This is a genomic window from Kineococcus sp. GCM10028916 (assembly GCF_042674865.1).
Lineage (GTDB): Bacteria > Actinomycetota > Actinomycetes > Actinomycetales > Kineococcaceae > Kineococcus.
Genome location: NZ_JBHTFM010000003.1, coordinates 170,157 through 391,762, shown reverse-complemented (window position 1 = coordinate 391,762; position 221,606 = coordinate 170,157). Strand labels below are relative to the sequence as shown.

Genomic DNA, 221,606 nt, shown 5'->3' with positions numbered 1-221,606 from the left:
CCCGAACGGGGCGACGCGCTCCTCGAGACCGCTGTCGAAGCGGGTCGTGTAGGCGTCCTCGCGGCGGAACCCCTCGATGGACTCCAGGGCGAACCCGATCCCCGGCAGCGCCGGACGCAACCGGGCCGCGACCTCACGGACGACGTCGACCGGGATCGGGTGCTGACGCACGAACTCCTCGGAGTCGAGGTCGAAGACGATCGCACCGTTGGCGCAGACGACCTGGCCGCGCAGCCCCGCCTCCGCCGCCAGCGGCGTGACCCAGCGCGGCGGGCGGCCCGTCACCGGCACGACGGGGATGCCGGCGCGCTCGCAGGCGGCGAAGGCGGCCAGGGTGCGGGCGCTGACGGGCCGGTCGCGCGGGATGACCGTGCCGTCGAGGTCGGTGGCGACGAGCTTCCAGCCGCGGGCGAACTCCCGCTCCGCGTCGGTGAGGGGCGCGGCCAGGGGTTCGGAGGTCACCCGTCCATCCTGTCACCCGGCGACGGGAGTCCGGTGCGTCAACCCCGTCGGCCGGGCACCACGGCCTCGCGGGGGCGCGTCGGCGTGAACGCGTAGCGGTCGACCCCCAGCCCGCGCAGCACGGCCTGCTCCACCGGGGACGACGTCGAGGGGTCGTCGCGGTCCAGGTCCATCGGTTCGCGCAGGCTCAGCGGCGGGTTGGTGATGAGCCGTTGCGCCCGCAGGACGTTCTGCGACGTCGCGTGCAGCAGGAACGGGTGCATGAGGACCACGTCCCCGAGCCGGCCCGTGAGCTCGACGAACTCCCGGCACTCGCGGATCAGCGGGGTCTGCTGCAACTCCTCCGGCAGGACGCCCTCGGGGTGCTCGGCCAGGAACCGCGCCACTACCCCCACCGAGTCCGTGGCCACGAACGTGCCACCTCCGCGGGAGTGGACGTCGGTCCACAGCACGATCGTGAGCAGCCCCTGTTCCGGGGAGTCCAGGAAGTGCCGGAAGAAGTCACCGTCCTTGTGCCAGCCGCCGACCTCGGCCGAGGGCGGGTCGAAGGGCCGGTCCGCCCCGACGCCGAGGTTGGCGATGATCCCGTCCGACCAGTGCCACGGGGTCCGGACGCGGTCCTCGCCCCCGAGGAGCTGACACGCGGCCGCGAACGCCGTCGGGGCGAACTCGGCCGCGTCGACGTGCTCGAGCGAGGGCAGGTGCACCCGGGGGCGGTCCCACGTGGCGGGGTCGTCGCGGTCGACGCCGAGCCGGTCCCAGGCCCGGTCGACGATCGGGGCCGCGCTCGCGGCGTCGAAGCAGTTCTCCAGGACGACGTAGCCCGTGTCCAGGAACTGCTGGACCTGCCGGTCGTCGAGGGGGGTGGTGCTCACGGTGTTCTCCTAGCCCTTGAAGGCGCCGTCCATGATCCCGGAGACCATCTGCTTGCCGAAGAAGGCGAACAGCACCAGGAGCGGGACGGTGACGAGGAAGGAACCGGCCATGGCCAGTCCCAGGTCGATGGACATGTTGGACTGCAACGCCTTGATCGCGATCTGGGCGGTGTAGTGCTCGGGGGACTTCAGCACGATGAACGGCCAGAGGAAGTCGTTCCAGGAGTTCACGAACCCCAGCAGCCCCAGGACGGCGGCCGCGGGGCGCACCACCGGGAACGCGATGCGGGTGAAGATCTGCCAGGAACCGCAACCGTCCATCCGCGCGGCCTGCAGGAGTTCGTCGTTGATCGTCGCGCTGATGTGCTGGCGCATCCAGAAGATGCCGAAGGCGCTGACCAGGCCCGGGACGATGAGGGCCTGCAGGGTGTCGACCCAGCCGAGCTTGGAGATGATGAGGTACTGCGGGATCACCCCGAGCTGGGCCGGGACCGTCATCGTCAGCACCAGCAGCAGGAACAGGGCGTCGCGCCCCTTGAAGGTCATCTTCGCGAAGGCGAACCCGGCCAGGGAGCACAGGAACGCCTGCCCGATCCCGATGCACGCCGCCACGACGAAGCTGTTCAGCAGGGAGCGCAGGAACGGGATGGTGTCGAAGACGAGTTTCAGGAGGTTGAGGAAGTTGCCCCCGGGGATCACCCGGGGCGGCATCTGCGAGGCGGCCTGCGAACCGACCGAGGACACCACGAACATCCAGTAGATCGGGAACACGCAGGCCAGCGTGGCGAGGGCGAGGACGAGGTAGGTCGACCAGCCGACCCGTCCGACCTGACGGGAGCGGGCGACCCGCGACGAGGGTTTGCGCGGGGTCAGCGTCTGGCTCATCGGGTGGCCTTCACGTCTCGGTTCCCCAGGCGGCTGGAGAGCAGGTAGTTGATGATCGCGACCACGACGATGATGATGAACAGGGCCACCCCGATCGCCGAGCCGTACCCGAACTTGAACGACCCGAACCCCTGCTCGAAGAGGAACAGCGAGAGGGTCTGGCACTGGCGCGCGGAACCGCAGGTGAGCAGACCGCCGCCCAGCAGGAGAGGCTCGGTGAAGACCTGCAGACCACCGATGGTCGAGGTGATGACCGTGAAGACGATGACGGGTCGCAGCGCGGGCAGCGTGATGTGGCGGAACTGCTTCACCGGGCCGGCGCCGTCCACGGCCGCCGCTTCGTAGAGGTCGCGGGGAACGGCCTGCAGGGACGCCAGGTAGAGCAGGGTGTTGTAGCCGAACCAGCGCCAGATGACCATGACCGAGATGAGGATGTGGCTGCTCAGCGCGGTCGACATGAAGTCGACGTGGTCGAAGCCGAGCAGGCCGATGAACCAGTTCAGCAGGCCGTAGTCGCGGTCGAAGAGCTGGGAGAACACGATCGTCGTCGCCGCCACCGAGGTGATGTAGGGCAGCAGCATCGACATGCGGAAGAGGTTCGCGAACCGCAGCCGGGCCGAGTTGAGGACCTGGGCCAGGATCAGCGCCACGAGCAGCTGCGGCACGGTGGACATCAGCCAGATGCTGAACGTGTTGCGGAAGGCGTTCCAGAACCGCGGGTCCCCGGCGAGCTGGCGGAAGTTGTCCAGCCCGACGAAGGTGTGCGCCCCGATGGGGTTCCAGTCGAAGAGCGAGACGTAGAACGTGAACAGCAGCGGCATGAGGCCGAACACGGCGAACAGCAGGTAGAACGGCGCGACGTAGCCGTAGGGCGCGATCCGTTCCCACCGGGTCTCCACGGGCCGGGTCGAGGTGGTGGGGGCGGTCGCCCCCACCTGCCCCGGCGTCAGGGTGGCGCTCATCAGGCGCCGATCGCCGTGTTGGCGTTCTTGATCGCGGTGTCCCAGGCCGCGTCGGCCGGAGCCCCGTCCTGCTCGACGCCGGTGAGGGCGTCCAGGAACGCGGTACCGATCTCAGCGGTGTTGGGACCGACCTTGAACGCCTTCAGCCCGAGCACGGACTGGGTGAAGATCTGCCCGGTCGGGGCGTTGCCGAAGAACGGGTCGGTGTAGGTCGTGAGCTCGGGCTTGTCGTAGTTCGACGGTGTCGTCGGCAGCGAACCGCTGGTGAGGAAGTGCTGCAGCTGCTGGTCCGGGGCCTGCATCGTGGAGATGTACTTCCACGCCGCCTTCGGGTTCGCCGCGCGGGCGGGGATGACCAGGTAGCTGCCGCCCCAGTTCCCGCTGCCACCGGGGATGGTGGCGACGTCCCACTTGCCCTTGGAGTCCGGCGCGGCGCTGCGGATGGAGCCCAGCATCCACGACGGGGCGCCCATCGCGGCGAAGTCCCCCTTGCCCAGGGCCGCCGTCCAGCCGTCGGTGAACGTGCCCAGGCGGGCGGTCACCTTGGCGGCGATGGCGGACAGGGCGAGGTCGAAGGAGTCCTTGACCTGCGGGTTGGTCTCGAAGACCGGCTTGCCGGAGGCGTCGTAGTACTGCTCCTCGCCCTGGGAGACGGCCTGCAGGAACACCGAGGTGTTCGCGTTGTCCATGAAGGGCTTGCCGGTGGCGGCGGTGTACTTCTGACCGGTGGCGATGAAGTCCTCCCAGGTCGGCCAGAGCTTGCCGACCTCGACCCGGTCGGTGGGCAGGCCGGCCGCGGCGAAGAAGTCCGTGCGGTAGGCGACGCCCATGCCGCCCACGTCGGTGGGGATCCCGATGAGGACGTCGTCCTTCGCCTTGGCCTGGGAGATGACCCAGTCCAGGTACTCGCCCTCGAGGTCGTCGGCCCCGAGCGTCCCGAGGTCGACGAAGTTGCCCGCGTTCTCGATGAACTTCGGCAGTTCGGTGGCCTGGATGAGGCAGAGGTCGGGGACCTTGCCGCCGGCCAGGGCCGTGGTCAGGGCCTGGGCGGTCTCGGCGCTGCTGCCGACCTCGGTGAGCTTGACGGTCACGTCGGGGGCGAGCTTCTTGTACGCCGCGACGTCGTCCTTCTGGCCGATGCCGGTGAAGGACCAGAAGTCGAAGGTGTTGGGGTCGCTGGACCCCCCGGAACCCGAGGAGCAGGCCGCGGAGGTGAGGGCGGTACCGCCGAGGACGGCGGACATCGCCAGGGCACGGCGACGGGTCATGGACAGCGGGGGCAGCGTGTTCACGGAGGTCCCCTCCTTCGGGGAGTCGTGCGGGTCTCGCAGTGACGGGTGCCGCTGCGGTGGAACGGGAGTGCGTCGGTGCGGTGGTGTTCAGGCCTGGGTGGCGAAGGAGACGGTGGCGAAGCTGTGCGGGGGCAGCTGGGCGCGCAGGACGCCGTCGCGCAGGGTGACGCCCTCCAGCGGGCGCACCTGGACCGGGGTCTGCTCCGCCGTGTTGTGCGCGGAGATCTCCGGCGCGGTGAGGACCCTGGCGACCGGGGTCCCGTTCGCGCCGCCGCGGACGTCGACCTCGACGTCCAGCGGGCGCTCGGCGTCGAGGTTGGTGAGCGAGACGAGGACCTGGCCGTCCTTGGTGCTGGCGGACGCCGAGAAGGTCGGGAGTTCCGTCCCGTCGACGGTCGCGGTGGGGGTGGTCCCCCGGACGGTGAACGGCAGGGACGCCGCGTCGTGGTGGCCCTTGTTCATCGCGAACACGTGGTAGCTCGGGGTCAGGACGAGCGAGTTCCCGTCGGTCAGCAGCATGGCCTGCAGGACGTTCACCGTCTGGGCGATGTTGGCCATCACCAGCCGGTCGGCGTGGCGGTGGAAGGCGTCGAAGTGCACGCTCGCGACGAGGGCGTCGCGCAGGGTGTTCTGCTGGAACAGGAACCCCGGGTTCGTCCCCGGTTCGACGTCGAACCACGTGCCCCACTCGTCGAGGACGAGGCCGACGCGCTTGTCCGGGTCGTAGGCGTCCATGACGTTCGCGTGACCGGCGATGATCCGCTCGATCTCGGTGGCCTTCACCATCGTGCGGTAGTACTCGGCGTCGTCGAACTCCGTCGCGGAACCCTTCGCGTCCCAGGTCGGCCCGACGATCGTGTAGTGGTGGAAGGAGATCGCCTGGTAGGTGTTCTTGCCGTGACCGCTGACCTCACCGTCGCCCAGGTAGCGGCCGAGGTTCTGCATGAGGACCTCGGTCCAGCGGTAGTCCGCGTCGGCGGCACCGGCGGCGATGCGGTACAGGTGGTTGTCGCCGTGGTCGAGACTGTAGGTCCCGTACTGGCGGGCGAGTTCGGCGTAGGCGCCGGAACCCATCCCACCGCCGCAACCCCAGGGTTCGTTGCCCAGACCCCAGAACGGGACCGACCAGGGAGCGTCCCGACCGTTGGCCCGGCGCAACCGGGCCATGGGCGAGTCGTCGGCGCGGGTCAGGTACTCGATCCACTCGGCGGCCTCGCGGACCGTGCCGCTGCCGACGTTGGCCGAGACGTAGGGGTCGGCCCCGAGGAGTTCGCACAGCGCCATGAACTCGTGGGTCCCGAAGGAGTTGTCCTCCACGACGTCGCCCCAGTGCGAGTTGACCATCGCGGGACGTTCCTCGCGGGGACCGATCCCGTCGCGCCAGTGGTAGGTGTCCGCGAAGCAGCCGCCCGGCCAGCGGAGGTTGGGGATGTCCAGCGCCCGCAGCGCCTCGACGACGTCCAGACGCAGACCCCCCTCGTGCGGGAGGTCGGAGTCCTCGCCCACCCAGAACCCGCCGTAGATGCAGCGCCCGAGGTGCTCGGCGAAGTGGCCGTAGAGGTGGCGGGAGATCGACGCGCCGGGCAGGTCGACGTCCAGCACGGCGCGGACCTGCGGGACGGTGGAGGTCGGGGTGGGGTCGGGGGCCAGTCGCTCGTCGTCGAGAAGCACGGGTTCCTCGCAGGTGTCGTCGGGTGTGACCGTGCGGCGACAGCGCCGCGGTCGTCCTCGTGTCGGGAGAACCGGGGGGGCACCTCCATCGGTGTCCACCTCGTTGTGTGTATCGATATAGTGGGTGGCGGTCGCCGACCTGTCAAGCACCTCTCGGAGACGGTCGCTGTAGTTTCTGCGGGAGACCGCGGCGGTGCGGTCACGAGGCGGTGCGGAGGGGAGAGCGACGTGGTCACCATGCGCGACGTCGCGGCCGAGGCCGGGGTCTCGGCGATGACCGTCTCCAACGCCCTCACCGGACGGCGACCGGTCAGCGACTCCACCCGCCGGCTCGTGATGGAGACCGTCGAACGCCTCGGGTACCAGGTGAACGTCGCGGCCCGCAGCCTCCGGCAGGGCAGGACGGGAGTCGTCGGCATCGCCGTCCCCACCCTGGACAGCCACTACTACAGCCGCCTCGCCCACCACCTCGTGCTCGCCTTCGCCCAGTCCGGGATGGCGACGGTGGTCGAGGAGACGCACGCCAGCCGCGAGGGCGAGATCGCCGCGTTCCGCGACTCCCGGCTCAACGCCTACGACGGTCTGGTCATCGCCGCGCTCGGGCTCACCGAACGCGAGATCAACGCCCTCAGCCGGGAGGTGCCCGTCGTCGTCCTCGGCGAGCAGGAACTGCACCAGAGCGTCGACCACGTGAGCATGCCCAACGTCGAGGGCGCCGAGGCGGCGACGCGACTGCTGCTGGACCGGGGGTGCCGCCACCTGGCCCTGGTCGGGTTCCCGACCCTGGAGGACCTGGACGACGTCACCCTCCCCGAGGGGGCCGCGTTCGTCCTGCGCGCGCAGGGGTTCGCGCGCGTGGTGCGCGAAGCCGGGATCCCGGCGAGCGCCGCCTACGCCGGGGTGACCCAGGCCGCCGGCGTGGAGTGCGCCCACGAGCTCCTGAGCCGCGGTGAGGTGCCTGACGGCATCGTCTGCGTGACCGACACCCTCGCCTTCGGCGTCGTCCGCGGGCTCGCCGACCACGGGGTGCGCGTGCCCGACGACGTGCTGGTCGTCGGCTTCGACGACGTCGAGGACGCCCGCTTCCACATCCCCTCGCTCACCTCCGTGGCGCCCGACCTGCAGGGTCTGGTCGACGAGACGGTGCGGTTGCTGGCGCGGCGCATCGCCGACCCCTCGGCGGTCCCGCAGGACGTGACGGTGTCCTACGGGATCGTCGAGCGGGAGTCGACGACGCGGGCCGGTGCAGGTCGTCCCGGTGCAGATCGTCCCGGTGCAGGTCGCCTCAGTGCAGGTCGTCGTTCCGCGGGACGACGGCCTCCTCGGGCAACCGGGCGCTGACGACCACGGCGAGGTCGCCGGGGAGGTCGTGCGGGAGGTCGACCTCGAAGGCCGCGTCGGTCTGGCGGACGACGACGTCGGCACGGCTGCCGAGGACCCGGACGTCGGTCAGCTCGCGCGGGACCAGCCCGGCGGCCCGACCCCAGGACCGGATGCGCACGACGCCGTCGCCCGGACGGGCCAGCACCGTGGCGTAGAGCCGGGTGCCGCTCTCCCCCGGGGCGTCGCGGACGGTGAACCGGACGTCCTGCGCGGTGTAGGCGCGGGCCGTGGTGTCGACGAACGACCCCGCCGGGAGGTGGGTGGGGCCCTCCCCCGGGATCGTCCAGGGCCGGGTCCCGTAGATCGCCTCCCCGTTGCGCGCGAGCCACTCCCCCAGCGACTCCAGGAGTTCCACCTCCGCCGGGTCGATCGTGCCGTCGGCCTTCGGCCCGACGTTCAGCAGCAGCACGCCGTTCTTGGCGACGACGTCGACGAGTTCCCCGACGAGTTCCGCGACGGACTTGTAGGAGTGCCCCTCGACCCAGCTCCACGCGGTGCGACCGACGGAGGTGTCGTTCTGCCAGACCCGCGGGTGGATGCCGGACAGCGCCCCGCGTTCCACGTCGTAGACGGCGCTGCCGTCGGCGAACGCCTTCCACTTGTAGTTGATGACCACCTCACGCCCCCACCGCGCGGCGGAGTTGTAGTAGTAAGCGGCCAGCAGGCGCAGCGAGGGTTCGAAGGCGGGCTGCTCGATCCACCAGTCGAACCAGAGGACCTGGGGACGGTAGGTGTCGATGAGTTCGACGGTGCGCAGCAGCCAGTCCTCGAGGAACTGCTCGTTGGGCGCGGTCTCCTCGCGCATCGCCGGCCCGTAGAAGTCGGCGAAGGCGGGGTCGCGGACGTCGGAGGGGAACTCGTGGCCGCCGTTCATGAACCACCAGTGCTCGGCCCGGTGCGAGGAGGCCCCCAGCACCATCCCGGACTCGCGGACCGCGGCGCCCAGCTCCCCGAGCACGTCGCGCTGCGGGCCCATCTCGGCCGCGTTCCAGCGCGAGCGCTGGGTGGCGTACATGGCGAACCCGTCGTGGTGCTCGGCGACGGGCACGACGAACTGCGCTCCCGCCCGGCGGAACGTGGCCGCCCAGGCCTGCGGGTCGAACCGCTCGGCCCGGAACCGCTCGACGAAGTCCTTGTAGCCGAACTCGTCCTGCGGTCCGTAGGTGGCCCGGTGGTGCTCGTACTCCGGGGTTCCCTGGCGGTACATCGTGCGGGCGTACCACTCGTTGCCGAAGGCCGGGACGGAGTAGACGCCCCAGTGGATGAAGATGCCGAACTTGGCGTCCTCGTACCAGCGCGGGGCCCGGTACCCCTGCAGCGACTCCCACTCGGGCTGGTACGGCCCCGCCGTCGCCACCGAGCGGACCCGGGCGAGTTCCTCGTCGTCCCTGCCGACCACGTTCTCCACCACGATCTCCTCGTTCCGTCCGGTTCCTGACTCGTTCACGCGGTGCGCACGCCGACGGTGAGCACGACGTTGGCGCACAGCCGCTGGTCGCCGGTCACGACGACGACCGCGACACCCGCGGCCCGGGTCCAGTCGTAGAAGGCCCAGCGGTCCACGACGTCGATCGCGACGTCCGGCCCGAGGGCCCGCCGGTAGTCGTGGTGCGCCTCGACCTCGGCCCCGTCGGGGGAGGCCATGAACGTGGCCGCCTCGACGGGGACGGCGCGCAGCACGGGTTCCAGCACGTCGAGGACCCCCACGAGCCCGGGACGCAGGTTCAGGTGGACGACGTCGACCGAGCGGTCGGTCGCCGTCCGCAGCGGGAAGTTCGCGTCGGCGATCACGATGTGGTCGCCGTGGCCGGCGGCGGCCAGGGCGGCCAGCAGCGGTGGGTGCAGCAGTTCCGTCTCCAGCACGGTTCCTCCGGTTCAGTCGGTGATCGGTGCGACGGCGATGCGGCCGTCGAGGTCCCAGAGTTCCTCCCAGGACTCCGCCCCCGGCCAGAGGAACACCTGGCCCTTGATGAGGCGGTTCCCGCGGTCGGCGGCGCGCAGCTCCTCGGCCTCCGCGGCGGTGAGGGGGTCCTCGACCACGGCGCGCAGGTTGGCGGTGTACTGCTCCGGCTTCACCGCGAACGGGATGGGGACCTGGCCCCGCGCGACCGCCCACTTGAGGCAGACCAGGGCGGGGTGGACGCCGTGCGCCGCCGCGATGCGCACCACCACGGGGTCCTCGACGTCGACGACGTCGTCGGGGGTCCGGTCCCGCTCCGGCCGCGAGGGCGAACCCAGCGGCGAGTACCCCACCGGCTGGACGCCGTGCGCCACGCAGAAGTCGAACAGCTCCGGCTGCTGGAAGCAGGGGTGCAGTTCCATCTCGTTCAGCGCCGGGGCGATCCGGGCGTCGCGCAGCAGCAGTTCGAGCTTCGGGATCGTCGTGTTGGAGGTCCCCAGGTGGCGCACGAGCCCGGCGTCGACGAGGCCCTCCAGGGCCCGCCACAACGCCAGGTAGGCGTCGTGGTCGTAGGGGCGGGCGTGCGGGTCGCGCGCCGAGGTGTCGGCCATCGGGGGGTGGTGGTTGGGGAAGGGCCAGTGCACGAAGACCGCGTCGAGGTGGTCCAGGCGCAGGTCGCGCAACGACCGGTGGACCGAGGCGACCGCGGCCTCCGGGGCGTGCGCGTCGTTCCAGACCTTGGACACGACGAACAGCTCCTCCCGCGGGATCCCCTCGGAGATCGCCTCGGTGAGCACCTCGCCGATGCGGTCCTCGTTGCCGTACACGGCGGCGCAGTCGACGAGGCGGTACCCGGCGCGCAGCGCACCGGCGACGGCGTTCGACACCTCCGCCGGGCCGTAGCGGTCGGAACCGAAGGTGCCCAGCCCGATGGCGGGCATGCGGGCACCGCCGCTCAGGGTGCGGAAGGGCACGTCGGCGGGGTGGACGGGGGCGTTCGGACGGCTCACGGTTCTCCTTCGATCCTGGCCTGCGGAACGATAGACGAAACGATTCGCTCCAACAAGGGGGAGACCGCGGACGCAGGCCCGGTTCAGCGCGGCGGCGGACCCACCGAGGGGCCGGGGCGGTGTTCCCCCGACAGCACGACCCGCCGCGGGGGCGCCTGCCCACCCGCGGTCTCGCGCAGCCGGTCGCGCACCATCTCCGCTGCGGCGCGCGCGATCTCGCGCACGGGCTGGACGACCACCGCCGTCCGCGGCCGGGTGAGGGCCGCGACGTCCCGGGCGTCGAACCCGACGAACGACACGTCGTCCGGGACGGTGAGCCCGGACTCGGCGAGGACGGTGAGGGCGCCGACCGTGAGTTCCTGGTTGAGGGCGAACACCGCGGTCGGCCGGGGTTCCAGCGCGAGCAGCCGCGCCATCCCCTCCCGGCCCGCCGCCACGGTCAGCGGCCCGCCGACGACGACGCCCCGCGGGACGGGCAGCCCGGCACGGCGCATCGCCCGGCGGAAACCGGCCAGCCGCTCGCGCAGGCTCCAGACCTCGTCCGGGCCGGCGAGCACGGCGATCCGGCGGTGCCCCCGGGCGACGAGGTCGGCCACGACCCCCGCACTGACCTCCGCGTTGTCCAGGACCACCGCGTCGCACACCAGCCCGTCGACGAGGCGGTCGATCAGCACCAGCGGTACGCCGCGCGCCGCGGCCGCCGCCAGCGCGGTGGTGTCCCGCGGCGAGGGGACCGCGACGATGCCGTCGACCTGGCGGTCCAGCAGGTCCGCGACCGCGTCGTCGGCCGCGCCGCCGCTCCGCGAACGGCTCGAGCGGACCAGGACCCCGACCCCGTCCGCGGCCAGCACCTCCTCCACCCCCGCGATGACGGAGAGGTGGAAGTCGTTGTCGAGTTCCGGCAGCAGCACGCCCACCGTCTGCGAGCGGCGGGTGCGCAGGCTGCGGGCCACGGCGTTCACCCGGAAGCCCAGGTCGCGCGCCGCGACGTCCAGCGCCGCGCGGTTCTCCTCGCGGACCGTGCCGCCGTTGAAGTACTTGGAGATGGTGGCGAGCGAGAGGCCCGTGGCCCGCTGGAGGTCCTTGTAGGTCGCGCGCACGCCACTCCCCCACCGTCGGACCGTTGCCGCTCCGACAGTACAGGGGGTCTCAGCCGGCGCTGGCGGCCTCCATGGCGGTGGCGAACTCCTGCGGGGTCTGGGTGAGACCGAACAACTTCTCGATGTTCTCCAGCAGGGCGTCCGCGGCCGTCGGTGAGAGCGCCTGGTCCCAGGACTGCTGGAACGTCGCCGCCTTCGACGCCAGGTCGTAGACGAACTGCAGCCAGTCGGCGTCCTCGGAGCCCGAGAACCCGCTGTCGGAGCCCACGACGATCGGCACCCCGCCGGAGTCGATCCAGGCCTTCGTCGTCGCGTCGGTGACGAGACCTTCGGCGAGGAACTTCTTGGCCGCGGTCTTGGCCTCCTCCGAGGCCTTCGCCGACATCGCGTAGTAGCCCGAGGGGTTCCCGACGGTGGACGTGGGGTCACCCTTCCCGCCGGTCACGGTGGGGAACGTCGACCACCCCAGGTGGCCGCCGGTCACGAAGTCCCCGCCGTCGGTCTTCATCGAGCCGAAGACCCAGGAGCCGTGCAGCATCATGGCCGCGCGGCCGGTGTAGAGGAGGGCCTGGTCGGCGTTGGAGTCGGCGGTGATGGAGGCGAAGCCCTTGACGAACCCGCCGGCCTTGACGAGGTCCTGCACCTTGGTCAGGGCGTCGATCGAGTCGGGTTTCGACCAGGCCCCGGGTTCGCCGTCGTAGATCGAGGTGAACAGCTCCGCGCCGCCGATGCGGTCGTAGAGGTACTCCAGCCACATCATGTTCGTCCACCGCGACTGCCCGCCCAGCGACAGCGGCGCGACGCCCGCGTCGACGAAGACCGGGACCAGGGCCATCAGCTCGTCCCAGGTCGTGGGGGGCTGAGCCCCCACCTGCTCGAACAGGGTCTTGTTGTAGAAGAACACGATCGGGGACACGACCTCGCACGGGACGGCGTAGATCCTGTCGTCGACCGTGGCCGCGGCGAACGCGCTGCTGAACAGCTTGTCCTTGAGCTCCGCGTTCTCGGTGAAGAAGTCGGTGAGGTCCTCGACCTGCTTGTTGCCGACGTAGTCCCGCAGGCCCCCGCCACCCCAGGTCGGGATGATCGTGGGGGCCTGGGCGGCGCCGATGGCGGTGCGGATCTTGGCCTTGTACGCGTCGTTCTGGAAGGAGGAGAGGGTGAGTTCGCCGTCCGGGTTCGCCTCGTTGAAGGCGTCGACCGCGTCGGTGCGGATGCCCTCCGCCGGTTGCCCGGTGAGGATCCACATCGTGGCGCCGCCCCCGGCGGCCTGGCCGGGGCCCGACGAGCCGCCGCACGAGGCCAGACCGGCGGCCAACGGGGCGGCCAGGGCGAGGGTGAGGACTGCGCGTCGGGTGGTGAACTGCTCGTTCATGGTGTCTCCGTCGACGAGCCGCGACCGTGCGGCGTCCGGGCGAGCTGGGGTCGTGCGCGCCGGACGCTGCTCTGCACCCGGTTGGCGGGAACGCTACGTCGCGGAGCCGGTGCGGGGAACGAGTTCGGGCGAACCCCGTCCCCATCGTTAATTTATCGTTATACGGCCCGGATCACCGCGGACTCCCGCGCCGAGAGGTCCCCGGACGGTTGCGTCAGAGTTATCACAAACGTAACAATTGCTGTCCAGATGGGGACTACTGTAATCATCAGTACAGCGGCACCGACGCCCTGGCACGGTCCCCCGATCCACCCCACGGCAGGCGCACCCCCGGGTGCAGAGACGAGCGAGGCTCTCCATGAGAAGAAGGACTGGAGTCGTCGGAGCCCTGGCGCTCACGATGGCACTCGCCCTCGGCGGGTGCGGTGCCGCCGACGACAGCGGTGACGGCGGCTCCGCCACGGGCGGCGCACCCACCAAGGGCGGCGACCTCACGATCGCGCGGTCGGCCGACATCATCTCGATGGACAAGACGACGACCTTCGACAACAACTCCATCCGCGTGATGGAGCAGATCATGGAGCCGCTGTTCCACTCCAGCGCGGACGGCAGCGAACTCCAACCCTGGCTCGCCAGCGGCTACACGATCTCCGACGACGGTCTGACGTACACGATCAAGCTCCGCACCGACGTCACGTTCTCCGACGGCACCCCGATGACCGCCAAGGACGTGAAGTTCTCCCTCGACGAGGACACCAAGACCGGCGAGTCCGGCTGGGGCTACATCAACGCGGCCATCGACTCCGTCGAGGCGACCGACGACGCGACGGTCACCATCAAGCTCAAGTACGCCTGGGCACCCCTCATCGCCGACCTGTCGCTCTTCGCCAACGGGATCATCCCCGACGGCTACGGCGGCAAGACCTCCGAGCAGTTCTACGAGGCCCCCGTCGGCACCGGACCCTTCGTCTGGGACAGCTGGAAGCAGGGGCAGTCGCTCAAGCTGACCGCCAACACCAAGTACTGGCAGAAGGACAAGCCCTACCTCTCCAGCGTGCAGTGGAACGTCGTCCCCGACGCCAACACCCGCAAGCTGCAGGTCCAGGGCGGTCAGATCGACATCGACGACACCCCGGACTGGTCCAGCCTGGCGTCGCTGAAGTCGGCGAGCGGGGTGAAGGCCGAGACGTTCCCCTCCACCCAGATCGACTACGTCGCGTTCAACCAGGCGCGGGCGCCCTTCCAGGACGTCCACGTGCGCCGGGCGATCTCCTACGCCATCGACCGCAAGGCCATGGTCAAGGCCGTCCTGTTCGGCAACGGCACCGAGGCGAACTCGCTGCTCTCGCCCGGAACCCCGTACTACGACGAGAACGCCGGCGGGGCGTCGCTCGACGTCGCGAAGGCGAAGGCGGAACTCGCCCAGTCCTCCCAGCCGAACGGCTTCACCACGACCCTGCTGATCTCCTCGGGGAACCCGAACCAGGCCTCCGTCGCGCAGATCATGCAGTCGGAGCTCAAGGACATCGGCATCACGATGGAGATCAAGCAGCTCGACCCGACGGCGAACAAGCAGGCGCGCCTCGCCTCCGACTTCGACATGGCCATCTCGGCCTGGACGATGGACATCCCCGACCCCGACCAGTGGACGTCGTTCGCGGTCGTCCCGACCGGTGGGGCGAAGTCGGCGTTCACCTCCTACGACAACCCCGAGGTCATCGACCTGAACAACCGGGCGCAGAAGGAGACCGACAGCGCCAAGCGTCAGGAGCTCTACACCGAGCTGCAGCAGAAGACGAGCGAGGACGCGTTCCTCGCGTACCTGTACTACTCGCCCTACGTGTACGCCTCGACCGACAAGGTCCAGGGTTTCCACGTGACCCCGCTGGGCGGGTACCTGCTGCAGGACGTCTCCAAGACGAAGTAGCCGTCGTACCGGGGGCGTCCGCCGACGCGGCGGGCGCCCCTCCCCCCGCGAAACTCCGGCGAAACCCGGCCAACCCCGCGCGAACAAGGAGGTGAGACGGTGCTGCACCGTCTGCGATTCATCCCCGGCCGCCTCGTGCAGTCGATCCCCGTCGCCTTCGGCGTCACCCTCATCGTCTTCCTCCTGGCCCACCTGCTGCCCGGCAACGCCGCCGTCGCCCTGCTCGGCGAGCGCGCCACGGCGGAGAGCGTCGCGGCCCTGACCGCCCAGCTCGGCCTCGACGAGCCGTTGTGGCGGCAGTACCTGACGTTCCTGGGACAACTCGCCCACGGGAACCTCGGCACCAGCCTCACCTACCAGACCCCCGTCGCCCAGCTGGTGCTGCAGGCGATCCCGGTGACGCTGTCGCTGCTGCTCTACGCCCTCCTCATCGCCCTGCTCATCAGCATCCCGCTGGCCGCCCTCGCCGCCTTCCGCCCGGGCGGGGTGCGCGACCTCGGGGTCCGGGGTTTCACCCTCCTGGGCCAGGGGATGCCGCAGTTCTGGGTCGGCATCATGCTCATCCTGCTGCTCGGGGTCGGGATGCGGGCCTTCCCCGTCGGCGGGTACGGCGAGGACGCCGCCGGCCACGTCTACTACCTGTTCCTGCCCGCGCTCACCCTGGCGATCGCGATGTCGCCCACCATCATCCGCAGCCTCCGCTCGTCGATGATCTCGGTGCTGGGTTCGGAGTACGTGGGCACCGCGAAGTCCAAGGGTTCCTACGGGGTGCAGTTGTTCCGGGGGCACGTGCTGCGCAACGCCGCCATCCCCACCGTCTCCATCGTCGGCGTCAACCTCGGGTACCTGGTGGGTGGCTCACTCGTCATCGAACGCGTCTTCGCGCTGCCCGGCCTGGGCTCGCTGATGATCAACTCGATCTTCACCCGGGACTTCCCGACCATCCAGGGCGTCACCCTCTTCGTGGCGCTGTTCGTCGTCGTCGTCGGCATCCTCACCGACGTCGTCTACACGGCCCTCGACCCCCGCGTCGACCTCGGCAGGACGGCCCGCGCATGAGCACCCCCACCGCCCTCCTCGTCGAACGCGGCCAGCGACGTCGCGCCGCCCGCTCCCGGACGCTGCGGCCCTGGTACCGCAGCGGCACGCTGGTGGCCGGCATCGTCATCGTCGGGTTCCTCGTCCTGGTCGCGCTGCTGGCCCCCGTCCTCGCCCCGTACGACCCCGTGAAGCAGGACTTGCTCAACGCACTGCAGTCGCCGTCGAGCGCACACCCGCTGGGGACCGACAAGTACGGGCGCGACGTGCTGTCGCGGTTGATCTGGGGCGCCCGCGTCGACCTGCGGGTCGGGTTCCTCGCGGTGCTGATCCCCTTCGTCGTCGGGACCGTCGTCGGCGGCATCGCCGGGTACGCCGGCGGGTGGCTGGACACGGTGCTGATGCGCATCGTCGACGTGTTCTTCGCGTTCCCGTTCTACGTCATGGTGATCGTGCTGGTCTTCGTCCTCGGTTCCGGCGAGTTCAGCATCTACCTCGCCATCGCCGCGGTGTCGTGGGTCTCCTACGCCAAGATCGTGCGCGGGGAGGTGCTGGTCGCCAAGGAGCAGGACTACGTCGTCGCGGCCCGCCTGGGCGGGATGTCGCACGCCCGCATCCTGGTCCGCCACATCGGTCCGAACGTCCTGTCGCAGGCGATCATCTACGGGATGAGCGACATCGTCATGGACATCATGGCGATCGTCACCCTCGGCTACCTCGGGCTCGGCATCGCCCCGCCCACCGCGGAGTGGGGCTCCATGATCAGCGACGGCCAGGAGTTCATCACCACCCAGTGGCAGCAGGCCACCATCCCCGGTCTCGTCGTCGTCCTCACCAGCCTCGGCCTCTCGTGGCTCGGGGACGGGGTCTCCGACCTGCTCAGCCCCGAGAGGAGGAAGTGACCGTGACCGTTCCCCCGCTCAGTCCCCCGCTCAGCCCCCTGCTCAGCGTCTCCTCGCTCAGCCTCGGCATCCGGCACCGCAACCGGCCGGACACCGTCATCGTCGACGACCTGTCGCTCGAGATCGCCCCGGGAGAACGCTTCGGCGTCGTCGGTGAGTCCGGGTCGGGGAAGTCCCTGACCCTGCGGGCGATCGCCGACCTGCTCCCGCGCGGCGTCGAGGTGCTCTCCGGCAGCATCGTCTACGACGGGCGTGAACTCGTCGGGATGCCCAGCGCCGCGCGGCGCCGCCTCATGGGACCCGAGATCGCGATGATCTTCCAGGAACCCATGACCGCGCTGAACCCCGTCGTCCGCGTCGGGGACCAGATCGCCGAGGGGCCCCGTCGCCACCTCGGTCTGTCCGCGAAGGACGCGGGCCGCCTCGCCGTGGAACTCATGGCGAAGACGGGGATCCCCGACCCGGCGCGGCGGGCCCGCGCCTACCCGCACGAACTCTCGGGCGGTCTGCGCCAGCGCATCATGATCGCGATGGCGGTCTCCTGCGGGCCCCGGCTCCTGCTCTGCGACGAACCGACCACCGCGCTCGACGTGACCGTGCAGCACCAGGTGCTGAAGGTGCTCGAGGGGCTCTGCGCCGACACCGGCACGGCCCTGGCCTTCGTGACGCACGACCTGGCCGTGGTCAACCAGACGTGCACGGACATGGCGGTGATGTACTCCGGGCACATCGTGGAGTCCGGCACCGTCCGCGACGTCCTGGGCGACCCCCGCCACCCCTACACGAAGGGGTTGCTGGACTCCGCGCCGGACTTCGACCAGCCCGACCGACGGCTCGTCCCCATCCCGGGTTTCCCGCCGAACCTGGCCGCCCGGCCCCCGGGGTGTCCCTTCGCCCCCCGGTGCACGTTCGTCGTGGACGCCTGCACCGCCGCCGTCCCCCCGCGCGAGGTCGTCGCCCCGGGACACGACGCCGCCTGCATCGAGACCCACCGCATCTTCGAGGGAGCACCCGCGTGAGCAGTCCGACCGCGCTGCCGTTCCCGGTGCTGCGGGCCACCGGCGTCACCAAGACGTACCGGCTCCGGCCCTCGCTGGCGACCAGGTTGTCCCGCACCGAGGACGGCCGCACGAGCCTCAAGGCCCTCGACGGGATCGACCTCGAACTGCGCCAGGGGGAGATCCTGGCCCTCGTCGGGGAATCGGGATCGGGCAAGTCGACCCTCGCGAAGGTCCTCGTGGGCGGGACGACCGCGACCTCCGGCACCCTGGAGCACCAGGGCGAACCCGTGCCCCCGCGACGGGACAAGGAGGCGAGCCGGCGCATCCAGATGGTGTTCCAGGACCCGTACTCCTCGCTCAACCCCCGCATCTCCGTCGGGTCGATGCTCCGCGAGCTCCTGCTGCTGCACCGCGTGGTGGCGCGTTCGGAGGTCCGGGCCGAGAGCGTCCGGTTGCTGAACCTCGTCGGCCTGGAGGAGGACGCCCTCGACGCCTACCCCAGCCAGTTCTCGGGGGGGCAGCGCCAGCGCCTGGCCATCGCGCGGGCCATCGCGGTGCGCCCGGACGTGCTCATCGCCGACGAACCCGTCTCCGCCCTCGACGTCTCGGTGCAGGCCACGATCCTCGAACTGTTCGCGCGACTGCAGCGCGAACTCGGCCTCAGCATCCTCTTCGTCGCCCACAACCTCGCCGTCGTGCAGCACCTCAGCCAGCGCGTCGCCGTGATGTACCTGGGGCGCATCGTGGAGGTCGCCGAGACGGCGGAACTCTTCGCCAACCCCCGCCACCCCTACACCCGGGCGCTGATCGACTCCATCCCGCGCATGACGGCCGGCAGCGTCAACGAGGAGTTCGTGCTCGAGGGCGAACCGCCCAGCCCCTTCGACGTCCCCGCGGGCTGCCGGTTCAACCCGCGCTGCCCCTACGCGGTCGACGCCTGCCGCACCGTGGACCCCGCGCTGGAACCGGTGGGCACGGTGGGCACGGCGGGGGCCGGTCACGTGTCGGCCTGCCTGCGGGCCGCGGAACTCCCCGACTTCCAGGCCCCGCCCGACCCCGCGTCGAGCATCGACCGCGTCGACGTCCGTCCTGAACTGCTCGACGAAACACCCGTCCGCGAACCGAGGAGCACCACCCGATGAAGGTCTGGATGTCACTGGACATGGAGGGGGTGGCCGGGATCGTCGACTGGGACCAGTGCCGCCCCGGCAGCCCCTCGTACGCCCTGGGCTGCGAACTCCTGCAGGCCGAGGTCAACGCCGCCATCGAGGGGGCGATCGCCGGCGGGGCGACCGAGGTCGTCCTCAACGACTCGCACAGCCGGATGGCGAACCTCGACCCCCGCGCGATCGCCGGGGAGGCCCGCTACATCTCGGGCCGGCACAAACCCCTGTACATGATGCAGGGGCTCGACGAGACCGTCGACGCGATCTTCTTCGTGGGCTACCACGGGTCGATCTCCGGTGCGGCGTCGACGATGTCGCACACCTACAACCCCGAGGTGTTCTCCGGTGCCCGCCTCAACGGCCGCTACGTCGGCGAGTCCGGCATCAACGCCCTCGTGGCGGAGCACCACGGCGTGCCGATCGCCTTCGTCTCCGGCGACGAGGTGACCTGGGAGGAGACCGAACCGTTCGCCCGTGGCGCCGTGAACGTGGTCACCAAGCACTCGATCACCCGGGCCAGCGCGGAGAACCTGCACCCCACGGAGTCGTGCCGCCGCATCCGCGCCGGGGCCGAGGAGGCCGTCCGCCGGGTCGCCGCCGGGAAGGTGTCGACCCCGGGCATCGAACGACCCGTCGCGCTCGACCTGGAGATGCAGACCGCGGACATGGCCGACGTCGCGACCTGGGCCCGCCGGGCCGAGCGCACCGGCGTGCGCGAGGTGCGCATCACCGGCGACGACCTGCTCGACGTCTTCCGCTCGTTCGTCGCCGTCAACTACATCACCCGACAGGCAGGTGGCCGCTGATGGCCGACGAGGAATCCATCGCCCGGCCGCGGGAGACCCGGCTCTGGGCCACGCCGCCGTTGCGCGAGTACTCCCTCGCCCTGCACGGCGGCGCGGGCGGGCGCATCGAGGAACTCTCCACCGAGCGCCGCGAGTCCTTCGAGGCCGGGCTGCGGCGCGCCTACCTCGCCGGTCGCGTGGTGCTCGAGGACGGCGGGTCGGCGCTCGACGCCGTCTGCGCCACGGTGGAGCAGCTCGAGGACGACCCGCTGTTCAACGCCGGCCGCGGTGCCGCGCTGGCGGCGGACGGATCGGTCGAGCACGACGCCGCGGTCATGGACGACGACGGCCGCGCCGGGGCGATCGCCGTCTCGCGCCACGCCAAGAACCCCGTCCGCCTCGCCCGCGCGGTGCTGGAGAACAGCTCGCACGTGCTGCTCGTCGACCCCGCCCGCGACCTGGCGACCGGGTGGGACCTCGAGGTGCGCGAGCAGGAGTACTTCATCACCGAGGCGCGGAAGGTCCAGCTGGAACGCATCCACGCCCTGCGCCTCGCCGCCCCCCGCCACGGCACCGTGGGCGCCGTCGCCCGCGACCGTGACGGCAGGATCGCCGTGGCCACCTCGACCGGGGGGATGGCCGCCCAGAGCACCGGCCGGGTCGGGGACAGCCCCGTCATCGGCGCCGGCACCTACGCCCGCGGGGACTCCCTCGCGGTGTCCTGCACGGGCGAGGGGGAGGCGTTCATCCGCGGGGTGGTGTCCTACGACATCGCGGCCCGGATGCGCTACCTCGGAGCCCCGCTGGCCGACGCCGTGCGCGACACCGTCCTCGCCGAGCTGACCGCGAAGGACGCCAGCGGCGGGCTGGTGGCCGTCGCCCCGGACGGCACCGTCGTCGTGGCGCACAACTCCCCGACCATGTTCGCCGCCTTCGAGGGTCAGGACGGGGTCGTCCTGCTGACCTGAGGGTCCGCGGCGCGCTCAGACGAGAGAGTGGACGGCATGAAGATCGACGACGAGATCTTCGCCCGCATGGGCGAGCTGACCCCGGCCGAGAAGAAGGTGGCCCGCACGTTGCTGGCCTCCTACCCCAGCGCCGGGCTGGAGAGCGCGGCCACGGTCGCGAAGGCCGCCGGCACCAGCACCCCCACGGTGCTGCGGCTGGTGACCCGGCTCGGCATGAGCGGCTACCCCGAGTTCCAGCGGCGCCTGCGCGACGAGGTCACCCACCACATGAACAGCCCGGTGCGACGCACCGAGCAGGGAGCCCGGGAACTCGCCGAGCAGCCCGTCTTCCAGACGGCCGTCAGCGAACGGGTCGGGCTGCTCGAGCAGCTCGCCACCTCGGTGCCCCCCAGCGAGTTCGACCTCGCCGTGGAGGCCCTGGCCCGGCGACCGAAGCAGGTCGCCGTCATGGGCGGCTACTTCAGCCGGTTCCCGGCCCAGCTCTTCGCGGCCGAGCTCGACCAGGCGATCCCCTGCGTCGACTTCGTCCCCGAACCCCTGGGGCACGACATCGGACGGCTCCTGCGGTTGTGCCCCGGTGCCGTCGCGGTGATCTTCGACTTCCGGCGCTACGAGCTGAGTTCGAAGCAGGCCGCGGGCATCGCCAAGAGCCGCGGCGCGACGGTCGTCGTCATCACCGACCAGGGGTTGTCCCCCGCCACCGAGAGCGCCGACATCGTGCTCCCGGTGGCCGTGGACGGGATCCCCTTCGACTCCATGGTCGGCACCGTCGCCCTGGTCGAGGCGCTCGTCGAGGCGGTCCTCCTCGCCAGCGGCAGCCGGGGCATCGACCGCATGAAGGAGTGGGAGAACACCGTCCAGATCGCCCGCGCCCACCGGGTGAGCGCGATCGCCGGACCGGAGGGAACGGAATGAGCGGAGTGAGCGTGGGAACGCAGACCGGCCGGGTGGCCGTCGTCACCGGCACCGCCCAGGGGATCGGGCGCACCATCGCCGACCGGCTGCGGGAGGCGGGCGCGACCGTGCACGGCGTCGACCGGGACGAGGTCGACCTCGCCGACACCGCAGCGGTCGAGGAGTTCTTCACCGCCGTCGGTGACGTCGACGTGCTCGTGAACTGCGCCGGCGGGGTCGTGGGGCAGACCCACACCCCCCTCGACGAGCTCGACGACGCGGCCTGGGACGCCGTCGTCCGGGCGAACCTCACGACGATGCGCAACTGCAGCCGCGCCGCCGTCCGCGCCATGAAGCGCGCGGGGTACGGGCGCATCGTCACCATCTCCTCCGGGGCCGGCCGCAGCGTGAGCCTCACCGGCGTCCAGGCCTACACGACCGCGAAGGCGGCCCAGATCGGTCTCACCCGGCAACTGGCGCACGAACTCGGGCCGTTCGGCATCACCGCCAACTGCATCGCCCCGGGGTTCGTGCTGTCCAACCCCACCACCCAGGCCCAGTGGGACTCCTACGGCGCCGCCGGTCAGCAGGCCCTCCTGGAACGGATCGCCGTGCGGCGCACCGGGACCCCGGACGACATCGCGCGCGGCGTGCTGTTCTTCGCCGACCCCGACGCCTCCTGGGTCAGCGGCCAGACGATCTCCATCGACGGCGGGCACTCCCTCTTCTGAGGGACCCGCAGCAAGGACGGCACCACGTGAGAACGACCACCGACCCGGCCCCCGGGACGGGGCTGGCCGCGCTGCGCGAGCGGTACTTCCACCTCCAGCACACCTACGACCCCTACAACGCGACCCTGCTCGGACTCAGCGAGTTCGACCACCTCCCCGGCGACCCGTCCCGCGCCGCGAGCGAACGCGCCGCCGCGCAGCTGCACGAGGTGGCCCGTGAGGCCGAGGCGATCGACCCCGCCGGACTCGACCGGGACGACGTGGTCGACCGCGGCGTCCTCATCGCCCTCGCCCGGGGCGCCGCGGACGACGCCGCCCACTCGCTGTGGGCGGCGAACGCCTCGGCGAAGGGGTACGTCAGCCGGCAGGGTCTCGTCTTCCAGGCGGTACCGGCCATGACGGCGACCGAACCGCAGGCCGCGCAGCGCTACCTGCGCCGCCTCGCCGGACTCCCCGACTTCTTCACGGCCCTCGGGGAGCGCTACGCCGAGGAGGCCACCGCCGGCCGGGTCCCGACCCGCCTCGGGGTCCAGCACGCGATCGAGCAGCTGGACGGGCACCTCGCGGTCGCCCTCGACGACGACGCGCTGCTCGCCCCGGCCCGCGGGTCCGGCGACCCGGACACCCTGCGCGAGGCGACGCGCCTCGTGGGCGAGGAAGTCCGGCCGGCGCTGCGCGCGCTCACCGCCCGGCTGCGCACGGAACTGCTCCCCCTCGGCCGCACCGGGAGCGACATCGGGATCCACGCCGTGCCGGGAGGATCGCAGGGCTACGCCGCGGCGATCCGCCGGCACACGACGACGGAGCTCACCGCCCCCGAGATCCACCGGATCGGCCTCGACGTGCTCGAGGAGATGCGCACCGAGTGGGCCGTCGTCGGCGGCCGCGCCCTCGGGGAGACCGAGTTCCCGCGGATCGCCGACCGCCTGCGCAGCGACCCCGCGCTGCGCTTCGAGACCAGCGCGGAGATCGTCGCGGTGGCCCGGGGGGCCCTGCAGCGGGCCGAGGCCGTCCGCGACGCCTGGTTCCCGGCGCTCGCGATCCCGGACTGCGCGATCGAGGAGATCAACCCGATCGACGCGGCCGGCAGCGCCCTGGGTTACTACCGCCCGCCGGCCCTCGACGGGAGCCGACCCGGGGCGTACTGCGTGCTCGCGGCCGACGCGCCGAGCCACTTCCGCTACGAGTACGAGTCGCTGTCCTTCCACGAGGCCGTCCCGGGTCACCACCTGCAACTCGCGACGGCGCAACTGCTCGACATCCCCCGCTACCGGCGCTCGCTCGACGTCGAGGCCTGCAGCTTCAACGAGGGCTGGGGGCTCTACTCCGAGCAGCTGGCCGAGGAGATGGGGCTCTACAGCGACGACCTGTCCCGCCTCGGCATGCTGTCGTTCCGGGCGCTGCGCGCCTGCCGGCTCGTCGTCGACACCGGCATCCACCACTTCGGCTGGACCCGGGAACGGGCGGTGGAGTTCATGTACGACAACACCGCGACGACCCGCGGGCACGTCGAGAGCGAGGTCGACCGCTACACCGCCTGGCCCGGCCAGGCGCTGGCCTACATGATCGGCTGCCGGGAGATCCTGCGGTTGCGAGCCGTTGCGGAACAGCGTCTCGGGGACCGGTTCTCCGTCGTGGAGTTCCACCGCGCGGTCCTGTCCTCGGGGGCCGTTCCGCTCACCGTGCTCGGCGACGTCGTCGAGCGCCACATCGAGTCCGTGCTCGCGGACGGGCACACCAGCACCGGAGGAGAACCGTGGACGTCCTGATCAACGGGGCACGCCTGAACGTCGAGGTGCTCGGCCCGGAGGACGGGCCCGTGCTCATCGCCCACCACGGCGGCGGCGGGATCGGTTCCCTCGCCGAACCGCGCTCGACGTTCGGGCCGCTCGCCGACCGGTTCCGCGTCGTCGTGTTCGACGCCCGCGGGTGCGGGCGCAGCGAAGGCGTCGGGCCGTACTCCCACGAGCAGTGGGCCGCCGACGTCGACGGGTTGCGGCAGTGGGCCGGGGCCGAGCGGGTGACGGTGGCCGGGGGTTCCTACGGCGGGTTCATCGCGCTGGAGTACGCCGTGCGCTACCCCCGGCACGTGCAGGCCGTGGTCCTGCGCGACACCTCCGCCGACGGGTCCAACCTGGAACTCGCGTTCCGGAACGCCCGGGAGCAGACCCGCGTCGAGATCGACTGGGAGCACTTCGACCGCTACTGGGGCGGCACCGTCCGCAGCGACGAGGAGCTGAAGGAACTGTGGCGGGAACTCATCCCGCTCTACGACGCCGACTACGACGAGGCGCGGTCCACGGCCGCGGTCGAGGCCGGGATCTACCGGCACGAGGCGCACAACGCGTGCTTCCAGGAGAACTTCCCGACCTACGACCTCAAGGCCGACCTGCCGCAGGTGGCGGTCCCGGTGCTGGTCACCGTCGGCCGCCACGACTGGGTGACCCCGGTCAGCGCGTCCGAGACCATCGCCCGCCTCGTCCCCGGGGCGGAACTCGTGGTCTTCGAGAACTCGGGCCACTCGCCCCAGAACGAGGAACGGGAGGAGTTCCAGCGCGTGCTGCGGGACTTCGTCGACCGCGCCGTGCCGGGGCAGGTGCGCGCGTGAAGCTGTTCGTCATCGGCGCCGGCGCCATCGGCGGGACCCTCGGGGCCCGCGCGTTCCGCGACGGCCACGACGTGACCCTGGTGGACGCCGACGCGGCGCACGTCGCGGCGATCCGGCGCGACGGGCTGCGCATCGAAGGGCCCGTCGAGGAGTTCGTCGTCCGGGTCCCGGCGATCCTGCCCGAAGAACTACCCGACACCGTCGAGCACGCCGTCGTCGCCGTGAAGAGCCTGCACACCGCCGCCGTCGCCGACCTGCTGCGCGACCGCCTCGCCCCGGACGGCTACGTCCTGACCGTCCAGAACGGGCTGACCGCCGACGTCCTCATCGAGGCCGTCGGCCGCGAACGGGTGCTCGCGAGCTTCGTCAACATCGGGGCCGACCTGATGGCGCCGGGGGTCGTCCTCCAGGGCAACGTCGCCACCTTCCGGATCGGGGAACTGGCCGGCGGCCCGGTCACGCCGCGCGTCGCCCGGCTCGCCGAGGTCCTCCCCTACGCCGAGGCCACCGACAACGTGCTCGGCTACCTCTGGGGGAAGGAGGTCTACGGCGCCATGATGTGGGCGGGAGCCGTGTCCGACCTCTCGATCGCGGAGACCCTCGAACGTCCCGAGTACCGCGGGGTCATGACCGCGATCTCCGAGGAGGTGCTGGCCCAGGCGCCCGTCGCCGTCGAGGGGTTCGACGGTTTCGAGCCGGACGACCTCCCCGGGTCCTTCGACCGCCTCGCCGCCTTCAACCGCCGCAGCGCCAAGACGCACTCCGGCATCTACCGCGACCTCATGGTCCGCAAGCGCAAGACCGAGGTCGACGAGGTCCACAAGGACATCCAGGGCCCCGTCTTCGACAGGGTGGTGGAGATGATCCACGACATCGAGGAGGGCCGACGGACGTGCGAGGTGGCCAACCTCGACGAGCTGGCCCGCTTCGTCGCGGCCCGCACGAGCTGAGCCCGCGACCGGGCCCGCGGGGTCAGACCGCCGACGACCCCGCGGTGACGAGGTCCTCGAGCACCATCGCGAGCCCGTCGTCGTCGACGTGTCCGGTGACGGCGTCGGCGGCGGCCTGGACCTCGGCCGGGGCGTTGCCCATGGCGATGCCGCGGCCGGCCCAGCGCAGCATCTCGACGTCGTTGCGGCCGTCGCCGACGGCGAGGGTCGCGGCGCGTTCGACGTCCAGACGCACCCGGACCTCCTCCAGCGCACTGGCCTTGGTCACGCCGTCGGGGGCGAGGTCGAGCCAGGCCGTCCAGCCGACGGAGTAGGCCACGCCGTGCAGACCGACCGCCTCGACCAGCGAGGAGAACTCCGCGGAGGTGTGCTCGGGGCTGCGGACGACGACCCGCATGACCGGTTCGGTGAAGAGGTCGTCGAAGGGCACGACCTCCATCTCCCCCGTGAGTTCCCCGTCCGGGAACGGCGCGGTGAGCTTGAAACCGCGCCCCAGGACCTCGACGGCGAACAACCCGGCGGGCAGGTGCTCGCGCAGGGCCTCGGCCACCCCGGACGGGTCGAACGTGTGCAGCGAGACGACGCGGTAGCCCTGCGGTTCGGTGGCGTCGAGCTGGACCGTGACGGCACCGTTGGAGCACACCGCGAAACCGTCGTGCAGACCCAGGCGCTGCAGCACCGGCAGCGTCCCGTGCAGCGAGCGTCCGGTCGCGACGACGACGTGCGCACCGGCCTCCGCCACCCGGCGCACGGCCGACCGGACCCGGTCGGACATCGCCTCGTCCAGGTCGACGACGGTTCCATCGACGTCGAGCGCCACCAGCACGCCCTCCAGGCCACCACTCACGTCCTCCAGCCTAAGGTCACTTCAGCCCGGAGCTCGCCAACCCGTCGATCACGCGTCGCTGCAGCACCACGAACACCACCAGCACCGGCGCCATCGCCAGCAGGCTGGCGGCCATGACCACCGGGTAGTCCGTCGTGCGGTCGCTGATGAGCGTGGCCAGCCCCGCGGACAGCGGCATCCGCTCGCTGTAGGTGGAGACGACCAGGGGCCAGAGCAGCTCGTTCCACGACCACAGCGTCGAGGTGATCGCCAGGACGCTGATCGTGGGCCGGGCCAGCGGCAGCATGACCCGCCAGAAGACCTGGAACGGGTTCGCCCCGTCGAGGCGGGCGGCCTCCTCCAGCTCGTCGGGCATGCCCAGGAACGCCGTGCGCACGAGGAACGTGCCGAACGCGCTGAACAGACCCGGCAGCACCAGCCCACCGAGGCTGTCGAGCAGGCCGAGGTCGGCGACGATCTGGTACTGCGAGAGCAGGTACACCTGCGAGGGCACCATGAGGATCGAGAGGACCGCCGCGAGCAGCACGTTCCGGCCGCGGAAGCGCATCCGGGCGAACGCGTACCCCGCGAGCGTGCAGAACAGGATCTGGGCCGAGACCCGGACGAGCGTGATCACGACCGACGTGCGGAACTGCTCGAGGAACGGCAGCCGGTCGAAGACGGCGGCGTAGTTGCCCCACTGCAGGTGCTCCGGCCAGAACGTCGGGGTGACGCTCTGGACCTCGGCGTTGCTGGAGAGCGACATCACGATCTGCCAGAGGAACGGGAACGCCATGACGAACGCGCCCACCCCGAGCACGACGTGGGCGAAGGCGTGCGAGCCCTGGCGGCTGCGTCGGGCCCGGGCCTGGGCCCGACGGTGCGCCGTGGGGGTGCGGGCGGGTCGCACCAGCTGCTCAACCACCGTGGACCCACCGCTTCTGGAGCCGGAACTGCACGAGGGTGGCCAGCGCCACCAGCACGAGGATCCCCATGGCCGTGGCCGCCGCGAGTCCCTTGTCGTTGTCCACGAAACCCGCCCGGTAGAAGTAGTAGACCAGCGACATGCTGCGCGGCAGAGCCGGGTTCGTCGTGCCCAGGATCGCGTAGAGGAGGTCGAAGAGCTGGAACCCGGCGATGACGGTCACGACGGCGAGGAAGGAGATGCTGGGCGTGAGCAGCGGGACGGTCACCGAGCGGAACTGGCGCCGGCGGCTCGCCCCGTCCAGCTGGGCCGCCTCGTACAACTCCGGCGGGACGTTCTTCATCCCGGCGAAGAGGACGATGAGCGAGAAGCCCAGCGAGGACCAGACCCCGACGACGGCGACCGCGACGATCGCCGCCCCGGGGGTGCTGATCCAGTACGGGCCGTCGATGCCGACGAGGCCGAGGACCCAGTTCAGGATGCCGAAGTCGCCGTTGAAGATGATGCGCCACACCATCGCCACCGCCGTCGGCATCGCGACGTAGGGCAGGAAGTACAGGACCCGGTAGAACGCGGCGAACCGCAGGCCGGGGAGGTTCAGCAGGCTCGCCAGGTACACCGCGATCGGGATGTTCAGCAGCACGATCGCCGTGTAGAGCAGGGTGTTGCCCAGCGACCGGTACAGCGTCGGGTCGGTCAGGAGCTCCCGGTAGTTGTCCGTCCCCGAGAACGTCGTCCCGCCGAAGACCCCGAACGTCGTGAACGAGTACCACGCCGTCTGGAGGATGGGCCACAGGTAGAACACCGTGACCCCGAGCATGAGCGGCGCGACGAACAACCACGGCCACCAGCCGTCCCGGCGCAGTCGCCGGGACGGGCGAGCGGCGACGCGGACCGCGTCACTCACCCGCGAGCACCTGGTCCATCTGCGTGGCCAGGTCGCTCGCCACCTCGCCGACGGGTTTCGCGCCGGAGAACGCGTCGGGCAGCAGTTCCGTCTCCAGCGCGTTCCACGCCGAGGTGTTCGCGCTGACGGGCAGCGGCTTGGAGTGGTCGACGGCGTCGAGGAACAGCTGCAGGTCGGTGCCCGGCATGGATCCGGCGAACGCGTCCTGGGTCCCGGTGAACGCGGGGATGACGGCGCCGGCGGCGCCGAGCTGGCGCTGGGCCTCCTGGCTCGCGAGGAACACCTGCAGGGCCTGTGCGGCCTGCTGGTTCTTCGAGGAGGCGGCGACCACGTTCGCGACACCGTGGATGACCGTGACCTGCTGGGCGCCCTTGGGCAGCGGCAGCACCTGCACGCTCGCGGCGAGGGCGGTGTCGGTCAGGGCCGAGCGGAACCAGCTGCCACCCCAGTACATCGCGAGCTTGCCGGAGGTGAACCACTGGTCCGCCGTCGTGTCGGTCAGCTGCTGCATCGTCGGCGAACCACCCCCGGCGATGAGGTCGGCCCAGAACGTCAGGCCCTGCACGCTCTCGGTGCTGGCGTACCCGGACTTCCCGTCGGCGACGACCTCGCCACCGGCCTCGAAGATGGTGTTGTAGTACGTCGTCTGCCCGTCCATGCCACCAGCCGCGCCGAAGATCCCCTGGGCGCCGAGCGCCTGCGAGATGCGGACGGCGGTGTCCTGGAACTCGTCCCAGGTCCACTCCGCGGTCGGGAGCGGCACACCGGCCTGCTGGAACAGCGCGGTGTTGACCCAGACACCGATGGTGTCGAAGTCCTTGGGGACGCCGTAGCGGACGTCGTCGAGGCTGTAGAGGTCGGTGAGGGCCTTCGGGTAGTTCGCGGGGTCGATGTCCCCCGCGCTCACGGCCCCGGTGATCGGGGCGATCTTCCCGTTCGTCGCGTAGAGCTGGAAGTTCGGGCCGTTCATCCAGAACAGGTCGGGCAGGGTGCCGCTGGTGGCCTGGGTCTGCAGCTTGGTCCAGTACTCCGAGAACGGGGTGACGTTGACCGCCACGTCGATGTTGGGGAACTTCTGGTTGAACGCGTCGATGTTCTGCTGCAGCCCGGCGACCTGGTTCTGGTCCCACAGGCCGTAGGTGATCTTCGCGCTGAGGTCGGCCGCGGGGGCGGAGTACTCCGCGCTGCCGGGGGCGTCCTCCGAGCCACCACCGCAGGCGGCGGCGGTGACGAGGACGCCGAGACCCGCGGCGGCACCGGCCAGCGTGGTGCGTCGCGTCGGACGGGTCGGGGTGAGGGTGGAGGTGCTCATCGTGGGTCCCTTTCGGCGAGGTTCTGCTGCTGGAAGTGGCGACGGACGTCGTCGGGGAGGTCGGGGACGGTCTGCGGGAGCGAGCCGGAACGGAGCGACTCCGCGGCCAGCGAACCCGCGGCCACCGCCTCCCGCGCCGCGACCGGGGAGACCACCGTCGGCGAACCGTCGGCGACGTGGGCCAGGAACTCCGCCATCGTCAGGACGTCGGCGTCCTCGTGGCCGCTCTCGACGCCGGCGATGGGGTGCTCCCGGTCCCCGGCCGCGGAGAACTCGTGACGGCGGTTCCAGACCCGGACCACTCCGCCCGCGGTGTCCCCGAAGTTCTCCAACCGGCCCTCGGTGCCGATCACCGTGTAGTTGCGCCAGTAGTCCGGGGTGAAGTGGCACTGCTGGTAACTGGCCTGGACCCCGTTGTCCAACGTCATGAGGACCATGGAGAGGTCCTCGACGTCCACCACCGGGTTCAGCCCCGTCGCGGCCGCCGGCGGCCAGTTGTCCATCGAGAACCAGTCCGGCATCGTCTCCCCCGGCCGCTCCCGCCGGTCCTGGATCGCGCCGTAGACCATCAGGTCACCCATGCCCACGACCCGGCGCGTGTACCCGCCGGCCAGGTGGTGGATGACGTCGATGTCGTGGCTGGCCTTCTGGAGCAGCAGCGTGCCCGTGCGACGACGGTCGGCGTGCCAGTCCTTGAAGTAGTAGTCGCCGCCGTGCCCGACGAAGTGGCGCACCCAGACGGCCTTCACCTCGCCGATCTCCCCGCGGGCGATGACGTCCCGCATGGTCCGCACCACCTCGGCGTGCCGGAAGTTGTGCCCCACGTAGAGCGGGGTCCCCGTCTCCGTGGCCGCGAGGAGCACCCGGTCGGCGTCGGCGAGCGTCGTCGCGAGCGGTTTCTCCAGGTACACCGCGATCCCGGCGCGCAGCAGGTCCACCGCGATCGCGGCGTGGGTGTCGTCGGGGGTGGTGACGATGGCCGCGTCGACGCCACCCGCCGCGACGAGCGCCCGGTGGTCGGGGTGCAGGACGGCGCCGGGGAAGCTCGTCGCGGCGCGCTCCCGGCCGGCGGGGGTGGTGTCGGCGACCGCGACGATGCGCGCGCCGGGACGGACGACCGGCACGTGCTGACCGATCTCGGAGCGGGCCCCGGCACCGATGAGGGCGACCCTGAGGTCCGAGGTGATCACCACGCCGCCCTCGTGAGCGAACTTGTCGCAAAACGGGTCCAAATGAGCATGAAGTGACACTAGCTCGCAGAACGCGGCAGGACCAGGGAGTGCGGAAGACGAAACACACTCGCAACCTGGGCGGCCCCGGGACGGCGGGGCGGGGGCGCTCAGGCCCCGGCGACGACGACCTCGACGCCGGCCGCGGCCAGCTCCGCCGCGAGGTCCCCCGCGACCGGGGCGTCGGTCACCAGGACGTCGAGGCGCTCCAGCGGGCAGATCCGGGCGAAGGTCGTGCGGCCCAGCTTCGTCGCGTCGGCCGCGACGACCACCCGGCCGGCCACGGCCGCGATCTGCCGGCTCGCCTCCGCCTCCCCCTCGTGCACCGTCGTCGCCCCGAACCGACCGGTGAGGCCGTCGACCCCGAGGACGGCGAGGTCGAGGCTGAAGTCGCGCAACGAGGACCCCACCAGCGGACCCACCAGCTCGTAGCTCTGCCGCCGCGGCACCCCGCCTGTGACCACGATCTTCACGTGCTCGCGCACCGACATCTCGTAGGCGATGTTCAGCGCGTTCGTCACGATCGTGACCCCGGGCGCTCCCCCGCCGGGACGCAGCCGCTCGCTCGCACCCAGCGCCCGGGCCACCTCGGTGGTCGTCGTGCCGCCGTTCAGGCCCACGGAGTCCCCCGGCTGCACCAGCTCGACCACGGCCCGGGCGATGGCCAGCTTCGCGTCCGCCTGGCGGGCGATCTTGTACTGCAGCGGGAGCTCGTACCCCGTGCCGAGCACGGCCGCGCCACCGTGGGTGCGGGTGACCAGGCGCTGCTCGGCGAGGAGGTTCAGGTCCCGGCGAACGGTGGCGGTCGAGACGCCCAGCGTCTGCGCGACCTCGGCGATGGAGACGTTCCCGCGCTCGGTCACGTACTCGAGCACCTGGTTGAGGCGCTGCTGGGCGGTCATGTGCGGCTCCTCCACTGGGGCTCCCAGGATGGCACGTCGGGGATTGACGCCGGTGCACGATCCTGCTCAAGATGACCCCGCAGAGATCAACAACGATCAGCAGCGGTCTTGGACGTTGACGGCGACGAGCCGGAGCCGGGCCTCGCGGGAAGAAGCCGATGCCCCCCACCCCACCACCCACCCGCACCGCTCCCGCACCGCCGATCGGCATCGACGTCGGGGGCACCACCGTCAAGGGCCTGCGGCCGGGCGCCGACGGGACCGTCCTCGACGACCAGCGGGTCCCGACGCCGCGCCCCGACCCCACCGGCCGGGGAGTCGTCTCCGCCGTCGCCGACCTCGCCGCCCGGCTGGGCCACCGCCCCGGCGACCCCGTGGGCGTCGCCCTGCCGGGGGTGGTCGACGAGACGAGCGGGATCGGCGTCCTGTCCACCAACCTGGGCTGGACCGACGTGCCGTTCGCCGCCCTGCTCACCGCGGCGCTCGGGACGGGGGTCGTCCTCAGCCACGACGTGCGGGCCGGGGCCGTCGCCGAGGCCCGGACCGGAGCGGCCCGCGGAGCCGACGGCGTCGTCGCCTTCGTGCCGGTCGGCACCGGGATCGCCGCCGCGGTCCTCGTCGACGGGGTACCGCTGGTGGCCGGCGGGTGGGCCGGCGAGATCGGCCAGCTCGTCCTCACCGAAGGACCCTTCCGCGGGCTCTGGGTGGAGGAGGTGGCGTCGGCGGCCGCCACCGCCCGACGCGCCGGCCACGCCGGTGCCCGCGAGGTCGCCGCCGCGGTGCGGGGCGGAGACGCTGCGGCGCAGCAGGTCTGGCGGGAGACGGTCGACGTCCTGGCGCACGCGCTGGCCGGGCTGGTCGCCACCGTCGCCCCGTCGGTCCTCGTCGTGGGCGGAGGGCTGGCACTGGCCGGTGACCTGCTGCTGGACCCCCTGCGCGCCGCGCTGGCGGACCGCCTCCCGGGGGTGCGTCAGCCCCGGATCGTCGCCGCCCTGCACGGCGACACCGCTGCGGCCCGCGGTGCGGCGATGCTCGCGGAGGTGTCGCGGTGAACGACGTGGTGGGCGACGTGGACAACGACGTGGAGCTGGTCCGCTCCGCCCTGCTCGCCCCGCAGGCACCGGCCCTCGACCTGCCCGTCCCCCGCTTCACGCGCGCCCTGGACCAGCTCCACGAGGAGGTGCTGGCGCGGTTCCGGCACGTCGGGTTGGACGCCGGCACCGCGGAGGCGACGCTGGCCGACGTCCCGCGCAAGGTCGCCGCCTACGGCGACGGGATCGACGTGCCGTGGTTGCTGGGGCTGGCCCGGGCGGACGTCGTCGCCCTGGGGCGGTTGCAGTTCGAACGCGTGGCCGGGACCGACGGGCACGCCGTGCACCTCCCCGAAGCCGGTCCGCTGAGCGACGAGGCCGTCGAGGACTCCCTCGCCCGCGCCGTGGAGGTCCTCGGCGCCCGCGCGTTCCACTGCACCTCGTGGTTGCTGGACCCGCTGCTGCCGCCGGCCCTCGGGCCGGACAGCGGGATCGTGCGCTTCGCGGCGAGGTTCGCCCTCGGGCCCGTCGAGCGCGGGGAGGAGGGCGACCGCGCGGTCGCGAAGTTCGTGTTCCGCCGGCCGCTGCGCGAGGTGCTCGACCTCGTCGAACCGCGGACGCGGTTGGAACGCCTGGTGGTCGGGCACCTGCGCGCAGGCGGGCACTGGTCGGAGCCGAGGGGGTTGCTCAGCGCACGGGGGTGAGGACCTCCAGGCCCAGGTACGGCTGCAGCGCAGCGGGGACCCGCACGGAACCGTCGGCCTGCTGGTGGTTCTCGAGGATCGCGACGATCCAGCGGGTCGTGGCCAGCGTGCCGTTCAGCGTCGCCACGGGACGGGTCCCGGAACCCTCCTCCAGGCGTTCGCGCACTCCGAGGCGGCGGGCCTGGAAGGTCGTGCAGTTCGAGGTGGAGCTGAGTTCGCGGTACGCGCCCTGCGACGGCACCCACGCCTCGCAGTCGAACTTCCGGGCCGCCGAGGAGCCGAGGTCCCCTGCGGCCGTGTCGATCACGCGGTAGGGGACCTCGATGGCGGCCAGCATGTCCTTCTCGAAACCGAGCAGCCGCTGGTGCTCCGCGCTCGCGTCCTCCGGCCGGCAGTAGGAGAACATCTCCACCTTGTGGAACTGGTGGACGCGGATGATCCCGCGGGTGTCCTTGCCGTAGGAACCGGCCTCGCGGCGGTAGCAGGCCGACCAGCCGGCGTAGCGCTTCGGGCCCGCCGACAGGTCGAGGATCTCGTCACCGTGGTAGCCCGCCAGGGCGACCTCGGAGGTCCCCGTGAGGTAGAGGTCGTCCTCCTCGAGGTGGTAGACCTCGGCCGCGTGCGCACCGAGGAACCCGGTGCCCGCCATCACCTCGGGCTTCACCAGGGTCGGGGTGATCATCGGGGTGAAACCGTTGCCGACGGCCTTCGCCACGGCCAGGTTCAGCAGCGCGAGTTCCAGCAGCGCACCGACACCGGTGAGGAAGTAGAACCGCGAACCCGCCACCTTGGCGCCGCGTTCCATGTCGATGGCACCGAGCTTCTCGCCCAGTTCGAGGTGGTCGCGCCAGGCGTCGAGCCCCTCGGGCAGTTCAGGCGGGGACCCGATCTCCTCGAGCACGACGTAGTCGTCCTCACCACCGGCGGGGACACCGTCCTCGACGACGTTGGGGATCGAGCGCAGCAGCGTCTCGAACTCCTCGCCGGCCGCGCCGGACGCGGCGTCGGCCGCCTTCACGCGCTCGGAGAGCTGCTTCACCGCGGCGGCGAGCTTCTGCTTCTCCTCGCCCTTCGCGGCGGCGATCTCCTTGCCGCGCGACTTCTGCTCGGAGCGCAGCTGCTCGAACTCGGCGATGGCGGCGCGGCGACGCGCGTCGGCGTCGAGCACCCGGTCGACGACACCCTCGTCCTCGCCACGGGCACGCTGGCTCGCGCGGACGAGGTCCGGTTCGTCCCTCAGCAGTCGCAGGTCGATCACGTCTCGACACTAACGGGTCACCCCCCTGACCCCCGACCCCGTTCCGCGAGCGCCGGGACACCACCACCCGGGCACCACCACCCGGGCGGGGAGGGACCGGCGAGCAGGTAGCTTGACCGGATGACGGTGGCGGACCTCTTCGGCACCGGCGCCCTCGCCGTCCTGCTCGCCGTCGCGTTCGTCGTGACGTTCACGCTGCTGGCCCGCGAGCGCCGGTCGACGCGGGCTCTGCGCGCCCAGGTGGTCCCAGCGGTCGAGCCGCACGCCGAGCCGCCCCGGCAGCGGCGGGCCGCGATCGTGGTGAACCCGACGAAGTTCAGCGTCCTGGACCAGCACGCGTTGCGGCGCCGGCAGGCCTACGTCGCGGCGGTGTTCCGGTCCCACGGCTGGGCGGACCCGTTGTGGTTGCCGACCACGATCGACGAACCCGGTGGTCCGCAGGCGCGGCGGGCGGTGGCCGAGGGGGTCGACATCGTGCTCGCGGCGGGGGGCGACGGGACGGTCCGCGCGGTGGCGGAGTCGTTGACGGGGACGTCGACGCCGATGGCGTTGCTGCCGGCGGGCACCGGGAACCTGTTGGCGCGCAACCTGGACGTCCCGCACACCGACCTCGCGGCGGCGCTGGACCTGGTGTTCTCCGAGGAGGACCAGCGGATCGACGTCGGCTGGCTGGAGGTCGACCGGTCGGGTCACGACGACGAGCCCGAGCGGTACCTGTTCCTGGTGATGGCCGGGCTGGGTTTCGACGCGGCGATGATGGCCGGGGTCGAGGACCGGCTGAAGCAGCGGCTGGGCTACGGCGCCTACGTCGTCTCGGGGGCGCGGGCGTTGTGGGGTCCGCAGGCGAAGGTGCAGGTCCGCGTCGACGACGAGGAACCCCTGGCCGTCCGCACCCGCGCGGTCATCGTCGGCAACTGCGGGAAGCTCACGAAGCAGCTGGTGCTGATGCCGGACGCCGAGATCGACGACGGCCACCTGGACGCCGTGGTGATCTCCCCCCGGGGCGGGATCGGCTGGGGCGAGGTGGCGTGGGCCATCGCGACGCGGGACCGGCGCGGTCAGCGTCGGGTGCGCCACCTGCGCGGACGTCGCTTCGAGGTCACCACGGGTGAGGCGCAGGAGGTCGAGCTCGACGGCGACCCCATCGGCGAGGCGCTCCGCATCACGCTGACCGTGGAGCCCGGGGCGCTGCTGGTGCGCTGTCCCCCGCTGCCGTCGCAGCGCTGAGGGTGCGCGGCGTCCGTCGTCCCACCGCTCCGTGATCCCGGTGGGAAACCCTGCGAGATCACGGGTGGTCGGGGCGGTGGACTCGGGGATCAGCTCGCCAGGGGGGACGCGGCGGCGTCGTGGTCCCCGGCGACGACCGTCCGGTCGCGCCCGGTCCGCTTCGCCCAGTACAGCGCGGCGTCGGCGCGGGCCAGGACGGCGGGCGGGACCTCGGAGCGGTCCCAGGTCGCGACGCCGATCGAGCAGGTCTGCCCGTGCGGGACGGCCTCGTGCACGGCGCGCAGCACGGCGACGGCGGTGGTGGCGTCCAGCCCGGGCAGCAGCAGCGTGAACTCCTCCCCGCCCCAGCGGGCCAGGAACACCCCCGGCAGGGTGCGCTGCCAGGCGCGGGCGACCGCGACGAGGAAGTCGTCGCCGCCCTCGTGGCCGTGGGCGTCGTTGTAGGCCTTGAAGTGGTCGAGGTCGACGATGGCCACGGTGAGGGGCAGGCGCGGGTCGCCGCCGGCGCGGGTGAAGACGTGGTCGACCTCGGCGTTCCAGGCGCGGCGGTTGGGCAGCCCGGTCAGCGGGTCGGTGCCCGCCTGGCGCGCCACGACGACGGCCTGACCCCGCAGGACCCGCAGCAGGTCCGCGATGCGGACCAGGACCAGGGCGACGACGACGAGGGTGGCCAGGCCCAGCGTGAGCCCGTGGTCCTGGTCCTTCGGCAGCAGGTGCTCGACGACGAGGGCCGCGGGCGGCAGCAGCGCGGCGACGGCCAGCAGCGGCAGCCGCACCAGCTCCGGTTCGGTGCGGCGCTCGAGCGGCGGGTGGCCGAGGACGGCCGCGGAGGGGTCGCGCCCGGCGGCGGTGACGCAGCCGTAGAACACCAGCCACAGCACCCGCACCCACCGCGGGGCGCCGTCCTCGCCCACCGCGGTGAGGACGGCGAAGGTGACGTCGGCGGCGACGCTGGCGCTCAGACCCGCGGCCAGCAGCCAGAAGGCGCGGGACCGGCTGCTGCGCCAGCCGGTGACGCGCAGCAGCAGGAACACCACGGCGACGTCGCACAGCGGGTAGGCGGCGGCGACCAGGCGGGCGGCCAGGTGCCCCTCGCCGGCGAAGGCGGGCAGCACGGTGTAGACGACGAAGAGCAGGGCGGTGCTGGTGGTCGCGATGACGGTGTCCAGCAGCGCCCCGCGCCGCACACCCCCGCGCGGGGCGGGCAGCAGACCCAGCACCGAGACGAACAGCAGGACCTGGGCGAGGAGGAACAGCGCGTCGGCGCTGGTGGGGAACGCCGCCCGACCGTCCCAGCGCTGGGCCACGGAGACGCTCTCCCCCAGGGCGAAGAGCAGCTGCGTCGCGACCAGCGGCCGCCACGCACGCAGCGCGGGGGAGGTCGCGACGGCGTGGAGGAGCACCAGCGCGGAGCACCAGACCAGGACGGCGTAGCCGACCAGCTCCGCCCGCCCGCCCGGCAGCAGCACGTACCCGACGACGAGGACGCCGGCGCCGGCGAGGACGGGCCCGCCGCGACGGGGGCTCACGCGGGCACCGGCGGGACGGGGACCGCCGTCCGGAGCAGCTGGCGCGCGGTGCGGGTGGCGGCCGCGACGGCGGCGTCGCGCAGGACCGGGCTGAGCTCCTGCTGCGGTTCGCGCCACACGCAGGACAGCACGTGGCTCACCCCGTCGGCGGCGACGACGGGGACGGTCAGCACCGACCCCACCCCGACCCGGCGGGCCAGCTCGGCGGCGATGACGGTGCTCGTCGCCGCGTCCGGCACCCACACCGGGCGCCCGGTGGCGACCGAGCGGGCCACGGCGCTGCGCCCGTCGGCGTCGAAGCCGATCTGACCGACCAGGGCCGGGTCGACGTCACCGCGGTGGCCCAGCAGCTCCCAGCGCCCGCCCGGGCAGGCGAGGCGCACGACGAAGCTGAAGTCGGGGGCGAGCAGGTCGTGCACGGCCGCCCCGAAGCCCAGCACGAGGCGCTGCTCGTCGGCCGTGCCGTCCAGCTCGGCCATCGTCTGCAGCAGCCCGTGGACGCGGTCGAGCTGACCCGCGGCGTCGACCCCGGCGAGGTGGTCGGCGACGAGGCGCGCGAGGGCCTGCACCTGGGTGCGCTGGAGGCCGGTGAGGGGCAGCGGCCGGTCGTCGTAGGCGCAGAGGACGCCGAGCACCCGCCCGGCGGCGTCGGTGACGGGGGCTCCGACGTAGTTCCGGACCCCGGCGAGGTCGGCGGCCCCGCCCGCGGTGCGCGGGTCGGTCGAGGGGTCGAACTGGAGGACGTCGCGCTGCTGGGCCGTCCACGCGCAGGGTGTCCCGTCGCGGGGGACGACGTCCCGCTCGTGGCCGTGGGAGGCCAGCAGGTGCACGTGCTCCTCGGTGACGACGTTGAAGCTGGCGAACCGCGTTCCGCAGACGGAGGCGGCCAGCGCGGTCACGCTGCGCAGCAGACCCTGGGAACGGACCGTGGCGGCCAGGACGGCGTGCGCGAGACGGACCCGCTCCCCCTCGTCGACCCCCCGGGGGGCCGGCACCGGCTCCCCGTCGGTCGCACCCTCCAGCGCGGTGGACGGCGCGGGGAGCGCGGCGAAGACCTCCTCCGCCGGGACGGGGCGGGCGAAGTGGAAGCCCTGGAGGACGTCGGCGCCGAGGCCGCGGACGAGGTCGGCGGTGCGGGCGTCCTCGACGCCCTCGGCGACGACCTCCATCGAGAGCCGGTGGGCGAGGTCGACCAGGGTGCGGACGATGGCGGCGTCGGCGGGGGCCTGCGGGGCGGCGGCGACGAAGGAGCGGTCGACCTTGAGCTCGTCGGCCTCGAGCTGGCGCAGCATCGTCAGCGACGTGTAGCCGGTGCCGAAGTCGTCCAGGGAGATGCGGGCGCCGGCCTCGCGCAGGGTGGCCAGCACGGTGGCGGCACCCGCGGGGTCGGCCAGCAGCGCGCTCTCGGTGACCTCCAGGGTCAGGACGCCGCGCTCCAACCCGTGCTCGGCGATCAGCCGGCGCACGTCCTCGACCAGGCTGGGATCGGCGAGCACGACCGGGGAGACGTTGACCGACACCCCGACGTCACGACCGGCGGCGCGCCAGACGGCGCACTGGGCGACGGCGGTGCGCAGCACCCAGCGGGTGAGGCCGACGATGGCCTGGCTGCGTTCGGCGAGGGGGATGAACGCGCCCGGGCCGAGCAGCCCGCGTTCGGGGTGCTGCCAGCGCACGAGGGCCTCCACGCCGACGGTGCGGCCGGTGCCGGCGGTGACCAGGCGCTGGTAGTGCACCCGCAGCTGGCCCGCCTCGACGGCGGCGGGCAGCTCGGCGTGCAGGCGCAGGGCGTCGGCGTCGAAGACGGCCTCGCCGCCGCTGACCGCGACGCGCTGCTGGTCGGCCGCGGCGCGCACGGCGGCCACGTCGGCCAGGGCGAGCAGGTCCTCGATGGCGCGGCCGTGCTCGGGGGCGCAGGCCACGCCGATCGAGACGTCGGGGCGCACCTGCAGGCCCCGACCCGGACCGGCTCCGACCAGGACGACGGGGGCGAGCAGCACCTCGCTCAGGTCGCGACCCGCTTCGGCGCCCGTCGTGGCGGCAGCGCCGGGGAGGGCGGGACGCACGACGGCCAGGGAGTCCAGGTCGATGCGGGCGACGACCGCCCCGGGCAGGGTGGCGGCGCGGCGCGCGCACTCGGCCAGGACCTCCTCGGCGGCGGCGGGCCCCAGGGCCAGGCGCAGGTCGCGCAGGTCGTCGACGTGGACGACGCTCACCGTCGCCCGCCCGTCGAGGCCGTCGTCCTCCTGCAGCCGCCGGGCGCAGCTCTCGAGCAGCCCGGTGCGGTTGAGCAGGTCGGAACCGGCGTCGTGGCGGGCGCGCCGGGCGGCCAGCCGCAGCAGCGAGCGCACGCCGAGGACGGGGACGACGGTCGTGACGGGCAGCACCAGCAGCCAGCCGAGCACCTGGCCGGGGTGCCCGGAGGCGATGAGCGCGGTGGGCAGCAGCGCGAACGGCAGCGCGGTGGCGGCGACGAGGGCCCGTCCCGAGCGCAGGAAGGGGATGTGCGAGGCGGTGGCGCAGTAGAGGGCGACGAGGACGCCGACCCCGGGCGAGCCGTCGGCGGCGTAGACGCTGGCGGAGGTGCACAGGGCCGCGCCGACGATGGCGGTGCGGGGACCGGCCATCGGCCAGGCGGGCACCAGCAGCAGGCCGAGCCCGCTGAGCACCCCGAGCGCAGCGACGGCGAGGACCGGGCCGTCGTGCACGCCGGACCAGACGGGCAGCAGCGCGACGGAGGCGCTGACGAAGCTGGTCAGCAGGTACCCGACGGCGACCACGCGCCGCTCGGGCCCGTCGGCGCCGAGGTCGAGGGCGCGCGCGGGCGGCTGGCTGATCACCTTCTAGACATCGGGGCGGCCCGTCGCGGACTCCATGCGCCGACCGGGTGAGCAGTGGTCCCGGACCCCGCCCCCGACCGGGGTGGTGCGAGGGGCCTCAGGCTCCGGCGCCGGCCCGCAGCCGCTCCAGCCAGCCCTGGGCGGTGGTGAAGTCCTCCTCGCTCGGGCCGTCGCCGACGACGGTGCGACCGCCGTCGGAGCGCGGGTAGCTGCCGAGGAAGCGGACCTGCTCGCAGACGCGGTGCAACCCCATGAGGGCCTCCCCGACGCGGGCGTCGGTGACGTGGCCGTCGCAGTCGATGGAGAAGCAGTACCGACCGAGCGCGTCGCCGGAGGGGCGCGACTCGATCCGGGTGAGGTTGATCCCGCGGGTGACGAACTGCTCGAGGGCCTCGACGAGCGCACCCGGGCGTTCCTCGCGCAGGAAGACCACGAGGGACGTCTTGTCCTGGCCCGTCGGGGCGGGCAGCTCGCCCACGCCCGGGCGGGAGAGCAGGACGAAGCGGGTCTGGGCGCCGTCGCGGTCCTCGATCCGCTCGGCGAGCACGTCCAGCCCGAGGCTCTCCGCGGCGAAGGGCGCGCAGATGGCGCCCTCGAACCCGGCGGGCTCCCCGCCCGCGAGCTCGTCGGCCAGCGCCTGCGCGGACGCCGCCGTCGACGTCGCGGGGACGTAGAGGGCGTCGGGCAGGTGGGTGTGCAGCCACCTGCGCACCTGGGCGTGGGCGTGGGAGTGCGTGCTCACCCGCTTGACGTCCTCGAGACGCACCCCCGGCTTGACCGCCAGCACGAAGGAGACGGCGAGGACGACCTCCGCGACGACGACCAGCGGTTCACCGACGGCGAGGCCGTCGAGGGTGGCGGGTACGCCACCCTCGACGGAGTTCTCGATCGGCACGCAACCGACGTCGGCGGCCCCGCTGCGGACCGCCTCGATCGTCGCGTCGACGCTGGGCATCGCGACCGCGGGGACGTCGGCGACGACGGTCCGCAGGGCCGCTTCGGAGAAGGTCCCGACGGGACCGAAGAACGCGTAGCGCAGCACGGTGCTGCACAGTAGCGTCTCGCCCCCCGGCGCTGGAGGGCTCGACGCCGCGGGGTCAGCCCGCCTTGCGCAGCTTGCGGCGCTCGGTGCGTTCGCTCCAGATCGTGTCCCGCTGGTCCTCGGTCAGACCGCCCCAGACCCCGTAGTTCTCACGGTGGGTGAGGACGTGCTGCCGGCACTGGCGCAGGACCGGACATTCGGCGCAGACGGCGAGCGCCGCTGCGTCGCGGTGCTGGCGGGCGGCTCCCCGCTCCAGCTCCGGGTGGAAGAAGAGCTCTGGATCAGCCTCTCGGCAGGAACCCAGGAGCTGCCACTCCCAAGCGTCGATCGTCGGCCGCAGGCCTCGACTCGTCTCGCTCACGGAATCCCCCCTAGGTGTGTGGTGCTCGACGTGGTGCTCCCCGTGCTCATCACGTGGACCCGTCTTGCCCCAAGGGTGAGAAATCTAAACGCTATGCGACCGATCCGTCACTACCTGTGATTGACGTTCGGCGTGTCGCGCCACCAACAGCCACATCACCGGCAGTGACAGACAGGCCCACCAGAGGTCCCCGTTCTGCACGAGACGGGCCACCGGCGTCGGCACGCTGCGCGAGGCCAGCAGGTTCGCGCCCCACCACGGCCACGCGATCCACAGCAGCAGCAGACCGACCGCAGCGGCCACCGCCCGCCGCCGGACCCGGCCGTCGCCGACGACCGCCCCGAGCACGACGACCCCCCACAGCAGGTGGTGCAGCCACGACACCGGCGAGACGAGGATCGCGACCATCCCGCAGGCCGCGACCTCCCCGACCAGCGAACCGCGCCGGTGCATCGCCCGGGCCAGCGAGTACCCCGCGACGGCGGCCACCAGCGCCAGGACCCCCCACACCGCCGTCGTCGCGCCGTCGGAGAGGTAGAGGCGCAGCACGAACCCCCGCAGCGACTGGTTCGACGACCCCGCGTTCGGCCCGAGCCGGTCGGAGTTCAGCAACGCCGACGTCCAGAACTCCAGCGACCCCTCGGGGGCCACGAAGAACGTCGCGACCGTCACCCCGACCGCGGCCAGCACCGCGTTGCGCAGCTCCCGCCACTGCCTCGTCACGACGAAGTGGACGAGGAAGACCCCCGGGGTCAGCTTGATCGCGACCGCGATCCCCACCAGCGCCCCGCGCGGCCAGCGGATCGTGAACCGGCCCACCCGCAGCCCGTCGGTCCCCTTCAGGAGGTCGAGCAGGCACAGCGTCACCAGGATCGCGTTGACCTGACCGAAGCGGATGTTCTCCCCCACCGGTGAGATCCACACGCACAGCGCTGCGACGACTCCGTGCGCGAGCCCCGTGAAGCGACCGGCCCGCACCAGCAGCGGCCGGAACGCCATCCCCACGATCGCGTAGAGCAGCCCGAGCTGGACGCCCGTCCACACCCACCCCGCCACGGCCCAGGGCAGCAGCGCCAACGGGATCGACAGCACCGCCGAGAACGTCGGGTAGGTGAACGGCAGCAGCTGCGGGACCTCGGTCTCGAAGGTGTAGACCGGACGCCCCAGCAGCAGCGACCGCCCGGCCTCCCGGTACACCTCGAGGTCGACCTGCCACTGGTCGTCGGGGTAGGCGATCAGGTAGCGGTGGACGATCGGCGCGGCCGCGACGAGCAGGACGAGCACCCCGACCCACCGCCACAGCGCGCTACGCACGGCGTCACCGGTCCACGGGGTCCCCTCGCTCAGCACGCCCCGATCCTCCCCCAGCGACGCACAGGTCCCGACCACCGACGCCCCTAGCCTGTGACGGTGCCGTCCCTGATCACCCGCCGACCACCCGCCGCCACCGCCCTGATCGGGATCCTGGTGATCCTGGCCGGACTGGTCGTCGGCGCGCTCCCCGCGCAGGCCGCCGACCAGCGTGCGCCGCTCGTGGTCGTCGGGTTCTCCGGGGTCCGCTGGTCCGACGTCTCCACCACGGCCACGCCCGCGCTGGCCTCGATGAGCTCCGGCGCGATCGGGACCGTCGCCGTGCGCAGCATCTTCACCGCCGCCTGCCCCGTCGACGGCTGGCTCGGACTCTCGGCCGGGCGGCGCGCGACGGGCTTCGACGGGACGTCGCAGCAGCACGCGAGCGCCGCGTGCGAGCCCGTCGCCGAACCCACCGCGACGGGCACCACGACGGTGCAGCCCGACTTCGCCGACTACCGCCGCACCGCCGACGCCGGCACCTTCAGCGCCGTCCCCGGGACGCTCGGGCAGGCGCTCGCGGACGCCGGGACGCGGACCCTCGCGATCGGTCCGGGCGCCGGGGTCGCGCTCGCGCAGGAGGACGGCACGATCGCGAACTACGCCTCCCTCGACTCCGGCAAGTACGTCCCCGGCGGCATGGAGGCCACCCTCGTCGGCGGCTACGTCCAGAGCGCCCTCGAGGACGGCACCCAGGTCGTCGTCGTCGACGCCGGCACGGTCCGCGACGCCGCCGACCTGCCCGCCCGGGAGAGCGCCCCCACCCTGTCCCGCGCCGACCAGGTGAAGGCCGTCGACGACGTCGTCGCCGCGGTCCAGCAGGCGGTCGCCGCCGCCACCGGCGCCGACGCCACGACCGTCCTCGCCGTCTCCCTCGGCGACGCGGGCCGGACCGCGCACCTGCAGTTCGGCGCCGCGACGGGCCCGCAGCCCGGGTCGGGGACCTACGAGGGCCTCCTCGGCTCCCGCTCGACCCGCCAGACCGCGATCGTGCAGACCACCGACCTCACCCCGACCGTCCTCTCGCTGGCCCTCGGCAGCGACCACGGCACGCCCGGGCTCGTCGGCGCCCCGGTCACCAGCACCGACGCGCAGAGGTCGGTGGCCGACCGCGAGGAGAAGGTCCGCGACCTCGACCAGGCCGCGCAGGCCGTGCAGCCGCTCGTCGGACCGTTCTTCACCGTCTGGGGCGCCGCCCAGATCGTCCTCTACGCCGTCGCCACGCTCGCCCTGCGCAAGGCCTGGGGCGGGCACCGGGGCCGGCGCCGGGTGCTCGCCTGGCTGCGGGTGCTCACCGTGGTGTTCGGCGCGGTCTGCGCCTCGACGTTCCTGGCCAACACGATCCCGTGGTGGCGCGCCGGGGACTCCACCGGCAGCCACCTGCTCGCGGTCAGCGGGGCCGTCGCCCTCTACGTCGCGGTCATCACGGCGGTGGCGCTGCTCGGGCCGTGGCGCACGCACGCCCTCGGGCCGCTCGGCGTCGTCGGGCTGGTGACGGCGGGGGTGCTCGCGGTCGACTGCGCGACCGGTTCGCGGCTCATCACCTCCAGCCTCAACGGCCTGCAGCCCGTCGTCGCGGGCCGCTTCTACGGCCTGGGGAACCAGCAGTTCGCGTTGTTCGCGACGGGTTCGCTGCTGTTCACCGTCGCCCTCGCCGACTTCCTCGTCCGCACCGGTCGGCGTCGCTGGGCGGTCGTGGCCGTGGCGGTGCTGGGGCTGCTCACGACGTTCGTGGACGGCGTCCTCGGCAGCGACTTCGGGGGCCCGCCGGCGATCCTGCCCGCGTTCGGCTTCCTCGCCCTCGTCGTCGCCGGGGTGCGGATCACCTGGCAGCGCGTCGTGGTCATCCTGGGGGCGACCGTCGTCGTCCTCGCGGGGATCTCGGTCGCGGACTGGCTGCGGCCCACCGACGACCAGACCCACCTGGGCCGCTTCGTCCAGACCCTCGTCGACGGCGGCGCGTGGCAGGTGGTGGAGCGCAAGGGCGCGCAGAACCTGCGGATCCTGTACTCCAACTGGCTGCTGAGCCTCGTCCTGGCCCTCGCGGCGGTGTTCATCGCCTTCGTCCTGGTCCGGCCGAAGGTGCTGGGCGTCTCGGTCCTGCAGCGGGCCTACGACCGCCACCCGGTCCTCAAGCCCGGCCTGACCTGCCTGCTGGTGCTGCTGGTCATCGGGTTCGCGGTGAACGACTCCGGCGCCGCGGTCCCCGCGGTGGGCGCGATGCTGGCCGTGCCGCTGATCATCGCCTGCTGCACCCGGGTGCTGGCGGACGACCCGGGCGAGCCGGCCGGGCCCCTAGGACCTGAGCGTGCTCACTCGACGCCGTAGGCGGTGACGAAGTCCTCCGCGGCGCGGACCAGGGCGAGGGCGGTGGGCTCGGGGAGCCCGTCCGCGGTCAGGGCCCGCACCCGGGCGTCCTCGTCGCCGCCCTCGGCACGGCGGGTCCAGTCGGCCTGCGCCGCGACGGCGAGGGCGGGGCGGGACACGGCCGCGGCGGCCCCCAGCCGGTCCAGGACCAGGCCCGCGACCCAGTCCGGGTCGAAGCTCCCCGCGGGCGGGGCGAACACCCGTTCACCCTCGACGTAGTCCCCGGAACCGCCCCAGTGCCTCACCCGCGCACCGTACCCGCGCGAGGGACTCACCCCTCCACGGACGTCACACCTCGACGGACGTCACACCTCGACGGTCGTCGGCCGCGAGAAGCGCCGGGTGACCAGGTGCAGGACGACACCGACGACGAGGAGCAGCCCCGCGCGCAGCCACACCCCCGCCTCCTGCTGGGTGAGCAGCACGACGCAGGACACGATGCCCAGGACGGGCAGGACGGTCGGGGTGCGGAAGTGCCGGTGCCCCGGCTCGTCCTTGCGCAGCACCAGGACGGCGAGGTTGGTCGAGATGAACACGATCAGCAGCAGCAGGACGACCGTGGAGGCGAGGGTCTCGAGGTCGCCGCTGAGGACCAGCAGCATCGAGACGATCGTGGTGACGACGATCGCGACCCACGGCGTGCGACGCCCGGGCAGGACCCGGCCCAGCCCCGCGGGCAGCAGCCCGTCCTGGGCCATGCCGTAGGTGAGGCGGCTGGACATGATCGAGGTGAGGAGCGCCCCGTTGGCGACCGCGACGAGGGCGATGAGGGAGAACAGCCAGCCGGGGAGCCCGACGTCGGCGACGCGCACGACCTCGAGCAGCGGTCCGCTGGAGGCGGCGAGGGTGTCGGTGTCGACGGCCACGGAGACCGCGAGCGCGACCCCGACGTAGACGACGCCGGCCACGGCGAGACCGCCGAAGAGGGCGCGGGGGTAGGTGCGGCTGGGGTTCACCGCCTCCTCGGCGACGTTGGCGGAGGTCTCGAAGCCGACGTAGGAGTAGAAGGCGATGACCGAGGCGGCGAGGATCCCGGCGACGGGGGTGGACCCGCCGTCGAACTCCAGGACGTGTCCGGGGTGGCCGTCCCCGCGCCCGAGCACCAGGGCGGCGAGGGCGATGATCAGCAGCAGACCACCCACCTCGATCACGGTCATGACGAGGTTGGCGCGCAGCGACTCCTTGATGCCGCGGGCGTTGAGCAGCGCGACCAGCACCAGGAACACCAGCGCGGCGGGCGTCGCGGGCACGTCGACGAGCTCGGAGAGGTAGCTGCCGGAGAAGGCGAGGGCGAGCCCCGCGACGCTGGTGACGCCGGCGGCGAGCATCGAGAAGCCCACCAGGAACGAGACGACGGGCCGGCCGAAGGCGCGCTGGGCGAAGACCGCGGAACCGCCGGCCTTGGGGTACTTGGTGACGAGCTCGGCGTAGGAGGCCGCGGTCAGCGTGGCGAGGACCAGCGCGATCAGCAGCGGGACCCACACCGCCCCGCCGACCTTCCCGGCCAGGGTCCCCACCAGGGCGTAGATCCCGGCCCCGAGGACGTCGCCGAGGATGAAGAGGAAGAGGAGCTTGCCGCTGATGGCGCGGGCAAGACCCGTGGCGGGCGCGTCCGCGCGCACGAGGTCGGGCGATGGTCGGTTCACAGCTGTCTCCTACCCGCTGGGGGCCGGACCATGCGCGCCGAAGGATCCCCTACAGTTACTGCGAACCGTTCCCATCGTCAGGAAGCTGTCGGATGCCCTCGCGCCGCTCGTCCCTCGTCCTCGCCGCCACCCTCACCGCCTCGCTCGCCCTCGCCGCCTGCGGTGGCAGCGACAGCACCTCCGCCGCGAGCGACGACACCGGTCTGAGCGTCGTCGCCTCCACCAACGTCTACGGCTCCATCGCCGAGTCGATCCTGGGCGGCAAGGGCACCGTCACCTCGATCATCGACGACCCCAGCGCCGACCCGCACAGCTACGAGGCCAACACCCGCACCCAGCTGGAGCTGTCCAAGGCCGACGTCGTGATCGAGAACGGCGGCGGCTACGACGACTTCGTCGACACCATGCTCAAGGCCTCCGACACCAAGGCCGTCGTCCTGAACGCCGTCGACATCTCGGGCAGGACCGCCCCCGCGGGCGGGGAGCTCAACGAGCACGTCTGGTACGACGTCGAGACCGTGCGCAAGGTCGCGCAGGCCCTGGAGACCGAGCTCGCCAAGGCCGCCCCGGACGACGCGAGCACCTTCACGGCCAACCTGAAGACCTTCGAGGGCGGCCTCGACACCCTCGAGCAGAAGGTCCAGGCCGACAAGGCCGGCACGGACGGCCGGCCCGTCGCGATCACCGAACCCGTCCCCGGCTACCTGCTGGAGGCGCTCGGCGCGAAGAACGTCACGCCCGTGGAGTTCTCCGAGGCCATCGAGGAGGAGACCGACGTCCCGGTCGACGTGCTGCAGGAGACACTGTCCCTGTTCACGCAGCACCAGGTGCGGGCGCTGGTCTACAACGAGCAGACCACCGGCCCGCAGACCGAGCAGGTCCTGAAGGCTGCGAAGGACAACGGCATCGCTGTGGTGCCGGTCACCGAGACGCTCCCCGAGGGCAAGGACTACACGACGTGGATGACCGCGAACGTCGACGCGATCGCGACAGCCCTGACGCAGTGATCCCCCCTGCGCTGCGGCTCGCGGGCGCGTCCCTGCAGTACGGCTCGCGCCGGCTGTGGTCGGGGCTGGACCTGGAGATCGCGCCCGGCGAGTTCGTCGCCGTCCTCGGCGCCAACGGCGCCGGGAAGTCGAGCCTGCTGAAGGTCGTCCTCGGTCAGCAGGCGCTCGCGGCCGGGACCGTCGAGGTCGCCGGGCGCCCCGTCCGGCGCGGTGACCGCCGCATCGGCTACGTCCCGCAGCAGAAGGGACTCGACCCGAGCACCCCGCTGCGCGCCCGCGACTTCGTCCGCCTCGGCCTCGACGGCCACCGCTGGGGACCCCTGCTCCCCTCCCGCCGCGCGAACGCCCGGGTCGACCGGGTCCTCGAGGCCGTCGGCGCGACCGGCTACGCCGACTCCCCCGTCGGTCGGCTCTCCGGTGGGGAGCAGCAGCGGCTGCGGGTCGCGCAGAGCATCGTCGGCGACCCGGCCCTGCTGCTCGCCGACGAACCGCTGCTCTCCCTCGACCTGCACCACGCCGGCGCCGTCAGCGCGCTGGTCGACGAGTGCCGCACCCGCACCGGCGCGGCCGTCCTCTTCGTCACCCACGACGTGAACCCCGTCCTGCCCTACGCCGACCGGGTGCTCTACCTGGCCAACGGCCGGTTCCGGATCGGGACGCCGGAGCAGGTCATGACCTCGGCGACGCTCTCCGAGCTCTACGGCTCCCCGGTGGAGGTGCTGCGCTCCAACGGACGGCTCCTCGTCGCCGGCGGCGCCGCCCCCAGCGAGCACCCGCACTCGCACGACCACCAGGAAGCATCGTGAGCACCGCCGTCAGCAGCACCGTCAGCAGCACCGCCAGCGCCATCGCCTGGGACAAGGTCATCGACTTCTCCGACTACGGGGAGCTGCTGGCCCTGGTCCACAACTCCCTGTGGGCGGGCGCGCTGCTCGGCCTGGTCGGCGGGCTGATCGGGATGTTCATCGTCGCGCGCGACCTGCCGTTCGCCGTGCACGGCATCGCGGAACTGAGCTTCGCCGGGGGGGCCGCCGCGCTGCTGCTCGGCGCGAACGTCGTCGCCGGCTCGCTCGTGGGGTCGGTGCTCGCGGCCGTCCTGTTCGGGGTCCTGGGGGCCCGGGCGCGGGAGCACAACTCCGCCATCGGCGTCCTCATGCCCTTCGGCCTCGGGCTCGGGGTGCTGTTCCTGGCCCTCTACCAGGGACGGGCCGCGAACAAGTTCGGCCTGCTGACGGGCCAGATCGTCGCCGTCGACGACCCGCAGCTGTTCTCGCTCGCGGTCATCGCCGCGGTCGTCGTGGTGGCCCTCGCGCTGCTGTGGCGTCCACTGCTCTTCGCCAGCCTCGACCCGGACGTGGCGGCGGCGCGAGGGGTCCCGGTGCGGGCGCTGTCCCCGGTCTTCATGCTCGTCCTCGGCCTGTCCGTGGCGATGAGCGTGCAGATCGTCGGCGCCCTGCTGGTCCTGGCGCTGCTGGTGACGCCGGCCGCCGCGGCGATGCGGGTGAGCGCGTCCCCCTTCGTCGTGCCGGTCCTCTCGACCGCGTTCGCGCTCGTCGCCATGGTCGGCGGTCTGCTGCTGGCCGTCGGGTCGTCGATCCCGATCAGCCCCTACGTGACGACGGTGTCGTTCGTCATCTACCTCGTGTGCCGGCTGATCGCGCGCCTGCGCCGCCCGGCCGACCGGCCCGAGACCCCGCGTCCGGTGGTCGCCGAGATCGTCTGAGGTCGGACGCGGCGGCTTCGTCTGAGGTCAGACGCGGCGACGACCCGAGAACGCGGCGACGACCGCGACCGTAGCCGCGGTGAAGGCCAGGACCCAGGGCAGGACACCGCCTTCGAGGACCGCACCGGCCCAGCAGACGAGCGCCACCACGGCGCAGAGGACGACCGAGCCGATCGCGGGGCGTCGACCGGGGCGGGGGCGTCGGGGCACGACCCCATCCTCCGGCACGATCCGTCCCGCCCGGAACGCCCACCGGTCCCCTCCCCCCACGACGAACGTCGTACCCCGGCCCGTGATCCCGCCGGGGAACCCAGCGGGATCGCGGTCGGGGTGGGCGGGGTTTCCGGGGCGGCGCTGAGTAGCCTCGCGTCCATGCCGCACCTGTTGCACCTCGACTCCTCCGCCGACCTCGCGACGTCGCGATCGCGGGCCATCACGGCGGCGTTCGCCGACGCGTGGACGGCACGGGGCGCCGGGTACACCGTCACCCACCGTGACCTGCACCGCGACCAGCTGCCGCACTTCGCGACCAACGAGCAGCACTGGCCGGCCGCGGACCGCCTCCCCGGCGCCGACGTCCCCGCCGAGCAGGACGCGCTCACCGCGACGCTGCAGGCCGAGATCCTCGCCGCGGACGTCGTGGTGGTCGGGGCGCCGCTCTACAACTACACGGTGCCCTCGACGTTGAAGGTGTGGCTGGACCACATGCACGTCCCCGGCGCCCTGGCCGGCGAGGGCTCGCAGCCGCTCGCCGGTCGCCACGCCGTCGTCGTCAGCAGCCGCGGCGGGACCTACGACGCGGGCAGCCCGACCGAGGACTGGGACCACGGCGTCCCCGTCCTGCAGATCATCCTCGGCAACTCCCTGGGGATGAACGTGCACGTCGTCCAGACCAGCGCGACGCTGGCCGACCGGCTGCCCGACCTCGCCGGGCTCAAGGACCGCAGCGTCGCCGAGCTCGAGGCCGCGACGGCCGCGGCGCAGGAGCTGGCGCGGACGCTGTAGGCCCGGCGGCGGGGCGTCAGTCGAGGGGGCCGGGCCAGGGCCGGGGTTCCCCGCCGGTGACCTGGCGCTCGAACTCCACCAGCATCCAGTCCGCCAGTTCCCGCAGCTCCGCCGGGGCCGCCAGCACCGCGACGCCGGTGGCGGCGATGAGGCGGTCGAGCTCCTGCTCGTTGCGCCGCCAGCGCTCGAGGATCCCTGGGTGGTCGGACAGGCGGGGGTAGTCGAGGTCGGCGCTGTCCTCGCCCGCGGCCAGGGCCTGCAGGACCCGGGCCTGCGCCGGGCGCAGGTGCCCCGCGTACTGCTCGGCGAGCTGGTCGCCGACCGCGTCGGCGCGGGCGGCGGTGCCGGGGTCGGTGATGGCGTGGGTGAGGCTGAGCAGCCGCAGCTCGCGCAGCACCGCCTCGCGGTGCTCGCGCAGGCGCACCCCGCGGCCCAGCGGGTAGCGCAGCAGCCGGATGCCGCCCGGAGCACTGAGGACGGGGTCGGGGTCGGGGTCGGGCAACGACTCCCAGTCCGCCGCGAGCAGGGCGTCGATCTCGTCCTGCAGGGCGAGGTCGACCTCCAGCCCCACCTCGCCGTGGTCGACGCCGGTGAGGAGCAGCTCGCACCAGACCGTCTTCCCCCGGCCGTCGGGGTGGACCTCGCCGCCGCGCGCGGTGCTGAGCGCGGTGATGAGCGGGAGCCCGCGGCCGGTGGAGGCGGTGAGGCTGCGGGGCACCCACTGCGGGACGACCGGCGACCCGTCGCCGACCTCCAGGCGCAGGACGGAGGGGGTGAGCCGGACGCGGACGGAGACGCCCGTGCCCGCGTGCAGCAGCGCGTTGGTCACCAGTTCGCTCAGGCACACCTCGGCGTCGGCGGCGACGGCCTCGGGGACCCCGGCGGCGGACGGGCCGGTGAGGGTGCGACGGAGGTGCCGGCGGGCCCGGCCGGCGCTGCCGGCCTCCGCCGGGAGCTCGACCCGTGCGTCCTCGTCCACCGATCCCCACCTTCCCGTCCCTGCGAAAACTACCCTGTGTCAGCACACCAGATCGAGCAGTGACCACAACGGTCACCCTCCCGGGGCGATCCTGTGCTTCAGTGCTGGCATGGGGGTCGCACCGTGGTGGTCCGCACGCGAGAGCGCGGGCCGGGTCTCCCTCACGCGACGTCTCAGCGGGGCGAGCCTGCTGGCCCTCCTCGTCCTCGTCCTGGGGGGCGGCCTCGTCGTCGTCACCGCCCAGCAGCTCGGCACCGCGCAGCAGCAGCTCACCCGGGAGACACGGGCCCGGCAGGCGACCTCCGACCTGCTGCGGCAGTACGTCGACCAGGAGACCGGCCTGCGCGGCTACCTCCTCACCGGTGAGGTGGAGCTCCTCGCCCCCTACGAGCTGGCCCAGCGGCAGCTGCCCGGGGTGCGGCGCGACCTGCGGGAGGGTCTGCGGGCGGTCGGCGGTGACGTGGCGCAGCTGGAGACCCTGGAGCAGGCCCACGCCGAGTGGTACGCCTACGCCCAGGAGCAGGTCGCGGCGGTGGGGAGGGGTGAACGCGCCGGCCCCAGCAGCATTGGCACGACCATGCTCGGCAAGACCCTGTTCGACGACGTCCGCAGCGCCGAGGAGACGCTGGACGCCCAGCTGGAGGGGCTCCAGGAGGCGAGCCAGCGCGAGACCCACCGGCTGCAGACCCGCCTGGTCGTGAGCACCGCGGGCGGACTGGCCGCGCTCGCCCTGCTGCTGGGCCTGGGCTCCTTGGTCACGGTGCGCCAGGTGACGCAGCCCCTGCGGCGCCTGGCGGGGGCCACCCGCCGGGTCGCCGACGGTGACCTGTCGGCGCAGCTGCGGGCGGAGGGCGCGTCGGAGGTGCGGGAACTGGCCGGTGACGTGGCCGCCATGCGCGACCGCCTCCTCGCCGACCTGGACCGGACCCGGCAGGCCCTCGGCGCCCTCGACCAGGAGGACCGTGCGGTGCGGGCCGTGCGGCAGGCGCTGCTGCCCTCCCCCGGCCGGGTGGAGGGCGTGCGGATCACGGCCCGCCTCGACGCGGCCGAGGGCGTCCTGGCCGGCGACTGGTACGACACCGTCCAGGTCGCGACGGGGCGCCTGGGCGTCGTCGTCGGTGACGTCGCGGGCCACGGCCCCTACAGCGCCGTCTTCGCGCTGCGCCTCAAGCACTCCCTGGCCACCGCCCTGCGCACCCACGCCCACCCGGGCGCGGCGCTGACCGCGGTCTGCGCCGAACTGCGCGACGTCCCGGCGGAGCTGTTCGCCACGGTCTTCGTGTGCGTCGTCGACACCGGGACCGGCACCCTGGTCCACGCCAACGCCGGGCACCCCCCGGCATTGCTGCTCCCCGCCGGGGACGAGGCGGGCACCGGGGTGCGCTTCGAGGAACTGCCCCCCACCGGACCCCTGCTGTCCTCGATCGTCGCCGGGGAGGTGTGGGAGGAGGTGGAGCACCCGTTCGGGACGGGCGACAGCCTCCTGACCTTCACCGACGGGGTCCTGGAGAGCCGCTCGCCCGACGGCGTGGAGTTCGGTCTGGACGGCCTGCTGGCGGCGATCGGGCGGACCCCGCGCCAGGACCCGGCCCGGCTCATCGACGCGGTGGCCGCGGACGCCCTGCGCCACGCCCGGACCCCGGGCCGGCGCGACGACCACACTCTCGTCCACGTCCTGCGCGAGATCGTCGGGGGACGGGACCCCGCCGCGCTCCCGGTGCCCGTCCTGCCCGTCGCGACCGCGGGCGGGACCCCCAGGGGGTGACCCCCAGGGGGTGACCCGGCGCGTCCGCCGCCGTTCAGCGGGCGGAGCCGAACCGTTCGGTGCGGATCCGCGCCTCGTCGTGGCCGAGTTCCACGAGGAGTTCCGCGACGTGCTCGACGAACGGTGTCGGCCCGCACACCAGGCACATCGGCGACGACGCGGCGGGGACGGTGGTGGCGGCCAGGAGTTCCGCGTCGAGGCGCCCCGGTGGGCGCGTCGACCCGGGCGGGGCCTCCCGGGTCCACACGACGTCGAACGCGGCGAGTTCCGCGGCGTACATCGCGACGGCCGGTGAACGCACCGAGGCCAGCATCCGGAGTTCCGGGGCGTCGGGGACCCCGGCGTGCGTGCGCACGACCGAGACCAGCGGGACGACACCGGAACCGCCGCCGATGAGCTGCACCGGGGCGGGGTCGCCGGGACGCCAGACGAACCAGCCCCCCAGCGGCCCGGTGACCTCGAGGACGTCACCGGCGCGCACCTCGCCGGTGAGGAACGAGGAGACCTCCCCGTCGACCGCCAGCTCCACGCCGATCTCGACCTCGGCCGGCCCGGGGCGCAGCGCCGCCGACGCGATCGAGTACGACCGGACCGCCTGGTACCCGTCCGGCGCCGTGAGCCGCACGTCGAGGTGCTGACCGGCGAGGTGCCCCGGCCAGGACGGGACCTGCAGCACGAGGGTCCGCGCGCTCGCGCTCTCCGGGCGGACCGCGAGGACCCGCGCGGGACGCCAGCCGTTCACAGCGAGTACCGCTGCTCGCGCCACGGGTCGCCGTAGGCGTGGTAGCCGACGCGTTCCCAGAAACCCAGGTCCTCGGTGTCCGACAACGTGATCGAGCGGACCCACTTCGCGGACTTCCACAGGTACAGGTGCGGGACGAGGAGTCGCGCCGGGCCGCCGTGGACGGGTTCCAGGGGTTTCCCGCCGTACCCGGTGACGATCCAGGCGCGTCCCCCGAGCAGGTCGGCGACGGGGAGGTTCGTGGTGTACCCGCCGTAGCTGGTCACGAACGCGAACCGCGCGGACGTGGTGACGTTGGCGAAGAACGCGTCGAGGGAGTACCCCGTCCAGTCCGTGCCGAACTTCGACCACCGGGTGACGCAGTGCAGGTCGGTCCGGACCGTCTCGCGCGGCAGCCGGCGCAGCCCGTTCCAGTCCCAGTGGTGGGAACTGCCGGACTCCTCGGTGAGGGTGAACCGCCAGTCCTCGGGGTCGAGGCGCGGTGTCGGCCCGGCCGAGAGGACCGGGAAGTCGTCGGTCCGGTACTGGCCGGGCGGCAGGACTTCTGCGCGTTCGCGGGGGCGGCCGGTGAAACCCCGGGTGACGCGGGGGACCTCGAACCCGTCGTCGGGGTTCACGGCAGGATCGCGTCGACGTAGCCGCCGTCGACCCGGAGCGCCGCCCCCGTCGTGGCGGAGGCGAGCGGTGAGGCCAGGTAGCAGACCATGTTCGCGATCTCCTCGGGTTCGATGAGCCGCTGCAGCAGCGACTGGGGCCGGAACTCCGTCATGAACCGCCGTTGCGCCTCCTCCCACGGCAGGTCCCCGGGGACGAGTTCGCGGACGAAGTCCTCGACGCCGCCGGTGTGGGTCGGGCCGGCGAGGACGCTGTTCACGGTCACCCCCGTGCCCGCGGCGGCCTTGGCGAAACCGCGGTGCACCGCGAGGAGAGCGGTCTTCGTCATCCCGTAGTGGATCATCTCGGCCGGGACGGCGACGGCGGAGTCGCTGGAGACGTACAGGACACGACCCCAGCCGTTCGCGATCATCCCGGGCAGGTGGTGCCGGGTCAGGCGGACACCCGTGAGGACGTTGGTCTCGAAGTAGCGCCGCCACTCGTCGTCGTCGATCTGCAGCGGGTCGGCCGAGCCGAAGATGCCGAGGTTGTTGACCAGGACGTCCACCGTCGGGACGGCCTCGACGAGGGCGGCGTGGCCGGCGTCGGTGGTGATGTCACCGGCCACCCAGCGGACCTCGCCGTCGATCCCGGCCGCGGCCGCCTCGAGGCGCCCGGCGCTGCGGCCGGTGAGGACGACGGAGGCCCCGCAGCCGGCCAGCCCGGTGGCGATCGCCAGGCCGATGCCCTGGCTCGATCCGGTGACCAACGCCGACTTCCCCGTGAGATCGATGCGCACGGGGACTTCCTAGCACCCGCAGGCCGCACCCCGCCCGAGCGGCGCGGTGAGCGGGTCGGGAGCGCCGGCGGTGACGACCCCGTCGACCTCGACCCCGAAGCCCTCGCGGGTCCAGTACTCGATCCCGCCCCACATCTCCCGGACGGCGAACCCGAGCCGCGCGAACGCCAGCGCGGCCCGGGTCGCACCGTTGCAGCCGGGCCCCCAGCAGTAGGTGACGACGACCGTTCCCGTCGGGACCAGGTCCGTTGCCCGCGAGGCGATCAGGGCGGTGGGCAGGTGCAGCGCGCCGGGGACGTGCCCCTGGGCCCAGGCCTGCTCCGAGCGGCTGTCGACGACGACGAGACCCGCGGCTCCGGCCTCCAGCGCGGCGTGCACGTCGGAGGGGTCGGTGCCCAGCGCGAGGCGCCGTTCGAGTTCGACGACGGCGAGGGCGGGGTCGAGGGTCGCGGTGGTGAGGTCCATGGCTGCGACGCTAGGTCGCTCCCGACCCCGCGCACAGGGACGATCCACGGCGTCGGGGGTTCACGGCCGGGGGATCCCCGGTCAGGCGTCGCGGACGACGAAGTTCTCGCTGACGGCGTGCCACCCGGAGGGCACGTCGTACCCGTCGGCCACGAGCGCGACCTCCTCGGGTCCGGGGCCCCTGGCCTCGAGCACGATCCCCCGCGTGCCGGAGGTGAGCGAGGCGCAGCCCGCGTCGGCGGCCAGGCTGCCGTCGACCACCGCGGTGGTGATCAGGCACGCGTCCCCGGTGAGGCTCACGCCGAGGTAGTAGGTGCCGAGCGGTCCCACCCCGAGGTAGCGGGTCGTCGCCGGGTCGACGCTGTGGCGCAGCTCCTCGAAGGCCACGACGTCGCGGCTCGCCTGCGGGGCGTCGAGCACGGCGAAGGCCGCCCGCGGTTCCTCCGGGGCGGCCGGCGTCGCGCGGTCCGTGGCCGCCAGGAGCACCTGCGTGGTCAACCCGACCGCGACGACGGCGACCGACCCCAGGACGAGGAGGCGGGGGACGTGGCGACGGGTGCCCGGGCCGGTCAGGACGGCGTGGTCGATCAACGGGCGCTCCTCGGGGTCGTGCGGGTCCTGCGGGTCCTGGTGGACCTGTCGACCGGCGCGCGGCGATCCTGAAGAACGGGGGTCAGGCGAGGGTCAGGGCGTACCAGTGCTGGGCGTGCGGGTTGTCGTTGTACCGCTCGACCTCGACGAACCCGGCCGAGAGGTAGAGCGCCCGCGCCGCCGTCAGCGCACCGTGGGTGTCCAGCACCAGCCGGCTCGCCCCGCGCTCGCGGGCCCAGTCCGCGCACCAGCCCAGCAGACGGCGTCCCACTCCCAGCCCGCGGGGACGACGAAGAGGCGCTTCACCTCGACGTCCCCGCCGGCCAGTTCCCGCACGCCGACGCAGCCGAGGGGTTCGCCGTCGCGCACGGCGACGACGAACGCCCCGGACGGTGCGACGAGGTCGGTGAGGTCGCTCGCCGGTGGGCCGTCACCCAACGCGAGCCCCGTGACCGCCGCGGCCTCGGCCCAGAACCGCGCCCGCACCGCGTGCCCCACCGGTCCGCCCGGGGACTCGGCGCGGACCTGCAGCTCTCCAGCACCCATGCGGACATGGTGGGGCACGCTCACCCGACGTCAGCCCTGGCGGGCCTTCCAGTGCGGGTTCCGCTTGTTGAGGACGAACACCCGGCCGTGCCGGCGCACGACGATGGACCCGTCCTTCTCCTTCAACGACCTGAGCGACCTGACGACCTTCACGACGGACTCCTCATCGATTCGATTCCGACACCCTCGGGTCTTCCCCGGCGGTCAGCGTTCCTCGCGGAAGTCGACGTGCTCCCGCACCACGGGGTCGTACTTGCGCACGACCATCCGGTCGGGGTCGTTGCGGCGGTTCTTGCGGGTCACGTAGGTGAACCCGGTCCCCGCGGTCGACCTCAGCTTGATCACCGGACGGACGTCGGCGGACTTCGCCATCGGAGGCGCTCCCCTCGTGCTCGGACTGCACCGCCGCGGACTCGGTGCCGCAGCGGTTTCCCATGCTCTCCAGAACGTCATCGCTACCGAAAACCATTCCCGACAAGCAGCCGCGATCACGCAGGGATTCCCCGCGGGATCACGAGACGAGGGTCAGCGGGAGGCGGCGTCGACCGGGGGTCTCGACCGCCTCGACGTCGTCGTCCTCCCGCACCCGCGCGAGCACCGTCCCGCCCCTCCGCGTCCGGGTCCCACGTCCCCGACCGCTCCACTGCACCTACCCTGCCACCGTGGACTCCCCGGCTCGTGGCGCGTGGCGACCGGCCCGTGCGCTCGCGCTGACGGCGGTCACCGTCGTCCTCGCCGCGAGCGCGCACGCCGCCGCGGGCGGGATGCTGCCGTCGCTGTGGGCGTTGTCCGCCCTCACCGTCCCGACGGCCTGCGCGGCGGTCCTGCTGACCCGGCGACGCCTCTCCACCCCACTCGTCCTCGGCGTCCTGGGCGCCGGCCAGTTCCTGCTGCACCAGGGTTTCCAGGTGCTCGCCACGGACGCGCACTGTTCGACGTCGGGCACCGGGCACCACCAGAGCATCGACGCCTGTTCGACCGCGGTGCACCACGACCCGACCTCGGGGATGCTCCTCGCGCACCTCCTGGCGACGCTGGTCACCGGCCTGCTGCTGGCCCGCGGCGAACAGGTCCTGTGGGCGCTCGCGGACCGGCTGAACCCCGTCCTGCCCGTCGTGGTCCGGCTGAACCTCCCCGTGACCCCCCGGCTGCCGCGGCCCCCGGAACCGCTGCCCACGCGGCCCCGGATCGTCGACGTCGCCGTCCCCGTCCGGCGGGGACCTCCGGCCCGGGTACGCGCGGCCACCTGAGAACTCCCGGTGGTCCGCGCCTGCCCGCGCCGCGACCACCCCACCGGAGACCCCGTGCCCCGAAGACTGCTCGTCCTGTCCGTTCCCGCTGCCCTCCTCGCCGTCCTCGGCGGCCTCACCCTGACCGGCTCGCTCGCCGCGACCGACCTGCTCGACCCCGGACCGCTCGTCCGCTACGCCCTCCCCCTGGCCCGCACCGTGCACGACCTCGCGGCCGCCCTCACGGTCGGGTTGCTCGTCCTCACCGCGACCGCGCTGCCCGGCGGGAAGGACGTCACCGGCCCGGCCCGGACGGTCCGCACGACGGCCCTGCGCCACGCCGCGATCGCCGCGACGACGTGGTGCGCGGCGGCCGTCGCGACCCTGGTGCTCACCTACGCCGACGTGGCCGGGATCCCCCTGGGCAGCCCCGGGTTCGGCGCCCAGTTCTGGTTCTTCCTCACCGAGCTCGACCTCGGGCGCTCGCTGGCCGTCTCGGCGCTCGCGGTGGTCCTCCTCGCGATCGGGTGCTGGCTGGCCCGCAGCCTCACCACCGTCGGGATCCTCGCCGCCCTCTCCCTCGCGGCCCTGCTGCCGCTCGGCCTGGCGGGCCACGCGTCGGGGACCAACGACCACTCCCTGGCCGTCGACGGTCTCGTCCTGCACCTGCTCGGGGTGTGCGTCTGGGCGGGCGGGCTGGCCGCGCTGCTCCTGGTGCACCGCGGCCTCGGGGAGCACCTGCGGACCGTCGCCGGACGGTTCTCCACCCTGGCGGGCGCGTGCTTCGTCGTCGTCGCCGCCTCCGGGGTCGTGAACGCGTGGTTGCGGGTCGGCAGCTGGGACGCGATCGCGACCCGCTACGGACTCCTCGTCGTCGTGAAGTCGGTCGCCCTCGAGCTGCTGGGGATCGCGGGGTGGCGCCAGCGGGCCCGGGTCCTGCCGCGCCTGGGCGACGGGTCGCGCGCCTTCGCCCGGCTGGCGGCGACGGAGGTCGTGCTGATGGCGGTGACGTTCGGCGCGTCGGTGGCCCTGTCCCGCAGCGCACCGCCCGTCCCGCAGACCGCGACCGGTCCCGGTGCGCAGCTCGAGGCCCTGCTGGGTTTCCCCGCCCCGCCGGCGTTCTCCCCGGTCCGGTTGTTCACCGAGTGGCACCTGAGCCTGTTCTGGGCCCTCGTCGCGGCCTGCCTGGCGGGGTTCTACCTCGCGGGGGTCGCGCGGTTGCGCCGACGCGGCGACCGCTGGCCGGTGGGGTCCACGATCCCCTGGGTGCTGGGCTGCGCGCTGCTCGTGTACCTGACCAGCGGTGCGCCCGCGCTGTACGGGAAGCTCACCTTCTCCGCGCACATGGCCCAGCACATGGGACTGACGATGGTCGTCCCGCCGTTGCTCGTCCTCGGGGCGCCGGTGACGTTGACGTTGCGGGCCGCGACCCCGCGCCGTGACGGTTCCCGCGGTCTGCGGGAGTGGGCCCTCGTCCTCACCAGGTCCCCCCTGCTGCGCCTGCTGGGGAACCCGGTCGTGACCGGGGTCCTGTTCGCCGGGAGCCTCTACGCGTTCTACTACACCGGGTTGTTCCAGCAGGCCCTGCTGACCCACACCGGCCACATGGTGATGACGGCGCACTTCCTGCTGACGGGGTACCTGTTCTGCTGGGTCCTCATCGGTCGCGACCCGGGCCCGCACCGCCCGCCGTACCCGTTGCGGCTGGTGCTGCTGCTCGTCACGCTCTCGTTCCACGCGTTCTTCGGGGTGGCCCTGATGTCGGGTTCGGAGGTCCTCGCCCCGGCCTGGTGGCACGCGCTGGGGAACACCGACGACGCGGCGCTGCTGGCGGACCAGCACACCGGCGGCGGGGTCGCGTGGGGTGCGGGCGACATCCCCACGGCCGTGCTGGCGGTCGGGCTGGCCATCGCGTGGGCCCGTTCGGACGAGCGGGAGGCGCGCCGCACCGACCGCAAGGGCGACCGGGACGGCGGCGTCGAACTCGCCGCGTACAACGCCCACCTGGCCGAACTGGCCCGCCGGGAGGAGTGAGCGGAGGGGCACCTGCCGGGGTCAGGCCGGTTCCAGCGCCACCTGCGCGGTCGTGACGTCGCCGCAGGTGGTGCCGTGGGCGGCCTGGACCCGCGGGTCGTCCTGCGCCAGACCGGTGGCGACCGTGGTCTTCGCCCCGTTCTCGGCGATCGAGTGCTCTGCGCTCACGGTGACCTCGGTGCGTTCCACCGTCCACGTGCCACCGGTTCCCGACGTGGCGTTCTCCCCGAACAGGTGCAACCCGTCGGCCTGCTGCTCGCAGGTCAGCCCGGTCCCGTAGTCGGTGAACCCGAGGCTGAACGAGTACTGCCCACCCGCGACCCCGTTCACCGGGACGAGGGCGGGACCCTCGACGCGGTAGTCGAACAACTGCACCGACCGCCCGGTGTCGAGGAACACCACCGGTGCGCCCGAGGCGAGCACGGCGGCCGAGGCGGTGGCGGACTGCGGTGCGGCGCTGGTGAACTCCACCGACGTCGCGCCGTGCGAGGTCGTCACCACCCCGAGTTCACGCTTCCCGTCGACCTGGGCCAACCAGAGGGTGTCGGGGGCGCCGTCACCGTCGAGGTCGACCGTCGTCGCCGCCCCGGCACCCGCGGGGACGCCCGAGGATGCGGCCGGGGCTGCGTCCACCGGGGTCTCGGGGCTCATCGGGGTCATCGTCATGGGCGTCGGGGCCGTGGACGTCGGGGCCGTGGCGGTCGGCGACGCCGCCGCGGTGCTGCTGCTGCTGCTGGGAGTGGTGGGGGTGGTGGCCGCGCCACCCCCCGTCGAGCAGGCGGCGAGCAGGGCGAGGGCCGCCCCGCCCACCACCACGATCGCGGGGTTCCGGGCGGTCGTTGCGGAGTTCATGGTCTTCCTCTCCTGTGTCCTGTTCCGGACAACCTCTCGGACGCGCAGGAGCTTCCGGAGGTTGCGTCCCCACCTGCGCCCCCTGCGCCACGTGCGACGCTGTCCGACGTGACCCCAGACCCTCGCGAGACCCCGGAGAACCTGGAACGGGTGCGCACCGACCGGTTGACGCTGAGCCGGCCCACCGCGGACGACGTCGAGGACGTGTTCCGGTTGTACTCCGACCCGGCCGTGTGGGAGCACTTCCCCAGCCGCCGGCACACCCACCCGGGCACGACCGCGGAACTCCTCGACCACGTCGGCGAGAGCTGGGAGGTCATCGGGTTGGGCAGCTGGGTCGCCCGTGACGACGGGGGCCGTCTCGTCGGCACCGGCGGGTGCGACCTGCGGCTCGGGTTGGCCTGGAACCTCGGGTACCGACTGGCCCGCGACGTCTGGGGACGGGGTTTCGCCCAGGAGATCATCCGCGCGGCCGTTGCTGCGGCGCACCGGGTCCGACCCGACATGGCCGTCACGGCCTACCTGCTGGAGCACAACGGGAAGTCGAGGGCCGCCGCCGAGCGCGCGGGGCTGGACCTGGCGTGGACCGGACCGGACGCGGGGAACCCCGACCGCGACGCCGTCCGCCTGCTCTACGCCGACCGGCCGCTGAGCCCGATCGTGCTGCGCGAGCTCACCGCGACCTGACCTTCGGCTTCGCCCGGACGTGCATGCGCTCGCCCTGCACCCCGAACACGGTGAGGACCTCGGTCGGGCGGGTTCCGGGGTTGCTGATGCGGTGCGGCAGGCGGGTGTCGAACTCCGCCGCTTCCCCCGAGGTGATCTCGAAGTCGTCGCTGCCCAACCGCATCCGCAACCGTCCGGACATCACGTAGACCCACTCGTACCCCTCGTGCACCCCCTGGTCCTCGCTCTCCTCGCCCGCCCCGGGGTCGAGGACGACCTTGTAGGCGCGCAACCCGCCGGGCGCGGTGGACAGCGGCAGGTACGTCACCCCCTGCCGCACGACCGCCTTCCTGCTCGCCTTCCGGGCGGGCCGGACGAGTTCGTCGAGGGTGACGTCGTGGTGGGCGGCCAACGGCAGCAGGAGTTCCAGCGTGGCCTTGCGCCCCCCGGACTCCAGCCGGGACAACGTGCTGACCGAGATCCCCGTCGCCGCGCTCACCGCCGCCAGGGTCTCGTCCCGGTCGGTGCGCAACCGGCGCAACCGGGGCCCGACCCCGTCGATGAGCTCCTGGACGTCCACACCCCACGAGAACACGCGAGTTGCCGTTCCGGCAACACCGCTGGAGTTCCCCCCGGCCCGGGCCGACGCTGGGCCCATGACCCAGAGCGTGACCCGGAACTCCTACGACGTCGTCGTGGTCGGCGGTGGGGCCGCCGGTCTCAGCGCCGCCACCGCCCTCGGCCGCGCCCGCCGCCGCGTCCTCCTCGTCGACGCCGGCGAACCCCGCAACGCCCCGGCCCACGGCGTGCACAACTTCCTGACCCGGGACGGGATCGGCCCCCTGGAACTGCAACGCCTGGGCCGGGAGGAGGTCCGGCGCTACGGCGGGGAGTTCCTCGCGGCCCGCGCCACCGGGGCGAGCAGGCGGGACGGGCGCTTCCGGGTGGAGACCACCGCGGGCGGCGTCGACGCCGCCCGGCTCGTCGTCGCGTCGGGTCTGACCGACGAGCTCCCACCCGTGCCGGGGTTGCGGGAGCGGTGGGGTCGCGACGTGGTGCACTGCCCCTACTGCCACGGGTTCGAGGTCGCCGACCAGGCCCTCGGGGTCATCGCCACCAACCCCCTCTCCAGCCACGGGGCGTGGTTGTTCCGGCAGTGGAGCAGCGACGTCGTGTTCTTCCAGCACACCGCTCCCGAGCTCCCCGCGGAGCGTCGCGAGGAACTCCTGGCCCGCGGGGTGCGGATCGTCGAGGGCGAGGTCGTCGAGGTCGTCACCACCGACGACGCGATCTCCGGGGTCCGCCTCGCGGACGGGACGCTCGTGCCGCGCCGGGTCCTCGTGGTCGCCGCCCCGGTCCGGGCCGACTCCCCCGTCCTCGACGCCCTCGGCCTGGCCCGGGAACCCGTCGTGGTGGGCGACGTCGAGATCGGGGAGCACTACCCCTCCGGCCCGGGGGGCGCGACGTCGGTCCCCGGTCTGCACCTGGCGGGCAACGTCACCGACCCGATGGCCCAGGTCGTCACGGCCGCGGGGGCCGGGCTGATGGCGGGGGCCGCCGTGAACGCGGGGCTCGTCGCCGAGGAGACCGCCGCCGCGGTCGCCCGCTTCCGAACCACCTCCTGACCCGGCGCCGACGCGTTACGGTCGGGGGACCGGGTCCGGGCGGAGGGGGTGGGTGTGCGTCGACGGTGGTTGCTGGCCGCGGGCGGGACGACGCTCGTCCTCACCGCCGGCGTCGGGTCGATGGTCGTGCCGGAACGGACCGAGGCCGCCCCCCCGCCCCGGTTGCTGACCGAGGCGTCCTGGCACACCCCGGACCCGGAGGCCGACGCGGCCTGGCTGGCCGAGGGGGTCGTGCCGGGTGCCGACGGTCCCTACGCCGAGATGGTGCGACAGGGTCTGCTGGACCTGCGCGCCCTCACCGCCGGCAGCGGAGCCGTCGCGGCCGGGCCGGCCCGGAGCTGGAACTACGCGTGGCCGCGGGACTCGGCGTTCGCGGCCGTGGCCTTCGCCCGCACGGGCCACACCGACGACGCGACCCGCGTCCTGCACTTCCTCGCCGACGTGCAACTGGACGACGGCGGGTTCGAGGCCCGCTACCTGCTGGACGGGGAGGGAACCCCCGACGGTCGGCGACGCCAGGACGACGGCGCGGGATGGACGCTGTGGGCCCTGCGCGAGGCCCTCGACGCCGACCCGTCGCCCGGTTCGGCGCTGGAGCGGGCGCAGGAGTTGCGGCCCGTCCTCGACGCGGCGACGGAGTTCGTCCTGGGCCGGACCGACGACGGGGAACGGTTGCCGGACCCCTCCTCCGACTACTGGGAACGTCGCGAGACCCTGCTCACCCTCGGAACAGCCGCCCCGCTGGTGGCGGGTCTGCACGCCGCGGCGGCGGTGTACTCCCGACTCGGGGAACGAACCCGCGCCCTGTCGGTCGACCGGTGCGCGAACCGGCTGGACACCGTCGTCCGCGCGCACTTCGCCCCGGCCGGCTTCGCCCGCTACGCCGAACCCGACGAACCCTCCGGCGGGGTCGACGCGGCGGTGACGTTCCTGCTGCCGCCGTTCACGGCGCGGGCCGAACCCGCTGTGCTGGCGGCGTTCGACGCCTACCAGGTGGCGGCGCTGCGTCCGGCCGGCGGGTTGGCCCCGGGGTCGGGGTGGAAGCGGGACGGGATCTCCTGGACGCCCGAGACCGCCCTCGTCGCCCACGCCGCGGCGAGCAGCGGCCGGCCGGCCCAGGCCCGCGCCTGGCTCGACTGGTTGAACTCGCACCGGACCGGCTGGGGCGCGATCCCCGAGAAGGTCCTCGCCGACGGTTCACCGGCCGGCCCCGCCCCGCTCGGCTGGTCGGCGGCGTCCGTCGTGCTGGCCGTCGACGCGCTCTGACCCACGGCAGGGGGCCAGGACCGCGCCGGCGCGGGTCGCGGGTCGCGACCGGCCGCGATCGGGTGGCGTGGAGGTCTTGCGCAGACTCGCACCTTGCGTGTTAGCTTCCCCACGGCTGCAGGTCACCGCAGCTCCTCGATCGTTTCGTACGCCCGCGGAGTGCCTGCGGGCGTCGCCCGGACCACAGGTCCGGTGTGACGTTCCCCCTCAGCCCGAGTCCCGCGGTCGTCGCGGGGCTTGATCGACCGGAACGTGTTGGAGAACAAATGGCCCAGGGCACCGTCAAGTGGTTCAACGCTGAGAAGGGCTTCGGCTTCATCGAACAGGACGGCGGCGGCCCCGACGTCTTCGTGCACTACTCCGCCATCGGTGGCAACGGCTACCGCTCGCTGGAGGAGAACGCCCGCGTGGAGTTCGAGGTGACGCAGGGCCAGAAGGGTCCGCAGGCCGAGGACGTGCGGGTTCTCTGAGACCCTCTCGACCACCAGTTCAGGGCCCTTCCACGCACGCCGTGGGAGGGCCCTGCTCTGTTCCCGGGTGGTTCGTGGAGCGCCTCACGCACGTTCCGGCCGGAACTCCAGCCGGCGCCCCAGACCGGTCGTGACGACCACCACGGCGATCGTCTCCGCGGCGATCAGCCCCACCAGCACCAGCAACTGCACACGGGCCGCCTCCAGCGGGCCGGCCCCGCCCAGCAGCAGCCCGACGAACGCCCCGGGCAGCGTCACCAGACCGACCGTCCGCGTCTGGTCCAGCGCGGGGGCGAGCGCCCGCGCCGCGGCCGTCCGGCCCAGCGGCGCGACGGCCTGCGCCGGGGTGGCCCCGATCGCCAGCCACCCCTCGACGCTCGCCCAGTCCGCGTCGACGTCGTCGAGCATCCGGCGTCCCGCCAGCGTCGTCGCGCTCATGGCCCCGCCGATGAGCTGCGCAGTGAAGGGCAGGACCTGCAGGACGTGCCACTGCAGGGCCCCGGTGCCCACGACGACCGCCGCCGAGACCACCGCCCCCGACCCGATCGCGAGCGCCGTCACGGGCCAGACCCGGTTGAAGGCCAGCCGCCGCGCGGACGTCCAGGACGCGACGCCGAGGGCGAGCGCCAGGTAGAGCGGGGCGAGGAACGGGGTCCGCAGGACCAGTCCGAGGACGAGTCCGACGAGGACGATCTGCACGACGGCGCGGGCCACGACCACGACGACGTCGCGCCCCTGCCGGAGGCCGCCGAGGTGCCCGACCCCGACGGCGATCCCGGCCAGCAGGACGAGCGCGGCCGCGACCGGGAGGACCTCACCCCAGGCGATCACGAGCCGCTGACGCGGGCCAGGACCTCCGGGGCCCGGCGGTCCAGCACGGCCCCGCCCTGGGTGATGCCCAGCCACGTCCACAGCCCGCAGAGGACGATCCCGACGGGCAGCGCGATCCAGCCGGCCCAGGCCGGGCCGACGAGGGCGAGGACGGCCGGGACCAGCGCGGGCAGCGCGAGGGCGGTGGTGAGACCGGACGTCGCGAGCTGGGCGAGCACGGCGGCGGCCCCGGCGCCGCGGGGTTGCTGGAAGGGGTTCGCCCCGGGCGGCGGCGCGGGGTAGGGGGCGAGGGCGCTCGCGACGCTGGAGACGCCGAGACCGGCTCCGAGCAGCCCGAGGGTCGCGCCGAGGACGGCGGGCACGAGGTCGGCGTGGTCGCTGAGCACCGCACCGGCCACGGCGACGACGAGGGCCACCGGGACCTGCCACAGCGCCGCGGCGAGGACGCGACCGGCCCGGTCGTCGCGGCCGCGGACCCCGGCGGCGACGTGCAGGGCGAAGGCGGAGTGGTCGTAGGCGACGTCGTTGTGCAGCGACCAGCCCATCACGAAGGCGAGCGCGGGACCGGCGGCGAGCAGCCAGGCGCCGAAGCCGCGGCCCTGGGAGGCGGGCAGCACGACGACGAGGAGCGGGATCACCAGCAGCGACGCGGCGCTGAGCAGGTAGCGGGGGTCGCGGCGCCAGTAGCGGCTGCAGCGCACGGCGACGGCGACGGCGGGACTGGCGGGCAGCCGGTCCAGGACGGGGTGGGTGCGGGTGTCGACGCGTGCGCCCCCGGTGTCGCCCCGACCGGTCGGCCCGGTGCCGGCGGGTCCGAGGGCGGCGGTCCAGGCCCAGAGCAGCCCGGCGAGGACGAGGAGGGCCAGCAGGAACCGCAGCAGCGCGGTGCCCCAGCGGCCGTCGGCGGCGTCGGCCGCGGCGGCGAAGGCGAAACCGGGTGGGGTCCACCCGGCGACCCCCGCGATGTCGCGTCCCAGCTGCACGACGTCGCCGGCGCGTTGCAGGGCGACGTTGAACCCCGGTCCGATGCCGACGGCGAGGACCCCGCCGAGCACCGCGAGCGCGTCGCGGGTGCGGCGCCCGCGCAGGACGGCGGCGGCGACGGTCGTCGTGGTGCGCGAGGCCGCGACGGCGGTGAGGACGCCCACGGCGAGGGCCACCAGGCAGAACGGGACCGCGGGGACGGACCGGGAGAAGGACACGACGACGGCCACCGCGAGCAGGGCCGTCGCCACCCCGGGGATCCCGACGAGCCCGCCGAGGAGCAACCCGGGGACGAGGGCACGGCGCGGGACCCCGAAGGTCGCGAACCGGCCGGGGTCGAGGGTCTCGTCGACGCCGAACGCGACCAGCGGCAGGAACGCCCACCCGAGGACGGCCAGGGTTCCGCCACCCACGACGACGGGCCCCGCGAGGTCCATCGGGCCGAACCGCAGCGCGACCAGTCCCCCGCCCAGCGTCAGGACGAGCACGAGCGCCCAGACCGCCCCGAGGACGAACGCCACGAGTTGCCAGCTGCTGCGGCGGAACCCGTTGCGCAGCAGCAGGAGCTTGAGACCGACGAGGGTCCGCAGCGGCGGCGCGGTCACCGCAGCCAGTCCAGGGTCCCGGACACGTCGCGCCCGCCGCCGACGAGGTCGACGAAACGTTCCTCGAGGGTGCCTCCGCCGCGGACGGTGGACAGTTCCCCCGCGGCCAGGACCTGGCCCGCGGCGATGACGGCGACGTGGTCGCACAGCCGTTCGACGAGGTCCATGACGTGGCTGGAGAGCACGACGGTCCCGCCGCCCCCGACGTAGGCGGAGAGGATCGAGCGGATCGTCGACCCGCTCACCGGGTCGACCGCCTCGAAGGGTTCGTCGAGGACGAGCAGGCGGGGGGCGTGGACGAGCGCGCAGGCCAGGGCGACCTTCTTCGTCATCCCGGCGGAGTAGTCGACGACGAGGGTGTTCCCCGCCTCGGACAACCCCAGCGCGTCGAGGAGTTCACGCGCCCGCGACTCGACGACGTCGCGCGGCATGGCCCGCAGCAACCCGGCGTAGCGGACGAGTTCCAGGCCGGTGAGGCGGTCGAACAACCGGACGCCGTCGGGCAGGACGCCGAGGAGGCGCTTGCCGCCGACGGGGTCGGCCCAGAGGTCCTGGCCGAGGACGAACGCCCGCCCGGCGTCGGGTCGCAGCAACCCGGTCGCCATCGACAGCGTCGTCGTCTTGCCGGCACCGTTGGGGCCGACGACCCCGTAGAAGGAACCCGCGGGCACGTCGAGGTCGATCCCGGCGACGGCCACCTTGGCGCCGAACCGCTTCGTGAGCCCGCGCAGGGAGAGCGCCGGCGCCCCGTGCTCCAGTGGGGTCATCGCTGCAACCGGTACCGCAGGTCGGTGCGGGCGGCCGGCCACTCCTGGTCGAGGATCGAGAACACCACGGTGTCGCGGTAGGAACCGTCGTGCCAGATGTCGTTGTTGCGCAGCACACCGTCCTGCTTCGCGCCGAGGCGGGCGATCGCGGCGCGGGACTGGTGGTTGTGCCAGTGCGTGCGGAACTCGACGGCGATGCAGCGCAGTTCCTCGAAGGCCCGGGTGAGCAGCAGCAACTTGGTCTCGGTGTTGATGCCGGTGCGTTGCGCGCTCTTCGCGTAGAACGTGGACCCGATCTCGAGCTTGCGCGCCGCGGGCCGCACGGCCATGAACGTCGTGGCCCCGCACACCTCGCCGGTGTCGAGACGGCGGACGGCCCACGGCGCCATCTCGCCCCGGGCCTGCAACCCGAGCCGCCGGTCGATCTCGGCCTCGACGGCGTCGGGCGCGGGGATGTGGGTGTACCAGGTCCGGTGCAGGTCGCCCTCGGCGACGACGGCGCGCAGCCCGTCCGCGTGCTCGTGGCTCAGCGGTTCGAGCACCACCCGTGACCCGGTCAGCGTCACGGGGGTGGAGAACTCGGCGGACGGGGTCGTGGGGGACTCGCTCACCCCCCGACCCTAGCCACCCGCCCGGCCCCGGACCCCCGTCGTGGAGGGGGACCGGGGTGAACGCGTCACTTCATGAAGCGGCGGAGCTTCTTGCGGTTGGCGGCGTCCCAGGCGCTCTCGACGTCGTGGAACGCGACGGCGGAGCGGACCTCGTCGAGGGCGTGGAGGCGTCCGAGGACGAACGCGCCGGAGCCGAAGTCGTCGACGAGACCGGCGAGGAACTCGCGGGCGACGACGGTCTCGGCGTGCTCGTCGAGGACGTCGAGGAGTTCCTTGACGACGTCGACGTACTCCTCGGCCGGTTCCCCGACGTGGGGCGCGACGACGGCGGCCGCGTCGCGCGCGGCGGCGGCGGCGACCCGCAGGCGGGTGAGCGCCGCGGCGTCGTCGGCGGTGGCGTGGTCGACGTCGTGGTCGATCTCGCTGTGGTCGTCGAGGTCGACGTCGCGGTACGCGTCGCGCACCGCGCGGTGGGCCTCGGAGACCAGCGGCAGCAGGACCTTCCGGGCGTCGCGGCGGGCGGGCTTCACCGTCGGCGGGTCGGCGACGAACGCCTCGAGGGCGGCGACGAGGTCGCGGTAGCGCTGGGAGTCCAGCGCCTCGAGCACCGCGGCGTGGGCGGCGTCGGCCCGTTCGGTGAGGATCGCCCGGACGCGGTCGGCGACGACGGCGGGGTCACCGGTGCCGGTCCCGGCGACGTGGCCCGCGGCCTCCTCGTCGAGGTCCTCGAGCAGCTGCTCGGCGAGGACCTCGAGGTCGCGGGAGGGGCGGGTGACCTCGGTGATCCAGGCGAGGTCGGCGCGCAGCGCGTCGGTGGCGTCCTCGGCGAAGAGCGGGGCGAAGGTGCCGAGCACGTTGTGCAGGCGGCGGGCGGCCACCCGCAGCGAGCGGACGGCGTCGGGGGCGTCGATGCGGGCCAGGGGGTCCTGCGACAGCAGCCAGCCGACGTCCTGCGCGAGCCGGGCGAGGACGGCCGCGCCGGCGCTGTCGTCGACCGAGACGGCGTCGTCGCCCTCGTCGTCGTCCGGGCCGTCGAGGACGGTGCGCAGCTGCGCGGTGCGGTCGGACTCCTCGGCGCCGAGGGCCTCCCAGGCGTCGGTGATGGCGTCGAGCAGGTCGCGGCGACCGTCGACGACCTCGACCTGCCACTCCGACCAGGTCTGCGCGACGGCGTCCTCGGGCGCGAGCGCCCGGGCGGAGACGGCGCGCGTGGTGAGGCGGGCGACGACGAGGCCGTCGGCGTCGAGCAGGTCGCGCTGGTTCGCGCTGGTGGTCAGCGCCAGGACGGGACCGAGGGCGCGTCCACGGGCCGCGGCCCAGGTGAGGCGTTGCAGCGCAGCGGGTGCGGTGCGCACGGCCCGACCCAGGGCGTGGCGGACCTCGTGGGTGCGGGGTCCCCGGCCGGGCACCTCCAGGACCCAGCCGCGGGGCGCGGGGCTGGTGCGCTCGGCCGTCTGGCGCCGCACCGAGACGCCGGCCGCGGCCAGCGCGAGGTCGGCCGTGTCGTAGTGCGTCTCCTCGCTGACGACGTCGACGACGGGGCCGACGTCGGCGACGCCGGGCAGCTCACCGCCGCCGGGAGCCCGCTCGGAGCTCGGCGCGAGGTAGGTGCGGGTGAGGGCCAGGCGCGGGGACGGCATGGGCCAAGAATTACCACGCCAGGGTGAACGGACCCGCATTCCCGCAGGTCAGCTGCGGTCCAGGCGCAGGACACCGTCCGCTCCGACGAAGGTGCTGCCGTCCTCGAACGTGATCGTCCGTTCGGTCATGAGGTCGCGTCCGAGGCGCCACTCCCCCGGCAGCGCGAGCCGTTCGCGCAGTTCCGCGGGCGAGGGCAGGTCGATGACGACGCCGTCGTCGCGCCAGCGCTCGAGCTGGGCCGGCGGGACGGTGTGGTGACCGAGGACGAGCAGCGAACCCCCGGGGGCGACGGCCTGCGCCGCGCGGCGCAGCACGTCGATCCGGTCGAGGAAGGCGAAGGAGTGCAGGAAGGACGCCGTCACCAGGTCGAACTCCCCCGCGGGGAAGGTCCGACCGAGGTCGTGGCGTTCGAAGTGGGCCTCGACCCCGGCCTGCGCGGCGTGCGCGCGGGCCCGCTCGACCGCGGTGTCGGAGACGTCGACGCCGGTGACCCGCCAGCCGAGGCGGGCCAGGTGCAGGACGTCACCGCCCTCCCCGCAGCCGAGGTCCAGGGCGCTGCCCGGGGTGAGGTCGGCGACGGCGTCGACCAGCGCGGCGTTGGGTTCTCCGCTCCAGACGTGCCCGTGGCCGGAGGAGTACATGCCCTCCCAGAGTTCACGGGCGTCGCGGGCGGTGAGGTCGAAGTGCGGCATGGACCGATCGTCCGCGACCGGGCTCCCGCGGTCGAGCCTCCTTGCCGTTCCGGCAAGGACCCGCCCGGTGACCGTGTCGTGGGCGAGGGCGTGGCGAGCGTCACCTCGACGAGGTCGCCGATCACGCGTACACTAACGATTCATGCACGAAGCATCGTCGTCGGACCCGGTGCGGACCCCGCGTTCCCTGCAGCGCCCCCGGTCCCGGAACCGCCTCTTCGACCTCTTCCTCGACGCGGTCTTCAACTTCACCGGCCCAGCACAGGTGTCGCAGGAGGAGGGGCCGCAGCGCGGGCCGCGGACCCCGGAGGAGGCCAGCGCCGGCTTCGACGGCTGGGAACGCGTGACCCGCGGCGGCCACACCTACCTGGTCGAGCGCAACAACTCCACCAGCTGAACGAACCGCCCACCGATCGACGCCCCGTCGATCGCCCCGGGCAGGATCCGCACCTCGAGGACGTCGGGTCCCGGACGCACACCCAGCACCCGCGTCAGGTTCACGTCGCTGAACTTGCTCACGCCCGTGGCGGCCGCGGCGGTGCGCAGCGAACCCCAGTCCGGCCAGTCCCGTCGGACGAGTTCCACGAGTTCCGCGGGCAGCGGCGCGAGCCGGGTGCAGCGCGGGTTCGTCGCGAACAGCCCCCGGAGTTCCTCGCGACGTTCCCCGAACGTCGACACGACGTGGCGGAACCGCCCGACGTCCCGGAACGGTCCGGCGTCGAGGTTCACGTGGACGGCCGCCTCGGCCGGAACGGTGAAACCCAGGTCGCGGGCGGGTTCCAGCAGTTCCTCCAGACGCCGGACGTGGTCGTCCACCCACGGCGGGGTCACGACCTCGCAGGGACGCTCGCGCTCCCCCGGCAGCGGCGCCGCCAGCGCGATCGTCGCCCCCGCGGAGTCGTCGAGCCTGCGCACACCCCCGGCGTCCCGGACCCGCACGCCGAACAGTTCCGCGACGGGGTCCAGCACCGACCCGATCCCCTCCGCCGGGTCGGCGTGACGTTCCACGAGGCGCAGCAGCCGCGGGTCGTCGCTGAGGATCCGGTACCACCCGGGTTTCGAGGGCGCCCGGGCGTCGAGGTCGGCGACGATCGTCGTGTCGTCGACGAGGGAGCACACCGCCCCGCCCCCGGCGTCGAGGACGTCGAAGGCGGGGGTCAGGTGCCAGAACGTCGAAACCCCCGGCGCCGACGACGCCTCGGTGTCGACGTGGAACCTGCGACGCACCGATCCCCCTGCGCGGGAAGCGATCTCCTGCGCGAGGTCGAGCCTGCTCACCCCCGCGGGAGCGAGCAGCTCGACCTCGAAACCGGCGCGCGGCAGGCTCGTGCTCACGTCAGGGCGCGACCGGCAGGGTCTCGCCCGCGAGCAGCTTCCCGCCGCCCGTGACCTTCGCCTCCCACGGGTCCACGTTCCAGACGGTACCGAGGGCGACGGCGTCGGCGTAGGTGTACCCCGCCGCGAAGAACGCGTCGACGGCCGCCGACTCGTCGTCGCCGACCCCGACCCCGGTCCCCGGGTCGCTGGGAGCCGTCGGGGAACTGCCGGGGGCGATCGGCAGGGTCTCACCCGCGGTGAGCTTCTCGCCGCCGGTGACCTTCGCCTCCCACGGGTCCTGCGACCACTGCGCACCGAGGACGACGGCGTCGTCGTAGGTGTAGCCCGCCGCGAAGAACACCTCGCGCGAGGCCTGGTCCGCGTCGGTGCTCAGGTCGATGCTCTCGTCGGTGTTGGTGCCGGTCGCGGGAACCGCCGCCGGGGTGGAGGCGGGCGGCGGCGCGTCGGTGTCCGCGTCGGCGTAGGCCGTCCCGCCGGCGAGGGCGATGCCGCCCGCGACGATGGTCGCCGTGACGATCCGCGCCGCGCGCCGGTTCGCCGGGGTCCGGGTGATCCGGGTGTCGTTGTCGCTCATGCCCTGGAAGACGCCTCGCGGACCCGTCGCGTTGCCCCGGATCAGCGGGAGATCGGGAGGGCCTCGCCGTTCTCCAGGGCCTGCCCGCCGCGGATCTTGGCCTCGTAGGGGTCGGTGCCCCACAACCCCCCGAGTTCCACGGCGTCGTCGTAGGTGTACCCGGCGCCGAAGAACACGTCACGGGCGGCGCCCTCCTCCATCGTCAGGACGGGCGGATCCGTCGCCACCCCGAGCGGCGTCGAGGCGGCCGTGACCGGGCTGCCCGCCGGGGTCACCGGCTGCGGCGCCACCTGGCGCCCCGCCCACACCGCACCCCCCGCCACGACGACGGCCGCGGGCAACGTCACCAGCGCGCGCCGACGACGCAGCCGGCGGCGACCCCCCTCGCGCGTCCGCACGACGAGGTCGTCGCCCGCCCGGACGTCGCGGACCGACGCGTCGAGCTCGTGTCGCAGCCGGTCCTCCCAGCCGCTCAGCCCTTCGTCCACCGTGCGCCCACCCCCTCGTTCGACTCGTCCATCCGCTGCCGCAGTGCAGCCAGTCCCTTGGAGGCCTGGCTCTTGACCGTCCCGCGCGAGACGTCGAGCTGGTCCGCGATCTGCTCCTCCGACCAGTCCTCGAAGTAGCGCAGGACGATGACGGCGCGCTGCCGCGGCGGCAGGTTCCGCAGCGCCTCGACGACCCGGGACCGTTCGGCCCGTTCCGCGGCACCGTCGGCCACGGGGTCGTCGTGGTGGTCCTCGAAGACGACCTCGCGCGGTCGACGGGCGCGCGCCCGCCACCGGTCGGTGACCTTGCGGGCCAGCGCTGTGCGGGCGTAGGCGTGCGGGTCGTCGATCCGGCGCCAGCGCACGTACATCCGCTCCAGCACGTCCTGCAGCAGGTCCTCCGCGTGGCCGCGGTCGCCGGTCAGGAGCAGCGCGAAGCCGAGCAGCCGGTCGCTGCCGGTGCTCACGAACTCCTCGAACGAACCCCCCACACCTCTCCAGACGACGCAGCGCCCCGCGAGGTTGCCTCCGGCGGGCCCCGGTCCGGTCAGACGCGCGCGGCGGCGTCGCTGGGTCCGAGCGGGGGCGCCCCCTCGCGCGGGACGGGGGCGGGTTCCTTGAGCTCCACGAAGAGGCAGTGCGTCTCGGTGTCACCGGTGTTCTCGCCGGAGTGGCCCTGGGCGCCCAGCCACCGGACGGCCCCGCCGGGGAGCTCGACGTCGACCTGGCGGTCCCCGGCGCTCAAGCGGCGCCGGAACGAGCTGAGGGTGACCATGACGCTGTCGGGGTGCTCGTGGGGCACGGAGCGGTGACCCGGGACGTCGCGGTACTCCAGGACGCGGACGCGGTCGTTCTCGAAGACGACGGCGTAGGAATCGGGGTTGGTGTCGACCGGGTCCGTGCTGCCCACGGCGCGACGCTACGCCGACGGACCGGGCGGGACCAGGCCCGACGACGGTTCGCACGACCCCGGCCCCGGGGGTGGTCGCCTCCCCCGGGGTGCGCTTCGACGGCGGACGCGGGACGCTCGACGGATGCGCCTGGGAACCAGCATCTTCCTCCTCGCGGTCGGAGCGATCCTCGCCTTCGCCGTGCACGTCTCCTTCAGCGGAGTCGACCTCAAGACGGTCGGGGTGATCCTCATGGTCGTCGGGGTCCTCGGGATCGTCCTCGAGTTCGCGCTGTTCCGGCCCCGGACCCAGCGGACGACGAGCGTGACGAGCACCGACCCCACCCGCAACGCCACGACGCGCCGCACCGAGACCCGCGACCTCTGAGCGGGACGACCGACCCTGTCGGGGCGCCCGTGAGCACCTACGCCGTCCTGGACGTCACACCGGACGGAACGCTGGCCCCCTCGACCCGGCCCCTGGTCGACCCGGCCCCCGGGCAGGTCCGCCTGAGGGTCCAGGCGTGCGGCATCTGCCACACCGACGTGTTCACCGTGCAGCCGCACGCACCGCACGAACCCTCGCGCGTTCCGGGCCACGAGGTGGTCGGCGTCGTCGACGCCCTGGGCGACGGAGTCTCCGGCTGGTCCCTGGGCCAGCGGGTCGGCGTGGGGTACCTCGGTGGGCACTGCGGGGTGTGCGACGCCTGCCGCCGCGGGAACTTCGTCGCCTGCGCCGACCAGCCCCTCACCGGCTCGAGCGTCGACGGCGGCTACGCCGAGGTGGCCTACGCGCGGGCCAGCGGCCTGGTGGCGGTTCCCGACGAGCTGACCTCCGCCGAGGCCGCGCCCCTGCTGTGCGCCGGGTTCACCGTCTACAACGCGCTGCTCAAGGCCGGAGCGCGGGCCGGGGACCTCGTGGCGGTCCAGGGGATCGGCGGGCTCGGGCACCTCGGCCTCCAGTACGCCGCGCGCACGGGGTTGCGGGTCGTCGCGATCGCCAGGGGCCGGGCCAAGGAGGAGCAGGCGCGGTCCTTCGGGGCCCGGTACTACCTCGACGCGGTCGCCGACGACGTGGCGGCCGAACTCCAGCGGCTGGGCGGGGCCCGGGTCATCGTCGCCACCGCCGCGGCCGGTGATTCCACCTCGGCCCTGCTGGGAGGCCTGGCCCACGGCGGCCACCTGATGGTCGTCGGCGCCGGCGCCCAGCCCATCGCGGTCCCGGCGCTGAGCCTGATCTTCGGTGACGCCGTCCTCGAGGGTTCCCTCACCGGCCGCGCGATCGAGAACGAGGACAACCTCCGCTTCGCCGTCGACCAGGGGATCCGCGGGCTGATCGAGGAACGCCCGCTCGCCGGGGCGGCCGAGGCCTTCGAGCGGATGCGCTCCGGTCAGGCCCGCTTCCGGATGGTCCTCACCACCGGTTGATCCCCACCGGGCGGCGGCTCACGCGGTGAAACCCTCGGCCCGGACCCGGTTCTGCACCAGGAACTCCCGGTCCACCTCGACGCCCAGCCCGGGGAGGGTGGAGACCACCACCACCCCGTCGGCGGCGGTGACGGGCGTCGTCACGTCACGGGCGTAGTACTTCTCCGACGCCGACACGTCGGAGGGCATCGTGAAACCCGGGAGGCTGGAGAGCGCGACGTTCGCGGCGCGCCCCACCCCGAACTCGTGCATCCCCCCGACCCAGGCCGGCCAGCCGAACTCGACGGCGAGGTCGTGCGCCGCCAGCGCGGTGCTCAGACCGCCCATCCGCGACACCTTGACGTTCAGCACCCGCCCCGACCCCAGGGCCTGCGCGGTCCGCAGGTCGTCGACGGTGTCGATCGACTCGTCCAGGCAGACGGGCGTCTGGACCGAACGCTGGAACTCCGCCGACGTCGTGAACGCCCGCGGCGCGAACGGCTGCTCGATCATCGTCAGCCCGAACCCGTCCAGGGCCCGCAACGCCGCCAGGTGTTCCGGGGAGTCGGAGTAGGCGCCGTTGGCGTCGACGTGCAGCAGCAGGTCGTCGCCGAACGCGGCGCGCACGGCGCGGACCGGTTCGACGTCCCACCCGGGCTGGACCTTCAGCTTGACCCGCGGGTACCCGGACTCGACGTGGTGGTGGTGCACCTGCTCCAGCAGGTCGTCGATGGTCTTCTCGATGCCCAGCGAAACCCCCGCGACGACCGAGGACCGCGTTCCCCCGAGCGCCGCGGACAGCGGGACCCCCTGGCGGGCCGACCACAACGACCACGCCGCGACGTCCACCCCGGCCTTCGCGAACTGGTGTCCGCGCACCTTGGCGTAGGCGCTCGAGACCTCCGGGGCGGAGGAGACGGAACGTCCGACGACGGCGGGCAGCAGGTAGGTCGTCGCCACCAGCCAGCTCGTCGCGACGGTGTCGGGGGCGAAGAACGGGTCGCTGGGGCAGGCGATCTCACCCCACCCCGTGCGGCCGTCCTCGTCGGTGAGTTCCACCAGCAGGTGCTCGAGGAAGCTCTTGCGGTGCGAGCTGGTCTGGAACTCGTGGACCAGCGGCAGGCGCACCTGGTGCAGGTCGGCACGGACGATCTTCACGCTCGCTCCTCGGTGGTTCTCGTCAGGCAGGTGGTTCTCATGAGGGACGCCCGAAACCGTAGACCGACCCGCCGTGCTCGGCCCGGCCGCAGCTGACGGCCACGTACCCGGCGTCCAGCAGGGCGCGGAAACCCCTCCGCAGGTCGGCCCGGACCTCGGCCGTCACGGGACCGGAGGGGAGGTGGAGTTCCTCGACGACGGGCGCGGGAGGGGGCGGGCCGCGCAGGTCCCACTCGACGACCACCCGGTCCGTGCCGGGGCGGAAGTAGAAGTCGTCGACGAACCAGCGCGCCCGCGCGCCGAGGACGTCGAGGTTGAAGTGGGCGTTGCGGCCCAGCACCGGGTCGTAGGCCCAGCGCATCGTCGTCACCCCGCCCGTCCGGACGACGTCGGCCTGGGCCTGCTTGAGGCGCCGGCCGAGCCCCAGACCCTGGTGGTCGGGGGCGACGGCGGCGCTCTGGGAGTAGTGGTAGTCGCCGTCCGCGTCGTGGGCGTGCACGCCGTAGGCGAACGCGACCAGGCGCTCCCCCTCGACCAGGCCCACGGCGGAACCCCCGTTGCGCACCAGCGCCGAGAGCAGCCGCGGGTTGAGTTCCATCCCGGGTTCGCCGTGGCCCAGCACGTCGCGGTAGAGCGCGCACGCCTGGTCCTGCAGGTCCGCGGTGTCGAGCACCGCACTCCTCAGCACGGCCGGGATCCGTGGCGCATCCCTGCACGATCGCGGCGGCCGCGGGCGGACGTCAAGACGGGGCGGGTGTGATCCCGTCCACCCGCTCCCGGCGGTCAGCGTTCGTAGACGTCCGGGATGCCGTTCCCGTCGGCGTCGACACCCTCCTCGATCTCGATCCGGCGGTACACGCGGTTGCGGGTGGAGAGCACGACGGCCGCGAGGACCGCCGAGGCGGCCGACCCGACGAGCACCCCGAGCGTCACGTGCTCACCGGCTGCGGTGCCCTCCCCGAAGGCGAGCGACCCGATGAGCAGCGAGACCGTGAACCCCATCCCGGCCAGCATCGCCATGCCCAGGACGTCGATCCAGCGCAGGTTCTCGTCGAGCTCGGCCTTCGTCACCTTCGAGACGATCCAGGTGGTGGCGACGATGCCGATCGGTTTGCCCAGCACGAGGCCGGCGATCACGCCGAGGGCCACGGAGTCCTCCATCGCGGCGGCGAAACCCGAGGCGCCGCCGATGGCGACCCCGGCGGAGAACAGGGCGAAGACGGGGACGGCGAACCCCGTCGAGAGCGGTCGCCAGCGGTGCTCGAAGTGCTCGGAGAGGCCCGGCCCGGCGTCCGGGCCACCGTTCTTCTCGCTGCGCAGCACCGGGACCACGAGCCCCAGCAGGACCCCCGCGACCGTGGCGTGGATCCCCGAGGCGTGGACCAGGCCCCACGTCGCGAGGGCGAGGGGGACGAGCAGCCACCACGCCCGGACCCGGAGCTGCACCGCGACGGTGAAGGCCGCGAGCGTCACGAGGGCCAGCAGCAGCGGCAGCCAGTTCACCTGCTCGGTGTAGAAGACCGCGATGACGGTGATGCCCAGCAGGTCGTCCACGACCGCGAGGGTCAGCAGGAACGTCCGCAACCCCGACGGCAGGTGCGAGCCGACGACGGCCAGGATCCCGAGCGCGAACGCGATGTCGGTGGCGGTGGGGGTGGCCCAGCCGACCAGCGCCCCCTCGGGGGCGTCGGGGTGCAGCACGTTGACCAGCACGAACAGCAGGGCGGGCACGGCCATCCCGCCGAGCGCCGCCGCGATCGGCAGGGCCGCCGCGCGGGGGCTGCGCAGGTCGCCGGCGACGAACTCCTTCTTGAGTTCGAGGCCGGTGACGAAGAAGAAGATCGCCAGCAGGCCGTCGGCGGCCCAGTGCTCGATCGAGAGGTTCAGGTGCAGGGTCGCGGGCCCGAGGTGGAACTGCCGCACGTCCTCGTAGCTGCCGCCGGGGAGGTTCGCCCAGACCAGCGCGACGACGGTCAGCACCAGCAGCAGGACCCCGCCGGTGGTCTCCTTGCGCAGGACGTCGGTGAGACGGGTGCGTTCCTCCCAGGAACCGCGGGGGAAGAGGAGACGGCGAGCGGTGGAGGGCGGGGTGGGCACGGAGCGACCTGCTTCCGGGATCGATGAGGGGCGAGATCCCTGACGGGACCGCCGACCAGACTTCCCGGCACACCTGGGGTCGAGGTTACAGGAGGACGGCCAGTCCCCACCCGAAGGCGGCCGCGAGGACGGTGGTCGCCAGGGTCCCGAGGAGGTTCAGCGTCGCCGAGCGCACCGCCCCCCGCTGGGCGAGCCGGACGGTGTCGACCATCGCGGTGCTGAACGTCGTGAAGCCGCCGCAGAAGCCGACGCCGAGGACGAGGTGCCACCGCTCGTCCGCGCCGTCGAGGACGAGACCGGTGAGGAACCCGAGCAGGAACGAACCCAGGACGTTGACGAGCAGGATCGGCCACGGGAACTCCGAGGGACGCCGGGCGCGCAGTTCCCCGTCGAGGGCGAACCGCGCCGCGGCGCCGAGACCGCCGGCCAGGGCGAGGAGCAGGATCACCGGGTCCGCACCGCGCAGGCGAGGCCGAGCACGACGGCGACCAGGCCGCCGAGCAGGCTGACCGCGGCGTAGCCGAGGGCGGTCGCCGGGTGCCCCCCGCTGACCAGGCGGTCCAGTTCGACGGCGAAGCTCGAGAACGTCGTGAACCCGCCGCAGAACCCCGTCCCGAGCCCGAGGCGCCGGCGACGCAGCGCGGCGGTCTCCGGTCCCCGCCGCAGCAGGGACTCCAGCAGCAGGCCCAGCGCGAAGGACCCGAGGAGGTTCACCGTGAGCGTCGCGAGCGGCCACCCGGACACCACGGGGACGCCGGCCGAGACCGCCCAGCGGGCCAGGGTCCCCACCGCGCCGCCGGCGCCGACGAGCACGAGGAGCCGCGGATCACGGTGCGGCGGCGCCTCGGGCGTGCTCACGGACGGCAGCCTCGCACGTCGCGCAGGGCCGTCGTCCGCCGCCGCTGGAGGGGCAACGGGTGCTGGACCGCGCAGAGGTCGGCGGTCTCCCCGGCCAGCAGGTGCTCGCGCAGGAACGTCTGGACGCTGGCGCTCAGCGGATCGCCCGGGGCGGCGGTGTGCGGGTCGTCGAGCCCGTGCCGGGTGGCGGTGGCGGGGGCCAGCACCCGCCGCAGCGACGTCAGCAGCTTGCGGGAGTAGCTGCCCGTCCGGAGGCAGAAGAAGGCCTCCTCGGTGTCCTCGACGTCGAGCCCTTCGAACCAGTCGTTGAGCACGGTCCCGGTATCGCGCGTGGGGGTCACGGCGGGAGTGTGCCTGGGAGATCACGTCGGGGCAAACACCGGGTGCCCGCCCTGGGCCCGTCTGGGTGGGACCGTGCCGTGGGACGACGAACGCCGCACCCCCTCGAGGGGGTGCGGCGTCGGGGTGGAGTCGTTCAGTCGCGGGGGTGGTCCGCGAGCGGCCAGCCACCGGCGGCCAGGTGCGAGGACACCCGGGCGACGTCGGCGGTCGCCGGTTCGTCGAGGGTGGCCTCGTTGATGAGGCGTTCCACGTCGGAGACCGTGATGACCTCACCCTGACGGGCGAGACCGACGATCTCGGCGGCGATGGAGTGGACCTCCTCGTCGGTGAGCTTGCGGCGCAGCAGGCCGAGCAGGGCCACGTAGTCCTGGCGCGGGACGCCGCCCGGGTACCCGGCGCGCAGCCAGTCGACGACGCGGGTCGCGAGGTTCGTGGAGCTGGAGGTCATGGCTGTCCCCTCACTTGTCGACGATGGTCGGGACGACGTGCTCGAAGCTGAGCGCCTTGCCGAACCCGCTGGCCACGATGAACGTGATGCCGAGCGCGACGGCCAGGACGACGATCGCGAAGCAGACGACCGCGAGGACCTTCCCGACCGGGTGCCCCGGTGCGTGGCTGGTCTCGGCCGAGCCGCCGGCCCCGTAGGCCAGCGAGCGCACACCGGCGGAGAAGAGCACCGGCAGGCCGGCGCCCAGGACGAGGGCGACGAGGAGGATCTTCCACAGCGCGTCGCCGACGAGGGTCAGGTTCTGGACCATGTCGTTCTTCCCCTCAGACCGCGGCGGGGGTGCGGTCGGCACCCTCGCTCGCTTCCCACTCGTCGTTGACGTTGCCGGCGTGCACCGGGTTCTTGCGCGAGTGGCGCATCACGACGAGCGTGAAGGCGACCAGGATCGCGGTGATGACGATCGCGCCGACGGCGCCGCCGCCCAGCGCGTGGCCGATCCACCACATCAGGGCCCCGACGATCCCGGCGGCCGGGATGGTCGTCACCCAGGCGATGACCATGCGGCCGGCGACCCGCCAGCGCACGACGGCACCGGGCTTGCCGAGGCCGGCGCCGAGCACCGAACCGGTCGTCACGTGGGTGGTGGAGAGCGCGAAGCCCAGGTGGCTGGAGATCAGGATGACCGCGCCGGACGCGGTCTCGGCGGTCATGCCCTGCGGCGGGGTGATCTCGATGAGGCCCTTGCCGAGGGTGCGGATGATCCGCCAGCCGCCGAGGTAGGTCCCGGAGGCGATGGCGAGGGCGCAGGCGACCTTGACCCAGAACGGGATGGACTCGGTGCTGGACCAGTGCCCGGAGGCGATCAGCCCGAGGGTGATGACGCCCATGGTCTTCTGCGCGTCGTTCGTGCCGTGCGCCAGCGACACCAGCGAGGCGGAGCCGATCTGGCCCCAGCGGAACCCCTGGTCGGTGAAGCGCTGGGCGACGCCCGAGATGACCTTGTGGACGACGAAGGTGCCGACGGTCGCGACGATCGCGGCCAGGATCGGCGACGCGACCGCGGGGATGATGACCTTGCCCACGACGCCGTCGATCTTGGTGCCGTCGCCGTTCCAGTTCACGCCCGCCCAGCCGAGGCCGGCGACGGTCGCGCCGATCAGACCGCCGAAGAGGGCGTGCGAGGAGCTGGACGGCAGACCGATCAGCCAGGTCAGCAGGTTCCAGGCGATCGCGCCGACGAGGCCGGCGAGGACGATCAGCAGGAGCGCCGAGCCCCCGCCGTCGAGCAGTTCGGGTTTGGGGGCACCGCTCTTGTCCTGGATCTTGACGACCGCGTTCGAGACGGTGAGGGCGACCTCGACGGACAGGAACGCCCCGACGAGGTTGAGGATGCCGGAGAGGCCCACGGCCACCTTGGGTGGCAGAGCTCCGGTGGCGATGGACGTGGCCATCGCGTTGGCCGTGTCGTGGAAGCCGTTGGTGAAGTCGAAGGTGAGCGCCACCACGACGACCAGCACGAGGATGAGCGTTGCTGTCTCCACGGTGGAAAGGCTGCCCCTCCGCAGTACCCGCGAGAAGCCACTTCAGCCCTCCGGCGGGAGAGTTCACGCGGCGTTCATCCCGCGTCGGGAACCCGGCCTTCCGGCGGGACGGAGGGTCACGGCAACCGCACCCGTGGTGGTCGTGGTGACCCCGCGGGCGCGGCCCCGTGGACCGCTCCGGTGGCCTCAGGCGGCGGGGCGGCGGTCCGTCTCGAGGATCGTCCGCGCGTGCACGACGAGCAGCGGGTCCGGCCCGCCGACGACCTCGGCGTCCTTGTCGTCGTAGTCGAACATCGCCAGCACGTGGCGCATGGCGGCGAGGCGGGCACGCTTCTTGTCGTTGGTCTTCACCACCGTCCACGGGGCGAAGTCGGTGTCCGTGGTGGAGAACATCGCCTCCTTGGCCGCGGTGTAGTCGTCCCAGCGGTCCAGGCTCGCGAGGTCCATCGGCGACAGCTTCCACTGGCGGACCGGGTCGATCTGGCGGATGAGGAAGCGGGTGCGCTGCTCGGCCCGGGTCACCGAGAACCAGAACTTCACCAGGTGGATCCCGTCGTCGACGAGCATCCGCTCGAACAGCGGGGCCTGGGTCACGAACCGGTCGTACTCCGCGGCCGAGGCGAACCCCATGACCCGCTCGACCCCGGCGCGGTTGTACCAGGAGCGGTCGAACAGGACGAACTCCCCGGCGGCCGGCAGGTGCTGGACGTAGCGCTGGAAGTACCACTGGGTGGACTCGCGCTCGCTCGGCCTCTCGAGCGCCACGACGCGGGCCCCGCGCGGGTTGAGGTGCTCCATGAAGCGCTTGATGGTGCCGCCCTTGCCCGCGGCGTCACGTCCCTCGCAGAGCACCACGATGCGCTCGCCGGACTCCTTAAGCCAGCGCTGGAGCTTGAGCAGCTCGATCTGGAGCAACCGCTTCTCGGCGTCGTACTCGGGGCGGCCGAGGCGCTCGTCGTAGGGGTAGTCCTCGCGCCAGGTGTCCACGACGCTGCCGTCGGGCGTCAGCAGCTCCGGCTCGTCCTCGTCGTCACGAACGGTCATGCCGAGGTCAGGGGTCAGGTGCACGCCGGCATGCAACCCCGGGCCGCCCCGCGCCGGCCGACGGCCCGGTGATCGGGCGGTGAACTCACGGCGAACAGGTCGCGTCGGACGCCCCGGGTAGCCTCCCGGCGCTCCGTTGCAAGACGTCACCCGTTCGCCAGCACCCCACCGGCGCAGCCAGTGCTCTCAAGCCCGGCCCGATGTCCAAGGGGAACGACGAACCACCCCTCACCCCCCGGAGGATCCCCCGTGTCTCAGCCCGTCACCACCCCCACCCCTCGCCGCCCCCGCCGCTCCCGCGCCCTGCTGGCCACCGCCGCCGTCCTGGCCGCGCTGGCCGCGGGCGCCGGTGTCGCGCCGGCCGCCCAGGCCTCCGTCGCGCCCGTGATGAACTACGGCGGCACCACCGTCAACAACGCCCGCATCCCGGCCACGGACGTCGAGATCGAGCTCGTCACCCCCGTGGCCTTCGACCGCGGCACCTACTTCGTCGGCACCACCCCGGTCGGGACCCTCGGCGCCGGCACCGCGGCCGACGGCACCTACCGGGCCCGCACCACCGTGGACCTCGGCGGCCGCAGCGGCTCGATCACGCTCGTCGCGAAGCTCTACAAGGGCAAGTACCTCGCCCAGACCGTGTTCAAGGTCCTGCGCGTGGTGCCGGCGACGCGGACGGCCATCCCGGCCGGCTGGCCGAACGCCGCCTCCACCGGCGTCCCCGCCGGCACCACCCTCACCCGCACCGGTGACGTGGTGGTCACCGAGCCCGGCACGGTCCTCAGCGGCCTCGACATGGGCTGCCTCACCGTCCGCGCCGCCCACGTCGTGGTGCGCGGGTCCCGCGTCACCTGCACCGACGGCCGCCAGCTGGCGGTGGCGCTGACCGACGCCGAGGGCTTCGTCATGGAGGACTCCGAGATCGACGGCGGCGACGGCGGCACCGAGAACGCCATCGGCTGGAGCGACTACACCCTGCGCCGCGTCGAGGTGCGCGGCACCCAGGACGGCCCGCGCCTGGGCTACGACGTGACCGTGGTCGACAGCTGGATCCACGCCCTGGTGCGCCACGACGGCGTCCACACCGACGCCCTGCAGTCCACCAGCGGTGAGCGGATCCTCGTGCGTCACAACACCCTGGACCCGCGGACCGCGGGCGACGACGACTTCCTGAACTCCGCGGTGCAGCTGGGCACCGAGACGGGGACCAAGCGGCTGCGCGACGTCGTGTTCGAGAAGAACTACTTCGACGGCGGCACGTTCTCCGTCAACGTGAAGTGCAGCGCGAACATCGACTCCAGCGTCGTCTTCCGCGACAACCGCTTCGGCCACGGCAGCAAGTACGGCGGCGTCATCGCCCCCGGCCGGCTGCGCGTCAGCGGCAACACCTACGTCGACACCGGCGCCCGGGTGGCGGTCGAACCGGCCTGCTGACACCGGTGGCGGGGCCGTGCGCGGCCCCGCTACCGTGCCGTCATGTCAGGACAAATGGACACAGATCGGGTGAACTTCCGCACGCGGAAGTGGGTCCGCCCCGAGGACCTCAACGCCAACGGCACCCTCTTCGGGGGCAGCCTGCTGCGCTGGATCGACGAGGAGGCCGCGATCTACGCGATCCTCCAGCTCGGCAACGGCAAGGTCGTCACGAAGTACATCTCCGAGATCAACTTCGTCTCCTCCGCGCAGCAGGGTGATCTCGTGGAGATGGGCCTGCGCGCGACGGACTTCGGCCGGACGTCGCTCACGATGCGCGCGGAGGTCCGCAACATGATCACCCGGCAGAGCATCCTGACCATCGAGAAGATCGTGTTCGTGAACCTCGGCGCCGACGGACTGCCTGCGCCGCACGGCTACTCGACGATCACCTACGACCGGGACCGGATCCCCAGCAGCATGCGGCCCGACTGAGGACGCTCACCGCCGGTCACAGCGCGGGCGGCGCCGTCGAACTCTCGACGATCGAGAAACCCCGCCCGCGCAACCGGCGCCGCTCCTGCGCCAGGTGGGTGAGCAACCGCTCCGCCGTCCCCCGGCTGTGGGCGCGGAGGAGCTCCGCGGCCCGGTCGGCGTCGCGGGCCTCGACGGCGTCGAGGATCCCCCGGTGCTCGGTCCGGGCCTGTTCGCGCGACGCCGCGGTCCGCACCTCCAGCCAGCGGGTGCGGGCCAGCCGGGTCAGCGCGCCGGTGAGGGCATCGACCAGGAAGGGGTTGCGGGACAACCGCACCAGTGCGAGGTGGAAGTCACTGCCGCCCCGCAGGCCGCTCTCCTCGTCGTCGGCCACGGGTTCCGCCTCGAGGAGCGCCCGCACCGCGGCGAGTTCAGCGGGCGTGGCGCGTTCGACGGCGAGGGCCAGCGCTCCGGTCTCGACGACCTCGCGGTGCTCGGTGACGGCCCGGACCTCGGCGAGGTCGATGGGTGCGACCCGCCAGCCGCGGCCCACCCGCCCGGTCAGGCCCTCGTTCTCGAGCCGGACCAGGGCGGCGCGGATGGGCGTGCGGGACGCGCCGAGGAACTCCTCGAGACCGCGTTCGCTGAGCTTCTCGCCGGGCACGAACTCGAACCCCAGGACGGCGGCCCGCAGGGTCTCGTAGGGACCGTCCGACACGTCGCCTCCTCGTGGGATACCGTTTTGGTATGCCACCAACGTACACCGCAGCGCCCCGCGTTCCCGCGGCCGCGTGGCGGATGCTCACCCTCGGGATCGCGGCGCAGGCGGCCGGGACCCTCCTCGTGAGCACGCCGGTGTACCTCATCCCCCTGCTCCACCTGCAGCGCGGGTTGCCGCTGGCGCAGGCCGGGACCCTGGCCGCCGCGCCGACCCTGGGCATGGTCCTGACCCTGGTCGCGTGGGGCGCGCTGGCCGACCGGGTCGGGGAACGCTGGGTGATCGCCGGCGGCCTGGCCCTCACCGCGGTGTGCGCCGCGGTCGCCGCGAGCACGTCCGGTCTCCCCCTGGGCCTCGCCCTGGGGTTCGGCGGAGCCGCCGCGGCCAGCACGAACGCCGCCAGCGGACGCGTCGTCGTCGGCTGGTTCCCGCGCGAACGTCGCGGCCTCGCGATGGGTCTGCGGCAGATGTCCCAGCCCCTGGGGATGGCCGTGGCGGCGCTCGTCGTGCCGCCGCTGGCGGGTTCCGCGGGGATCGGCGCCCCGCTGCTGCTCGGTGCCGGGGTCCTGGCCGTGCTGGCGGTCGCGTGCGCGGCCGGGATCCGCAACCCGCCGCGCGCAGCGCTGACCGACGCCGCCTCGGAGAACCCCTACCGCCGCGACCACTTCCTGCTGCGGATCCACCTGGTGTCCGTCCTGCTCGTCCTGCCGCAGTTCACCCTGTCGACCTTCGGCCTGGTGTGGCTCACCGTCGGGCTGGGCTGGGACCAGACGCTCGCCGGGGTCGTGGTCGGAGGGGCGCAGTTCGTCGGCGCGCTGGGCCGCATCGTCGTCGGGGTCCTCAGCGACCGGGTGGGCAGCCGGGTCCGCGTCCTGCGCTGGGTCGCGGTGTCCGGCGTCCTCGTCCTGGCCCTGCTGGCCGCCGTCGGGTACGCGCACTGGCCGGTGGCGATCGCCGCGGTGCTCGTGGTGGCCTCGACGGTCAGCGTCGCGGACAACGGTCTCGCGTTCACCTCCGTCGCCGAGGCCGCCGGACCGCGCTGGTCCGGCAAGGCCCTCGGGCTGCAGAACACCGGGCAGTTCCTCGCCGCCTCCGCCGTCGGGCCGGGGGTCGGCGCGCTGGTCACCGCCGTCGGGTACCCCTCGACGATGGCGCTCGTCGCCCTCGCCCCGCTGGCGGCGTTGCCCCTCGTCCCGCGCCGCGACGAGCACCGGTAGCGGACCGCGGACGACGCCGTGCGCGAGGATGGTGGCGTGAGCATCGAACCGATCGGCGACGCGATCCTGCACGGCGGAGACCGCGCCACCCTGCGCCTGGCCCGCGACTACGACCACCCGGTCGCCGCGCTGTGGACCGCCCTGACCGTCCCGGCCCTGACCCGGCTGTGGTGGGCCGACCTGCGGACCGACCTGCAGGTCGGTGGCGAGTTCTCGCTGGAGTGGCTGACGGGCCCGCCCGGTGAGCTCGAGTGGTGGCCGGGCGAGATCGTCGACATGGACGCCCCGAACCTGCTGGAGCACACGAACTCCGAGCACGGCCGGCTGCGGTGGGAACTGGAACCCCTCGACGTCGGTGCCCTCCGGGCCCGCACCCGGTTGCGCCTGACGAACATCGTCGAGGGCGACGACGAGTGGGTGCCGATGTCGCTGGCCGCCTGGCACCTGCACCTCGACCAGCTCGCGATCGCGCTCGACGGCGGGAGCGTCGACTGGGCCGCCTGGGGCACCGCGAACAACCTGCGCCTGCGCGAACTGCGGGCCGCCTACGCCGCCCACCTCCCGCACCTCGACTGAACCCGCCTCGGCTGACGACCGGCGGGGGTCAGTGCAGGAGTTTCAGACCGATCACGCAGCCGACGATGCCCAGCAGCAGCGCCACCTTCACCAGCGACGCGGCCTCGGCCCCGGTCGCCATCGCGTAGCCGACGGTCAGCGCGGCGCCGATCCCGACCCAGACGGCGTAGGCCGTCCCGGTGGGGATGGAGCGCATCGCGAACGCCAGACCGGCCGTGCTGACGAGCAGCGCGACGGCGAACACGAGGGTCGGTGCGAGGCGGGAGAACCCGGCCGAGCGGCCCAGGGCGGTGGCCCAGACCGCTTCCAGCACACCGGAGACGACGAGCACGATCCAGGACACGAGAACCTCACGTCCGCCGTCTTGTCGCGTGACCGGGTACGGCGGGCTCGTCCGGGCGCCCGGGTGACGGGCGCTGCTCCGAGGTTCTCCCACCCGGTCTCCGGGGTCAAGCCGGGCACCTGCGGCAGCATGGCGGGGTGAGCGTCCTCCACCTGCGGCTGATCTGCCCGCCGGCCACCACATCCGCGGCCCTCGAGGTCCTGCGCGCCGACGCGGGGGTGACCAACGTCGTCCGGCACGTCGGCGCCTGCCTGCTCCCACCCGGTGACCTGCTGGAGGCCGACGTCGCCCGCGAGGCGGTGGACGCCGTGGTCGACGGGTTGCAGGCGCTGGGCCTGGAGGAGTCCGGGTCGATCGTGCTCGAGACCGTCGACACGGCCCTCGGCCGCCGCATCCAGGAGGCCGAGGAGGCGGCGCCCGGCGCGGGTGACGACGCCCTCATCTGGGAGCAGGTCGAGAACGCCGCCGACGGCGGGGCCACCGGCTCCGCCTCGTACTACGCGTTCCTGGTGCTCGCCACGCTGATCGCCGCGGTCGGCCTGCTGACCGATTCGCAGGTGCTCATCGTCGGGGCGATGGTCCTCGGTCCGGAGTTCGGCCCGCTCGCGGCCCTGGCCGTGGCGATCGTGCGGCGCCGTCGGGACCTCGTCGCGGGTCCGGTGCGGGCCCTCGCGCTGGGTTTCCCGCTGGCCGTGGTGGTCACGGCGGCCGCGGTGTTCGTGCTCGGACTCGTCGGGCTGGTGCCGCAGGAGTTCCTCGACGGGCGCCGGCCGCTCACGTCGTTCGTCGCCTCCCCGGACGCGTTCAGCGTCATCGTCGCCGTGCTGGCGGGGATCGCGGGGACCCTGTCCCTGACGTCGGCGAAGGCGGGACCGCTGGTGGGGGTGTTCATCAGCGTGACGACGGTTCCCGCCGCGGCCGACTTCGCCGCGGGCGTCGTGACCGGTCAGTACGGGACGGCGCTCGGCGCGCTGGGGCAACTCGTGCTGAACCTCGCCTGCATCCTGCTGGCCGCGGTGGTGACGCTGCGGGTGCAGCACCACCTGTGGCTGCGGGTCCGCCGGGGGGTCACCGGGCGAACTGCTGCGTCCCGATGACCTGCAGCAGGTCGAGCTTCTCCTGCGCCTCCGTGCCGGGGACGCCGGTGAACACCAGCAGGGCCTGCGCACGGTTCTCGGTCCACAGGCTCTGGCAGTCGACCTCGAGGACCCCCAGCTGCGGGTGGACGAGACGTTTCCGGGTTCCCGTCTTCTCCTCCACCTCGTGGCGTTCCCAGACCTCGCGGAACTCCGCGCTGCGCCGCAGGAGGTCCTCGAGGACCTCGCGCGCCCGGGCGTCCGACGACAGGGACAACGCCGCCCTCAACCCGGCGGCCTGCAGCCGGGTCTGCCGTTCGTGGTCGTCCTCCGGGTAGTGCGTGCGTTCCTCCGGATCCGTGAACCACCGGTGGAACTGGCTGCGCGCCGGTCCTGCGTGGTGGCGCTGGTCGCCGAGGAGGGCGATGGCGAGCCGGTTCTGCACCAGGGTCTCGGCCAGGTCGGAGACGATCATCGCCGGGGTGTCGTCGAGGCGGTCCAGCACCCGCATCAACCCGGGGGCGATGTGCTCCTCGCGGCGCAACCGCACGGGCGGCCGGTGCCCGGCGAGGCGGAACAGGTGGTCGCGCTCGTCGAGGTCGAAGCGCAGCGCCCGGGCGATCGCGGCCACCACCTGGTCCGAGGGCTGCGGGCCGCGCTGCTGCTCGATGCGGGCGTAGTAGTCGGTGGACATGCCGGCCAACGCGGCGACCTCCTCCCGCCGCAACCCCGGCGCGCGGCGCCGGACACCGGGCGGCAGTCCGACCTCGCCGGGTCGCAGCGCCTCGCGGCGGCGGCGCAGGAAGTCGGCGAGTCCGGGTCGGTCCACACCACCATCCTCGCTCCGCGGCCGCGGCTCAGCCAGGGACCGCCGATCCCTGGATGACCGGGTCTCTCCCGCCACGGGATCCGTGGACGCAGGGTGGGGACATGAAGATCACCGGACGCACCGTCCTCATCACCGGCGGCACCGCGGGCATCGGCCTGGGCCTCGCCCAGCGGCTGCAGGCCGAGGGCAACACCGTCGTCGTCGCGGGTCGCCGCACGGCCCTCCTCGACCAGATCGTCCAGGACCACCCGGGGCTGGCCGCCGTCGAGCTCGACGTGACCGACCCCGCCTCGGTCCGGGCCGCCTTCGACGACGTGACCACCCGCTTCCCCGACGTCGACGTCCTCGTCAACAACGCCGGCATCGCGCTCTACGAGGACCTCCGCACGGGCGAGAGCCTCGACGCGGCGATCGACGTCATCACCACGAACCTCATCGGTCCCCTGCGGATGTCGTCGCTGTTCGTGCCGTTCTTCGCGACCCGGGGCGGGGGCACGGTGGTCAACGTGGGCTCCGGGCTGGGTTTCGTCCCGCTCCCGGCCTCCCCCACCTACAGCGCCACCAAGGCCGCGATCCACTCCTACTCCGAGACGCAGCGCGTGCAGCTCGCGGGCAGCGGGATCGACGTCGTCGAGATCGTCCCGCCGGCCGTCCGGACGGAGTTCGGTGGCCAGCAGGACGACGACCGGGCGATGCCGTTGCCGGCCTTCCTCGACGGGGTCATGGCGATCCTGCGCGAGGAGCCCGACGTCGAGCAGGTCGTCGTGGAGGAGGCGAAGCCGTTCCGCTTCGCCGAGGCGCAGGGGACCTACGGGCAGTTCCTGCAGGTACTCGCCGGTTTCCCGGCGCACTGAGTCAGCGGATGCTCCGGGCCAGCTGGACGAGGGAGTCCGGGGCGTCGTCGCGCGGCAGGACCAGCTCGACGAACGCCGCGTGGTCGGGATCCGCGCGGACCTTCTCGAGCGTCTCCACCAGGTCGGCGGGGGTGGCGACCCGGTGGGTCGGGGTTCCCGGCGAGCCCAGCGCGGCGGGCAGCTTGGTCCAGTCCCACGCGACGACCTCCTGGTAGGCGGCCTCGGGGCTGCGGATCGCCCGTTCGACGGTGTACCCGGAGTTGTTGACGAGCAGGATCGTGGGGGTGAGCCCCTCGGCGAGGATCCGGCCGAGTTCCTGGATCGTCAGCTGCGCCGAACCGTCACCGATGACCAGGACGGTCTCGCGTCCCGGCTGGGCGAGCATCGCGCCGAGGGTGGCGGGCAGCGTGTACCCGATGGAGGACCAGACCGGCTGCCCCAGCAGGTCGCAGCTGTCGGGGGTCGTGAGCTCCAGCGCCCCGTAGAACGACGTCCCCGCCTCGGCGACGAGCAGCGTCCCCGGGTTCAGCCACTGCTGCAGCAGGGGCCACAGGTCGGCGTGGGTCAGCGGCCCGTCGGGTTCGGCGGGGACGTGCCGCTCGAGGGCCGGGACCTGCTGGCGGGGAAGGGGTTCGGGGCGCGGGGACCGCGCGTCGAGCACCTCCTCGAGGATGCGCAGCGACTCCTCGAGGTACACCCCGTAGAACGCCGTCCCGGCGATGCGGGCGTGGTCGAGCTGCAGGTCGATCGCCGCGTCGGGGTCGAAGCCGTGGCTGAAGGAGCCGGTGAGGAAGTCCGTCATCACCACCCCGGCGAGGACCAGCGGGTGCGCCGTGTCGACGAAGCGGCGGGTGTCGGCGGACCGGGTGAACTTCCCGGCGTAGACCCCGAGGTTCGCCGGGTGGGACTCGTCGAGCAGCGCCTTCGACGCCGACTGCGTCGCGACCCGGACCCCGTTCTGCGCGGCGATCCCCCGGACCAGCTCCTCGAGGCGACGGCGGTGCAACCGCGGCCCCGCCAGCACCGTCACCTCCGGGGAGTCCCCGAGGAACTCGCCGATCGCGGTGCGGAACTCCTCGACCGCCCCGGCGTCGCTGCGCAGGACCCGCAACGGCCGCGACAGCGGAGCGGCCGAGACCTGCTGCACGGCGACGTCGGCGGGGACCCCGAGGTAGACGGGTTTGGAGGTGCCGACCGCGGTGAGCAGCGCCTGGTCGATGGCGGTGGCCGCCCCCTGCGACCGCACGACGACGGCGGACGCCGTCACCTCCGCGGCGATGCGCACGAAGTGCCCGAAGTCGCCGTCCGCGAGGGAGTGGTGCAGCAGCGCACCGTCGCTCATCGCCCTCGTCGGGGGCAGGCCCACGACGTGCACGACGGGGACGTCCTCGGCGTAGCTCCCGGCGAGGGCGTTGACGGCGGACAGTTCCCCGACCCCGAACGTCGTGACCATCGCCGACGGCCCGCGTCGCAACCGTGCGTAACCGTCGGCGGTGTAGCCGGCGTTCAGCTCGTTGGCCGACCCGACCCAGCGCAACCCGCCCGCGGCAAGCAGTTCGTCGAGCAGGGCGAGGTTGAAGTCACCGGGCAGCCCGAAGAGGTGTCCGATGCCGAGCTGCTCGAGCCGGCGGGCGAGGTAGCCGCCCACGCTGATCGTCGTGGTCATGTCCGCATGACACGCCAACCGGGCGGATCGTGCAACCGACTCCCGCGCCACTGGTCGTTCCGACCAGTCCCGGGCGGCTACCTCCCCCTAGACTGGTCGACGTGACCACCCTGGACGACACGGACCGACGCATCCTCGTCGCCCTCGACACCGATCCCCGCGCCACCGTGGCCCAGCTCGCCATGACCCTCGGCCTCGCGCGGGGCACCGTGCACAGCCGGCTCGAGCGGCTCGCCTCCGACGGCAGCCTGCGACGGAACTCCACCCGGCTGGACCCCGCGCGGCTGGGGTTGCCGATGCGGGCGCTGGTCACAGCGGGTGTCGACCAGGACGAGTTCGAGGGGATGGTCGAGGACATGTCCGGCATCCCCGAGGTCGTCGAGTGCCTCGGCATCTCGGGCGACTCCGACCTCATGATCCAGATCGCCGCGCGCGACGCCGACCACGTCTACGACATCACCCAGCGCATCATGCGGTGCCGCGGGATCCGCCGGACCTCGACGTCGATCGTGCTGCGGGAACTGCTGGGTTTCCGGATGGACCACCTGCTGGCCTGAGGGCGCCCGGCGCGACGAGGACCAGGGTGACGGTGCTGTGCACCGCCTGTTCGTCTGGCGTTCTCGGCCAGTTCCACGGGCACTGCCACGTTGTGCCTGCCCGTGAGCCGGCGCCGATCGCGTCGGAGGTTCGAACGAGAGGTACCCGGTGTCCGACACCCAGTCCAGCACGAACGACGACGGTTCGCAGGACCGTCGCGGATTCTTCACCCGTCGAGGCCTGCTCGGCACGGGCGGCCTCGCCACCGCCGTCGTCTTCGGCAAGGGTCTCGTCGACGCGTCCGCCGCGTCCGCCGCCCCCGCCTACGTCCCCGCGCAGCTGAACGTCAAGGACGCGCACTACACGACCACGTTCCGCCGCATCGCGCTCAGCTCGGGCACCGGCAGCGCCGTCAAGGTCCTCCCGATCGACCGCGCGAAGTTCCAGGCGGGCGCGAAGTTCGACCTGCGCATCGAGGCCACCGGGGTCGACCCCGAGACCACGAAGATCGTCATCAAGGTCAGCGACGGCAGCGGCCCCGCGCCGCTGCTCGCCCCCGCACCGCTGCGCACGAGTTCCGCCCCGGACTCCGTCGAGGTCACGTTCAAGGACCTGGTCTACCCCGCCGCCGGCAGCTACACGATCGCCGCGGCCGTCACCTCCTCCGCCGGCTCCGCCTCGCAGGAGGTGAAGCACGAGGTCGTGCTGTCGAAGACCGACGCCAAGACCGCGAAGAACGTCATCTTCTTCCTCGGTGACGGCATGGGCCAGGCCGCCATCACCGGCGCCCGGATCCTGTCCAAGGGCATCACCGAGGGCAAGTACGACTCCCTCCTGGAGATGGACACCCTCGACTTCCGCGGGAACGTCACCACCTCCGGCTGCGACTCGATCGCGACCGACTCCGCGAACTCGATGTCCGCGTACATGACCGGCCACAAGTCGGCCGTCAACGCCATGGGCGTCTACCCGGGCAACTCCGAGGACCCGACCGCCAGCCCGCACGTCGAGACCATGGCCGAGGTCCTCAAGCGGTCGCGGGACATGTCGATCGGCATCGTCACCACCGCCGAGGTCCAGGACGCCACTCCCGCCGCGGTCTTCGCGCACACCCGTCGCCGTTCCGAGTACGCGAGCATCATGGACCAGGCCCTCGAGCCCGGTCAGATGCCCGACGTGTACATGGGTGGCGGCCGCGCGACGTTCCTGCCGATGTCGCAGCCGGGGTCCAAGCGCACCGACGAGCGCAACCTCATCGAGGAGTTCAAGGACAAGGGTTTCGCCTACGCGGCGACCCGCACCGAACTCTCCGCGGTGATGGCCGCCGGCACCCCGGACAAGCTGCTGGGTTCCTTCCACACCGGCAACCTGAACGTCTACATCGACCGCCAGGTCACCCCGAACCCCGCCGTCCTCGGCGAGTTCGACGACCAGCCCGGTCTGGTCGAGATGACCAAGGCCGCCCTGAAGGTCCTCGAGAAGAACGACAAGGGCTTCTTCCTGATGGTCGAGGGCGCCTCGATCGACAAGTCCGAGCACCCGCTCGACGGCCCCCGCGCCGTGTACGACGCGATCGAGCTCGACCAGGCCGTCGGCATCGCCAAGGAGTGGGCGAAGGACCGCGACGACACCCTGATCGTCGTGACCGCCGACCACAACCACGCCATGAGCATCGCCGGCACGCACACCCTCTCCAAGGAGGGGTCGCCCGCGCGCCAGCAGAACGGCGTCTACGCCGACGCCGGGTTCCCCACCTACGTCGACTCCAACGGTGACGGGTTCCCCGACGACCCGAACCCCGACGTGCAGTTGTTCTTCGGCTGGTCCAACCACCCCGACCACCCGGACGACTTCGCGCACAACGCCGTCCTGGCCCAGCCGGCGCTGGAGGACGCGGCCACCGGCCTCGCGTTCCCGAACCCGGCCCGCGACCCGGGCGCCGTCGTCCAGATCGGCAACCTGCCGATGGAGGACACGAACTGCGTCCACACCGTCGAGGACGTCTTCATCGGCGCCTCGGGCCCCGGTGCGCAGCGGTTCTCGAAGCTCCTCGACAACACCGAGGTCTTCCACAACGTCTGCGCGGCCCTGGGTCTGGAGATCCCGACCTACTCGCTGAAGTCCACCAGCGCCAAGGTCGCCGAGACCGAGGTCGCAGCCGCCGAGACCGCCCGCGTGAGCTGACACCTCCCTGACGAACGCCCCCTGCCGCACCCAGCGGCGGGGGGCGTTCGGCGTTCCGGCTCCGTCGTCCGGCGGGTGCGCGGACACCGCGGTCCAGGGCATGGTGGACCCCGAAGACCCCGCTGGGGACAGCCCGGACACCGACCGTCGACCGAGGAGAGCCATGACCGTCGAAGAACTCGTGCACGCCAACCTGATGCAGGTCTTCGGCGAGCGGGACCCCGAGCGGCGCTGGGCGAGCGTCGTCCGCGTCTACGCCCCGGACGTCGTCTTCGCCGACCCGGAGGAGTCGGTGGTGGGTCACCGGGCGCTGAACGACAAGGCGCAGCGACTGCTCGACGCATCGCCGTCCTTCGTCTTCAGTCCCGGCGGCGAGGTGCAGGTCGTGCAGGACCTGGGCCACCTCGCGTGGCAGTTCGGGCCCGAGGGCGAGGCCCCGGTGGTGCGCGGAGTGGACATCGTCCTCGTGGCGGACGGCGTGATCACCAAGGTCTGGACCATGCTCACGACATCCTGACCCGGACCGGTTCCCAGGCGGGGGGGCGAGCCCGACCAGGACGCAGGAGCACCGGTCGCCCAGGGAACCGATCGGCGTCGGCCCACCTCCAAGCGGCGTGAGCGACCCCGCTCCGCAGAGAGGTGGTGCAGCGTGACCGGTCTGGTGGTCCTGTTCGTCGTCTGCTTCGTCGTCCTGGGCGGCGTCTCCCTCTGGCGCTCGCTGACCGGTACCGGCCGGTCGGGCGGGTCCTCCCACCCCTCGTTCCCGGGCGGGAGCGACGGCGGTGGCTCGTCGGGTTCCTGGGACGGCGGTTCCTCGTCCGGGGACTGCGGCGGCTCCTTCGACGGCGGCTCCTCCGGCGGCGGCTCCTCCGGCGGCGGCTCCTCCGGCGGCGGGGACGGCGGTTCCTGCTGACACCGGGCGGGGACGGGGGTGTCGTGGCTGCCCGGGGAGTGACCGTCGTCCTCATGGTCGGGTTGCCCGGTAGCGGGAAGACGACCCGCGCCCGCCAGCTCGAGGCGGAGGGGGCACTGCGCTTCAGCCTCGACGAGTGGATGCTGCCGTTGTTCGCCGGCGAGAACGGGACCCGTCAACGCGACACCCTCGAAGGTCGGCTGATCTGGGCGGGACTGCGGGCCGCGGAACTCGGGGTCGACGTGGTCCTCGACTTCGGGTTCTGGTCCCGCGCGGAACGTGACGCCCTGCGCCACCTGTTCGCCGCCGTGGGCGCGGAGTGCGTGGTGGAGTTCCTGGACGTCGATCCCACGACTCAGTGGGAGCGGGTGAGCAGGCGCCAGGTCGAGGCCCCCGGTGACACGTTCGCGATGACCCGTGGGGAACTCGACCACTGGCGCACGCTGTTCGAGGTGCCGACGGCGGAGGAACTCGCCACGACCACGAACGGGCCGCCCGCCGGGTTCCTCACGTGGTCGGCGTGGGCGGCGGACCGGTGGCCGTCCCTGCCCGACCAGGGACGCTGACCGCGACCTCGTGGGGCCGCAACGGGATCACCGGCGTCCCCGCGACGACGACGTCGGCACGCTCCCACGGGCGGTCCGCCGCGAGGAACCGGAGTTCCTCGTCCATCCACTGGTGCCAGAACGCGATCGTCCCCGCCTCGTCCCCGTTGACCCCCGACGCGGTGTCGCGGGCGATCCCCCGACGTTCCGCCTGCGCGAAGTCCGACTGCACCCACACCACGACGTCGAGGAACTCCGACAGTTCCCGCCGACCGGCGCCCACCCCTTCGACGACGAGCAGGTCGGTCCCCTGGGGCACCTCGACGGCGCCGTCACGGCCGTGCACGGGCCAGGCCGGTGGGCGGTAGCGGACGCCCTCCCCGCGGCGGGCGGGGACCAGGACCCCGTCGCGCAGCAGGTCGGCCCAGTCGAAGAAGGAGTGGTTCCAGGCGACGTCGTCGGTGTGGACCGCACCCGCCCGCAACCCCTCGGCCACGGCCCGGGTGACGAGCCGGTCGGTCAGCGTCGACTTCCCCGACGCCCCACGACCGTCGACGGCCAGCACGACCGGCCCGTTCCGGGGGGCCACGGGGGCGAGGACCCGGCGGAGGAGGTCCCCCAGGTCCAGCGGGGCCCACGGTCCCGCCGCCGGCTCCACCGCGGGCACCGTCATCGTCGTGCCCACGTCCCGGCCCGGGGGCGGCGTCTCCCCGCTCACTCGGGGAGGTACAGGCAGAAGACGTGGCCGTGCGGGTCGCGCATCACCCGGACGGTGTCCTGCGGCTGGAACTCGAACAGTTCCGCACCTGCGGCGACGGCGTGCGCGACGCCCGCGACGAGGTCGTCGACGGCGATGTCGAGGTGGTCCTGCACCTGCTGGTCCCCGGGGCGCTGCGGCCATTGCGGCGGCACGTAGGCCGTCTCGCGCTGGAACGAGATCCCGACCCCGCCGTCGGGGGCGCGCAGCACGATCCAGTCCGGCGACCACTGCTCGGGTTCCATCCCCAGCAGGTGCTGGTAGAAGGTCGCGAGTTCCGGGGGTTCGGGGGAATCGAGCACGACCGCCGACAACCGCGGGCGACCGCTCTGCGTCGTGGAGGTGTTCACCCGCACAGCCTGCCGTCGGGGAACGGGTGTGTCACCCCCTCAGCGACGGACGCGGACCGTGCGCCAGATGTCGCGCAGCGCCCAGGGCACGGCCACGACGAGCCAGGCCGCGAGGCCGACGAGGCTGCCCGACCAGAGGAGGAGCGCGGTGATCGCGACGAGCACGAGCGTGAGGACGATCCGACCGATCGGGCCGAAGGTCACCGAGGACCCGGCCCAGCGCGACTTCCGGTAGGCGGGCCGCTCGAGCCGCGGTGGGTCATCGGTGCGGTGGGTCTGCAGGGAGGCCGCGAACCGGGCGTCGGGTGCGGGCGCGAAGCAGAGCCCGCACCACTGGTCCGTGGGGGCCAGGGCGCGGCCGCACTGACCGCACCCGGTTCCCGCCACGTCTGCCCGATCGGCAGGTTCGGCCCCGGTCTTGAACCGGCCGGGAGACGGGGTCGACGTGCTCACCGCGGAGGGAGACGTCGCGGGCAGGATGGTCCGGTGGACTCAGCCCTGGTCGACGTCGTGCGCCGCCACTGGGAACACCTCGCCGGTCCGGGGGCCCGCTTCGCCCCGGTCGAGGAGGCGCGCGCTCTGGTCGCACCGGGTTCGGTGGTCTTCCCCGCCGGCTGGTGCGGGATCGTGACGATCGCCGGCCGGGTCCTGGCCACCGCCCCCGACGCCGACGGAGCCCGGGTTCTCGACGACCACCTGCGCGGAGGCCGACCGTCCCCTCCTGCCGTGCTCGGACCGGCCCGGCTGGCGTACCTGGCCCGCGACGTACCTCTCCCGACCGTGCCCGGGGAACTCCACCCCACCGACCCGGGCGATGCCCTGCAGAACCTGCTGCGCGGCTGTTCCGCCGACGACGTGGGCGAGAGCGGGATGACCGGGATCGACTCTCCCGCGTTCCTGGTCGTCGAGGACGGCGAGACCCTCGCCGCGGCGGGGTACGAACTCTGGCCGAACGACGTCGCCCACCTCTGCGTCCTCGTCCGGGCCGGCGCGCGGGGGCGCCACCTGGCCCGCACCGTCGCCGCCCGCGCGAGCGCGCACGCGCAGTCCGCCGGGCTGCTGTGCCAGTGGCGCGCCCGCCCGGCGGACTCCCTCCGGGTCGCGCGGAGCCTGGGCTACGAGGTGCTGGGGAACCAGCTCGGGCTGCGCTGGTAGCGGCGGAGGTCTCCCGCGCGAGCGGGGCCGAGGAGTCGCGGCACCCGGACTCAGGCGCCGCTGCCGCCGAGCACCTGGGCGGAGATCCGGTCGATGAGGCTCTCCAGCGACTCCTCGAACTCCTGCAACGCCCGGTCCTCCCCCAGCCTCCGGGCCAGGCGCCGCACGATGGGCGCGTCGTCGAGGCCCCCGACGGGTTCCTCCTCGTCCACCAGGTCCAGGGGCCCGACCGCCCCGCCGCGCTGGGACACCTCCAGGAGCAGGTTCCCCAGCAGGAAACTGGTGAACGCCCGGTAGGCCGCCACGGCCTCCTCGTCGGAGAACCCCTGCTGCACCAGCCCGGAGAGGAACGTCTCGACCCAGCTGATGCTGCGCAGCGGCGGACGCAGCCACGGCGCCTCGGGGGGCGTCGAGGCGATGAGGGGGAAGGCCTTGGGGTGGGCGATGGCCATGCGCCGGACACCGTGCGCCATCCGCTGCAGGAAGTCCTGCCACCCGTGCTCGGGGGACCGCAGGACGTCCGCGTCGTGGTCGAGCTCGCCGACCAGCGCGTCGACGACCCCGTCGAGGAGGGCCTCGCGGCCCGGGACGTAGCGGTAGAGGGACATCGCCTCGACCCCGAGCCGCGCCCCGAGGCGTCGCATCGTCAGCGCGGCCAGGCCCTCCTCGTCGATGGAGTGCAGGGCCGTGGACAGGATGCGCTCACGACTGAGCGGGACCCGGTCGGAAGGCCGTTCCTGCCCGTCGACCACCAGCTCGTCCACGTCGGGGAGGTGGCCCGGATCGGGTTCGTCGCTCCGCTGCGCCCCGGTGGGCCCACCGTCGTCAGGGTCTGCCGCCACGCCCCGATCCTGGCACCGCTGCTCCCGTTGCGCCTTCCCCGGGGCCGGCAGCGGTCCGGACGGGTGTCGCACGGGCCTCACCCAGGCTGGCGCTCATTCAACTTACGGTGTAAGTCTCTTCCTGACCCGTCCGCCCAGGCCGGGTCGACGACGCCCGAGAGGACGGTCCCGTGCCGCAGGACACCGCCAGCAGTTGGGCCGCGACCCCCGAGGGGAGCACCACGATGGCCGACGACGTGGTTGCCACCATCGCCGGCATCGCCGCCCGCGAGGTGCCAGGGGTGTTCGCCCTGGGCGGCAGCGCGGACCGCGCCGCCGCCGCCGTGCGCGAGCGCACCCCCCGCAACCGGTCGGACCTGACGACGGGTGTCCACGCGACGGTCGGCGAGACGCAGGCCGTGGTCGACGTCGTCGTCGTCGTGGAGTACGGCAGCGACGTCGTCGACGTCGCCGCCGGGGTGCGGCGCGAGGTGGCCGCCGCCGTCCGGCGGATGACCGACCTGACGGTGACCGAGGTCAACGTCACCGTCCGCGACCTGCACCTGCCCGTCGGGGGCGAGGACCCCGCCGAGCGGATCCGCTGACGACCGCCCCGCCACCCCGGCGCTGCACCACCACACCGAGGAGAACTCCGTGCCCTTCCTGATCGACACCGTCCTGCGGCGGTGGCTGCTCACCGCCGTCGCCGTACCCCTCGTGGCCTCCGGGGCCCGCCGCCTCGCCCGCCGCCTCGAGGCGCGACGCGGCGGCGCCACGTCCGCGCGCCGTCGGAGTCTGCTGCGGGGCCGACGGTGAGCGCGTCGAGTCGTCGCGGCGCCTCCGCGCGCGCACCCCGGGCGGCTGACACCCCGGGCGCGGCCGAGAAACCGAGGCCGGCCGTGAAGCTGGCGGCGGAGGCGATCGGGACCTTCGTCCTCGTCCTGGGCGGGTGCGGGGCCGCCGTCCTCGCCGCCTCGACGACGACCACGGACGGCGCCGCCGTGGGCATCGGCTACCTGGGGATCGCCCTGGCCTTCGGGCTGACGGTGCTCGTCATGGCCGCCGCGTTCGGAGGGGTGTCCGGTGGGCACTTCAACCCCGCCGTCAGCCTCGGCCTCGCGGTGGCGGGACGCCTCCCGTGGCGGGACCTCCCGGGGTACGCGCTGGCGCAGGTCGTCGGCGCCGTCACCGGGGCGGCGGTCCTGTTCACCGTCGCCTCCGGGCGCCCGGGTTTCGACGCGGCGGCCTCGGGGTTCGCCACCAACGGCTACGGCGAGCGTTCACCGGCCGGGTACTCCCTGCTCGCGGCCCTCGTGGTCGAGGTCGTCCTCACCGCCGTCTTCGTGCTGGTCGTCCTCGGCGCCACCGCACCCCGCGCACCGAAGTCCCTGGCCCCCGTGGCGATCGGGCTGGCCCTGACGTTGATCCACCTGGTGTCGATCCCCGTCACCGGCACCTCGGTGAACCCGGCGCGTTCCATCGGTCCGGCCCTCTTCGCGGGAGGACCGGCACTGGCGCAGCTCTGGCTCTTCGTCCTCGCCCCGCTGGCGGGCGCCGCGATCGCCGGCGCGCTCCACGTGGGGTTGTTCCGAACCCCCGGGCACCGCGACTGACCTGAGGGAAACCGGGTGCGCGACGGCAGGGCCGTGCTGCACGGTGGGTCCGTGACCGGCACCCCGCCCGACGAGACCGCCCTCACCGGTGGTGGCCGCAGCACCGTCACCCGTCGGGGTGACGTCGTCCTGCGCCCGGCGCGTCCGTGGTCGCGCAGCGTCGCGGCCCTGCTGCGCCACCTGGAGGACGTCGGGTTCGAGGGTTCTCCCCGCCTCGTCGGCGACGGTTTCGCCGCCGACGGGCGCGAGGCGGTGGAGTTCGTCCCGGGCGGGTTCGTGCACCCGCACGCCTGGTCCGACGACGGGGCCGCCGCGGTCGGCGAACTCCTCCGCCGGCTGCACGAGGCGACGGCGACGTTCGTCCCCCCGCACGACGCGGAGTGGCAACCCTGGTTCGGCCGGGACCTCGGACGGACTCCCCGCGTCCTGGGGCACTGCGACACCGGACCGTGGAACATCGTCGCCAGGGACGGCCTCCCGGTGGTGCTGATCGACTGGGAGACATCGGGTCCGGTCGACCCCCTGGTCGAACTCGCGCAGGCGGCGTGGCTCAACGCGCACCTCGTGGGCGACCAGGTCGCCGAGCTCCACGGGCTCGGGACGGTCGACGACCGCGCCCGACGGTTGCGGCTGCTCGTCGACGGCTACGGCCTGGCCCGCGGGGACCGGGAGCTGCTGCTGGACCACGTGGTCACCGTGATCGTCGCGGACGCCCACACCCAGGCCGTGGAGGCCGACGTCACCCCGACCAGCACCGATCCGGCGCCGTTGTGGGCGATGGCGTGGCGCACCGCCAGCGCGGACTGGGTGCTGCGTCACCGCCGCCCGCTGCTCGCGGCTCTGGTGGACTGAGCCCGTGACGACGTCCTGGCGCATCGCGACCCACGCGGAGGAACCGCTCGACCCCTCCGCGGTGCTCGCCCTCTTCGCGGCCGAGGGGTGGTGGCCCGAGCGCACCCCGTCGGCCGTGCGTGACGTCCTGGAGCGCGGGCCCGCCGTCGCGGCCCGGGCCGGCCGGCGGGTGGTGGGGTTCGCCCGGGCGGTCTCCGACGGCGCGTTCCGCGCGTACGTCGAGGACGTCGTCGTCGACCGGGAGTTCCGCGGCCGCGGTCTCGTCCGGGAACTCCTGGACGCGTTGCTCGCGGAGCTCCCGGACGGTGCGACGACCAGCCTGTTCTGCGACCCGGAACTCGTCGAGCTCTACCGAGGCGCAGGGTTCTCCGACACCGGCCAGGTCGTGCTGCACCGGCGTCCCCGGGTCGAGTTCGTGCTGACCCACCCCACCGAGGCGGACGACGTCCTCACGGCGTACTACGAGGACATCGTCACCCGCTGGTACGGGCATCCCGCGACGCCCGCCGAGGTGAGCCGGGCGATGGCGGAAGGTCCCAGCCACGACCTCACGGGTCCGACGGGCGCGCTGTTCGTGGTCCGTGACGGCTCACGGGAACTCGGCTGCGGCGGGCTCCGCCACGTGGACGCGGACGTCACGGAACTCACCCGGGTCTGGATCACCCCCGCTGCCAGGGGACGGGGTCTCGGCAGCCGGCTCGTCCGGCGCCTCGAGGGTTTCGCCGCGCAGAGCGGACGGACGAGGATCCGCCTCGACACCCGCGACGACCTCGTCGAGGCCCGGGCGATGTACGCCCGGCTCGGCTACGTCGACGTCGAACCCTTCAACGACGACCCGTACGCCCACCACTGGCTGGGCCGCGACCTGCCCTGAACGTCAGGTCGGGTTCAAGACTGGGTTCAGGCCTGGACGAAGGGCAGCAGGATCGCGTTGAGCTCCTCGGCGTGGGTCCAGCCGAGCCCGTGCGGCGCACCGTCGATCTCGTGGTAGTCGGCCTCGGGGAACGCGGCGTGGAACGGACGGCCGGTGGCCTCGATCGGCAGGATCCGGTCCGCGGTGCCGTGGACGATGAGGGCGGGCTTCCCGCTGGCGCGCACCGCGGCGACGTCGGCGGTGAAGTCCTCGATCCAGCTGGGGACGACGGCGTAGGCGGCGACCGGGGCACTGCCCGCGGCGGTGTTCCAGCTGGCGTCCACGGCCTGCTGGGAGATGCGCGACCCGAGGTTCTCGTCGAGGTTGTAGAAGTTCGCGTAGAAGTCGGAGAACCAGGCGAAGCGGTCCTTCTTCGCCGAGGCCGCGATGTCGTCGAACACCGACTGCGGAACCCCCTGGCCGAGCATGCCGGGTTCGACGGAGGCGAGGAACGCGAACTTCGCGACGCGGTCGGCGCCGAAGAGCTTGGTGTAGCGGGCGAGTTCACCGGTCCCCATGGAGAACCCGACGAGGACGACGTCGCTGAGGTCCAGCGTCGTGAGGACGGCGTTCAGGTCGGCCGCGAAGGTGTCGTAGTCGTAGCCGGTGCCCACCTTGGAGGACCGGCCGAAACCGCGGCGGTCGTAGGTGATGACGCGGTACCCGGCGTCGAGCAGTTCGCGGCTCTGACGTTCCCAGGAGGAACCGTCGAGCGGGTAGCCGTGGATGAGGACGACCGGCTGCCCCGTGCCGTGGTCCTCGTAGTACAGCTCGATGGAGGTCGAGTTCTCCTGGCCGACGGTGATGGTGCCCATGGTCGTCTCCTGTGGTCGAGCCATTGAGAACGGTCGTTCTCTGGCGATGGCCCTACAGTAGAGAACGACGGTTCTCAGCGCAACCCCCCAGGAGGCACGAGATGACGACCGACACCGCAGCAGACCGCGACCGCATCGTGGAGGCCGCCGACCGGCTGTTCAACCGCAGCGGCGTGCAGGCCGTCGGGATGGACGCCGTCCGCGCGGAGTCCGGGGTGCCGCTCAAGCGCATCTACGCCGCCTTCCCGTCGAAGGACGCCCTCCTCCTCGCCGTCCTGCACCACCGCAGCGGCAGTTGGGACGCCGGACTCGCCGGGGCGGCCGCCACCGCGACGACCCCACGCGAGCGGCTGCTCGCCGTCTACGACTTCCTCGACGAGTGGTTCCGCGGCAACGACTTCCGCGGCTGCGGGTTCATCAACGCCTTCGGCGAGCTGGGCGGCGTCTCCCCGGAGGTCGTCGACCTGGTGCGGGCGCAGAAGGCGTCCTTCCAGGCCTACGTGGCCGACCTCGTCGACGAGCTGGGCGCCCCGCCGCTGCTCGCACCGCAACTCGCCCTCCTCGCCGAGGGCGCGCAGACGACCGCGGCGATCAGCGGCGACCCCGTCGCCGCGGCACATGCCCGCTCGGCCGCGGAGACCCTCATCGACGTCGCGCTGACGGGACGCTGAGCGGTGCCCCTCGACCTCGACGCCACCGACCACCGCATCGTCGAGCAGCTGCAGCTCGACGGCCGGATCTCCGTCGCCGACCTGGCACGGACGATCAACCTCTCCGCCAGCGCCACCGCCGAACGGCTGCGCCGCCTCACCGAGGGAGGCGTGGTCACGGGCTACAGCGCGGTCGTCGACCCGCAGGCCCTCGGGTACGCGATCACGGCGTTCGTGCGACTGGCCTACCCGACCGGCAACTACAAACCCTTCCACGACGTCGTCGACACGACCCCGGAGATCGTCGAGGCGCACCACGTGACGGGTGCGGACTGCTTCATCGTCAAGGTCGTCGCCCGCTCGATGCCGGACCTGGAACGGATCGCCGGTCGGTTGGCGACGCTCGGTGGCATCACGACGAACGTCGTGTACTCGAGCCCGCTCCCGAGGCGCCGCCTGCCACCGGCCTGAGACCTCCCGCGCCGGACTCAGCGACCGGGGCCCCGAGCGTGCGGTGCGGGTGGGCCCTGCGGCCCGAGGACCCGATTGCGTCCGGCGCGCTTGGCCTCGTAGAGGCGGGCGTCGGCACGGGCCACGAGGTCGGACCAGGTCGTCAGCGACTCGGCGGTGGTCGTGGCGAAACCGACGCTGACCGTGATGGGAATCCCTGCCGCGGAGGGGAACCAGTCGTGCTGCTCGATCCCGGACCGCAGCGCCTCCGTCGAGAGTTCGACGGCGCTGACGGACCACCCCTCCCACACGACGACGAACTCCTCGCCGCCGAGGCGCGCGCAGAACTTCCCCGGGGCACCGTCGACGTAGCGCCGCAGCAGGACCCCCAGCTCACGCAGGACGGCGTCACCGGCGTCGTGGGAACGTTCGTCGTTGACGCGCTTGAAGTGGTCGAGGTCCACGATGGCGACGGTGACGGGGCCGGGTCCGTCGAGCACCTCGCGGACGTGCTCCTCGACGGCGCGACGGTTGGGCAGGCCCGTGAGGGAGTCCGTGAGCGCGAGGGCGCGGAACCTGTCCCGATCGCGTCGGGCGGTGGAGGCGTCGAACTGCACCTGGGCGAGCAGGGCTCGCGCGGCGTTCTGACGGTCCTGCAAGCGCACGTGCTCCCGGTGGAAACGGACGTGCGCGCGGTAGGCCCCCTCCCAGTCGCCCGTCGTGGCGCGGTAGGTCGCGTCCGCCTCCTCGACCTCGGCGAGCACCCCCGGCAGGTGCCGCTCGGTCGCCAGGGTGCGGGCGGTCTGGAGTTGCCCGAAGGCCGCCTCGGTCCGCTCGAGACCGATGAGGATCCGGAACGCCGTGAGGCGCGCGACGGGTTCGTGGTCGGCGCCGTTGTCGGGACATCCCGGCTGGAACGCCTCGGTGATGGCCGACCAGGCCTCCTCGAACCGCCCCGCCCGCAGTTCGACCGTGGCAACGGTGTCGAGGTCGGCCATGCGCAGCGGGATCCCCGAGGCGGTGGCGACGCGGCGCATGCGTGCGGCCAGCCGGACGGCCTCGTCGACGTGCCCGACGTCGGCGTGCTCCCAGGCGGTGTTGTTCAGCGCGAAGAGTTCCAGCGCCGGGTCATCCTCGCTCGCGGCGATCGCCAGGACCTCCGCGATGACGGCCTCGTGGGAGTCGACGGCACGGTCGAGGACGACGGTGAGCGCCAGGAGGTGCTCGGCGCGCAGCCAGGCCGGGGCGTCCGCGGGGAGGACCTCGACGGCGCGGATGGCGTGCCAGCGGGACTCGGCGACGTCTCCCGCCTGCAGGTGCAGCTGGAACCGCAGGAAGTGGGTGCGGGCGAGGAGTTCGTCGTCGCCGGTCTCCTCGGCGACCCGGACGGCGCTCTGCACGATCAGGCCGGCGGTCTCCACGTCGCCCGTCGTGCCGATGACGTCGGCCCGCACGAGGGCGGCGCGGACGGCGGCGACGCGGTCCCCCGCGGCCTCGGCCGCGGCCTCGATCGCCGCGGCGGCCTCGCCCTGGCCCAGCAGTTCGTACCCGCGGGCGCGCTCGAGCGCACGCACCTGGTCCACCAGGGGCGTGACGCTCATCGCGGGGATCGCCACGTCGTGGACATCGGCGTGTCCGGCGGCGACCCTGAGCCTTCAGCCCTCGAGGAAGTAGCGCCGTGCCCCGCCGGCGGGGTCCAGGGTCAGGAACCGCTGCGGCAGGCCGGCCCTGGTCCGCAGCGCGGCGTAGCGCCCCAACGGGCCGTCGCAGGGTTCCACGACCCAGTCGCGGTCGGGGTGCTCGCGTTCGAAGGCGTCGACGTCGTCGAGCAGGTAGACGCCGCCGGCGCCCAGTTCCAGCTCGACGTCGTGCACCTCGAGCAGGACCGCGGCCGTGCTCGTCCCGGGCGCGGCCACCAGCACGGAATCCCGGTCCGGGTGCCACAGCACCGTGAACCCGGACCGCTCGAAGCCCGTCAGCGCCTGCTTGAGGTTCGTCACCGGGTGCTTCTCGAACCCCAGCCTCACCGCACCACCCCTTCGTCGTGTGCGGTCATCCTGCCGCAGACGGGACGTGGTGTCTCAGGACTCCGGTGGCAGTCGATCTGTGAAGACGTCGGTGACGGTTGCGGAGTGAGCAGGTGCCGGCCGCCCCGACGGCACGCACTTCGCGGGATGACCGTGGGTTCCTCACTGGCGGGCGTGAACTGCCCGCCCCACGAGACCGCGCTGGTCACGCGTCCTGGCAGGTCCTTACGTCGGGTACGGCGCGGGCCTGGGGGCAGTCGAGGTGCGCCCAACCCTTCTTCCCGTAGCCGTCGCGGCTGTCGACGAAGACCTCCATGCCGCTGTGGTCAGGCGTCACGCGGTAGTACGTGAAGATCGGGTCGCCCTCGGTGGTGTAGTCGGTCACCTTCAGCTCGGCGCTGGTGCCGTTGGTCTGCGCCGCCAGCAGGCACGCGGTGCCGTCTCGGGGTACTTCTCCCGTCCTGTCGCGGCTGACCTCGCCGCAGGAGGTCAGGTCTCCACGGGTGAGGAAGGACCAGGGCGGCATCTTGAGGACGGCCACGACTGCGGCTACGGCGAGGACGAGGAGGATCAGGACCCATCGGGGCGCGCGTTGAGGTGTCGGTTCCATCAGAGAACCTCGACCGGCGCGGCGGTGGCTGACACAGCGATGTGACGTCTCTCGGCTGAGCACGGTTCCTGAAGGCGCGCACACCGCGGGATGACCGTGACGTCGGTGCAGCGGGGCGACCCCCGTCGTGGGGGAAGACGTGGGTGCGCCGATCTGGTCGCCCGGGTGACCGTTTCGGTTCACCCACGGGTGACCTCATGTGGTGACAGCGGTGGGTGCGACGGCCAGGGCTGAACGCCCGGACATCGGCATGTACGGAAGATCGCTGGGCAACGGTCTGCTGGGTGGTCCAGGGCTTCGACGTTCCGGTGCTCGCGGGCTGGAGGCATGGTTTCTGCGGGTGGTCACCTCCGGCTGGTGCTGAACGCAGGGCGGTGCTGGGGTGCACGCCCAGGTTCTGCCGGTGCAGGAATCGGCGGTGGGAGAACGTGCGCCGTGCGATGTGGTGACCGAGGCGGTTCTCGCTGGCAGGATCGTGCTGTGCCTCGTCGGTGGACGGTGTCCTGTGCGCGGCGGCTGGCCCGCGCTGGTGCACGGCCTGGTCCGCGATCTGGTCTGCGCCGACGTCGCGGGCGGGGCCGGGAGTTGGGTCGTGAGGTGGGTCGGCGGGCGCTGATCTTCACGATCGCCGCGGTGATCGCCTTCCCGATCGCACTGGGGGGGTTTGTTCTTCAGGGCGCCGGGGCAGGAGCGGGTGCGAGCATCGCATCCGCCTGGCGTAGTGGTTCACGACTGTGACGTCGCTGAGGTCAGCGTGGTGCAGCTCAGTGCCCGGCTGCGCCAGGTGCCGGCTGGGTCATCGCCGCAGTCGTCGACCACAGTGGTGACAGGGCTGGCGGATGTGGTGCTCACGGCCCGGATCGCGGACGCGGCTCTGCAGGTGGGGCCGCAGGTGGCGGTGCTGCTGCGTCCGTGTGAGGCGGCGGCGATCGGGGTGGGCCTTTCGGTGCCGCGCGGCGTTGGGGATGTGGACGGGAGCAGGCACGACCCGTCGGCCGCTGCGGGATTGGTGGTGCAGGGCCTGTCGCGGCGGGTGCACGCTGGAGAGGCCAGTGTGTACCTCAGTGACTCCTCGCAGGTGCGGTGCCGGGACGGTGGTGTGTGCGGGACGTGGACGGGCTGGTGCCTGACGCTGGAGTCGGCCGGTTCTGGGCAGGTGAGTTTCTCGGTGCCAGTGCGGTCGGGCGCGCGAAGTCGTGACCTGACTGGTCTGGGTGGTTGGGGTGTCCTCGACGTGACCGTCTGGGTCAAGGGAGGGTGAGCACCGGTATGGGCGCCGGGGCTTCCGTCGGTACCGTCGAGCCTGTGCAGGCGCACCTCCTCGCGGCATGAACCGTGACGTCGAGTCCGGAGCAGGACTGCGGTCGCTACGACGTACCGGTAGGGCGGACCCACCGGGCCTCGCGCACGCCGTCCTCGCTCTTGCTGCGCCCGTCGGGGAGGAAGCGGTGCTTGCGGTAGAAAGCCTGGGCGCGAGGGTTGGGGTCTGCGACCCACAGGGCAGCCGACTCGTCAGGGTCGAGGACGGCGTGGAGCAGCGCCGGCCCTGCTCCGCAGCCGTGGTGGGCCGCGTCGACGTAGATGAGGTGCAGCTGAAACTCTTCGGTGGCGCCGGGCTCCGTCGTGGGGCGGCGACGAGGAAGCCAGGACGACCGGGCCGCACCAGCGGAGGTGGAGGTTGCGGGGCCACTCCTGCAGGCGGGGGTGGGCGCGGGGGGGTCGGTGTGTCGTTCACCGGTGATCTCCTTGCCGTCCTGGTCCGGTCGGGCAGCGCGCGCACCGCGGGACGACCGGTGGACCGGGCCCGCACCTCAGGGGCTGCGGCGTTCGCCGACGTCTGCGCCGGCTGAGCGCAGCTGCTCGTTGTGAGCCGCGGTGGCCGCGACCACTCCGGTCAGGAGACGTTCCACCTGCTCCAGGGCGGCGTCGTCGTAGTCGTCCAGCACGTCGTCCAGCGCGTGCCCGGTGCGTTCGAAGAAGGCGGTGGTCGCGGTACGGGCGGCAGGGGTGAGGCGGAGCCGGATGATCCGCCGGTCGGTGTCCTCACGGTTGCGGACCACCATCCCCGCGTCCTCGAGGCGGTTGAGCAGGCTGGCGGTGGCGCCGGAGGTGAGCCCGATGCGTTCCGCCAACCGCGCCGGCGTCAACGGCGTCCCGCTGGCCTCGGCCCACAGCACCTCCGCCACGGCCACCGCGTCGCTGCCGTGGACCCCGAGTGCCCGAGCCAGGTGACGGGTCAGCTCGACGTGGGTGTCGGTGTAGGCACGCAGCAGCTGCAGCACCCGCGCACGTCGCCCCGGCGCGAACAGGGTGTCCGCCCGGTCGTTCGCGCGTGCCATGTCCCCGAGGTTACTCCGCCGTGCAGTACCTTGAGCATGAAGGTACTTTACGGTCAAGCAATCGAGGAGATGGTGACGATGGGAACGGACGTCCAGACCCGAGTGCTGGTGACCGGAGGCAGCATCGCCGGGCCCGCGGTGGCCCACGAGCTGTGGCGGGCCGGCTTCGCGCCGACCGTGCTGGAACGAGCACCACGACCCCGCACCGCCGGCCAGAACGTCGACGTGCGCGGTCCGGCGCGGGAGGTGCTGCGCCGGACGGGGTTGTACGAGGCGGTGGCCGCCGCGGGGACCGGAGAGGTCGGCACGCGGTTCCTGCGACCCGACGGCTCGGCCTACGCCTCCTTCCCCGTCCGCGATCACACCCACCGCCCCGGGGCCGACCGTGGCGGGGACGGGCCCACCGCGGAACTGGAGATCCTGCGCGGCCGGCTCTCGCAGCTGCTCCTGGAAGCCACCGGCGGAGACGTCGAACACCGCTACGGCGAACACCTCGTCCACGTCGAGCACGACGCTCCCGGCGGGGGCGTCGACGTCGTCACCTCCCGCGGATCACGGGAGCACTACGACCTGCTCGTCGTCGCGGAAGGCAAACGCTCGGCGACCCGCGACCTCGTCTTCACCGACGGCGGGCGGAGCGAGGTCACCTGCACCGACCGGGGCCAGTACGTCGGCTACGGCCGGATCCAGCCCAGCGGCGACGACGACCAGTGGTGGCGGTGGCTGACGGCTCCCGGTGGTCGCATCGTCTCCCTGCGCCCCGACGACGTCGGAACCACGCGCGCGACGCTGGCCTTCATGGCGCCACCGATGGGCCTCCACCGCCTCGGTGTCGAGGCTCAGCTCACGGTGCTGCGCGAGCGGTTCGCCGACGTGGGCTGGCAGACGCAGCGCGTCCTCGACGGGTTCGCCGCCGCTCCGGAGGAGTTCTACCTCGAACGGGCCGAGCAGGTGCGCACTCCGCGCTGGTCGCGCGGGCGGGTGGTCCTGCTCGGGGACACCGCGTGGGGCGGGCCGACGGGCATGGGGACCAGCCTGGCCCTGCTGGCCGCTCACGTGCTGGCCGGCGAGCTGGCGCTCGAACGTGACCGGGCCCTGTCCCGGGGAGCTTCGGTGGAGCCCGAACGAGCTCTCGCCGCCTACGAGCAGCGACTCCGCTCCTACGTGGACAAGACCCAACGGGTGAGGCCGGGGATCCCGGCGCTGGCCTGCCCGAAGAGCCGCTGGGGTCTGACTCTCCTGCACGGGGCCCACCGCCTGGCCGCCACCCCCTTGCTGCGCGGAGCGGCCGAACGCGCCCTGCTCGCCTCCACCTCGGACACCGTTGAACTACCGGACTACCGATCAGCGACCACCCGGGCATCGCGACGTCCGTGACCGTGGAGCGGGGGCAGAGGCGGGACGGGTCACCACCGAGGCGGCAGGAAGCACCACCAGTGTCCTGCGCCACGACACTGCCGCAGCCGGGAAGGGCGTGCATCGTTCGAACACCTGTGCGAAGATGATCCCGGGTCGGCCGGACGGTGTGGGGAAGCTCCGCTCGGCCGACCCACCCTGTGGAGCGCCGGGTCACTCTCCCTCCGCCGGATCTTCACCCTCCGACGGCACCCGTGCGCTCGCGGATCCGCACCCGGGCGTGCGACGGTTGAACCGTCCGAGACCCCGCCCCGCGAGATCCCGGGAGACCCGTGAGCTCCACCCTGAGCACGACCACCCCCCTGCGCCGGCGCGACGTCATCGGCCTGCCCGTGGCCCTCGCGCTCCTCGGCGGAGCCGCCGCCTGGGTCCTCGAGGGACCCCACGCCGCCGCGGCCCTCGTGACGCTCGCCGCGTACGAGGTCGCCCTCAGCGTCGACAACGCGGTACCCATGGCCGGGGTCGCCGGCCGGCTGCACCCGAGGATGCGTCAGGTGTTCCTGACCGCCGGGCTGTTCGTCGGCGTCGTCGTCATGCGGTTGTTCGTCCCCCCGGTGGCGGTGGCGACGGCCGGGGGCGAGGACGTGGCGGAGACGACGACGGCGATGGTCGCGGACCCGTCGCACTACGCCGCCGACCTCGCCGGTGTCCGCCCGGGGCTCGCCGCCTTCGGCGGGGTGTTCCTGTGGATGGTGTTCACCGAGTACCTGTTCAACTGCGAACGCAAGGACCGGCCGTTGTGGATCGCGCCGCTGGAGCGGCCGTTCTTCCGCCTGGCCCGGCCGCGACTCGTGCAGTTCTGCACCGCGGCCGTCCTGGCCGGCGGCGCGATCGCCTGGGCCCCGACGGGGAACCGCACGACGGTGGCCGCCGCCGGCGCTCTCGGGATCGCCGGGTACGCCCTGGTGAAGGCCGGGGCGCGGCACGTGTGGACGCACGCGGTGGCCGTCGTCGTCGAGCGCGCGCTCGCGGTGTTCCTGCTGCTGGAGATCCTGGACGGCACGTACTCCTTCAGCGACACCGGCACGGGGCTCCCGGCCTGGGAGCGGCTCGTGATCGCCGTCGCCGGGGTCAGCATCGGGGCGGTGTTCCTCGTGCGGCTGACGCGTCGCCTCGACTCCGGGGAGGCGCTGAAGCGCTACGAGCACCTCCCCGCCGGAGCCGCCTACGTCCTGGGCGTCCTCGGTGTGCTGCTGTGGGTCTCGCTGGTCGCGCCCATCCCGGGACTCCTCGCCGGCTGGTTCGGCGCGGTCGTCATCGGGACCTCGCTGCTCACCTCACTGGTCCACAACCGGAGCCGCGGTCGCACGGTCAGTGGGTCAGCAGTGCCTTCGCCACGGCGACCCCGGCGCTGACCGCCGCGAGGACGATCCCGCCCCACAGCGCCGTGGCGGAGGGGTCGCGACCGCTGAGGCGCTCCGTCACCACCCCCGTGATCGCCAACCGCAGCACGACGAAGGCGATGCCGATCCACAACGCCAGCTGGGCCGGGAGGATCTCGAGGGTCCCCAGCAGCACCAGGAGGACGGGGACCACCCCCGACGTCGCGATCGGGGTGGCGTCCCGCAACTCCTCGGCGAGCTCCTCCCGGGGCCTGCCCGGGAGGTGGTCGGGGCGGACGCGTTCGGAGACGAGGTCCGCGGCGATGTGCGCGATGAACGTCGCGACCGCGGTCGCGGCGACGGCGATCGCCGCGCGCCCGGTCTCGACGGCACGGGAGTCCACGGCGACGAGCGCCCCGAGCACCGTGATGTTGCCGTAGACGAAGGCCGAGGTGCGGTGCCGGGCGCGGACGACGTCGAGCCCACCGTCGCGACGGTGCCGGAAGCTGGCCATCGCGCCAGCCTAGGGCGATGAGTCCGCGGCCCCCGACGAGTCCCTCCACCGTGCACACCACGCTGACCCACGACCCGGTCGTCCTCGAACGCCCGGCGCAGCCCTACCTCGGGACCCGCCGTCCGGTGACCATGGCGACCATCCCCGAGATCGCCGACCGCCTCGGCGATCTCGTCGCGGCGGTCCTGGCCGCGGGGCGGGTGCCCGCCGGGGCCCCGTTCCTGCGCTACCTGGTGATCGACATGGACGCGACCCTGCTCGTCGAGGCCGGGGTACCCCTCGACGAACCCCTCGGGGTGCAGGCCGGTGACGTCTACGACGGCGAACTCCCGGCCGGTCGTTTCGTCACCGTCACCCACTCCGGCCACCCCGACACCCTCGTCGGTGCCACGGGGGACCTGTTGCGCTGGGCCGACTCCCGGGGCCTCAGGTTCGACCGCCGACCGGGCCCGGACGGGGACGTGTGGGGGTGCCGGCTGAAGAACTACCTGACGAACCCCGCCCAGGAACCGGACACGAACCGCTGGGAGACCGAACTCGCGTTCCGGTTGGCCTGAGCCGGGTTCTGCGTGCGGTGGCGGTGACCCCCGGCGCGCCGGAACGACGAACGCCACCACAGCGGACGCGGTGGTGGCGGACGTACGACGCGGCGACGCTGCACGCGTCCCTGCGGACGCGCTCACTGCAGGCGCGGCGTCTGGTGGTCAGCCCCCCGACCACCAGACGCGACACCGCGTTACCCCCCTGAGACCAGACGTCGCTCGCAGGCCCCCCGGCCTCCGAGCCCCGCTCCCCCCGGACTCAGGGGCCTTATCGGCGTCACCCGTTCGGGCGTTACAGATCTGCCGGAGAAGTTTTCGGGCGCTTCACCAGCGGTCGTGCACGTGCTCGGCGACGAGGTCGCGGTAGACCTCCTGGACGGCGTCGAGCTGGGCGGCGGTGGGCGCCGCGACGTCGGCCGCCGCGGCGTTCGCGCGAGCCTGCTCGGGGTTGCGGGCACCGGGGATGACGACGCTGACCCCGGGCTGCTCGACGATCCAGCGCAGCGTGAAGGCGGCGAGGGGGACGTCCCCGGCGACCCCGGCCAGCCGCTTGGCCGCCTGGACGCCGGCCCCGAGCGGGACCCCGGCGAAGGTCTCCCCGACGTCGAAGGCCTCGCCGTTGCGGTTGAAGGTGCGATGGTCGTCGGCGGCGAAGGTCGAGTTCTCGTCGATCTTGCCCGTCAGCAGGCCCGAGGCCAGCGGCACCCGGACGACGACGCCCACGCCGGCCTCGGCCGCGGCGGGCAGGAACTCGGTGACGGGCTTGAGCCGCAACGGGTTGAGGATGATCTGCACGCTCGCCACGTTGGGGCGGGCGACCGCGTCGAGACCCTCGGCGACGGTCTCGACGGAGACGCCGTAGGCGCGGGTGCGGCCCTCGGCCACGAGGGTGTCCAGCGCCTCGTAGACCGCGTCGGTCGTGAGGACGGGCGGCGGCGGGCAGTGCAGCTGGACGAGGTCGAGGGTGTCGACACCGAGGTTCTCGCGGCTGCGGTCGTTCCAGGCCCGGAAGGCGTCCAGCGTGTAGGCGGAGGCGTCGTGCGGGTCGGCCCGCCGGCCCATCTTCGTGGCGACGAACACGCCCTCGGGTGCCGTCGGCAGGAAGCGGCCGAGCAGCTTCTCGCTGCGCCCGTCCCCGTAGACGTCGGCGGTGTCGAAGAAGGTCACGCCGGCGTCCGCCGCGGCCTGCAGCGTCTCCAGCGCCGCGTCCTCGGCGACGTCGCCCCAGCTCCCGCCGATCTGCCAGCAACCCATCCCGATCGCCCCGACCCTGCGGCCGGTCCTGCCCAACACCCTGGTCAATCCCATCGTCTGCACAGCGTGAGACTACGAGCGGAGGACGCCGAGCACTCCCTGGAACGGCTCAGAGGCCGAGAGCTGCGGTGACCACGCCCAGGGCTGCTCGCGCGACGTCGTCGTCCTCCCCCGCCCACAGCTCCTCGACCCACGGCCCCGCGAACAACCCGACGAGGGTGGGCCGGCCGTCCGCCTCCGTGGCGTCGAGCCACTCGCTGACGGACCCGGCCCCCGGCCCGTGGACGCGGTAGTAGCCGGCCGCGTGCTCGGGCCAGAAGCGCCGGTCGAGGCGCAGCACCACCTTCTCCACCCGTCCGGTGGGCAACCGCGCCAGCGCGTCCCGGTGCCCGCCCGGCAGCGGGGGGACGAACTCGACGGCGCCCGCCGCGAGCACCGCTAACGGCACCGTGACGATCACCGCGTCGGCGTGCACCTCGCCGTCGTGCACCCCTTCGTCGGCGCCGGCCACCCGCACCCCGTCGTCGCGGACCTCCACCCGGCGCACCGGCCGCCGCAGCCGGACGTCGACCCCCTCGGCGAGGTGGTCGAGCAGGCGGCGGTAGCTGCCGACGATCCACCGGTCCCCTTCGCCGACGCCGGCCTCGAACCCGTGCCGCGCGCTGAGGGAGGACAGCGGAACCCCGGTGTCCATGACGACCTCGGCGTCCACGAACCGGCGGACGACCTCCGCGGTCCACGGTCGCGGGTCCCGCAACCACTCCTCGACGACCTGCCCGATCGAGGTCCTCGGCGCCGCGGTGGCGAGCCGCTCCCGGAGTCCGCGCGCCAGGCCCTCCGGACGGGGCACCCCGCCCGTGGGTGACCCCAGGACGAGCGGATCGGTGAAGTCGGTCGCCACGGTCCGCAACCCCAGCGCCTCGGCCGTGCGCGCCAGGACGTTCTCGTCGAACTGCTGCAACCAGTTGGCCTCCAGGTCGAAGGTGGACCCGCCGACCTCCACCCCGACGGCCCGGCCCCCGACGCGGTCGCGCGCCTCCCACACCTGCACGTCCACGCCGCGTCCGCGGAGTTCCTGCGCCGCGGCGAGACCGGCGATCCCCGCGCCCACCACGACGACCCGCCGGTGGCCGAGCGCCGCGGCCCACTCCCCCGCCTGCACGCCCTGTTCGTGGGCGCCGTGGGTCATCCCGGCCCGGGTGGGGTGGGTCCCCTCCCCCGCGATCCGTAGCCGCGTCCCGACGGGGGAACCCACGGTGGTCCGGTCCGCGGGCGTCCCGTCCACGCCGATGAAGCTCCACGCACCGCGGGACCACTCGTCCTCCCCCCACCGGGAGACGGCGGAGGCGAGCAACTGCACGGGTTCCGGCACGGCGCCGCAAGCTACGCCGCGCGGGACCACTCGACCAGCGCGGGGACGCAGCGGCGCGCGAAGTCGTCGTAGTCGTCGGGGGTGTTGTAGGCATGGGCCGAGAGCCGGACGAAACCCTGGTCGCCGAACGCGGTGAACGCGGCCTCGACACCCAGTTCGGCCAGTGCGCGGTCCCGCACGGCGTTGCCGCCCCCCTCCCCCAGCCCCAGCCGGCCGGGCAGTCTCACCAGCCGCAGCGGACCGGCCGGCATCCCCACCTCGACGTGGTGGTCCTCCCCCGTCAACGCCGCGAACGCGTCGGCGACGACGTCCACGCCGTACCGGGCCAGTTCGGCGACCCGCACCCGGAGCGCGGCCCAGCCGATCTCCGCCTCGACGGCGTCGAGGGCGTCCGGGGCTGCGAGCCAGCTCGTGAAGTCGAGGGTCCCCTGCTGGTCGAAGTTGGCGGGGAACTCCTGCTCGGCTCCCCAGGAGTCGATGATCGGGTTCAGTTCCCGGCGGAGGTCACCGCGGGCGACGAGGACGCCGGAACCCCGCGGGGCGCACCCGAACTTGTGCAGGTTGCCGACCCAGAAGTCGCAGTCGACGCCCGCGAGGGGTTCGGCGAGTTGCAGCGGGACGTGCGCGCCGTCGACGAGGACGGGGATCCCGCGTTCGTGGGCGGCGGTGCTGATGAGGTCGACGGGTAGGAACCGCGCCGTCGGGGAGGTGATGTGGTCGACGACGACGAGGGCTGTCCGGTCCGAGAGTTCCGCGGCGACGGCCGCGGACGCCTCCTCCGGACCCGCGCCGAGCGGGACGTGCGCGGTGCGGATCCGCCCGCCCCAGCGCCGGACGAGCCGGCGCGCGCCCATGGTGACCGCGCCGTAGCCGTGGTCGGTGACGACGACCTCGCACCCCTGCTCCACCGGGAGCGAGCTGAAGACCACGCTCGCCCCGGCGCTGGCGTTCGGCACGAACGCGAGGTCGTCCGCGGACACCCCGAGGTAGGGGGCGACGCGTTCCCGGGCCGCCGCGATGCGTTCCGGCACACCGACGAAGAACCGGACCGGCGCGCCCTCCATCTCCGCGCGGTAGGCCGCCTGCCGTTCCAGGGCGAGCGTCGGGACCGCGCCGAAGGAACCGTGGTTGAGGTGGCGCAGGGTCGGGTCGAGGGAGAACGCGAGGGTCACCCCGGCAGTGAACCAGTCCACCGCCGCACCACGAGGACGGCCCCGCCGAGGAACGCCGCGGCCTGACGCGGAGGGCGGACCAGCGTGCGCCGGCCGGTTTCCCGGGAGGTCGTCACGCGGTCCCCGCGAGCAGCCGCAGCAGGCGCTCGGTCTCGTCCTCCAGCGCGGCGCGGCCCGCGGCGACGTACTTCCGCGGGTCGGTGAGGTCGGGCCGGTCGGCCAGCACGGCCCGCACGGCCCGGGTGAACACCCCGTTGAGGTGCGTCGAGATGTTGACCTTCGTCATGCCGACCTCCACGGCGGCGCGGAGTTCCTCGTCGGACAACCCCGACGAGCCGTGCAGCACCAGGGGGACGGGGACGCTCGCGGCGAGCCGGGCGATGAGGTCGCGGTCGACGCTGGCGACGCGGGTCTGCATCGCGTGCGACGTCCCCACGGCCACCGCGAGGGCGTCGACACCCGTGGCGGCGACGAACTCGGCGGCCTCGTCGGGATCGGTGCGCGCACCCGGGGCGTGGACGCCGTCCTTGCCGCCGACCTCGCCGAGTTCGGCCTCCAGCGCGATCCCCGCGGCGTGGGCCTCCTCGGCCAGGGCCCGGGTCGCGGCGACGTTCTCCGCGTAGGGCAGTTTCGACCCGTCGTACATGATCGAGTCGACGCCGAGGTCGATGCCGCGCCGGGCCAGCTCCGGGTCCTCCACGTGGTCCAGGTGCACCAGGACCTCGACGTCGACGGCGCGGGCGATCGCCTGGGTCGCGACGGTGAGAGGTTCCAGACCACCGTGGTACCTGATGCAGTTCTCGCTGATCTGCAGCACGACCGGCAGACCGGCGCGCGCGGCACCGGCGGCCATGGCCTCGGCGTGCTCGAGCAGGACGACGTTGAAGGCTCCTACCCCACGACCTGCCGCACGGGCGGCGTCGAGGAGTTCCACGAAGGGGGGACGAGTGCTCATGCGGGACTCCCGGTGGTGTCGAGGAAACGGGCGGCGGCGGCCCGGTCGATCTCACCGGCGACCGGACGCAGGACGGCGGCGGCGCCGAACGCCGCGGCCCGGCGCAGGGCGTCGGGCAGCGGGGAACCGCCGGTGAGGGCGAGGACGAGACCGGCCGTCGCGGCGTCCCCGGCGCCGGTGGCGTTCCCGCTGACACCCGGCACGGCGGGAACCTCGAACACCCCGTCGCGGGTGTGGGCGGCGATCCCGTGGACCCCGCGGGAGACCACCACCGCACCGGCCCCCCGGGTCAGCAGGTCCGCGGCGCCCTCGGCCTCGGAACCGGCACCGGTCGCGCCGAGGAGTTCCTCGACGTTGGGCTTGCAGACGGAGGCTCCGGCGGCGGCGGCCGCCAGCAGGGCCGGACCGGACAGGTCGGCGACGGTCAGGGCCCCGGCGTCGCGGGCCGTGCGCACCCAGTCGCCGACCAGGCCGGGGTCGCTGCCGAGCGGGAGCGACCCCGCGACGACGAAGGCCGACGCCCCGCGCAGGGCGTCCGCGAGGGCGTCCTGCACGGCGGCCCACTCCGCGGGGGTCACCGCGGGGCCGGGTTCGCCGAACATCGTCGGGTGGGCCACGTCGTCGACGACGGTCACCGTCGTGCGGGTCTCACCGGCCAGGGGAACGGTCGCGGGTTCCATCCCCAGGTCGCGCAGGGCCTCCCGCACCCACGTCCCGGCCGTCCCGCCCAGGGGCAGCACGCACCGGGTGGGAACCCCCTCGGCGTCCAGGACGCGGGCCACGTTGACGCCCTTGCCCCCGGGGCGGCGGGAGACCTCCAGCACCCGCTGGGTGGTTCCGACCCGCTGCTGCTCGACGCGGTACGTCACGTCGAGCGCCGGGTTGGGGGTGAGGACGACGATCACACGACCACCCCGCGGGCCCGTGCCGCCCGGACGGCGTAGAGGGCACCACCGAGTTCCGGACCGTGCTGCGGCGTCACCAGCTTCAGCCGGAACGGGCTGCGCCGCAGGGCCTCCTCGAACTCCGACCGCACCACGGGGGCGTTGAACAGGCCCCCGGACCAGGACACCGCCACCTCGTCCTGCGGGCCGTGGCCCAGGGCGGTCGCCGTCGTCGTCACCAGGGCGGCCAGTTCCGCGGCCGCGGCGCGCACGATCCTCAGGGCCCGGGCGTCACCGGCGGCGGCCGTGGCGGTGACGACGCGGGCGAGGCCCGCGATCCGGCTGCGGTCCCCCTGCCAGCGGTCCACGACGACACCGATGACGTCGAGGTCGTCCACAACCTTCAGCGCCTCCCGGACCGCGCCGTGCAACGCCGTCCGGGGTTCACGGCCGTCGGCCATGCGGGAGAACGCGTTCAGCCCCTGGACGGCCACCCAGTACGCGGACCCCTCGTCGCCGAAGAGTTCGCTCCAGCCGCCGGTCCGGTGGGTGCGGTCACCGCGTTCGCCGTAGGCCACCGAGCCGGTACCGGCGACGACGTTGATGCCGTCCCGGCCGGCGAGGGAACCCGCCCAGCCGCTGAGCATGTCGTTGCCGCACAGGTAGCGGTCGTGCCCCAGGACGCGGGCGGGCATCGCGTCCAGGTGGGCGACGTCGGCGCTGGCCTCGCCGTAGCCGGGGACGGCCAGGAACGCGAAGGCGAGGTCCTCGACGCGGATCCCGGCCGCCGCGACGACGGCGCCGACCCCGGCGCGCAGGACCTGCTCGACGAGGTCGATCCCGCTCTCGCTCCCGAAGTAGTAGCTGGAGGGTTGCCGGTCCTCCGCGACCACCGTCCCGTTCCCGTCGAGCAGGACGAAGGCGGTCTTCGTCCCGCCCCCGTCCATGCCGAGGAAGTACGTCACGGCTGCTCGCTCCGGCCCGGGAGGTCGTGGATCGAGACGCCCTGGACGACCCGGTTGACGGTGCCGCCCGGGAAGGGGTTGTCGGGGGTGCAGCCGCGGCGGACCGACGCGCCCAGCGCGAGCAGCTGGGCGAAGGCGACGAGGGCGACGCTGCGCAACCCGTCGTCGAGACCGTCGAGCTGCGGGAGGGCGAGGTCCAGCGCAGAACCGTCCGGCCCGCCGACGTGCACGACCTGCGCGGGGCGGTCACGACGGAGTTCGGTGACGATGTCGGCGTCGTAGTGGGCGGTGTAGGGGTCGGCGGAGGCGTACACGACGACGAGGGTGCGGTCGTCGACCACCGACTTCGGGCCGTGGCGGAACCCGAGCGGGGAGTCGTGGAACCCCGCCACTCCCCCCGCCGTCAGTTCGAGCAGCTTCAGCGCGGACTCCTGGGCCAGCCCCTGCAGCGGGCCGGAGCCGAGGTACACGACGCGTTCGGGGTCGGCGTCCAGCAGGGCCTCGACCTGCCCGCTCCGTTCGATCAGCGACGACGCGGCGGCGCTCAGGGCCTCGACGTGCCGGGCCTGGTCGGGCCGGAACACCAGGAGCGCGGCGAGCAGCATCGTGGAGAAGCTCGACGTCATGGCGAAGCCGGTGTCGTTGGTCTGCTCCGGCATCACCAGCACGAACGAGTTCGCCGCGCCGCGGTGCTCCCGGGCCAGGGCCCCCTCGGCGTCGCAGGTGATGACGAGGTGGTGCGCCCGCGGGGCGAGGTCGTCCACGATCCGGGTCGCCGCGACGCTCTCGGGGCTGTTCCCGGACCGCGCGAAGGACACCAGCAGGACGGGGCCGCCCTCCGCCAGCAGGCCGAAGGGGTCGGCGACGAGGTCGGTCGTGGCGAGGGCGTCGACCCGGCGGCCCAGGTGGCGGCGCAGCGACGCGCTCGCGATGTCACCGGCGAAGGCGGAGGTCCCCGCGCCGGTGAGGACGATGCGCAGGTCGTCCTGCGCCAGGACCGGGGCGAGGAAGTCGTCCAGCGCGTCCCGGTGCCCGGCGAGCAGGGTGACCAGGTCGCGCCACGCGCCCGGCTGCTGCCGGATCTCGTGGTGGGTCGCGGATCCGCTCGTGGGAGCGGCGACGTCGGTGTTCACGGGAGGTACCTCCGGTCGGTGGTGCGGGTGGTGGTCGCTTCGGTGCGCACGGGGCTCAGCCTTTCAGCCCGGCCGAGGCCATGGTCGCGACGAACTGCCGCTGGGCCAGGAGGAAGAGCAGCATGAGCGGGAGGGTCGCGACGACGTTGCCGGCCATGAGCAGCGACCAGTCGGTCCGGCGGGCGCCCTGGAAGTTCGTCAACCCCAGCTGCAGCGTGAAGTTGTGCTCGTCGTTGATGGCCACCAGGGGCCACACGAGGTCGTTCCAGGAGCCGAGCAGGGTGAAGATCGCCAACGTCGCCAGGGCCGGCCGGGCGAGCGGCAGCACGATCCGGAAGAACACCTGCAGGCGGGAGCACCCGTCGATCCTGCCCGCCTCCTCCAGCTCGCTCGGCAGCGACAGGAAGAACTGGCGCATGAGGAAGATGCCGAACGCCGAGGCCAGCCAGGGGACGATCGCGGCCCCGAGGTGGTCCACGAGGCCGAGCCGGGCGAACATGACGTAGGTCGGGATCATGAGCAGCTGCGAGGGGACCATGATGGTCGCGAGGATCGCCAGGAACCCGAACGTCCGGCCCGGGAAGCGCAGCCGGGCGAACCCGTAGCCGGCCAGCGAGCAGAGCACCAGGTGCGAGACGATCGCCGACGCGGACACGACGGCCGTGTTCAGCAGCCACCGCAGGATCGAGGAGTCGGCGAACAACCGGGTGTACCCGCTGAGGGTGAAGTGCGTCGGGACGAAGGCGGGCGGGAACTTGTTGATCTCCGAGGCCGGCTCCAGGGAGGTGAGGAACATCTCGAGGAACGGCAGCAGGAAGAGGAACGAGACCGGCACCAGCAGCAGGTGCCACGGACTGAACGGCAACCCGCGACGGCGCGGCACGGTCGAGGTGCGGGAGACGGTCGGGGTCGGGGTCACGGTCGTCACGGGTTCCTCCCGGCGCGGCGCTGGGTGATGGTGACGACGATCGTCACGACCAGGGTGACGAAGAACAACGCGTAGGCGACGGCCGAGCCGTAGCCGAACTGCAGCCGCTGGAACGCGAGTTGCCAGACGTAGTAGACGATCGTCTGGGTGGCGTCGAGCGGCCCGCCGCGCGTGGTGGCGTAGACGAGGTCGAACAGCTGGACGGCCTCCAGGGTCTGGTAGACCGCGACGAACGACGTCACCGCCCCCAGCTGCGGCCACACGACGCGCCAGAAGACCTGCCGCGAGTTCGCGCCGTCCATCCGGGCGGCCTCGATGGTGTCGCCGGGGATGTCCTGCAGCGCAGCGAGGTAGATGACCGTGGTGAAGGCGGCCTGCCCCCACAGCGACATGATGGTGATGACCACCATGGCCTGGTGGCCGTCCTCCAGCCACCCCTGCTGGGGCAGGTGCAGGACGCGCAGGACGTTGTTGACCAGCCCGAACTGCGGGCTGAAGAGGTAGGTCGTGAGGATGCCCGTCGCGGCGGCGGAGGCGACGAAGGGGACGAACACCGCGGTGCGGTACAGGCCGATGAACCGGATCCGGCGGTTCAGCGCGACGGCCAGGAACAGTCCCAGCAGGACCGACGCCGGCACGAAGAGGACCGTGTAGAGGGCGGTGTGCAGTGCGGCGCCGCCGAGCGCGGGGTCGACGGCGAGGTCCCGGTAGTTCTGGATCCCGACCCCCCTCGGCGGGCTGAACCCGTCCCACGTGCGGAAGGACAGCACGAGGGCCCAGATCCCCGGGAAGAGGGTGAGCCCTCCGACCACGATCAGGGCCGGGGCGACGAAACCCCACCCGGCCAGCGCCTCCCCCACGGCACGGCGGGGCCGGGGGGCAGCCGCTCCCGAGGTCCCCCGGCGCTGCGACTCTCGAAGGTCAACGGTCGTCACGTCACGTCCTCAGCTCTGGCGCAGTGCCTTGTCGGCGGCGGTGGCGGCGTCGGCGAGGGCGCCCTGCGGCGAACCCTCCCCCTGCAGCACGTGGGCGGTGGCGCTCCCGACGGCCTCGGAGAGGCCGTTGTACCCGGGCACGGTCGGGCGGGGCTTCTTCGCGTTCGCGGCGTTGGCCTGCATCACGTCGAGCCCGGGGAGTTCGGCGGAGGCGGTCAGGAACGCCTCGCTGGTGGCCTCGCTGGCCCGCAGCGGGAGGTTGCCGATGGCCACGTTGAACTGCTCGTCCTGCTCGGCCGAGGTCAGCCACTCGGTGAACTGCGTCGCCCAGTGGGCGCGGTTGACGTCGTCGTTGTCGAACAGGGTCCACAGGTCGGGACCGGAGACCGTCTGGTGGTCGCCGTCCGTCCCCGGGAGCTGCACGACGCCGTAGGAGGTCCCCGCGGTCTTGAGCGCCGACAGTTCCCAGGGACCGGAGGTGATCATGGCGATGCGGTCGCTCTCGAACAGCTGGGCGAACTTCGTGTCCGTCTGGTCGAGGTAGACGCTCCGGTCGTCGACGGCCATCCCGCGCAGGAAGGTGAGGGCGTCGATCCCGGCCCGGGAGTCGAAGGCCGCCTCCTGCCCGGTGGCGTCCAGGATCTCGCCGCCGTTCTGCCACAGGTGCGGCCACAACTGCCACGTCGTCTCCTCGCTCCCCGAGACGGAGTACCCGTACCCGTAGACGTGGTCGTCGGGGTTCGTGAGCTGCTTCGCCGCGGCCCGGAAGTCCTGCCAGGTCCAGTCGGGCGTGGGGTACGCGACGCCGGCCCGGTCGAAGAGGGTCTTGTTGTAGAGGAGGGCGATGTTGTCGACGACGGCGGGGAACCCGATGGTGCGGTGGCCGGTCGGCTGCGCCGTCGCCCGCGCCGCCGAGGTGAAGTCCTCCCAGTCCACCCCGGGTCCCTGCACCACGGAGGTGATGTCGAGGGTCCGGTTCGAGCGTTCCAGCTGACTCGCCCACGACCCGAACGTGTAGGAGATGTCCGGGGAGTCGTTGCCCGCGAAGGAGGCGGCGAGCTTCTGCAGCAGTTCCTCGGTGGAGGAGGCCCCGGGCGTGACGTCGATGCTGACGTTGGGGTGCTGCTGCTCGAACTCCGCGGCGAGGTGCTCCAGCACCTGCTCGGCCTCGTCGCTCTGCCCCGACCACATCGTCAGGTGCACCGGGGCGGAGGGGTCGAGCGTGGTGACGGGTTCCGTCCCGCACCCCGTCGCGACGAGCGCGACGAGGGTGAGGGCGGCGGCGAGTCGTGGGACGTGCACCGGGAACTCCTCTCGGGGGTCTGGACTACAGGGCGTCGACCGGCAGCTGCACGCGCAGTTCGGGCGGCAGCAGGTCGCCGTGGGCGGCGACGAGGTCGTTGCACAGCGCCCAGATCCGCTCGGGCGTGAGCGTCGAGCTCGCGTTGGGGTCCACGAGCACCGCCTGGCGCACGAGACGCGGGTCGCCGGTCCGGGCGGCCTCGATCGTCAGCTCGGCGACCGAGACGTAGGGGCGGTTCACCGCGGCGGCCTGCACCGGCAGGGAACCCATCGGGACCGGGGAGATCCCGCCGGCGCCGACGGTCGTCGGCACCTCGACGACGCACCCGGCGGGCAGGTTGTCGATCAGGCCCCGGTTGACGACGTTGGCGTGGATCTCGCGTTCGGTGCCGGTGACGAGGGAGTGGATGACCTGCGGCGCGTACTCGGCCGCCTCCTCCTCGAGCGCCAGGGGTTCACCCGCGGCGAGAGCGCGTTCGGCCGCGTGGAACTCACGGACGTTGTTCTCGGAGATCTCCAGGTACTCCATCGGCCGCAGCCGGAACCTCTCGACCTGCTCCTGGTCGCGGAGGAACCACGGCAGGTACTCCGAGGAGTGCTCGCTCGTCTCGGTCGGGTAGTAGCCGATCCGGCGGAAGACCTCGACGCGGACGCGGCGCAGCAGTTCCGGGTCCGCGGCGATGCGCTCGCGCAGCACCGGGTAGAGGTCACGACCCTCGTGCGTCCACTCCAGCAACCACGCCTGGTGGTTGACGCCCGCCGCCCGGAACCTGGTCTGCTCGACGGACAACCCGACGAGCTCCGCCAGGTCATGGGCGGTCCAGTAGACGCTGTGGCACAACCCCAGGGTGGTGAGTTCCGGGGCCACGAGACTGGTCCACCAGACGTTCATCGCCATCGGGTTCGTGTAGTTCAGGAAGACCGCGTCCGGCGCCACCTCACGGATGTCCGCGGTGAGGGCGGTGAGGAAGGGGAACGTGCGCAGCGCGCGGAACACCCCGCCCACCCCGGTGGTGTCGCCGATCGTCTGGCGCAACCCGTAGCGGGCCGGGATCTCCAGGTCGTGGCGGGTGGCCTCGATGCCGCCGATCTGCACCATGTCGACGACGAAGTCGGCGTCGGCGAGGGCGCGGCGCCGGTCGGTGGTCGCGGTGGTGGTCAGGGGGCGGTTCAGGCGTTCGCCGACCTGCCGGGCGGTGCCCTCGGCCACGGCGAGGCGGCGCTCGTCGACGTCGAAGAGCCGCAGGTCGAGCGGGCCGAGGTCGTCGAACCTCAGGAGGTCCCCCACCAGCTGGCGGGTGAACTCGACGCTCCCGGCCCCGACGAAGGTGACTCGTGTCATGCCAGGATGGTGTTCCGACTGCGCGATGGACGCAATATTCTGAGCGAAACGCTCATCCTGGTTGATCGGTTCGAGTGATTGGTGCGGTGGAGATGCCTGGTGGCCACGCCCTCGGCGGCTCGGAGGCCCTTCCGCGCGCGGGTTCCGGCAAGCGTGCCGACCGGCTGGTGGCGATCCTCGGTGTGCTCAACGAGCGCGGTGACGTGAGCCTGCAGGACCTCGTCACCGAACTCGGCGTGTCGGTCGCGACCGTCCGCCGCGACCTCGCCGACCTCGAGGGACAAGGACTGCTGTCGCGGACGCACGGCGGCGCGCGGGTCCTCGCCCCGGCGCTGGAACTGCCGGTGCGGTTGCGCGCGGGCCAGTCGCACCAGGTCAAGCAGCTCATCGCCCGCCGCGCCGCCACCTTCCTGCCCGAGGGGCCGTTCGCGATCGCCATCGGGGGCGGGACGACGGCCGCGGGTGTCGCGCGGGCGCTGATCTTCCGCACCGACCTGACCATCGTCACGAACTCGCTGACGACGGCCACCGAGATCGGGTCCCGGCCGAACCTGCGGGTGATGATGACCGGTGGCCTGATCCGCGCGAACTCCTTCGAGCTGGTGGGGGCGCTCGCCGAGAACTCCTTCGCCTCCATCAACGTGGGCATGGCGATCCTCGGTGTGGACGGGGTGAGCGCCGAGGGCGGGATCACGACGCACGACGAGACCGAGGCGCGGACGAACGCGGCCATGATCCGTCACGCCCAGCGGACGGTCGTCGTCGCGGACTCCTCCAAGATCGGGCGGATCACCCTCGCGAAGGTCGCGGGGCTCGAGAGCGTCGGCGACCTCGTCACCGACGACGCCGCCCCGCCCGAGGAACTCCGCCGGATCCGGGCCCTCGGGACCCGGGTCCACGTCGTCGGGGTCTAGCACGACTCGTCGTGGTAGCCCTCCTCCCCGCGCGGCACGACGTCGCGGTCCCGCAGGACGACGGAGATCCGCCGACCCTGCGCCGCGCAGGCCGACGTGAACGCCGTGCGGGGGTTGTCCGTGTACTCGACCTCGAGGACGTCGTCGCCGTAGACGTCGGTGTAGTCGTCGCACTCGGAGTAGTTCTGGCACTCCTCGGCGATCGCGAAGTCGAACCCCACGGAGTCCCGGCCGACCGACCCGAGGCTCCCCGCGTTCTTCTGCGCGATCGCGAGGCCGTCGGCGTGGGCACGGGTCGCCAGCAGGGTCGCGTACGCGACGGCGTCCGCCTCGGTCAGCCTGCCGTCCGACCGCGTCCACGTGTCGAGGTTGTCGGGTTCGACGGCCTCGAAACCGTCGTTGCGGCAACCGTCGATCCAGCCGCCGACGATCTCCGCGACGTCGGCCCGCTTCCCGGCGGTGGAGACGTCCAGGAAGAACTCGCCCGGCCAGTCCGGGTCCGCCACGAGGCCGCCGTCCTCGTCGCGCAGCAGCAGGTCCGGGTGCGACCCCGTCCAGAACGCCCCCTCCGCGGGTTGGGTCTGGAACGCGTTGACGTAGCAGACGTCGTACGTCCCCCCAGCGGGCCCCGCGGCACGGTCGCGGTCGACGATCGCCACGGAGGCGTCGGGGGTGTGGGCGCCACCGATCTGGTAGTCGAAGCGCCCGTTCGTCGGGAACGGCGCCGGGGTGGCGGTGCCGGACGTGCCGGACGTCCCGGACCCACCGGTGACGAGCAGGGCCGCGCACAGCCCGAGCGTCGCGAGAGGTGTGGTGAGACGTCGCACGGGAACCGCGTCAGAGCCGCAGGAGACCCGCGACCTTCAGCACGGCGGCCCCGGCCTCGTCGGAGGCGTCGAGGTCGACCTCGGCGACGATCCCCCAGTCCCGGTCGCCCGCCGGGTCCTCGAGGACCTGGCGCACGTACCAGTTCCGCTTCGAGCCCTTCGCGTCCGGCCCGGAACCGTCGTCGACCTGCAGCAGGTGCGGACCGCGGGCGTCGGGACCGGTGCCGATGGTGTCGTGGTCGTCGTAGTAGGCGTCGAGCTGGTCGCCCCAGGTCTCCTCGTCGGGGGACCCCTCCAGCTCCGCCAGCGCGGCGGGCCGGTCGAGGGCGCAGAGTTCGACGAACCGGAACATCGCGTTGCGCACCAGGACGCGGAAGGCGCGGGAGTTCGCGGTGACGGGCGGGGTCTCCTCCTCCTGCGGTGCGACGGCGTTCTCGACGTCGGCCGGGTCGACGCCGTCGCGCAGCGCCTCCCACTCCGCCAGCAACGAGGAGTCGGTCTGGCGCACGACCTCCCCGAGCCACTCGACGAGGTCGATGAGCTCCTCGGTGCGGGCGTCGTCGGGGACGGTCTGCTTGAGGGCCTTGTAGGCGTCGGAGAGGTAGCGCAGGACGAGACCCTCGGAGCGGGCCAGCTGGTAGTACTGGACGTAGTCCCCGAAGGTCATCGCGCGTTCGTACATGTCGCGGACGACGGACTTGGGCTTCACCTCGTAGTCGCCGACCCAGGGGTTCCCGGCGCGGTAGGTCTCGTAGGCACCGCGCAGTTCCTCGGCCAGCGGCTGCGGCCACTCGACGTCCTCGAGGAGTTCCATGCGTTCCTCGTACTCGATGCCGTCGGCCTTCATCCGTTGCACCGCCTCGCCCTTGGCCTTGGAGCGCTGGGCGAGCAGGATCTTCATGGGTTCGTCGAGGGTCGCCTCGATGACGGAGACGACGTCGAGGGCGTAGGTGAGGGACTCGGGGTCGAGGAGTTCGTCGATGACGGCCAGCGCGTACGGCGACAGCGGCTGGTTGAGCGCGAAGTCGAGCTGCAGGTCGCCCACGAGGCGGACCTGACGTCCGTCGGCGAGGGGTTCGGGCAGCGTCTCGATGATCCCGGCGTCGAGCAGGGCGCGGGCCAGTTCGACGGCGCGGCGGACGTGCTTGATCTGGTTCTTGCGGGGTTCGTGGTTGTCCAGCAGCAGGTGCCGCATGGCCTCCACGGGGTTCCCCGGGCGCTGCAGGACGTTCAGCAGCATCGACGTGGTGACCCGGAAGTGCGACGTCAGCTGTTCGGGTTCACCGGCGACGAGCTTGTCCATGGTCGCCTGCGACCAGGAGATGAACCCCTCGGGCGCCTTGACCCGCTGGACGCGCTTGAGCTTCTTGGGGTCGTCGCCGGCGCGGGCGACGCGACGGGCGTTCTCCACCTCGTGCTCGGGAGCCTGGACGACGACGGTGCCCGCGGTGTCGAACCCGGCCCGGCCGGCCCGGCCGGCGATCTGGTGGAACTCCCGGACGCGGTAGTGGCGGTTGCGGCGGCCGTCGAACTTGGTCAGCCCACCGAAGAGGACGGTGCGGATGGGAACGTTGATCCCGACGCCGAGGGTGTCGGTGCCGCAGATGACCTTGAGCAGTCCGGCCTGGGCGAGGGTCTCGACGAGGCGCCGGTACTTCGGCAGCATCCCGGCGTGGTGGACGCCGACGCCCATCCGCAGCAGCCGGTTGAGGACCTTGCCGAAGCCGGCGGCGAAGCGGAACCCGCCGATGGCGTCGGCGATGGCGTCGCGCTGCTCGCGGGTGGCGATCTTCGCGCTGGTCAGCGACTGCGCCTGCTCCACGGCGGCGGCCTGGGTGGAGTGCACGACGTAGACGGGGGCCCGGTCGGTGTGCAGGAGTTCCTCGACGGTCTCCTGCAGCGGGGTCGTCGCGTAGGAGTAGTGCAGCGGGACGGGTCGTTCCACGGAGGTGACGCTGGCGGTGGGCCGCCCGGTCCGCCGGGTCAGGTCCTCGCGCAGGGCCGTGGTGTCGCCCAGCGTCGCCGACATGAGCAGGAACTGCACCTGCGGGAGCTCGACGATCGGGACCTGCCAGGCCCAGCCGCGGTCCGGGTCGGCGTAGAAGTGGAACTCGTCCATGACGACCTGGCCGACGTCGGCGAAGGCGCCGGAGCGCAGCGCGACGTTGGCGAGGATCTCGGCGGTGCAGCAGATGATCGGTGCGCCGGGGTTCACCGAGGCGTCGCCCGTCATCATCCCGACGCGTTCGGCGCCGAAGACCTCGACGAGGGAGAAGAACTTCTCGCTCACGAGGGCCTTGAGCGGTGCGGTGTAGAAGGACCGGATCCCGGCACTCAGCGCGGCGGCGTGGGCCCCGGCGGCGACGAGGGACTTGCCGGAACCGGTCGGGGTGGCGAGCACGACGTTGGAGCCGGCGACCACCTCGATGAGCGCCTCCTGCTGCGCGGGGTACAGCTCGATGCCGCGTGAGGTCACCCACGTCGAGAACGCCTCGTAGACGAGGTCGGGGTCGTCGTTGCCCGGGGCCGGCAGCAGGTCGGTGAGCTGGGGGGTGTCTGTGGTCGCAGTCATGGCGCGCCCATCGTCGCACCGGGAGACCCCGCTCCGCTGGACGAGTGCTCGCGGGTGCCGCGACGACGCGCTGGTGATCGCTCCTGGTGCTCACAGGGTCCGTGCAGCATCCTTGCCCCGAGCAGCACGACGTGAGGGGTGAGCACGATCGACGAGAGCCTGTCCCGGGAGCACCACGTCCGGCGACGCGCGGAGCAGGTGCGCGCGGACCTGGAGGCGCTCTGGGGTGACGACCTCCCCCCGGGTCCCGACCCGCGCACCACCGAGCTGGTGGACTCCCTGGCCCTCGACGACGACCACGGCCGGACCGCCGGCCTGCTGGTGCAGGGGGACGCCGTCCCCTTCCACCTGCTCGTCCGCCTGCTCGCGACGAGCAGCGTGGGCGAGGCGGTCCTGGCGGAGCTCCCCCCCGAGCTGCGGGCCCGGGTCGACCTGGCGGTGGCGACGGTGGACCCGCCGGCGATGGCGGCGTGGGCGGCGACGCGGGGGCTGCCGCAGATCCCGTCGGGGGCGTTCGCGATGCACGTCGACCCCCCGGTCGTCGACCTCGACGAGCGGGTGAGCGGGTTGCTGGGGTTCGCCGCGCGGCAGCACCGGTTGCCCTGGGCGGAGTCGATGCGCAACGTGCACCCCGCGGACCTGGGGCTGGTGGTCGACGCCACGCGTCAGGCCTGCGAGAAGCAGGCGTCGCTGAGCATGCGGTTCCGGGTCCTGCACGAGGACGGCAGCGTGCTGTGGGTGTCGACCGTGGGCCACGCCCTGACCGGTGAGGACGGGGGGACCGAGCAGGTCGTGGGCTTCTCGATGCCCAGCCCCTGACCCGGGGCGTCAGGAGATGAGACCGTCCTGGCGGGCGACCGCGGCGGCGGCGGCGGAGGAGCGCACGCCGTACTTGCGACGCACCGAGGCGAGGTGCTGGGCGACGGTGTTGGGGGCGAGACCGAGGCGCTCGGCCACGACGGATCCGGGGCACCCGTCGGCGATCATCTGCAGGATCTCCTGCTCACGGGCGGTGAGGCTGACCCCGGGGCGGGCGGGGGCGGTTCCGCGCCCCGCCTCCTCGAGGGCGCGGTAGCGGGCCTCGGAGACGACGACGAAGCGGTTGCCCGCCGCGTCCTCGACGATCATCCGGCGGTCGCCGTCCGCGACGGTCCGCAGGACGTCGCCCCACCAGTCGTTGGGGACCTGGACCCGGTTGCCGTCGACGACCGCCACGTTGTTCTGCTCCATCCTGGTGTTCTACCTCTCCACGCCGCTGGTCCACTGGTCCTGGCTCGCTGTGGTGCCGGTGTCGCACGGGAGCGGCTCACTCCGTTCTGAAACGTTCGGGGTGTGACCGACCGTTCTGAACCTCGCTGTCAAAACACCACCCGACCGGATGAACCGTCAAGGACCCCGGGGGAGTCACGGTGAGCCTTCGACCCAATGTCCCACAGTGTCGCCTCGCCCGATCCTCCGGCGCAGGAGGAGTCCCACGACGAGGACGACGACCAGCGCGCTCCACGAGATCCACGGACCGACCTCCTTGCGGTAGCCCAGGGTGAGGGCCTCGACGGACGGGCTCATCCCGTCCACCAGCCCCGGCACGTACGCCAGCGCGAGCAGCGTCAACCTCCCCGTCAGCACCCCCGTCAGCACTCCCCGCCGCACCCCCGCCGAGGACGGAGCCGCGAGGGCCAGGGCCAGCGGCCCCCACAGCAGCAGGTCGTACCAGGGCAGCTCGTAGGCCGTCCCCAGCAGGTACCCGGCGGCGAGGACCGTGCTCACCCCCGCCGCCCGCGTCAGGGCGTCACCGCGCACCAGCAGGCGCCACCAGGCGAACGCCACGGCGGCCATCACCAGCACCGTCCCCGGCAGCAGCCACCCGCGCGGCATGCCCGCCTCGACCAGCGGGCGCCAGACCGTGGCCAGCGAGACGTAGCGGCTGGCGGTGCGGGTCTGGTCGTAGGCGTGCGGGCCCGCCCAGACGTGCGCGGGGACCAGCAGCAGCAACGCCCCCGCCGCACCCCGCAGCAGCCACCCGCGGGTCAGGTACCCGCCCGCCCGCGCGGCGAGCAGCACCCCGAGGGCCACCGCGCCGTAGGGCAGCTTCGTCCCGACGGCGACCGCGAGCGCCACCCCCGCCCAGAACGGGTGGCGACGCGCCGCGAGCAGGGTCGCGAGCGCCGCGGTCCCGGCGAGGACGTCGGCGTGGGCGCCGCTGAGCCCGACGGTCAGCAGCAGCGGGTTCGCGGTCCACAGCAGCTGGGCCCGGGCCCGCCGCTGCGGGTCGCGCACCGCGACCCGCAGCGCCAGGGCGCTCGCGAGCCACGCGAGCAGCAGCAGGACCTGCCAGCACGACACCGTCGTGCGCACGGAGTCCCCGCCCCCGAGGGAGGCCAGCGCCATGAGCAGCGCCCCGACGGGGCCGTAGACGGAGGTGGTGGAGCGCCACGGGTCGCGCACCGCCGAGGTCACCGGGTCGTGACCGCCGGCGAAGGTGTCCGGCGGCTGGCTGTAGGGGTCGCCGCCGAGCGCCGCGATCCGTCCGTAGGCGGCGTAGCTGAGGTGGTCGGCGGAACCGACGGGGGGCAGCAATGTGAACAGCACCGCGCCCACGAGCGCGACGAGCACGAACCGGCGCGGGTGCCACCCCCGGGCCACGGCCCGCCAGCCGGCGAGCAGCGCACCACCACCGGACAGCACGGACACGGCCAGCAACGCCGTCACCAGCCCCGACGACGGCCGCAGGCCCAGGTCGAAGGACCCGGCGCCGCCCCCGAGCGGGGGGACGGCGGCGGAGGGTCCTGCGAGCGCGACGACGGCCCAGCAGAGCAGGGACAGGACCAGACACCCGCCGGCCAGCCGCACCGGGGTCAGCGGTCGCTCAGACACCGGTGACGCGACGGAGCACGTCGGCGAGGCGGCGCCGTCCGAGGGCACGGGCGACGTCGCGGTACTGCGCCGCGCGGTGCAGCTGCGAGCGCCAGTCGGAGCCGGTGACCCGGTGGTGCAGGTCGCAGGGCACCTCGCGCACCCGGAACCCCGCGCGCAGCAGGTCGATCGTCAGCGCGGTCTCGACGCCCCAGCCCGGGGCCAGCGGCAACGCCGCCTCGAACGCGGCCCGGGTCAGGCAGCGCATCCCCGACAGCGGCTGCTCCGGCGACCAGCCCGCGGCGGCCACGGTCCCCTTGCGGGACAGGCCGACGACGAACCCGTGCCCGCCACCGGCGGTGGCCTGGCGGGGCAGCACCGCGATCGTCATGTCCGCGGCCCCGGCCAGCACGGGCAGCGCCAACGGCCAGGTCTGCACGGCGCTGTCGGCGAGGTCGGCGTCGACGAAGAGGAGCGGACGGGCGCGCAGTCCCTCGCGCGGGCGGGCCGCCTCGAACTCCGCGACGGCGCGGGCGCCGGTCTGCATCGCCGCGGCCTTGCCGCGGTTGCGGGCGTGGGCGACGACGAGTGCCCCCGCGTCGCGCGCGGCCTTCGACGTGGAGTCGCGCGAGCCGTCGTCCACGACCACGACGAGGTCGACGTCGGGCAGCGAACGGACGGCGCGCACGGTGGCGGCGATCCGGTCCTGCTCGTCCTTGGCCGGGATCACGACCGCGACGGTCGGGGACGGGCTCAGGGGTGGCACCCGGCGAAACTAGCGCAGCCGCAGGCCGAGCACCGTGACGTCGTCGTCTGCGGCCCCACCGGTGTCGCCGGTCTCGCCGGTCTCGCCGGTCTCGACCATCTGCGCGACCAGCGCCTCGACGATCTCGGCCGGCGTCCCGTACGCCTGGTCGTGGAAGTGCCCCAGCACCTCCGCCAGCCCCTCGGTCAGCGACCGCGTGCGGGTCTCGACCAGCCCGTCGGAGAACACGACCAGCGCGCTGCCCGGCGCGAGCCGCACGTCGAGGACGTCGCTGCGCGGGTCGCCCTCCACCCCGATCGGCACCCCCGGGGGGACGTCGAGGTAGTGCGGGCCCTCGCTGCACGTCAACGGGGGCAGGTGCCCGGCGCTGGCCGCCGACAACCGGCCGTCGCGGTGCAGCACGCCGTAGAAGATCGTCACGAGGTCCTCGCCGCCGCCCGCGGCTGCGCAGGCGTCGAGGCCGCGCAGCACCGCCGTGGGGTGCGGGTCGATGAGGGCCAGGGTGCGGACCTGGGTGCGGACCTCACCCATCACCGTCGCCGCGCGCACCCCCCGGCCCATGACGTCACCGAGCACGACGGCGACCCGGTCACCGCTCAACGGGATGATCTCCGCCCAGTCACCGCCGACCTCGACCCCTGCGCTCGTCGTCGCCGAGCGGTGCGTCGCGAGCCAGTCCACGTCCGGCAACGGGCCGGGCCGCAACGCCTCCTGCAGGACGGTGGCCTGGTCGCGTTCGGCCTCCAGCAGCTGCATCCGTTCCAGGGCGCTGGAGACCTGCCCCGCGAAGGCGAGCAGGAACTCCCGCTCCTCCTCGTCGTCGACCCCCGGTTCGGTGAAGCCGAGGGTCAGCGCCCCGAGGCGACGACGACGGGTGGCCAGCGGCAGCACCGCCCACGCGGTCTCGCCGGCGGCGTGGGCGGCCTCGAAGTTCCCGCGGACCGCGTCGGAGAGGTCCGCGATCCCGCGCGCCCCGACGAGGTAGCGCCCGCTGGCCCCCGCGAAGGCGGTGAGCTGCTCGAGGGTCACCTCGGGCACCTGCCCGGTGCGGCGCTCGCGGTCGGCGAGCATGCGGTGCAGGCTCAGCCCGGCCCCTTCGCCCTCGGCGAGGACGACGGTGGCGCGCACGGCGCCCGGCCCGTCGAGGCAGACGCGCAGGACGGCGTCGAGCAGGTCCGGGTAGGTCGTGGCGCTCGCCAGCGCGGCGGTCAGCGCCTGCAGCGTGCGGGTGCGCCGGGTGGCGCGGGCCCGGTCGGTGACGTCGTCGAGGGACCCGACCCACTCCAGGACCTCGGAGTCGGGGTCGGTGGGGTCGCTGAGCACGGGGACGGCGACGGCGGCGAGGGTCCGCCAGCCGTCGGGGGTCGCGATCCGGAACCGGAAGCGGGCCCCGGAGCGTGCGGCGACGGCGTCGTCGAAGGTCCGCAGGACGGTGGGCAGGTCGTCGGGGTGGACGTCGTCCTGCCAGGCCCGGCCGCCGACGTCGGCGCGGCCGGTGAGCGCGGTCCACCCGGGCATGGTCCCGGTGACGCCGTGACCCGGCCGTGCGGTGAACACGTCGAGCGCCCCCGCCTCGGCGAGGGTCCGGTAGCGACGTTCGGAGATCCGGGCCTCGCGCAGCAGGCTGGCCCGTTCGACGGCGAGGGCGCACTGCCCGGCGAGGGTGGCCGCGAAGACCTGCTGCTCCCCGTCGAGGGACCCCTCACGGGTGAAGCCGAACCGGAGGACGCCGACGAGCCGGCCGCGGGCCAGCAGCGGGTACATCGCCCAGGAGTGCTCGCCCTGGGCCAGGACGCTGTCGTTGAGCCCGCCGGGTCCGCCCCCGAAGCGGGCCGCCAGCTCGCCACGGTCGTGCAGCAGCACCGGACGCGACGTGCGGGCGGCTTCGGCGCTGGGCGTCGCGGAGGCCAGCGGGACGGGCCGTCCGACGCCGAGGCCGGTGAGGTCGCCCTCGGCGGGCAGCTGCGGGACCAGGACGGTCCCCGTCTCGTCGAGCAGGGAGACGCCGCAGGTGCTGGTGGCGAGGACGTCGCGCCCGGTGCGCAGCACGGCGGTGACGGCTTCGCGGACGTCGAGCGCGGCGGCGAGCTCGGTGGCGGTGCGGTGCAGTCGCTCGAGGGCAGGGATGACCGCCGACGAGTCCACGCAGCCGCCTCCGGTCCGGGTCACCGATCCGGCCGGTGCCCGATCGTGACCGAAACCGTAGCCGAACCATCCGCGCTGAGTGGTCGATCAGCGGCAGGGAGTGACCGAACGGGTCAGTGCGGGTGATGCCTCGTCGGACCGCCGAAGGAGGCCCACACCGTGCGGCTGAGGTTCTCGACGTTCTCCACGACACCCCACTCGTCGGCGAGGCCGTCGACGATGAACAACCCCCGCCCGCTGGTGTCGGACTCCTCCGCGACGCGCTGGTGGACCATCCGACCGGGCGAGCCCCCGTCGGTCACGGCGATCTCGACGTGCGGCTGCACCTCGACGGTGATCTCGCACTGCACGTGGATGGCGCCGTCGCCGAGGGGCCGGGCGTGCCGGATGGCGTTGCCCACGATCTCCGAGAGGACGATCTCGATCTCGGCCGTGGCCATCTCGTCGAGACCCGCCCCGTCGAGGACACCCCGGACGACGTGTCGTGCCCGTGGCACCGACGCCGCGTCGTGGGCGAAGGTCGCCCAGTGCGTGGCCGGCACGGGTCGTGCTCCCGTCGGCATGGTTCCCTCTCGTCGCGTCCCTGTCTGACCGAGCCACGGATACCCGGGGTCCGGGGAAGTCAAACCTGGGACTCCGCGGCCGCAGGCGTCCGGCACCGCACCCCGTCGTCCCGCAGAGCGGGACACCCGGAGACCTGCCGGACTCCGCGCCGCAACGTGGCCGAAACGTCACCGGGTCTGCGGGGGCCCCGTGTGACGCCCAGGTGAACTTCCCCGTCGGCGGGTGTCCTTCCCGGACGACCTCGTGCGACGGTGAGATCCGTTGCTGCCCACTGGAGGTCGTCGTGAAGCTGCCCGTGCAGACCTGGTTCGACAGGTCGACGTCCCGCGCGCGGGACTGGCCCATCGACCGCCTCCGCGCCCAGAAGGCGGGGACCCGGGTCAGCGTGGTGCTGCCCGCCCTCGACGAGGAGGCCACCGTCGGGCGGGTCGTCCGGATGGTCCACCGGCTGGCCCACGACACCGGTCTCGTCGACGAGATCGTCGTCATGGACTCCGGCTCCACCGACGACACCGCGCGGGTCGCCACCGAGGCCGGTGCGACCGTCCACCACCGCGACGAGGTCCTGCCCGAGGTCGGGTCCCGCCCCGGCAAGGGCGAGGTCCTGTGGAAGTCCCTCGCGGTCACCACCGGCGACGTCGTCGTCTTCGTCGACGCCGACCTCGTGGACCCCCAGCCGCAGCTCGTCACCGGCCTGCTCGGCCCGTTGCTCACCGATCCCACGGTCGAGCTGGTCAAGGGCTGCTACGACCGCCCGCTCGAGGGCGCCGGGTCCACGTCGGGCGGTCGGGTCACCGAACTCGTCGCCCGACCGCTGATCAGCCGCTTCTACCCGGACCTGGCCGGGATGGTCCAGCCCCTGGCCGGGGAGTACGCCGGACGCCGCCGCCTGCTCGAGGCGATCCCCTTCTGCGGCGGCTACGGCGTCGAGATCGCCATGCTCATCGACACCCTGGAACTGCGCGGCCTCCCGGCGATCGCCCAGGTCGACCTCGGCCGCCGCCAGCACAGCCACCAGGACACCGCGGCCCTGGGCCGGATGGCCACCCAGATCACCCACGTCGTGCACCAGCGCGCCTCCGGGGAGCGCTCCGACGTACCTTCGATCACCCAGTTCGCCCGCGACGGCTACGGCCACTACGCCCCCGTCACCCACGTCCTCGACATCGCGGAACGTCCCCCGATGAACACCGTCGCGGGCTACGCCCAGCGCACCGCGAAGGTCTCCTGACCCTCCTCCGCGGGGAAGGGTCCTTGCGGGGGACCGGTCCTCCGGTCCTAGGGTCTCTCCCGTGCCACCGCTCGACCGCGTGACCCTCGTCTGCGTCCCGGGGACGTTGTGCGCCCCGGCGGCCTACGCGGAGTGCACGCGGGACCTGGGGGTCGACGTCCGCACCGTGGGTTGGCTGGAGGACCCACCCCCGCACGACCTGCGCACCGTCGCGTCGCGCGTCGCCGCCCTCGTCCCCGGCCCCGTCGTGCTGTTCGGCCACTCCACCGGGGGAGTCGTCGTGGCGCTCGCGGGGCAGGTCCTCGGCGAGCGGCTGCGCGGGATCGCGCTCTGCGACACCGGTGCGCACCTGCGCGCGCACGGTGACGTCAGCCGTGTCATCGACCGGGTCCTCACCGGGTGGGGCCCGGAGTTCTTCGCGAGCTTCCTGGCCCGTTCGGTGGCGAGGCCGCCCGACGAACCGCTGCGCTCGCTGCTGCTCGGGTACCCCGCCAGGATCGAGCCCGAGCACGCCGTGCAGGCGCTGCGCAGCCAGCAGGCCCTCGACGTCAGCCAGGCGCTGCGCGGCCTCGACGTCCCGGCGCTGGTGGTGCACGGCCTGCACGACGTCGCCCGCCCGGTCGCGGACGCCGAACGGGCGACGCGGCTGCTGCCCGACGCCGAGCTGCACGTGCTGGACTGCGGGCACTCCCCGCCCTTCGAGCGGCCCGCGGAGGTCAACGACCTGCTGCGGGGCCTGCTCGAGCGGGTGGCTCAGCGGACGAACGGCTCCTGACCGGAGCTCGACTCCATGCCGCGACCGGCCTCGGCCCACGCCGACATCCCGCCGTCGACGTTGATGGCGTCGTAACCGTTGCGCTGCAGCCACTCCGTCGTCCGGCGCGAGCGGCCACCGGAGCGGCAGACGATGTGGAGCTCACCGTCGGGCAGCTCCCCCAGGCGCTGCGGCACCTGCCCCATCGGGATGTGCACGGCGGAGGGGATGTGGCCCGCCTCCCACTCGTCGTCCTCACGGACGTCGATGATCACGGCGTCGTCGGCCAGGTCCGTCACCGTGGTGGTGCGGACCCCGTCGACGTCGAAGGTGTTCGAGTCGGTCATGTCCCGACCCTACGTCCCCCGGGGACGACGGGGGCTAGCGTGGCGCCTCGTGCGTGACAGCCTGCGAGACATCGCCCTCTTCAGTGGTTCGGCCCATCCCGAGCTGGCCCGGGCGGTGGCGGCGGAGATGGGCATCGCCCTCTCCCCCACCCGGGTGAGCCGCTTCTCCAACGACTGCCTCGAGGTCCAGCTCGAGGCCAACTGCCGCCAGCGCGACGTCTACATCATCCAGCCGCTGGTCCCCCCGGTGCAGGAGGCGCTGGTCGAGCTGCTGCTCATGCTCGACGCCGCCAAGCACGCCTCGGCCGGACGCGTCACCGCCGTCATGCCGCACTACGCCTACGCGCGCTCGGACAAGAAGGACGCCGGCCGCATCTCGATCGGCGGTCGCCTCGTGGCGGACCTGCTCGAGACGGCCGGCGCCGACCACGTGCTCGCGATGACCCTGCACTCCCCGCAGGTCCACGGGTTCTTCCGGATCCCCGTCGACCACCTGCACGCGCTGCACCAGCTCGCGACGCACTTCGACGGCGACGACCTCTCCAACACCGTCGTGGTCTCGCCGGACCTCGGCTACGCGAAACCCGCGGCCGCCTTCGCGCGGATGCTCGGCTGCGGGGTCGCCGCCGGCGCCAAGCAGCGCTTCCCCGACGACCGGGTCGTCATCGCCAACGTCATCGGCGAGGTCACCGGCAAGGACGTCATCGTCCTCGACGACGAGATCGCCAAGGGCAGCACCGTCTTCGAGCTCGTCGCCCGCCTGAAGGAGCTGAAGGTCCGCAGCATCCGGGTGGCCTGCACCCACGGGATCTTCGCCGGCGACGCCCTCGACCGCCTCATCAAGCACCCCGACATCGACGAGGTCGTCTGCACCGACACCGTGCCGCTGCGCGGCGGCCCGCGCCCCGGGCTGTCCGTCATCTCGGTGGCCCCGGCGCTGGCGACCGCGATCCGCCACATCCACGAAGGCGAGTCCGTCAGCGCCCTCTTCCAGCACTGATCCCCCCGATCCGTGATCTTGCTGGGATTCCCAGCGGGATCACGGATCGGGAGGGGCTCAGGTCAGTTCCGGTGGAAGTTCCCGGGAGTGCAGCACCACCATCGCGGTGACCGCGCGGGTGAGGCTCACGTAGAGGCGGCGCAGGCCGGTGCGTTCGTCGGGTTCCCCGTCGACGATGTCGGCGGGTTCCACGACGAGCACCCGGTCGAACTCCAGACCCTTCACGAGGCTCGCCGGGACCAGCGACACCCGTTGCTGCACATCGCCTTCGACGACCTGGTCGAGCCGGGAGAACTCGACCCCGGCCGTCGTCAACGCCGCAGCGACGGCCTCGACGGAGTTCGCGGCCACGACCACTCCGACGGACCCCTCCTCGGCCAGCAGTTCCGAGGTGGCCGTCGCGACCCGGCTCACCGGGTCGGCGACCTCGACGACGTCGAGGCGGCCCGGGTCGTCACGCACCGACTTCGGGACGGAGAGGTCGGGAGCGATGCGGGGCAGCAGTCTCGCCGCGTAGTCGATGACGGCCGAGGGGACGCGGAAACCCCGGTCGAGGACCTCGAGGCTGCCGTCGGGTTTCCCGAGGTGGCCGAGCACGTCGTCCCAGCTGCTCGCCGACCACGGCGTCGTCCCCTGGGCGATGTCGCCGAGGACCGTCGCCGCACCCGTGCTGCAGCGCCGGCCGACGGCGCGCAACTGCATGGCGGAGAGGTCCTGCGCCTCGTCGAGGACGACGTGGGCGCGGGACCGGGTGCGCTGCAGCTGGTCACCGATCTCGTCGAGGAGCACGCTGTCGGCGGCCGTCCACTTCGCGGTCCCCGCGGTGCGCGGGGGTCTCGGCCACAGCAGCAGGTCGCGTTCGGCCCCGGTCAGCAGGTCCTGCGAGTTCTCGACGAGGAACTCGCGGTCGGACAGCAACCGCCACAACACCTTCGCCGCGTCCTGGGCCGGCATCAGCAGCTTCACGGCCTTCCTCACCTCGGCGCTGCGGGCGACCGCGTCCTGCACCACGTCGTCCGGGGAGTCCCCCGTCGCTTCGAACAACTGCAGGACGGCGTGCGAGAGTCGTTGCGGCAGCAGGGCTCGCGCAGCCTCGTAGCGGATCCCGCGGTGGGTCAGCTCGTGCAGGAGGTCCTTGACGAGGTAACCGGGGACCCGCCACCGCCGCGACCCGCGGGTGACGACGACGGCCCCGCTCTCGAGGACCTGCGCCGGGTCGCCCACGGCCGACCACACCGCACGGCGCACCACCTCGGCCATCCGCCCGTCGCCCTTGAGCGTGGCCACCGAGGGAGGTTCCTCGCCGCGCAACCGCACCTCCTTGCGCCCGTCGCCCGCGACGGTCAGGAGTTCGGTGACGGTGCGCTGCTCGACCTCGACCTCGCCCAGCGCGGGCAGCACGGCCGAGATGTGCGACAGGAACGCCCGGTTCGGCCCGATGACCAGCACGCCCTGCCGGGTCAGGCGCTCGCGGTGGGCGTACAGCAGCCAGGCCGCGCGGTGCAGCCCCACGGCGGTCTTCCCGGTGCCGGGAGCGCCCTGGACGCAGACCGTGGTCTGGGCGTCGGCGCGCACCAGGGCGTCCTGCTCGGGCTGGATGGTGGCGACGATGTCGCGCATGGGACCGGAGCGCGGGCGCTCGATCTCGCGGGCCAGGATGGCGCTGGAGTGGTCCTGCTCGTCCCGGTCGACGAGGTGCTCGTCCTCGTAGGCCGTCAGCCGGCCCTCCTCGACCCCGAACCGGCGGCGCAGTCGCACCCCCGCGCGGTCGTCGCGGGTGGCCCGGTAGAAGCCGCGCGAGACGTCGGCGCGCCAGTCGATGACGACGGGGTCGCCGTGGGAGTCGGTGACGTGGCGGCGCCCGATGTGCAGGTGCTGGCCGTCGTCGTGGTCGGTGCGACCGAAGAACAGCGTCGTCGACGGGTCGTCGACGAGGCTGAGCGCGCGGCGGTGCAGGGCCCAGGCGAGGGCTTCGTCGGCGATGGCGTCCCCACCGTCGGGGACGAGGGACAGCGTGTGCTCGCGCATGCGGGCGAGTTCCGCACGGGCGTGGTCGAGGTGGGACTGCTCGGCGGCGAGGACGCCGTCGTGGTCGGACACGGTTCCTCCTGGAGCTCGACCCGGTTCGTGAGAGCCGACTGATTCTGCCGGAATCGCTGCGGGACAACAACGTTGTGATCTCGACACCGTTCGCGGGATGATGAACGTGGTGGTTCTGAGAATTCCCGGAAGTGGTCAAAAGCCTCAGCTTACGGTGGTGGTACGACCCTGTCACCGCCTGCGTGTCGCACCGGCGGGAACCGGCTCCGGCCACGCCGCGTCGTACCCGGGTGACCGCACGAACGAAGGCCCGCAGGGCCGTCCCGGCAGCACGGGGCGGTCTCGCCGCGATCGCCCTGGCCGGTCTCGCGGTCCTCGGCGGTTGCGGACAGGAACAGGCAGGGAGTCCCACGATGAGCAGTTCGAGCCCGTCCGGTCCGTCGGCGACGACCCCCGCCGGGCGGTCGCTGACCGTCGCCCTCGACGACGGCAACGGCACCCGGCAGACCTGGCAGTTGGCCTGCTCGGTCGACGGGACCGTCTCGGGCGACCACCCCGACGCCACGAACGCCTGCGCGGTGATCGCCGCGGCGAAGGACCCGTGGGCACCCGTCGACAAGGACATGGCCTGCACGATGATCTACGGCGGTCCCCAGGTCGCGACCGTCCAGGGGACCTGGGACGGCGTCAGCGTCGACGCCCGCTTCGTGCGGACCGACGGGTGCGAGATCGCCCGCTGGGACCGCCTCGCCCCGCTCCTGCAGCCAGGATCGGTACCCGGCAGCTCCCGTGGCGCGATGTAGGCAGTTGATCACAAGGAGTAGCGAAAAGAGCGCAGTCAGGGCAAGGTGTGTTCAGGCGACTTCAGAACGTGTTGAGCCGTACCCATCCAGGGCGCGACCGGCACCGAACGTCTGACGTCCGAAGACGACGACGTGACACCTGCCGCGTCGAGCACCGGTGCCAAGGACGGCGCCCTGACTCAAAGGCTGCCCATGTTCAAGAAGTCCCTCATCGCTGACATGATCAACCGCAGTTCCGAGACCCCCGCCGACCGCAGGAACTTCCTGCGCGGCATGGGCCTGCTGTCCGCCGGCACCGTCGGCGCCGGTCTCGTCGGAGCTTCCATCGCCGCCCCCGCGGAAGCGGCCCCGGGCGACCCCATCAGTGACGGCACAGTTCTCAACTTCGCCCTGAACCTCGAGTACCTCGAGGCCGAGTTCTACTGCTTCGCCGCCTACGGCCACGGCCTGTCCGAGGCCATGGCCACCGGTACCGGCACCATGGGTGGCGTCACCGGCGGGCACCGGGTTCCCTTCAAGAGCAAGTCGATGCGCTACTACGCCGAAGAGATCGCCAACGACGAGATCGCCCACGTGAAGTTCCTGCGCGGGCAGCTCGGCACCGCTGCGGTCTCCCGTCCGGCCATCGACCTGCAGAGTTCCTTCACCGGTGCGGCCGTCGCCGCCGGGGTCATCAAGCAGGGCGAGACGTTCGACCCGTTCTCCTCCGAGGCGTTCTTCCTGCTCGGGGCGTTCCTCTTCGAGGACGTCGGGGTCACCGCCTACAAGGGCGCGGCGCCGCTCATCCAGAACAAGGGCTACCTCGAGGCTGCCGCCGGCATCCTCGCCGTCGAGGCGTACCACGCGGGCATCGTGCGCACCCTGCTGTACGAGAACGGCCTCTCCACCCCCACCAACGCCATCTCCGACGCCCGTGACTCCCTCGACGGGGCCGGCGCGGACAAGGACCAGGGCATCACGACCGGTGCGTCCGGGCGTGCGAACCTCGTCCCCACCGACGCGGACTCGATCGCGTTCAGCCGTTCGCCGCAGGAAGTCCTCAACATCGTGTACCTGACCCCGGGCACCGGCGTCAGCAAGGGCGGGTTCTACCCCAACGGTCTCAACGGCGACCTCAAGACCAGCTGACCCTGCCCCCTCGACCTCCGGAAAGAAGAACACCGTGAAGAGATCCGTCATCACCGCCGGCGTGGCCGTCCTCGTCGGCCTCGGCACCACCGTCTCCGTCGCCCTGCCCGCGCAGGCGGCGACCGGCTTCAAGTTCGACCACCGCATCTCGGGTGCGGACCGCTTCGCGACGGCCGTCGCCGCCTCGCAGCTCCTCTACCCCGAGGACGACACGGCGAGCGACATCGTCATCGTCAACGGGTACGCCACCGTCGACGGCCTCACCGCGTCCTACCTCGCGGGCCTGAAGACCGCCCCGATCCTGTACACCGACACGAACGCCGTGCCGGCCGCCACCGCGGCCGAGATCGCGCGCCTCGGGGCGAGCGACGTCTGGATCGTCGGCGGCACCAACCGGGTCTCGCAGGCCCAGGAGGACGCCTGGAAGGCGGCCGGCAAGACCGTGCACCGCCTCGCCGGCGCGGACCGCTACGAGACCTCCGCCCTGGTCGCGGAGGCCGACGACTCCGGCGACGCACCGGAACAGGTGTTCATCGCCAGCGGGCTCTCCACCGCCGACGCCCTCGCCGCCGGACCGGTCGCATGGGCCCGGAACTACCCGATCCTGCTGACCGACCCGAACAGCGTCCCGGCCGCGACCGCGGACGCCCTGAAGGAACTCGGGACGACGAACCGCGTCGTGCTGGGGAGTTCGACGTCGGTCTCCGACGCCGTCTACACCCAGGTCGCGGGGACCCAGCGCCTCGGCGGTACCAACCGCCAGGAGACGGCCACCAAGATCGCTGACGACGTCATCGCGAACGACAACTTCGACCCCCAGAGCGTGGCCCTCGTCGGCGGGACGGACGCCACCGCGGCCGACGCGCTCGCCGCGGCCCCGGTCGCGGGTTCCTACGGGGTGTCGCTCGTCTTCACCGGCTTCGACGGCTCCCTGGGCGACAGCACGAAGGCCTACCTGGTCGCGAAGAAGGGCAACTACGTCCTCCCGGGCACCGGGTGGATCTTCGGCGGAACCCCGTCGGTGCCGCAGGCCACCGCGGACGCGGCGACCGCAGCCGTCCAGTAGTCCCACCCGTTCCACGAACACCCACGTCAGTCGCCCCTCTCGTCCACCGCCTTCGCGCGGACGAGGGGGGCGATCTGCGTCCGGGTTGTCGACGTGCGGGCCCCGGCCTCGAAGGGGCCGGACACGACCTGACCGACGGCGATCCGCACGCCGGTCATCCTGCCAGCGAGGTTCAGGCGGCCTCGTGCGAGCTGTCCGCTCGACGCGCCCGGTGCGCGTCCAGGTGGACGACCTCCGCGTGCGGTCCCGCTTCCTCGCGGGCGGCGCGCAGGACGATCCGCGTCGCGTCGCCGAACTCGGCACCGCGCGGGGCGACGAGCAGCAGCCCGTCGCCCCTCCCCTCACGCGCGGCTCGACCCGCAGCGGCCATGACGACGAGAACCAGCGTTCCCAGCGGAACCACGACCCCGACGAGAATGCTCATCACGATACCCATCCCCCACGCCTCCCCCGGCGCTCGACCACTCGAACCGAACACCTCGAGCATCGGGGACGGAGCTGTGCGGGGGCATCGGACCGCGGGTGGAACCGCTGGTACTCCCGCAGGAGGACCCTCCCCCGCAGCGCGTGGGTCTAGCGTCCGAGGAAGCGGTCGCGGGCGAGAACCCCGATGTCCGGGGCGTCGGTGAACAGACCGTCGATCCCGGTGTCGAACAACGCCTGCGCGTAGTCGAGCACGTGGCCCCAGGCCGTCGGGTCGTCGCCGTCGCGGTACTGCTCGGGCAGGAAGGTGTTCTCGGGTCGCAACGTGTACGGCACGACCTCCAGGCCCGCCGCGTGGGCGTCGTCGACGAGTCCCCGCGTCACCTGCACCAGTGACGGGCCGATCTGGTCCGTGAACGTGGCGAGCTCGCGCAGGGCCGAGGGGATCAGCAGGTCCGCGTACTGGCGGGGGTCACCGGCCGCGACGAGGTCGGCCGGCGCACCCGTCTCCGAGGTGAGGAACACCGTGGGCGTCCGCAGGCCGTAGGTCGAGCGCAACTGCTGCAGGTTGGTCAGCTCGAAGGACTGCACGACGACCGGCGCGTCGGCGGAGTTCAGGCCGGCGGAGTTCAGCGTCGCCACCACCTCCGTCTCGACGTCGAACCCGAGGGAACGGAAGTAGGTCGAGTGCTTGATCTCCGGGACGATCCCGATCGTGCGGCCGAGCTCGCGGGACAGGCGCTGCCGCAGCCGGAGGGCCTCGCGGAACGTCGGGACCCGCCACGACCCGTCGTAGATCGTGTTGTGCTGACGGATCTGCGGGAGGCGTTCCTTCGCCCGCAACGTGCGGAGCTCGGCCAGCGTGAAGTCGGTGGTGAACCAGCCGGTGTACACGATCCCGTCGATGGTCCGCGTCGCCGACCGGTCGGCGAACTCCGGGTGGTCGGCGACGTCGGTGGTCCCGGAGATCTCGGGTTCGTGCCGACAGACCAGGACACCGTCCTTCGTCGGGACCAGGTCGGGCTCGACGACATCCGCGCCCATCCGGGCCGCGAGTTCCCACGAAGCCGTGGTGTGCTCGGGGCGGTAGGCGGAGGCGCCGCGGTGGCCGACGACGAAGGGGGTCGGCCACCCGTGGTCGGGGGCGGCCGAGGCGGCCGTGGCCGTGACGGGGACCACCGCGAGCCCGCCGAGGACGGCGGAGGCGGTGAGGACGGAACGACGGGACGGGGCTGCGCTGCGCTGCGTCATGCCCGCAGTGAACTCCCGCCGGGCCCGTCCCGCACCGGGAGGTCTGGGCGGGCTCCGGGGGAACTCACTTCAGCAGGCGGGACATCCTGCGGTCGGCGAGGGGTTTGCCGCCGGTCTGGCAGGTGGCGCAGTACTGCATCGAGCGGTCGGCGAAGGAGACCTCGCGCACGGTGTCCCCGCAGACCGGGCAGGGCAGCCCCGTCCGTCCGTGGACGCGCATGCCGGCCCGTTTGGCGTCCTTGAGCTCCTGGGCGGGTTTGCCGCCGGCCTCGGCCACGGCGCCCCGCAACGTCGTCCGCAACGCGGTGTAGAGCCGTTCCACCTCCGTCTCGGGGAGTTTCCCGGCGATCGCGTACGGGGAGAGCTTCGCGACGTGCAGCACCTCGTCGGAGTAGGCGTTCCCGACTCCCGCGAGCACCGACTGCTCGCGGAGCAACCCCTTGATCTGCTGCCGCGAACCGTTCAGCAGCGCCGCGAACGTGGCCAGGTCGAAGGAGTCGTCGAGGGGGTCGGGCCCCAGTGAGGCGATCCCCGGGACCTGCTGGACGTCCTTCACGACGTGCACGGCCAGCCGCTTCTGGCTGCCGGCTTCGGTCAGGTCGAACCCCGGCGGGCGTTCGGGGTCTTCGTCGCCCTCGGGGACGAGCCGGACCCGCAACGCGACGGAGTTCTTGCCGCTGGGCCTCAGCGGCGCCTTCGGCAGGGCGTCGGACCAGCGCACCCAACCCGCGCGGGACAGGTGGATCGCGAGGTGGATCCCGTCGACGTCGATGTCCAGCCACTTGCCGTGCCGCTCGACGCCGCTGACCATGAGCCCCCCGAGCGCCGTCGGCGGCGGGTCGTAGGTCTTGAGCACGTTGAGGGCGCCGACCTCGACGCGGGCGACGACGCGGTCCGTCATCCGCTCGCGCAGGAAGGCGGCGAGCCCTTCGACCTCGGGGAGCTCCGGCACCCGCCCAGTGTGGTGCACCGGCCACCGCGCGGCCAGGTTTCGTCGCACCGCAACCGTGCTCGACGGCCCGCAGAACTGTGGTTCTGGCGTTGTCGTGGCTCGCGGCGGACGTGCTCTCATGGCCGCTGCCCCCTGAGAGGAAACCCGTGGATCCCGCCGTCTTCGCCGCCAGCTTCCTGCCGATCCTGCTGCTGGAGCTGCCCGACAAGACCTTCGTGGCGACCCTCGTGCTCGCCACCCGGTTCAGGCCGCTGACGGCCTGGATCGGGGTCGGCCTCGCCTTCGCCGTGCAGTGCCTCATCGCCGTCGTCGCCGGACGCCTGCTCGCCCAGCTGCCCGAACGGCCGGTCGCGGCGGTGGCGGCGCTGCTGTTCGCCGTCGGCGCCTTCACCCTCTTCCGCGGTGCGGCGAAGGCGCAGCAGGCCGAGGCGGACGCGCTGCAGGAGTACGAGCAGAAGGTCACGGGCGGGAAGTCGGGGGTGCGCGCCGTCCTGGCCTGCTTCGGGGTCGTCTTCCTGGCCGAGTGGGGCGACCTGTCGCAGCTCTTCACCGCCGGCCTGGCCGCACGCTACGACGACCCGGTCTCGGTGTTCCTCGGTTCCTGGGCCGCACTGCTCGTGGTGTCGGGGCTGGCCGCGGCGATCGGCGCGACGGTGGTGAAGAGGCTCAGCGTCGCCACCGTGAGCCGGATCGGCGGGGTCGTCTGCACCGTCCTGGCCGTCCTCACCGTCCTCGAGGTGGCGGGCGTCGACCTGCCGGTCTGAGCCCGTGGGGCCCCTGTGACGGCGGTGGGCCGAGACACGAGTTCCGCCTGCGTTCGGACAAGCGGCGACCCGAGTGATTGACTGTGTGTCACGCATCGATGACTCTGCTCACATGCGTGGGGCTGGAGCGCCGTGGAGGGACCTCGGCGGGGTGTCGTTCGGGGTTGGGGAGGTCGAGGACCGTTGTTCCGCGTGGTCCTCCCACCCAACCCCCGGTCGGTCGGCATCGCGAGGTGGCTCATCACGGAGTGGTGCGCGCCCTGGGTCGCGGCCGACGAGATCCAGGAGGACACCGTCGAGGCCGCGCTGCTGCTGGCCAGCGAGGTCGTGACCAACGCCGTCATCCACGGTGACGGCATGGTGCTGGTGGCCCTCGACCGCGTCAACGGCGCCTCGCTGCGCGTGGAGGTCTCCGACAACGGCGGCGGGATGCCGCTGATCGGCTCGCAGCGCGCCGACGCCGAGAGCGGACGCGGGATGGCCATGGTCGAGATGCTGTCCAGCCGCTGGGGGACCGACCTCGCCGTCGGCCCGCTCGGCAAGACCGTCTGGTTCGAGCTCTCCGGGTCCTGAAGCCTCCACCCCTGCTGTCAGACGCGCACGAACGCGTCCTTCCCGGCCGCCCGCGCCGCCACCAGCTGCCCGGCCGCCACCAGCACGAGCACCACCAGAGGCACCGTCCACGAACCGCTCGCCACGTGCAGCGCCCCGATGAGCACCGGCCCGACCGCGGCCGCGAGGTAGCCGACGCCCTGCGCCATCCCGGACAACGCGACCGCCGTGGCCCCGTCCGCCGCCCGCGCCGAGACGCTCGCGAGCGCCAGCACGACGGCCCCACCCATCCCGAGCCCGGCGACGACGACGGCGACGACGGCCGCGTCGGGGACGAGCAGGAGGAGGAGCAGGCCGGTGATCGTGAACGTCGTGGCCCCCATCGCCGCGCGCCGGGTGCGCACGACGGTGCGACCCGCGACGACGGGGACGAGCAGGCTGCCGACCACTCCGGCGACCTGCATCACCGACAGCAGCACACCGGCGGCGGCACGGTCGGTCCCGGAGCGGTCGTGGACCATCGTCGCCAGCCACGCCAGCATCACGTAGAAGATCACCGACTGGGCGGCCATGAACGCGGTGACCGCCCAGGCCAGTCCCGAACCCCAGGGCGCGCGGGGTCGTGGTCCTCCGGTCGCCGGGCCGGAACCGCGGCGGACCAGGGGCAGCCACAGCACCGCGCAGACGAGGGCGGGTGCGGCCCACACGACCAGCGCGCTGCGCCAGCCGCCGGCGAGGTGCTCCGACAGCGGCACGGCGACGCCGGAGGAGACGCTGGCGACGACCTGCATGAGGACGACGTAGGTGCTGGTGAGCAGGGGGATCCGGCCGGGGAACTCGGCGCGGATGAGCGCGGGCATGAGCACGTTGGCGACGCCGATGGCGACCCCGAGGACGGCGGTCCCGGCGAAGAGGGGCACGACGCCCGGGACCCAGCGCAGCAGGGACCCGGCGACCAGCAGGAACAGCGCGAGGACCAGGGTGAGCCGGGTCCCGAGGCGGGCGGCGACCCGCGGGACGACGAGCGAGCTCGCGGCGAAGGCCAGCAGCGGCAGCGACGTCAGCGCTCCGGCGAGCGTCGCGGACAGGGCGAGGTCGTCGGAGACGATCGGGAGCACGGACCCGACCCCGGTGATGGGGGCGCGCATGGCGCAGGCGACCAGCAGCAGCCCCACGAGGAGGACGACGGTGGCGCCACGGGTGGCCGGGGCGGTGGGGGCGGTGGGGGTCTCGGGTGTGCGCATGACCGGGGCATCGTCGCGCACGGGTGGTTCGGTCGGGACACCGGTCAGGAGCGGCGGGACTCCCGCCGCAGGTAGACCAGGCCGAGGACCGGCAGCACGAGCGGGACGAAGCCGTAGCCACGGCCGTAGCCGGACCAGACGGTGGAGTCGGGGAAGGCGGCCGCGTCGGCGAGGCTGAGGGTCCCCACGGTCAGGACGCCGAGCAGTTCGACGCTGCAGGCCACCCAGGCGGCGCGTCGCCAGCCGTGGCCCGTGCGGCCCAGCCCGAGCGTCGCGACGACGTAGACGACCCCGGCGAAGGCGGACAGCACGTAGGCGAGCGGGGCCTCGTGGAACTGCGTCGCGATCTGGACGCCGGCGCGGGAGACCGCGGCGATGGCGAAGACGCCGTAGAGGGCGACCAGGACGCGTCCCAGTCCCGTCGTGCGGCGGGGCTCGGGTCGCCCGCTCACCGGGTCACTGCTCACCGGGTCACTGCTCACTGGGTCACTCCGAACAGCAGGTAGGCGCGGTAGGCGATGACGACGACGGCGAAGCAGGCGACGACGAGCACGAGGGTGCTGGGTCGTGACCGGTCCGCGAGCGCCCAGAACGTCCCCGCCGGCAGCACGAACGGCGACACGACGAGGTAGGCGATCGTGGTGGCGAGCTCGACCGGACGCGGTCCGGTGACGAGGTCGACGACCCCGTCGGCCACGAGGGCCAGGACACCGAGTTCGAGGACGGCGAGCCCGCCGAGCAGGGCGCGCCCGACCGGGCGGTCCCGGGCGACGACGACGACCGCCCAGGCACCCACGACGAGGGCGAGCAGGCAGACCACCGCGACGAGGATCCCGGACACGGGGGTGAACTCTACGGTCATCGGGAAGACGGACTCCGGTCCGGTTGTTGAGCCGGTACGTGGACCTCTTCTCCCCCGTCGCCCTGGGCGACCTCCAGCTGCCCAACCGCCTCGTCATGGCCCCGCTGACCCGGACCCGCTCCGGTGCCGAGGGTGTCCCCGGACCCCTCGTCGCCGAGCACTACGGCCAGCGCGCGAGCACCGGACTCATCGTCACCGAAGGCACCTACCCCAGCCGCGAGTCGCGGTCCTACCCCAGCCAGCCCGGGATCGTCACCGACGAGCAGCAGGAGGGCTGGCGCGGTGTCGCCGAGGCGGTTCACGCCCGCGGCGGCCGTCTCGTGATGCAGGTCATGCACGGTGGCCGCGTCACGCACCCCGACATCACCGGCACCGAGCGGATCGTCGGGCCGAGCGCCATCGCGATCCAGGGGGAGACCCACACCGCGACCGGCAAGGTCGCCTACCCGGTCCCGCACGAGCTGACGACGTCCGAGATCGCCGACGTCGTCGCCGACTTCGTCACCGCGTCGCGTCGCGCCGTCGACGCCGGGCTGGACGGGGTCGAGCTCCACTCCGCGAACGGCTACCTGCTGCACCAGTTCCTGGCGCCGGGGTCGAACCACCGCACCGACTCCTACGGCGGTTCCCCGGAGAACCGTGCGCGCCTCTCGATCGAGGTCGCGACGGCCGTGGCCGCCGAGATCGGTGCCGGCCGCGTGGGCATCCGCATCTCCCCCGCGCACAACATCCAGGACGCGCTCGAGACCGACCCCGCCGACGTCGAGGCCACCTACGCCGCGCTGGTCGAAGGTCTGGCTCCGCTGGGTCTGGCCTACCTGAGCGTCCTGCACGCCGACCCGACGGGCGACCTCGTCCAGGGTCTGCGCAAGCGCTTCGAGGGTCCGCTCATGCTGAACACCGGTTTCGCCGCCGTGACCACCCGCGAGGAGGCCACGGGCCTCGTCGCCGACGGTGTCGCGGACGTCGTCGCCGTGGGCCGCGCCGTGATGGCGAACCCGGACCTGCTGGCGCGCTGGCAGGGGGGTCACCCCGAGAACGAGCTCGACCCGACCACGAGCTACGGCTCGGGCGCCGAGGGCTACACGGACTACCCCTTCCTGGCCTGACCTCCCGACGTGGCGGCGAGGTCGGCGCAGGCACGCAGGGAGTCCTTCTCCTGCAGCGCCTCGGCCGCCTCGTCGCCCGTCAGCGGGACGGGTACCCCGGAACGGATGGTGGCGGGCGTCCACGCCGCGGCGGAGACCCCGCCCGTTCCCGGCAGCGTCAGCTTCAGGACGCCGGAGTCGACCGTCCCGGGGCGCTCGGCGTAGAACACGAAGTTCCCGAGGCCGTAGTCGACGAAACCCGTCCGGTCCCCGGCGGTCAGGAAACCCTGCCCGAGCTGGATGTGCGCGTGCGACCCGACGACGGCGTCGGCGCCCGCGGCGACGAGTTCCCGGGCGATCCGGCGCTGGTCGTCGGTGGGGCACCCGGCGAGTTCCCGGCCGTAGTGCAGGACGACGACGATCGAGTCGCTGCGTCCGCGTTCGGCCTTCACCGCGGCGACGAGCCGCGCCCGCCCGGAGTCCGTCTGCACGGAGGCCAACCCGGGTTTCTCCGCGGTCGCGGTCCACGCCGTCGCGAGCGAGGTGTCGAGGACCTGGGTGGCGTCGAACACGGCGAGGCGGTTGTCGCGGACGGTCGTGCGGTACGGCGCGAACGCCGCACCGACGTCCGTCCCCAGCCCGATGATGGGCAGTCCCTGCGCCTTCCCCGCGGCGAGGGTGTCCTGCAGACCCGTCCGGCCGTAGTCGAGGCTGTGGTTGTTGGCCATCGCCGCGACGTCGACCCCGACCGCCTTCAGCGCGCCGAGCCCGGACGCCGGCGCGCGGAACGTGTACTTCTTGCCCGCGGGGTCCCCGCGGTCGGTGATCGCGGTCTCGACGTTGACCACGGTGACGTCGGCGTCGCCGAGCACCCCCGCGACCGCTTCCAGCCCGCCGGGTTCGAGGGCCGCGGCGCTGGAGCCGGCGAAGTGGACGTCGCCGGCGACGTTCACGGTGATGGGTTGCGGCGCGGGTGCTTCCGGGTCACCGGAGCACCCGGCGACGAGCAGCAGGGCCACGACCGCGAGAACCCCTGAGCGCACCGGGCCACAGTAGGGGTGGAACCGGAGGTTAGGGTCACGACGTGCCGGAGCTGCCCGAGGTCGAGTCCGCCCGCAAGGTCATCGAGGAGAGCGGTCTGGACCGCCGGATCGCCGACGTCGACGACCGCGACACCTACGAGTGCCGCCCGCACGCACCGGGCGATCTGCGCAAGGCCCTGGTGGGCCGGACCCTGACCGCGGCCCACCGCCGCGGCAAGTCGATGTGGTGCGACTCCTCCGAGGACGGTCCGTCGCTCGGGATCCACCTGGGCATGAGCGGGCGCATCTTCATCAGCCCGCCCGGCGGCGACGGCGACGTGGTGGTCGGCGGTGACTACGCGGGGCCGCGGCCGCAACCGGGCCAGGTCAAGGAGGAGTGGTACCGCTTCACCCTGGACTTCGAGGACGGTGGGCAGTTGCGCCTCTTCGACAAGCGCCGCCTGGGCCGGGTCCGGCTCGATCCCGACCTGGACGCGCTGGGCCCGGACGCCGGGGAGATCGGTCGCGACGAGTTCCGCGAACGCGTCGGCCGCGGAACCGCTCCGTTGAAGGCACGGCTGCTGGACCAGTCGGTGCTGGCGGGGATCGGGAACCTGCTGGCCGACGAGGTGTTGTGGCGCAGCCGGATGTCCCCGCGCAGGCCGGCCGGGGAGCTGCGCAGCGAAGAGCTCGACGAACTCCGCCGGGAACTGCGCGCCGGGATCCGGCACGCCGTCAAGCACGGGGGCGTCCACACCGGCGAGGTGATCCCGCACCGCACCAACGGAGGCCACTGCCCCCGCTGCGGCGCCGAGATGGTGCGCGCGACGGTCGGGGGCCGCACGACGTGGTGGTGCTCGGCGGAGCAGGCCTGAACCGCCAATCGGTGCTGATCGCGTCGATCGTTCGGGGATGGCGCCGCGGGGTCAGCCCTGCCGCGCCTTCCAGCGGGGGTTCCGCTCGTTGATGACGTAGGTCTTCCCGTGACGACGCACGACGATGGATCCCTCCTTCTGCTTCAGGCTCTTCAACGATGCGCGTACCTTCACGACGTCGCTCCCCTCACCAGCTGGACTTCGTGACGCCGGGTAGTTCCCCGGCGTGGGCCATGTCGCGGAACGTGATGCGCGACAGCCCGAACGTGCGCAGGACGCCACGGGGGCGCCCGTCGGTGACGTCGCGGTTGCGGACCCGGGTGGGGCTGGCGTCGCGCGGGAGCTTCTGCAGGGCCAGCTGGGCCGCAGCCCGTTCCGGGCTGGTCGCGTGCGGGTCGACGGCGGCCTGCTTGAGTTCGGCCCGGCGCGCGGCGTACCGGGCGACGACGTCCTTGCGCTGCTCGTTCTTGGCGATCTTGCTCTTCTTGGCCACGGTTCAGCGCTCCTCGCGGAAGTCGACGTGCCGGCGTAGGACGGGGTCGTACTTGCGGACGACCATGCGGTCGGGGTCGTTCCGGCGGTTCTTGCGCGTGACGTAGGTGTAGCCCGTTCCACCCGTGGAGCGGAGTTTGATGACGGGACGCACGTCCTGGGACCTGGCCATCAGAACTTCTCCCCCCGGGCTCGCAGTTGCGCGACGACGGACTCGATGCCGCGCTTGTCGACGGTCTTGATGCCGCGCGCGGAAACGGTCAGCGTCACGGTGCGCCCCAGGGAGGGGACGAACCACTTCTTGCGCTGGACGTTCGGGTCGAACCGGCGGTTGGTGCGCCGGTGCGAGTGCGAGACGGACTTGCCGAACCCCGGAACGGCTCCGGTGACCTGGCAGTGAGCGGACACGTGGGCTCCCTGGTCGTGGTGAACGGGTTTGGGTTCTACTGTTGAGAACGTATCTCATCTACAGGAGGAACTGTGAAACCCCACCTGCATCCCGCCTACGGCCCGGTCGTCTTCCGCGACAAGGCCGCGGGCACGGCGTTCCTGTCGAACTCCACCCTCGCCGCGCGCCGCGACCTGCCGACCGCGGAGTGGGAGGACGGACGCACCTACCCCGTGTTCGACGTCGACGTGTCGGCGGCGAGCCACCCGTTCTGGACCGGGAGCGCCCGCGTGCTGGACACCGAGGGCCGGGTGGAGAAGTTCCGCCGCCGCTACGCGCGCGACTGACCCTCCCCCCGCGGCCGGGCACCCGCCGGCTGCACCGCGGCGACGCGGCGGTGCAGCGCGGCGGGCACCGCGGTCAGTTCCGTCACCGGACCCGCGATCCAGTCCAGGGCCGCGGCGGTCTCGTGGGCGGTGAGGTCGCGGAACCACGTCAGGCACCCCGGGCGCGGTGCGGTCCAGGCGAACTCCACCCCGACGGCCAGGCAGGCGCGGGCCGGGGTCGCCACCCCCGGGTCCAGGGCGACCAGGACGAGGTTTCGCGAGTTGCGGACGACGGCGCGCGCCCGGTGCAGCAGGCCGGGTTCCCCGGCGGGGACGAGCACCCAACCCCGGGGCGCGGGGACGGGCGGCGGGGTCGTCGGCGTGGTGAACGGTTCAGCGGGCGTGCGGACTGCGGGACGGGGCACGTCTCCTCCAGGGTTCGGCGGCTGGTAGCGTCACCCTAAACGAGAACCGTTCTCATGTGGAGGTGTCCGTGTCGCCCGTCCTGCCGATCACCGTCGTGACCTCGGTCCACCCGCTGCAACGCGACCTGGTGACGAGCACCGTCTTCTGCGACGTCCCCGGCGCCGTCGTCCTGCGCTACGACCTCGGGGCCGACGACCTGCGGCGCGTCGTGAGCGACTTCGGCGGCGTGGTGGAGGACGTCGTGGTCCCGCTCGAGCACGCCTGCCTGGGCTGCGCCCAGCGCGAGGACCTCCTGCCGACGGTGGCGGCCATCGCGGCGACCGGCCGCTGGTCCGCCCTCGTGCTGGCCCTGCCGGTCGGCGCCGACCCCACCCCGGTCCTGGCCGCGCTGTGCACGCAGGACGACCTGCGCGACGCCGTCGCCGTGCGCGGGGTCGTGGCCGCCGTCGAGGCCGCCTGCCTCGTCGACGACCTCCTCGGCGACGCGCTGCTGTCCGAACGCGGCACCGCCCTCGGCGAGGACGACGAACGCGCCGTCGGCGAGGCCCTGGCCCGGCAGCTCGACGAGGCGGACCTGGTGCTGACCGACGGCACCCCCGACGGGCGCGCACGCACCCTGCTCGCCCACCTGTGCGGCCCGGCGGTACCGGTGCTGCCCCTGGAGGACACCGGCGGCGCGCAGCTCGTCGACGTTGCGGGCAGGACGCACCGCAGCGGCGCCCGCGCCGACCTGCTGACCGTGCGCCGCCCCCCGGTCGAGGACACCTGCGGGGTCTGGACCGTGGAGCTGACCTCCGACCGCACGCTGCACCCGGGCCGGCTGCTGGAACGGATCGAGGACCTCGGCGCCGGGCGTCTGCGCGCCCGCGGCACCTTCCGCCTCACCACCCGCCCGGGCACGGTCTGCGCGTGGGACGGCGCCGGGGGCCAGCTGAGCATCGGCGAGACCGGCACCTGGCGCCCCGGGGACCGCAGCACCCACCTCGTCGTCACCGGCACCGAACCCGGCGACAGGGACCGGGTGCGGACCGCCTTCACCGACGTTCTGGCCACGGTGCCCGAGGAAGCCGGGGCGCAGGAGGAGGCGGCCCAGCAGGCCGCCGGTACCCAGGGCCCCGAGGAGGACGGGTTCGAGGCGTGGCTGGGCCCGCGAGAGCCCCACGTCCCGGCCCACCTCCTCACCGATCCGCTCGTGGTGGAATGAACGTCCGTCGTCTCAGGAGGTCTTCCGTGCTGCCCATCGCCGCGCCCCTCGGGCGTCTCGCCCTCACCGCAGCCGCCTCGGCCGGGATCGTCAAGGCCCTCGGCGACGGCCGCGGCGGCGCGGCCCTGCGCCGCCTCGCCGTCAGCGGGACCAAGGCCGGCATCAAGGCCTCCCGCGCCGCCGAGACCGGGGTCGAGCGCCTGCGCCTGGGCAGCGGCGACATCGTGGCCCAGGCCTACGACGAGCTCGGCGAGCAGGTTCCCGTGCCGCCCACCCCGCAGGCGGGGCACGACCACCAGCACTGAGCGGTCCCGGTTCACCGTCCCCCCCTTCAGGAGGTGCACACGTGTCCACCCCCACCTGGACCCCGGTCGAGTTGTCGCCGCTGAACGTCATGGCCGTGGCTCCGGGTCGCCTGCGGCTGCAGGCGGACTGGTTGCGCCGCAGCCCAGCTCGTGCGGTCGCGGCCGAAGAAGCCCTCGACCGCCTCGACGGTGTCCGCCTGGCGCGGGCCTACCCCGTGACGGGCAACGTCGTCGTGCACTTCGACCCCGCGACCCTGCACGTGGAGCAGATGGCGGCCGCGGTCGCCTCCAGCGCGCGGGTCGCCCACGACGCCGAGCCGTCCCGCACCCCGCGCTCGGCCGACGTCGGCAACGGTGAGGTGGCCCGCATCGCCGTCGGCGGTGCCGCACTGGCCCTGCTGGGCCTGCGCCGCTACGCCTTCGGTCGCCCGGCGTTGCTCGGCCCGACCTCCCGTCTCGTCGCGACGGGTGTGACGATCTTCTCCGGCTACCCCTTCCTCAAGGGGGCCTTCGGTTCCCTCGTCGGGAAGCGGAGCGCGGGCACCGACGCGCTGGTCTCCGCCGCCACGGTCGCGAGCCTGTTGCTGCGCGAGAACGTCGTGGCCCTCACCGTGCTCTGGTTGCTCAACATCGGGGAGTACCTGCAGGACCTCACGCTGCGCCGCACCCGGCGGGCCATCGCAGACCTGCTGCAGGGCAGCGAGGCCACCGCGTGGGTGCGGCGGAACACCGCCGACGGGCAGTTCGTCGAGCAGCGCGTCGACCTCGCCGAACTGCGGGTCGGCGACCTCGTCGTCGTCCACGACCAGTCCACCGTGCCCGTCGACGGCCTGGTCGTCGAGGGCGAGGCCGTCGTGGACCAGGCCGCGCTGACGGGGGAGAACCTCCCCGTCCAGCGCGCCGTCGGTGACCCCGTGCTGGCCGGCAGCGTCAACCTGCGCGGACGTCTCGTCGTCCGGGCCACCGCGACGGGTTCGGACACCGCGGTGGGACGGATCATCGCCCGCGTCGAGGACGCCCAGGCCGACCGTGCCCCCGTGCAGACCGTGGGCGACGCGTTCAGCCGCAAGTTCGTCCCCGCCTCCTTCGGCCTGGCCCTGGCGACGTTGGTGTTCACCCGCGACGTGCGGCGGGCCATGACGATGCTGCTCATCGCCTGCCCCTGCGCGGTCGGACTGGCCACGCCGACGGCCATCAGCGCGGCCATCGGCAACGGGGCCCGGCGCGGGATCCTCGTCAAGGGCGGTTCGCACCTGGAAGCCGCGGGTCGTGTCGACGCGTTCGTCTTCGACAAGACCGGGACCCTGACCGTCGGCCGTCCCGTCGTGACGAACGTGTTGTCCTTCCGCGAGGACTGGACCCCCGAGCAGGTCCTCTCCGAGGCCGCGAACTCCGAGGTGCACTCCAGGCACCCGCTGGCCCAGGCCGTCATCCGTTCCACCGAGGAACGTCACCTGCTCATCCCCACCCACGAGGAGTGCGAGGTCATCCTCGGTCTGGGGATGCGCGTGCAGGCCAACGGCCGGGTCCTGCTCGTGGGATCGCCGGGGTTGATGCGCCGCGAGGGCGTGAGCGTCGACGAGCACGCCACCGACTGGGTGGACCGGTTGCAGCGGGCCGCCGAGACCCCGCTGCTGCTGGCCGTGGACGGAGTTCTCACGGGGTTGGTGAGTCTGCGCGACGAGGTCCGCCCGGAGGCGCACGAGGTGCTGGACACCCTGCGCCGCAGCGGGGTTCAGCGGATCGTCATGCTCACCGGCGACAACCCCGACACGGCCGCTGCCGTCGCCGCGGAACTCGGCATCACCGATTTCCGCGCGGAGACGATGCCGGAGGACAAGCAGGACGTCGTGCGGGCCCTGCAGGCCGAGGGCTTCACCGTCGCCGTGGTGGGCGACGGCACGAACGACGCCCCGGCGCTGGCCCTGGCCGATCTCGGGATCGCGATGGGCATGTCGGGCACCGACGTCGCCGTCGAGACCGCCGACGTCGCGCTCGTCGGCGACGACCTGCGCCGGTTGCTGCAGTTGCGGGACCTGGGGGACCGGACCCTGGGTCTGATCAAGCAGAACTACGGCGCCTCGATCGCCGTGAACGGCCTGGGGCTGGCGCTCGGTGCCGCGGGGGCGCTGTCGCCCGTGGTGGCGGCCATCGCGCACAACGCGTCCTCGGTCTTCGTGGCCGTCAACTCCGCACGGCTGATCCGCTACCAGGTTCCCGTGCGCCGCTGGAGCGCAGCACGAGAACGGCGGTGATCGACGTCCCCGCCACCGCGTCGAGGTGGACGAGCGGGGCTCAGCGGCCGTGGAACCCCGCCCGCGACCTCTCGACGTGGGTCTCCATGCAGCGGCTCGCCCGGGCCTCGTCGCCCGCCGCGATGGCGGCGACGATCTGGCGGTGCTCGGTCCAGGCCCGCTTCCCCTGCTGCGGGACGGTCGTCGCGTAGGCCCACTGGATCCGCTCGGTCACCCGGCGCAGCACCATCGTCATGCTCGCCGCTCCCGAGGCCCGCGCGATGCTCGCGTGGAACTCGGCGTTCAGCCGGGCCCCCTCGGCCGCCCGTTCCTCGGCCAGCGCCGCGAAACCCGCCTCGACGATCTCCCCGAGTTCGGCGACGAGCCCGTCCGCGTCCCCCGCCGCGACCCGCCGCGCGCAGCGGGCCGCGGTGATCCCCTCGGCGACCGTGCGGACGGCGTAGAGGTCCGCGAGGTCGTCGACGGGCACGGCGGCGACCGTTGCACCCGCGTTGGGGCGCAGGTCGAGGAAACCGTCGGCGGCCAGGGCCCGCACGGCTTCCCGCACCGGGACGCGGGAGGTCCCGTACCGCTGCGCCAGGAGGGTCTCGGTGAGGCGGGATCCCGGGGGCAGCGCGCCGCTGAGGACGTCCTGGCGCAGGGCCTCGGTGACCCGTTCCGCCGTGGCGCCCACCTCAGGCCGCGCGACGGGGGGTGGCCCCGGGGATCGCCGTCAGGAGTTCGCGGGTGTACTCGTGCTGGGGGTGGTCGAACACGTCCTCGATCCTGCCCGCTTCGACGACCTCCCCGCGCCGCATGACCAGCACGTCGTGCGCGATGCTGCGCGCGACGGCGAGGTCGTGGGTGATGAACAGGTAGCTCACCCCGAGGTCGGCCTGCAACCGGCCCAGGAGTTCCAGCACCTGCTTCTGGACCAGGACGTCGAGGGCCGAGACGGCCTCGTCGCACACCACCAGCTTCGGGTTCAGCGCGAGCGCCCGGGCGATCGCGACCCGCTGCCGCTGCCCACCGGAGAGTTCCGCCGGGCGTCGCTGCGCCAGGTCGCGGCCGAGGGCGACCTGGTCGAGCAGTTCACCGACGCGTTCCCGGCGGGCCCGGGCGTCACCGACCGAGAACACCCGCAGCGGTTCGTCGATCAGCCGTTCGACGGTCATCGTCGGGTCCAGCGAACCGTAGGGGTCCTGGAACACGGGTTGCATGTCGCGGCGCCCACCGTCGAGCGTCACCGTGCCCGACGTCGGTTCCTCCAACCCCAGGACCATCCGCGCCGTCGTCGACTTCCCCGACCCGGACTCCCCCACGACGGCCGTCGTGGTCCCGGCCCGCACCGAGAACGACACGTCGGACACCGCCCGCAACCGTTCGCGCCGGCCGCGGACCCGGTAGTCCTTGACGAGGTTCTCGACCCGCAGCACCTCCGCCGCCCCCTCCGGGGCGGTGCGGGGTTCGGTGCGTCCCGGCACCGCGGCGACCAACCGCTGGGTGTACTCGTGCGCCGGGGAGCGCAGGACACCCTGCGCCGCACCGGTCTCCACGATCCGACCCGCCGACATCACCACGACCTCGTCGCAGCGGTCCGCGGCGAGGGCCAGGTCGTGGGTGATGAGCAGCAGCGAGGCACCCCGGGCCGCCGTGAGGCGTTCGAGGTGGTCGAGGATCTGGCGCTGGACGGTGACGTCGAGCGCGGAGGTGGGTTCGTCGGCGATGAGGAGTTCCGGTTCCGCGGCCAGCGCCATCGCGATGAGGACGCGCTGGCGCATCCCGCCGGAGAACTCGTGCGGGTACTGCTTCGCCCGGCGGCCGGCGTCGGGGATCCCGGCCTCCTCCAGCAGTTCCACCGCCCGCGCCCGCGCCGTCGCCCCGCGGGCCATCCCGTGGATGACCAGGGTCTCCGCGACCTGTCGCCCCACCCGCGCGGAGGGGTTCAGGTTCGACATCGGGTCCTGCGGGACGAGGCCGATCTGGCGTCCGCGCAGCCGGGCGGCGCGACGTTCGTCCCGGCCCTGCACCGCCGCGGTGACGTCCTCACCGTCGAAGAGGATCCGCCCGGCGGTGATGCGGCCCCGACCCGACAGCAACCCGATCGCCGCGGCGGCCGTGGTCGACTTGCCCGACCCCGAGGCCCCCACCACCGCGACCCGCTGGCCGCGCCCCACGGTGAGGTCCACCCCGTGGACGACGGTGTTCGTGCCGTAGGCGACGTCGAGTCCTTCGATCCTCAGCAGCTCGTCCACCCCGCTCACCGCCCCGCCGCGTAACCCTGGGCACCGCGGGAGTTCGCCGCGGCCTGCAGGACGCCGGTGGCCGGGTCCCGTTCGACGGCGGACAACCGCCCGAGCGTCCACCCGCCGGCCACGGTCACCTCGTGCCCGCGGGCGCGCAGACCGGCGACGACGTCCGCCCCGATCCGGTCCTCGACGACGGCACCCCCCGGGGTCCACGTCCGGGGCCAGAACGACCCCGGCATCGATGTCGTGTGCAGGGCGGGGGCGTCGATGGCCTGCTGCGGCGAGTACCCGCCGACGAGGGTCCGCAGCAGGTAGAGCAACTGCCACTGGTCCTGCTGGTCGCCGCCGGGGGTTCCCAGTGCCGCGACGGGAACCCCGTCGCGCAGCAGCAGCGTCGGGGTCAGGGTGGTGCGCGGCCGTTCCCCCGGGGCGAGGGCGGAGGGGGAACCCTCCTCCAGCCACGTCATCTGCAACCGCGACCCGAGGCAGAAGCCGAGTTCCGGGATCGTCGGGGAGGACTGCAACCACCCGCCCGACGGCGTGGCGGAGACGATGTTCCCCCAGCGGTCGACGACGTCGAGGTGGCAGGTGTCGCCGCGGGTGGTCCCGCTGGCCTCCACCGTGGGCTCGCCGACGGTGGGCTCCCCCACCCCCACCGCGTCGGGGGCCTCGGTGGCCAGCGGCGGCCGGAACGGTTCCGCGCCCTCGACGACACCGGGGCGGAACTCGTGCGAGGCGCGGTCGGTGATGAGTGCGCGTCGCGTCGCCGCGTACTCCGGCGAGAGCAGCTGAGCCAGCACCGCCGGATCGGCCTGCGACCCGTAGTAGGCGTCCCGGTCGGCGAGGGCGAGCTTCAGCGCCTCGAGGACCGTGTGCGCGCCGCGTTCCGTCGAGGGGTCGAGGTCGGCGTCCTCGAACCCGTCGAGGATCCGCAGCGCCTGCAGCAGGACGGGGCCCTGGCCGAACGGCCCGGTCTTGGCGACCGTCGTCCCCCGGAACTCGATCGTGACGGCCTCCTCGAGACCGGCCGAGAACCCGGCGAAGTCGGAGACCTCGATGACCCCGGCGTGGTCGGTGCCGGAGGAGTGGCGGTGCGGGGTGCGGAGGAACTCGACGGCCTCGCGGGCGATGAAACCCTCCCGCCACTCCCGCCGGAACGCCTCGATCCGGCCCTCGCGGGTCGTCTCGGCCTTCCCGGCCTCGAGCAGGCGTTCCAGGGTGCGGGCGTAGGCGGGGTTGGTGACGACCTCGCCCGGTTCGGGGATCCGTCCCTCGGGCATCCACAACGCGGCCGAGGTGGGCCAGTGGTCGCGGAACAGCTGCTCGACGGAGGCGATCGTCCGCCCGACCCGGCGCAGCACGGGGTGCCCGTCGCGGGCGTAGCCGATGGCGGGCGCGAGGACGTCGGCGAGTTCCCAGGTGCCGTGCTCGCGCAGCAGGACCATCCACGCGTCGACCGCCCCCGGGACGGCCGCCGCGAGCCCACCGGCGCCGGGCACGAGGTCGAGACCTTCCCCGCGGTAGTGCGCGACGGTCGCCGCCGCGGGCGCCGGCCCCTGCCCGTTCAGCACGACGGGCGTCGGGTCCGCAGCGGTGGCGAGGACGGCCGTCATGTCGCCGCCCGGGCCGTTGAGGTGGGGTTCCACGACGTGCAGGGTGAAACCCGCGGCGACGGCGGCGTCGAAGGCGTTGCCGCCGCGTTCGAGGACGGACTGCCCGACGGCCGTCGCGATCCAGTGCGTCGTCGCCGTCATGCCGAAGGTGCCCTGCAGGGTGGGGCGGGTGGTCTCGTCGGACGGTTGCGTGAAGTCGGGCGAGAAGGGGCTCACCGGTGTCCTCCGGGTTCGAGGGCGTCGCGCAGCGCGTCGCCGAACAGGTTGAAGGCCAGGCAGACCAGGACGATCGCCAGACCGGGGAAGAGGGCCGCGTACGGCGCGCGGAAGATGTACTGCTGGGCGTCGGAGAGCATGATCCCGAGGCTCGGGGTGGGCGGCTGGATCCCCAGCCCGAGGAACGACAGCAGCGCCTCGCCGATGACGACGGCGGGCATGATGACGGTCGCCTGCACGATGATCGAGGGTACGGCGTTGGGCAGGAGGTGGGTGGCGAGGATCCGCAACCCCGAGGCGTCCATGCTCCGGGCGGCCAGGACGTACTCCGAGCCCTTCAGCCGCAGGGTCTCCGCGCGGACCACCCGGATCATCTGCGGGACGTGCGCGATGCCCAGCGCGATCGCCGCGTTCGACAGGCTGGCCCCGCGGATCGCCGCCAGCCCGACGGCCAGGACGAGGAACGGGAACGCCAGCGTCAGGTCGGTGAGGCGGGAGACGACCGCGTCGAGACGGCGCCAGTAGCCCGCGACCAGCCCCAGCGGGGCGCCGACGACGATGGACAGCGCGACGGCGAGGATCCCGACCTCGAGCGAGGCCCGGGTCCCGAACAGCACGCGGGACAGGATGTCGCGGCCCAGGTCGTCGGTGCCGAGCGGGAAACCCACCGTCCGGGGTTGCTGGAACGGGGTCTCGAAGTGGACCTGCGTCGGGGGGTGCGGCGCGATGAGCGGCGCGAACACCGCGGCCACGACGACGAGCAGCAGCAGGATCCCGCCGGTCAGACCGAGGCGGTCGTGCAGCAGGTTCTTCAGGACCCGCCCGCGGCTCGACCCGAGGTCCACCGACAACCGGTCCACGCTCGTCTCCGTCGCCGCGCTCACGAGGTCGCCCCCGCCACCCGGATGCGGGGGTCGAGGACGCTGTAGAGGACGTCCACGGCCAGGTTGATGACGATGTAGGCGAGGGTCACGACGAGGACGACTCCTTCGATGACGGGGTAGTCACGGCTGAACACCGAGTCGAGGGTGAGCTTGCCGAAACCGGGCAGGCCGAAGATGCGTTCGGTGACGACGGCGCCGGAGATCAACCCGCCGAGCTGCAGCCCGACGAGGGTCACGACGACGACGAGGGAGTTCCGCAGCGCGAACCGGACGACGACGCGGGCGCGGGAGGCGCCCTTCGCGCGGGCCGTCCGGACGTAGTCGGCGCCGAGGTTGGCGAGCATCGACGCGCGGGTCTGGCGCATGACGACAGCCGCGATCCCGGTACCCAGGATCACCGCGGGCAGGGTGAGGTGGTGCAGCGCCCGCAACGGGTCCTCCACCGGGGAGACGTAGCCGGAGGCGGGGAACCAGCCGAGGCCGACGGCGAGGTAGAGGATCGCGAGCAACCCGAGCCAGAAGCTGGGGACGGACAACCCCAGGATCGAGAGCGTGTTCAGCCCGAACTCCAGCGGGGTTCCGCGCCGGACCGCCGCGAGCGTTCCGGCGACCAGGCCGATGACCACGGCGAACGCCATCGCGTAGAGGGCCAGCCAGGCCGTCACCGGCAACGTGGCGCCGATGAGTTCGGTGACCGGGGTCCCGGTGCGCACCGAGGTGCCGAGGTCGCCGGAGAGCAGGTCGTGCGCGAACCGCCAGTACTGCACCCAGATCGGCTGGTCGAGACCGAGCTGGGCCCGGATCGCCGCGACGGCCTCGGGGGTCGCCTCCTCGCCGGCGGCCGCGAGCGCCGGGTCACCCGGCAGGGCCCGGACCCCGGCGAAGACCACCATCGAGGCGAGCACGAGGGTGACGGCGCTCTGCCACAATCGGGTGAGCAGGAATCTCGCCACGGTCACTTCCCTCCGGCCAGGAACGCGGCCCGGGACAACCGGACCACTCCGTCGGCGTAGGTCTCGATCCCGGCCACGCCGGGGTCCTGGGTGGTGTACCCGGTGATGCTGCGCTGCCGGTACAGGTAGACGATCGGGTTGTCGCGCTGCACGACGGTCACCAGCTTCCCGTAGAGCTCGGCGCGTTGCGCGGGGTCGGTGGCCCGGGCCGCGGCCTTGACGAGGTCGTCGGCCTCGGGCGAGGAGTACCCGGAGTAGTTGTTCCCGGCCCCGGTGCTGAGGAAGCTCGCGCTGTTGCCGTTGGGGTCGACGCGGCCCGACCAGCCGAGCTGCACGGCCTCGAAGTCACCGCTGGTCTGCTGGTCCAGCAGGGTCGAGTACTCCACCGGCTGGATGGTGAGGTCGAAACCGCCGGCGACGACGCTGGCCTGCAGGGCCTGGGCCAGTCGCAACGAGTCGGCGGTGTTCGAGGTCGCCATGGTGAACCGGTAGGGCAGCTCGACGCCGGCCTCAGTGAGGAGCTGCTTGGCCCGCGCGGGGTCGTAGGTGGGGCAGGCCTCGCTCGCCTCGGTGGAGTACGTGCTGTCCGGTGGGACGAACGAGCAGGCGGGTTCGTACCAGTTGTTGAACACCGAGTTCACCAGCGCGGTCCGGTCCACCGACAGCGAGAACGCCTCCCGGATCCGCGGGTCGGTGGCCAGCGGCGTGTCGATGCGGCCGGGAGGTTTCCCGGTCCCCTCGGTGTTGCCGAGGTTGAACGTCACCGCCTGGTAGCCGAACGATCCGGTCTGCAGCAACCCGACGTCCTTCTCCTGGGCCAGCGCGTCGACGTCCTGCGGGGAGAGGCTGTCGGCGACCTGGACGTCACCGGAGCGGAGGTTCGCGGCGCGGATGTTGGCGTCGGTCATGATGCGGTAGGTGATGGTGTCCAGGTGAACCTCGTCGGCGGCGTAGTACAGCGGGTCGCGTTCGACGGTGATGGAGGTCTGCGGGACGCGTTCGACGAACTTGAACGGCCCCACGCACACGGGGTGCGCACCGAAGTTCGTCCCTTCGGCGGCCAGCGCCGTGGGCGACATGATCATCCCGGCCCGGTCCGCGAGCGCCGCGGTGAGCGGGGAGAACGGCGTCTTGTACCTGACGACGACGGTCGCGGGGTCGGGGGCGGTGACGTCGGCGACGGGTCCGAGTTCGCTCTTGCGCGATGACCCTTCGAGGGTCAGGTTCCGCTGGAGGGTCGTGACGACGGCGGCGGCGTCGAAGGGGGTTCCGTCCGCGAACACCGGGCCGGTGCGGACGGGGATCGTGACGGTGAGGCCGTCGGGCGAGATCGTCGGCAGTGCCGCGGCGAGCTGCGGGACGAGGTTCCCGTCGGCGTCGATGTCGTAGAGCTTCTCGCACACGGCGTTCATGACGTAGCGCGTGTACAGCGAGGAGGACGTGGTCGGGTCGAGCTTGTCGGGTTCGGCCGACAGCGCCATCACCAGGTCGCCGCCGTCGGCGACGGGGCGGGAACCGATCGCGACGCCGGTGACGTCCTCGCGGTCGGGGGCGGGCTGCACGGGCTGGACGGCCACGCAGCCGGTGAGGAGGAGCAGCGCGGCGAGCGAGCACGGGACGCGGACCTTCATGTGAACACCTTCGGGACGCCGACGAGCAGGTCAGGAACGTATACAATCGGGGACCGTACTCCCGCTTTGTTTCGGCTGTGTTGCCGACGCTCCGGTATCTTCCGGAACTCACCTGGAGGAACGGGGAGTTTCGTGGCGAAGAAGTGGCACCTGGCGCTCATGCTGGTCCTGACGTTCTCGACCGGCATCGTCGACGCCGTCGGCTACCTCGGCCTCGACCGCGTGTTCACGGCGAACATGACGGGCAACGTCGTGATCCTCGGCATGGCCCTCACGGGCGCGGAGGACCTGCCGATCCTCGGCCCGATCGTCGCGCTGCTCGGGTTCCTCGTGGGCGCCACCGTCGTCGGCCGGGTCCTGCGCAAGGCGCCGGCGGGCTGGACGACGGCCTCCTCGGTGGTCTTCGGACTCGTCGGGGTCGGACTCGCCGTGCTGGCCGCCGTGGTCACGGGGCTGCAGGGCGTCCCCGTCGAGGCCGGCACCACCGCACCGCCCGCCGCGCTGGCCGTCACGGGCGTCCTCGGGGTGGTCATGGGTGGTCAGGGCGCCGCTGCCCGCCGCCTCGCGGTCAAGGACGTGACCACGGTCGTCGTGACCTCCACGCTCACCGGCCTCGCCGCGGACTCCCGGCTCGCGGGGGGCACGGGCGAGGGGTGGCGGCGCCGGATCGGCGCGGTCGTCCTCATCCTGGCCGGGGCCGCGGTCGGCGCGGCCCTGCTGCGCTGGCACATCGGCGCGGGCCTGGCCCTCGCCGCGGTCATCGCCCTGCTCGCGGCCCTCCTCGGCCACCTCAAGGCGCGCGAGACCACCTGAGGACCGACGCTCCCGGCGGGAGGCGCCGCGAACGGGTGATGCAGCACTCAACCACTTTCTGTAAGGACGAGCATCACGTAGCGTTACCTCATTGCTCCACCCGTCCCTGCACCCGCCGGCGACGCGCGGTGGCGGAAGGGGACCCGATGGACAGCGGACGCGTCAGCGTGACGTCGCGGCCACAGGTCACCGTGCCGTTCGAGCAGCTGGTCCAGCAGGTGCCGATGGGGGTGTGGATCCACCTCGACGACCGGATCGTCTACGCCAACCGCTGCGCCGAGGAGATGCTCGGGACGGGCCCGGGGCAGGCCGTGGGCCTGTGGATGTCGCACCTGGTCCACCCGGCCTCCGCCCAGCTCGTCCAGGCCCGCACCGAGCGCCTGCTGGGCGGACGGGCGCTGTCCGGGTCCGCGGAGGTCACCCTCGTGCGTCCCGGCGGCGAGGAGGTCCGCATCGAGTCGGTGGAGACCACGATCGAGCTCCCCGAGGGGGTCGCGGTGGTCGTGACGGCCTGCGACGTCACCGAGCGCGTCCGCCGTGAGCGGCACCTGGCCCACGTGGCCACCCACGACGGCCTCACCGGCCTGCCCAACCGGCTGCTGTTCATCGACCGCCTCGAGCAGGCGCTGAGCGGCGCGGCCCGCCGGGGCGGGTACGTGCTGCTGGCCTTCGTCGACCTCGACGGGTTCAAGGCCGTCAACGACCGGCTGGGGCACGCCGCCGGGGACGAGGTCCTGCACCGCGTCGCGCAGCACCTGCTCAGCGGTTCGCGTGGCGGCGACACCGTCGCGCGACTGGCCGGGGACGAGTTCGTCGTCTGCGCCGAGCTCGACGAGGCCGCCGACGCCGAGGGGTGCGTGGCCCGCTACGCGGAGGCTCTCGCCCGGGCGCAGCGACCCTCGGACGTCGTCGCGTGGGGGGCGAGCACCGGTGTCCTCGTGTGCGACGGGACCTGGTCGGCCGCCGACGCCCTCGCCGAGGCGGACCGGCGCATGTACGCCGCGAAGCTGCCCCGGGCCCGCGGGACGGACGGCCTCCCCGCCTGAGCGTCCCGGGTCGCCGCGGCAGGGCGGTGGCGGGATGGCGGGCACGGGTGCAGCATCATCGGTCTCGACCGCAGAGCGCGGTGGCACCGGAACCGCAGGAGTGACGAGGAAGCCATGACGAACTCGCGCGCAGGACAGCTCGCAGAACCCTCGGACCTCATCGACGTCTCGCACGTCGTCACGGCCTACTACGCGACCCAGCCGGACCCCTCCGACGTCGGACAGCGCGTCGCGTTCGGCACCTCGGGCCACCGCGGGTCCAGCCTCGACGCGGCGTTCAACGAGAACCACATCCTCGCCACCACGCAGGCGATCGTGGACTACCGCCGCGAGCAGGGCTTCGACGGTCCGCTGTTCATCGGTCGCGACACCCACGCGCTGTCGGAACCGGCGTGGGTGTCCGCCCTCGAGGTCCTCGCCGCCAACGACGTCACCGTGCTCGTCGACGACCGTGACTCCTGGACCCCGACGCCGGCGGTCTCGCACGCCATCCTGCGCGCGAACCGCGACGGCTCCTCGATCCGCACGACCGGCAGCGGCCTGGCCGACGGCATCGTCGTCACCCCCTCGCACAACCCGCCCCGCGACGGCGGTTTCAAGTACAACCCGCCGAACGGCGGCCCCGCCGACACCGACGCGACGGGCTGGATCGCGAAGACGGCGAACGCCTACCTGGAGGCCGGTCTCGAGGGCGTGAAGCGCGTGCCGTTCGCGAAGGCCCGCGCGGCCGCGCAGGGCTACGACTTCCTGGGCACCTACGTCGACGACCTGCCCAACGTCCTGGACATCGACGCGATCCGCGACGCCGGGATCCGCATCGGCGCCGACCCCCTCGGGGGCGCGAGCGTCGAGTTCTGGCAGGCCGTCGCCGACCGTCACAAGCTCGACCTCACGGTCGTGAACCCGCTGGTGGACCCGACCTGGCGGTTCATGACGCTGGACTGGGACGAGAAGATCCGCATGGACTGCTCCTCGCCGTCCGCGATGGCCTCGCTCATCGCCAAGCGCGACCAGTTCCAGATCGCCACCGGCAACGACGCCGACTCCGACCGGCACGGCATCGTCACCCCCGACGGGCTGATGAACCCCAACCACTACCTCGCCGTCGCGATCCAGTACCTGTTCGGCAACCGGAAGGGCTGGCCGCAGAGCGCCGCGATCGGCAAGACGCTGGTGTCGAGCTCGATGATCGACCGGGTGGCGGAGTCCCTCGGCCGCACGCTGCTCGAGGTCCCCGTCGGGTTCAAGTGGTTCGTCCCGGGTCTGCTGGACGCCTCCGTCGGCTTCGGCGGCGAGGAGAGCGCGGGCGCCTCTTTCCTGCGCAAGGACGGGTCGGTCTGGAGCACCGACAAGGACGGCATCCTGCTGGCCCTGCTCGCCTCGGAGATCACCGCCGTGACGGGCCGGACGCCCAGCCAGCACTACGCCGACCTGACGACGGAGTTCGGAGCGCCGGAGTACAAGCGCTCCGACGCGGCCGCGACCCGCGAGCAGAAGGCGACGCTCTCGAAGCTCTCGGCCGACCAGGTCAGCGCGACCGAGCTCGCGGGCGAGAAGATCGTCGCGAAGCTCACCGAGGCCCCCGGCAACGGGGCGGCGATCGGTGGCCTGAAGGTCGTCACCGAGAGCGCCTGGTTCGCCGCCCGCCCGTCGGGCACCGAGGACGTCTACAAGATCTACGCCGAGTCCTTCCAGGGCGGCGAGCACCTCGCGCGGGTGCAGGCCGAGGCGCAGGAACTCGTCGACGGGGTCCTCTCGGGGAACTGATGGTGGGGAACCGATGACGAGGATCGACCAGTGGACGTGGGCGGTGCGGCTCTACAAGAGCCGCTCGCTCGCGTCCGCCGCCGTGAAGGCGGGCCACGTGCGCGTCAACGACGAACGCGCGAAACCCTCGACCAGCGTGCACGTCGGCGACGAGGTGCGCGTGCGGGTCGAGGGGTACGAGAAGGTCTTCGAGGTGGTGCAGCTGCTCGAGAAGCGGGTGGGCGCCCCCATCGCGCAGGCCGCCTACGTCGACAACTCCCCACCCCCGCCCCCGAAGGACGAGTTCTTCGGCGCGTTCGGCACCCGCGACCGCGGGGCCGGACGGCCGACGAAGCGCGACCGTCGCGAGATGGAACGGCTCCGCGGAGAACCCCCGCAGGACTGAACCCACCTCGGTAGGGTCGGGACGTGATCGAGGAACTCGACAAGGCCGAACTGCACGTCCACCTCGAGGGGACCCTGGAGGCCGCCGAGCTGTTGCGGATGGCCCGGGAGAACGACGTCGACGTGCCGTACACGAGCGTCGAGGACGTCGACTCGGCGTACGAGTTCTCCAGCCTCCAGTCCTTCCTCGACGTGTTCTTCCAGGGGTGCCGGGTGCTGCGCCGCCGCGACGACTTCGCCGACCTGGCCACCACCTACCTGCGCCGGGCGGCGGCCGACGGGGTCACCCGGGCCGAGGTCTTCTTCGGTCCGCAGACGTTCCTGGCCAACGGCATCCCGCTCGAGGACCAGCTCGAGGGGCTCTTCGACGGCTTCGCCCGCGCCCGCGAGGAGACCGGCATCGACGCCGCGCTCGTCGCGAGCGCGCAACGCCACCGCTCGGAGGACGACGCGCTGGCGATGCTGGAGGCCGTGATGCCCTGGGCCGACCGCATCGTGGGGTTCGGCCTGGGTTCCTCCGAGCTCGGCAACCCGCCGTCGAAGTTCGTCCGCTACTTCGCGACCGCTCGCGAGCGGGGTTTCCGGACGACCTGCCACGCGGGTGAGGAGGGGCCGGCGTCCTACGTCTGGGAGGCCCTCGACCTCTGCCACGTCGACCGGATCGACCACGGGGTGGCGATCGTGAGCGACCCCGCCCTGGTGGACCGGGTGGTCCGGGACCAGGTACCGCTGACGATGTGCCCGGTGTCGAACCTCCGGCTCAAGGTCGTCCCCGACCTGGCGTCGCACCCGATCCGGGAACTCTTCGACGCGGGAGCCCTGGTGACGGTCAACTCCGACGACCCGACGTACTTCGGCGGCCACGTCGGCGACAACTACCGGCGCCTGCGCGACGAGGCCGGGTTCAGCGAGGCCGAACTGGCGCAGCTCGCGCGCAACAGCGTGACCGCCAGCTGGACGTGATCTTCACCGTTCTGCTCCCGCGCCCCCCCAGCCGCGTGCTAAGAGTGATGTCTAGATAACGGAGGGTGGGGGGATGGCCGACGCCGTGCGCGACTTCGCCGCGCTGTTCGACGGATTGCCGGCGGCGTTCCTGGTCATGGACCGGGAACTGGTCATCGTCGAGGCGAACCACGCCTACTGCCGACTCCTCGGGCGCGACCGGAACCAGCTGATCGGACGCCACGTCTTCGACGCGTTCCCGCCCACGCCGGAGTCCCTGTCCGAGGACGGTGGGAACCCGCTGGAGACCGCTTTCCTGCGCGCCCGCGACGAGGGCAGCACGGAATCGTTGCCGCTGTTCACCTACGACGTCCGCGACCCCACCACCGGGGAGCTCGTCCAGCGTTGGTGGTCGCTGGTCTGCGCACCGCTGCCGGGCGCGGACGGGAGTACGGACCACGTCCTGCAGCGCATCGAGGACGTCACCGACTACGTGCGGAACCGTGAGGACGATCGTTCGCACACCCGCGACGTGGAGGCCGAACTCTTCGTCCGCCTCCGCGAGGTCGAATCGGCGAGAGCGGCGGAACGTTCGGCGGCGCAGCGGGTCAGTGCCCTCGGCGGCGCGGCGCTGCGCCTCGCCCAGGCTCAGCACCAGGAGGTGCTGATCGAGGTGGTGGCCGGTCTGGGACTGGAGGCCGTGGGCGCGGCCAGCGTCGAGATCGCCCTGGTCCCGCTCCTCGACCCCGACGGCCCCCTCGACCTCTGGCAGGTCACAAACACGGCGGAGCGGCGGGTGACCACCCGGGGCGAACTGGCCCGGGACCAGGTCTCCCACCTCGCCACCGCCCTCAGGACCGGCCTGCGCTCGATCGAGCCCGAGTGCATCGTCGTCCCGCTGAGCGCCGGCGACGGTCCGCTCGGCGCACTGGCCTTCTGCTGGCCGGAGACCCGGGCGATTCCCGACGTGGACGTGGACCTCGTGGAGACGATCGCGGTCCAGTACGGTCAGGCCGTCGCCCGACTCAGAGCCCGTGAGACGGAGCAGGCCGTCGCCGCGGACGCGGTCAGCATGTCCGAGGCGTTGCAGCGCAGCCTCTTGACCGAACCGCGCCAGCCCGAGGACGTCCTCGTCGTCGCCCGCTACCGACCCGCGGCGCAGCGCGCCCAGATCGGCGGGGACTGGTACGACAGCTTCCGGACCGCCGACGGTCGCACGACGCTGGTCGTCGGGGACGTGAGCGGGCACGACGAGGAGTCCGCCGCGGTGATGGGTCAGGTCCGGAACCTGTTGCGCGGCATCGCCTACTGCAGCGCGGCGGGGCCGGCGACCGTCCTGACCCGCCTCGACCACGCCCTGGTGGACCTCGACGTGGGCGGCCTCGCCACCTCCGTCCTGCTCACCCTGCAGGAGGGGCCGGGCGAGGGAGAACGCACGATGCACTGGAGCAACGCCGGCGCCCCGCCGCCGCTGCTGCGCTCGCCGGACGGTTCGGCGACCCTGTTGCAGCCGGAACCGGAACTCCTGCTGGGACTCGACCCGGAGACCGGACGCAGCGACCACCGGCTGGTCCTGCCCCTCGGGGCGGGCGTCCTGCTGTTCACCGACGGACTCGTGGAACGTCGCGACGCCGACATCGAGGACGGGCTGGAGTGGTTGCGGCACACCGTGTCCGGGATGCCCCACCACAGCCTGGCGGAGATCTGCGACGAGCTGCTGAGGATGGTCGAGGGCTACGCCGAGGACGACGTCGTGCTGCTCGGGGTGCAGGTCCTGGCCCCTGCGGACATCGACCTCAGGTCCGTGGCAGTTCCCGGAGCCACTGCTCGACCTCGGCGAGGGTGAGCACCGGACCCGCTGCCCCGAAGGCGATCCGGGCGTCCTTGTCCCCGGGTTTCCCGCTGGTCAGCAGGTACCCGGGATGCCGCGAGGTGGGGGCCTCGAGGGTCCAGCCCTTGGCCTTCGCCTCCTTGCGCAACCGGGCGAGCTGCTCGTCGGGGGAGCTCACGACGCGCGCTCGCAACCCAGTGCCGCCGGGTCGCGGCGGTAGGCCTCCCCGAGGCGGATGACCTCGTCGAGCTTGTCCCGGGTCGCCGTCAGCTCCTCGAGCTGGGCCTGCAGCCGTTCCCGTTCGTCGAGCAACCGCGCCTGCATCTCGTCGGTGAGGACCCCGTGCTCCATGCAGGGCAGGATCCGCAGGACGGCTTTGCTGCCCAGCCCCGCCGTGTAGAGGTTCTGGATGAACTTCACCCGCTCGACGGCCGCGACCGGGTAGTGCCGCTGGCCGCTCGGAGCGCGTTCGGAGGTCAGCAGCCCCTGCTCCTCGTAGTAGCGCAGAGCGCGGACGCTCACACCCGCCTGCCTGGCGACCTCACCGATGCGCACGGCCACCCCTCACCCTCTTGCCCGTCACCCTCTTGCCCGTCACCCTCTTGCCCGTCACGACTTGCCTCTCACGTCAACGTCAGGTTCTAGCGTAGCGGCATGGACATCGACAGCACCACCACCGCACTCGTCACCGGCGCCAACCGCGGCATCGGGCGACACTTCGCCGCCCAGCTCCTCGAGCGGGGCGCGACGGTCTACGCCGCCGCCCGCAACCCCGCCTCGATCGACCTTCCCGGCGCCCGGGTGCTCGCGCTCGACATCACCGACGCCGACGCCGTCGCGGCCGCGGCCCGCGAGGCGGGCGACGTGAACCTCCTCGTGAACAACGCCGGGATCTCCACCGGCGCGAACCTCCTCGACGCCGACCTCGACGGCGTCCGCGCCGACATGGACGTGAACTTCTGGGGGACCCTGTCCATGGTCCGCGCCTTCGCCCCCGTCCTGGCCCGCAACGGTGGCGGCGCCATCGCGAACGTCTCCTCGGCGCTCTCCTGGTTCGCCTTCCCGGGCTCCGGCGCCTACGCCGTGTCCAAGGCGGCGAACTGGAACATGAGCAACGCCCTGCGCCTGGAACTCGCCGGCCAGGGGACCCTGGTCACCTCGGTCCACCTCGGGGCGGCGGAGACGGACATGACCAAGGGCTACGACGGTCCCAAGATCGACCCGGCCGACGCCGCTCGCCGCACCCTGGACGCCATCGTGGCGGGGAAGATCGAGGTCCTCGTCGACGACTGGAGCGAGATGATCAAGGCTTCCCTCGCCAAGGACCCGGCCGAGTTCTACAGCCAGTTCCTCACGGCCTGACCTCAGTGCACCGCAGGCCGTTCGAGCACGTCCCGGACGGTCTGCGGTTCCCGGCCCAGCAGGTCGGCGAGCAACGGGTCGGTCCCGGCGAAGAACCCCTGCTCGGCCGCCTGGTACATGCCCAGCAGGAACCGGGCCATGAACTCCTGGGTGCCGGCGGCGACCTGCGCGGCGACCCACGCCTCCGGCGCGAGGACCTCGAGCTCGATCGTGCGTCCCGCGATCGCGGAGGCGGTCTCGGCCACCTCGGCGAACGTCGGGGCAGCGGTCGCGGTGAGGGTCGTCGGGCCCTCGAACGGGGTCGGGGACGTGAGGACCACCGCCGCGGCCTCCCCCGCGTCCTCGCGCGCCGTCCAGGAGACGGGCCCCTCGGCGGGGACGGTGATCCGCCCGGTCTCGCGCCAGGGTCCGCTCAGCCAGCCCAGGCTGTGCGCGTAGAACCCGTTGCGCAACGAGGTCCAGGGCAGGCCGGAACCCGCGAGCAGTTCCTCGGTGGCGGCGTGGTCGCGGCCCGGCCCGAACGGGGTTCCCGCGGCCGCCCCCTGGTGGCTGGTGTAGAGGATCCGCCCGACGCCGGCGATCACGGCGGCCTCGATAGCGTTGCGGTGCAGGGCGACCGCATCGGCACGCGGGTCGCTGGAGGAGACCAGCAGCAACTGCTCCGCCCCGGCGAAGGCCGTGGGCAGCGAGGCCGGGTCGGCGTAGTCGCCGCGGCGGACCTCGATCCCGCGGTCGGCGAAGCGCTGCGCCTTCGCGACGTCGCGCGCCACGACGGCGATCTCGCTCGCCGGGACGCGTTCGAGCAGGTGGTCGACGGTGACGCCGTTGAGGGCGCCGGTCGCACCGGTGACGACGATCATGGTGAACTCCTCTGGTATCGCTGGTATCAAAATCAGAGTAACCATGGAATCTCAGCGATAGCAAGAGTGCGTTACCGTTGGAACGTGACCGAGACGACCGACCGACGCAGCGACACCCGGTCGAGGATCGTCGACGCCGCCGCCCGGCTCCTCCGCGAGCAGGGGCCCGCCGCCGTCACCACCCGTCGGGTCGCCGAGGCCGCCGGCCTGCAGGCCCCCGCCATCTACCGCCTCTTCGGCGACAAGGACGGGCTGCTCGAGGCCGTCGCCGAGCACGTCATGTCCGGCTACGTCACCGCGAAGGCCGCCGTCGTGGCCGCCGCGACCGCCGAGGAGGTCGACCCCCTGGCGGACCTGCGCCGCGGCTGGAACTCCCAGATCGAGTTCGGGGTCACGAACCCGACCCTGTTCCGCCTGCTGAGCGATCCGGAACGCGTGGTGCGTTCCCCCGCAGCCGAATCCGGGCGCCGGGTCCTCGCGGCCCGGGTCCACCGGCTCGCCACCACCGGCCGCCTCCGCGTCGCGGAAACCCTCGCCGTGGACCTCTTCCAGGCCGCCGGGGTCGGCACCATCACCACCCTGCTCGCCGCCCCGCCGGAACGGCGCGACCCCGGTCTGGCCGACGCGATGTTCGAGGCCGTCCTGCGTCAGATCCTCACCGACGCCACCGACCCCGTGGACGACGCCTCGATCGCCGTCGCGTTCCGCGCCGTCGCGCCGGAACTCGACGTGCTCAGCGAGGGCGAGCGCCGGTTGCTCACCGAGTGGCTCGACCGGGTGATCACCGGGCGGTGACGTCCGCCGGGACGGGGTCGGCGAGGGACGAGCACCAAGTCACTACGCTTCCCGCACCACCGATCCGCCGGACGAGGAGCGACCACGACGGTCGAGACGTTGGACCTGCCGCACTCCACGTGGCTGCTGCAGTGGCGCAGCGACCGGCACTGGCGAGCGCTCGACCAGGCCCAGCACCAGGACGAGGTCGCCGGGTTGCACGAACCCCTCGCCGACGAGTGGGCACCGTGGACGGGCACCTGCCCGCCCGTGACCGGCCGGGGTGGGGACCACTGGGACGGCACGCCCTGCTGGTGGTCGTTGGTCGGAGAACTGCCCGAGGCCGACCTTCCGGACGTGGTGCTGGCCGACGGCGGCCACCCGCCGATCCTCACGGTGGGACGCGTGTGGGCGTGCGAGTGGGTCAGCCCGGTCCAGCACGCCACCGTCCGGTTGGGCGGGGAGGAGTTCGTCGTACCGTTCCGCCGGCCCGACTACCTACCGGTCAGCGCGGGTTGACCGGCTCGGAACGCGACGAGCCAGCCCCTACCCCATGTCCCCCGTCGCGGGCGCCCCGTCGGCGAGGCCGTAGCGCAGGTGCACCGCGCCCTTCGGCCCGGCCGACGGCGGTTCGAGCAGGGTGAGGTTCGTGGGCACCGCGCCGCCGTCGAAGACCTTCTTGCCCTCCCCCAGCACGATCGGGTGGATCCAGAGGTCGAGGACGTCGAAGAGCTTCTCGCGCAGCAACGTCTGGACGAGGTTCAGGCTCCCCACGACCTTGACGTTCTCGTGCCGGTCGCGGATCTCGCGGACGGAGACCGCGAGGTCGCGCCCCAGCAACGTCGAGCCGGCCCAGGAGAGGTCGGGCCGACCGCGCGAGGCCACGTACTTGGGGACCCGGTTGAAGAGGATCGCGAGGTCGCCCTCGGTCTGGTGCGGCCAGTAGCCGGCGAAGATCTCGTACGTCCGGCGGCCGAGCAGCAGGGCGTCCGTGCCCTCGTAGGCGGCACCGACCTGCGCCTCGCTGACCTCGTCCAGCAGCGGCGCCTGCCACCCCCCGAACCCGAACCCGATCGGGTCCTCGTCGGGGCCGCCGGGGGCCTGGCCCACGAGGTCGAGGGTCGCGAACAGCTCGAGGTGGATCTGGCCCACGTCGTCCTCCCGGTGTCGTCGGTCCGGTCGCGTGGTGGACCCGGAGGGTCCCGCGGACTCATCGGTCGCGGGGCGACTACTGCGCGGCACCCGTCAGGAGCCAGCGGGTGACGGGCACCTCGAGGAGCACCTGCGCTCCCCCGGGGTGCGCCGGGACGGTGATGTCCCACCCCCCGTACTTGGCCGCGAACCCCTGGACGACGTGCTGCGGGAAGCCACCGCGGTGCACGTGCGCGACACCCTCGGCGACCACCGGGTGGTCCCCGTCCGGCAGGGCCAGCGACACCCGGGGGTCGAGCGACAGGTTGCGCACCTTGACGTTGCGCTCGCCGCTGCCGATCCACCAGGTGCCGTGCTCGTGGACGAACCAGACGGGGGTCGTGTGGGGCGATCCGTCGGGACGCAGGGTCGTCAGCCAGACGGTGCGCTCCGTCCGCAGACGGGCCTCGACCTCGGGGCTCAGCGGTGGTGGCACCGGGGCAGTGGACCACGTCGGCGCACGTCCGGTACTCCCACCCGCCGGATCTCCACGGGTCCGTCGTGGATCAGCGGAAGGGGTCTGCGGTGGGTTCCAGTCGATCCCGGAGCCAGTCCTCGACGTCGGCGAGCGCGGCGCGCGCCATCGACGTCGGGTGCCCGGTGAAACCGTGCGGCGAGGCGGGGTAGACGCGCAGGTCGACGTCGACCCCGGCGGCCGAGAACCGCTCGGCCATCGCCAGGTTGTCCTCGAGCAGCACGTCGTCGGCCCCCACCACCAGGAGGACCGGCGGGAGACCCCGCAGGTCGGCGAAGACGGGCGAGAAGTCCGGGTGCGTCCGGTCGGCCAGGGAACCCGCGTAGGCGTCGAGGAAGTACTCGTCCGCGATGAGGCGTCCGGCGGGGGTGGAGCCGCTGAGGTCGTAGGTCCCGAACTGCAGCACCGCTCCGGCGGCGCGGCCGAAACCGCTGTCCCGCAGTCTCACGAGCGTCGTGACGGCCAGGGTCGATCCCGCCGAGAAACCCGTGAGCAGGAGCCTCTCCGTGCCGAACCGGTCCGCGGCGTTCCGGACGAGCCAGCGTGCCACGGTCTCGCAGTCGTCCGGGGCGGCCGGCCAGGGGTTCTCCGGGGCGAGCCGGTGGTCGACGCTGACCACCACGACCCCGAGGGCGTCGACGAGTTCGCGGTCGCGGACGTCGCTCGCCGCCGCCGACCCCAGGAAGAAACCGCCACCGTGCAGTTCCAGCAGGACCCCCGTCGCACGAGCGGCCGGGGCATGGATCCGCACGGGAACCCCGTCGAGCACCTCCACGGCCGGCGCGGGGTGCGACGCGGGCGGTGGGGTCGCCGCGGAGCGGGCCCGTTCGAGCTCGACCGGGCCGTTCGGACCGCGTCCGGGCACCCGACGGGCGTAGAAGTCGCGGGACTCCGCGACCAGCACGGCGAGGCGGGGATCCTCGGCCGGTCGACCGGTCACGAGGTCATCCCCAGGACAACGCGCTGCGGGTCGCCCAGTACGCCGCGGGCGTCTCGACGGTCCCGTCGGGCACCGACGCCGGGGGTCGCGCCGCGAGGTTCTGCTCGAGCTGGGGCAGCGTCACCGCCCCGCTGAGGACGACGTCGACGAAGGGCTGGGCGAGCACCGCCCCGAGCGCGAAGGCGTCGAGGGTCTGCCCGTCGAGCGCGGCCATCTGCGCCAGACCCGGTTCCGCCCCGTGGGCGGTGAGCCGGCCGTTGGCGACGCCCTCCTTCACCACGACGAGCCACCCGGCGTCGTGCGCCTCCGCCAGCGCGGCCCCGACCGAGCGTTCGAGGAGGTTCCACGTCGACTGCACCGCGCTGAAGGGGTTGTCGGGGACCGCCAGGGCCTGCTGCACGACCGAGAACTGCTCCGGGCCGCTGGTGGAGATCCCGACCCGCACCCCGCCCGCCGCGAGCGCACGCAGCCGGTCCAGCAGCTCCTCGTCGCCCAGCGCCGGGCTGTCCGGGGTCACCGAGTGCACCAGGTAGACGTCCGGGGTGGTGCCGAGGGCCTCGAGGGTCTCGGGCCACTGCCGGTCGAAGACGGCGGAGCTGTGGTCCTTGCGCTCGTGCAGGGGGGCGTCGAGCGTCCACTCCCCCACGTACTCGTAGCCCCACTTCGAGCCGATGGTCAGCTGCTCCCGAGCGCCGGGGCGGGCGGCCAGCCAGCTGCCGAGGAAGCGCTCGGCGTAGCCGTAGGAGCGGGCGGCGTCGAGGTAGCGGACGCCGAGGTCGAAGGCCCGGTCGAGCAGCTGGTGCGACCGGGCCTCCAGCTCCTCGACGGACCGCGCGGCGGCGAGGTCCTCGTCGCGACCGAGCGTGATGTAGGCGGGGCGGCCCACTGCGGCGAGGCCCAGGCCGAGACGGTGCACCCACGGAGACGTGTCCACAGCCGGGTAGCGTAGGCGCGGGCATCATCTGACCCCCCATCGAGTTGGAGACGGACATGAGCAACGCGCTGGGCGCCACCACCACGAGCGCCGGCCCCACCGTCTTCGTCGTCTACGGCGCCACGGGTGACCTCGCCAAACGTCTCGTCATGCCGGGCTTCGCGGCTCTCGCCGCCGCGGACCTCCTCCCCGAGAAGTGGGTCCTCATCGGCAGCGGCCGCAAGGCCCAGCCGGACGACTCCTACCGCGACCACGTCCGCAAGGGTCTGCAGGAGTTCGGCCGCGGCAAGAACGGTGTCGACGACGAGGTCATCGAGTCGATCCTGCCGGGGCTGCGGTTCGCCGGCGGCGGTTTCACGGCCGAGGACCCGGGCGAGCTGCTGGACGCGATCGCCGCGGCCAAGCAGGAGGTCGGTGACGACGCGCAGGTGGTCCACTACCTGGCCCTGCCGCCCTCGACCTTCCAGGGCTACACCGAGGCGATCGCCGCGCACGGCCTGGCCGAGGGTTCCCGTGTCGTCTACGAGAAGCCGTACGGCACCTCGCCGGAGTCGTTCGAGGAACTCGACCAGCTGGTCCAGTCGGTCTTCGACGAGCAGCAGGTCTTCCGCATCGACCACTTCCTCGGCAAGGAGGCGACCCAGCAGCTGCACGTGCTGCGGTTCGCCAACCGCATGATCGAGCAGCTGTGGAGCAACGAGCACGTCGCGCAGGTCCAGATCGACGTCCCCGAGGTCCTCGGGGTCGACGACCGCGCGACGTTCTACGACGAGACCGGCGCCACGCTGGACATGCTCGTCACCCACCTCCTGCAGGTCGCGGCCGAGGTCGCGCTCGACCCGCCGACCGACTGGACGTCCGACGCGCTGGCCCAGGCCCGCGAGAACGTGCTGGCGAAGTTCCGCCCGCTGGACCCCACCGAGGTCGTCCTCGGCCAGGGCACCGGGTACCAGGAGATCAAGGACGTCCGCGAGGGTTCCACGACGGACACGTTCGTCGCGGCCAAGGTGTGGGTCGACACCCCCCGCTGGGAAGGCGTCCCCTTCGTCCTGCGCACGGGCAAGAAGCTCGCCGAGAGCCACCAGCACGTGACCCTGGTGTTCAAGCGCCCGCTGAACAGCCCGCAGCACGACGACGACGCGGTGCCCGAGACGCTGACGTTCATCCTGAGCGGCAACGGGTCCGTCGAGGCCGGCGTCACCGCTCGTCGCCCCGGCGTCTCCGACGACCTGGTGCCGGGCAAGCTGTACCTGGACCTCGCGGCCCTGCCGAACGCCGAACCGCTGCCGCCCTACGCCGCGCTGCTGCGCGACGTCCTCATCGGCGACCGTGCGTTGTTCACGACGTCGGCGGGCCTGCGGGACGCGTGGCGGGTGGCCTGCCCGCTGCTCGCCGAGCGTCCCGAACTGCTGCCCTACGAACCCGGTTCGTGGGGTCCGGAGGCCGCCGAGGAGATCGCCGCACCGTTCGGCTGGCTGACCGAACGCGGGCAGTCGCGCTCCTGACCGACCGCCGTTCCCACGTCGCCCCGTCCACCACCCCGGTGGTCGGGGCGATCGTCTTCGACCTGGACGGCACACTGGTCGCGGGCGACGCGTTCGGAGGTTTCCTGACGCGGTCGTTGCGGCGCAACCCGTTGCGCGTCCTGGCCCTCGCCCTGACCGCCCCGCTCTGGGGTTCCGTCCGCCTGCGCCGCGGTGGTCGGGCGCGGGCGGAACTCCTGCTCATCACCTCGATCACCTTCGGCCGCAGCCCCTCCGCCCTCCAGCGCACCTTCGAGGAGTTCGCCGCGGACCACGTCCGCCGGGGACGGATCGAGGTCGCGCTCGAGCGGCTGGTGCTCCACGTGCGGGCCGGCGACGAGGTCGTCGTCGCCACGGCGTGCGCGCAACCCCTCGCCCGGGCGGTCTGCCGGGAACTCGGCCTCGGCGACGTCCTCCTGGTGGCCAGTCCGTTCCGGCACCGCCGGTGGGCCCCACCCGTGGCCGTGGCGATCCGGGGTGAGCTCAAGGTGCAGGCGCTGCGGCGGGCGGGGATCCGGTTGCCGGTGGCGCACGCCTACAGCGACGACGCCCGTGACCTGCCGCTGCTGCGCCAAGCGCAGCACGCCCACCTCGTGCGACCCCGCGCCCGCGACGAGGCCCGTGTCCGCGCCGAACTCGGCGACGTCGAGGTCCTGCGCTGACTCAGTCCCGCGGGAGGTCGCGCAGCGCGCGACGGGCCAGGTCGTCCCCCGCCGCGGCGCCGGCAGCGAGGTGGAACTCGGCGCGCTGCAGGTCACCCCGTTCGAGCAGCAGCAACGCGAGGTTGTGGTGGCAGTACGCGTCCCCGGCCGCGATCCCCGCGGTGTAGGCGGCTTCCGCAGCGTCGATGTCGCTCTCCGCGAGCAGGTTCCCCAGCGGGAGCCAGCACTCGCGCTGGCCGAGCTTCGCGCCGAGTTCCAGTTGCTGCTGGGCCTGCCCGGCCCGGCGGGTCAGCAGCAGCAGCGCGGCGAGGGCCGCGCGCGCCGCCCCGGAGACCGCGGCTCCGGCGCGCAGCCGCGGTTCGAGCTGCGGGTCCAGCGTGGCCTCCCACTCCCAGCAGGCGCGCAGCGCGAACGCCTGCGGGTCCTCCCCCGCGCGGATCAGCGCGGCGTCGGCGCCCGGGAGGTCGCCACGGTCGTGCCGCAGGTGGGCGAGCTCGACGAAACCCTCGGGCAGACCGCTCTCGCCCGCGGCCGTGAAGGCACCCGCCGCGCCGTCGAGGTCACCCAGCGACTCCAGCAGGTGGCCGAGGTGGACCCACGCGTCGGTCTCCCCCGCCGCGGCCGCCCGGCGGTACGCCTCCGCCGCCTCGAGCGGTCGGTCCAGTTCCAGGAGCGTGTTGCCGACGTTGCCCCAGACCCAGTCGCCGCCGAGTTCCACCGCCCGCTCGAAGCAGACCAGCGCGTCCTCCTGCCGTCCGGCGTCGGCGAGGTCGCAGCCGAGGTCCACGACGGCGTCGACGTCCGCGCCCGCCAGCACCACCCGCATCCGCTCGTCCACCCCTGCAGTCTGCCGACCTCCGTCCGCGGTCGAGCACCGAGCCCCGCGAGAGACTGCGGCGGTGAGACCGAACCTCCCGGACGCCACGTCGGTGGTCCTCGTCCACGGCTACCACGTCGAAGCGCTGCAGTGGGAGGAGGTCGTCTGGGGCCGACCCGCCGAGGGTCGTCTCGGCCGCGTCCCGCGGGCCGTCCTGCTCGCCCTGGAGCACCCCGACCCCGTCCTGCTCTTCGGCACCGGCGCCGCGGCCCGGGGTGGTCTGCTCGAGTCCGAGGAGACGCTGGAGTTCGCCCGGGCCCGGCACCAGGAACTCGAGGACCTGGCCCGCCGTGTCCTGCCGTCCGCCGCGGTCGCACGGGTCGAGGAACTGCTGCACGAGCGCAGCCGGTGCGAACGCAGCAGCACGACGACCCGGACCGAGGTGGCGGCCGGGTTCGAGACCGCCCTGTCGCTCGGAGCGCGACACCTCACGCTGGTGTCCTCCCCGACCCACGTCGCGCGCTGCCTCCAGACGGCGCTGAGCCTGCTCGCGACGGTCCCGCGCTACGCGCTCCTCGCCCACGGGCTCGCGGCGGTGGCCTCGGACACCACGGTGGCCGGGCGTGGACCGGGCGACGTCGTCGTCCTCGAACCTCGGACCCGCACGATCGGGGCCGTCGAGTTCTCCGACGTGGCGCGCGCGGCCCTGCCCCTGCTCGACGTCCCCGAGGCGGCGGAGGGCTACGCGGCGCAGTGGCAGGAACTCACCCGGACCTGGTTGGACCGTGCGGGCGGGCCGGACGGTCAGGCGGAGGCGACCTCGCGGTAGTGCTCGACGAGCGGGAACGGGTCGTAGAAGTGGTGGAGCAGGGATCGCCACTCCTGGTACCCGACCGAGCCGCGGAAACCCTCAGTGTGGTCCTCCAGGGTGTCCCAGCGCACCAGCAGCAGGTAGGTGTCGGGGCGCTCCACGCAGGAGGACAGGGTCAGCCCCTGGAACCCGGGCACGGCGGAGATGATCAGCTTGGCCCGGGCGAACGCCTCCTCGAACTCGGCGGACCGACCGGGGACAACGTTGAGGACGGCCTGTTCGAGGATCACCGGGCCCATCCTGGCGCACGGGGTCCCCGCCGATCGGACCGAGGAGCCGCTGCACCACGTCTGACAGGTCGGCCTGACGCGCGGACCTGACGTGTCGCTGCGGTCCCGGCGCGGCGCGTGGGTCCAGGCTGGGCCGATGGAGGACGACCTGCTGGCGAACCCCGCGAACTTCCCCGAGCTCATGCTGCTGCCCCACCTCGACGACGAGTGGACCGAAGTGCGCCTGGGGCGGCGCAGCGACGGCGCGTGGGAGGTCTACGTGACCATCCGCGTGGACGACGGGTACCGCAACGAGGCCTCGGCGCAGGCCGTCGCCGACCACTACCGGGAGAACCTCCAGGCCTTCGTGGAACACCGCCGGAAACGTCGGGGTCGCGCCTAACCGAGCAGGGCCGCGGCCGCGGTCCGGGCGCGCTCGAAGACGTCGTCGAGGACGCCGACGCCGTGGGTCACGAGCGCGCCCTCGTGGAGCAGGAACAGTTCCCGCGCGAGGTCCTCCTCGCCCACAGCGGTCCGGAACTGCTGCAGCATCCACCGCTTCTGCTCCACGATGACCGCGTAGGCCGGGTGCGAGGGGTCGTTGATCTCGGCGTGCGCGTTGATCATGGCGCAGCCCTTGGGGCCGTCGGTCGCGGACCACGCCTGGGACGCAGCGAAGACCGCGTCGACCTGTTCCGCAGGTCCGGGGCCGGCGGACTCGAGGTGCTCGGCGAGCAGCGTGCGCCACCGCCGGTCGCGGGCGGTGAGGTACTCGACGACGAGTCGTTCCTTGCTGCCGAAGCGGTCGTAGAGCGTCTTCTTGGTGACCCCTGCCCGTTCGGCGATCGCCTCGACCCCGACCGCGTGGATGCCGTGGGCGTAGAAGAGGTCCGAGGCGGCGTCGAGCACGGCGCGCGCCTTGGGGGTCCAGTCGATGGCGTTCTCCACGCGCACCACTATACCGATCGGGTTACTCTCGGGACCATGACTATACTGATCGGTATACCTCGGGGCACCGTGACCGCCGGACTCGCGGCCCTCTTCGTGGTCTGCTGGTCCTCGGGTTTCGTCGGCGCGAAGCTCGGCGCCCAGGCCTACGACGTGTCGACGGTGCTGGCCTGGCGGTTCCTGCCGCTCGCGGTGGTCCTCCTCCTCATCACCGCGCTGCGCCGGGACCGGACCCGACCGGGCCGGGCAGAACTGCTGCGGCAGAGCGTGATCGGCCTGCTGTCGCAGTCGGGGTACCTGCTCACCGTCTACTGGGCGATCGACCTGGGCGTGAGCACCGGCACGACGGCCCTCGTCGACGGGACCCAACCCCTCGTCGTCGCCGCACTCGTCGGGCCGCTGCTCGGGGTGGCCGTGCGCGGTCGCCAGCGGGTCGGTCTGCTGCTCGGACTGGTGGCCGTCGGCGCCGTCACCTGGGCCGACGCCGGCGCGCCGGGGACGCACGCGGCACCGTGGGCCTACGCCGTGCCCTTCGCCGGGATGGCGTGCCTCGTCGCGGCCACGTTCCTCGAACGTCGCAGCCCGGGCCCGCCGGCCCCGTGGCGCAACCTGACGATCCACTGCACGACGTCCGCCGTCGTGTTCACCCTGATCGCCCTGGTCCACGGAACGGCCGTCCCGCCCACCGAACCCGCGTTCTGGGTGGCCACCGCGTGGCTGGTCGCCTTCCCCACCTTCGGCGGGTACGGCCTGTACTGGCTGCTGCTGCAACGGGTCGGGATCACGACCGTGAACAGCCTGTTGTTCCTCGTCCCGCCCGTGACCACGACCTGGGGCGCGCTCTGGTTCGGCGAACCGGTCACCGCGGTGACGATCGCGGGGCTGGGTCTGGCCCTCCTCGCCACCTGGCTCGTCACCGCCGAGGGCGGAGGGACGCGCCACCGGAAGGAGGTTGCCCGGTCGGGCCGACCGTGACGATCATGAACGCCTCGAAGGAGGGGGAACCGTGCCCGCGGACGCCGTCAGCACGAACATGCGCAACTGGGACGAACGCGTCCCCGACCACCTCGTGGCCTACGGGGCCGAGGCGTTCGCCGACGACCCCGCTGCCGTGGGTGTCGAGGTGGAGACCCGGGTCCTCGCACCGCACCTGCCCGGTGGGACCGTCGCCGGCCTGGACGTGGTGCACCTGCAGTGCCACATCGGCACCGACACCATCAGCCTGGCCCGCCGCGGGGCGCGCGTCGTCGGCACCGACCTGTCCGGGGCCGCGATCGAGGCGGCGGGCAGGCTGGCGGAGCGGGCGGGCGCGCGGGCGAGGTTCGTGCAGTGCCGCAACGAGGACGCACCCGACGTCCTCGGCCGCGAGTTCGACGTGGTCCTCACCTCCGTCGGCGTGCTCACCTGGCTGGAGGACCTCGGGACCTGGGCCCGCGCCGTCGCCCGGCTCCTGCGCCCGGGCGGGGTGTTCCTCGTCCACGACGCCCACCCGGTGCTGAGCGCCCTGCAGCACGACCGCTCCGACGACCTCCTGGTGCTCGGCGAACCGTACTTCGCGGCCGGGGAACCGCGGAGGTTCGACGACGGCGTGACCTACGCCAGCGACACCCGGATGCGCAACACCGTCACGTACCAGTGGCCGCACGACCTGGGCGAGGTCCTCGGGGCCGTTCTCGCGGCCGGGCTGCGCATCGAGGCGTTCCACGAGCACCGCACCATGCCGTGGAAGGCCCTCCCCTCGATGGTCTCGACGACGCGGGGGTGGGAACTGCCCCCGGGCGCCCCCGAGTGCCCGTTGATGTTCTCGCTGGTGGCGCGCCGGTAGGTCCCGCGAACTCCGAGGCGGGGTCTCAGCTGGGGCTAGACGACCGGTCTATTGGCGGCTAGAGTCGGGTCATGCCCGCCACGGAGGTCGACACCCGCCAGCTCATCCTGGACACCGCCCAGGAGTGCATGGCCCACAAAGGTTACGCCGCAGTCGGTCTGACGGAGATCCTCACGGGCGCCGGGGTTCCGAAGGGGTCGTTCTACCACTACTTCCCGTCCAAGGACGCGTTCGGTGAGGCGCTCATGAAGAGCTACTTCACCGACTACCTGTCCACCATGGACACCCTGCTCCACGACACCTCCCTGAACGGCGCCGACCGCGTCATGGAGTACTGGCAGCGGTTCTACGACCTCCAGAGCTTCGACGACTACCAGGGCAAGTGCCTGGTCGTGAAGCTCGCCGCGGAGGTCTCCGACCTGTCCGAGACGATGCGCGTCCAGCTCGACGTCGGCACCACCGGCCTCGTCGCGCGCATCGAGAGGCTCATCGAGGGTGGCGTCGCCGACGGCACCCTGTCCGCGGACCTCGACGCCCCGGCCCTGGCTGCCACCCTCTACGACCTCTGGGTCGGGGCCAGCGTGATGGCGAAGATCCAGCGCCGCCCGGACGCCCTGGACCGGGCCATGACCAACACGCGCGCCCTGCTCCACCTCTGATCAACCCCGCCCGACCACTCGTCCCCTTTCCTGTCGGTCTGACTAGACGACCGGTCTACTAGCTCGAGGAGAACCATGAACACCGACCTGCTGCACATCGACGCCACCGGACTCGCGGCCCTGATCCGGAGCGGAGAGGTGACCTCGGTCGAGGTCGTCCAGGCGCACCTGGACCGCATCGCCGCCGTGAACCCCTCGATCAACGCCATCGTGTCCCTCAACGACGACGCCCTCGCCGAAGCGCAGGCCGCGGACGACGCCCTGGCCGCGGGCGAACCCGTCGGGCCGCTGCACGGGGTTCCGTTCACCGTGAAGGACTCCCTCGACACCGCGGGGGTCCTGACCCAGCGCGGGTCGCCGATCTTCCGCGGGCGCACCCCGGAGCAGGACGCCACGAGCGTCGCCCGCATGAAGGCCGCCGGCGGGATCCTGCTCGCCAAGACGAACCTCCCGGAGTTCTCCTACTCCACCGAGAGCGACAACCTGCTGACCGGGCGGACGAACAACCCGTGGAACCTCGAGCGCACCGCCGGGGGTTCCAGCGGCGGCGAGTCCGCCGCGATCGCAGCGGGGATGAGCCCGATCGGCCTCGGCACCGACCTCGCCATCTCGGTCCGGGGCCCGGCGGCGCAGACCGGCATCGTCGCGCTCAAGCCCACCCACGGGCGCGTCCCGATGACGGGGGTCTGGCCCCGCGCACCGCGACGCGACTGGCACGTCGGCCCCATGGCCCGCACCGTCCGTGACCTCGCCCTGGCCTACGGCGTCCTGAACGGACCCGACGGCCACGACGGCGCCTCCGTCGTACCCGCCGGCTACGACACCGGCGTCGGCGACGCTCCGACGCGGCCCCTGCGAGTGGGCTGGTACACCGACTCCGGGCTCGGTCCCGTCGACCCCGAGGTCGCGGCCACCGTCCGCGCCGCGGCGCAGGCCCTCGCGGACCAGGGGGTCGAGGTGCACGAGGTCACGATCCCGGCCCTGCTGCAGGACAACCCGCTCGCCCTGTTCAACCTCCAGCACGTCATGGAACTCAAACCGGCCATGGCCGAGGCCACCGCCGGTCACGAGGACGAGATGTTCACCATGTCGACGGGCATGCTGGCCACCCCGGACACCTCGATGTCGGACTACGTCGCGGCGGAGGAGGGCTTCGAGAGGATCCGCGACGGCTACGCCGAGTTCTTCTCGACGTTCGACGCGCTGCTGCTGCCGGTGCTGCCGATCCCGGCCCACGAGCACGGCGCGACGGAGTTCGTCATCGACGGGCAGACCGTCGACGCCACGCACGTCCAGACGTTCACCGTGCAGTTCAACATCACCGGCATGCCCGCCCTGTCGATGCGGTTCGGCACCAGTTCCGACGGCCTCCCGATCGGGGTGCAGATCGCCGCCAACCGGTACGCCGAGTCGACCGTCCTGCACGTCGCCGGGCTCCTGGAAGGCGTGAGTCCGGTCAGGGGCTCCCACCCCGACCTCTGAGCGGGACCCGGACCACCGGGTTGACGGAACCCGCGAGGAGCGGGAGGGTGTGGCGTAAGCGCATACATCCCGACCGTCACCGCCGACTCGTCTGGAGTTCCCGATGCACCGCCGATCCCTGCTCACCGCCGCCCTCGCGACCCCCCTCCTCGGTGCCGCCACCGCGCAGTCCGCCCAGGCCGGTGGGGGGTCGCGGCGGGTGCTGCGCCGCTACGCCGCCGCGACCTGGCGGTCGATGGCCGCCATGGTCGACCCGGCGACCGGCCTGGCCGCCGACGACATCGCCGACGACCTGTCGCCCGCCTCCCGCGGTGCCCAGACCTCGCCGACGAACATCGGCGCCTACCTCTGGAGCACCGTCGCCGCCCGCGACACCGGGATCATCGACCGGGGCGAGGCGTGCCGACGACTCGCGCAGACCCTCGGCACCTTGCGCCGGCTGGACCGGCACGAGCAGAGCGGGCAGTTCTACAACTGGTACTCCCCGACGACGGGCGAGGTCCTCACGACGTGGCCGGCCAGCGGTGACGTCGTGAAACCCTTCCTGTCCACGGTCGACAACGGCTGGCTCGCGATGGCCCTGCTGCTCACCGCGCGGGCAGAACCCCGCCTCGCCCGGACCGCCGACGCGCTGCGGACGCCGATGGACTTCGGGTTCTACCACGACGCCGCCGAGAACGGCCCCGGCGGGCAGTTGCGCGGGGGGTTCTGGGACGAGGACCCCCACGAGGACGCCGCCGTCGTGGGGAACTACCGCGGTGGGAAACCCGTCTGGTACACCGGCCACCACTACGGGGCCTTCAACACCGAACCCCGGATGGCCTCCTACCTCGGCATCGCCGCGGGTCAGATCCCGGCCGCGCACTACTTCGGGACCCAGCGGACGTTCTCGAACGAGAACTGCGACTACGACTGGACCGAGACGCGACCCGAGGGGTTCTGGGCCGAGCACGAGGGTCAGCGCGTCTTCGAGGGCGCGCTCCCCTACCGGGGGAAGCTCATCGTCCCGACCTGGGGCGGCTCGATGTTCGAGGCCCTCATGGTGCCGTTGTTCGTCCCCGAGGAGACGTGGGGCAGGCGCTCCTGGGGGGTGAACCACCCGCTCTACGTCCAGGGCCAGATCGAGCACGGCCTGGACGAGGCGAGGTACGGGTACTGGGGTTTCTCCCCCTCGAACGACCCGGCCGGCGGGTACCGCGAGTACGGCGTCGACCAGCTCGGCCTCGACGGCGCCGGCTACACCTCCGACGAGGAACGCACCACCGTGGACCAGGCGTTCGCGGGGTGTCGCGCGGGCGGTGCGGTCCCCACCGGGTACGGCGACGGCGTCGTCACGCCGCACGCCTCGTTCCTCGCCCTGCGCTACGCCCCGGACGCGGCGTTGCGCAACCTCGCCAACCTCGAGACGGACTTCGACTGCTGGGCCGACGGGGGTTTCCTGGACGCCGTCGCCGTCCGCAGCGGGCGGGTGTCCCGCCGCCACCTCGCCCTGGACCAGGGGATGGTGATGGCCGCGCTCGGGAACGCCCTCGCCGGTGACTCCCTGCGGAAGTACGTGAGCGACGGTGCTTTCGCCCGGACGCTGAAACCCCTCATGCGCCAGGAGGTCTTCGCGAGCCGAGCGGCCGCGTGACCTCCGGCCGCGATCCCGCTGGGGGACCCAGCGAGATCACGGGTGGGGTCAGCGGGCGTCGCGGGTGTCGCGGACGACCTGCGGGGCGGGGGCGGGCTCGGGCAGGGGCGCGGCGGCGGGCTGCTGGGCGGCGGTCTGGAGGAACGGCACGGGGGTCTGCCCGTTGGGCTCCTCGAAGACCTGCACGACCCACAGGCGACCGTCGCCGGACCGCACGGCACCGAGGCCGACGACGCTCACCTCGGGGCGGAGGATGTTCGCGCGGTGGCCCGGGGAGGCCATGAACGCACCCGCGAGCTGGTCGCTGTCGGCCCCGACGCCGACGTTCTCGGCGACGAGGGACCAGCCGTGCAGCTGCGAGGACAGTTCCGGGTTGTGGTGCAGGTTCGCCTCGCCGGCCATCCGGAACGCCCAGTCGGTCGCGACCCGGTTCGCCTCCTCGGTGAGGCCGAGGGCGGGCAGACCGGCCTGCGCACGGGCCGCGTTCACGAGTTCGTAGGAGCGCCAGGCGGAACCGCCGTCACCGGTGACCGACGTCTCCGCCTGGGCGGCACCGGCTCCCGAGACGGCACCGGCGACGGCAGCGACGAGGGCGGTCAAGCCCAGGACGCGGGAGCGGCGGGACGTGCGGGCAGTGGTGTCCACGGGGACCTCCGGGCGGTGAGGGGGCGTCGAGCGGGGGTGGCTCCCTCACTGCCTCGGCCGTGACCCCCGAGACCTGTAGCCCGATCGGGCGACCCGTCGTGACGCTCCGTCGACGCTTCAGTCCGCCGTTGAGCCGGCCGATGTCGGCGTGTGCGGGACCGCCCGCCCCTGGTCCGGGATCCCCCGGGCGCGCTGCCGCCCGGCGGTCCCGGCGCTCCAGGTGGCCCCGGCGCTCGCCGCGACGACGAGCACGATCCCCACCGCCCCGGCGGCCGTCACGCCCTGACCGAGCAGCGCCCACCCCGCCAGCGAGGCGATGACGGGTTCGAGGCTGAGCAGGACGCCGAACGTCCGCTGCGGCATCCGGCGCAGGGCGGCGAGCTCCAGCGAGTACGGCACGACGGAGGCCATGACGGCCGTCCCCAGCGCCAGCCACCAGCCGTTCGGCGCGGTCACCGCCTGCACCGCACCGGGGACACCCACCGGGGCGAGGACCAGCGTCGCGACCACCGTGGCCACGGCGAGCCCGCCGTGACCCGGCACGACCTGCCCCAGCCGCGCGCCGGTCCGGATGTAGGCCGCCCAGAACGCCCCCGCGAGCAGCGCGAACCCGACGCCGACGGGGTCCAGACCGCCGCTGTGCGACTCCCCGGCGACCCCGAGGACGCCGACCCCGGCGAGCGCGAGCGCCACCCAGACCAGGTCCCGTGCGCGGCGACTCGTCACCGCGGCGAGGGTCAGCGGGCCGAGGAACTCGATCGTCACCGCGGTCCCGAGGTCGACGCGCGTCAACGCGGTGTAGAACGACAGGTTCATCCCGGCCAGGGCGAGTCCCAGGGCGATGGACGCCTTCCACTGCACCGCGGTCCACCGGCGCACCCGCGGGCGGACGACGAGGAGCAGGACGAGCGCCGCGAGACCGAGCCGCAGGAACGTCGTCCCGGTGCTGCCGCCGAGGGCGAAGAGGTGGACCGCGAGAGCGGCGCCGATCTGCAGCGAGGTGCAGGAGCCGAGGACGAGGAGGACCGAACCCACGGCTCCACTGTCACCGACCTCCGACCGTCCTGTCCAGCGAACCTCTCCGGGCGGTACCGTTCAGTTCTCCTGATGATCGGAGTCACCGTGCTGGACGTGCACCGGTTGCGCCTGCTGCGCGAACTCGACCGCCGCGGCACGCTCGCCGCCGTCGCCGCAGCCCTGAACTACAGCCCGTCCGCGGTGTCCCAGCAGCTGTCCCTGCTCGAGGCCGAGGCGGGCGTCGTCCTGCTGGAGAAGCTCGGTCGCGGCGTGACGCTCACCGCGCCGGCCCGCGTGCTGGTCGGGCACGCCGACGCGGTCCTGGCGCAGCTGGAACGCGCCGAGGCGGACCTCGCCGCCCTGCACGACGACGTGACCGGGACCCTGCGGGTCGCGAGCTTCCAGTCGGTGCTCTTCGCCCTCGTCCCGGCCGCCCTCACCCTGCTGGCGCAGCAGCACCCCGCGCTGCGCGTGGAACTGAGTCAGCAGGAGCCCGAACCGGCGTTCTCCCGGCTGGCCGCGCACGACGTCGACCTGGTCCTCGGGGAGGAGTACCCGGGCTACCCGCAGCGGCGCGGCGGGGACACCGACGACGAGGACCTGCTGCTGGACGAACTCCGGCTGGCCCTCCCCCGCACCGGCCCCTGGTCGCGGGCGCGCCGGCTCGCCGACGTGGCCGACGCCCCGTGGGTCGTCGAACCCCGGGACACCGAGCCCGGGCTGTGGAGCCTCGCGGAGTGCCGGCGCGCGGGTTTCGAGCCGGACGCGCGGATCAGCAGCCCCGACGTCCTGCTGCACGTGCACCTCGTCGAGACGGGTCACGCGGTCGCGCTGCTGCCGGACCTCGCCTGGGCCGGGCGCCGACCGGAGCTGCGCCTCGTCGACCTGCCGGGGCACCCCGCGCGGCGGTTGTTCACCCGCGTCCGTCGGGGTGCGGCGGGACGACCTGCCGTGCAAGCCTTCCGAGCGAGCCTGCGGGAGGCCGCGGTCAGCGCCGCGGGCGGCCCGAGACCCTGACGTCGCCGCCGACGAGCGCGACGTCGTCGACGTCGAGACCGATCGCGTCGGTGATCGTGGTGATCGCCGTCCCGGCGAGGGCGTGGGACCCCGCCCCGAGGAGCGTCGGCGCGACGTAGGCCGTGACCCGGTCGACCAGCCCGGCGGCGAGGAAGGCTCCCGCCAGCGTCGGACCGCCCTCGAGCAGCACCGAGACGACCCCCTTGCCGTGCAGGTCCTCGAGGAGTTCCGCGGGGGTCGCGGCGGTGGAGACCAGGGTCGGGGCGGCCGCGTCGTGGACCTTCGCCGTCGCCGGCACCCGTCCGCGGCGGTCGAGGACGACGCGCAGCGGCTGGCGCGGCGACGACGTCCCGTCGGGTTCGCGCGCGGTGAGGTGCGGGTCGTCGGCCAGCACCGTCCCGGAACCGGCGACGATCGCGTCGACGCGGCGGCGCAGGTCGTGGACCTGCTCCCGCGATTCCACGGAGGAGATCCAGCGGCTCGTCCCGTCGACGGCCGCGGAACGCCCGTCGAGGGTCGCGGCGAACTTCCAGGTGACGTGCGGACGGCGCGAACGGGCGGCCGTGAGCCAGGCCTCGTTGACGCGTTCCGCCTCGGCGGCGAGGACCCCACCGGTCACCTCCACGCCGGCCGCGCGCAACCGCTCGGCACCGCCCCCGGCGAGAGCGCCGGGGTCCGGGACGGCGAACACGACACGGGCGATCCCCGCGTCCACCAGCGCCTGCGCGCACGGACCGGTGCGACCCGTGTGGTTGCAGGGTTCCAGCGTCACGTACACAGTTCCCCCGCGGGCGCGTTCGCCCGCCATGGCGAGCGCGTTCACCTCGGCGTGCGGACCACCCGCCCGTTCGTGCCAGCCCTCGCCGACGACGTCGCCGTGGACGTCGAGGACCACGCACCCGACGACCGGGTTCGGGCTGGTCGTCCCCAGACCCTTCGCCGCGAGTTCCACGGCCCGTCCCACGAACCGCCCGTCGAGGGGCGACATCAGCCGGCCAGGTCCAGGGTGTGCGCGGTGTGGTCGCGCTTGGCGCGCAGGTAGCTCGCGTTCGCCGCCGAGAGGTGGACACCCGTCGGGACGCGGTGTTCCACCGCGATGCCGTGAGCGGCGAGCTGGTCGGCCTTGTCGGGGTTGTTGCTGAGCAGGTTCACCCGGTCGACGCCGAGCGCGCCGAGCATCTGCGCGGCGACGGTGTAGTCGCGTTCGTCCTCGCCGCGACCGAGGGCCAGGTTCGCCTCGTAGGTGTCGAGCCCGCTGTCCTGCAACGCGTACGCGTCGAGCTTCTCGTAGAGACCGATGCCGCGACCCTCCTGGCGCAGGTAGAGCAGGAACCCGCCGGAGGTGGCGATGCGTTCCACCGCCTCGCGCAACTGCGCACCGCAGTCGCACCGCTCGGAACCGAAGACGTCGCCGGTCATGCACTCGCTGTGCGGGCGGACGAGCGGGGTTCCCTCGTGGTAGTTCCCCAGCCCGAGGGCGAGGTGTTCCTTGCCGTCGACCAGACCGGTGAAGGTGTGGACCCGGGCCGTGGTGCGGTACCCGTCCGGGAAGCGCAGCGGGACGACCACAGCGGTGCGGACGGTGGCGAGCTGGGTGTCGTTCATGGTGGTCTCCTCGCCTCAGACGACCTGGAGGGATCGCTTCGCGAAACCCATCTGGAAGTCGTCGATGGTGGTGGTGGGGACGGCGGTCGGGTCGGCCGCGACGCCCAGGGTGATGAAGAGCGGCGTGTAGTGCTCGACGGTCGGGTGCGCGTACGGCATGCCGGGCGCACGGTGGTAGTCCGCGAGGGTGTCGACGTCGCCACGCGACAGCGCTTCGGCGACCCAGCCGTCGAACTCCCGCGACCAGTTCGGAACCTGGTTGTGCAGGAACATCTCCCGCGTCGCGAACTGCAGACCGTGGGTCATGAACCCTGAACCGACGACGAGAACTCCCTGTTCCCGCAACGGTTTCAGCCGCGCCCCCAGCGCCATCAGCCGGACCGGGTCGTGGGTGGGCATGCTCAGCTGCAGGACGGGGACGTCGGCGGCGGGGTACATGACCTTCAGCGGGACCCACGCGCCGTGGTCGAGTCCGCGACCACCGGCGACGTGGAGGGGCTCGTCGTCGGGCATCAGCGCCGCGACCTGGTGGGCGAGCGCCGTCGCGTCCGGGGTCTCGTAGGTCATCTGGAAGTAGCGGGGGTGGAACCCGCCGAAGTCGTAGACGAGCGGGGTGCCGGCGGCGGGTGAGCTGAGCAGGGCCCGCTCGGACTCCCAGTGGGCGCTGACGATGAGGATCCCCGTCGGACGGGGCAGGGACAGCGCCCAGTCGGAGAGCTGGCGGATCCACAACGGGTCGTCGAACACGGGCGGAGCCCCGTGGCTGAGGTAGAAGGCGGGCATCGGCCCGTCGTCGGGGGTCCAGGACCGCTGGGCGCGGACGGCGTCGGCCGAGCGGATGAGGAAGTCGTCGAACGCACCTCCCGGCACGGCCGGGTTCATGATCGACACGTTGGACTCCCGTTCTCGGTGACTTGATGCTTCAATCGACAGTAGACCGAGGAACTTCAAGCGTCAACAAGTGGAGGGTGATGGAACCCGAATGGCTCGACGAGACCGAGCAGCAGGCCTGGCGCCGGCTCGCCGGCCTCTTCACCGTGCTGCCCGCCGCCCTCGACGCCCAGCTGCAGCGCGACGTCGGCCTGACGCACTTCGAGTACGGCGTGCTGTCCGCGCTCTCGGAGGCCCCGGACCGGACCCTGCGGATGGGGTGCCTGGCCGGGCTCGCCAACGGATCGCTCTCCCGGCTCTCCCACGTCGCCGGCCGGCTGGAGAAGAAGGGCTGGCTCAATCGCCGTCCCGACCCCGTCAACGGCCGCTACACGCTGGCCACCCTGAGCGAGTCGGGGTGGGAGAAGGTCGTCGAAGCCGCGCCCGGCCACGTCGACGCGGTGCGCCGCGCGGTCTTCGACGCCCTCACGAAAGCGCAGGTCAGCCAGCTGCACGAGATCGGTGAGCGGGTGCTGCGATCGGTGGAAGCCGCGCGCGACTCCTAGCCCGGCGGTAGGTTCGAGGGGTGGGAGTCGCCAAGGGCCGTGCACTGCGGACGATCAGCTACAACCTCCACGAGGGTCGCGCGACGATGGAGCTCTCCGAGCTCGCCGCCACGCACGACGTGGACGCGCTGTGCCTCCAGGAGTGCGACACGTTGCGACTGCCCGAGACGGTGGGGCCGTTGGTGCTCGCCGGCGCCACCCAGCGCAACCGTCTCGGCCTGGCCCTCTACTACCGACCGGACCGGCTGCAGGCCCACGGTCACGAACTGCGCCCGCTGCGCCGCTCGATGCACGACCGCTTCCTGTCCCCCGCGCACGAGCGGCTCCTCGCCGTCCGCTTCGAGGACCTGCAGGACGACGGCGCCCTGCTGACCCTCGCCTCCATCCACACCGCCCCCCTCTCGGCGACGAACTCCATGCGCCGGCACCAGATCACCGAGGCCCTCGGCGCCATCCGGGCCGCCGCCCACGGCAGCTCCGCCCTCGTCGTCGGTGACTTCAACTACCCCTGGTTCGCGAGCTCGCTCTCGCGTCGCCTGAGCGAGCAGGGCTTCCAGGTCTCCCACTCCGACCTGCCCACCTACGTGCGCAAGCGCTTCCGCGGGCACTTCGACTTCGCGATCTCCGAGGGCATGGACATCGAGAGCGTCCGGACGCTGCAGCAGGCCGGTTCCGACCACCTCCCCGTCCTGGTGGAGTCGCGGGTGAAGGCGTTCGTGCCGGCCCGGCTCCTCGACCGCGGGTAGCGCGCGGGCCCAGGGCACCTCATCGCCCACCCAGCACACCCAGCACACCCACCGGTGTCACCACGTGGAGTGAGCCGTGGGTGTGCCGATCCGGGTGCCATGACACCCGATCTGTCGCACCGACGCCTCACCTCACGCGTGGCCCGCCGCCAGGCTGGTCGATCGCCACCTCCGCGAGGCACCAAGACCCGGGGCAGCCACCAGCAACGGGGGATCGGCCGGGACCTCGTGCGGGTGGCCGAGGAGCACGCCCGCGCGGCGGGGTGCGAGTGGTTGCACGTCGACCACCTTCCCGAGCTGGCACCGTTCTACCTCGACGCCTGCGGGTTCCGCCGCACCGACGCCGGGCTCGTGCACCTGACCGGAGGGGAGTGACACCGTGACCGACAAGGGGATCGTCCGGGAGTGGCACGACGAGGAGGGGTGGGGGGTCATCGACAGTCCCGCCACACCCGGCGGGTGCTGGGTGCACTACAGCCAGGTCGGAGTTCCCTTCGGGGACGAACCCCGGGCCGGCCAGGAACTCGCCTTCACCTGGGAGGCGGGGGAGCAGGACGGTTTCGGGTACCGGGCCACGCGCGCCTGGCCGTGGGGTGGCGAACCCCGCCAGCGCCCCGGGACGACCGTCTTCGGCGACCGCAGCGGCGCGTGCTCCAGCACGCTCACGCTCACCTACGACGACTCCCGACCGAGCACGGTCGAGACGTACCCGCCGGCGCCGACCCCGGTCCTCGGCACCGTGACGGTCACCGTGTACGAGACCGTCCCGGGCCGCAACGAGGTCCGCATCGAGAGCACGGGGGCGCTGAGCGAGGACCTCGTGGACACCGCCGTCGCCGAACTCCGGCAGGTGCGGGAGCGGCTCGCCGAGTGAACCCTCGACGCGTCCGGCGGAGCCTCAGCCGTTCAGGTGCTCCAGCAGCCGGTCCACGAAGACGACCTGCCCCTTCACCAGCTTGAGCCGCGCCACCTCCGGGGCGAACCAGCCGGCCCGGTCGATCTCGGGGAACTCAGCGGTCCTCCCGGAGCGCGGCGGCCACTCCATGGTGAACGTCCCGGGCCGGATCGCGTCGGCGTCGAACTCCCCCGGCCCCGCCCAGATCGACACGACCTTGCCGCCCGACTGACGCACGTCGCCCAGCGGGACCAGGTCGGTCGGGGGCAGGGGCCGGCCCAGTTCCTCGGCGAACTCCCGGTGCGCGGCGTCGAGCAGTTCCTCGTCGGGGTTCGGCTCGCCCTTCGGGATCGACCACCCGTGCTCGTCCTTGGACGCCCACAGCGGTCCGCCCATGTGCCCGAGCAGGAGTTCGACCCCACCGCCCGCGTCGTACCGGTACAGCAGGATCCCCGCACTCCTCGTGGCCGCCACCCGAGCAGTCTGGCGCCGGACCCGGGGAGTCGCGCGACGAGCCCCCGCGCGGCGGAGGTCTCAGTCCTCCGGGATGACGCGTTCGAAACGTTCGGCCCGCACGACGTCGGGGTCCGGTCCGCTGCGCACCCCGGTGTCCAGGGCGTCGATCCGCCCCAGCTCCTCGGGCGAGAGGGCGAAGTCGAAGACCTCGAAGTTCTCCCGGATCCGCTGCGGGTTCGTCGACTTCGGGATGGCCGAGCGGCCCTGCTGCAGGTGCCAGCGCAGCATGACCTGGGCGGGCGACCTCCCGTGGTCGGCGGCGATCGCCGCGATCGTCAGGTCGGCGAGGACGCTGCGCCGTTCCTCGCCCCAGCCGGGGTAGAACGTGATGCCCCCGATGGGTGACCAGGCCTGGGTCAGGATGCCGTGCGCGCGGTCGGCGGCCTGCAGCTCCGGCTGCACGAAGTAGGGGTGCAGTTCGACCTGGTTCACGGCCGGCACCACGGTGGTGCGTTCGAGCAGCGCGTCGAGGTGGGCCGGGGTGAAGTTGCTGACCCCGATGGAACGCACCCGGCCGTCGGCGAGGAGTTCCTCGAGGGCGAGGTAGGCGGCGACCGTCCGGTCGAAGCGTTCGGGGATCGGCTGGTGCAGGATCAACAGATCGAGCTGGTCGACGCCGAGCTTGCGGACCGCCTTCTCGAAGGCGTGCAGCGTCTCGTCGTGCCCGTAGTCGGTGACCCAGACCTTGGTCTCGAGGAACACCGCGTCACGGGCGAGCCCGGAACGACGGAAACCCTCCCCCACCTGGTGTTCGTTGAGGTAGGCGGCGGCCGTGTCGATGTGGCGGTAGCCGACCTCCAGGGCCGTCGCGACGGCGTCCGCGGTGTCCTCGGCGGAACTCTGGAAGACACCGAGGCCCAGGGCCGGCATGCGGACCCCGTTGTTGAGGAGGAGTTCTGCGTCCATGCTCCGACGCTACGCGGGTGGCGTCGCGGGAGACAGGCCCCAGCGTTACCCCTCGACGATCCCGGTCCTGGTGACGGGTTCCCGGCTCGCCGCCCAGCTGACGAGGAGTTTCAGCCCGTCGGCGGTCGGGGTGTCGGCGGCGGCGGTGTAGATGTTCACCCGCAGCCCCGGTTCGGAGGGGAGTTCCACGCTCTCGAAGTCGAGGTCGAGCACCCCGACGGCGGGGTGGTTCAGCCGCTTCTTCCCGCTGCGGTGGAACTTCACGTCGTGGGCGGCCCAGTGCTGACGGAACAGCTCGCTGCGGGTGGAGAGTTCCCCCACGAGGGCGATGAGGTCGGTGTCGTGCGGGTTCGCCCCGGCCTCCAGGCGCAGCATCGCCGCGGCGTCACGGGCGATCCGGTCGTAGTCCACGAAGAAGTCCCGGGCCGCGGGGTCGAGGTAGACGAAACGGGTGGTGTTCGCCGGCCGCTTCCCCGCCGCCCCGGCCTCGGGCGAGGCCAGCACCGGCGAGTACAACGCCCGGGCCGTGAAGTTCATCGCGAGGATGTCGTGCCGGCCGTTGCGCACCCAGGCGGGGGCCGCGGTGATGGCGTCCAGCACCTGCTGCACGGCGGGGCGGACGGTGATCGGGCCGGGCCGGCGGCGACGGGCCTTCGCGGTGATCTGCCCGGCGTGCGCGAGGGCGACGAGGTGTTCGCGTTCGGCCTCGTCGAGCTGCAACGCGTTGGCGAGGGCGTCGAGGACGCCGTCGGAGGCACCCGCGAGGTCACCGCGTTCCATCCGCACGTAGTAGTCGACGGACACCCCGGCGAGCATCGCCACCTCCTCGCGACGCAGTCCCGCGACCCGGCGGTTGCCGCCGTAGGCGGGCAGACCCGCCCGTTCCGGCGTGATCCGGGCCCGGCGGCTGCTGAGGAACTCCCGCACCTGCGCGCGGTGGGCGAGCCGGGGGTCGGTCGACGGGTCGGAGCTGGCCATGTCCCCACGGTAGGCACGCGCGGGCGGTCGTGGAAGGCCCTGGCAGTACCCGCCGCCCCTCAGGCCCGTGGCGAGGTCACCACGGGCGGAAGGCGTGCCCCGGGTGCCCGGTCGGCAGCCGGTCGCTGTCGTGACCCAGCACCCGGCGGCGCATCGATCCCGAGCGGGGCTCCTCAGGCAGCAGGCCGCGCTGACGCAGCAGCGGCACGACGTGCTCGATGAACGCGCGGTACGCCCCCGGCCCGCCGTGGGTGTGCTCGACGAGGAAACCGTCGAGGTCCGTTTCGTCGACGATCTCCTGCAGCCGGTCTGCGCACGACTCCGGGGTTCCGGTGATGCGCAGACCGGGGATCGTGGTGGTGAGCTGGTCGAGGATCTCCGCGACCGTCGGGCTCGCGTCGCCCCGCTGGAACACCCCGAGCATCGACTGCCCGACCTCGGTCTGGACCTCCTGCAGCGTCGCGTCGAGGGGGAAGGCCATGAGGTCGACCCCGCTCCACCCGAGGAAGAGGGCGGCGGCCGACGCGCGGGAGACGGACGCGTCGATGCTCGCCCGCAGCCGAGCGGCCTCCTGCTCGGTGGCGCCGACGACGACGGAGGCCGACACGAGCACCTTGAGGTCGTCGCTGTCCCGGCCGTTCGCGCGGGCCTTGGCGCGCAGGTCGGCGACGTTCTTCGCGGCGCTGGGCAGGTCGCGGTCCTGGATGAACACGCACTCGGCGAAGCGGCCCGCGAACGCACGCCCCGCCGGCGACGTGCCGGCCTGCAGCAGGAACGGGGTGCGCTGCGGCGAGGGGATCGCGGTGAAGTACCCGTCGAGGTCGAAGTACTCGCCGTGGTGGGTGACGCGGTGCACCTTCGACGGGTCGGCGTAGGTGCGGGTGGCCTTGTCGTACACGACGGCGTCGTCCTCCCAGCCGCCCTCCCAGAGCTTCAGGGAGAGTTCCAGGAACTCCGTCGCCCTGCGGTACCGCTCGTCGTGCGGGGTGACGCCCTGGTGGCCGAGCAACCGCGTCAACGCCGTCTGGTTGTCGGAGGTGACGATGTTCCAGGCGATGCGCCCGTTCGTCAGGTGGTCCAGGGTGGTGAACGCGCGCGCGTTGAGGTTGGGGTGGTGGGCCGTCGTCGAGGTCGTGACGACGAAACCCAGCCGCTCGGTGCTCGCCGCGAGCCCGCTGACGAGGAGCATCGGGTCGTGCACGGGGATCTGCACCGCCTCGCGGACGACGGCCTCGGGCACGCTGCCGTCCTCACGCATCGGGTACCCGATGGCCTCGGCGAGGAACAGGAAGTCGAACCCACCTTCGTCGAGTTCCCGCGCCATCGCCTGCCAGTACGGCAGGGTCGCGAAACCCGACGTGTCGCTGAGCTCGTGGCTCCACGCGTTGCTGATGAAGTTGGGGGTGAACTCCTCGAAGGCCCCGAGGACGATCTGCTTGGTCACGTCGCTTACGATAACCACTGGTTATTACGAACGTGTTGCGGACGGAGGATCTCGTGGAGGGACCACAGGGTCAGGTGGGTGCGGCCGTGCGCGCGCACCGCACCGCCAAGGGGTGGTCGATGCGTGAACTCGCCCGTCGTGCGGGGGTGTCGCAGCCCTTCATCACCAAGCTCGAACGCGGGGACCAGCTGCCGAGCATCCCCACGTTGTACGACCTGGCCGCGGCCTTCGAGATCCCCCCGTCGGCGTTGCTGCCGACGATCCCCGACACCGCCCCGTCGGCGGGCCTGGAGATGCCGGGCGACCCGGGCACCACCACGATCCGGCTGCTCGCCGGTGGCCCCGGTCGCTCGCTGCACGTCTACGAACTCCGCGTCCCGCCCGGCGGTGGCGACGAGGAGTTCTTCACCCACCCGGGAGAGGAGGTCGCCGTCGTGCTCGAGGGCGCGGTGCACTGCCTGCGCCGGGGCCAGCGCGCGGTCCGCGTTCCCGTCGGCGACTCGCTGACCATCGACCCGAGCCGTGCGCACCGCTGGCGCAACGAGGACTCGACCCCGGCGAGGGTCCTGCTGGTCTGCGACGACCTCAGCCACCAGCCGGGGTGACCGGACGCAGCCGGCCGTCGAGCCAGCGGAAGACCGCCAGCAGGACCAGGGCCAGCACCACGACGAAACCGGTGTTGCGCAGGGCGATCGGGTACCCGACGGCGTCGACGTCCAGGAACGGGTACGGGTACCAGCCGACGACCGCCCCGCGCACCAGCGTGTAGACGACCCAGGCGATGGGCCAGGCCACCGCCCACGCGGCCGTGCGGCCGTCGACGCGCGGTCGCGGCCCGAACACCGCCCAGCCGAGGAACGCCATGACGGGCGAGACGTAGTGGAACCCGGCGTTGATCCACCAGTCGATGCCCGTGTGGTGCAGCAACGGGGCGAGGACCGCACCGAACACCAGCCCGGTGACCGTGATCCCGAGCAGACCCGTCAACCGCAGGACGCGCCAGAACCGGCCGTCGCGCGCCGGGTCCAGGACCAGCGAGACCGCCGCGACCAGGACCAGCAGGTTGCTCTGGACCGTGAAGTAGCTGACGAAGCGGACCAGGCTGGTCGCCGCGGAAGCGGTGGCCTGCCCGGAGTTCGCGTCCCGGCCGCCACCGATCAGGAGGACGACCTGCGCGACCAGCGCCGCGAGCACGACGAGGGCGAGCACCGCGTGCCAGACGCGCGAGGGGGTGGCGGGTGATCTCACGCGTCCATCCTGCCCGCCCGGGCATCGAGGTGGAACGATCAGCGGGTCCCCGAGGACGAGGAGCCGGATCGCCGTGCCACTGCCCGACCCCGTGACGACCGCACTCGCCGCGCTCGTCCCGCACGACGCCCTCGCGGCGGCTCTCCGGCCACGTAGCCGCGCCCCGGGGAGCCTCAGCTGGCGCCACGAGCTCCTCGACGGCGACGTGGCGGCGCACCTGCTCGGCCGTCCGCTCCCCGTGCTGCCGACGCTGCGCGGACAGGGTTTCGAGGAGTTCACCTCCGTGCACCGCGGAGCCCCGGACGAACCGCTCCGGAGCCAGCTGGAGGAGGGATCCCTCTCGCTCCACCTGCGGATCGCGTACCTGGAGGCGGGGCGGTCGTGGGTGGACGCGGCGGTCTGGCCCCTCGTCGTGCACGGCGGATCGCTGCTGGAGGTCCGGGCCCGGGACCGCACGCGTGATCGACCCTGGCCGCAGCGGGTCACGGGACTCCACGACGCCGGGACCGGCGACTACGCGGCGGTCGTGGTGGACGGGACGGAGGTCGGCGTCCAGGCCGACCTGTCCGGGGTGGTGATGCTGACGTGGGTGGACCGTCGGGGCCCGGAACCGGTGGACCTGAGCCTGCTGACCCGGCGGGGTCCTCGGGCCGCGGTGGAGCTCCTCGTGGGTGACGGACTGCTCGGGCCCGCTTGACCACGGGGTCAGGAGGGGTGGGTGACCGGGGCCGTCCACAACCCGACCATCGCGTCGACGACACCGTCGGCGGTCTCGGACCAGCTCGCCCGGGGGGTGGGGCTCCCCTCGGCGAGCGCGGTCTCGCGGTCGGCGAAGACGTGCACCGAGAGCAGCCGCGACATGGCCGCGCGTTCCTCCCGGACGGGTTCCGGCAGGTCGGGCAGGCAGGCCGTGAAGCCCGCGACGGTGCGGCTCAACGCATCGGAGCGCAGCGCGTGCTGGACGTACAGCGCGTGACGGCGGGGGTCGGCGGCGAGCTGGGCGGACAGCCGGGCCCACCAGGTCGGTGAACCGAGCGACTCCAGGTGATCGGCCATCGGCCGGAAGAGGCAGTCCACCCAGTCCCGGATGTCCGTGGACCCCGCGACACGGTCGGCCATCGCACCCCGGAGGGCGTCGATCGGCGTGGTGTGGCGCTCGACGATGGCGGCGACGAGGTCGCCCGTCGTCCCGAAGTGGTAGCCGACGGCGGCGTTGTTGCCCTGTCCCGCCGCCGAGCTGATCTGCCGGTGCGAGACGCCGTCCAGCCCGTGCTCGGCGAAGAGCCGCTCGGCGGCGTCCAGGATCGCCGTCCGCGTCGCCTCGCCCCTCGAGGCGTTCCGCACCGCTGGTCCCACCGTCTCCCCCTCTGGTCCTGCTCGCCCCTTGCGAACACCATTGTCACCGTGCTCAACTAAGTCAAGCATCTGACTTAGTTCTACGACCGAAGGACCCCGATGTCCGCAGCAGCACCCGTCGCCGCGCCACCCGGGCGCGCCGAACGCCCCGTCGGTGTGATCGTCGCGATCCTCGCCCTCGGCGGCATCTCCGTCGCCCTCATGCAGACCCTGGTCATCCCGATCGTGGGTCAGCTCCCGGTCTACCTCGGGACCTCGGCGTCCAACGCCTCCTGGGCGATCACCGCCACGCTGCTCGCCGGCGCGGTCGCCACCCCGATCGCCGGCCGCCTCGGCGACATGTTCGGCAAGCGGCCGCTGCTGCTCGCGAGCATCGCCGCGATGGTGATCGGTTCCGTCGTCTGTGCCCTCTCCGACAGCCTCACGCCGATGATCGTCGGCCGGGCCCTCCAGGGTTTCGCCGCCGGCGTCATCCCGCTCGGCATCAGCCTGATGCGCGACATCCTGCCCGCCGAGAAGCTGGGGCCGGCCACCGCGCTCATGAGCGCCTCGCTCGGTGTCGGTGGCGCCCTCGGTCTGCCGGCCGCCGCGCTCATCGCCGACAACCTCGACTGGCACTGGCTGTTCTGGGTCGCCGGCGGGCTCGGCGCGATCGTGTTCGTGCTCGTCCTGACCCTCATCCCGTCCGCGTCCGGTGCCCGCGGCGGACGGATCGACCTGCTGGGCGCGGTCGGCCTGTCCGTGACCCTCGTCGCGATCCTGCTCGGCGTCTCCAAGGGCAAGGACTGGGGCTGGGCGAGCGGGGAGACGCTCGGTTGCCTCGTCGGCGGCGCCGTCCTCGCCGTGCTCTGGGGGATCTGGGAACTGCGCAGCCGCGAACCCCTCGTCGACCTGCGCACCACCGCCCGCCCGCAGGTCCTGCTGACGAACCTCGCCTCCGTCGCCCTCGGTTTCGCCATGTTCGCGATGTCGCTGGTGATCCCGCAGATCATCCAGCTGCCGACGCAGACCGGTCACGGTCTGGGGAAGTCGATGCTCACCGCCGGCCTCGCGATGCTGCCCGGTGGCCTCGTCATGATGGTGACCGCGCCGATCTCGGCGAACGTGACCCGTCGCCACGGGCCCAAGGTCAGCCTGATGATCGGCGGTCTCGTCGTCGCGATCGGCTACGCCGTCGGCGTGTTCTTCACGGACGCGGTCTGGCAGCTCTCGATCGTGACCGGGATCATCGGCGCCGGCGTCGGTTTCGCCTACGGCTCGATGCCCGCGCTCATCATGTCCGCCGTCCCGGTGCGCGAGACGGCCTCCGCGAACAGCTTCAACACCCTGGTCCGCTCGATCGGTTCCTCCGTCGCCAGTGCGGTGTCCGGCGCAGTGCTGGCCTCCTCGGCCGTCGTCGCCGGTGGCGTGGCCATCCCGGCGGAACGGGGTTTCAGGACCATCCTGATCGTCGCGTCGGGTGCCGCGCTGCTGGCCGTGGTCATCGCGGCGCTCATCCCGCGCGCCCAGCCGGCGATGGAAGCACCGGCCGCCGCGGACACCACTCCGACGGAACCCGCGCCCCGGGAACCGTCGTCGGTTCCGCAGCAGCGACCCACTCCCGGCCTCGCGGTGCGTGGGAACGTCACGACCGGGGGTTCCCGACCGTTGGCCGGGGCCGTCCTGACCCTCACCGACTCCGCCGGCCGCCAGGTCGCCCGCGGAACCTCCACCGAGAACGGCGCCTACGAACTCCCCGTCCCCACCGGCGGCACCTACCTCCTCATCACGGCGGCCGGGCACCTGTCCCCGCACGCGACGCTGGTCGCCGTCGGGAGTTCCGCGCTGACCCACGACGTCACCCTCGCCGGACGTTCCGCGCTCACCGGCCGGGTGCTGCAGGAGAGGTCCGGGGTCCCCGGTGCCCTCGTCACCCTGACCGACGTCACCGGCCGGGTCGTGGGTTCCACCACGACCGACGCGGAGGGCGGGTACACGTTCGACGGGTTGTCCGACGGCGCCTACGTGCTCACGACCCGCTCCGGCCGGAGCCGACCGACCGCCCGTTCCACCGAGGTCGGGGACGACGAGGCGCTCGTCGTGGACCTGCTCCTCAGCAGCGGCGGCCGGGTGACCGGGACCGTGACCGCCGGCGCGGGTTCCACCGCCCACGCCGGCGCGACGGTGACCCTCGTCGACGCGACCGGCCGGGTCGCGGAGGTCACCACCACCGACGTCGACGGCCGGTACGAGTTCAGCGACGTCGCCGGCGGGAACTACACCGTGACGGCCTCGAGCTGGGAACCCGCCACCCGCGGCGTTCGCGTCGACGACGGACTGCCCGCCGACGCCGACCTGCACCTCGGCGGGACCACCGTCCGCTCCTGACCCCACCGACCCGTGATCCCGCTGGGACCACCAGCGGGATCACGGGTGGGGGGTGGCTCGCCAGACGCGGTCGGCGGACATCGGGAGCTCGAACAACCGGACGCCGATCGCGTCCCGGATCGCGTTCGCCAAGGCGGGGGCGACGGGGTTGTAGGGCGCCTCGCTCATCGACTTCGCCCCGAGCGGGCCGATCGTGTCGTAGGTGTCGGCGTAGCGGACCTCGGTGTCGGGCAGGTCGTCGATCCGGGGGACGTAGTACTCCCGCAACGACACCGTCGGGCTCCGGCCGTCCGGCCCGACGCGGACCTCCTCGAACAGCGACGACCCGATGGCCTGCGCGACACCGCCCTCGACCTGACCCCGCAGCTGCACCGGGTTCAGGACGGTCCCCGCGTCGACGGCGTGGACGGAGCGCAGGATGCGCACCTCGCCGGAGTCGACGTCCACCGCGACGCGGAAACCCTGGACGTTGAACGCGACGGAGCGCAGCGCCGCGTCCTCGTCACCGTGGGCCTCGGGCGCCGCACCGTTGCGGCGCAGACCCTCCGCGTGGAGTTCCGGCAGGGTCACCGACCGGCCTGCGCCGCTCGCCGCCGTGGGGCCGAGCTCCACCTGCCGCACCCCCACCCCGAGCAGGTCGGCGGCGAGCGTCCGCACCTGGTCCGCGACCTGCTCGCACGCCGACAGCAGCGCCTTGCCGGCGACGACGGAGCCGGCCGAGCCGAACGCACCCGTGTCGTGCCGTGTGACGTCGGTGTCGCTCTGACGCAGGCGGAGACGGTCGGCGGTCGTCCCGAGGGCGGAGACCGCGATCTGCTGGTGGACGGTGCTCGTCCCGTTGCCGAACTCGGCCGTGCCGACGTTCAGCTCCCACGTCCCGTCCGCCAGCAACCGCACGCTGGTGTCGGCGAAGTGCCCCCGGGGCGGGGTGGTCGCGATCATCGACAGCGCCATCCCGGAACCCGTCCGCCACTGCGGACCCTCCGGGGCGGGTTCGCCGTCCCGGCCCATGCCCTCCTCGACCAGGTCGAGGCACTGGTCGAGTCCGTAGCTGCCGTAGCGCAGACCGTCGTCGGCCTCGGACCCGTCGGAGGGGTACGACGTCACGACGAACGGGTCACCGGGCACCACGACGTTGCGCCGCCGCAACTCGTAGGGGTCCATCCCGAGCTCGCGGGCGAGGTCGTCCATGGCCGACTCGAGGCCGAACACGACCTGCCCGAGTCCGTAACCGCGGAACGCACCGGAGGGGACGGTGTTCGTGTAGACGGCCTGCGCGTCGACCCGCTTGTTCTCGCAGCGGTAGGTCGCCACCGTCTCGTGGCAGCCGTGGAACATCACCCCGGGCGAGTGGTTGCCGTAGGCGCCGGCGTTCGACAGCACCTCCAACGCCAGGGCGGTGAGGGTTCCGTCCTGCGTGGCCCCCAACCGCACGGACACCCGGAACGGGTGGCGGGTCGGCATCGCCGAGAGGGTGTCCCCGCGGGTCGTCTCGTACTGGACGGCGCGTCCCGTCCGCAGGGTCGCCAACCCGACGAGGTCCTCGACGAGGAGTTCCTGCTTGCCGCCGAAACCCCCGCCGACCCGGGCGGCGAAGACCCGGACCCGGTCGGGCTCCAACCCGAGGACGCGGGCGAGTTCGTCGCGCACCAGGAACGGCACCTGGGTGCTGGCCCGGACGACCAACCGGCCGTCCTCGTCCAGCCACGACACCGCCGCGTGGGTCTCGAGGGCGACGTGGGAGACGCGCTGGGTCTGCCAGGTCCCCGACACCGTCACGTCGGCCCGGGCGAGGGCCAGGTCCACGTCGCCGACCCCGCCGTGCAGTTCCGCCACGACATTGCGCTGCGGGTCACCGATGCGGGAGGTCGCGGCGTCCTTGTCGCCGTGGACCAGGGGGGCACCGGGTTCGCGGGCGAGGGCCGGGTCGAACACGGCGGGGAGTTCCTCGTACTCCACGACGATGCGGCGCAACGCCTCCTCGGCGGTGGCCAGGTCCTCGGCGACCGCGACCGCGACACGTTGCCCGACGTGGCGGAGTACCGGGTCGAGGATCAGCGTGTCGTCCGGGTCGTCGAGGCGGTTCTCGTGCCGGCCCGTCGAGAACAGCGTCTGCGGGACGTTCTCGTGGGTCAGCACGAGGTGGACGCCCTCGAGGGCCTCGGCGGCCGCGGGGTCGATGCGGGTGATCCGGGCGTGCGCGTGCGGACTGCGCAGGACGGCGACGTGCAGGACGTCGCCGGGGACCTCGTCCGGGCCGCCCGGGACGTGGTCGAGGGTGTAGCGCTCAGCGCCCGTGACGACGCGTCGACCCGCGGGGGCACCGACCCGCTCCCCCACCTTCCCGCTGGTGGGCAACGGTTCCAGGTCACCGCCGGTGATCGCCTCGCGGATCGCGCGGTACCCGGTGCACCGGCAGAGGTTCCCCTTGAGGTGTTCGCCGAGGTCGGCGCGCTGATCGTCGTCGAACGCCGAGGCCGTCACCACCATCCCCGCGGTGCAGAAACCGCACTGGAAACCCGCCGCGTCGACGAACCGCTGCTGCACGGGGCTGAGCGCCTCCGGCGTCCCCAGTCCGGCGACGGTGGTGATCTCCCGGTCGGCCGCGCGCAGCGCGGGGTAGAGGCAGGAGTGGACCGGGCTCCCCTCGACCAGGACGGTGCAGGCTCCGCAGTCGCCGGAGTCGCAGCCCTTCTTCACCTCGACGTGCGAACTCTCCCTCAGGAGCGTCCGCAGGCACTGCCCCGCGCGGGGTTCGACGTCGCGGGTCTCCCCGTTGACCACGAGCTTCACGAGAGTTCCTCCACGATCTCGGCGGCGAAGCGCAACGTCGTCGCCCGGCGCCAGTCGGGGGCGCCGTGGACGTCGTCGAACCAGCCAGGGCCGGCCTCGACCCGCTCCTGGACCTCGGCGACGAGGGTCCGCGGGTCCGGGACGGAGGGGTGGGAGAACACCAGCGGGTGCGGGGTGGACGCCGTCACCGTGAGGGTGAACCTCCCGTCGAGCTCGCGCCGCCCGACGACCAACGACGCCGAACGGCCGAGCCGGGCCAGCGCCACCCGGCGGAACGCCGTCGTCGCGCGCAACGCGGTGGCGGGCAGGTCGATCGCCCGCAGCACCTCACCGGGTTCCAGCGCGGTGCGGTTGTCACCGGTCACGAACTCCGCGACGGGCACCCGGCGGACCCCGCCGTCGCCCGCCCAGAGTTCCGCGACCCCGTCGAGGGCGGCGGTCAGCGACGTCATCGCCCCGGCCGGGAGGGCGGCGCAGACGTTCCCACCGACGGTCGCGACCGAACGCACCTTGTACGAGGCCAGCAGCGCCCGGGTGCACTGGCGGAACAGGACCCGCGCGGTCCAGTCGGGCGGGACGGGGATCGACTCCAGGGCCCCGATGGGGCAGGTCGCGGCCAGCCGCAGACCCGCCTCGGTGACCGCGAAGGGTTCCCAGTCCAACGTCGTCAGGTCGACGAGGGTCCGCAGGTGCGGCTGCGGGAGGGAGAACAACCACGTCCCACCGGCCAGGACCGACGTCGCCGGGTCGCCGTCGTGGGCCCGGCGCAGCGCGTCGCGGTCGCGGACGGGGATGATGGTCTCGATCGTGTTCAGGTCCATGGGCTGCTTCCGGAGGTGCTGGCGTGCGGGTGGCCGACCTCTCCCGGGGCGACCTCGGGTTGCGCTGGCTGGGCGGGTCGCAGGCCTCGCTGGACCGCCCGGTGACGGGGACGACCACCGTCGACCTGCGCGACCCGGGCCGCTACGTCGCCGTCGGCCACCTCGTGCTGACCGGGCTGGCCTGGCGCCGCGACGCCGACGACAGCCCCGCCTTCGTGGCGTCCGTCGAAGCCGCGGGCGCGGGCGCCCTGGCCGTGGGCGAGGGACTGCTCGGCGAGGTGCCCGCGGACGTCGTCGCCGCGGCGGAGGCCGTGGGGCTGCCGGTGTTCGCGGTCCCGGCCGAAACCGCGTTCCACCAGGTGAACGCGTTCGTCGACGCCGCCGTGGGCCCGCGCGACGACACCGTGCAGCGCCTGCTCGCCGCACTGGCCGCCGGCCGCGGGCTGCCGGAGGTCGTGGGCGGGCTGCCCGGGGTGCGGGTGCTGTCCGCGACCGGGCGACTGGTCGCGGGCGGTCCGCTCTCCGAGGACGAGGTCGACCTGCTCTTCGCCCTGGCTCCGCCGGGACGGCCGGTCGGCGACGGCCCCGCACCGTGGCGGCTGGTCGCCGACGGCCTGCCGGAGGTGACCCTCACGGCACTGGCCGGAGTGCTGGCCCTGCACCGACGGCTCCCGGAGAACCCCGCGGCACCGTCCGGAGCGGTCCTGGGCGTCGTGGCCGAGGAACTCGACCTCGTCCTGGACGCCCTCGCGGACCGGGCGCACGTCGTCGTGGACGGCGTCGTGCTCACGGAGGACGTGGACCTCCTCGAGCGACGACTGCGCCGCACGGGTCGCCCGCTGGTCGTCGGGGTCAGCCGGGCCGTCCAGGACCGGGCCGAGGCGGTCGCCGGAGCCCGGCGGGCCCTGCGCTCCGCCCAGGGCCGACCGGGCCCCCACGTGGAGCACGACCGCGACACCGGAGGCGTCGAGGACCTGCTGCGGTCGGTGCCGGCCGAGGAGCGGCGCCTGTTCGCGCAGCGCGTCCTCGCCGGGGTGCTGGACGATCCCGACCTGCTGCTGACGTTGCGGACGCTGTTGCGGGAGGGCCGCTCGCCCACCCGCACCGCTGCACTGCTGCACGTCCACCAGAACACCGTGCGCTACCGGCTCGGCCGTGTCGAGTCGTTGCTCGACCGCGACCTGCGTGACGTCGACGACGTGGTGGACCTGCAGGTCGCGCTGCGACTGCTGGACCGGAGCTGAGTCAGTAGTCGACACGTTCGACGCTCGCGAGCCAGGCGTCGAAGGGCGCGGGCGAGTTCCCGTCGCGCTGCTGGACGACGGGGACCGACCACTGCGAACGCGGGGTGTCGAACAACTCGTAGAACGCACGGTCGTCGAACCCCCCGCGGGCCGCGTCGTCCCGGTCGGCGGCGAAGAGCACGCGGTCCACGCGCGACCACAACGCGGACGCCAGGCACATGGGGCACGGTTCGCAGCTGGAGTACAACGTGCACCCGGCGAGGCTGAAGGAGCCGAGTCCGAGGCAGGCCGCGCGGATCGCCTGGACCTCGGCGTGCGCGGTCGGGTCGTTGTCGCGGGTCACGCGGTTCTGGCCCCGCGCGAGGACGACGCCGTCGCGGACGACGACAGCTCCGAAGGGACCCCCGCCGTCGGCGACGTTCCGGACGGCGAGGTCGACGGCGAGGTCGAGGAACCCCTGGTCGTCCACGCGTTGTCCCGTGCGCTGCGCCGTCACTGCTGCCACGCGAGCGGGGCGGGCGGTGCGTCGTCGCGGGCCACGACGGCCTGGATCAGGCCGTAGGGGCGGTCGTCGGCGTGGAACACCTCGCCGGAGTTCTGGACGCCGAAACGGGCGAGGTCGTAGAGGAAGTGGTGCTTGTTCGGCGCCACCAGCCGGACCTCCGCGACGGCCGGGACGGTCTCGATCGCGGCCTTGCCCATGAGCCACAACGTCTGCTGGAGGGCCTTGGAGTGCACCGTCGCGAACTGGGTGACCATCGCGGCCTTGACGGCGTCGTAGGCGGCGTCGAAGTCGAACCCCTTGTGCAGGCAGGTCGCGTCGTAGCGCCAGGTCGCGACCAGCGAGGTCGCCATCACGCGGTCCTCGGTGGGTTCCAGCGTCGTGTACTCGTCGACCATGAAGTCCTTGAACGTCGACCCGGTGGACTTGAGCAGCGTGAACTCCTTGAGCCCGGCGACGACGTGGGTCTCCTGCTCGGACCCCCTGCCGGACACCGTGATCGCGGCGGTGCGGACCTCGCTGCCGGAGCGCGTCCAGCTGTGGTCGTGCTCCGCGCCGTTCACCGTGGCGCGGGTCCACAGGTAGGAGTCGACGTCGATGCGGGCGCCGCTGACGGGTTCCACGTCGTCGACGAAGTGCCGGGCTAGGTCGAGGGCGTACCCCTCGACGCTGGCGATGCCCTTCTCCTTGGCGTAGGAGTACATCGTGTTCTTCTGCGTGTCCGTGGGCAGGACCTTCGTCTGGTCACCCGTGAGGTACGCGTCGGCGAAGTCCCCGCGCAGGGTGGAGGTGACGTTGAGGTCGACGATCTCGTGGCGCGGGGTGTCGCGCTGGAACCGCACGACGCGGTTCTCCGCCTTGCCGTACTGGTGACCCGCCAGGTAGACGGCCATCGTGTCAGCTCCCTCGGTAGGTGGAGTAGGCGAACGGTGAGAGGAGCAGGGGGACGTGCAGGTGCGCACGGCCGGCACCGACGGAGAAGGCGACGACGACCTCGGGGTAGAACGTCTCACGACCTGCGGCGGTGAACCAGGGCCCGGTCCGGAAGGTGAGCCGGTAGGTTCCCGGCGCGAGTTCCTCGGCCAGGCGGGAGCGGCCGTCGTCGTCGGTGGTCCCGCTCGCGACGGGGGTTCCGTCGGCGTCGGTCAGCACCACCGACATCCCCGCGGACGGGGTTCCGGTGACGGCGTCCAGGACGTGCGTCGAGAGGCTGGTCACGACGCCACCAGCCGGGTCAGCCGGAGCCGGGTGATCGCGGCGAGTTCTTCGCGCAGGACCTTCCGCTCGGTGTCCGGGTCGTTGTCGAGGCGGGAGTCCAGGATCGCGAGGAGTTCCTCGGCGCTCTTGCCCGACGCGCAGACCAGGTAGACGTGCCCGAACTTCTCCTCGTAGGCCCGGTTGCCCGCCGCGAGCGCGTCCAGCACGTCGGGACCGGCGACCAGCGTGCCCGCCTGTTCACGTCGGGAGTCGGCACTCTCGGAGCGCTCCCCGATCCGGGGGTGCGCGGCCAGGGCGACGTCGACGTCGGCCTCGGAGGTCGCGGCGAGTTCCTCGTCGGCGATCTCCAGCAGGCCCGCCAGCGATCCGAAGGGGCGTCGCGCGGCCGTCCGCGCCGCCCAGGCCGGCGCGTCGCAGCAGGTGCGCAGCAACTCCTCGCAGCGCGCCGTCCCGGCGCCGTCGAGCTCACCGATGCCCACGGGCCCTCCCCCTCTCCACGTTCCTGCGACCAGTGTCACCTGCGCGACGCCCGGCGCGCAGCCTCCGGGGCACCAACGTTCCCAGCCCACCGGGACACGGGTTTGGACGAACCTCCAGAACCGACCCCGACCCACCCGCGCGGGGAAACCTGACGGAAACATGGTTCGATCCGCGGGTGGGTGTCGTGGGGATCGTGCTGGCCGCAGGGGCGGGCCGGCGGATGGGTGCACCCAAGGCCCTGCTGCGTCACGTCGACGGCCGGACGTTCGCGGCGGCGAGCGGCGAGCTGCTGCTCGCGGCGGGTTGCCCGGTCGTCCTGGTCACCCTGCGCACCGGGCAGGAACTGCCCCCCGGGGTCGTCGCGGTCGAGGTCCCGGACTCCTCCCGCGGGCCCGGGGCCGGGTTGGCCCGGGCGTTGCGGCACCCGTTGGCCCGGCAGGCCGAGGCGGTGCTGGTCACCCTGGTCGACCTGCCCGGGATCGACGTCGTGGGGGTGCGGGCCGTGCTCGCGCACGCCTCGCCGACGGTGCTGGCGCGGGGGGTCGAGCGCGGACGTCCCGGTCACCCGGTGCTGGTCGGCCGCGCGCACGTGGCCCGTGCCCTGGAACTCGCGGACACCGGGTCCGGTCTGAACGCGCTGTTCGGTGAGATCCCGTGGACGGCCGTCGAGGTTCGGGGGGCGGCTGCGGACGTCGACCACCCCGAGGACCTCCCACCCGGAACGCGGTCCGCGTAACACACTCTTCACACGCGAGTTCCGCGCAGCCTGTTCCGCCGCCGGTGTTCGCGTGCCAGCGTGCTGTGATGGCGAGCGAACTGCGGCTTCAGCACGGCGTCCACCCGGTCGACGAGGTCCCGCCGCTGCGGCGGCTCGCTCCTCTCGGGTTGCAGCACGTCCTCGCGATGTACGCCGGCGCCGTCGCGGTGCCGCTCATCGTCGGCGGGGCGATGATCTCGGCCGGGCGGATGTCGCCCGACGACCTCGCCCACCTCATCGTGGCGGACCTGTTCGTGGCCGGGATCGCGACCATCGTCCAGTCGGTGGGTTTCTGGCGGTTCGGGGTCCGGCTGCCCCTGATGCAGGGCTGCACCTTCGCCGCCGTCGGCCCGATGATCACCATCGGCACCCAGCACGGGGTCGCTGCGATCTACGGTTCGGTCATCGCCTGCGGCGTGTTCATGGTGGTGCTCGCCCCGGTGTTCTCGAAGCTCCTGCGGTTCTTCCCGCCGCTGGTCACCGGCACCGTCATCCTGCTCATCGGGTTGTCGCTCATGAGCGTCGCCGCCGGCTGGGCCGGGGGCGGAACGGGCACCGCCGACTTCGGCGCCCCGTCGAACCTGCTGCTCGCGCTGTTCACCCTCGTCGCGATCCTGCTGATCGAACGTCTCGCGCCGCCCGCCGTCGCGCGCGTCGCGATCCTGCTGGGGATCGTCGTCGGAACCGTCGTCGCCGCGGTGGCCGGCAAGGTCGACGTGACCGGGGTCGGGGACCAGGCGTGGTTCGGGATCTCGACGCCGTTCGCGTTCGGCGCCCCCTCGTTCCAGGTGGGTTCCGTCGTCGCGATGTGCGTCGTCGCGCTGGTCATCATGACCGAGACGACGGGCGACGTGCTGGCCATCGGTGAGATCGTCGACCAGCGCCTCGAACCCCGCGACATCGCCGACGGACTGCGCGCCGACGGGTTGTCGACCGTCCTCGGCGGGATCTTCAACACGTTCCCCTACACGGCGTTCGCGCAGAACGTCGGGCTGGTGAGCCTGTCCGGGGTCCGTTCCCGCTACGTCGCGACGTTCGCGGGTGGGATCCTCGTCGTCCTGGGCCTGGTGCCGAAGCTCGGCGCCGTCGTGGGTTCCGTTCCCGTCGCCGTCCTCGGCGGGGCCGGGGTGGCGTTGTTCGGGATGGTCGCGGCGAGCGGCATCCGGACCCTGGCGTCCTGCACGCTGGACAGCCGGGCCCTGCTGATGATCGCCGTCGCCCTCGGCGTCGGGTTGCTGCCGACGGTCAACCCCGGCATCTACGCCCGGACCCCCGACTGGTTCCAGACGATCTTCGACTCCGGGATCTCCTCGGGGGCCATCGTCGCGATCGTGCTGCACCGGATCCTCTGCACGAGCACGCACACCCCCGAGGAACAGGCCCGCGCCGCGGCCGAGGTGGCGGGGGTCGCGACGCGGAGCCACTGACCCTCAGCCCGTTGCGGTCCTCGACAGGCGTCCCTGGTGGACGAGCCGGCCCTGCCGGTCGAACGCCGCCCAGGTGGTCTCGTCGAGATCGGTCGCCTTCGCGACGGGCACCGGCGTCCACCAGTACCGGTCGATGAACGCAGCCTCGAACTCCCTGCCGTCCGGGGTCGACACCACCACGCGGGCGTCGTCGGTTCCCCGGAGTCCCAGGACCGAGGCCGTGGCGGGGTCGGAGTCCCCGACACCGACCCAGCTCACGTCGGCCTGGTCGTCGGGCCGATCGTCCGAGATCAGCATGCCGACGCGGCCTCCGGCGCTCCCTGCGTCCAAGGAAGCGCAGAACCACGTCCCGTCACCCGCGACCTGGTAGAACACACCCCGCCCGTCGACGCTGGTCGCGCCCGCGAGCGCGGTGACGACCGCGAACTGAGGGTTGTTGCGCGGACACTCCTCGGCGAGGGAGGTCAGGGTCGACGGGTCCACCACCTGCGCCCGCACCGGACCGGCCGGCTGCACGGACAGGGGGTTCGCGGCGGGGTTCCACGTCACCGCGATGACGACGGCCGCCGCCGCCGCGAGACCGGCGGCGACACCACCCCCGATCCGGCGCCGGCGACGGCGGGCGCCGACGAGTTCCCGGTTGCGCGCCCACTCGTCCTCGGACGCCACCTCGGCCGGGGCCGCGACCGCGTCGAGGCGCTGCTGAAGTTCTTCTGCGTTCACGAGCGGTCCTCCAGCAGGTTCGCGAGCGCCGCCTGGGCGCGGGAGATCGTGGACTTGGCGGTGCCGACGGGCACGTCGAGGGCGTCGGCCACCTCGGCGACGGGGAGGTCGAGCCAGTAGCGCAGGACGAGGGCCTCGCGGTGGCGGGCGGACAGCTCCCCCAGCGCGGTGCGGAGTTCGTCGACCTGTTCGGCGGCGACGACGGTCTCCTCGGCGGAGGCCGCGGTGCGGGTCACCTCGCCGGGGGTGCGACGGACGACGCGCAGGTGGCGGAGCCGGGAGGTGGCGAGGTTCGCGGTCGTGCGCCGGACGTGGGCGAGGGCTGCGGCGGGGTCGCGCAGTCGCCGCCGGTGTTCGTGGAGGCGGACGAACGCCTCCTGGGCGACGTCCTCGGCGTCGTCGGCGCCCAGCAGCTGGGCGAGCCGGACGGTCGCGCGGAAGTGCCGGCGGAAGAGGTCCTGGTACTGGGCCTCGGGGTCCCGCTCGACGGTCGCCTCTGCGGGGGCGTCGCTGACTGCTCTCACACCCTCAGGACGCTTCAGGAGGACGAACGTTCCACACCAGCGCTTCAGTAGTCGGTGGAGACGCGCCCCTGGCCGACGAGCCGACCGTAGCGGTCGTAGGCCGTCCACCGGCTGTCGTCGAGGAGGGACTGGTCCGCGACGTGCACGGGGGTCCACCAGTACCGGTCGAGGAAGATCGCCTGGTACTGCTGGCCATCGGGGGTGGAGACGACGACCCGGACGTAGCCGGCCTTCCGGGGTCCGAACAGCGAGGCGTCGAAGGAGCCGTCCTGGTTCTTCACCCACCCCCAGAGGACCTGCCGGCCCAGGGAGTCGACCTCGACGCGGTTGTCGACGCTGCCCGCGGCGAAGGCCACGCAGAAGTGCGTCTCGCCGTCGGCGAACCGGTAGAGGGCGGACGTCGCGAGGGAGCCTTCCCCGCCGGCGAGGACGGAGTAGGGGTCCGCCCGCTGCAGTTCCCAGACGCACTGCCCGGCCGTCGTCCGCAGGGTCGCGGGCTTGGCGACCTCGGCCTGGGGCGCTCGCGTCGCCTCGGCGGGGAACGCGTTCCCGAGCGGCGACCACACGACGACGGCGGCAGCGAGGGGGACCACGGCGGCGCTCACCACCCCACCCAGTCGTCGCCTCACCCGGCAACGGTTCCACACCGGCTCAGGTTCTGGCGCGTCGATGCCGACAACGGGGGCGACTCACCCGTTCGGCCCAGAGGAGCAGCCATGAGCCAGACCACGACGCTCGCCGTGATCGGCAGCGCCGCCGCGCTCGCCTCCGCCGTCCTCGGCCTGGTCCAGCACCACGACACGGCTCCCGCGCAGGCCGCACCGCGGCCGGTGGCGCCGGTCGTCCTGCACCTGGAGCACCCGCTGTACCTACCGGCGCTCCCCGAGCAGGGCATCCTCGGTCCCAGCGAAACCTCCGGTTCCGGCGACGTCCTCGGGCCGTGGAACGTCGTTCCCCCGACGGGCGCTGCGCCCTTCGTCGTCGCCCCGCACGCGGTGATCCGTCCGCTCTGAGGGGTTCCGCCCGCCCCGCGGGGAGTCCTAGCGTCGTGCCGTGACGACCCTGCCGGACCGCTCCGAGACCGCCCTGCTCGTCATCGACGTCCAGCAGGGGGTGATGAGCGCGAGCGTGGACACCGAGAACGTCGTCGCGAACATCTCGCGCCTGCTCGAGCGCGCCCGCACCGACGGTGTGCCCGTCGTGTGGGTGCAGCACTCCAGCGAGGAACTCCCACTGGGGTCGGAACAGTGGCAGTTCGTGCCCGAGCTCGTCCCCGACCCGGCCGAACCCGTGGTGCACAAGCGCTACGGCGACGCCTTCGAGGACACCGACCTCGAGGCCGTGCTGGCGCGACGCTCCGTCGGCCGGTTGATCGTGACGGGGGCGCAGTCCGACGCCTGCATCCGCTCGACGCTGCACGGCGGTTTCACCCGCGGCTACGACGTGACCCTCGTGGGCGACGCGCACACCACCGAGGACCTCGGCGAGTGGGGCGCGCCCCCGCCGGAGCAGGTCATCGCGCACACGAACCTCTGCTGGAGCTTCCAGAGCGCCCCCGGCCGCACGGCCGGAACGGTGTCGACCGCGGACGTGGAGTTCGGCGCGCCCCTCGCCGTCTGACTCAGGCGTCCTCGGCCGGGGTGGCGGCCACCAGCGCGTTCGCGTGGCCGTGGCCCATGCCGTGCTCGGTCTTCAGCCAGGCGACGAGTTCCATGTGCTTGACCCCCGGCTGCTCGGCCCTGCGCTCACGCAGCGCCTGCTGCCAGTGCGCGACGGGGTGGCCGTACTTCGCCTCGATGGCGGGGAAGTAGGACGCGGGGCCCTTGACGGGTTCGGGCACGGTCGGCTCCTGTCGGTTCGTGGTCTCTGCGCTGTGCAGACTCGTCGCCGCACCAGGACTCATCGCCGATGATTCCGCGCGCGTCACGGGCGTGGTTGCACCTGTGGGTGTGACGAAGGGGTCGCCCCGGCACCGGATGCATCTCACCCACGCCTCACTCCACGTGGTGACACCGATGGGTGCGACGGCACGCCGCGGGACGGGACCGCACGCCGCGGGTCCGCCCCGCGGTCGCCCGTGGAACGGAAACCCCTCGACGGATCGGTACCCGGTCTGCTCGGATCGACGTCGTGCTGATCAGGTCCGAACGACCCCGGGACCACGACGCCGTCCGCGACGTCCACCTCGCCGCGTTCGGCGACCACGGCGTGAAGGTCGCCGACCTGGCCGACGCGCTGCGCGCCGGGAACCCGGTCTCGCTCGTCGCGGAGGTGGACGGCGCGGTGGTGGGTCACGTGATGGTCGGGCGCAACCTGCTCGACGCGCCACCGCGCCTGGTCGACGTCGGGGTCCTCAGCCCGCTCGGCGTGCTGCCGCAGCACCAGCGCCAGGGGGTCGGGAAGGCCCTGGTCGCGGCGGCGATCGAGGCGACCACGTTCCCGGCGCTCTTCCTCGAGGGGGATCCCCGGTACTACTCGCGGCGGGGGTTCCGCGCGGGTGCGGACCTCGGGTTCCGGCGGCCGTCGCTGCGGATCCCACCGGCCGCGTTCCAGGTCGTGCTGCTGGAGGGCCACGAGGAGTGGATGACGGGGACCCTCGTCTACGACGCGGTGTTCTGGCGCCTGGACGCCGTCGGGCTGCGCTGAGCTCAGGCGGCGTGGGCGAGACGGTCGCGACCGGCCCGCTTCGCCTCGTACAGCGCGGAGTCGGCGCGGGCGTAGAGATCCTCGGCGCGGGTCACCCCGAGGGTCATCGACGACAGCCCGGCGCTGATCGAGAGCGGCACGACGACCCCGCCGGGCAGCTGGAGGGGCGTGCGGCGGACGACGTCGACGAACGCCTGCGCGCGACGGGCGGCGGTCTCGGCCGTGCAGTCCAGCATCAGGACGGCGAGCTCGTCCCCGCCCATCCTGGCCACGACGTCGCCGTCGCGGCAGCAGTCGGTCAGCAGGTTCGCGACGTGGGCGAGCGCCGCGTCCCCGCCGAGGTGGCCGAAGGTGTCGTTGACGGCCTTGAACCGGTCGAGGTCGATGACGACGAGGGCCGTGTTCCCGGTGGCGCGGACGGCGGCCTCGGTGGCGGAGTCCAGGACCCGGCGGGTGACGAGCCCCGTGAGGGGGTCGACGCTGGCCTGGACCCGCAGCTGCTCCACGAGCCGTTCCTGCGTCGCCCCCGAGCGGGTCAGGACCCCGCCGACCAGCAGCAGCAGGACGGTCAGGTAGGCGTAGTCGGTCACGGCCTGGTCGACGGGCAGGAAGGTGAAGACGACGACGGCCTCGCCCGCG

The 221,606-nt window shown here is 72.9% G+C and carries 247 protein-coding genes and 1 riboswitch (2 of these 248 cut by a window edge); of the genes, 102 read left to right on the top strand and 145 right to left on the bottom strand.

The genetic code is table 11. The features are described from left to right. The 6 genes from ACFQ46_RS04450 to ACFQ46_RS04425 form a co-directional block, all read right to left on the bottom strand. Positions 1-462: the 5' portion of an HAD family hydrolase gene (locus ACFQ46_RS04450; protein ID WP_380257586.1), read on the bottom strand. The gene continues 402 nt to the left of window position 1, outside the view; only the first 462 of its 864 coding nucleotides appear in the window; its start codon is at positions 460-462; the stop codon falls past the left edge of the window. A 38-nt stretch (positions 463-500) separates the two neighbouring features. Beyond that, the gene (locus ACFQ46_RS04445; RefSeq protein ID WP_380257584.1) at positions 501-1,337 is read right to left on the bottom strand and encodes a hypothetical protein; all 837 of its coding nucleotides are present in this window, start codon (positions 1,335-1,337) and stop codon (positions 501-503) included. Positions 1,338-1,346: 9 nt separating this feature from the next. Then, a complete protein-coding gene (locus ACFQ46_RS04440) occupies positions 1,347-2,222 on the bottom strand; it encodes a carbohydrate ABC transporter permease (RefSeq protein WP_380257582.1) in 876 nt (291 codons plus the stop codon). Further along, positions 2,219-3,184 carry a sugar ABC transporter permease gene (locus ACFQ46_RS04435; protein ID WP_328294184.1) on the bottom strand — a complete coding sequence of 322 codons (966 nt, stop codon included), beginning with the start codon at positions 3,182-3,184 and terminating at the stop codon, positions 2,219-2,221. Before ACFQ46_RS04435 ends, ACFQ46_RS04440 begins: the two co-directional genes overlap by 4 nt. After that, on the bottom strand, positions 3,184-4,476 hold the full coding sequence (locus ACFQ46_RS04430) for an ABC transporter substrate-binding protein (protein WP_380257580.1): 1,293 nt from the start codon (positions 4,474-4,476) through the stop codon (positions 3,184-3,186). Before ACFQ46_RS04430 ends, ACFQ46_RS04435 begins: the two co-directional genes overlap by 1 nt. Before the next feature lie 87 nt (positions 4,477-4,563). Continuing rightward, complete coding sequence (locus ACFQ46_RS04425; protein ID WP_380257578.1) at positions 4,564-6,147, bottom strand: alpha-N-arabinofuranosidase; 1,584 nt, start codon at positions 6,145-6,147, stop codon at positions 4,564-4,566. A 237-nt stretch (positions 6,148-6,384) separates the two neighbouring features. Here ACFQ46_RS04425 and ACFQ46_RS04420 point away from each other — a divergent pair, with 237 nt between their 5' ends. Continuing rightward, on the top strand, positions 6,385-7,488 hold the full coding sequence (locus ACFQ46_RS04420; RefSeq protein WP_380258423.1) for a LacI family DNA-binding transcriptional regulator: 1,104 nt from the start codon (positions 6,385-6,387) through the stop codon (positions 7,486-7,488). Here ACFQ46_RS04420 and ACFQ46_RS04415 read toward each other — a convergent pair. The 5 genes from ACFQ46_RS04415 to ACFQ46_RS04395 all read right to left on the bottom strand — a co-directional run bounded on the left by ACFQ46_RS04415 (position 7,433) and on the right by ACFQ46_RS04395 (position 12,915). Next, complete coding sequence (locus ACFQ46_RS04415; RefSeq protein WP_380258421.1) at positions 7,433-8,929, bottom strand: alpha-L-fucosidase; 1,497 nt, start codon at positions 8,927-8,929, stop codon at positions 7,433-7,435. The two genes, ACFQ46_RS04420 and ACFQ46_RS04415, sit on opposite strands and share 56 nt — an antisense overlap. A 44-nt stretch (positions 8,930-8,973) precedes the next feature. Beyond that, complete coding sequence (locus tag ACFQ46_RS04410) at positions 8,974-9,393, bottom strand: RbsD/FucU domain-containing protein (protein WP_380257576.1); 420 nt, start codon at positions 9,391-9,393, stop codon at positions 8,974-8,976. 12 nt (positions 9,394-9,405) lie between these two features. Further along, complete coding sequence (locus tag ACFQ46_RS04405; protein ID WP_380258419.1) at positions 9,406-10,371, bottom strand: aldo/keto reductase family protein; 966 nt, start codon at positions 10,369-10,371, stop codon at positions 9,406-9,408. Between the two features lie 152 nt (positions 10,372-10,523). Continuing rightward, on the bottom strand, positions 10,524-11,540 hold the full coding sequence (locus tag ACFQ46_RS04400; RefSeq protein ID WP_380257574.1) for a LacI family DNA-binding transcriptional regulator: 1,017 nt from the start codon (positions 11,538-11,540) through the stop codon (positions 10,524-10,526). A gap of 49 nt (positions 11,541-11,589) precedes the next feature. Beyond that, complete coding sequence (locus tag ACFQ46_RS04395) at positions 11,590-12,915, bottom strand: extracellular solute-binding protein (protein WP_380257572.1); 1,326 nt, start codon at positions 12,913-12,915, stop codon at positions 11,590-11,592. 358 nt (positions 12,916-13,273) lie between these two features. Here ACFQ46_RS04395 and ACFQ46_RS04390 point away from each other — a divergent pair, with 358 nt between their 5' ends. The 12 genes from ACFQ46_RS04390 to ACFQ46_RS04335 all read left to right on the top strand — a co-directional run bounded on the left by ACFQ46_RS04390 (position 13,274) and on the right by ACFQ46_RS04335 (position 25,885). Continuing rightward, positions 13,274-14,842 (top strand): ABC transporter substrate-binding protein, encoded by a 1,569-nt coding sequence (locus tag ACFQ46_RS04390; RefSeq protein WP_380257570.1) that lies wholly within the window; start codon positions 13,274-13,276, stop codon positions 14,840-14,842. 99 nt (positions 14,843-14,941) lie between these two features. After that, the gene (locus ACFQ46_RS04385) at positions 14,942-15,901 is read left to right on the top strand and encodes an ABC transporter permease (RefSeq protein WP_380257568.1); all 960 of its coding nucleotides are present in this window, start codon (positions 14,942-14,944) and stop codon (positions 15,899-15,901) included. Next, positions 15,898-16,782: an ABC transporter permease gene (locus tag ACFQ46_RS04380; RefSeq protein WP_380257566.1), complete on the top strand. Its 885-nt coding sequence runs from the start codon at positions 15,898-15,900 to the stop codon at positions 16,780-16,782. Before ACFQ46_RS04385 ends, ACFQ46_RS04380 begins: the two co-directional genes overlap by 4 nt. A gap of 2 nt (positions 16,783-16,784) precedes the next feature. Continuing rightward, positions 16,785-17,801: an ABC transporter ATP-binding protein gene (locus ACFQ46_RS04375; protein ID WP_380257564.1), complete on the top strand. Its 1,017-nt coding sequence runs from the start codon at positions 16,785-16,787 to the stop codon at positions 17,799-17,801. Next, complete coding sequence (locus ACFQ46_RS04370; protein WP_380257562.1) at positions 17,798-18,925, top strand: ABC transporter ATP-binding protein; 1,128 nt, start codon at positions 17,798-17,800, stop codon at positions 18,923-18,925. Before ACFQ46_RS04375 ends, ACFQ46_RS04370 begins: the two co-directional genes overlap by 4 nt. Before the next feature lie 8 nt (positions 18,926-18,933). Next, a complete protein-coding gene (locus tag ACFQ46_RS04365; protein ID WP_380257560.1) occupies positions 18,934-19,755 on the top strand; it encodes a M55 family metallopeptidase in 822 nt (273 codons plus the stop codon). Next, a complete protein-coding gene (locus ACFQ46_RS04360) occupies positions 19,755-20,702 on the top strand; it encodes an isoaspartyl peptidase/L-asparaginase family protein (RefSeq protein WP_380257556.1) in 948 nt (315 codons plus the stop codon). Before ACFQ46_RS04365 ends, ACFQ46_RS04360 begins: the two co-directional genes overlap by 1 nt. A 36-nt stretch (positions 20,703-20,738) precedes the next feature. Continuing rightward, positions 20,739-21,617, top strand: coding sequence for a MurR/RpiR family transcriptional regulator (locus ACFQ46_RS04355; protein ID WP_380257554.1), 879 nt, complete (start codon positions 20,739-20,741; stop codon positions 21,615-21,617). Positions 21,618-21,628: 11 nt separating this feature from the next. Beyond that, positions 21,629-22,327 carry an SDR family NAD(P)-dependent oxidoreductase gene (locus ACFQ46_RS04350; RefSeq protein WP_380257551.1) on the top strand — a complete coding sequence of 233 codons (699 nt, stop codon included), beginning with the start codon at positions 21,629-21,631 and terminating at the stop codon, positions 22,325-22,327. Between the two features lie 26 nt (positions 22,328-22,353). Further along, on the top strand, positions 22,354-24,096 hold the full coding sequence (locus ACFQ46_RS04345) for a DUF885 domain-containing protein (protein WP_380257548.1): 1,743 nt from the start codon (positions 22,354-22,356) through the stop codon (positions 24,094-24,096). Then, positions 24,084-24,935 (top strand): alpha/beta hydrolase, encoded by an 852-nt coding sequence (locus tag ACFQ46_RS04340; RefSeq protein WP_380257545.1) that lies wholly within the window; start codon positions 24,084-24,086, stop codon positions 24,933-24,935. Before ACFQ46_RS04345 ends, ACFQ46_RS04340 begins: the two co-directional genes overlap by 13 nt. Next, complete coding sequence (locus ACFQ46_RS04335; RefSeq protein WP_380257543.1) at positions 24,932-25,885, top strand: ketopantoate reductase family protein; 954 nt, start codon at positions 24,932-24,934, stop codon at positions 25,883-25,885. The genes ACFQ46_RS04340 and ACFQ46_RS04335 overlap by 4 nt, the downstream gene beginning before the upstream one ends. A 22-nt stretch (positions 25,886-25,907) precedes the next feature. Here ACFQ46_RS04335 and ACFQ46_RS04330 read toward each other — a convergent pair whose 3' ends face one another. From ACFQ46_RS04330 to ACFQ46_RS04305, 6 genes are all read right to left on the bottom strand, one after another. Then, positions 25,908-26,732: an HAD family hydrolase gene (locus ACFQ46_RS04330; RefSeq protein ID WP_380257541.1), complete on the bottom strand. Its 825-nt coding sequence runs from the start codon at positions 26,730-26,732 to the stop codon at positions 25,908-25,910. A gap of 16 nt (positions 26,733-26,748) precedes the next feature. Continuing rightward, positions 26,749-27,636, bottom strand: coding sequence for a carbohydrate ABC transporter permease (locus ACFQ46_RS04325; protein ID WP_380257539.1), 888 nt, complete (start codon positions 27,634-27,636; stop codon positions 26,749-26,751). Beyond that, on the bottom strand, positions 27,629-28,543 hold the full coding sequence (locus tag ACFQ46_RS04320) for a carbohydrate ABC transporter permease (RefSeq protein ID WP_380257536.1): 915 nt from the start codon (positions 28,541-28,543) through the stop codon (positions 27,629-27,631). The genes ACFQ46_RS04325 and ACFQ46_RS04320 overlap by 8 nt, the downstream gene beginning before the upstream one ends. Next, entirely contained in the window at positions 28,536-29,855 is a 1,320-nt protein-coding gene (locus ACFQ46_RS04315) for an ABC transporter substrate-binding protein (RefSeq protein ID WP_380257534.1), read from the bottom strand. The genes ACFQ46_RS04320 and ACFQ46_RS04315 overlap by 8 nt, the downstream gene beginning before the upstream one ends. Beyond that, on the bottom strand, positions 29,852-31,045 hold the full coding sequence (locus tag ACFQ46_RS04310) for a Gfo/Idh/MocA family protein (RefSeq protein WP_380258417.1): 1,194 nt from the start codon (positions 31,043-31,045) through the stop codon (positions 29,852-29,854). The genes ACFQ46_RS04315 and ACFQ46_RS04310 overlap by 4 nt, the downstream gene beginning before the upstream one ends. 149 nt (positions 31,046-31,194) lie before the next feature. Beyond that, the gene (locus ACFQ46_RS04305; protein ID WP_380257532.1) at positions 31,195-31,986 is read right to left on the bottom strand and encodes a DeoR/GlpR family DNA-binding transcription regulator; all 792 of its coding nucleotides are present in this window, start codon (positions 31,984-31,986) and stop codon (positions 31,195-31,197) included. A gap of 158 nt (positions 31,987-32,144) precedes the next feature. Here ACFQ46_RS04305 and ACFQ46_RS04300 point away from each other — a divergent pair, with 158 nt between their 5' ends. After that, entirely contained in the window at positions 32,145-33,038 is an 894-nt protein-coding gene (locus tag ACFQ46_RS04300) for an ROK family protein (RefSeq protein WP_380257530.1), read from the top strand. Further along, positions 33,035-33,721 carry a hypothetical protein gene (locus ACFQ46_RS04295; RefSeq protein ID WP_380257528.1) on the top strand — a complete coding sequence of 229 codons (687 nt, stop codon included), beginning with the start codon at positions 33,035-33,037 and terminating at the stop codon, positions 33,719-33,721. The genes ACFQ46_RS04300 and ACFQ46_RS04295 overlap by 4 nt, the downstream gene beginning before the upstream one ends. Here ACFQ46_RS04295 and serS read toward each other — a convergent pair. After that, positions 33,705-34,979, bottom strand: coding sequence for a serine--tRNA ligase (gene serS, locus ACFQ46_RS04290; protein ID WP_380257526.1), 1,275 nt, complete (start codon positions 34,977-34,979; stop codon positions 33,705-33,707). The genes ACFQ46_RS04295 and serS overlap by 17 nt on opposite strands. 120 nt (positions 34,980-35,099) lie before the next feature. Between serS and ACFQ46_RS04285 the strand changes: the two genes are divergently transcribed. Then, positions 35,100-36,206 (top strand): diacylglycerol/lipid kinase family protein, encoded by a 1,107-nt coding sequence (locus tag ACFQ46_RS04285; protein WP_380257524.1) that lies wholly within the window; start codon positions 35,100-35,102, stop codon positions 36,204-36,206. An 89-nt stretch (positions 36,207-36,295) separates the two neighbouring features. Here ACFQ46_RS04285 and ACFQ46_RS04280 read toward each other — a convergent pair whose 3' ends face one another. The 5 genes from ACFQ46_RS04280 to ACFQ46_RS04260 form a co-directional block, all read right to left on the bottom strand. Further along, on the bottom strand, positions 36,296-37,735 hold the full coding sequence (locus ACFQ46_RS04280) for a diguanylate cyclase domain-containing protein (RefSeq protein WP_380257522.1): 1,440 nt from the start codon (positions 37,733-37,735) through the stop codon (positions 36,296-36,298). Further along, positions 37,732-40,575 (bottom strand): EAL domain-containing protein, encoded by a 2,844-nt coding sequence (locus ACFQ46_RS04275; RefSeq protein WP_380257519.1) that lies wholly within the window; start codon positions 40,573-40,575, stop codon positions 37,732-37,734. Before ACFQ46_RS04275 ends, ACFQ46_RS04280 begins: the two co-directional genes overlap by 4 nt. A 97-nt stretch (positions 40,576-40,672) precedes the next feature. Further along, positions 40,673-41,617, bottom strand: coding sequence for a prephenate dehydratase (gene pheA, locus ACFQ46_RS04270; protein WP_380257517.1), 945 nt, complete (start codon positions 41,615-41,617; stop codon positions 40,673-40,675). A 55-nt stretch (positions 41,618-41,672) separates the two neighbouring features. After that, positions 41,673-41,978, bottom strand: coding sequence for a WhiB family transcriptional regulator (locus ACFQ46_RS04265; protein WP_380159176.1), 306 nt, complete (start codon positions 41,976-41,978; stop codon positions 41,673-41,675). A gap of 84 nt (positions 41,979-42,062) precedes the next feature. Beyond that, positions 42,063-43,328: a glycosyltransferase 87 family protein gene (locus ACFQ46_RS04260; RefSeq protein WP_380257515.1), complete on the bottom strand. Its 1,266-nt coding sequence runs from the start codon at positions 43,326-43,328 to the stop codon at positions 42,063-42,065. A gap of 60 nt (positions 43,329-43,388) precedes the next feature. On the opposite strand from ACFQ46_RS04260, the gene ACFQ46_RS04255 reads away from it, so the two are divergent. Continuing rightward, complete coding sequence (locus tag ACFQ46_RS04255; protein ID WP_380257513.1) at positions 43,389-45,656, top strand: hypothetical protein; 2,268 nt, start codon at positions 43,389-43,391, stop codon at positions 45,654-45,656. Here ACFQ46_RS04255 and ACFQ46_RS04250 read toward each other — a convergent pair. Together ACFQ46_RS04250 and ACFQ46_RS04245 are read right to left on the bottom strand one after the other, a co-directional pair. Beyond that, complete coding sequence (locus ACFQ46_RS04250; RefSeq protein ID WP_380257511.1) at positions 45,641-45,940, bottom strand: hypothetical protein; 300 nt, start codon at positions 45,938-45,940, stop codon at positions 45,641-45,643. The two genes, ACFQ46_RS04255 and ACFQ46_RS04250, sit on opposite strands and share 16 nt — an antisense overlap. A 60-nt stretch (positions 45,941-46,000) precedes the next feature. After that, positions 46,001-47,341 carry an APC family permease gene (locus ACFQ46_RS04245; RefSeq protein WP_380257507.1) on the bottom strand — a complete coding sequence of 447 codons (1,341 nt, stop codon included), beginning with the start codon at positions 47,339-47,341 and terminating at the stop codon, positions 46,001-46,003. Positions 47,342-47,433: 92 nt separating this feature from the next. Here ACFQ46_RS04245 and ACFQ46_RS04240 point away from each other — a divergent pair, with 92 nt between their 5' ends. From ACFQ46_RS04240 to ACFQ46_RS04230, 3 genes are read left to right on the top strand one after another with little or no spacing between them, the layout of a single operon-like run. Then, entirely contained in the window at positions 47,434-48,348 is a 915-nt protein-coding gene (locus ACFQ46_RS04240; protein WP_380257504.1) for a metal ABC transporter solute-binding protein, Zn/Mn family, read from the top strand. Beyond that, positions 48,348-49,154: a metal ABC transporter ATP-binding protein gene (locus ACFQ46_RS04235; RefSeq protein WP_380258415.1), complete on the top strand. Its 807-nt coding sequence runs from the start codon at positions 48,348-48,350 to the stop codon at positions 49,152-49,154. The genes ACFQ46_RS04240 and ACFQ46_RS04235 overlap by 1 nt, the downstream gene beginning before the upstream one ends. Continuing rightward, positions 49,151-50,071 (top strand): metal ABC transporter permease, encoded by a 921-nt coding sequence (locus ACFQ46_RS04230; RefSeq protein ID WP_380257502.1) that lies wholly within the window; start codon positions 49,151-49,153, stop codon positions 50,069-50,071. The genes ACFQ46_RS04235 and ACFQ46_RS04230 overlap by 4 nt, the downstream gene beginning before the upstream one ends. 27 nt (positions 50,072-50,098) lie before the next feature. Here the strand turns inward: ACFQ46_RS04230 and ACFQ46_RS04225 are convergent, their stop codons facing one another. Beyond that, positions 50,099-50,281 carry a hypothetical protein gene (locus tag ACFQ46_RS04225; RefSeq protein WP_380257500.1) on the bottom strand — a complete coding sequence of 61 codons (183 nt, stop codon included), beginning with the start codon at positions 50,279-50,281 and terminating at the stop codon, positions 50,099-50,101. 162 nt (positions 50,282-50,443) lie between these two features. Between ACFQ46_RS04225 and ACFQ46_RS04220 the strand changes: the two genes are divergently transcribed. Next, entirely contained in the window at positions 50,444-51,076 is a 633-nt protein-coding gene (locus tag ACFQ46_RS04220) for an FMN-dependent NADH-azoreductase (RefSeq protein WP_380257498.1), read from the top strand. A gap of 16 nt (positions 51,077-51,092) precedes the next feature. On the opposite strand, the gene ACFQ46_RS04215 is transcribed toward ACFQ46_RS04220, so the two are convergent. After that, entirely contained in the window at positions 51,093-52,055 is a 963-nt protein-coding gene (locus tag ACFQ46_RS04215) for an ATP-binding protein (protein ID WP_380257496.1), read from the bottom strand. A gap of 109 nt (positions 52,056-52,164) precedes the next feature. Between ACFQ46_RS04215 and ACFQ46_RS04210 the strand changes: the two genes are divergently transcribed. Continuing rightward, the gene (locus ACFQ46_RS04210; RefSeq protein WP_380257494.1) at positions 52,165-53,820 is read left to right on the top strand and encodes a PP2C family protein-serine/threonine phosphatase; all 1,656 of its coding nucleotides are present in this window, start codon (positions 52,165-52,167) and stop codon (positions 53,818-53,820) included. A gap of 34 nt (positions 53,821-53,854) precedes the next feature. Here ACFQ46_RS04210 and ACFQ46_RS04205 read toward each other — a convergent pair whose 3' ends face one another. The 9 genes from ACFQ46_RS04205 to rpmG (ACFQ46_RS04165) all read right to left on the bottom strand — a co-directional run bounded on the left by ACFQ46_RS04205 (position 53,855) and on the right by rpmG (ACFQ46_RS04165) (position 57,929). Further along, positions 53,855-54,562: an FAD-binding oxidoreductase gene (locus ACFQ46_RS04205; RefSeq protein ID WP_380257492.1), complete on the bottom strand. Its 708-nt coding sequence runs from the start codon at positions 54,560-54,562 to the stop codon at positions 53,855-53,857. Beyond that, the gene (locus ACFQ46_RS04200; RefSeq protein WP_380257490.1) at positions 54,559-55,179 is read right to left on the bottom strand and encodes a molybdopterin-dependent oxidoreductase; all 621 of its coding nucleotides are present in this window, start codon (positions 55,177-55,179) and stop codon (positions 54,559-54,561) included. Before ACFQ46_RS04200 ends, ACFQ46_RS04205 begins: the two co-directional genes overlap by 4 nt. Continuing rightward, positions 55,176-55,955 carry an SDR family NAD(P)-dependent oxidoreductase gene (locus ACFQ46_RS04195; RefSeq protein WP_380257488.1) on the bottom strand — a complete coding sequence of 260 codons (780 nt, stop codon included), beginning with the start codon at positions 55,953-55,955 and terminating at the stop codon, positions 55,176-55,178. The genes ACFQ46_RS04200 and ACFQ46_RS04195 overlap by 4 nt, the downstream gene beginning before the upstream one ends. A 9-nt stretch (positions 55,956-55,964) precedes the next feature. Continuing rightward, entirely contained in the window at positions 55,965-56,420 is a 456-nt protein-coding gene (locus ACFQ46_RS04190; RefSeq protein WP_380257486.1) for a rhodanese-like domain-containing protein, read from the bottom strand. Between the two features lie 81 nt (positions 56,421-56,501). Then, positions 56,502-57,011 (bottom strand): hypothetical protein, encoded by a 510-nt coding sequence (locus ACFQ46_RS04185; RefSeq protein ID WP_380257484.1) that lies wholly within the window; start codon positions 57,009-57,011, stop codon positions 56,502-56,504. A gap of 82 nt (positions 57,012-57,093) precedes the next feature. Then, complete coding sequence (locus ACFQ46_RS04180) at positions 57,094-57,282, bottom strand: GNAT family N-acetyltransferase (protein WP_380257482.1); 189 nt, start codon at positions 57,280-57,282, stop codon at positions 57,094-57,096. Beyond that, a complete protein-coding gene (locus tag ACFQ46_RS04175) occupies positions 57,195-57,557 on the bottom strand; it encodes a hypothetical protein (RefSeq protein ID WP_380257480.1) in 363 nt (120 codons plus the stop codon). Before ACFQ46_RS04175 ends, ACFQ46_RS04180 begins: the two co-directional genes overlap by 88 nt. Positions 57,558-57,587: 30 nt before the next feature. Next, positions 57,588-57,710 (bottom strand): ribosomal protein bL36, encoded by a 123-nt coding sequence (locus ACFQ46_RS04170; RefSeq protein ID WP_380257478.1) that lies wholly within the window; start codon positions 57,708-57,710, stop codon positions 57,588-57,590. Between the two features lie 51 nt (positions 57,711-57,761). After that, positions 57,762-57,929 (bottom strand): 50S ribosomal protein L33, encoded by a 168-nt coding sequence (gene rpmG / locus ACFQ46_RS04165; protein ID WP_380257476.1) that lies wholly within the window; start codon positions 57,927-57,929, stop codon positions 57,762-57,764. Between the two features lie 290 nt (positions 57,930-58,219). On the opposite strand from rpmG (ACFQ46_RS04165), the gene ACFQ46_RS04160 reads away from it, so the two are divergent. Together ACFQ46_RS04160 and ACFQ46_RS04155 are read left to right on the top strand one after the other, a co-directional pair. Further along, positions 58,220-58,807, top strand: coding sequence for a hypothetical protein (locus tag ACFQ46_RS04160; RefSeq protein ID WP_380257474.1), 588 nt, complete (start codon positions 58,220-58,222; stop codon positions 58,805-58,807). 54 nt (positions 58,808-58,861) lie between these two features. Beyond that, on the top strand, positions 58,862-60,820 hold the full coding sequence (locus ACFQ46_RS04155; RefSeq protein ID WP_380257472.1) for a cytochrome c oxidase assembly protein: 1,959 nt from the start codon (positions 58,862-58,864) through the stop codon (positions 60,818-60,820). A gap of 21 nt (positions 60,821-60,841) precedes the next feature. Here the strand turns inward: ACFQ46_RS04155 and ACFQ46_RS04150 are convergent, their stop codons facing one another. Beyond that, the gene (locus tag ACFQ46_RS04150; RefSeq protein WP_380257470.1) at positions 60,842-61,672 is read right to left on the bottom strand and encodes a hypothetical protein; all 831 of its coding nucleotides are present in this window, start codon (positions 61,670-61,672) and stop codon (positions 60,842-60,844) included. 108 nt (positions 61,673-61,780) lie between these two features. Here ACFQ46_RS04150 and ACFQ46_RS04145 point away from each other — a divergent pair, with 108 nt between their 5' ends. Next, entirely contained in the window at positions 61,781-62,359 is a 579-nt protein-coding gene (locus ACFQ46_RS04145) for a GNAT family N-acetyltransferase (protein ID WP_380257468.1), read from the top strand. On the opposite strand, the gene ACFQ46_RS04140 is transcribed toward ACFQ46_RS04145, so the two are convergent. Further along, positions 62,346-62,918 (bottom strand): helix-turn-helix domain-containing protein, encoded by a 573-nt coding sequence (locus ACFQ46_RS04140; protein ID WP_380257466.1) that lies wholly within the window; start codon positions 62,916-62,918, stop codon positions 62,346-62,348. The two genes, ACFQ46_RS04145 and ACFQ46_RS04140, sit on opposite strands and share 14 nt — an antisense overlap. A 76-nt stretch (positions 62,919-62,994) precedes the next feature. Between ACFQ46_RS04140 and ACFQ46_RS04135 the strand changes: the two genes are divergently transcribed. The 3 genes from ACFQ46_RS04135 to ACFQ46_RS04125 all read left to right on the top strand — a co-directional run bounded on the left by ACFQ46_RS04135 (position 62,995) and on the right by ACFQ46_RS04125 (position 65,699). After that, positions 62,995-63,963, top strand: coding sequence for an FAD-dependent oxidoreductase (locus ACFQ46_RS04135; protein ID WP_380257464.1), 969 nt, complete (start codon positions 62,995-62,997; stop codon positions 63,961-63,963). Positions 63,964-64,011: 48 nt separating this feature from the next. Then, positions 64,012-65,229 carry a glycoside hydrolase family 15 protein gene (locus ACFQ46_RS04130; RefSeq protein ID WP_380257462.1) on the top strand — a complete coding sequence of 406 codons (1,218 nt, stop codon included), beginning with the start codon at positions 64,012-64,014 and terminating at the stop codon, positions 65,227-65,229. 266 nt (positions 65,230-65,495) lie between these two features. Then, positions 65,496-65,699 (top strand): cold-shock protein, encoded by a 204-nt coding sequence (locus tag ACFQ46_RS04125; protein ID WP_328294115.1) that lies wholly within the window; start codon positions 65,496-65,498, stop codon positions 65,697-65,699. A gap of 84 nt (positions 65,700-65,783) precedes the next feature. On the opposite strand, the gene ACFQ46_RS04120 is transcribed toward ACFQ46_RS04125, so the two are convergent. The 6 genes from ACFQ46_RS04120 to ACFQ46_RS04095 form a co-directional block, all read right to left on the bottom strand. After that, the gene (locus ACFQ46_RS04120; RefSeq protein WP_380257460.1) at positions 65,784-66,530 is read right to left on the bottom strand and encodes an ABC transporter permease; all 747 of its coding nucleotides are present in this window, start codon (positions 66,528-66,530) and stop codon (positions 65,784-65,786) included. Then, a complete protein-coding gene (locus ACFQ46_RS04115) occupies positions 66,527-68,119 on the bottom strand; it encodes a hypothetical protein (RefSeq protein WP_380257458.1) in 1,593 nt (530 codons plus the stop codon). Before ACFQ46_RS04115 ends, ACFQ46_RS04120 begins: the two co-directional genes overlap by 4 nt. Continuing rightward, entirely contained in the window at positions 68,116-68,886 is a 771-nt protein-coding gene (locus ACFQ46_RS04110) for an ABC transporter ATP-binding protein (RefSeq protein ID WP_380257456.1), read from the bottom strand. Before ACFQ46_RS04110 ends, ACFQ46_RS04115 begins: the two co-directional genes overlap by 4 nt. Next, positions 68,883-69,497, bottom strand: coding sequence for a GNAT family N-acetyltransferase (locus ACFQ46_RS04105; protein ID WP_380257454.1), 615 nt, complete (start codon positions 69,495-69,497; stop codon positions 68,883-68,885). Before ACFQ46_RS04105 ends, ACFQ46_RS04110 begins: the two co-directional genes overlap by 4 nt. A 65-nt stretch (positions 69,498-69,562) precedes the next feature. Next, on the bottom strand, positions 69,563-71,137 hold the full coding sequence (locus tag ACFQ46_RS04100; RefSeq protein ID WP_380257452.1) for a CHAD domain-containing protein: 1,575 nt from the start codon (positions 71,135-71,137) through the stop codon (positions 69,563-69,565). 48 nt (positions 71,138-71,185) lie between these two features. Next, positions 71,186-71,830 (bottom strand): class I SAM-dependent methyltransferase, encoded by a 645-nt coding sequence (locus ACFQ46_RS04095; protein WP_380257450.1) that lies wholly within the window; start codon positions 71,828-71,830, stop codon positions 71,186-71,188. 142 nt (positions 71,831-71,972) lie between these two features. On the opposite strand from ACFQ46_RS04095, the gene ACFQ46_RS04090 reads away from it, so the two are divergent. Then, entirely contained in the window at positions 71,973-72,227 is a 255-nt protein-coding gene (locus ACFQ46_RS04090; protein ID WP_380257448.1) for a hypothetical protein, read from the top strand. Here ACFQ46_RS04090 and ACFQ46_RS04085 read toward each other — a convergent pair. From ACFQ46_RS04085 to ACFQ46_RS04065, 5 genes are read right to left on the bottom strand one after another with little or no spacing between them, the layout of a single operon-like run. Continuing rightward, a complete protein-coding gene (locus ACFQ46_RS04085; RefSeq protein ID WP_380257446.1) occupies positions 72,194-73,165 on the bottom strand; it encodes an amidoligase family protein in 972 nt (323 codons plus the stop codon). The two genes, ACFQ46_RS04090 and ACFQ46_RS04085, sit on opposite strands and share 34 nt — an antisense overlap. Before the next feature lies 1 nt (position 73,166). Next, positions 73,167-73,742, bottom strand: coding sequence for a hypothetical protein (locus tag ACFQ46_RS04080; RefSeq protein ID WP_380257444.1), 576 nt, complete (start codon positions 73,740-73,742; stop codon positions 73,167-73,169). A 41-nt stretch (positions 73,743-73,783) separates the two neighbouring features. Further along, on the bottom strand, positions 73,784-74,230 hold the full coding sequence (locus ACFQ46_RS04075; protein ID WP_380257442.1) for a hypothetical protein: 447 nt from the start codon (positions 74,228-74,230) through the stop codon (positions 73,784-73,786). Continuing rightward, on the bottom strand, positions 74,215-74,721 hold the full coding sequence (locus ACFQ46_RS04070; protein ID WP_380257440.1) for a SigE family RNA polymerase sigma factor: 507 nt from the start codon (positions 74,719-74,721) through the stop codon (positions 74,215-74,217). The genes ACFQ46_RS04075 and ACFQ46_RS04070 overlap by 16 nt, the downstream gene beginning before the upstream one ends. A gap of 56 nt (positions 74,722-74,777) precedes the next feature. Continuing rightward, entirely contained in the window at positions 74,778-75,140 is a 363-nt protein-coding gene (locus tag ACFQ46_RS04065) for a cytoplasmic protein (RefSeq protein ID WP_380257438.1), read from the bottom strand. 124 nt (positions 75,141-75,264) lie between these two features. Here ACFQ46_RS04065 and ACFQ46_RS04060 point away from each other — a divergent pair, with 124 nt between their 5' ends. Next, positions 75,265-75,507: a DUF6458 family protein gene (locus tag ACFQ46_RS04060; RefSeq protein ID WP_380257436.1), complete on the top strand. Its 243-nt coding sequence runs from the start codon at positions 75,265-75,267 to the stop codon at positions 75,505-75,507. Positions 75,508-75,536: 29 nt separating this feature from the next. Continuing rightward, the gene (locus ACFQ46_RS04055; protein ID WP_380257434.1) at positions 75,537-76,547 is read left to right on the top strand and encodes an alcohol dehydrogenase catalytic domain-containing protein; all 1,011 of its coding nucleotides are present in this window, start codon (positions 75,537-75,539) and stop codon (positions 76,545-76,547) included. An 18-nt stretch (positions 76,548-76,565) separates the two neighbouring features. Here ACFQ46_RS04055 and menC read toward each other — a convergent pair whose 3' ends face one another. The 10 genes from menC to ppk2 form a co-directional block, all read right to left on the bottom strand. Further along, positions 76,566-77,684, bottom strand: a complete 1,119-nt coding sequence (gene menC, locus ACFQ46_RS04050) for an o-succinylbenzoate synthase (protein WP_380257432.1) — start codon at positions 77,682-77,684, stop codon at positions 76,566-76,568. Between the two features lie 37 nt (positions 77,685-77,721). After that, on the bottom strand, positions 77,722-78,357 hold the full coding sequence (locus tag ACFQ46_RS04045; protein ID WP_380257430.1) for a GNAT family N-acetyltransferase: 636 nt from the start codon (positions 78,355-78,357) through the stop codon (positions 77,722-77,724). A gap of 110 nt (positions 78,358-78,467) precedes the next feature. Next, a complete protein-coding gene (nhaA, locus tag ACFQ46_RS04040) occupies positions 78,468-79,781 on the bottom strand; it encodes a Na+/H+ antiporter NhaA (RefSeq protein WP_380257428.1) in 1,314 nt (437 codons plus the stop codon). Between the two features lie 85 nt (positions 79,782-79,866). Beyond that, a complete protein-coding gene (gene crcB, locus ACFQ46_RS04035) occupies positions 79,867-80,229 on the bottom strand; it encodes a fluoride efflux transporter CrcB (RefSeq protein WP_380257426.1) in 363 nt (120 codons plus the stop codon). Beyond that, a complete protein-coding gene (locus ACFQ46_RS04030) occupies positions 80,226-80,639 on the bottom strand; it encodes a fluoride efflux transporter FluC (protein WP_380257424.1) in 414 nt (137 codons plus the stop codon). Before ACFQ46_RS04030 ends, crcB begins: the two co-directional genes overlap by 4 nt. Then, a complete protein-coding gene (locus ACFQ46_RS04025) occupies positions 80,636-80,980 on the bottom strand; it encodes a hypothetical protein (RefSeq protein ID WP_380257422.1) in 345 nt (114 codons plus the stop codon). Before ACFQ46_RS04025 ends, ACFQ46_RS04030 begins: the two co-directional genes overlap by 4 nt. A 134-nt stretch (positions 80,981-81,114) precedes the next feature. Continuing rightward, entirely contained in the window at positions 81,115-81,429 is a 315-nt protein-coding gene (locus tag ACFQ46_RS04020) for a DUF3349 domain-containing protein (protein WP_380159249.1), read from the bottom strand. Positions 81,430-81,439: 10 nt separating this feature from the next. Next, entirely contained in the window at positions 81,440-81,739 is a 300-nt protein-coding gene (locus ACFQ46_RS04015; RefSeq protein ID WP_380257420.1) for a hypothetical protein, read from the bottom strand. Between the two features lie 13 nt (positions 81,740-81,752). Then, positions 81,753-82,970, bottom strand: a complete 1,218-nt coding sequence (locus tag ACFQ46_RS04010; protein WP_380257418.1) for an anion permease — start codon at positions 82,968-82,970, stop codon at positions 81,753-81,755. A 186-nt stretch (positions 82,971-83,156) separates the two neighbouring features. After that, positions 83,157-84,014 (bottom strand): polyphosphate kinase 2, encoded by an 858-nt coding sequence (gene ppk2, locus ACFQ46_RS04005; RefSeq protein WP_380258413.1) that lies wholly within the window; start codon positions 84,012-84,014, stop codon positions 83,157-83,159. Positions 84,015-84,263: 249 nt separating this feature from the next. Between ppk2 and ACFQ46_RS04000 the strand changes: the two genes are divergently transcribed. Then, positions 84,264-85,445, top strand: a complete 1,182-nt coding sequence (locus ACFQ46_RS04000) for a hypothetical protein (protein ID WP_380257416.1) — start codon at positions 84,264-84,266, stop codon at positions 85,443-85,445. 69 nt (positions 85,446-85,514) lie between these two features. Then, positions 85,515-85,919: an acyl-CoA thioesterase gene (locus ACFQ46_RS03995; RefSeq protein ID WP_380257414.1), complete on the top strand. Its 405-nt coding sequence runs from the start codon at positions 85,515-85,517 to the stop codon at positions 85,917-85,919. Positions 85,920-85,935: 16 nt separating this feature from the next. Here the strand turns inward: ACFQ46_RS03995 and ACFQ46_RS03990 are convergent, their stop codons facing one another. Then, complete coding sequence (locus ACFQ46_RS03990; RefSeq protein ID WP_380257412.1) at positions 85,936-86,616, bottom strand: GntR family transcriptional regulator; 681 nt, start codon at positions 86,614-86,616, stop codon at positions 85,936-85,938. 29 nt (positions 86,617-86,645) lie between these two features. On the opposite strand from ACFQ46_RS03990, the gene ACFQ46_RS03985 reads away from it, so the two are divergent. After that, positions 86,646-87,833: an MFS transporter gene (locus ACFQ46_RS03985; protein WP_380257410.1), complete on the top strand. Its 1,188-nt coding sequence runs from the start codon at positions 86,646-86,648 to the stop codon at positions 87,831-87,833. Between the two features lie 36 nt (positions 87,834-87,869). Continuing rightward, complete coding sequence (locus tag ACFQ46_RS03980) at positions 87,870-88,409, top strand: SRPBCC domain-containing protein (RefSeq protein WP_380257408.1); 540 nt, start codon at positions 87,870-87,872, stop codon at positions 88,407-88,409. A gap of 28 nt (positions 88,410-88,437) precedes the next feature. Here ACFQ46_RS03980 and ACFQ46_RS03975 read toward each other — a convergent pair whose 3' ends face one another. Next, on the bottom strand, positions 88,438-88,752 hold the full coding sequence (locus ACFQ46_RS03975; protein ID WP_380257406.1) for a DMT family transporter: 315 nt from the start codon (positions 88,750-88,752) through the stop codon (positions 88,438-88,440). Between the two features lie 10 nt (positions 88,753-88,762). Further along, positions 88,763-88,829, bottom strand: a riboswitch (guanidine-III (ykkC-III) riboswitch). A 60-nt stretch (positions 88,830-88,889) separates the two neighbouring features. On the opposite strand from ACFQ46_RS03975, the gene ACFQ46_RS03970 reads away from it, so the two are divergent. Next, positions 88,890-89,849, top strand: coding sequence for a DUF389 domain-containing protein (locus ACFQ46_RS03970; protein WP_380257404.1), 960 nt, complete (start codon positions 88,890-88,892; stop codon positions 89,847-89,849). Here ACFQ46_RS03970 and ACFQ46_RS03965 read toward each other — a convergent pair. Then, positions 89,821-90,657 carry a helix-turn-helix transcriptional regulator gene (locus tag ACFQ46_RS03965; RefSeq protein WP_328294081.1) on the bottom strand — a complete coding sequence of 279 codons (837 nt, stop codon included), beginning with the start codon at positions 90,655-90,657 and terminating at the stop codon, positions 89,821-89,823. The two genes, ACFQ46_RS03970 and ACFQ46_RS03965, sit on opposite strands and share 29 nt — an antisense overlap. A gap of 101 nt (positions 90,658-90,758) precedes the next feature. On the opposite strand from ACFQ46_RS03965, the gene ACFQ46_RS03960 reads away from it, so the two are divergent. Continuing rightward, positions 90,759-91,511, top strand: coding sequence for an SDR family oxidoreductase (locus tag ACFQ46_RS03960; RefSeq protein WP_380257402.1), 753 nt, complete (start codon positions 90,759-90,761; stop codon positions 91,509-91,511). Position 91,512: 1 nt separating this feature from the next. On the opposite strand, the gene ACFQ46_RS03955 is transcribed toward ACFQ46_RS03960, so the two are convergent. Next, positions 91,513-93,177, bottom strand: coding sequence for an alpha-keto acid decarboxylase family protein (locus ACFQ46_RS03955; protein ID WP_380257400.1), 1,665 nt, complete (start codon positions 93,175-93,177; stop codon positions 91,513-91,515). 101 nt (positions 93,178-93,278) lie between these two features. Between ACFQ46_RS03955 and ACFQ46_RS03950 the strand changes: the two genes are divergently transcribed. The 5 genes from ACFQ46_RS03950 to ACFQ46_RS03930 all read left to right on the top strand — a co-directional run bounded on the left by ACFQ46_RS03950 (position 93,279) and on the right by ACFQ46_RS03930 (position 97,377). Then, on the top strand, positions 93,279-93,734 hold the full coding sequence (locus ACFQ46_RS03950; protein ID WP_380257398.1) for an Lrp/AsnC family transcriptional regulator: 456 nt from the start codon (positions 93,279-93,281) through the stop codon (positions 93,732-93,734). A gap of 148 nt (positions 93,735-93,882) precedes the next feature. Beyond that, positions 93,883-95,898 (top strand): alkaline phosphatase, encoded by a 2,016-nt coding sequence (locus tag ACFQ46_RS03945; protein ID WP_380257396.1) that lies wholly within the window; start codon positions 93,883-93,885, stop codon positions 95,896-95,898. A 163-nt stretch (positions 95,899-96,061) separates the two neighbouring features. Continuing rightward, the gene (locus ACFQ46_RS03940; protein ID WP_380257394.1) at positions 96,062-96,415 is read left to right on the top strand and encodes a nuclear transport factor 2 family protein; all 354 of its coding nucleotides are present in this window, start codon (positions 96,062-96,064) and stop codon (positions 96,413-96,415) included. A 132-nt stretch (positions 96,416-96,547) separates the two neighbouring features. Beyond that, the gene (locus ACFQ46_RS03935; RefSeq protein WP_380257392.1) at positions 96,548-96,811 is read left to right on the top strand and encodes a hypothetical protein; all 264 of its coding nucleotides are present in this window, start codon (positions 96,548-96,550) and stop codon (positions 96,809-96,811) included. Between the two features lie 23 nt (positions 96,812-96,834). Next, the gene (locus ACFQ46_RS03930) at positions 96,835-97,377 is read left to right on the top strand and encodes an AAA family ATPase (protein ID WP_380257390.1); all 543 of its coding nucleotides are present in this window, start codon (positions 96,835-96,837) and stop codon (positions 97,375-97,377) included. On the opposite strand, the gene ACFQ46_RS03925 is transcribed toward ACFQ46_RS03930, so the two are convergent. Genes ACFQ46_RS03925 through ACFQ46_RS03915 form a run of 3 tightly spaced genes read right to left on the bottom strand, consistent with a single transcriptional unit; the run spans position 97,319 to position 98,850 of the window. After that, complete coding sequence (locus ACFQ46_RS03925) at positions 97,319-98,074, bottom strand: uridine kinase (protein ID WP_380257388.1); 756 nt, start codon at positions 98,072-98,074, stop codon at positions 97,319-97,321. The two genes, ACFQ46_RS03930 and ACFQ46_RS03925, sit on opposite strands and share 59 nt — an antisense overlap. Beyond that, the gene (locus ACFQ46_RS03920) at positions 98,071-98,463 is read right to left on the bottom strand and encodes a VOC family protein (RefSeq protein WP_380257386.1); all 393 of its coding nucleotides are present in this window, start codon (positions 98,461-98,463) and stop codon (positions 98,071-98,073) included. The genes ACFQ46_RS03925 and ACFQ46_RS03920 overlap by 4 nt, the downstream gene beginning before the upstream one ends. Positions 98,464-98,502: 39 nt before the next feature. After that, positions 98,503-98,850, bottom strand: a complete 348-nt coding sequence (locus ACFQ46_RS03915; RefSeq protein ID WP_380257384.1) for a hypothetical protein — start codon at positions 98,848-98,850, stop codon at positions 98,503-98,505. Between the two features lie 99 nt (positions 98,851-98,949). Between ACFQ46_RS03915 and ACFQ46_RS03910 the strand changes: the two genes are divergently transcribed. Then, positions 98,950-99,618 (top strand): GNAT family N-acetyltransferase, encoded by a 669-nt coding sequence (locus ACFQ46_RS03910; protein ID WP_380257382.1) that lies wholly within the window; start codon positions 98,950-98,952, stop codon positions 99,616-99,618. 50 nt (positions 99,619-99,668) lie between these two features. Here ACFQ46_RS03910 and ACFQ46_RS03905 read toward each other — a convergent pair whose 3' ends face one another. Beyond that, positions 99,669-100,460 (bottom strand): TetR/AcrR family transcriptional regulator C-terminal domain-containing protein, encoded by a 792-nt coding sequence (locus tag ACFQ46_RS03905; protein ID WP_380257380.1) that lies wholly within the window; start codon positions 100,458-100,460, stop codon positions 99,669-99,671. Positions 100,461-100,630: 170 nt separating this feature from the next. On the opposite strand from ACFQ46_RS03905, the gene ACFQ46_RS03900 reads away from it, so the two are divergent. From ACFQ46_RS03900 to ACFQ46_RS03880, 5 genes are all read left to right on the top strand, one after another. Further along, positions 100,631-101,044: an Asp23/Gls24 family envelope stress response protein gene (locus ACFQ46_RS03900; protein WP_380257378.1), complete on the top strand. Its 414-nt coding sequence runs from the start codon at positions 100,631-100,633 to the stop codon at positions 101,042-101,044. Positions 101,045-101,093: 49 nt separating this feature from the next. Then, entirely contained in the window at positions 101,094-101,255 is a 162-nt protein-coding gene (locus tag ACFQ46_RS03895) for a hypothetical protein (protein WP_380257376.1), read from the top strand. An 83-nt stretch (positions 101,256-101,338) separates the two neighbouring features. Beyond that, on the top strand, positions 101,339-102,052 hold the full coding sequence (gene aqpZ, locus ACFQ46_RS03890) for an aquaporin Z (RefSeq protein WP_380257374.1): 714 nt from the start codon (positions 101,339-101,341) through the stop codon (positions 102,050-102,052). 51 nt (positions 102,053-102,103) lie between these two features. Then, on the top strand, positions 102,104-102,904 hold the full coding sequence (locus ACFQ46_RS03885) for a phosphotransferase (protein WP_380257372.1): 801 nt from the start codon (positions 102,104-102,106) through the stop codon (positions 102,902-102,904). 4 nt (positions 102,905-102,908) lie between these two features. Continuing rightward, positions 102,909-103,778 carry a GNAT family N-acetyltransferase gene (locus ACFQ46_RS03880; RefSeq protein ID WP_380257370.1) on the top strand — a complete coding sequence of 290 codons (870 nt, stop codon included), beginning with the start codon at positions 102,909-102,911 and terminating at the stop codon, positions 103,776-103,778. A gap of 26 nt (positions 103,779-103,804) precedes the next feature. On the opposite strand, the gene ACFQ46_RS03875 is transcribed toward ACFQ46_RS03880, so the two are convergent. Further along, on the bottom strand, positions 103,805-104,632 hold the full coding sequence (locus tag ACFQ46_RS03875; protein ID WP_380257368.1) for an alpha/beta fold hydrolase: 828 nt from the start codon (positions 104,630-104,632) through the stop codon (positions 103,805-103,807). Between the two features lie 101 nt (positions 104,633-104,733). On the opposite strand from ACFQ46_RS03875, the gene ACFQ46_RS03870 reads away from it, so the two are divergent. Continuing rightward, a complete protein-coding gene (locus ACFQ46_RS03870; protein WP_380257366.1) occupies positions 104,734-105,303 on the top strand; it encodes a TetR/AcrR family transcriptional regulator in 570 nt (189 codons plus the stop codon). Between the two features lie 3 nt (positions 105,304-105,306). After that, positions 105,307-105,753 (top strand): Lrp/AsnC family transcriptional regulator, encoded by a 447-nt coding sequence (locus tag ACFQ46_RS03865; RefSeq protein WP_380257364.1) that lies wholly within the window; start codon positions 105,307-105,309, stop codon positions 105,751-105,753. Between the two features lie 17 nt (positions 105,754-105,770). On the opposite strand, the gene ACFQ46_RS03860 is transcribed toward ACFQ46_RS03865, so the two are convergent. The 3 genes from ACFQ46_RS03860 to ACFQ46_RS03850 all read right to left on the bottom strand — a co-directional run bounded on the left by ACFQ46_RS03860 (position 105,771) and on the right by ACFQ46_RS03850 (position 108,369). Further along, a complete protein-coding gene (locus tag ACFQ46_RS03860; RefSeq protein WP_380257362.1) occupies positions 105,771-107,333 on the bottom strand; it encodes a diguanylate cyclase in 1,563 nt (520 codons plus the stop codon). Positions 107,334-107,387: 54 nt separating this feature from the next. Then, the gene (locus ACFQ46_RS03855; RefSeq protein WP_380257360.1) at positions 107,388-107,759 is read right to left on the bottom strand and encodes a hypothetical protein; all 372 of its coding nucleotides are present in this window, start codon (positions 107,757-107,759) and stop codon (positions 107,388-107,390) included. 205 nt (positions 107,760-107,964) lie between these two features. Continuing rightward, complete coding sequence (locus ACFQ46_RS03850) at positions 107,965-108,369, bottom strand: hypothetical protein (RefSeq protein WP_380257358.1); 405 nt, start codon at positions 108,367-108,369, stop codon at positions 107,965-107,967. A gap of 757 nt (positions 108,370-109,126) precedes the next feature. Between ACFQ46_RS03850 and ACFQ46_RS03845 the strand changes: the two genes are divergently transcribed. Next, positions 109,127-109,630, top strand: a complete 504-nt coding sequence (locus ACFQ46_RS03845; protein ID WP_380257356.1) for a hypothetical protein — start codon at positions 109,127-109,129, stop codon at positions 109,628-109,630. Between the two features lie 106 nt (positions 109,631-109,736). Here ACFQ46_RS03845 and ACFQ46_RS03840 read toward each other — a convergent pair whose 3' ends face one another. Together ACFQ46_RS03840 and ACFQ46_RS03835 are read right to left on the bottom strand one after the other, a co-directional pair. Then, on the bottom strand, positions 109,737-110,111 hold the full coding sequence (locus tag ACFQ46_RS03840) for a GNAT family N-acetyltransferase (protein ID WP_380258411.1): 375 nt from the start codon (positions 110,109-110,111) through the stop codon (positions 109,737-109,739). Between the two features lie 69 nt (positions 110,112-110,180). Next, complete coding sequence (locus ACFQ46_RS03835; protein WP_380257354.1) at positions 110,181-110,708, bottom strand: MarR family winged helix-turn-helix transcriptional regulator; 528 nt, start codon at positions 110,706-110,708, stop codon at positions 110,181-110,183. Between the two features lie 78 nt (positions 110,709-110,786). Here ACFQ46_RS03835 and ACFQ46_RS03830 point away from each other — a divergent pair, with 78 nt between their 5' ends. Beyond that, complete coding sequence (locus tag ACFQ46_RS03830; RefSeq protein ID WP_380257352.1) at positions 110,787-112,085, top strand: FAD-dependent monooxygenase; 1,299 nt, start codon at positions 110,787-110,789, stop codon at positions 112,083-112,085. Positions 112,086-112,396: 311 nt separating this feature from the next. Continuing rightward, entirely contained in the window at positions 112,397-113,479 is a 1,083-nt protein-coding gene (locus ACFQ46_RS03825) for a DUF475 domain-containing protein (RefSeq protein WP_380257350.1), read from the top strand. Here the strand turns inward: ACFQ46_RS03825 and ACFQ46_RS03820 are convergent. Further along, complete coding sequence (locus tag ACFQ46_RS03820; RefSeq protein ID WP_380257348.1) at positions 113,436-113,960, bottom strand: hypothetical protein; 525 nt, start codon at positions 113,958-113,960, stop codon at positions 113,436-113,438. The two genes, ACFQ46_RS03825 and ACFQ46_RS03820, sit on opposite strands and share 44 nt — an antisense overlap. 17 nt (positions 113,961-113,977) lie before the next feature. Between ACFQ46_RS03820 and ACFQ46_RS03815 the strand changes: the two genes are divergently transcribed. Continuing rightward, a complete protein-coding gene (locus ACFQ46_RS03815) occupies positions 113,978-114,517 on the top strand; it encodes a GyrI-like domain-containing protein (RefSeq protein ID WP_380257346.1) in 540 nt (179 codons plus the stop codon). 309 nt (positions 114,518-114,826) lie between these two features. Here the strand turns inward: ACFQ46_RS03815 and ACFQ46_RS03810 are convergent, their stop codons facing one another. The 11 genes from ACFQ46_RS03810 to melA all read right to left on the bottom strand — a co-directional run bounded on the left by ACFQ46_RS03810 (position 114,827) and on the right by melA (position 126,744). Next, positions 114,827-115,756: an aldo/keto reductase gene (locus ACFQ46_RS03810; RefSeq protein ID WP_380257344.1), complete on the bottom strand. Its 930-nt coding sequence runs from the start codon at positions 115,754-115,756 to the stop codon at positions 114,827-114,829. Positions 115,757-115,865: 109 nt separating this feature from the next. Next, positions 115,866-117,128: an FAD-dependent oxidoreductase gene (locus ACFQ46_RS03805; protein ID WP_380257342.1), complete on the bottom strand. Its 1,263-nt coding sequence runs from the start codon at positions 117,126-117,128 to the stop codon at positions 115,866-115,868. Positions 117,129-117,139: 11 nt separating this feature from the next. Beyond that, the gene (locus tag ACFQ46_RS03800; RefSeq protein ID WP_380257340.1) at positions 117,140-118,321 is read right to left on the bottom strand and encodes an aminotransferase class V-fold PLP-dependent enzyme; all 1,182 of its coding nucleotides are present in this window, start codon (positions 118,319-118,321) and stop codon (positions 117,140-117,142) included. A gap of 91 nt (positions 118,322-118,412) precedes the next feature. Further along, positions 118,413-119,255 (bottom strand): class II fructose-bisphosphate aldolase, encoded by an 843-nt coding sequence (locus tag ACFQ46_RS03795; protein WP_380257338.1) that lies wholly within the window; start codon positions 119,253-119,255, stop codon positions 118,413-118,415. After that, positions 119,252-120,160, bottom strand: coding sequence for a 1-phosphofructokinase family hexose kinase (locus ACFQ46_RS03790; protein WP_380257336.1), 909 nt, complete (start codon positions 120,158-120,160; stop codon positions 119,252-119,254). The genes ACFQ46_RS03795 and ACFQ46_RS03790 overlap by 4 nt, the downstream gene beginning before the upstream one ends. Next, positions 120,157-121,104 (bottom strand): N-acetylglucosamine kinase, encoded by a 948-nt coding sequence (locus ACFQ46_RS03785; protein WP_380257334.1) that lies wholly within the window; start codon positions 121,102-121,104, stop codon positions 120,157-120,159. Before ACFQ46_RS03785 ends, ACFQ46_RS03790 begins: the two co-directional genes overlap by 4 nt. Further along, complete coding sequence (locus ACFQ46_RS03780) at positions 121,101-122,237, bottom strand: SIS domain-containing protein (protein WP_380257332.1); 1,137 nt, start codon at positions 122,235-122,237, stop codon at positions 121,101-121,103. Before ACFQ46_RS03780 ends, ACFQ46_RS03785 begins: the two co-directional genes overlap by 4 nt. 55 nt (positions 122,238-122,292) lie before the next feature. After that, the gene (locus ACFQ46_RS03775; protein ID WP_380258409.1) at positions 122,293-123,156 is read right to left on the bottom strand and encodes a carbohydrate ABC transporter permease; all 864 of its coding nucleotides are present in this window, start codon (positions 123,154-123,156) and stop codon (positions 122,293-122,295) included. Between the two features lie 5 nt (positions 123,157-123,161). Further along, positions 123,162-124,100 carry a carbohydrate ABC transporter permease gene (locus ACFQ46_RS03770; protein ID WP_380257330.1) on the bottom strand — a complete coding sequence of 313 codons (939 nt, stop codon included), beginning with the start codon at positions 124,098-124,100 and terminating at the stop codon, positions 123,162-123,164. Between the two features lie 9 nt (positions 124,101-124,109). Beyond that, positions 124,110-125,402: an extracellular solute-binding protein gene (locus ACFQ46_RS03765; protein WP_380257327.1), complete on the bottom strand. Its 1,293-nt coding sequence runs from the start codon at positions 125,400-125,402 to the stop codon at positions 124,110-124,112. A gap of 25 nt (positions 125,403-125,427) precedes the next feature. Continuing rightward, on the bottom strand, positions 125,428-126,744 hold the full coding sequence (melA, locus tag ACFQ46_RS03760) for an alpha-galactosidase (RefSeq protein WP_380257325.1): 1,317 nt from the start codon (positions 126,742-126,744) through the stop codon (positions 125,428-125,430). A 92-nt stretch (positions 126,745-126,836) separates the two neighbouring features. On the opposite strand from melA, the gene ACFQ46_RS03755 reads away from it, so the two are divergent. Next, on the top strand, positions 126,837-127,658 hold the full coding sequence (locus ACFQ46_RS03755; RefSeq protein WP_380258407.1) for a DeoR/GlpR family DNA-binding transcription regulator: 822 nt from the start codon (positions 126,837-126,839) through the stop codon (positions 127,656-127,658). Here the strand turns inward: ACFQ46_RS03755 and ACFQ46_RS03750 are convergent. Both ACFQ46_RS03750 and ACFQ46_RS03745 read right to left on the bottom strand, forming a co-directional pair. Next, the gene (locus tag ACFQ46_RS03750) at positions 127,655-128,485 is read right to left on the bottom strand and encodes an endo alpha-1,4 polygalactosaminidase (RefSeq protein WP_380257323.1); all 831 of its coding nucleotides are present in this window, start codon (positions 128,483-128,485) and stop codon (positions 127,655-127,657) included. The genes ACFQ46_RS03755 and ACFQ46_RS03750 overlap by 4 nt on opposite strands. A 10-nt stretch (positions 128,486-128,495) precedes the next feature. Then, positions 128,496-131,057 (bottom strand): DEAD/DEAH box helicase, encoded by a 2,562-nt coding sequence (locus tag ACFQ46_RS03745; protein ID WP_380257321.1) that lies wholly within the window; start codon positions 131,055-131,057, stop codon positions 128,496-128,498. A gap of 138 nt (positions 131,058-131,195) precedes the next feature. Here ACFQ46_RS03745 and ACFQ46_RS03740 point away from each other — a divergent pair, with 138 nt between their 5' ends. Further along, entirely contained in the window at positions 131,196-131,876 is a 681-nt protein-coding gene (locus tag ACFQ46_RS03740; RefSeq protein WP_380257319.1) for a PAS domain-containing protein, read from the top strand. 9 nt (positions 131,877-131,885) lie between these two features. Here the strand turns inward: ACFQ46_RS03740 and ACFQ46_RS03735 are convergent, their stop codons facing one another. The 5 genes from ACFQ46_RS03735 to ACFQ46_RS03715 form a co-directional block, all read right to left on the bottom strand. Continuing rightward, the gene (locus tag ACFQ46_RS03735) at positions 131,886-132,287 is read right to left on the bottom strand and encodes a helix-turn-helix transcriptional regulator (protein WP_328294014.1); all 402 of its coding nucleotides are present in this window, start codon (positions 132,285-132,287) and stop codon (positions 131,886-131,888) included. Between the two features lie 174 nt (positions 132,288-132,461). Next, positions 132,462-133,931, bottom strand: coding sequence for a hypothetical protein (locus ACFQ46_RS03730; protein ID WP_380257317.1), 1,470 nt, complete (start codon positions 133,929-133,931; stop codon positions 132,462-132,464). Next, positions 133,924-134,676 carry a glycosyltransferase family 2 protein gene (locus ACFQ46_RS03725; protein ID WP_380257315.1) on the bottom strand — a complete coding sequence of 251 codons (753 nt, stop codon included), beginning with the start codon at positions 134,674-134,676 and terminating at the stop codon, positions 133,924-133,926. The genes ACFQ46_RS03730 and ACFQ46_RS03725 overlap by 8 nt, the downstream gene beginning before the upstream one ends. Positions 134,677-134,685: 9 nt before the next feature. Beyond that, positions 134,686-136,821, bottom strand: coding sequence for a SpoIIE family protein phosphatase (locus tag ACFQ46_RS03720; RefSeq protein ID WP_380257313.1), 2,136 nt, complete (start codon positions 136,819-136,821; stop codon positions 134,686-134,688). A 113-nt stretch (positions 136,822-136,934) separates the two neighbouring features. Next, a complete protein-coding gene (locus ACFQ46_RS03715) occupies positions 136,935-137,363 on the bottom strand; it encodes an ATP-binding protein (protein WP_380257311.1) in 429 nt (142 codons plus the stop codon). A gap of 305 nt (positions 137,364-137,668) precedes the next feature. On the opposite strand from ACFQ46_RS03715, the gene ACFQ46_RS03710 reads away from it, so the two are divergent. Next, a complete protein-coding gene (locus tag ACFQ46_RS03710; RefSeq protein WP_380257309.1) occupies positions 137,669-138,616 on the top strand; it encodes a glucosyl-3-phosphoglycerate synthase in 948 nt (315 codons plus the stop codon). 61 nt (positions 138,617-138,677) lie between these two features. Then, positions 138,678-139,391 carry an alpha/beta fold hydrolase gene (locus ACFQ46_RS03705; protein WP_380257307.1) on the top strand — a complete coding sequence of 238 codons (714 nt, stop codon included), beginning with the start codon at positions 138,678-138,680 and terminating at the stop codon, positions 139,389-139,391. Here the strand turns inward: ACFQ46_RS03705 and ACFQ46_RS03700 are convergent. Next, entirely contained in the window at positions 139,370-139,717 is a 348-nt protein-coding gene (locus ACFQ46_RS03700) for a rhodanese-like domain-containing protein (protein WP_380257305.1), read from the bottom strand. The two genes, ACFQ46_RS03705 and ACFQ46_RS03700, sit on opposite strands and share 22 nt — an antisense overlap. Positions 139,718-139,778: 61 nt before the next feature. On the opposite strand from ACFQ46_RS03700, the gene ACFQ46_RS03695 reads away from it, so the two are divergent. Continuing rightward, positions 139,779-140,717 (top strand): ribose-phosphate diphosphokinase, encoded by a 939-nt coding sequence (locus tag ACFQ46_RS03695; protein WP_380258405.1) that lies wholly within the window; start codon positions 139,779-139,781, stop codon positions 140,715-140,717. Positions 140,718-140,774: 57 nt separating this feature from the next. Here the strand turns inward: ACFQ46_RS03695 and ACFQ46_RS03690 are convergent, their stop codons facing one another. Continuing rightward, on the bottom strand, positions 140,775-142,817 hold the full coding sequence (locus ACFQ46_RS03690) for a HelD family protein (RefSeq protein WP_380257303.1): 2,043 nt from the start codon (positions 142,815-142,817) through the stop codon (positions 140,775-140,777). A 353-nt stretch (positions 142,818-143,170) separates the two neighbouring features. Here ACFQ46_RS03690 and ACFQ46_RS03685 point away from each other — a divergent pair, with 353 nt between their 5' ends. The 3 genes from ACFQ46_RS03685 to ACFQ46_RS03675 all read left to right on the top strand — a co-directional run bounded on the left by ACFQ46_RS03685 (position 143,171) and on the right by ACFQ46_RS03675 (position 145,754). Further along, positions 143,171-143,560, top strand: a complete 390-nt coding sequence (locus tag ACFQ46_RS03685; RefSeq protein WP_380257301.1) for an SSI family serine proteinase inhibitor — start codon at positions 143,171-143,173, stop codon at positions 143,558-143,560. Between the two features lie 192 nt (positions 143,561-143,752). Continuing rightward, complete coding sequence (locus tag ACFQ46_RS03680; protein ID WP_380258403.1) at positions 143,753-144,688, top strand: ferritin-like domain-containing protein; 936 nt, start codon at positions 143,753-143,755, stop codon at positions 144,686-144,688. 34 nt (positions 144,689-144,722) lie between these two features. Continuing rightward, positions 144,723-145,754: a cell wall-binding repeat-containing protein gene (locus ACFQ46_RS03675; RefSeq protein ID WP_380257299.1), complete on the top strand. Its 1,032-nt coding sequence runs from the start codon at positions 144,723-144,725 to the stop codon at positions 145,752-145,754. A gap of 26 nt (positions 145,755-145,780) precedes the next feature. On the opposite strand, the gene ACFQ46_RS03670 is transcribed toward ACFQ46_RS03675, so the two are convergent. The 4 genes from ACFQ46_RS03670 to ACFQ46_RS03655 all read right to left on the bottom strand — a co-directional run bounded on the left by ACFQ46_RS03670 (position 145,781) and on the right by ACFQ46_RS03655 (position 148,380). Beyond that, the gene (locus ACFQ46_RS03670) at positions 145,781-145,903 is read right to left on the bottom strand and encodes a hypothetical protein (protein WP_380257297.1); all 123 of its coding nucleotides are present in this window, start codon (positions 145,901-145,903) and stop codon (positions 145,781-145,783) included. 23 nt (positions 145,904-145,926) lie between these two features. Further along, positions 145,927-146,178: a hypothetical protein gene (locus ACFQ46_RS03665; protein ID WP_380257295.1), complete on the bottom strand. Its 252-nt coding sequence runs from the start codon at positions 146,176-146,178 to the stop codon at positions 145,927-145,929. A gap of 149 nt (positions 146,179-146,327) precedes the next feature. Beyond that, positions 146,328-147,428 (bottom strand): glycerophosphodiester phosphodiesterase family protein, encoded by a 1,101-nt coding sequence (locus tag ACFQ46_RS03660; protein ID WP_380257293.1) that lies wholly within the window; start codon positions 147,426-147,428, stop codon positions 146,328-146,330. Positions 147,429-147,492: 64 nt separating this feature from the next. Next, complete coding sequence (locus ACFQ46_RS03655) at positions 147,493-148,380, bottom strand: Fpg/Nei family DNA glycosylase (RefSeq protein ID WP_380257291.1); 888 nt, start codon at positions 148,378-148,380, stop codon at positions 147,493-147,495. A gap of 146 nt (positions 148,381-148,526) precedes the next feature. On the opposite strand from ACFQ46_RS03655, the gene ACFQ46_RS03650 reads away from it, so the two are divergent. Further along, a complete protein-coding gene (locus ACFQ46_RS03650; protein WP_380257289.1) occupies positions 148,527-149,144 on the top strand; it encodes a TMEM165/GDT1 family protein in 618 nt (205 codons plus the stop codon). Between the two features lie 192 nt (positions 149,145-149,336). Beyond that, a complete protein-coding gene (locus ACFQ46_RS03645; protein ID WP_328293995.1) occupies positions 149,337-149,717 on the top strand; it encodes an ATP-binding protein in 381 nt (126 codons plus the stop codon). A gap of 17 nt (positions 149,718-149,734) precedes the next feature. On the opposite strand, the gene ACFQ46_RS03640 is transcribed toward ACFQ46_RS03645, so the two are convergent. From ACFQ46_RS03640 to ACFQ46_RS03630, 3 genes are read right to left on the bottom strand one after another with little or no spacing between them, the layout of a single operon-like run. Continuing rightward, positions 149,735-150,940, bottom strand: coding sequence for an MFS transporter (locus tag ACFQ46_RS03640; protein WP_380257287.1), 1,206 nt, complete (start codon positions 150,938-150,940; stop codon positions 149,735-149,737). A 44-nt stretch (positions 150,941-150,984) separates the two neighbouring features. Further along, positions 150,985-151,407 (bottom strand): hypothetical protein, encoded by a 423-nt coding sequence (locus ACFQ46_RS03635; protein ID WP_380257285.1) that lies wholly within the window; start codon positions 151,405-151,407, stop codon positions 150,985-150,987. 11 nt (positions 151,408-151,418) lie between these two features. Then, positions 151,419-151,802 (bottom strand): hypothetical protein, encoded by a 384-nt coding sequence (locus ACFQ46_RS03630; protein ID WP_380257283.1) that lies wholly within the window; start codon positions 151,800-151,802, stop codon positions 151,419-151,421. Between the two features lie 38 nt (positions 151,803-151,840). On the opposite strand from ACFQ46_RS03630, the gene ACFQ46_RS03625 reads away from it, so the two are divergent. Continuing rightward, a complete protein-coding gene (locus tag ACFQ46_RS03625; protein WP_380258401.1) occupies positions 151,841-152,911 on the top strand; it encodes an alkene reductase in 1,071 nt (356 codons plus the stop codon). Here ACFQ46_RS03625 and ACFQ46_RS03620 read toward each other — a convergent pair. Beyond that, positions 152,893-153,933, bottom strand: coding sequence for a CapA family protein (locus ACFQ46_RS03620; protein WP_380257281.1), 1,041 nt, complete (start codon positions 153,931-153,933; stop codon positions 152,893-152,895). The two genes, ACFQ46_RS03625 and ACFQ46_RS03620, sit on opposite strands and share 19 nt — an antisense overlap. A gap of 41 nt (positions 153,934-153,974) precedes the next feature. Between ACFQ46_RS03620 and ACFQ46_RS03615 the strand changes: the two genes are divergently transcribed. Further along, a complete protein-coding gene (locus tag ACFQ46_RS03615; RefSeq protein ID WP_380257279.1) occupies positions 153,975-154,787 on the top strand; it encodes an Fpg/Nei family DNA glycosylase in 813 nt (270 codons plus the stop codon). A 51-nt stretch (positions 154,788-154,838) separates the two neighbouring features. Here the strand turns inward: ACFQ46_RS03615 and ykgO are convergent, their stop codons facing one another. The 4 genes from ykgO to rpmB are packed head-to-tail and all read right to left on the bottom strand — an operon-like array spanning position 154,839 to position 155,687. Further along, on the bottom strand, positions 154,839-154,961 hold the full coding sequence (gene ykgO, locus ACFQ46_RS03610) for a type B 50S ribosomal protein L36 (protein ID WP_380257277.1): 123 nt from the start codon (positions 154,959-154,961) through the stop codon (positions 154,839-154,841). 13 nt (positions 154,962-154,974) lie between these two features. Continuing rightward, positions 154,975-155,280: a 30S ribosomal protein S14 gene (gene rpsN / locus ACFQ46_RS03605; protein WP_380257275.1), complete on the bottom strand. Its 306-nt coding sequence runs from the start codon at positions 155,278-155,280 to the stop codon at positions 154,975-154,977. Positions 155,281-155,283: 3 nt separating this feature from the next. After that, a complete protein-coding gene (gene rpmG, locus ACFQ46_RS03600; protein ID WP_380159396.1) occupies positions 155,284-155,451 on the bottom strand; it encodes a 50S ribosomal protein L33 in 168 nt (55 codons plus the stop codon). Continuing rightward, on the bottom strand, positions 155,451-155,687 hold the full coding sequence (gene rpmB / locus ACFQ46_RS03595; RefSeq protein ID WP_380159398.1) for a 50S ribosomal protein L28: 237 nt from the start codon (positions 155,685-155,687) through the stop codon (positions 155,451-155,453). The genes rpmG (ACFQ46_RS03600) and rpmB overlap by 1 nt, the downstream gene beginning before the upstream one ends. A gap of 72 nt (positions 155,688-155,759) precedes the next feature. On the opposite strand from rpmB, the gene ACFQ46_RS03590 reads away from it, so the two are divergent. Further along, entirely contained in the window at positions 155,760-156,014 is a 255-nt protein-coding gene (locus tag ACFQ46_RS03590) for a type B 50S ribosomal protein L31 (RefSeq protein ID WP_380257273.1), read from the top strand. Here ACFQ46_RS03590 and ACFQ46_RS03585 read toward each other — a convergent pair. Continuing rightward, a complete protein-coding gene (locus ACFQ46_RS03585) occupies positions 155,999-156,418 on the bottom strand; it encodes a hypothetical protein (RefSeq protein WP_380257271.1) in 420 nt (139 codons plus the stop codon). The genes ACFQ46_RS03590 and ACFQ46_RS03585 overlap by 16 nt on opposite strands. Positions 156,419-156,480: 62 nt before the next feature. Between ACFQ46_RS03585 and ACFQ46_RS03580 the strand changes: the two genes are divergently transcribed. The 3 genes from ACFQ46_RS03580 (at position 156,481) to ACFQ46_RS03570 (ending at position 160,183) form a co-directional block, all read left to right on the top strand. After that, the gene (locus ACFQ46_RS03580) at positions 156,481-157,623 is read left to right on the top strand and encodes a GTP-binding protein (protein ID WP_380257269.1); all 1,143 of its coding nucleotides are present in this window, start codon (positions 156,481-156,483) and stop codon (positions 157,621-157,623) included. Between the two features lie 26 nt (positions 157,624-157,649). Beyond that, complete coding sequence (locus ACFQ46_RS03575; RefSeq protein ID WP_380257267.1) at positions 157,650-157,928, top strand: DUF1490 family protein; 279 nt, start codon at positions 157,650-157,652, stop codon at positions 157,926-157,928. Positions 157,929-158,017: 89 nt separating this feature from the next. Then, positions 158,018-160,183, top strand: coding sequence for a heavy metal translocating P-type ATPase (locus ACFQ46_RS03570; protein WP_380258399.1), 2,166 nt, complete (start codon positions 158,018-158,020; stop codon positions 160,181-160,183). Positions 160,184-160,223: 40 nt separating this feature from the next. Here ACFQ46_RS03570 and ACFQ46_RS03565 read toward each other — a convergent pair whose 3' ends face one another. The 6 genes from ACFQ46_RS03565 to ACFQ46_RS03540 form a co-directional block, all read right to left on the bottom strand. Then, entirely contained in the window at positions 160,224-160,856 is a 633-nt protein-coding gene (locus tag ACFQ46_RS03565) for a GntR family transcriptional regulator (RefSeq protein ID WP_380257265.1), read from the bottom strand. A 1-nt stretch (position 160,857) separates the two neighbouring features. Continuing rightward, positions 160,858-162,417, bottom strand: coding sequence for a dipeptide ABC transporter ATP-binding protein (locus ACFQ46_RS03560; protein WP_380257263.1), 1,560 nt, complete (start codon positions 162,415-162,417; stop codon positions 160,858-160,860). A 5-nt stretch (positions 162,418-162,422) separates the two neighbouring features. After that, a complete protein-coding gene (locus ACFQ46_RS03555) occupies positions 162,423-164,165 on the bottom strand; it encodes a gamma-glutamyltransferase family protein (RefSeq protein ID WP_380258397.1) in 1,743 nt (580 codons plus the stop codon). Between the two features lie 71 nt (positions 164,166-164,236). Next, a complete protein-coding gene (locus ACFQ46_RS03550; RefSeq protein WP_380257261.1) occupies positions 164,237-165,124 on the bottom strand; it encodes an ABC transporter permease in 888 nt (295 codons plus the stop codon). Next, positions 165,121-166,077 (bottom strand): ABC transporter permease, encoded by a 957-nt coding sequence (locus ACFQ46_RS03545; protein ID WP_380257259.1) that lies wholly within the window; start codon positions 166,075-166,077, stop codon positions 165,121-165,123. The genes ACFQ46_RS03550 and ACFQ46_RS03545 overlap by 4 nt, the downstream gene beginning before the upstream one ends. Before the next feature lie 2 nt (positions 166,078-166,079). Beyond that, the gene (locus ACFQ46_RS03540; RefSeq protein ID WP_380257257.1) at positions 166,080-167,708 is read right to left on the bottom strand and encodes an ABC transporter substrate-binding protein; all 1,629 of its coding nucleotides are present in this window, start codon (positions 167,706-167,708) and stop codon (positions 166,080-166,082) included. 159 nt (positions 167,709-167,867) lie between these two features. On the opposite strand from ACFQ46_RS03540, the gene ACFQ46_RS03535 reads away from it, so the two are divergent. The 6 genes from ACFQ46_RS03535 (at position 167,868) to ACFQ46_RS03510 (ending at position 174,506) form a co-directional block, all read left to right on the top strand. After that, positions 167,868-168,521, top strand: a complete 654-nt coding sequence (locus ACFQ46_RS03535) for a YoaK family protein (RefSeq protein WP_380258395.1) — start codon at positions 167,868-167,870, stop codon at positions 168,519-168,521. Between the two features lie 146 nt (positions 168,522-168,667). Continuing rightward, positions 168,668-169,567 carry a diguanylate cyclase domain-containing protein gene (locus ACFQ46_RS03530; RefSeq protein WP_380257255.1) on the top strand — a complete coding sequence of 300 codons (900 nt, stop codon included), beginning with the start codon at positions 168,668-168,670 and terminating at the stop codon, positions 169,565-169,567. 114 nt (positions 169,568-169,681) lie between these two features. Next, positions 169,682-171,334: a phosphoglucomutase (alpha-D-glucose-1,6-bisphosphate-dependent) gene (gene pgm, locus ACFQ46_RS03525; protein ID WP_380257253.1), complete on the top strand. Its 1,653-nt coding sequence runs from the start codon at positions 169,682-169,684 to the stop codon at positions 171,332-171,334. Between the two features lie 13 nt (positions 171,335-171,347). Next, positions 171,348-171,719, top strand: a complete 372-nt coding sequence (locus tag ACFQ46_RS03520; RefSeq protein ID WP_328293967.1) for an RNA-binding S4 domain-containing protein — start codon at positions 171,348-171,350, stop codon at positions 171,717-171,719. Positions 171,720-171,742: 23 nt separating this feature from the next. Next, a complete protein-coding gene (add, locus tag ACFQ46_RS03515; RefSeq protein ID WP_380257251.1) occupies positions 171,743-172,681 on the top strand; it encodes an adenosine deaminase in 939 nt (312 codons plus the stop codon). 73 nt (positions 172,682-172,754) lie between these two features. Then, complete coding sequence (locus ACFQ46_RS03510; RefSeq protein ID WP_380257249.1) at positions 172,755-174,506, top strand: SpoIIE family protein phosphatase; 1,752 nt, start codon at positions 172,755-172,757, stop codon at positions 174,504-174,506. Here the strand turns inward: ACFQ46_RS03510 and ACFQ46_RS03505 are convergent. Together ACFQ46_RS03505 and ACFQ46_RS03500 are read right to left on the bottom strand one after the other, a co-directional pair. Beyond that, entirely contained in the window at positions 174,457-174,669 is a 213-nt protein-coding gene (locus ACFQ46_RS03505) for a hypothetical protein (RefSeq protein ID WP_380257247.1), read from the bottom strand. The genes ACFQ46_RS03510 and ACFQ46_RS03505 overlap by 50 nt on opposite strands. Continuing rightward, complete coding sequence (locus ACFQ46_RS03500) at positions 174,666-175,046, bottom strand: MerR family transcriptional regulator (RefSeq protein WP_380258393.1); 381 nt, start codon at positions 175,044-175,046, stop codon at positions 174,666-174,668. The genes ACFQ46_RS03505 and ACFQ46_RS03500 overlap by 4 nt, the downstream gene beginning before the upstream one ends. 99 nt (positions 175,047-175,145) lie before the next feature. Between ACFQ46_RS03500 and ACFQ46_RS03495 the strand changes: the two genes are divergently transcribed. After that, positions 175,146-175,853: an SDR family oxidoreductase gene (locus ACFQ46_RS03495; protein WP_380257245.1), complete on the top strand. Its 708-nt coding sequence runs from the start codon at positions 175,146-175,148 to the stop codon at positions 175,851-175,853. A 2-nt stretch (positions 175,854-175,855) separates the two neighbouring features. Here the strand turns inward: ACFQ46_RS03495 and ACFQ46_RS03490 are convergent, their stop codons facing one another. Then, on the bottom strand, positions 175,856-176,713 hold the full coding sequence (locus ACFQ46_RS03490; RefSeq protein ID WP_380257243.1) for an NAD(P)H-binding protein: 858 nt from the start codon (positions 176,711-176,713) through the stop codon (positions 175,856-175,858). An 84-nt stretch (positions 176,714-176,797) separates the two neighbouring features. Between ACFQ46_RS03490 and ACFQ46_RS03485 the strand changes: the two genes are divergently transcribed. Continuing rightward, a complete protein-coding gene (locus tag ACFQ46_RS03485) occupies positions 176,798-177,508 on the top strand; it encodes a TetR/AcrR family transcriptional regulator (protein ID WP_380257241.1) in 711 nt (236 codons plus the stop codon). Positions 177,509-177,607: 99 nt separating this feature from the next. After that, positions 177,608-178,006 carry a hypothetical protein gene (locus ACFQ46_RS03480; protein ID WP_380257240.1) on the top strand — a complete coding sequence of 133 codons (399 nt, stop codon included), beginning with the start codon at positions 177,608-177,610 and terminating at the stop codon, positions 178,004-178,006. A gap of 27 nt (positions 178,007-178,033) precedes the next feature. On the opposite strand, the gene ACFQ46_RS03475 is transcribed toward ACFQ46_RS03480, so the two are convergent. From ACFQ46_RS03475 to ACFQ46_RS03460, 4 genes are all read right to left on the bottom strand, one after another. After that, positions 178,034-178,639, bottom strand: a complete 606-nt coding sequence (locus tag ACFQ46_RS03475; RefSeq protein ID WP_380257238.1) for a dihydrofolate reductase family protein — start codon at positions 178,637-178,639, stop codon at positions 178,034-178,036. A 76-nt stretch (positions 178,640-178,715) separates the two neighbouring features. After that, the gene (locus ACFQ46_RS03470; protein ID WP_380257236.1) at positions 178,716-179,114 is read right to left on the bottom strand and encodes a pyridoxamine 5'-phosphate oxidase family protein; all 399 of its coding nucleotides are present in this window, start codon (positions 179,112-179,114) and stop codon (positions 178,716-178,718) included. Between the two features lie 70 nt (positions 179,115-179,184). Then, on the bottom strand, positions 179,185-180,093 hold the full coding sequence (locus ACFQ46_RS03465; protein ID WP_380257234.1) for an alpha/beta hydrolase: 909 nt from the start codon (positions 180,091-180,093) through the stop codon (positions 179,185-179,187). A 4-nt stretch (positions 180,094-180,097) separates the two neighbouring features. Beyond that, entirely contained in the window at positions 180,098-181,027 is a 930-nt protein-coding gene (locus tag ACFQ46_RS03460; protein ID WP_380257232.1) for an aldo/keto reductase, read from the bottom strand. A 56-nt stretch (positions 181,028-181,083) separates the two neighbouring features. Here ACFQ46_RS03460 and ACFQ46_RS03455 point away from each other — a divergent pair, with 56 nt between their 5' ends. Then, positions 181,084-182,532, top strand: coding sequence for a glucose-6-phosphate dehydrogenase (NADP(+)) (locus ACFQ46_RS03455; protein WP_380257230.1), 1,449 nt, complete (start codon positions 181,084-181,086; stop codon positions 182,530-182,532). 38 nt (positions 182,533-182,570) lie between these two features. Beyond that, entirely contained in the window at positions 182,571-183,212 is a 642-nt protein-coding gene (locus tag ACFQ46_RS03450; protein WP_380257228.1) for a haloacid dehalogenase-like hydrolase, read from the top strand. A gap of 1 nt (position 183,213) precedes the next feature. On the opposite strand, the gene ACFQ46_RS03445 is transcribed toward ACFQ46_RS03450, so the two are convergent. After that, on the bottom strand, positions 183,214-184,050 hold the full coding sequence (locus tag ACFQ46_RS03445; RefSeq protein ID WP_380257226.1) for a UDP-N-acetylglucosamine-peptide N-acetylglucosaminyltransferase: 837 nt from the start codon (positions 184,048-184,050) through the stop codon (positions 183,214-183,216). Between the two features lie 61 nt (positions 184,051-184,111). Between ACFQ46_RS03445 and ACFQ46_RS03440 the strand changes: the two genes are divergently transcribed. Then, complete coding sequence (locus tag ACFQ46_RS03440) at positions 184,112-184,858, top strand: hypothetical protein (RefSeq protein WP_380257224.1); 747 nt, start codon at positions 184,112-184,114, stop codon at positions 184,856-184,858. Here the strand turns inward: ACFQ46_RS03440 and ACFQ46_RS03435 are convergent. Further along, positions 184,834-185,139, bottom strand: coding sequence for an antibiotic biosynthesis monooxygenase family protein (locus ACFQ46_RS03435; RefSeq protein WP_380257222.1), 306 nt, complete (start codon positions 185,137-185,139; stop codon positions 184,834-184,836). The two genes, ACFQ46_RS03440 and ACFQ46_RS03435, sit on opposite strands and share 25 nt — an antisense overlap. A 127-nt stretch (positions 185,140-185,266) precedes the next feature. Between ACFQ46_RS03435 and ACFQ46_RS03430 the strand changes: the two genes are divergently transcribed. After that, positions 185,267-185,512 carry a hypothetical protein gene (locus ACFQ46_RS03430; RefSeq protein ID WP_328293951.1) on the top strand — a complete coding sequence of 82 codons (246 nt, stop codon included), beginning with the start codon at positions 185,267-185,269 and terminating at the stop codon, positions 185,510-185,512. Here the strand turns inward: ACFQ46_RS03430 and ACFQ46_RS03425 are convergent. Continuing rightward, positions 185,509-186,057, bottom strand: a complete 549-nt coding sequence (locus ACFQ46_RS03425) for a TetR/AcrR family transcriptional regulator (protein WP_380257220.1) — start codon at positions 186,055-186,057, stop codon at positions 185,509-185,511. The genes ACFQ46_RS03430 and ACFQ46_RS03425 overlap by 4 nt on opposite strands. Before the next feature lie 36 nt (positions 186,058-186,093). On the opposite strand from ACFQ46_RS03425, the gene ACFQ46_RS03420 reads away from it, so the two are divergent. From ACFQ46_RS03420 to ACFQ46_RS03400, 5 genes are all read left to right on the top strand, one after another. Further along, complete coding sequence (locus ACFQ46_RS03420) at positions 186,094-187,032, top strand: DMT family transporter (RefSeq protein WP_380257218.1); 939 nt, start codon at positions 186,094-186,096, stop codon at positions 187,030-187,032. 31 nt (positions 187,033-187,063) lie between these two features. Further along, a complete protein-coding gene (locus ACFQ46_RS03415; protein WP_380257216.1) occupies positions 187,064-187,882 on the top strand; it encodes a class I SAM-dependent methyltransferase in 819 nt (272 codons plus the stop codon). A gap of 71 nt (positions 187,883-187,953) precedes the next feature. Then, positions 187,954-188,541, top strand: coding sequence for a TetR/AcrR family transcriptional regulator (locus tag ACFQ46_RS03410; protein ID WP_380257214.1), 588 nt, complete (start codon positions 187,954-187,956; stop codon positions 188,539-188,541). A 75-nt stretch (positions 188,542-188,616) separates the two neighbouring features. Continuing rightward, the gene (locus ACFQ46_RS03405) at positions 188,617-190,023 is read left to right on the top strand and encodes an amidase (RefSeq protein WP_380257212.1); all 1,407 of its coding nucleotides are present in this window, start codon (positions 188,617-188,619) and stop codon (positions 190,021-190,023) included. 103 nt (positions 190,024-190,126) lie between these two features. Then, entirely contained in the window at positions 190,127-191,656 is a 1,530-nt protein-coding gene (locus ACFQ46_RS03400; RefSeq protein ID WP_380257210.1) for a glucoamylase family protein, read from the top strand. A gap of 48 nt (positions 191,657-191,704) precedes the next feature. Here ACFQ46_RS03400 and ACFQ46_RS03395 read toward each other — a convergent pair whose 3' ends face one another. Together ACFQ46_RS03395 and ACFQ46_RS03390 are read right to left on the bottom strand one after the other, a co-directional pair. Next, positions 191,705-192,301: a CAP domain-containing protein gene (locus ACFQ46_RS03395; protein WP_380257208.1), complete on the bottom strand. Its 597-nt coding sequence runs from the start codon at positions 192,299-192,301 to the stop codon at positions 191,705-191,707. A gap of 117 nt (positions 192,302-192,418) precedes the next feature. Beyond that, positions 192,419-193,336 carry a DMT family transporter gene (locus ACFQ46_RS03390; RefSeq protein WP_380257206.1) on the bottom strand — a complete coding sequence of 306 codons (918 nt, stop codon included), beginning with the start codon at positions 193,334-193,336 and terminating at the stop codon, positions 192,419-192,421. 72 nt (positions 193,337-193,408) lie between these two features. Between ACFQ46_RS03390 and ACFQ46_RS03385 the strand changes: the two genes are divergently transcribed. Continuing rightward, positions 193,409-194,335: a LysR substrate-binding domain-containing protein gene (locus ACFQ46_RS03385; protein WP_380257204.1), complete on the top strand. Its 927-nt coding sequence runs from the start codon at positions 193,409-193,411 to the stop codon at positions 194,333-194,335. On the opposite strand, the gene ribD is transcribed toward ACFQ46_RS03385, so the two are convergent. Genes ribD through ACFQ46_RS03370 form a run of 3 tightly spaced genes read right to left on the bottom strand, consistent with a single transcriptional unit; the run spans position 194,307 to position 196,822 of the window. Continuing rightward, positions 194,307-195,323, bottom strand: a complete 1,017-nt coding sequence (ribD, locus tag ACFQ46_RS03380) for a bifunctional diaminohydroxyphosphoribosylaminopyrimidine deaminase/5-amino-6-(5-phosphoribosylamino)uracil reductase RibD (RefSeq protein ID WP_380257202.1) — start codon at positions 195,321-195,323, stop codon at positions 194,307-194,309. The genes ACFQ46_RS03385 and ribD overlap by 29 nt on opposite strands. Next, a complete protein-coding gene (gene ribA, locus ACFQ46_RS03375; RefSeq protein WP_380257200.1) occupies positions 195,323-195,940 on the bottom strand; it encodes a GTP cyclohydrolase II in 618 nt (205 codons plus the stop codon). The genes ribD and ribA overlap by 1 nt, the downstream gene beginning before the upstream one ends. Positions 195,941-195,955: 15 nt before the next feature. Beyond that, complete coding sequence (locus ACFQ46_RS03370) at positions 195,956-196,822, bottom strand: dioxygenase (RefSeq protein ID WP_380257198.1); 867 nt, start codon at positions 196,820-196,822, stop codon at positions 195,956-195,958. Between the two features lie 89 nt (positions 196,823-196,911). On the opposite strand from ACFQ46_RS03370, the gene ACFQ46_RS03365 reads away from it, so the two are divergent. From ACFQ46_RS03365 to ACFQ46_RS03350, 4 genes are all read left to right on the top strand, one after another. Next, positions 196,912-197,376, top strand: a complete 465-nt coding sequence (locus ACFQ46_RS03365) for a MarR family winged helix-turn-helix transcriptional regulator (protein WP_380258391.1) — start codon at positions 196,912-196,914, stop codon at positions 197,374-197,376. Between the two features lie 20 nt (positions 197,377-197,396). Beyond that, complete coding sequence (locus ACFQ46_RS03360; protein ID WP_380257196.1) at positions 197,397-198,122, top strand: endonuclease/exonuclease/phosphatase family protein; 726 nt, start codon at positions 197,397-197,399, stop codon at positions 198,120-198,122. A 99-nt stretch (positions 198,123-198,221) separates the two neighbouring features. After that, entirely contained in the window at positions 198,222-198,497 is a 276-nt protein-coding gene (locus ACFQ46_RS03355; protein WP_380257194.1) for a GNAT family N-acetyltransferase, read from the top strand. A gap of 4 nt (positions 198,498-198,501) precedes the next feature. Continuing rightward, positions 198,502-198,996, top strand: coding sequence for a hypothetical protein (locus ACFQ46_RS03350; RefSeq protein ID WP_380257192.1), 495 nt, complete (start codon positions 198,502-198,504; stop codon positions 198,994-198,996). A 24-nt stretch (positions 198,997-199,020) separates the two neighbouring features. On the opposite strand, the gene ACFQ46_RS03345 is transcribed toward ACFQ46_RS03350, so the two are convergent. From ACFQ46_RS03345 to ACFQ46_RS03330, 4 genes are all read right to left on the bottom strand, one after another. Next, positions 199,021-199,491 carry an NUDIX domain-containing protein gene (locus tag ACFQ46_RS03345; RefSeq protein WP_380257190.1) on the bottom strand — a complete coding sequence of 157 codons (471 nt, stop codon included), beginning with the start codon at positions 199,489-199,491 and terminating at the stop codon, positions 199,021-199,023. 60 nt (positions 199,492-199,551) lie between these two features. Then, positions 199,552-200,439, bottom strand: coding sequence for an aldo/keto reductase (locus ACFQ46_RS03340; RefSeq protein WP_380257188.1), 888 nt, complete (start codon positions 200,437-200,439; stop codon positions 199,552-199,554). 45 nt (positions 200,440-200,484) lie between these two features. Beyond that, positions 200,485-201,417 (bottom strand): helix-turn-helix transcriptional regulator, encoded by a 933-nt coding sequence (locus ACFQ46_RS03335; protein ID WP_380257186.1) that lies wholly within the window; start codon positions 201,415-201,417, stop codon positions 200,485-200,487. 76 nt (positions 201,418-201,493) lie between these two features. Further along, positions 201,494-202,861 carry an NtaA/DmoA family FMN-dependent monooxygenase gene (locus tag ACFQ46_RS03330; protein WP_380257184.1) on the bottom strand — a complete coding sequence of 456 codons (1,368 nt, stop codon included), beginning with the start codon at positions 202,859-202,861 and terminating at the stop codon, positions 201,494-201,496. Positions 202,862-202,914: 53 nt separating this feature from the next. Here ACFQ46_RS03330 and ACFQ46_RS03325 point away from each other — a divergent pair, with 53 nt between their 5' ends. Continuing rightward, a complete protein-coding gene (locus tag ACFQ46_RS03325; protein ID WP_380257182.1) occupies positions 202,915-203,466 on the top strand; it encodes a helix-turn-helix domain-containing protein in 552 nt (183 codons plus the stop codon). Here ACFQ46_RS03325 and ACFQ46_RS03320 read toward each other — a convergent pair. Further along, complete coding sequence (locus tag ACFQ46_RS03320) at positions 203,447-204,109, bottom strand: Pr6Pr family membrane protein (protein ID WP_380257180.1); 663 nt, start codon at positions 204,107-204,109, stop codon at positions 203,447-203,449. The two genes, ACFQ46_RS03325 and ACFQ46_RS03320, sit on opposite strands and share 20 nt — an antisense overlap. Positions 204,110-204,182: 73 nt before the next feature. On the opposite strand from ACFQ46_RS03320, the gene ACFQ46_RS03315 reads away from it, so the two are divergent. Next, complete coding sequence (locus ACFQ46_RS03315; RefSeq protein ID WP_380257178.1) at positions 204,183-204,806, top strand: hypothetical protein; 624 nt, start codon at positions 204,183-204,185, stop codon at positions 204,804-204,806. Between the two features lie 8 nt (positions 204,807-204,814). On the opposite strand, the gene ACFQ46_RS03310 is transcribed toward ACFQ46_RS03315, so the two are convergent. After that, positions 204,815-205,453 (bottom strand): TetR/AcrR family transcriptional regulator, encoded by a 639-nt coding sequence (locus tag ACFQ46_RS03310; RefSeq protein WP_380257176.1) that lies wholly within the window; start codon positions 205,451-205,453, stop codon positions 204,815-204,817. Between the two features lie 111 nt (positions 205,454-205,564). On the opposite strand from ACFQ46_RS03310, the gene ACFQ46_RS03305 reads away from it, so the two are divergent. Continuing rightward, complete coding sequence (locus ACFQ46_RS03305; RefSeq protein ID WP_380257174.1) at positions 205,565-207,832, top strand: MFS transporter; 2,268 nt, start codon at positions 205,565-205,567, stop codon at positions 207,830-207,832. 39 nt (positions 207,833-207,871) lie between these two features. Here ACFQ46_RS03305 and ACFQ46_RS03300 read toward each other — a convergent pair whose 3' ends face one another. Together ACFQ46_RS03300 and ACFQ46_RS03295 are read right to left on the bottom strand one after the other, a co-directional pair. After that, the gene (locus ACFQ46_RS03300; RefSeq protein ID WP_380257172.1) at positions 207,872-210,625 is read right to left on the bottom strand and encodes a molybdopterin-dependent oxidoreductase; all 2,754 of its coding nucleotides are present in this window, start codon (positions 210,623-210,625) and stop codon (positions 207,872-207,874) included. Continuing rightward, positions 210,622-211,446, bottom strand: a complete 825-nt coding sequence (locus ACFQ46_RS03295) for an FAD binding domain-containing protein (protein WP_380257170.1) — start codon at positions 211,444-211,446, stop codon at positions 210,622-210,624. Before ACFQ46_RS03295 ends, ACFQ46_RS03300 begins: the two co-directional genes overlap by 4 nt. Before the next feature lie 23 nt (positions 211,447-211,469). On the opposite strand from ACFQ46_RS03295, the gene ACFQ46_RS03290 reads away from it, so the two are divergent. Next, positions 211,470-212,690, top strand: coding sequence for a helix-turn-helix domain-containing protein (locus ACFQ46_RS03290; RefSeq protein WP_380257168.1), 1,221 nt, complete (start codon positions 211,470-211,472; stop codon positions 212,688-212,690). A gap of 1 nt (position 212,691) precedes the next feature. On the opposite strand, the gene ACFQ46_RS03285 is transcribed toward ACFQ46_RS03290, so the two are convergent. From ACFQ46_RS03285 to uraD, 4 genes are read right to left on the bottom strand one after another with little or no spacing between them, the layout of a single operon-like run. Continuing rightward, entirely contained in the window at positions 212,692-213,159 is a 468-nt protein-coding gene (locus ACFQ46_RS03285) for a nucleoside deaminase (protein WP_380257166.1), read from the bottom strand. 23 nt (positions 213,160-213,182) lie between these two features. Continuing rightward, a complete protein-coding gene (gene pucL / locus ACFQ46_RS03280) occupies positions 213,183-214,085 on the bottom strand; it encodes a factor-independent urate hydroxylase (RefSeq protein ID WP_380257164.1) in 903 nt (300 codons plus the stop codon). 4 nt (positions 214,086-214,089) lie between these two features. Continuing rightward, positions 214,090-214,410 carry a hydroxyisourate hydrolase gene (uraH, locus tag ACFQ46_RS03275; protein ID WP_380257162.1) on the bottom strand — a complete coding sequence of 107 codons (321 nt, stop codon included), beginning with the start codon at positions 214,408-214,410 and terminating at the stop codon, positions 214,090-214,092. Further along, the gene (gene uraD, locus ACFQ46_RS03270) at positions 214,407-214,889 is read right to left on the bottom strand and encodes a 2-oxo-4-hydroxy-4-carboxy-5-ureidoimidazoline decarboxylase (RefSeq protein WP_380257160.1); all 483 of its coding nucleotides are present in this window, start codon (positions 214,887-214,889) and stop codon (positions 214,407-214,409) included. The genes uraH and uraD overlap by 4 nt, the downstream gene beginning before the upstream one ends. A 176-nt stretch (positions 214,890-215,065) precedes the next feature. On the opposite strand from uraD, the gene ACFQ46_RS03265 reads away from it, so the two are divergent. Continuing rightward, on the top strand, positions 215,066-215,626 hold the full coding sequence (locus ACFQ46_RS03265; RefSeq protein WP_380257158.1) for an NTP transferase domain-containing protein: 561 nt from the start codon (positions 215,066-215,068) through the stop codon (positions 215,624-215,626). A 68-nt stretch (positions 215,627-215,694) separates the two neighbouring features. Continuing rightward, on the top strand, positions 215,695-217,074 hold the full coding sequence (locus ACFQ46_RS03260; protein ID WP_380257156.1) for a nucleobase:cation symporter-2 family protein: 1,380 nt from the start codon (positions 215,695-215,697) through the stop codon (positions 217,072-217,074). 3 nt (positions 217,075-217,077) lie between these two features. Here the strand turns inward: ACFQ46_RS03260 and ACFQ46_RS03255 are convergent, their stop codons facing one another. The 3 genes from ACFQ46_RS03255 to ACFQ46_RS03245 are packed head-to-tail and all read right to left on the bottom strand — an operon-like array spanning position 217,078 to position 218,926. Further along, a complete protein-coding gene (locus ACFQ46_RS03255) occupies positions 217,078-217,797 on the bottom strand; it encodes a hypothetical protein (protein ID WP_380257154.1) in 720 nt (239 codons plus the stop codon). After that, positions 217,794-218,321: an RNA polymerase sigma factor gene (locus ACFQ46_RS03250; protein WP_380257152.1), complete on the bottom strand. Its 528-nt coding sequence runs from the start codon at positions 218,319-218,321 to the stop codon at positions 217,794-217,796. Before ACFQ46_RS03250 ends, ACFQ46_RS03255 begins: the two co-directional genes overlap by 4 nt. Before the next feature lie 44 nt (positions 218,322-218,365). After that, positions 218,366-218,926: a hypothetical protein gene (locus ACFQ46_RS03245; protein WP_380257150.1), complete on the bottom strand. Its 561-nt coding sequence runs from the start codon at positions 218,924-218,926 to the stop codon at positions 218,366-218,368. Between the two features lie 111 nt (positions 218,927-219,037). On the opposite strand from ACFQ46_RS03245, the gene ACFQ46_RS03240 reads away from it, so the two are divergent. Both ACFQ46_RS03240 and ACFQ46_RS03235 read left to right on the top strand, forming a co-directional pair. Then, the gene (locus ACFQ46_RS03240) at positions 219,038-219,334 is read left to right on the top strand and encodes a hypothetical protein (RefSeq protein ID WP_380257148.1); all 297 of its coding nucleotides are present in this window, start codon (positions 219,038-219,040) and stop codon (positions 219,332-219,334) included. 40 nt (positions 219,335-219,374) lie between these two features. Beyond that, positions 219,375-219,941 carry a cysteine hydrolase family protein gene (locus ACFQ46_RS03235; RefSeq protein WP_380257146.1) on the top strand — a complete coding sequence of 189 codons (567 nt, stop codon included), beginning with the start codon at positions 219,375-219,377 and terminating at the stop codon, positions 219,939-219,941. 1 nt (position 219,942) lies between these two features. Here ACFQ46_RS03235 and ACFQ46_RS03230 read toward each other — a convergent pair whose 3' ends face one another. After that, a complete protein-coding gene (locus ACFQ46_RS03230; RefSeq protein WP_380257144.1) occupies positions 219,943-220,161 on the bottom strand; it encodes a DUF4287 domain-containing protein in 219 nt (72 codons plus the stop codon). Positions 220,162-220,451: 290 nt separating this feature from the next. Between ACFQ46_RS03230 and ACFQ46_RS03225 the strand changes: the two genes are divergently transcribed. Next, positions 220,452-220,967, top strand: a complete 516-nt coding sequence (locus ACFQ46_RS03225; RefSeq protein ID WP_380257142.1) for a GNAT family N-acetyltransferase — start codon at positions 220,452-220,454, stop codon at positions 220,965-220,967. Between the two features lie 2 nt (positions 220,968-220,969). On the opposite strand, the gene ACFQ46_RS03220 is transcribed toward ACFQ46_RS03225, so the two are convergent. Beyond that, positions 220,970-221,606, bottom strand: partial view of a diguanylate cyclase gene (locus ACFQ46_RS03220; RefSeq protein ID WP_380257140.1) — the 3' portion only. The gene runs 392 nt beyond the window's last position; only the last 637 of its 1,029 coding nucleotides appear in the window; its start codon lies off the right edge, out of view — the gene reads right to left on this strand; its stop codon occupies positions 220,970-220,972.

Excerpts from the sequence above, each read along its gene's own strand:
- ACFQ46_RS04440 (WP_380257582.1), bottom strand. The coding sequence starts at position 2,222 with ATGAGCCAGACGCTGACCCCGCGCAAACCCTCGTCGCGGGTCGCCCGC.
- ACFQ46_RS04435 (WP_328294184.1), bottom strand. The coding sequence starts at position 3,184 with ATGAGCGCCACCCTGACGCCGGGGCAGGTGGGGGCGACCGCCCCCACC.
- ACFQ46_RS04420 (WP_380258423.1), top strand. The coding sequence starts at position 6,385 with ATGCGCGACGTCGCGGCCGAGGCCGGGGTCTCGGCGATGACCGTCTCC.
- ACFQ46_RS04405 (WP_380258419.1), bottom strand. The coding sequence starts at position 10,371 with ATGCCCGCCATCGGGCTGGGCACCTTCGGTTCCGACCGCTACGGCCCG.
- ACFQ46_RS04395 (WP_380257572.1), bottom strand. The coding sequence starts at position 12,915 with ATGAACGAGCAGTTCACCACCCGACGCGCAGTCCTCACCCTCGCCCTG.
- ACFQ46_RS04390 (WP_380257570.1), top strand. The coding sequence starts at position 13,274 with ATGAGAAGAAGGACTGGAGTCGTCGGAGCCCTGGCGCTCACGATGGCA.
- ACFQ46_RS04380 (WP_380257566.1), top strand. The coding sequence starts at position 15,898 with ATGAGCACCCCCACCGCCCTCCTCGTCGAACGCGGCCAGCGACGTCGC.
- ACFQ46_RS04365 (WP_380257560.1), top strand. The coding sequence starts at position 18,934 with ATGTCACTGGACATGGAGGGGGTGGCCGGGATCGTCGACTGGGACCAG.
- ACFQ46_RS04360 (WP_380257556.1), top strand. The coding sequence starts at position 19,755 with ATGGCCGACGAGGAATCCATCGCCCGGCCGCGGGAGACCCGGCTCTGG.
- ACFQ46_RS04355 (WP_380257554.1), top strand. The coding sequence starts at position 20,739 with ATGAAGATCGACGACGAGATCTTCGCCCGCATGGGCGAGCTGACCCCG.
- ACFQ46_RS04315 (WP_380257534.1), bottom strand. The coding sequence starts at position 29,855 with ATGAGCACCTCCACCCTCACCCCGACCCGTCCGACGCGACGCACCACG.
- ACFQ46_RS04305 (WP_380257532.1), bottom strand. The coding sequence starts at position 31,986 with ATGACCGCCCAGCAGCGCCTCAACCAGGTGCTCGAGTACGTGACCGAG.
- ACFQ46_RS04300 (WP_380257530.1), top strand. The coding sequence starts at position 32,145 with ATGCCCCCCACCCCACCACCCACCCGCACCGCTCCCGCACCGCCGATC.
- ACFQ46_RS04285 (WP_380257524.1), top strand. The coding sequence starts at position 35,100 with ATGACGGTGGCGGACCTCTTCGGCACCGGCGCCCTCGCCGTCCTGCTC.
- ACFQ46_RS04240 (WP_380257504.1), top strand. The coding sequence starts at position 47,434 with ATGCCCTCGCGCCGCTCGTCCCTCGTCCTCGCCGCCACCCTCACCGCC.
- ACFQ46_RS04220 (WP_380257498.1), top strand. The coding sequence starts at position 50,444 with ATGCCGCACCTGTTGCACCTCGACTCCTCCGCCGACCTCGCGACGTCG.
- ACFQ46_RS04210 (WP_380257494.1), top strand. The coding sequence starts at position 52,165 with ATGGGGGTCGCACCGTGGTGGTCCGCACGCGAGAGCGCGGGCCGGGTC.
- ACFQ46_RS04190 (WP_380257486.1), bottom strand. The coding sequence starts at position 56,420 with ATGGACCTCACCACCGCGACCCTCGACCCCGCCCTCGCCGTCGTCGAA.
- ACFQ46_RS04175 (WP_380257480.1), bottom strand. The coding sequence starts at position 57,557 with ATGGGTGCTGGAGAGCTGCAGGTCCGCGCCGAGTCCCCGGGCGGACCG.
- rpmG (WP_380257476.1), bottom strand. The coding sequence starts at position 57,929 with ATGGCGAAGTCCGCCGACGTCCGTCCGGTGATCAAGCTGAGGTCGACC.
- ACFQ46_RS04150 (WP_380257470.1), bottom strand. The coding sequence starts at position 61,672 with ATGAACTCCGCAACGACCGCCCGGAACCCCGCGATCGTGGTGGTGGGC.
- ACFQ46_RS04135 (WP_380257464.1), top strand. The coding sequence starts at position 62,995 with ATGACCCAGAGCGTGACCCGGAACTCCTACGACGTCGTCGTGGTCGGC.
- ACFQ46_RS04125 (WP_328294115.1), top strand. The coding sequence starts at position 65,496 with ATGGCCCAGGGCACCGTCAAGTGGTTCAACGCTGAGAAGGGCTTCGGC.
- ACFQ46_RS04110 (WP_380257456.1), bottom strand. The coding sequence starts at position 68,886 with ATGACCCCACTGGAGCACGGGGCGCCGGCGCTCTCCCTGCGCGGGCTC.
- ACFQ46_RS04100 (WP_380257452.1), bottom strand. The coding sequence starts at position 71,137 with ATGCCGTCCCCGCGCCTGGCCCTCACCCGCACCTACCTCGCGCCGAGC.
- ACFQ46_RS04095 (WP_380257450.1), bottom strand. The coding sequence starts at position 71,830 with ATGCCGCACTTCGACCTCACCGCCCGCGACGCCCGTGAACTCTGGGAG.
- ACFQ46_RS04090 (WP_380257448.1), top strand. The coding sequence starts at position 71,973 with ATGCACGAAGCATCGTCGTCGGACCCGGTGCGGACCCCGCGTTCCCTG.
- ACFQ46_RS04080 (WP_380257444.1), bottom strand. The coding sequence starts at position 73,742 with ATGAGCGACAACGACACCCGGATCACCCGGACCCCGGCGAACCGGCGC.
- ACFQ46_RS04060 (WP_380257436.1), top strand. The coding sequence starts at position 75,265 with ATGCGCCTGGGAACCAGCATCTTCCTCCTCGCGGTCGGAGCGATCCTC.
- ACFQ46_RS04020 (WP_380159249.1), bottom strand. The coding sequence starts at position 81,429 with ATGACCTCCAGCTCCACGAACCTCGCGACCCGCGTCGTCGACTGGCTG.
- ACFQ46_RS04015 (WP_380257420.1), bottom strand. The coding sequence starts at position 81,739 with ATGGTCCAGAACCTGACCCTCGTCGGCGACGCGCTGTGGAAGATCCTC.
- ppk2 (WP_380258413.1), bottom strand. The coding sequence starts at position 84,014 with ATGACCGTTCGTGACGACGAGGACGAGCCGGAGCTGCTGACGCCCGAC.
- ACFQ46_RS03985 (WP_380257410.1), top strand. The coding sequence starts at position 86,646 with ATGCCACCAACGTACACCGCAGCGCCCCGCGTTCCCGCGGCCGCGTGG.
- ACFQ46_RS03960 (WP_380257402.1), top strand. The coding sequence starts at position 90,759 with ATGAAGATCACCGGACGCACCGTCCTCATCACCGGCGGCACCGCGGGC.
- ACFQ46_RS03955 (WP_380257400.1), bottom strand. The coding sequence starts at position 93,177 with ATGACCACGACGATCAGCGTGGGCGGCTACCTCGCCCGCCGGCTCGAG.
- ACFQ46_RS03940 (WP_380257394.1), top strand. The coding sequence starts at position 96,062 with ATGACCGTCGAAGAACTCGTGCACGCCAACCTGATGCAGGTCTTCGGC.
- ACFQ46_RS03875 (WP_380257368.1), bottom strand. The coding sequence starts at position 104,632 with ATGGGCACCATCACCGTCGGCCAGGAGAACTCGACCTCCATCGAGCTG.
- ACFQ46_RS03870 (WP_380257366.1), top strand. The coding sequence starts at position 104,734 with ATGACGACCGACACCGCAGCAGACCGCGACCGCATCGTGGAGGCCGCC.
- ACFQ46_RS03860 (WP_380257362.1), bottom strand. The coding sequence starts at position 107,333 with ATGAGCGTCACGCCCCTGGTGGACCAGGTGCGTGCGCTCGAGCGCGCC.
- ACFQ46_RS03850 (WP_380257358.1), bottom strand. The coding sequence starts at position 108,369 with ATGGAACCGACACCTCAACGCGCGCCCCGATGGGTCCTGATCCTCCTC.
- ACFQ46_RS03835 (WP_380257354.1), bottom strand. The coding sequence starts at position 110,708 with ATGGCACGCGCGAACGACCGGGCGGACACCCTGTTCGCGCCGGGGCGA.
- ACFQ46_RS03830 (WP_380257352.1), top strand. The coding sequence starts at position 110,787 with ATGGGAACGGACGTCCAGACCCGAGTGCTGGTGACCGGAGGCAGCATC.
- ACFQ46_RS03820 (WP_380257348.1), bottom strand. The coding sequence starts at position 113,960 with ATGGCCAGCTTCCGGCACCGTCGCGACGGTGGGCTCGACGTCGTCCGC.
- ACFQ46_RS03815 (WP_380257346.1), top strand. The coding sequence starts at position 113,978 with ATGAGTCCGCGGCCCCCGACGAGTCCCTCCACCGTGCACACCACGCTG.
- ACFQ46_RS03810 (WP_380257344.1), bottom strand. The coding sequence starts at position 115,756 with ATGGGTTGCTGGCAGATCGGCGGGAGCTGGGGCGACGTCGCCGAGGAC.
- ACFQ46_RS03795 (WP_380257338.1), bottom strand. The coding sequence starts at position 119,255 with ATGAGCACTCGTCCCCCCTTCGTGGAACTCCTCGACGCCGCCCGTGCG.
- melA (WP_380257325.1), bottom strand. The coding sequence starts at position 126,744 with ATGACACGAGTCACCTTCGTCGGGGCCGGGAGCGTCGAGTTCACCCGC.
- ACFQ46_RS03755 (WP_380258407.1), top strand. The coding sequence starts at position 126,837 with ATGCCTGGTGGCCACGCCCTCGGCGGCTCGGAGGCCCTTCCGCGCGCG.
- ACFQ46_RS03745 (WP_380257321.1), bottom strand. The coding sequence starts at position 131,057 with ATGACTGCGACCACAGACACCCCCCAGCTCACCGACCTGCTGCCGGCC.
- ACFQ46_RS03735 (WP_328294014.1), bottom strand. The coding sequence starts at position 132,287 with ATGGAGCAGAACAACGTGGCGGTCGTCGACGGCAACCGGGTCCAGGTC.
- ACFQ46_RS03700 (WP_380257305.1), bottom strand. The coding sequence starts at position 139,717 with ATGACCGACTCGAACACCTTCGACGTCGACGGGGTCCGCACCACCACG.
- ACFQ46_RS03685 (WP_380257301.1), top strand. The coding sequence starts at position 143,171 with ATGAGCAGTTCGAGCCCGTCCGGTCCGTCGGCGACGACCCCCGCCGGG.
- ACFQ46_RS03680 (WP_380258403.1), top strand. The coding sequence starts at position 143,753 with ATGTTCAAGAAGTCCCTCATCGCTGACATGATCAACCGCAGTTCCGAG.
- ACFQ46_RS03665 (WP_380257295.1), bottom strand. The coding sequence starts at position 146,178 with ATGAGCATTCTCGTCGGGGTCGTGGTTCCGCTGGGAACGCTGGTTCTC.
- ACFQ46_RS03660 (WP_380257293.1), bottom strand. The coding sequence starts at position 147,428 with ATGACGCAGCGCAGCGCAGCCCCGTCCCGTCGTTCCGTCCTCACCGCC.
- ACFQ46_RS03640 (WP_380257287.1), bottom strand. The coding sequence starts at position 150,940 with ATGCGCACACCCGAGACCCCCACCGCCCCCACCGCCCCGGCCACCCGT.
- ACFQ46_RS03630 (WP_380257283.1), bottom strand. The coding sequence starts at position 151,802 with ATGACCGTAGAGTTCACCCCCGTGTCCGGGATCCTCGTCGCGGTGGTC.
- rpmG (WP_380159396.1), bottom strand. The coding sequence starts at position 155,451 with ATGGCCAGGTCCCAGGACGTGCGTCCCGTCATCAAACTCCGCTCCACG.
- ACFQ46_RS03570 (WP_380258399.1), top strand. The coding sequence starts at position 158,018 with ATGGCCGTGGCTCCGGGTCGCCTGCGGCTGCAGGCGGACTGGTTGCGC.
- ACFQ46_RS03555 (WP_380258397.1), bottom strand. The coding sequence starts at position 164,165 with ATGACGGCGACGACGCACTGGATCGCGACGGCCGTCGGGCAGTCCGTC.
- ACFQ46_RS03540 (WP_380257257.1), bottom strand. The coding sequence starts at position 167,708 with ATGAAGGTCCGCGTCCCGTGCTCGCTCGCCGCGCTGCTCCTCCTCACC.
- ACFQ46_RS03535 (WP_380258395.1), top strand. The coding sequence starts at position 167,868 with ATGCTGGTCCTGACGTTCTCGACCGGCATCGTCGACGCCGTCGGCTAC.
- ACFQ46_RS03530 (WP_380257255.1), top strand. The coding sequence starts at position 168,668 with ATGGACAGCGGACGCGTCAGCGTGACGTCGCGGCCACAGGTCACCGTG.
- pgm (WP_380257253.1), top strand. The coding sequence starts at position 169,682 with ATGACGAACTCGCGCGCAGGACAGCTCGCAGAACCCTCGGACCTCATC.
- ACFQ46_RS03520 (WP_328293967.1), top strand. The coding sequence starts at position 171,348 with ATGACGAGGATCGACCAGTGGACGTGGGCGGTGCGGCTCTACAAGAGC.
- ACFQ46_RS03510 (WP_380257249.1), top strand. The coding sequence starts at position 172,755 with ATGGCCGACGCCGTGCGCGACTTCGCCGCGCTGTTCGACGGATTGCCG.
- ACFQ46_RS03495 (WP_380257245.1), top strand. The coding sequence starts at position 175,146 with ATGGACATCGACAGCACCACCACCGCACTCGTCACCGGCGCCAACCGC.
- ACFQ46_RS03490 (WP_380257243.1), bottom strand. The coding sequence starts at position 176,713 with ATGATCGTCGTCACCGGTGCGACCGGCGCCCTCAACGGCGTCACCGTC.
- ACFQ46_RS03455 (WP_380257230.1), top strand. The coding sequence starts at position 181,084 with ATGAGCAACGCGCTGGGCGCCACCACCACGAGCGCCGGCCCCACCGTC.
- ACFQ46_RS03435 (WP_380257222.1), bottom strand. The coding sequence starts at position 185,139 with ATGGGCCCGGTGATCCTCGAACAGGCCGTCCTCAACGTTGTCCCCGGT.
- ACFQ46_RS03430 (WP_328293951.1), top strand. The coding sequence starts at position 185,267 with ATGGAGGACGACCTGCTGGCGAACCCCGCGAACTTCCCCGAGCTCATG.
- ACFQ46_RS03420 (WP_380257218.1), top strand. The coding sequence starts at position 186,094 with ATGACTATACTGATCGGTATACCTCGGGGCACCGTGACCGCCGGACTC.
- ACFQ46_RS03410 (WP_380257214.1), top strand. The coding sequence starts at position 187,954 with ATGCCCGCCACGGAGGTCGACACCCGCCAGCTCATCCTGGACACCGCC.
- ACFQ46_RS03405 (WP_380257212.1), top strand. The coding sequence starts at position 188,617 with ATGAACACCGACCTGCTGCACATCGACGCCACCGGACTCGCGGCCCTG.
- ACFQ46_RS03400 (WP_380257210.1), top strand. The coding sequence starts at position 190,127 with ATGCACCGCCGATCCCTGCTCACCGCCGCCCTCGCGACCCCCCTCCTC.
- ACFQ46_RS03385 (WP_380257204.1), top strand. The coding sequence starts at position 193,409 with ATGATCGGAGTCACCGTGCTGGACGTGCACCGGTTGCGCCTGCTGCGC.
- ribD (WP_380257202.1), bottom strand. The coding sequence starts at position 195,323 with ATGTCGCCCCTCGACGGGCGGTTCGTGGGACGGGCCGTGGAACTCGCG.
- ribA (WP_380257200.1), bottom strand. The coding sequence starts at position 195,940 with ATGAACGACACCCAGCTCGCCACCGTCCGCACCGCTGTGGTCGTCCCG.
- ACFQ46_RS03370 (WP_380257198.1), bottom strand. The coding sequence starts at position 196,822 with ATGAACCCGGCCGTGCCGGGAGGTGCGTTCGACGACTTCCTCATCCGC.
- ACFQ46_RS03365 (WP_380258391.1), top strand. The coding sequence starts at position 196,912 with ATGGAACCCGAATGGCTCGACGAGACCGAGCAGCAGGCCTGGCGCCGG.
- ACFQ46_RS03355 (WP_380257194.1), top strand. The coding sequence starts at position 198,222 with ATGACACCCGATCTGTCGCACCGACGCCTCACCTCACGCGTGGCCCGC.
- ACFQ46_RS03340 (WP_380257188.1), bottom strand. The coding sequence starts at position 200,439 with ATGGACGCAGAACTCCTCCTCAACAACGGGGTCCGCATGCCGGCCCTG.
- ACFQ46_RS03335 (WP_380257186.1), bottom strand. The coding sequence starts at position 201,417 with ATGGCCAGCTCCGACCCGTCGACCGACCCCCGGCTCGCCCACCGCGCG.
- ACFQ46_RS03305 (WP_380257174.1), top strand. The coding sequence starts at position 205,565 with ATGTCCGCAGCAGCACCCGTCGCCGCGCCACCCGGGCGCGCCGAACGC.
- ACFQ46_RS03295 (WP_380257170.1), bottom strand. The coding sequence starts at position 211,446 with ATGGACCTGAACACGATCGAGACCATCATCCCCGTCCGCGACCGCGAC.
- pucL (WP_380257164.1), bottom strand. The coding sequence starts at position 214,085 with ATGGCCGTCTACCTGGCGGGTCACCAGTACGGCAAGGCGGAGAACCGC.
- ACFQ46_RS03260 (WP_380257156.1), top strand. The coding sequence starts at position 215,695 with ATGGCGAGCGAACTGCGGCTTCAGCACGGCGTCCACCCGGTCGACGAG.
- ACFQ46_RS03240 (WP_380257148.1), top strand. The coding sequence starts at position 219,038 with ATGAGCCAGACCACGACGCTCGCCGTGATCGGCAGCGCCGCCGCGCTC.